At 41.1% G+C, this 230,686-nt stretch carries 184 protein-coding genes and 1 tRNA gene (2 of these 185 only partly in view); 124 read left to right on the top strand and 61 right to left on the bottom strand.

Translation table 11 applies throughout. The features are described 5' to 3' along the window. Positions 1 to 303, top strand: the 3' portion of a protein-coding gene (locus B3297_RS03220) for a RagB/SusD family nutrient uptake outer membrane protein (RefSeq protein ID WP_286778417.1). The gene continues 1,074 nt to the left of window position 1, outside the view; 303 of the gene's 1,377 nt are visible here — the last part of the coding sequence; its start codon lies beyond the left edge, outside the window; it ends in the stop codon at positions 301 to 303. A 146-nt stretch (positions 304 to 449) separates the two neighbouring features. Here the strand turns inward: B3297_RS03220 and B3297_RS03215 are convergent, their stop codons facing one another. The 4 genes from B3297_RS03215 to B3297_RS03200 all read right to left on the bottom strand — a co-directional run bounded on the left by B3297_RS03215 (position 450) and on the right by B3297_RS03200 (position 3,736). Further along, entirely contained in the window at positions 450 to 794 is a 345-nt protein-coding gene (locus tag B3297_RS03215; protein WP_286778416.1) for a hypothetical protein, read from the bottom strand. 26 nt (positions 795 to 820) lie between these two features. After that, a complete protein-coding gene (locus B3297_RS03210; protein ID WP_286778415.1) occupies positions 821 to 1,564 on the bottom strand; it encodes a MauE/DoxX family redox-associated membrane protein in 744 nt (247 codons plus the stop codon). 393 nt (positions 1,565 to 1,957) lie between these two features. Then, positions 1,958 to 2,995 carry a hypothetical protein gene (locus B3297_RS03205; protein ID WP_286778414.1) on the bottom strand — a complete coding sequence of 346 codons (1,038 nt, stop codon included), beginning with the start codon at positions 2,993 to 2,995 and terminating at the stop codon, positions 1,958 to 1,960. A 45-nt stretch (positions 2,996 to 3,040) separates the two neighbouring features. Continuing rightward, positions 3,041 to 3,736 carry a hypothetical protein gene (locus B3297_RS03200; RefSeq protein WP_286778413.1) on the bottom strand — a complete coding sequence of 232 codons (696 nt, stop codon included), beginning with the start codon at positions 3,734 to 3,736 and terminating at the stop codon, positions 3,041 to 3,043. Between the two features lie 365 nt (positions 3,737 to 4,101). On the opposite strand from B3297_RS03200, the gene B3297_RS03195 reads away from it, so the two are divergent. Both B3297_RS03195 and B3297_RS03190 read left to right on the top strand, forming a co-directional pair. Beyond that, positions 4,102 to 5,157, top strand: coding sequence for a hypothetical protein (locus tag B3297_RS03195; RefSeq protein WP_286778412.1), 1,056 nt, complete (start codon positions 4,102 to 4,104; stop codon positions 5,155 to 5,157). A 10-nt stretch (positions 5,158 to 5,167) separates the two neighbouring features. Continuing rightward, a complete protein-coding gene (locus tag B3297_RS03190; RefSeq protein WP_286778411.1) occupies positions 5,168 to 5,476 on the top strand; it encodes a hypothetical protein in 309 nt (102 codons plus the stop codon). Here B3297_RS03190 and B3297_RS03185 read toward each other — a convergent pair. From B3297_RS03185 to B3297_RS03175, 3 genes are all read right to left on the bottom strand, one after another. After that, on the bottom strand, positions 5,458 to 6,081 hold the full coding sequence (locus B3297_RS03185; protein ID WP_286778410.1) for an outer membrane beta-barrel protein: 624 nt from the start codon (positions 6,079 to 6,081) through the stop codon (positions 5,458 to 5,460). The two genes, B3297_RS03190 and B3297_RS03185, sit on opposite strands and share 19 nt — an antisense overlap. Positions 6,082 to 6,141: 60 nt before the next feature. Next, positions 6,142 to 6,405, bottom strand: a complete 264-nt coding sequence (locus B3297_RS03180; RefSeq protein WP_286778409.1) for a hypothetical protein — start codon at positions 6,403 to 6,405, stop codon at positions 6,142 to 6,144. 153 nt (positions 6,406 to 6,558) lie between these two features. Continuing rightward, positions 6,559 to 6,858 carry a hypothetical protein gene (locus B3297_RS03175; protein WP_286778408.1) on the bottom strand — a complete coding sequence of 100 codons (300 nt, stop codon included), beginning with the start codon at positions 6,856 to 6,858 and terminating at the stop codon, positions 6,559 to 6,561. A 369-nt stretch (positions 6,859 to 7,227) separates the two neighbouring features. Here B3297_RS03175 and B3297_RS03170 point away from each other — a divergent pair, with 369 nt between their 5' ends. The 9 genes from B3297_RS03170 to B3297_RS03130 all read left to right on the top strand — a co-directional run bounded on the left by B3297_RS03170 (position 7,228) and on the right by B3297_RS03130 (position 19,621). Then, entirely contained in the window at positions 7,228 to 7,770 is a 543-nt protein-coding gene (locus tag B3297_RS03170) for a hypothetical protein (RefSeq protein WP_286778407.1), read from the top strand. Positions 7,771 to 7,807: 37 nt separating this feature from the next. Beyond that, entirely contained in the window at positions 7,808 to 8,335 is a 528-nt protein-coding gene (locus B3297_RS03165; protein WP_286778406.1) for a hypothetical protein, read from the top strand. A gap of 140 nt (positions 8,336 to 8,475) precedes the next feature. Next, a complete protein-coding gene (locus B3297_RS03160) occupies positions 8,476 to 9,339 on the top strand; it encodes an AraC family transcriptional regulator (RefSeq protein ID WP_286778405.1) in 864 nt (287 codons plus the stop codon). A 386-nt stretch (positions 9,340 to 9,725) separates the two neighbouring features. Continuing rightward, the gene (locus tag B3297_RS03155) at positions 9,726 to 12,893 is read left to right on the top strand and encodes a SusC/RagA family TonB-linked outer membrane protein (RefSeq protein ID WP_286778404.1); all 3,168 of its coding nucleotides are present in this window, start codon (positions 9,726 to 9,728) and stop codon (positions 12,891 to 12,893) included. Between the two features lie 45 nt (positions 12,894 to 12,938). Continuing rightward, entirely contained in the window at positions 12,939 to 14,414 is a 1,476-nt protein-coding gene (locus B3297_RS03150) for a RagB/SusD family nutrient uptake outer membrane protein (protein WP_286778403.1), read from the top strand. A 19-nt stretch (positions 14,415 to 14,433) separates the two neighbouring features. After that, positions 14,434 to 15,576, top strand: coding sequence for a DUF4859 domain-containing protein (locus tag B3297_RS03145; protein WP_286778402.1), 1,143 nt, complete (start codon positions 14,434 to 14,436; stop codon positions 15,574 to 15,576). Between the two features lie 80 nt (positions 15,577 to 15,656). Further along, a complete protein-coding gene (locus B3297_RS03140) occupies positions 15,657 to 16,625 on the top strand; it encodes a hypothetical protein (RefSeq protein WP_145329239.1) in 969 nt (322 codons plus the stop codon). A 22-nt stretch (positions 16,626 to 16,647) separates the two neighbouring features. Next, positions 16,648 to 18,507: a DUF4859 domain-containing protein gene (locus tag B3297_RS03135; protein WP_286778401.1), complete on the top strand. Its 1,860-nt coding sequence runs from the start codon at positions 16,648 to 16,650 to the stop codon at positions 18,505 to 18,507. A gap of 577 nt (positions 18,508 to 19,084) precedes the next feature. Continuing rightward, on the top strand, positions 19,085 to 19,621 hold the full coding sequence (locus B3297_RS03130) for a hypothetical protein (RefSeq protein ID WP_286778400.1): 537 nt from the start codon (positions 19,085 to 19,087) through the stop codon (positions 19,619 to 19,621). Positions 19,622 to 19,679: 58 nt separating this feature from the next. On the opposite strand, the gene B3297_RS03125 is transcribed toward B3297_RS03130, so the two are convergent. Both B3297_RS03125 and B3297_RS03120 read right to left on the bottom strand, forming a co-directional pair. Then, complete coding sequence (locus B3297_RS03125; protein WP_286778399.1) at positions 19,680 to 20,990, bottom strand: hypothetical protein; 1,311 nt, start codon at positions 20,988 to 20,990, stop codon at positions 19,680 to 19,682. A 49-nt stretch (positions 20,991 to 21,039) separates the two neighbouring features. Continuing rightward, complete coding sequence (locus tag B3297_RS03120; RefSeq protein WP_112373459.1) at positions 21,040 to 21,498, bottom strand: hypothetical protein; 459 nt, start codon at positions 21,496 to 21,498, stop codon at positions 21,040 to 21,042. Positions 21,499 to 22,300: 802 nt separating this feature from the next. On the opposite strand from B3297_RS03120, the gene B3297_RS03115 reads away from it, so the two are divergent. The 4 genes from B3297_RS03115 to B3297_RS03100 are packed head-to-tail and all read left to right on the top strand — an operon-like array spanning position 22,301 to position 26,013. After that, a complete protein-coding gene (locus B3297_RS03115) occupies positions 22,301 to 22,858 on the top strand; it encodes a hypothetical protein (protein ID WP_070567536.1) in 558 nt (185 codons plus the stop codon). Positions 22,859 to 22,878: 20 nt separating this feature from the next. Then, on the top strand, positions 22,879 to 24,234 hold the full coding sequence (locus tag B3297_RS03110; protein WP_070567533.1) for a Dyp-type peroxidase: 1,356 nt from the start codon (positions 22,879 to 22,881) through the stop codon (positions 24,232 to 24,234). Between the two features lie 17 nt (positions 24,235 to 24,251). Then, positions 24,252 to 25,388 carry a catalase family protein gene (locus tag B3297_RS03105; RefSeq protein WP_112373457.1) on the top strand — a complete coding sequence of 379 codons (1,137 nt, stop codon included), beginning with the start codon at positions 24,252 to 24,254 and terminating at the stop codon, positions 25,386 to 25,388. Next, on the top strand, positions 25,363 to 26,013 hold the full coding sequence (locus B3297_RS03100) for a 3-hydroxyacyl-CoA dehydrogenase NAD-binding domain-containing protein (protein WP_286778398.1): 651 nt from the start codon (positions 25,363 to 25,365) through the stop codon (positions 26,011 to 26,013). The genes B3297_RS03105 and B3297_RS03100 overlap by 26 nt, the downstream gene beginning before the upstream one ends. A 637-nt stretch (positions 26,014 to 26,650) precedes the next feature. Here the strand turns inward: B3297_RS03100 and B3297_RS03095 are convergent. Next, positions 26,651 to 26,923 (bottom strand): hypothetical protein, encoded by a 273-nt coding sequence (locus tag B3297_RS03095; protein WP_286778397.1) that lies wholly within the window; start codon positions 26,921 to 26,923, stop codon positions 26,651 to 26,653. 36 nt (positions 26,924 to 26,959) lie between these two features. On the opposite strand from B3297_RS03095, the gene B3297_RS03090 reads away from it, so the two are divergent. From B3297_RS03090 to B3297_RS03080, 3 genes are all read left to right on the top strand, one after another. Next, on the top strand, positions 26,960 to 27,349 hold the full coding sequence (locus tag B3297_RS03090; protein ID WP_286770175.1) for a DoxX family protein: 390 nt from the start codon (positions 26,960 to 26,962) through the stop codon (positions 27,347 to 27,349). Positions 27,350 to 27,611: 262 nt separating this feature from the next. Next, on the top strand, positions 27,612 to 27,863 hold the full coding sequence (locus tag B3297_RS03085) for a hypothetical protein (RefSeq protein WP_046674299.1): 252 nt from the start codon (positions 27,612 to 27,614) through the stop codon (positions 27,861 to 27,863). A gap of 56 nt (positions 27,864 to 27,919) precedes the next feature. Further along, entirely contained in the window at positions 27,920 to 28,522 is a 603-nt protein-coding gene (locus tag B3297_RS03080) for a hypothetical protein (protein ID WP_112373453.1), read from the top strand. A gap of 89 nt (positions 28,523 to 28,611) precedes the next feature. On the opposite strand, the gene B3297_RS03075 is transcribed toward B3297_RS03080, so the two are convergent. Beyond that, positions 28,612 to 29,001 (bottom strand): VOC family protein, encoded by a 390-nt coding sequence (locus tag B3297_RS03075; RefSeq protein WP_046674292.1) that lies wholly within the window; start codon positions 28,999 to 29,001, stop codon positions 28,612 to 28,614. Between the two features lie 74 nt (positions 29,002 to 29,075). Here B3297_RS03075 and B3297_RS03070 point away from each other — a divergent pair, with 74 nt between their 5' ends. Together B3297_RS03070 and B3297_RS03065 are read left to right on the top strand one after the other, a co-directional pair. Beyond that, the gene (locus tag B3297_RS03070) at positions 29,076 to 30,260 is read left to right on the top strand and encodes an MFS transporter (RefSeq protein ID WP_286767838.1); all 1,185 of its coding nucleotides are present in this window, start codon (positions 29,076 to 29,078) and stop codon (positions 30,258 to 30,260) included. A 4-nt stretch (positions 30,261 to 30,264) separates the two neighbouring features. Next, a complete protein-coding gene (locus tag B3297_RS03065; protein ID WP_115047512.1) occupies positions 30,265 to 31,014 on the top strand; it encodes a DeoR/GlpR family DNA-binding transcription regulator in 750 nt (249 codons plus the stop codon). A 130-nt stretch (positions 31,015 to 31,144) separates the two neighbouring features. Here B3297_RS03065 and cobA read toward each other — a convergent pair whose 3' ends face one another. Beyond that, entirely contained in the window at positions 31,145 to 31,906 is a 762-nt protein-coding gene (gene cobA, locus B3297_RS03060) for a uroporphyrinogen-III C-methyltransferase (RefSeq protein ID WP_286767837.1), read from the bottom strand. Between the two features lie 199 nt (positions 31,907 to 32,105). Here cobA and nirB point away from each other — a divergent pair, with 199 nt between their 5' ends. The 4 genes from nirB to B3297_RS03040 are packed head-to-tail and all read left to right on the top strand — an operon-like array spanning position 32,106 to position 36,273. Next, on the top strand, positions 32,106 to 34,622 hold the full coding sequence (gene nirB / locus B3297_RS03055) for a nitrite reductase large subunit NirB (protein WP_286778396.1): 2,517 nt from the start codon (positions 32,106 to 32,108) through the stop codon (positions 34,620 to 34,622). A gap of 34 nt (positions 34,623 to 34,656) precedes the next feature. Beyond that, entirely contained in the window at positions 34,657 to 35,004 is a 348-nt protein-coding gene (gene nirD / locus B3297_RS03050) for a nitrite reductase small subunit NirD (RefSeq protein ID WP_112373448.1), read from the top strand. Between the two features lie 48 nt (positions 35,005 to 35,052). Beyond that, positions 35,053 to 35,865, top strand: a complete 813-nt coding sequence (locus B3297_RS03045; RefSeq protein WP_112373447.1) for a formate/nitrite transporter family protein — start codon at positions 35,053 to 35,055, stop codon at positions 35,863 to 35,865. Positions 35,866 to 35,871: 6 nt separating this feature from the next. Continuing rightward, positions 35,872 to 36,273: a hypothetical protein gene (locus B3297_RS03040; RefSeq protein WP_236560135.1), complete on the top strand. Its 402-nt coding sequence runs from the start codon at positions 35,872 to 35,874 to the stop codon at positions 36,271 to 36,273. Positions 36,274 to 36,326: 53 nt separating this feature from the next. Here the strand turns inward: B3297_RS03040 and B3297_RS03035 are convergent, their stop codons facing one another. After that, positions 36,327 to 37,034 (bottom strand): Crp/Fnr family transcriptional regulator, encoded by a 708-nt coding sequence (locus B3297_RS03035; RefSeq protein WP_115047516.1) that lies wholly within the window; start codon positions 37,032 to 37,034, stop codon positions 36,327 to 36,329. 231 nt (positions 37,035 to 37,265) lie between these two features. Between B3297_RS03035 and B3297_RS03030 the strand changes: the two genes are divergently transcribed. Beyond that, positions 37,266 to 37,823, top strand: coding sequence for a hypothetical protein (locus B3297_RS03030; RefSeq protein WP_146752970.1), 558 nt, complete (start codon positions 37,266 to 37,268; stop codon positions 37,821 to 37,823). A gap of 127 nt (positions 37,824 to 37,950) precedes the next feature. Here the strand turns inward: B3297_RS03030 and B3297_RS03025 are convergent, their stop codons facing one another. After that, entirely contained in the window at positions 37,951 to 38,196 is a 246-nt protein-coding gene (locus B3297_RS03025; protein ID WP_146752969.1) for an SMI1/KNR4 family protein, read from the bottom strand. 233 nt (positions 38,197 to 38,429) lie between these two features. Between B3297_RS03025 and B3297_RS03020 the strand changes: the two genes are divergently transcribed. Beyond that, the gene (locus B3297_RS03020) at positions 38,430 to 38,954 is read left to right on the top strand and encodes a hypothetical protein (protein WP_201639556.1); all 525 of its coding nucleotides are present in this window, start codon (positions 38,430 to 38,432) and stop codon (positions 38,952 to 38,954) included. A gap of 11 nt (positions 38,955 to 38,965) precedes the next feature. On the opposite strand, the gene B3297_RS03015 is transcribed toward B3297_RS03020, so the two are convergent. Both B3297_RS03015 and B3297_RS03010 read right to left on the bottom strand, forming a co-directional pair. Continuing rightward, positions 38,966 to 39,880: a helix-turn-helix domain-containing protein gene (locus B3297_RS03015; protein WP_112373442.1), complete on the bottom strand. Its 915-nt coding sequence runs from the start codon at positions 39,878 to 39,880 to the stop codon at positions 38,966 to 38,968. A 74-nt stretch (positions 39,881 to 39,954) separates the two neighbouring features. Next, positions 39,955 to 40,803 (bottom strand): SDR family NAD(P)-dependent oxidoreductase, encoded by an 849-nt coding sequence (locus B3297_RS03010; RefSeq protein ID WP_112373441.1) that lies wholly within the window; start codon positions 40,801 to 40,803, stop codon positions 39,955 to 39,957. A 211-nt stretch (positions 40,804 to 41,014) separates the two neighbouring features. Between B3297_RS03010 and B3297_RS03005 the strand changes: the two genes are divergently transcribed. From B3297_RS03005 to B3297_RS02985, 5 genes are all read left to right on the top strand, one after another. Next, a complete protein-coding gene (locus tag B3297_RS03005) occupies positions 41,015 to 41,476 on the top strand; it encodes a redoxin domain-containing protein (protein ID WP_286752985.1) in 462 nt (153 codons plus the stop codon). Positions 41,477 to 41,478: 2 nt separating this feature from the next. Beyond that, positions 41,479 to 41,988 carry a DsbA family protein gene (locus tag B3297_RS03000; protein ID WP_286767833.1) on the top strand — a complete coding sequence of 170 codons (510 nt, stop codon included), beginning with the start codon at positions 41,479 to 41,481 and terminating at the stop codon, positions 41,986 to 41,988. A 234-nt stretch (positions 41,989 to 42,222) separates the two neighbouring features. Beyond that, positions 42,223 to 43,047, top strand: a complete 825-nt coding sequence (locus B3297_RS02995) for an alpha/beta fold hydrolase (RefSeq protein ID WP_112373435.1) — start codon at positions 42,223 to 42,225, stop codon at positions 43,045 to 43,047. A 582-nt stretch (positions 43,048 to 43,629) separates the two neighbouring features. Further along, positions 43,630 to 46,866 carry a SusC/RagA family TonB-linked outer membrane protein gene (locus B3297_RS02990; RefSeq protein ID WP_286778395.1) on the top strand — a complete coding sequence of 1,079 codons (3,237 nt, stop codon included), beginning with the start codon at positions 43,630 to 43,632 and terminating at the stop codon, positions 46,864 to 46,866. Positions 46,867 to 46,878: 12 nt separating this feature from the next. Beyond that, on the top strand, positions 46,879 to 48,645 hold the full coding sequence (locus B3297_RS02985) for a RagB/SusD family nutrient uptake outer membrane protein (RefSeq protein WP_201639552.1): 1,767 nt from the start codon (positions 46,879 to 46,881) through the stop codon (positions 48,643 to 48,645). Between the two features lie 106 nt (positions 48,646 to 48,751). On the opposite strand, the gene B3297_RS02980 is transcribed toward B3297_RS02985, so the two are convergent. The 3 genes from B3297_RS02980 to B3297_RS02970 are packed head-to-tail and all read right to left on the bottom strand — an operon-like array spanning position 48,752 to position 50,146. After that, a complete protein-coding gene (locus tag B3297_RS02980) occupies positions 48,752 to 49,132 on the bottom strand; it encodes a discoidin domain-containing protein (RefSeq protein WP_236560136.1) in 381 nt (126 codons plus the stop codon). Continuing rightward, positions 49,104 to 49,508, bottom strand: coding sequence for an alpha-L-fucosidase (locus B3297_RS02975; RefSeq protein ID WP_236560137.1), 405 nt, complete (start codon positions 49,506 to 49,508; stop codon positions 49,104 to 49,106). The genes B3297_RS02980 and B3297_RS02975 overlap by 29 nt, the downstream gene beginning before the upstream one ends. Further along, complete coding sequence (locus B3297_RS02970; RefSeq protein WP_236560138.1) at positions 49,508 to 50,146, bottom strand: alpha-L-fucosidase; 639 nt, start codon at positions 50,144 to 50,146, stop codon at positions 49,508 to 49,510. The genes B3297_RS02975 and B3297_RS02970 overlap by 1 nt, the downstream gene beginning before the upstream one ends. 334 nt (positions 50,147 to 50,480) lie before the next feature. Here B3297_RS02970 and B3297_RS02965 point away from each other — a divergent pair, with 334 nt between their 5' ends. Continuing rightward, on the top strand, positions 50,481 to 51,290 hold the full coding sequence (locus B3297_RS02965; RefSeq protein WP_112373432.1) for a helix-turn-helix domain-containing protein: 810 nt from the start codon (positions 50,481 to 50,483) through the stop codon (positions 51,288 to 51,290). Positions 51,291 to 51,292: 2 nt separating this feature from the next. Here the strand turns inward: B3297_RS02965 and B3297_RS02960 are convergent, their stop codons facing one another. The 8 genes from B3297_RS02960 to B3297_RS02925 all read right to left on the bottom strand — a co-directional run bounded on the left by B3297_RS02960 (position 51,293) and on the right by B3297_RS02925 (position 64,660). After that, positions 51,293 to 52,417, bottom strand: coding sequence for an MBL fold metallo-hydrolase (locus B3297_RS02960; RefSeq protein WP_286778394.1), 1,125 nt, complete (start codon positions 52,415 to 52,417; stop codon positions 51,293 to 51,295). Between the two features lie 232 nt (positions 52,418 to 52,649). After that, positions 52,650 to 54,122 carry a TlpA disulfide reductase family protein gene (locus B3297_RS02955; RefSeq protein ID WP_286778393.1) on the bottom strand — a complete coding sequence of 491 codons (1,473 nt, stop codon included), beginning with the start codon at positions 54,120 to 54,122 and terminating at the stop codon, positions 52,650 to 52,652. A gap of 28 nt (positions 54,123 to 54,150) precedes the next feature. Next, the gene (locus tag B3297_RS02950; protein ID WP_115047533.1) at positions 54,151 to 55,536 is read right to left on the bottom strand and encodes a RagB/SusD family nutrient uptake outer membrane protein; all 1,386 of its coding nucleotides are present in this window, start codon (positions 55,534 to 55,536) and stop codon (positions 54,151 to 54,153) included. 11 nt (positions 55,537 to 55,547) lie between these two features. After that, complete coding sequence (locus B3297_RS02945; protein ID WP_083663527.1) at positions 55,548 to 58,898, bottom strand: SusC/RagA family TonB-linked outer membrane protein; 3,351 nt, start codon at positions 58,896 to 58,898, stop codon at positions 55,548 to 55,550. 24 nt (positions 58,899 to 58,922) lie between these two features. After that, positions 58,923 to 59,939, bottom strand: coding sequence for a FecR family protein (locus B3297_RS02940; protein WP_075991592.1), 1,017 nt, complete (start codon positions 59,937 to 59,939; stop codon positions 58,923 to 58,925). Between the two features lie 83 nt (positions 59,940 to 60,022). Next, positions 60,023 to 60,613 (bottom strand): RNA polymerase sigma factor, encoded by a 591-nt coding sequence (locus tag B3297_RS02935; RefSeq protein ID WP_075991593.1) that lies wholly within the window; start codon positions 60,611 to 60,613, stop codon positions 60,023 to 60,025. 582 nt (positions 60,614 to 61,195) lie between these two features. Then, the gene (locus B3297_RS02930) at positions 61,196 to 62,797 is read right to left on the bottom strand and encodes a sulfatase (protein WP_236560140.1); all 1,602 of its coding nucleotides are present in this window, start codon (positions 62,795 to 62,797) and stop codon (positions 61,196 to 61,198) included. Positions 62,798 to 62,830: 33 nt separating this feature from the next. Further along, positions 62,831 to 64,660: a right-handed parallel beta-helix repeat-containing protein gene (locus tag B3297_RS02925; RefSeq protein ID WP_286778392.1), complete on the bottom strand. Its 1,830-nt coding sequence runs from the start codon at positions 64,658 to 64,660 to the stop codon at positions 62,831 to 62,833. A 145-nt stretch (positions 64,661 to 64,805) separates the two neighbouring features. On the opposite strand from B3297_RS02925, the gene B3297_RS02920 reads away from it, so the two are divergent. The 7 genes from B3297_RS02920 to B3297_RS02890 all read left to right on the top strand — a co-directional run bounded on the left by B3297_RS02920 (position 64,806) and on the right by B3297_RS02890 (position 75,638). Continuing rightward, the gene (locus tag B3297_RS02920) at positions 64,806 to 64,976 is read left to right on the top strand and encodes a hypothetical protein (protein ID WP_158638917.1); all 171 of its coding nucleotides are present in this window, start codon (positions 64,806 to 64,808) and stop codon (positions 64,974 to 64,976) included. Positions 64,977 to 65,074: 98 nt separating this feature from the next. Then, positions 65,075 to 67,330 carry a GH92 family glycosyl hydrolase gene (locus B3297_RS02915; RefSeq protein WP_083296013.1) on the top strand — a complete coding sequence of 752 codons (2,256 nt, stop codon included), beginning with the start codon at positions 65,075 to 65,077 and terminating at the stop codon, positions 67,328 to 67,330. Positions 67,331 to 67,732: 402 nt separating this feature from the next. After that, the gene (locus B3297_RS02910) at positions 67,733 to 70,846 is read left to right on the top strand and encodes a SusC/RagA family TonB-linked outer membrane protein (protein WP_201639549.1); all 3,114 of its coding nucleotides are present in this window, start codon (positions 67,733 to 67,735) and stop codon (positions 70,844 to 70,846) included. A gap of 9 nt (positions 70,847 to 70,855) precedes the next feature. Next, the gene (locus tag B3297_RS02905) at positions 70,856 to 72,472 is read left to right on the top strand and encodes a RagB/SusD family nutrient uptake outer membrane protein (RefSeq protein ID WP_286776988.1); all 1,617 of its coding nucleotides are present in this window, start codon (positions 70,856 to 70,858) and stop codon (positions 72,470 to 72,472) included. 220 nt (positions 72,473 to 72,692) lie between these two features. Further along, positions 72,693 to 73,964, top strand: a complete 1,272-nt coding sequence (locus B3297_RS02900; RefSeq protein ID WP_286778391.1) for an erythromycin esterase family protein — start codon at positions 72,693 to 72,695, stop codon at positions 73,962 to 73,964. 5 nt (positions 73,965 to 73,969) lie between these two features. Further along, positions 73,970 to 74,875, top strand: a complete 906-nt coding sequence (locus tag B3297_RS02895; protein ID WP_070567420.1) for an ABC transporter ATP-binding protein — start codon at positions 73,970 to 73,972, stop codon at positions 74,873 to 74,875. Continuing rightward, entirely contained in the window at positions 74,868 to 75,638 is a 771-nt protein-coding gene (locus B3297_RS02890) for an ABC transporter permease (protein ID WP_070567418.1), read from the top strand. The genes B3297_RS02895 and B3297_RS02890 overlap by 8 nt, the downstream gene beginning before the upstream one ends. Positions 75,639 to 75,667: 29 nt before the next feature. On the opposite strand, the gene B3297_RS02885 is transcribed toward B3297_RS02890, so the two are convergent. Continuing rightward, positions 75,668 to 78,421: a hybrid sensor histidine kinase/response regulator transcription factor gene (locus B3297_RS02885; RefSeq protein WP_083296011.1), complete on the bottom strand. Its 2,754-nt coding sequence runs from the start codon at positions 78,419 to 78,421 to the stop codon at positions 75,668 to 75,670. Positions 78,422 to 78,713: 292 nt separating this feature from the next. Between B3297_RS02885 and B3297_RS02880 the strand changes: the two genes are divergently transcribed. The 7 genes from B3297_RS02880 to B3297_RS02850 all read left to right on the top strand — a co-directional run bounded on the left by B3297_RS02880 (position 78,714) and on the right by B3297_RS02850 (position 90,518). Further along, positions 78,714 to 80,036 (top strand): sugar porter family MFS transporter, encoded by a 1,323-nt coding sequence (locus tag B3297_RS02880; RefSeq protein WP_070567416.1) that lies wholly within the window; start codon positions 78,714 to 78,716, stop codon positions 80,034 to 80,036. A gap of 198 nt (positions 80,037 to 80,234) precedes the next feature. Beyond that, on the top strand, positions 80,235 to 81,185 hold the full coding sequence (locus B3297_RS02875) for a carbohydrate kinase family protein (RefSeq protein WP_070567649.1): 951 nt from the start codon (positions 80,235 to 80,237) through the stop codon (positions 81,183 to 81,185). 86 nt (positions 81,186 to 81,271) lie between these two features. Continuing rightward, positions 81,272 to 84,397, top strand: coding sequence for a SusC/RagA family TonB-linked outer membrane protein (locus tag B3297_RS02870; protein WP_286778390.1), 3,126 nt, complete (start codon positions 81,272 to 81,274; stop codon positions 84,395 to 84,397). A gap of 45 nt (positions 84,398 to 84,442) precedes the next feature. Further along, the gene (locus tag B3297_RS02865; protein ID WP_286778389.1) at positions 84,443 to 86,125 is read left to right on the top strand and encodes a RagB/SusD family nutrient uptake outer membrane protein; all 1,683 of its coding nucleotides are present in this window, start codon (positions 84,443 to 84,445) and stop codon (positions 86,123 to 86,125) included. 43 nt (positions 86,126 to 86,168) lie between these two features. After that, positions 86,169 to 87,281 carry a hypothetical protein gene (locus tag B3297_RS02860; protein ID WP_070567410.1) on the top strand — a complete coding sequence of 371 codons (1,113 nt, stop codon included), beginning with the start codon at positions 86,169 to 86,171 and terminating at the stop codon, positions 87,279 to 87,281. Between the two features lie 60 nt (positions 87,282 to 87,341). Further along, on the top strand, positions 87,342 to 88,946 hold the full coding sequence (locus B3297_RS02855) for a glycoside hydrolase family 32 protein (RefSeq protein ID WP_083296009.1): 1,605 nt from the start codon (positions 87,342 to 87,344) through the stop codon (positions 88,944 to 88,946). A 66-nt stretch (positions 88,947 to 89,012) separates the two neighbouring features. Next, positions 89,013 to 90,518, top strand: coding sequence for a glycoside hydrolase family 32 protein (locus B3297_RS02850; protein WP_286778388.1), 1,506 nt, complete (start codon positions 89,013 to 89,015; stop codon positions 90,516 to 90,518). A 62-nt stretch (positions 90,519 to 90,580) separates the two neighbouring features. Here B3297_RS02850 and B3297_RS02845 read toward each other — a convergent pair whose 3' ends face one another. Then, complete coding sequence (locus tag B3297_RS02845; RefSeq protein WP_070567404.1) at positions 90,581 to 91,729, bottom strand: alginate lyase family protein; 1,149 nt, start codon at positions 91,727 to 91,729, stop codon at positions 90,581 to 90,583. A 155-nt stretch (positions 91,730 to 91,884) separates the two neighbouring features. On the opposite strand from B3297_RS02845, the gene B3297_RS02840 reads away from it, so the two are divergent. The 17 genes from B3297_RS02840 (at position 91,885) to B3297_RS02760 (ending at position 122,458) form a co-directional block, all read left to right on the top strand. Further along, a complete protein-coding gene (locus tag B3297_RS02840) occupies positions 91,885 to 92,484 on the top strand; it encodes an RNA polymerase sigma-70 factor (protein ID WP_053003692.1) in 600 nt (199 codons plus the stop codon). A gap of 65 nt (positions 92,485 to 92,549) precedes the next feature. Further along, positions 92,550 to 93,821, top strand: coding sequence for a FecR family protein (locus B3297_RS02835; protein ID WP_175442021.1), 1,272 nt, complete (start codon positions 92,550 to 92,552; stop codon positions 93,819 to 93,821). 253 nt (positions 93,822 to 94,074) lie between these two features. Continuing rightward, the gene (locus tag B3297_RS02830; protein WP_286778387.1) at positions 94,075 to 97,578 is read left to right on the top strand and encodes a SusC/RagA family TonB-linked outer membrane protein; all 3,504 of its coding nucleotides are present in this window, start codon (positions 94,075 to 94,077) and stop codon (positions 97,576 to 97,578) included. Between the two features lie 17 nt (positions 97,579 to 97,595). After that, a complete protein-coding gene (locus tag B3297_RS02825) occupies positions 97,596 to 99,356 on the top strand; it encodes a RagB/SusD family nutrient uptake outer membrane protein (protein WP_232475706.1) in 1,761 nt (586 codons plus the stop codon). A gap of 27 nt (positions 99,357 to 99,383) precedes the next feature. Further along, positions 99,384 to 102,026: an alpha-L-fucosidase gene (locus B3297_RS02820; RefSeq protein ID WP_070567400.1), complete on the top strand. Its 2,643-nt coding sequence runs from the start codon at positions 99,384 to 99,386 to the stop codon at positions 102,024 to 102,026. Positions 102,027 to 102,055: 29 nt separating this feature from the next. Beyond that, complete coding sequence (locus tag B3297_RS02815; RefSeq protein WP_083296006.1) at positions 102,056 to 103,021, top strand: SGNH/GDSL hydrolase family protein; 966 nt, start codon at positions 102,056 to 102,058, stop codon at positions 103,019 to 103,021. A 53-nt stretch (positions 103,022 to 103,074) separates the two neighbouring features. After that, entirely contained in the window at positions 103,075 to 104,916 is a 1,842-nt protein-coding gene (locus B3297_RS02810) for an alpha-L-fucosidase (protein ID WP_286778386.1), read from the top strand. Between the two features lie 109 nt (positions 104,917 to 105,025). Continuing rightward, entirely contained in the window at positions 105,026 to 106,309 is a 1,284-nt protein-coding gene (locus tag B3297_RS02805; RefSeq protein WP_070567396.1) for a Gfo/Idh/MocA family protein, read from the top strand. Positions 106,310 to 106,510: 201 nt separating this feature from the next. Further along, complete coding sequence (locus tag B3297_RS02800) at positions 106,511 to 107,521, top strand: LacI family DNA-binding transcriptional regulator (protein ID WP_070567394.1); 1,011 nt, start codon at positions 106,511 to 106,513, stop codon at positions 107,519 to 107,521. 195 nt (positions 107,522 to 107,716) lie between these two features. Beyond that, the gene (locus tag B3297_RS02795; RefSeq protein WP_070567391.1) at positions 107,717 to 110,302 is read left to right on the top strand and encodes an alpha-amylase family glycosyl hydrolase; all 2,586 of its coding nucleotides are present in this window, start codon (positions 107,717 to 107,719) and stop codon (positions 110,300 to 110,302) included. Between the two features lie 11 nt (positions 110,303 to 110,313). Beyond that, positions 110,314 to 113,283, top strand: coding sequence for a SusC/RagA family TonB-linked outer membrane protein (locus B3297_RS02790; protein WP_070567389.1), 2,970 nt, complete (start codon positions 110,314 to 110,316; stop codon positions 113,281 to 113,283). 11 nt (positions 113,284 to 113,294) lie between these two features. Beyond that, the gene (locus B3297_RS02785) at positions 113,295 to 114,890 is read left to right on the top strand and encodes a RagB/SusD family nutrient uptake outer membrane protein (protein ID WP_070567387.1); all 1,596 of its coding nucleotides are present in this window, start codon (positions 113,295 to 113,297) and stop codon (positions 114,888 to 114,890) included. A 165-nt stretch (positions 114,891 to 115,055) separates the two neighbouring features. Continuing rightward, entirely contained in the window at positions 115,056 to 116,075 is a 1,020-nt protein-coding gene (locus tag B3297_RS02780; protein WP_286778385.1) for a SusE domain-containing protein, read from the top strand. A gap of 6 nt (positions 116,076 to 116,081) precedes the next feature. Further along, the gene (locus B3297_RS02775) at positions 116,082 to 117,941 is read left to right on the top strand and encodes a glycoside hydrolase family 13 protein (protein ID WP_286778384.1); all 1,860 of its coding nucleotides are present in this window, start codon (positions 116,082 to 116,084) and stop codon (positions 117,939 to 117,941) included. A 33-nt stretch (positions 117,942 to 117,974) separates the two neighbouring features. After that, positions 117,975 to 118,622, top strand: coding sequence for a beta-phosphoglucomutase (gene pgmB, locus B3297_RS02770; protein ID WP_070567383.1), 648 nt, complete (start codon positions 117,975 to 117,977; stop codon positions 118,620 to 118,622). Between the two features lie 100 nt (positions 118,623 to 118,722). Next, a complete protein-coding gene (locus B3297_RS02765) occupies positions 118,723 to 121,032 on the top strand; it encodes a family 65 glycosyl hydrolase domain-containing protein (RefSeq protein WP_070567638.1) in 2,310 nt (769 codons plus the stop codon). Positions 121,033 to 121,132: 100 nt separating this feature from the next. Then, complete coding sequence (locus B3297_RS02760; RefSeq protein ID WP_112374269.1) at positions 121,133 to 122,458, top strand: MFS transporter; 1,326 nt, start codon at positions 121,133 to 121,135, stop codon at positions 122,456 to 122,458. Positions 122,459 to 122,678: 220 nt separating this feature from the next. On the opposite strand, the gene B3297_RS02755 is transcribed toward B3297_RS02760, so the two are convergent. Continuing rightward, the gene (locus B3297_RS02755; RefSeq protein WP_254667730.1) at positions 122,679 to 126,635 is read right to left on the bottom strand and encodes a hybrid sensor histidine kinase/response regulator transcription factor; all 3,957 of its coding nucleotides are present in this window, start codon (positions 126,633 to 126,635) and stop codon (positions 122,679 to 122,681) included. A 433-nt stretch (positions 126,636 to 127,068) separates the two neighbouring features. On the opposite strand from B3297_RS02755, the gene B3297_RS02750 reads away from it, so the two are divergent. The 5 genes from B3297_RS02750 (at position 127,069) to B3297_RS02730 (ending at position 133,352) form a co-directional block, all read left to right on the top strand. Next, the gene (locus tag B3297_RS02750; protein ID WP_046674242.1) at positions 127,069 to 130,053 is read left to right on the top strand and encodes a SusC/RagA family TonB-linked outer membrane protein; all 2,985 of its coding nucleotides are present in this window, start codon (positions 127,069 to 127,071) and stop codon (positions 130,051 to 130,053) included. Between the two features lie 180 nt (positions 130,054 to 130,233). Further along, positions 130,234 to 131,805 carry a RagB/SusD family nutrient uptake outer membrane protein gene (locus tag B3297_RS02745; RefSeq protein ID WP_286778383.1) on the top strand — a complete coding sequence of 524 codons (1,572 nt, stop codon included), beginning with the start codon at positions 130,234 to 130,236 and terminating at the stop codon, positions 131,803 to 131,805. A 422-nt stretch (positions 131,806 to 132,227) separates the two neighbouring features. After that, on the top strand, positions 132,228 to 132,449 hold the full coding sequence (locus B3297_RS02740; RefSeq protein WP_070567376.1) for an RNA polymerase sigma factor: 222 nt from the start codon (positions 132,228 to 132,230) through the stop codon (positions 132,447 to 132,449). 33 nt (positions 132,450 to 132,482) lie between these two features. Then, entirely contained in the window at positions 132,483 to 132,755 is a 273-nt protein-coding gene (locus tag B3297_RS02735) for a sigma factor-like helix-turn-helix DNA-binding protein (protein WP_139145030.1), read from the top strand. A gap of 66 nt (positions 132,756 to 132,821) precedes the next feature. Further along, positions 132,822 to 133,352 (top strand): FecR domain-containing protein, encoded by a 531-nt coding sequence (locus B3297_RS02730; RefSeq protein WP_070567372.1) that lies wholly within the window; start codon positions 132,822 to 132,824, stop codon positions 133,350 to 133,352. A gap of 705 nt (positions 133,353 to 134,057) precedes the next feature. Here the strand turns inward: B3297_RS02730 and B3297_RS02725 are convergent. The 3 genes from B3297_RS02725 to B3297_RS02715 form a co-directional block, all read right to left on the bottom strand. Beyond that, on the bottom strand, positions 134,058 to 134,360 hold the full coding sequence (locus tag B3297_RS02725; protein ID WP_112374265.1) for a hypothetical protein: 303 nt from the start codon (positions 134,358 to 134,360) through the stop codon (positions 134,058 to 134,060). An 81-nt stretch (positions 134,361 to 134,441) separates the two neighbouring features. Beyond that, positions 134,442 to 134,882, bottom strand: coding sequence for an Hsp20/alpha crystallin family protein (locus tag B3297_RS02720; RefSeq protein ID WP_070567368.1), 441 nt, complete (start codon positions 134,880 to 134,882; stop codon positions 134,442 to 134,444). 370 nt (positions 134,883 to 135,252) lie between these two features. Further along, positions 135,253 to 135,594: a winged helix-turn-helix transcriptional regulator gene (locus tag B3297_RS02715; RefSeq protein WP_070567366.1), complete on the bottom strand. Its 342-nt coding sequence runs from the start codon at positions 135,592 to 135,594 to the stop codon at positions 135,253 to 135,255. A 126-nt stretch (positions 135,595 to 135,720) separates the two neighbouring features. On the opposite strand from B3297_RS02715, the gene B3297_RS02710 reads away from it, so the two are divergent. After that, on the top strand, positions 135,721 to 136,758 hold the full coding sequence (locus tag B3297_RS02710) for an NADP-dependent oxidoreductase (protein ID WP_201303494.1): 1,038 nt from the start codon (positions 135,721 to 135,723) through the stop codon (positions 136,756 to 136,758). Positions 136,759 to 136,890: 132 nt separating this feature from the next. After that, entirely contained in the window at positions 136,891 to 137,334 is a 444-nt protein-coding gene (locus tag B3297_RS02705; RefSeq protein ID WP_286778382.1) for a nuclear transport factor 2 family protein, read from the top strand. A gap of 213 nt (positions 137,335 to 137,547) precedes the next feature. Here B3297_RS02705 and B3297_RS02700 read toward each other — a convergent pair whose 3' ends face one another. Beyond that, positions 137,548 to 138,243, bottom strand: a complete 696-nt coding sequence (locus B3297_RS02700; protein WP_070567362.1) for a nitroreductase family protein — start codon at positions 138,241 to 138,243, stop codon at positions 137,548 to 137,550. A gap of 49 nt (positions 138,244 to 138,292) precedes the next feature. On the opposite strand from B3297_RS02700, the gene B3297_RS02695 reads away from it, so the two are divergent. Next, the gene (locus B3297_RS02695; RefSeq protein WP_239468724.1) at positions 138,293 to 138,736 is read left to right on the top strand and encodes a winged helix-turn-helix transcriptional regulator; all 444 of its coding nucleotides are present in this window, start codon (positions 138,293 to 138,295) and stop codon (positions 138,734 to 138,736) included. Positions 138,737 to 140,091: 1,355 nt separating this feature from the next. Here B3297_RS02695 and B3297_RS02690 read toward each other — a convergent pair. Further along, positions 140,092 to 140,427: a winged helix-turn-helix transcriptional regulator gene (locus B3297_RS02690; RefSeq protein WP_070567360.1), complete on the bottom strand. Its 336-nt coding sequence runs from the start codon at positions 140,425 to 140,427 to the stop codon at positions 140,092 to 140,094. 113 nt (positions 140,428 to 140,540) lie between these two features. On the opposite strand from B3297_RS02690, the gene B3297_RS02685 reads away from it, so the two are divergent. The 3 genes from B3297_RS02685 (at position 140,541) to B3297_RS02675 (ending at position 142,378) form a co-directional block, all read left to right on the top strand. Next, a complete protein-coding gene (locus B3297_RS02685) occupies positions 140,541 to 141,407 on the top strand; it encodes an SDR family oxidoreductase (protein ID WP_070567358.1) in 867 nt (288 codons plus the stop codon). 399 nt (positions 141,408 to 141,806) lie between these two features. Beyond that, the gene (locus B3297_RS02680; protein ID WP_139145029.1) at positions 141,807 to 141,992 is read left to right on the top strand and encodes a hypothetical protein; all 186 of its coding nucleotides are present in this window, start codon (positions 141,807 to 141,809) and stop codon (positions 141,990 to 141,992) included. Positions 141,993 to 142,171: 179 nt separating this feature from the next. Then, the gene (locus B3297_RS02675; RefSeq protein WP_083296025.1) at positions 142,172 to 142,378 is read left to right on the top strand and encodes a DUF1398 family protein; all 207 of its coding nucleotides are present in this window, start codon (positions 142,172 to 142,174) and stop codon (positions 142,376 to 142,378) included. A 160-nt stretch (positions 142,379 to 142,538) separates the two neighbouring features. Here the strand turns inward: B3297_RS02675 and B3297_RS02670 are convergent. Continuing rightward, positions 142,539 to 142,612, bottom strand: a tRNA-Pro gene (locus tag B3297_RS02670). 155 nt (positions 142,613 to 142,767) lie between these two features. After that, the gene (locus B3297_RS02665) at positions 142,768 to 143,331 is read right to left on the bottom strand and encodes a porin family protein (RefSeq protein ID WP_286778381.1); all 564 of its coding nucleotides are present in this window, start codon (positions 143,329 to 143,331) and stop codon (positions 142,768 to 142,770) included. Positions 143,332 to 143,680: 349 nt separating this feature from the next. Between B3297_RS02665 and B3297_RS02660 the strand changes: the two genes are divergently transcribed. Genes B3297_RS02660 through B3297_RS02645 form a run of 4 tightly spaced genes read left to right on the top strand, consistent with a single transcriptional unit; the run spans position 143,681 to position 147,014 of the window. Further along, positions 143,681 to 144,214: an RNA polymerase sigma-70 factor gene (locus tag B3297_RS02660; protein WP_070567352.1), complete on the top strand. Its 534-nt coding sequence runs from the start codon at positions 143,681 to 143,683 to the stop codon at positions 144,212 to 144,214. Further along, positions 144,211 to 145,179, top strand: a complete 969-nt coding sequence (locus B3297_RS02655) for a FecR family protein (RefSeq protein ID WP_070567350.1) — start codon at positions 144,211 to 144,213, stop codon at positions 145,177 to 145,179. Before B3297_RS02660 ends, B3297_RS02655 begins: the two co-directional genes overlap by 4 nt. Before the next feature lie 48 nt (positions 145,180 to 145,227). Then, positions 145,228 to 145,479, top strand: a complete 252-nt coding sequence (locus tag B3297_RS02650; protein ID WP_070567348.1) for a hypothetical protein — start codon at positions 145,228 to 145,230, stop codon at positions 145,477 to 145,479. Then, the gene (locus B3297_RS02645; RefSeq protein ID WP_286778380.1) at positions 145,464 to 147,014 is read left to right on the top strand and encodes a hypothetical protein; all 1,551 of its coding nucleotides are present in this window, start codon (positions 145,464 to 145,466) and stop codon (positions 147,012 to 147,014) included. Before B3297_RS02650 ends, B3297_RS02645 begins: the two co-directional genes overlap by 16 nt. Before the next feature lie 128 nt (positions 147,015 to 147,142). Here B3297_RS02645 and B3297_RS02640 read toward each other — a convergent pair whose 3' ends face one another. From B3297_RS02640 to B3297_RS02630, 3 genes are all read right to left on the bottom strand, one after another. Next, positions 147,143 to 147,592: a KTSC domain-containing protein gene (locus B3297_RS02640; RefSeq protein ID WP_070567345.1), complete on the bottom strand. Its 450-nt coding sequence runs from the start codon at positions 147,590 to 147,592 to the stop codon at positions 147,143 to 147,145. Positions 147,593 to 147,647: 55 nt separating this feature from the next. Next, entirely contained in the window at positions 147,648 to 147,869 is a 222-nt protein-coding gene (locus B3297_RS02635; protein ID WP_046674232.1) for a VF530 family DNA-binding protein, read from the bottom strand. A gap of 82 nt (positions 147,870 to 147,951) precedes the next feature. Next, positions 147,952 to 148,470: an NADPH-dependent FMN reductase gene (locus tag B3297_RS02630; protein WP_070567343.1), complete on the bottom strand. Its 519-nt coding sequence runs from the start codon at positions 148,468 to 148,470 to the stop codon at positions 147,952 to 147,954. Between the two features lie 215 nt (positions 148,471 to 148,685). Here B3297_RS02630 and B3297_RS02625 point away from each other — a divergent pair, with 215 nt between their 5' ends. The 8 genes from B3297_RS02625 to B3297_RS02590 all read left to right on the top strand — a co-directional run bounded on the left by B3297_RS02625 (position 148,686) and on the right by B3297_RS02590 (position 158,765). Beyond that, positions 148,686 to 149,243: an RNA polymerase sigma factor gene (locus B3297_RS02625; RefSeq protein WP_046674230.1), complete on the top strand. Its 558-nt coding sequence runs from the start codon at positions 148,686 to 148,688 to the stop codon at positions 149,241 to 149,243. A gap of 189 nt (positions 149,244 to 149,432) precedes the next feature. After that, on the top strand, positions 149,433 to 150,533 hold the full coding sequence (locus B3297_RS02620; RefSeq protein WP_115047588.1) for a FecR family protein: 1,101 nt from the start codon (positions 149,433 to 149,435) through the stop codon (positions 150,531 to 150,533). 103 nt (positions 150,534 to 150,636) lie between these two features. After that, entirely contained in the window at positions 150,637 to 153,978 is a 3,342-nt protein-coding gene (locus B3297_RS02615; protein ID WP_236590839.1) for a SusC/RagA family TonB-linked outer membrane protein, read from the top strand. 12 nt (positions 153,979 to 153,990) lie between these two features. Next, on the top strand, positions 153,991 to 155,586 hold the full coding sequence (locus tag B3297_RS02610; protein WP_115047590.1) for a SusD/RagB family nutrient-binding outer membrane lipoprotein: 1,596 nt from the start codon (positions 153,991 to 153,993) through the stop codon (positions 155,584 to 155,586). A gap of 68 nt (positions 155,587 to 155,654) precedes the next feature. Continuing rightward, entirely contained in the window at positions 155,655 to 156,137 is a 483-nt protein-coding gene (locus B3297_RS02605; RefSeq protein WP_201303495.1) for a hypothetical protein, read from the top strand. Positions 156,138 to 156,366: 229 nt separating this feature from the next. Then, positions 156,367 to 156,924, top strand: coding sequence for an RNA polymerase sigma factor (locus B3297_RS02600; protein ID WP_115047592.1), 558 nt, complete (start codon positions 156,367 to 156,369; stop codon positions 156,922 to 156,924). Then, positions 156,914 to 157,735 carry a hypothetical protein gene (locus B3297_RS02595; RefSeq protein WP_115047594.1) on the top strand — a complete coding sequence of 274 codons (822 nt, stop codon included), beginning with the start codon at positions 156,914 to 156,916 and terminating at the stop codon, positions 157,733 to 157,735. The genes B3297_RS02600 and B3297_RS02595 overlap by 11 nt, the downstream gene beginning before the upstream one ends. 97 nt (positions 157,736 to 157,832) lie before the next feature. Then, the gene (locus tag B3297_RS02590; protein ID WP_070567332.1) at positions 157,833 to 158,765 is read left to right on the top strand and encodes a DUF4097 family beta strand repeat-containing protein; all 933 of its coding nucleotides are present in this window, start codon (positions 157,833 to 157,835) and stop codon (positions 158,763 to 158,765) included. 26 nt (positions 158,766 to 158,791) lie between these two features. On the opposite strand, the gene B3297_RS02585 is transcribed toward B3297_RS02590, so the two are convergent. The 3 genes from B3297_RS02585 to B3297_RS02575 all read right to left on the bottom strand — a co-directional run bounded on the left by B3297_RS02585 (position 158,792) and on the right by B3297_RS02575 (position 162,356). Further along, a complete protein-coding gene (locus B3297_RS02585) occupies positions 158,792 to 159,502 on the bottom strand; it encodes a class I SAM-dependent methyltransferase (RefSeq protein WP_286778379.1) in 711 nt (236 codons plus the stop codon). Continuing rightward, positions 159,486 to 160,667, bottom strand: a complete 1,182-nt coding sequence (gene pncB / locus B3297_RS02580; protein WP_286778378.1) for a nicotinate phosphoribosyltransferase — start codon at positions 160,665 to 160,667, stop codon at positions 159,486 to 159,488. Before pncB ends, B3297_RS02585 begins: the two co-directional genes overlap by 17 nt. Positions 160,668 to 160,826: 159 nt before the next feature. Further along, on the bottom strand, positions 160,827 to 162,356 hold the full coding sequence (locus B3297_RS02575) for a DUF6600 domain-containing protein (RefSeq protein ID WP_286778377.1): 1,530 nt from the start codon (positions 162,354 to 162,356) through the stop codon (positions 160,827 to 160,829). A 255-nt stretch (positions 162,357 to 162,611) separates the two neighbouring features. Between B3297_RS02575 and B3297_RS02570 the strand changes: the two genes are divergently transcribed. The 6 genes from B3297_RS02570 to B3297_RS02545 all read left to right on the top strand — a co-directional run bounded on the left by B3297_RS02570 (position 162,612) and on the right by B3297_RS02545 (position 166,754). Then, positions 162,612 to 163,370 carry an MlaE family ABC transporter permease gene (locus tag B3297_RS02570; RefSeq protein WP_075991659.1) on the top strand — a complete coding sequence of 253 codons (759 nt, stop codon included), beginning with the start codon at positions 162,612 to 162,614 and terminating at the stop codon, positions 163,368 to 163,370. Between the two features lie 6 nt (positions 163,371 to 163,376). Then, positions 163,377 to 164,150, top strand: a complete 774-nt coding sequence (locus tag B3297_RS02565; protein ID WP_120336563.1) for an ABC transporter ATP-binding protein — start codon at positions 163,377 to 163,379, stop codon at positions 164,148 to 164,150. Between the two features lie 5 nt (positions 164,151 to 164,155). Next, positions 164,156 to 165,160, top strand: a complete 1,005-nt coding sequence (locus B3297_RS02560) for an MlaD family protein (protein WP_070567326.1) — start codon at positions 164,156 to 164,158, stop codon at positions 165,158 to 165,160. Positions 165,161 to 165,301: 141 nt separating this feature from the next. After that, complete coding sequence (locus tag B3297_RS02555) at positions 165,302 to 166,003, top strand: RluA family pseudouridine synthase (protein ID WP_075991661.1); 702 nt, start codon at positions 165,302 to 165,304, stop codon at positions 166,001 to 166,003. 27 nt (positions 166,004 to 166,030) lie between these two features. Then, the gene (locus tag B3297_RS02550; protein ID WP_070567322.1) at positions 166,031 to 166,294 is read left to right on the top strand and encodes a hypothetical protein; all 264 of its coding nucleotides are present in this window, start codon (positions 166,031 to 166,033) and stop codon (positions 166,292 to 166,294) included. Positions 166,295 to 166,403: 109 nt separating this feature from the next. Continuing rightward, positions 166,404 to 166,754 carry a DUF983 domain-containing protein gene (locus B3297_RS02545; protein WP_075991662.1) on the top strand — a complete coding sequence of 117 codons (351 nt, stop codon included), beginning with the start codon at positions 166,404 to 166,406 and terminating at the stop codon, positions 166,752 to 166,754. Positions 166,755 to 166,774: 20 nt separating this feature from the next. Here B3297_RS02545 and B3297_RS02540 read toward each other — a convergent pair whose 3' ends face one another. Further along, positions 166,775 to 167,065: a DUF4286 family protein gene (locus tag B3297_RS02540; protein ID WP_070567317.1), complete on the bottom strand. Its 291-nt coding sequence runs from the start codon at positions 167,063 to 167,065 to the stop codon at positions 166,775 to 166,777. Between the two features lie 177 nt (positions 167,066 to 167,242). Here B3297_RS02540 and B3297_RS02535 point away from each other — a divergent pair, with 177 nt between their 5' ends. The 9 genes from B3297_RS02535 to B3297_RS02495 all read left to right on the top strand — a co-directional run bounded on the left by B3297_RS02535 (position 167,243) and on the right by B3297_RS02495 (position 176,181). Further along, the gene (locus B3297_RS02535; protein ID WP_112374257.1) at positions 167,243 to 169,123 is read left to right on the top strand and encodes an alpha/beta hydrolase family protein; all 1,881 of its coding nucleotides are present in this window, start codon (positions 167,243 to 167,245) and stop codon (positions 169,121 to 169,123) included. A gap of 12 nt (positions 169,124 to 169,135) precedes the next feature. Next, on the top strand, positions 169,136 to 170,794 hold the full coding sequence (locus tag B3297_RS02530) for a sensor histidine kinase (protein ID WP_088160664.1): 1,659 nt from the start codon (positions 169,136 to 169,138) through the stop codon (positions 170,792 to 170,794). Between the two features lie 15 nt (positions 170,795 to 170,809). Then, complete coding sequence (locus B3297_RS02525) at positions 170,810 to 171,508, top strand: response regulator transcription factor (protein ID WP_046674214.1); 699 nt, start codon at positions 170,810 to 170,812, stop codon at positions 171,506 to 171,508. 143 nt (positions 171,509 to 171,651) lie between these two features. Continuing rightward, entirely contained in the window at positions 171,652 to 172,125 is a 474-nt protein-coding gene (gene greA / locus B3297_RS02520; protein WP_046674213.1) for a transcription elongation factor GreA, read from the top strand. Positions 172,126 to 172,363: 238 nt separating this feature from the next. Continuing rightward, positions 172,364 to 172,780 carry an HIT family protein gene (locus B3297_RS02515; RefSeq protein ID WP_075991665.1) on the top strand — a complete coding sequence of 139 codons (417 nt, stop codon included), beginning with the start codon at positions 172,364 to 172,366 and terminating at the stop codon, positions 172,778 to 172,780. Between the two features lie 143 nt (positions 172,781 to 172,923). Next, positions 172,924 to 173,574 (top strand): DedA family protein, encoded by a 651-nt coding sequence (locus B3297_RS02510; protein ID WP_075991666.1) that lies wholly within the window; start codon positions 172,924 to 172,926, stop codon positions 173,572 to 173,574. 8 nt (positions 173,575 to 173,582) lie between these two features. Continuing rightward, complete coding sequence (locus B3297_RS02505; protein WP_075991667.1) at positions 173,583 to 174,125, top strand: inorganic diphosphatase; 543 nt, start codon at positions 173,583 to 173,585, stop codon at positions 174,123 to 174,125. A gap of 8 nt (positions 174,126 to 174,133) precedes the next feature. Then, on the top strand, positions 174,134 to 175,447 hold the full coding sequence (locus B3297_RS02500) for a hemolysin family protein (RefSeq protein WP_088160665.1): 1,314 nt from the start codon (positions 174,134 to 174,136) through the stop codon (positions 175,445 to 175,447). 17 nt (positions 175,448 to 175,464) lie between these two features. Then, complete coding sequence (locus B3297_RS02495; RefSeq protein ID WP_112374256.1) at positions 175,465 to 176,181, top strand: 16S rRNA (uracil(1498)-N(3))-methyltransferase; 717 nt, start codon at positions 175,465 to 175,467, stop codon at positions 176,179 to 176,181. A gap of 84 nt (positions 176,182 to 176,265) precedes the next feature. Here B3297_RS02495 and B3297_RS02490 read toward each other — a convergent pair whose 3' ends face one another. From B3297_RS02490 to B3297_RS02480, 3 genes are all read right to left on the bottom strand, one after another. Further along, complete coding sequence (locus tag B3297_RS02490; RefSeq protein ID WP_070567302.1) at positions 176,266 to 176,742, bottom strand: hypothetical protein; 477 nt, start codon at positions 176,740 to 176,742, stop codon at positions 176,266 to 176,268. 132 nt (positions 176,743 to 176,874) lie between these two features. Then, the gene (locus B3297_RS02485; protein WP_286778376.1) at positions 176,875 to 178,269 is read right to left on the bottom strand and encodes an ABC transporter permease; all 1,395 of its coding nucleotides are present in this window, start codon (positions 178,267 to 178,269) and stop codon (positions 176,875 to 176,877) included. 46 nt (positions 178,270 to 178,315) lie between these two features. Then, positions 178,316 to 178,957 (bottom strand): ABC transporter ATP-binding protein, encoded by a 642-nt coding sequence (locus B3297_RS02480; protein ID WP_286778375.1) that lies wholly within the window; start codon positions 178,955 to 178,957, stop codon positions 178,316 to 178,318. Positions 178,958 to 179,402: 445 nt separating this feature from the next. Between B3297_RS02480 and B3297_RS02475 the strand changes: the two genes are divergently transcribed. The 3 genes from B3297_RS02475 (at position 179,403) to B3297_RS02465 (ending at position 184,255) form a co-directional block, all read left to right on the top strand. Beyond that, positions 179,403 to 182,171: a TonB-dependent receptor gene (locus B3297_RS02475; protein WP_286778374.1), complete on the top strand. Its 2,769-nt coding sequence runs from the start codon at positions 179,403 to 179,405 to the stop codon at positions 182,169 to 182,171. An 83-nt stretch (positions 182,172 to 182,254) separates the two neighbouring features. Then, a complete protein-coding gene (locus B3297_RS02470) occupies positions 182,255 to 183,712 on the top strand; it encodes a hypothetical protein (RefSeq protein ID WP_070567296.1) in 1,458 nt (485 codons plus the stop codon). Between the two features lie 105 nt (positions 183,713 to 183,817). Continuing rightward, positions 183,818 to 184,255, top strand: coding sequence for a hypothetical protein (locus B3297_RS02465; RefSeq protein ID WP_115047617.1), 438 nt, complete (start codon positions 183,818 to 183,820; stop codon positions 184,253 to 184,255). A gap of 161 nt (positions 184,256 to 184,416) precedes the next feature. Here B3297_RS02465 and B3297_RS02460 read toward each other — a convergent pair whose 3' ends face one another. Then, complete coding sequence (locus B3297_RS02460; protein WP_236560145.1) at positions 184,417 to 185,616, bottom strand: hypothetical protein; 1,200 nt, start codon at positions 185,614 to 185,616, stop codon at positions 184,417 to 184,419. 174 nt (positions 185,617 to 185,790) lie between these two features. Here B3297_RS02460 and B3297_RS02455 point away from each other — a divergent pair, with 174 nt between their 5' ends. Together B3297_RS02455 and B3297_RS02450 are read left to right on the top strand one after the other, a co-directional pair. Continuing rightward, the gene (locus tag B3297_RS02455; protein ID WP_115047619.1) at positions 185,791 to 186,372 is read left to right on the top strand and encodes a PD-(D/E)XK nuclease family transposase; all 582 of its coding nucleotides are present in this window, start codon (positions 185,791 to 185,793) and stop codon (positions 186,370 to 186,372) included. A 48-nt stretch (positions 186,373 to 186,420) separates the two neighbouring features. Further along, positions 186,421 to 186,651, top strand: a complete 231-nt coding sequence (locus B3297_RS02450; protein ID WP_070567291.1) for a hypothetical protein — start codon at positions 186,421 to 186,423, stop codon at positions 186,649 to 186,651. A gap of 446 nt (positions 186,652 to 187,097) precedes the next feature. Here B3297_RS02450 and B3297_RS02445 read toward each other — a convergent pair whose 3' ends face one another. Further along, a complete protein-coding gene (locus tag B3297_RS02445; protein WP_070567287.1) occupies positions 187,098 to 187,370 on the bottom strand; it encodes a helix-turn-helix transcriptional regulator in 273 nt (90 codons plus the stop codon). Between the two features lie 1,151 nt (positions 187,371 to 188,521). Between B3297_RS02445 and B3297_RS02440 the strand changes: the two genes are divergently transcribed. Genes B3297_RS02440 through B3297_RS02430 form a run of 3 tightly spaced genes read left to right on the top strand, consistent with a single transcriptional unit; the run spans position 188,522 to position 194,094 of the window. Then, on the top strand, positions 188,522 to 189,502 hold the full coding sequence (locus B3297_RS02440; RefSeq protein ID WP_112374241.1) for a TlpA family protein disulfide reductase: 981 nt from the start codon (positions 188,522 to 188,524) through the stop codon (positions 189,500 to 189,502). Then, on the top strand, positions 189,499 to 192,708 hold the full coding sequence (locus B3297_RS02435; RefSeq protein WP_167450453.1) for a SusC/RagA family TonB-linked outer membrane protein: 3,210 nt from the start codon (positions 189,499 to 189,501) through the stop codon (positions 192,706 to 192,708). The genes B3297_RS02440 and B3297_RS02435 overlap by 4 nt, the downstream gene beginning before the upstream one ends. 15 nt (positions 192,709 to 192,723) lie before the next feature. Then, the gene (locus tag B3297_RS02430) at positions 192,724 to 194,094 is read left to right on the top strand and encodes a RagB/SusD family nutrient uptake outer membrane protein (protein ID WP_070567280.1); all 1,371 of its coding nucleotides are present in this window, start codon (positions 192,724 to 192,726) and stop codon (positions 194,092 to 194,094) included. 57 nt (positions 194,095 to 194,151) lie between these two features. Here B3297_RS02430 and B3297_RS02425 read toward each other — a convergent pair whose 3' ends face one another. The 3 genes from B3297_RS02425 to B3297_RS02415 all read right to left on the bottom strand — a co-directional run bounded on the left by B3297_RS02425 (position 194,152) and on the right by B3297_RS02415 (position 196,175). Beyond that, on the bottom strand, positions 194,152 to 194,514 hold the full coding sequence (locus B3297_RS02425) for a hypothetical protein (RefSeq protein WP_070567277.1): 363 nt from the start codon (positions 194,512 to 194,514) through the stop codon (positions 194,152 to 194,154). Positions 194,515 to 194,637: 123 nt separating this feature from the next. Continuing rightward, positions 194,638 to 194,871, bottom strand: a complete 234-nt coding sequence (locus B3297_RS02420) for a hypothetical protein (RefSeq protein ID WP_139145028.1) — start codon at positions 194,869 to 194,871, stop codon at positions 194,638 to 194,640. A 287-nt stretch (positions 194,872 to 195,158) separates the two neighbouring features. After that, a complete protein-coding gene (locus B3297_RS02415; protein ID WP_070567275.1) occupies positions 195,159 to 196,175 on the bottom strand; it encodes a helix-turn-helix domain-containing protein in 1,017 nt (338 codons plus the stop codon). A gap of 1,260 nt (positions 196,176 to 197,435) precedes the next feature. On the opposite strand from B3297_RS02415, the gene B3297_RS02410 reads away from it, so the two are divergent. From B3297_RS02410 to B3297_RS02385, 6 genes are all read left to right on the top strand, one after another. Then, on the top strand, positions 197,436 to 198,761 hold the full coding sequence (locus B3297_RS02410; protein WP_070567272.1) for an IPT/TIG domain-containing protein: 1,326 nt from the start codon (positions 197,436 to 197,438) through the stop codon (positions 198,759 to 198,761). A 19-nt stretch (positions 198,762 to 198,780) separates the two neighbouring features. Then, entirely contained in the window at positions 198,781 to 201,912 is a 3,132-nt protein-coding gene (locus B3297_RS02405; protein ID WP_070567270.1) for a SusC/RagA family TonB-linked outer membrane protein, read from the top strand. Between the two features lie 23 nt (positions 201,913 to 201,935). Then, complete coding sequence (locus B3297_RS02400) at positions 201,936 to 203,984, top strand: RagB/SusD family nutrient uptake outer membrane protein (RefSeq protein ID WP_070567268.1); 2,049 nt, start codon at positions 201,936 to 201,938, stop codon at positions 203,982 to 203,984. 78 nt (positions 203,985 to 204,062) lie between these two features. After that, complete coding sequence (locus B3297_RS02395; RefSeq protein WP_070567266.1) at positions 204,063 to 204,956, top strand: DUF1735 domain-containing protein; 894 nt, start codon at positions 204,063 to 204,065, stop codon at positions 204,954 to 204,956. An 85-nt stretch (positions 204,957 to 205,041) separates the two neighbouring features. Next, the gene (locus B3297_RS02390) at positions 205,042 to 206,244 is read left to right on the top strand and encodes a BACON domain-containing protein (RefSeq protein ID WP_254667725.1); all 1,203 of its coding nucleotides are present in this window, start codon (positions 205,042 to 205,044) and stop codon (positions 206,242 to 206,244) included. A gap of 100 nt (positions 206,245 to 206,344) precedes the next feature. Further along, a complete protein-coding gene (locus B3297_RS02385) occupies positions 206,345 to 208,360 on the top strand; it encodes a calcineurin-like phosphoesterase C-terminal domain-containing protein (RefSeq protein ID WP_201639517.1) in 2,016 nt (671 codons plus the stop codon). Positions 208,361 to 208,473: 113 nt separating this feature from the next. Here the strand turns inward: B3297_RS02385 and B3297_RS02380 are convergent, their stop codons facing one another. After that, positions 208,474 to 209,169: a hypothetical protein gene (locus B3297_RS02380; RefSeq protein ID WP_070567260.1), complete on the bottom strand. Its 696-nt coding sequence runs from the start codon at positions 209,167 to 209,169 to the stop codon at positions 208,474 to 208,476. 375 nt (positions 209,170 to 209,544) lie between these two features. On the opposite strand from B3297_RS02380, the gene B3297_RS02375 reads away from it, so the two are divergent. Together B3297_RS02375 and rlmB are read left to right on the top strand one after the other, a co-directional pair. Beyond that, positions 209,545 to 211,389, top strand: coding sequence for a DNA polymerase III subunit gamma/tau (locus B3297_RS02375; protein ID WP_070567258.1), 1,845 nt, complete (start codon positions 209,545 to 209,547; stop codon positions 211,387 to 211,389). A 76-nt stretch (positions 211,390 to 211,465) separates the two neighbouring features. Next, complete coding sequence (rlmB, locus tag B3297_RS02370) at positions 211,466 to 212,254, top strand: 23S rRNA (guanosine(2251)-2'-O)-methyltransferase RlmB (protein ID WP_046672182.1); 789 nt, start codon at positions 211,466 to 211,468, stop codon at positions 212,252 to 212,254. Positions 212,255 to 212,314: 60 nt separating this feature from the next. Here rlmB and B3297_RS02365 read toward each other — a convergent pair whose 3' ends face one another. The 7 genes from B3297_RS02365 to B3297_RS02340 form a co-directional block, all read right to left on the bottom strand. Further along, positions 212,315 to 214,081, bottom strand: a complete 1,767-nt coding sequence (locus B3297_RS02365; RefSeq protein ID WP_112374231.1) for an AMP-dependent synthetase/ligase — start codon at positions 214,079 to 214,081, stop codon at positions 212,315 to 212,317. Between the two features lie 178 nt (positions 214,082 to 214,259). Then, positions 214,260 to 216,125: a DEAD/DEAH box helicase gene (locus B3297_RS02360; protein WP_070567253.1), complete on the bottom strand. Its 1,866-nt coding sequence runs from the start codon at positions 216,123 to 216,125 to the stop codon at positions 214,260 to 214,262. Positions 216,126 to 216,477: 352 nt separating this feature from the next. Then, entirely contained in the window at positions 216,478 to 216,618 is a 141-nt protein-coding gene (locus tag B3297_RS24800; protein WP_368072493.1) for a S41 family peptidase, read from the bottom strand. A 131-nt stretch (positions 216,619 to 216,749) separates the two neighbouring features. Beyond that, on the bottom strand, positions 216,750 to 218,075 hold the full coding sequence (locus B3297_RS02355) for an OmpA family protein (RefSeq protein WP_070567251.1): 1,326 nt from the start codon (positions 218,073 to 218,075) through the stop codon (positions 216,750 to 216,752). 145 nt (positions 218,076 to 218,220) lie between these two features. After that, on the bottom strand, positions 218,221 to 219,570 hold the full coding sequence (locus tag B3297_RS02350; RefSeq protein ID WP_286778373.1) for an OmpA family protein: 1,350 nt from the start codon (positions 219,568 to 219,570) through the stop codon (positions 218,221 to 218,223). 90 nt (positions 219,571 to 219,660) lie between these two features. Then, a complete protein-coding gene (locus B3297_RS02345) occupies positions 219,661 to 220,503 on the bottom strand; it encodes a universal stress protein (protein WP_070567247.1) in 843 nt (280 codons plus the stop codon). Positions 220,504 to 220,513: 10 nt separating this feature from the next. Further along, entirely contained in the window at positions 220,514 to 221,362 is an 849-nt protein-coding gene (locus tag B3297_RS02340; protein WP_070567245.1) for a universal stress protein, read from the bottom strand. Positions 221,363 to 221,784: 422 nt separating this feature from the next. Here B3297_RS02340 and alaS point away from each other — a divergent pair, with 422 nt between their 5' ends. From alaS to B3297_RS02310, 6 genes are all read left to right on the top strand, one after another. Further along, positions 221,785 to 224,400 carry an alanine--tRNA ligase gene (gene alaS, locus B3297_RS02335; RefSeq protein ID WP_112374227.1) on the top strand — a complete coding sequence of 872 codons (2,616 nt, stop codon included), beginning with the start codon at positions 221,785 to 221,787 and terminating at the stop codon, positions 224,398 to 224,400. 168 nt (positions 224,401 to 224,568) lie between these two features. After that, positions 224,569 to 225,666: a TlpA family protein disulfide reductase gene (locus B3297_RS02330; protein WP_070567241.1), complete on the top strand. Its 1,098-nt coding sequence runs from the start codon at positions 224,569 to 224,571 to the stop codon at positions 225,664 to 225,666. Between the two features lie 103 nt (positions 225,667 to 225,769). Beyond that, positions 225,770 to 226,465, top strand: coding sequence for a response regulator transcription factor (locus B3297_RS02325; protein WP_046672195.1), 696 nt, complete (start codon positions 225,770 to 225,772; stop codon positions 226,463 to 226,465). A 238-nt stretch (positions 226,466 to 226,703) separates the two neighbouring features. Continuing rightward, positions 226,704 to 228,041: a dihydroorotase gene (locus B3297_RS02320; RefSeq protein WP_070567239.1), complete on the top strand. Its 1,338-nt coding sequence runs from the start codon at positions 226,704 to 226,706 to the stop codon at positions 228,039 to 228,041. 9 nt (positions 228,042 to 228,050) lie between these two features. Then, entirely contained in the window at positions 228,051 to 229,106 is a 1,056-nt protein-coding gene (locus tag B3297_RS02315; protein WP_070567237.1) for a S66 peptidase family protein, read from the top strand. Between the two features lies 1 nt (position 229,107). After that, positions 229,108 to 230,526: a M14 family zinc carboxypeptidase gene (locus B3297_RS02310; RefSeq protein ID WP_070567235.1), complete on the top strand. Its 1,419-nt coding sequence runs from the start codon at positions 229,108 to 229,110 to the stop codon at positions 230,524 to 230,526. A 50-nt stretch (positions 230,527 to 230,576) separates the two neighbouring features. On the opposite strand, the gene B3297_RS02305 is transcribed toward B3297_RS02310, so the two are convergent. Next, on the bottom strand, positions 230,577 to 230,686 hold the 3' portion of the coding sequence (locus tag B3297_RS02305) for a RagB/SusD family nutrient uptake outer membrane protein (protein ID WP_201639512.1). The gene runs 1,360 nt beyond the window's last position; the window shows 110 of its 1,470 coding nt (coding positions 1,361-1,470); its start codon lies beyond the right edge, outside the window; its stop codon occupies positions 230,577 to 230,579.

Here is a 230,686-nt window from a genome sequence, read left to right as displayed (position 1 = left end):
GGAATGGATGATATGGATTATCTATTATCCCGGCGTTATAAAATAGGAAGTTATATACCGGCTTATTTTGAGGTTCAGGATGAAGCACTTGATTTTGTTCTTCAGGAAAGACGGAAAGAGCTGCTCTTTAGAGGTTTGAGGTGGATGGACCTGAAACGTTTAAACGAAGAGGGACGGGAAATTCAGCTCAAAAGAAACGTGAACGGGAAAGAATATATGCTCAAACCCAGAGATAATAAATATGCACTACCATTGCCTGAAGATGTGATTATGGCGACTGGAATGCTTCAAAATCCTATTTAAGAAAAATCTTTATAATAGTCTTTTTTTGAATTATATACCTTAAACGAGAGACCAGCATTATTTGAAACTGGTCTCTTGTTGAAGGACAGCCAATAGATTAATTGGAAACGAAAATCTTCAAACAAATCTTTGGCGAGTACTAAAAATTAGCTTCTGTTGTGAATGTTAATTTCAGTTTCACTATCTCCACCACTTCGTTCAGGGATAAAACCCGAACCAGTAGAGATTTCCGCTAACTCAATTTGACCGGGATCTAGTTCCCCTGCCGAATTTAGGTCTGAGGTCTCCACTTGCATAGAACATGCTTTATTGTCGCCTGAACAGGATTGACCATTTGGTGTCGTTGTCCAATTCGACTCGTTTGAAACCTCTCCGCTTAATAGCGGATTTCCCTTGAAATAAACAGTTACAGGAGCTAAACTTTTTCCTGTATAAACTTCAGCACCTTTAAATGCTGAGAATCCGATAATCATGGCTCCGCCTAATATCATGTAGCCATAATTGTTTAAAAATTTGGTTAGCATAATGCTACCCTCCTTTCTGTACTGCAAGCCAATAATTGAAGAGTAAAGTTTTTGGCCTGCAAACTTTTGGTAAATAATTGTTGTCGGTACGGTTCTGTGTACCGATCGTATCTGTATGCCAGGCTGCCTACTATAGGCCTACTGACGGTGTCATATACTGGAGCATGGTCTATGCTGTCTGGCATAAACCAGATTTCATGTGTTGGTTTAATTGCTGCGTTTTTATAGCTTAGAATTCCTGTTGCTAGAAAACCCACTAGAAATAGGGCGACAGCGTTCTTGTTACTTAAGTTGCTTTGCTCGTGTAGCAAGACCTTACGGTTGAGTACTAATCCTGCTAGCGATAGACCAAGAATAACGAGATTAAAGATCAGATGCGCTGTCCAGGAGATATGACTGAGAAAGCTGGTACACATACACGGTTTCTTGTCATATACATCAAGGACGCCAAGGGCAATATAAATCGAAAACAAGGTGATCATGATAGTCGATGCTATCCAGCCCCAATGCTGTAAACGGCGTGCAGGCAACCCAAGCAAAGCTCCGATGCTAATTTCCAGCAGCGGAAGCAGCCAAAAAAGTATTGGCGCAAGGATGCTAATGACCGGTTGTTGCTGTAGTGCAATATGAAATGCACTGAGTTGCCAGAGTTTTTCAATACCCACGTAAACCCAGAATAGGATCATCGCCGCCCGGAGGATTTTGTAAATTGTTGTATTGTTTTTGTTCGCTTCCATAGCTTTAATTATTCGCACCGGCGGTATTTATTATTTCCTCCCGTGGTTTTATTATTTATTCTTTCCAAAAACAGGGCGCCGTACCTGCGCGCCCTGCTCGGGTACAGCAGCCTGCTTCAGCGTCAACTTCTACCTTTCGTACGCTTCAAAACAAAGATAGATCGGATAACAGCCGACCGTAGGGGTAGTAAATAGGGGCATTTGAGCCAGAGAATACGGTTCTAAATAGCTATATGAATGGGATGGGGAATTAGAGACGAAATAACTGCTATGGGCATGGCGGAGCAAAATAGCCGACAGAAATGATTTTAAACAAGATTTAAATCTTGGTCAATCCTGCGATTGCAGGGGTAACGTGGGAATACCCCTGCTTTTTAAAATTAGGATGGATTTTTATCCATTTAATTCGGGAAATTTTTCGTGCAATTCGTTCAGCATCGTTTTCAAGACCTTGCGAATATGGACAGCAGCCGGAAACTCGCTGCCTTTGTCCATTTTTGTGAGGCTATGTACTGAAAGAAGTATGCCCTCTTTGGTTTTGACGAGTTTTGAAAATTCTTCCGCAACTTCCTTTTTCTCGGACGATCGCGTTATATCGGCTTTGACACATAAATGCAGCCAGAGTTTGAGCTCTTTACCATTGAGATTGCTGTGGATAAAGCGATTGGGAATATCGTCGGAGGACTTATCGTCCGCTGTTTCTGTTTCAATGTACTGGCACATTAGCGTGAGTAGTGAGCTGCGGTTGGGATCATAGGCAAAGCCCGGGATGGTGGAGAAATGCTGTGGATACTGCAGTAGGTTTTCCGTAGCGGCAGGATCTGATTCGTACAATTCCATCCAACGATTTAAAAATCCGATGTGGTTAAAATTAAAATTGATCATCAAGATCAAAAAGCGGGAAGGCCAGTTTTTATGCTGACGCTCATCATCGGCTAATTGCCTGAGCGCATCAATCAGTTGAATAAGGTAGTGTTGATGATGGTATTGCATATAAGGTATTTTGCCCCGTTGCAAAAGGCTTGCAATAGCGGAATGCACTTCATCCAGATAAAGTTGGGGAATCTGTTTATGCCTTAATCTGTCCAAAGTGCCCTCGAGATGAAGTTCCATATATTGCCTGATGCGTTCTTCATGGTGTTGCGGTAGCGGTGTCAGTGGATTGATATCTCTTTTAAATAAGAATTCGATATTTTCCAATACTTCCTCCAGGCGATGAAGGGCATTGAGTTCCTCGGCAATAGACTGATCGCAGTAGGTGTATAATACTTCATGGAGACGAAGCAACTGGGTATGGTAGAGCTGTACGCCTCGAATCGCCTGGTCGGCATGGGTATACTGGCGATGGATTGCCAGGGCGTCGTTTAAATGGTCGGTACAGGCAGCAGCGATGGCTTCAAGATGTTTGGTTCGGCTGGAAGGGGCTGACATAGACAACGTTCTCTATCAGAAGCATCAGGGGATATAAACTCGTGATCATTTGTACCTCCTTTTCATTTCTTTGTGATACCATGGCCAGCCATACACACCGGGATGCAGCGTCATGTTCAGTCTGCCGCCCTCTTTTGCTTGCTCAAAAGTCTTTGGATGTACCTCGACCGGAAATTGGTATTTCTCATCTTCATATGTAAAGGAAACCAATAGCTCATGAATATCGCAGCAGACTGGGCATTTCTGTACCACTTCGGCTTGGATATAGATAGCTTTGGGGCTATCGACCTTTTGGCAATTATTCATAATAAGGTTCATCCGGATATACCAGGTACAGGCCAGGAGCATCAGTGGAAATTGGAGGGCGTACAGCGTAATCAGGTTGGCACGTTTAAAGAAAATTAAATGGGCTACCGCACAGCTGCCAAGAGCGATAGGGAAGGCATGTTTAAATGCTGGCTTCAGCGGCTGCGAGCTGAGCAGCAGTTCATAGGGTAAGCGGTCATACACCGCTATACTGCAGATCTGAATACAAATAAAAAATAGAGCAAAAAGCTGGAGCACCACATGGTGGCTACGGATTTCCAAAAAAGGGATCAGTAGGACAAGGACACCGATACTATAAACCTTTAGGTAAAATGCCGACGCTAAAAAGGATCCATATACAGTCACCACGATCGCGATAAAAATCAGGATGTGATTGCGGCTGATCCGTCTGAAAAGATGCATGGGAGGTCTCATACGCAGGGCTATTAAATCAATGATTTGATATGTAGTTAAAATTACCTATAACGCATGCTATTTGATATGAATAATATCTTTATTTCAATAAGCGTATGTTTTTCGCATCGAAGTCCTTTTTTCTGTAACGAGGCGTCCAATTTATACAATAAAGACGGTGTTTATAAGCTAAAAAGGTGTGTTGATGGGCATTTGGAAGGACACAAAAGGGTGGTTTACCTGTCTGATGGTACTGTTTAAAATAAATAATGGCTAAATTTAGTATACAGAAATTTTTTTAATAGGAGATTTTTGGGAAGAATTAGCCTCACCTGCATTTATCTATCGATCGGGTCAAGGTTAATTTTCGAAATTAACAATACATTATGGAAAGTAACCAACAGGTCAAGTATGCTAACGATACGGAGATGCACGTACATTATCCAGATTTCATCTGGGTGTGGATCGCTTCGTTTCTTTTTGGCGGCATCTGTTGGTATATTGGAGCGGTAACAGCGCTGTCAGGCTGGTTTGATAGCAAGCCACTGATCATAAGCTATCTATTTAATGTATTTATTGCTGCGGTAGCACTCTTTTATATACGAGCTGTTATCAAACTGTTGGACAAAAAGAAAAGCTGGCGAATGCATAGGAGCGATCGTATCGGAACGCAGTTCTTTTTCTGTGTACTACTACCCACCGTATTTCTCTTTGGAATTATCAAACCTGTCGTTCCTCCAAAAAGTGAATGGATATGGCTGCCTTTATTGGTCATATTTCTCTGTATCCTGCTTTTTAACATGATCTATGCCACTTTTTTTTATTGGAGTTTTAATCAGAAAAGGGAATTGTACTTCATCAAGCTGGAACGGACTTTACAAAAGCAGAATAACGTAGCAGTCAACGCGAATGCACAAATTGACGCACAATCTTTTGATTTGTATGATACTATAGATCCGGCATCGGTCGATGAGAATGGTAAGGAAACGGATGCTGTGGAGGAAATTGATCTGACGCTGCTCAAATCGATAAATCCGGCAGAGGAGGAGTTTGTGATCAACAACAAATACCTCACAAAAAAGATTATGTACACGGAGCTGGGGATATTTCTATTTGAGAAGACCAATAATACGCCTATCGTTAAGCTATACCTAAAAGAAGATATGGAAGATAGCAAAGGCTGCGAGCAGCGTAGCCTGAACGAAATTGTGCGCGATACCCAGGGCTTTGTACAGAAAATAGACCGGCATCACGCGATTCCATTGGACATGATCAAGGCCTGCTATCAAATAAAGGGCGGGCGGCTTCGCATCATTTTGCATGTACCGTTTGGTGCTATCGGCAGTTTTGTGGTTTCGTCGACCATTTCCCGCAGGATAAAAGACTGGGTCATGCTCCAGGTACCTATTGAAAAAGAGAATACAATAAATAATAACCTTTAACAGATCGATTATGGAAAGCATGAAAAGCAACACTTGGAAATGCCGAGCCACAGGAAAGGTGGCATTTCCATCCCCGTTCGACGCCCAATATGCGATGTTCCGGTTCAAATTGCGTTCGCGTGTCAAAAATGTCACCAATGGTAAACGCATCAAACACCGCATGGGAAAACCGGCTTGCCGTAGAGCCTACTATTGCAGGCTCTGTGAAGGGTACCATATTACCAAATGGAAAAAGGACAATTTTGAGCGTTATAAAAAAACGGTCTTGAGCTGGGATGTTTCGTCCAGCATAAGCGATTATTATTTGACAATCCTATAATTCACCCCAACCGCAATTCCCAAAGACTGCACGCGATCATGATTTCTCTCCGATTGGAAAGGAATGAGTGAGTACATTTTGTAGTGTGGCGACAGCAAGACAGCAAACTGTTGGGATAATGGAACCTTTGCGCCTAGTCCAATATGGAAACCTATGCCATGCTGCTTGTCTACATAACTATTTGCGTTCTGCTGGAAGTGTAACATAGGCCCCGCATTTGCGTAGAGATATTTCAAAAATTTTACCCTGGCATCTAAAGGGAATTCCCAAATAGAAAGTTCCATGGAATATTGCATCCGCTCCACCGATGGATCGACTATTGCCGATGTTGTCGTAATGTTCTGATGGGAATAGCCCAGACCAACACCAAACGACCATGTTTCATTATAGTGATAGCCTACGCGGAGCAATCCAGCGATATAATTCTTACTGTCGTCGCTACCGGCTCCCATAAGGCTTTTCCGAGGTCCAATAGTACGCTCAGCAAGTGGAGTAATAGAAAGTTCGATGTCATAACTGCCACTATTGTTTTGCTGCGCATAGAGGCCGGTTCCTGATAAAGTTAAAACGGAAAGAAATATCCTGGAAAGTAATTTTTTAAGCATATGAATGTATGATGATAGATTTTATAATTGTTTTCTCTTTTTAATTGGCGCTAATTCTCACTAGAAATCTAACTGATAACGTGTAAAGCTTCCTTTTTCTGAATTAACAGTGGCGGCCTTGTCGAATTGTAAGGGGTTCGGTCCATTATAGCCTTGCCATTTTAATACAGATTCCATATCGGCAGGAATCGTTATCCTAACGATGGTATCCAAATCACGAGGGACAGGAGCGATAGAAAAACCAGTATTGGATTTCTCTGGACCATAGCTAACCGAAAGCATCTTCAAATCGAGCTTCTTGACATTTTTGAGATGCAACTCCATTTCACCCCTTTTAAAAAGCATTATTTGTTCATCGGTTGGCGTATCATACTTGAGCTCGTCCAAGTCATAAGAAGCTACGCTTTGATAGGAATCTGGATGGTATGCATTAAGATAATAACCATTCTTTTTGACACTAACTATAAAAAAGCCTTCTCAGGATAGGTATTTGCTGGCATCAAATCGAAAACTATATTTGCCTTTGGTATCTGTCTTTGTTTTCCCCAAACTTATAGATGGTTTAAGGAACGAACTGTAATATTGGAAAGAAATTCCTACTTCTACATCAGATAATAATTTGTTCGCAGGAGTATCCACAACAACTCCCGATAGTACAATACAATTCTGCGCACAGGTTGTGCCATCGCGCTCATCTTTTTCGCACCCCAATAGAAAGAATGGTAGGATAAAGAGCAACCATTGCCCTTTATGTACTTTTTGAAATATGTTCAGCATAATTATATAGAATAGGTCAGTAAGACGTATTAAAGGAAAATCAATAAAACTGCGCATTTCGTTAAAACAGGTCTTTTCATAATTTATTTTGATACTATACTATTGCAAACGGAAATAATATGCGTAATGCTACAAATTTAATAAATATAAGTTAATAGTTCGCCCCAGATGCTAAAAGCTGCAATTTGGTTACAAGTGATTGGGCATTTGCGAGGATAATGTCTCTCAATTGACCAATACATGATAGGCTATTGGAAAATTTATTGGGATAGCGCAAAAGTTCTCCGCTTGTGTCAGCTAGAAATCGAAAAATGAAATGATTGTTGGCCAACTAAGGTATTATTCTTTGAATTTTAATAAATTAGTAGGATGAGATATTTAATAGTCCTATTGTTAGGCTGGTTTACTTGTTATTCGGTCGCTGCACAAAACCAAGCGAAGGGAAATAGTGCCGTTAAAGATGAGAAGACTTATGTATTGGTGGCCAATAAGATCAATACCGATTTTAATTATAAGTTACTGGATGATTTTGAGCAGTCTTTTGCAGCATTAATCAAGGAAAACAACAGCCGTGAATTAGTATTCAATCCCATAAATGGCAAATACCATTATTATAAATTTGTCGCCACCTATAAAGCAAGGGGTATTTTGCCCGATAGTGATCCTGCAAAGCCGGAGCAAACCTTTCACAATATCTTGATCATCAAAACCGACGACCAGCAAAAGATTGTAGATGGCTATCATTTTGTGCTCGAATGGGGCGAAAAGCCATTATCTTATCCCTTATTTAGGATTAAGTCTACAGGGGTGCCTCTGCAGGAAGGCTTGTCATTAAAGCAGCTGAACCTCAAAAGAGTGACCGATAATACGGATTTTGATAGCGATGGTAAAATCAAACTGTCGAGCTGGTAACGTTTAAAAAAGTTAAGAATATCTTTAGAACGATCGTATGGAATTGGATAGCCTTTATATTAGTATTCGAGTAGAAAAATCTAGATTGAATGAGTTTTTTGCTTCTAAACCGATTTCCCCGAATCGAGACGATAATTGGTCGCAGTGGTGGGAGAGCCGGCAGATGTACAGCAAAACAACTTTGGAAATTATTCCAAGTTATTCGCAGGCGCGCATTCGTGAAGTCTTCGATAATCTGCTCAAGGATCGATTTTATGGTGCGAAGGAGTCTTATGATCAGGAAAAGCAACACTGGAAATTCGTCGTACTGAACTTCAGTGAAAACTATCTTGAAATATTGCCGATGCTGGCTCTTTTAAAACAACTGGAGGGCTATGTTTTGGAGGGGTATGCCCTGATTTTTGACTGGATGTGGGGTGGTGACACGGTGATGGCGTATGTTGACTTTACCGCGGGAAGTGCCTTGCTCGAAACGGTTACGGAATCTTATGCGGTCGAACTCAAACGATTTGAAGAAGCTAATCAAGGCTTACAATCGCTGGCGGAAGAGCTGGGGGCTGGCTAACAGCTAGAAGTGGCTTCCTTCATGTGCAAATTATAACCTAATATCACCTTATTTTAACCTCTTTTAGTTAAGCATTGTAATACTAAATTGGCTATGGTATATTTAGTGTCATATTGACATTTATTTAAATCTAAATTGTTATGAAGCCAGTTCAGTTCAAAGTTCCTGCTCCTCAGGATAAATCGATCTATATTCAAGAAGATGTGCTGGATAAGTTTTATCCGCATATGCATCGTCATGAGGAATATCAATTAATCTGGATTAAAGAAGGCATTGGCCAGCTCCTCCTTGACGATAATGTGCATGAATTTCAACCCGGTGACATTTTTCTATTGGGGACAAACCAGGCCCATGTGTTTAAAAGTTTCATTGCAGGTGAAAGTGTGCGGTCTGTCTCCTTATTTTTTAGCGCGAAAGGAGCACTGTCTACCATGGCTACCATGCCCGAACTTCGAAACCTGCTTGATTTTGTGCATAAATGCCAGCGGGGATTTAAGGTCCCACCGAAACTTCAGGGGCAGGTGTGCTATTATATTGAAATACTGCAAAAGTCCGACTTTCTGGACCAGCTTGTCAATTTTTTTTATTTGTTAAAATCACTCAGCAAAGTATTTACTGAACTGGAGCCCCTTTCGGGTGTACAATTGCCCAAAAGGGAAATCTCCAAACCTTTCCGTATTGAAAAGCTATGTAAATTTTTGGAAGAGCACTTTAAAGAGGATATCAGTTTGGATGAAATCGCTGAAAAAGCAAATCTGACGCCACATGCCTTCTGCCGCTATTTTAAAAACTGTACGGGAAAGACATTTGTGGCCTATTTGAATGAACTGCGTATCCGCGAAGCCTGTAAATTATTGGGTTTAGGAAGGCACGATTCGATCTCTTTAATAGCCTATGATGCTGGCTTTAATAGCATCACTAATTTTAATCGTGTTTTCCGGAATATTTTAGGGGTATCTCCTAAGATATACGTCCGCAACTACCGGAATTACCTATACGATTAACGGACTTTTTAATCGCTTTAGGCTATTTGATCCCATCCGGCAGAAGGTCGCTCAATTTCCGGCGCGATTTCGGCGCTGATTCAATTCCGTCTAATCATAACAGGAAAAATACTCCTGCTATGGTTAGACGGAATTGCTGTTTTATGCACTGTGCTGCAATCCTACACCTCGCCAATAGGCCTCTTTTCTTTTGTTAAAATGTTAGAACGAGTGGGTAAGATCTGACCGAAAACCGCTGTTTCGAAGTACTAATTTTGTTACAGAAAGAACAACTAATCAATTTTTTAACATACTGTAGCCGCCTTTTTTAGAAAGGAACCGCGTTTATCCCAGGGGTAGATGTGTGGTCGACGGTATGTTAAAATGAACACCTGCTTAACGAAATTATGACTATGTATGAAAACCTTCCAAAAAAATGCTTAACGGGTATTTTTATGTTGCTGCTGTTGGTCTGTCAACAGCTGTATGCGCAACAACAGAGAACGGTCACGGGGATCGTTAAAGACGAAAAAGGCACACCGCTGTCTGATCTGAGTATTTTAGAGAAAGGCATCCGCAATGCCACCAAAACGGATGCAGATGGAAAATTCAGTCTACCGCTTAAATCGGCCAATCCAACCCTGATTTTTAGTTACGTTGGTTATGTACGGCAGGAGAAACAGCTGCGTGCCGGCGAAAATCCACTTCAGATAACGATGAAGGAAGATGGAACGGGGCTGGATGAGGTGGTCGTAATGGGCTATCAGGATGTGCAGCGCCGGAAGACGACAGGAGCTATTGCTACCGTAAAAGGGAAGGATTTTGAAAATACGCCCTATGCAACCTTCGATGCCATGCTGCAGGGACGCGTGGCCGGTCTGACCGTGTTGAGCACATCCGGCGAACCCGGTACCAATAACATTGTCAACATCCGCGGGACGAGCAACCTGGGTCTAGCAGACAACCAACTGCAGGCGCCCTTGTACGTGATCGATAATATTATTTACGACGTGAGTGATATCCGATCGGCTTACGGTAATGCAAGTCCTTTGCAGGCCATTAATCCCAACGACATCGAATCGGTTGATATCCTGAAAGACGCTTCGGCATCGGCCATTTATGGCGCCCGTGCTGCCAATGGGGTTATTATCATCAAAACCAAACGTCCGGCGCAGGGGAAACCCGAAATACGGATCTCGGCTTACAATGGAGTTTCCAGCCGTCCGGCCATGAAGCCCATCACCGTGGGAGCCGCCGAGCGCAGGCTGAAAATGAACTTGCTCTATCAGGGTGGATCGTATGACTGGTTCAACAATGGGTCCATTAGCCCCATGTTGACAGATAGTTTAAATCCGGCCTTTAACAACAATACCGATTGGCAGGGGCTTTTTCTGCAGTCGGCCAACATCAACAATGTCAATGTGAGTATTGGTGCCACCATGGAGAAATTTTTATACCGTTTCTCGGCACAGCGTTATTATGAGCAGGGCGTAATGATGGGCTTTGAAAATGAAAACCTCACACCACGCCTGATGTTACAGGCCAACCCGACGGACAATTTCCAATTTGAGACCAACTTGTTCGCAGGTTTTACTAAAGCGAAACATGGTTCGGGTGACGATACGAAATATCCATTTAGTACCTGGGGATTTCCTTCTTCTTTCTATCAGATTACAGATGTAGATGAGCAGATCTATACCGGGCGCTACGACGGTCTGATGGATCGCGATAACTCCTTCAGCCTGAATGGAAACTTCGCTGGGACACTCAAGAAATTTCTGATCAATGGCCTGACCCTGCGCTCGCAGTTTTCGTTTAATGTTAATAATAATACGCGCGATCTTTTTCGTCCCAAACTGCTGACAGGTAATAGAAACTATGCACAAAATTGGGTGAATCAAAACAAGCGCTGGGAATGGGAAACCTATTTTAACTACATCAAGAGCATCCGCAACATCCACAATTTTACGGCCGTTTTGGGTACTGGTATTGAACGGAACACGTCCAATGAAAACTATATGTATGGCTATAACGACAATGGAACTTATGTGAAAACCGTAACCGGTATCCCTTCCGGGCCGGATCTCTATGCGACGACTTCCATCAGCGAGCGCTCACGCGTATCGGTATTCGGTCGTTTTGGCTATGATTATAAGGACAAATACCTGCTTTCTGCAAGTTACCGGATGGATGCCTCGTCGCGTTACAGCAAGGATAACCGCTGGGGTATTTTCCCGTCCATATCTGCCGGCTGGGTACTTTCGGAAGAGCCTTTTTTCCAGGGAGCCAAAAATGCCATATCCTTTTTCAAAATAAGGGGTAGCTATGGTATTACAGGGCGCGATCCGGGTTCGTACTACGCACGCTATACAGGACTGACTTTTGATGCATCTTATGCAGGATCGGTGCTGGAAAATGGTATTGCTGGTTCGGTACTCTCGTATAACGGTAAACCGACAGTATCTCCTAATTATGCGGCGGCGGCAACATCACCGACGATCCGATGGGAGCGTTCACCGCAGTTTAATGCCGGATTCGATATGAACCTGCTGCACGACCGAGTTACGGTAACTGCCGATTTTTATGTGCGCGACTCCAAAGAATTGGTTTACGATCTGACGATGCCCGCTACTTCGGGATATAGCACCGTCTCCAATAATTTTATCAGCGTGAGAAACAGTGGTGTGGAAATGACGATTATCTCCCGAAATATGGCTCCTTCGTCGGCATTCCAGTGGACGACCAATTTCAATATGGCTTATAATAAAAATTATGTCACCAGCCTGCCGGATGGTGGAAAGGAAATACAAGTGGGACCACCCTGGATGCAACGCGCCCTGAATGTAGGCCAACCTATTTTTCCATTCAAGGTATGGGATGTGGATGGCGTATATGCGACCAATGCTGACGTGCCTGTCGATCCATTGACCGGAAGAAGAATAGCGCACTTTAATCGGTCGGTCCTTTATCAGGCTGGCGATCCGCGCAGAAGGGATGTCAATGGGGATTATGTGATCGATTACAACGACAAAATTGATATGGGAAATCCAAATCCCGACCTCGTAGGCGGATTTATCAATCAGTTTTCCTACAAGAATTTTAGCTTATCCACACTTGTGAGCTTTGTTTTCGGACGCTCTTTGTGGAATGGTTACCTGTCGGACAAATTACAGGATGCCGGTTCATCTGCCCTTTATTCGACTTGGGGAACAAATTCGGCGATTGCAGGCGATTTTAAGCCGAGCGACTTCTGGATGAAAGACGGCGATCAGACCAAATACCCTACTTTGTTTCGCAATACGGTAGACAATTGGCACATCGCCAACAGCACTTTCGTGGAAAATGCCAGTTTTGTACGCCTGAAAAATATTCAGCTGAGCTACACATTCCCGCAGGCCATGATTAAGAAACTTAAGTTGAAAATGCTCCGCATTTATGGGGTCGTGGATAATGTGGCTGTTAAGTCCTGGTCTTCTGTGCCGGACCCTGAAGCAGTGGAAGCCAATGGTTATTCAACGGGTAACGGATATCCGATCCCGAAGAAATGGACAATAGGCTTGGATGTTACCTTTTAATCATGTCAGTTCCATCGGATAACGGTGGCTTAAAATTATTTAGAGATGAAAAGAAAAATATTGTTTTTAATGCTGAGTGCTTTCATGTATCTCGCTTCAGGCTGCTCCAAGTTTCTGGACATTGAGCCTGTCAGTTCGGCAACCGACGAGAACTTCTGGAAAACGCAGGAAGATGCCAATAGCGCAACCAACGCCATGTATGCGCTGCTGCGCAAGGCCCTAAATCAAGCCAACGGTATGGCCTACTATGCCTATGGCGATTTGCTCACGGACGAAATTACTTCTTCGACCAACGCAGACTTTAGTCCGATTGTCAATATGCAGCTCAACACGGCTGTAGCAGCTTCGGAAACTTGGCGGCCCGCGTATCAGCTGCGGCGCTATGATGTCTTCTATCAGGCCATAGATCAGGCCAACCGCGTTATCCAGAGGCTCCCTAAGATGGACGAAAATGCCTTTGACAATGTATCGACCAGGGATTACTATATCGGCGAAGCTTACTTTGTGCGTGCATTTGCCTATTTCTATATGGCGAGGGTATGGGGAACAGTGCCGATTATAACAGAATCTGTGGTGCCCATCGATGCTGTAAATCTGGCTGCAAGTAAAGAGAGTGATGTGCTGGATCAGAGCCAGGCCGATTTAACTAAAGCGTTGGCTTTACTGAAATGGAGCAATATCGACCAAGATGATTTTGCATTGCGTGCAAATACCGGAGCAGCGCTTGCCCTGCAGGCGCACCTGAGTGCTTGGCGGGGCGAATATGCCGACTGCATCGAGGCGGCTAAATCGGTATTGGAAAGCGGCGAATATTCTTTTGTGGGAAGGGACAGTCTGAATTACCGCAGTATTTATCAGGGAAAATCCAATGAAGGTATTTTTGAGATCTCCCAAAATGGGGAAAACGAAGGTACAAACTCGGGAATTGGATACTTTTCGCTAGCCGGACCTTATTTTCGGACTTTAACAGATCCAATTTTAAGAATCAGTCAGGATTACATTAAAACGCTCTTTAAAGACAGTAACGATAAACGATTTAAAAGTGTGTTTGATATGGTTTATAACGGTAACTATGCGCTGTGTACGAAATATGCAAATGTTAAGTTTTCGAGTAATGCGTCAAATGCCAATGCGATTTTTAAAAATAACATCATCATCTTTCGCTATTCCGATATTAAGCTGCTGATGGCAGAGGGATTGGCCGCAACAGGTAAAAATAGCTCCGCAGAAACCATCTTAAATGAAATCCGCACGCAAGCTGGACTGCCTGCCTACACAAACGAGGAACCGCTTATTGAGGCCATCTTTAGTGAAAGAGCGCGCGAACTGTTTCTGGAAGGTCATCGCTATTACGATCTCGTGCGGTTGTATAAACACTTCAATGTCTATAAATTTCCGGAAGGCAAAATGAACCAGTCGCAATTTAATGCGAAGAAATACTTTTGGCCATTTGATCCATCGTTGTTGTCTGCCAATCCTATGCTGAATCAGACACCATACTGGGGAACTGTCAATATATAAACCACTAAACCTGAAAAAAATGAAAACCTTATATCGATTTGCATTGCTGCTGGTTTTTGGACTGGCAGTAGTGGGTTGCAAGAAAGCGGCTTATCTGACGGATGATGGCCTCCATACAGCCGAAGTCAATCTGTCTACTTACGACTACCTGGCGGCTCATCCCAATGGGATGTTTGATACCCTGCTGCTGGTGATTGACCATTTTAAACTCAAAGACGAAATCAACAAGGCGAAAACCTTTTGGGCGCCTTCGGATTATTCGGTCAACCGTTATTATAAGCAGAAGACAGACTCGGTAAAGTATGTGGATGAAAATGCACAGTATTCTTTTGACCAGTTTCTCAACGAAATCCCTGTAGATTCGGTCAGGGCATACATCTACAACGATGCCCCTTACAATTTGGAAACGGCCAGCACAGCGTATACGACGATCAGCAATGCGGCCAATGTGGGTGGATTTTTCTATCATAAGCAAAAGCAGCCCAAAGCAGCCTGGTCCTCACAGCCCGTTTATTACCTGTACTACGTGAAAGTGCGTGGCGAGGCCGATCAGATCAGTCCAGACGGTATTGTGACGGTCAAAGAAGATGATCAGGCGGATATGCGAGTATATTGTCAGACAACCGGGATAAAAACGGCTTCAGGAACAACGCTGAATGTATTGGCCAATACACATACGTTTATCGGCGATTTTGTGCCGCGGATCCTCACGGGGCCTAAAATTGTAGAAACTGGTGCTACACTGACTTTTACCTACGACCTGAGCATTAAATACGATGCCGCCGGTTATACTGGCACCACAGTAGACGTTTTGCTTCCGCGTTTAGCACGCTTTTATGGCGTAGAGAGTGGGGCAATATCCGCGTTGGTAGGCAAGGACATCACCTATTATGCCGTGCAGCCTGATGGTAACTTAAATGCAAACAGTACCGCGAACGCACCAGGACACTGGTTCGATGCCAAAGGGCAGACCTGTTCGTGGGGTGCCGATGCACGCATTGTATCTGAGCTGGCAACCTCAACGATGACCTTTAATATACTGCAATATCCAGGGCAAACAACGGTGGGTAGTACCTATACGGTACGACAATCCCTCGTGTACAAGTCGAAAACAAAGGGTGATTTGAATGCTGTTTTTGTATTCAACATTAAGATCAAATAAATTATGAAACTAGCTGGATGGATTCCGCGGCAGTGCTGAATCAACCGGATGGTTTCGTCACACATGAAAAAATAAAACAGATGAAAAAACGAAGTTTTATAATCGGCTTAGCAGGTTTATCCCTCGGGCTATTGGATTCCTGCAAGAGTGATCAAATAGGCTATTTAAGTGAAAATATACGCTATAATGTGGAGAATCTGCAGGTCAATCAGGGGGCAGTGGTGTACACGGATGCCATTGTTGCCAATGGAAGCACAACCCCGCTGACCGTGAATCTGCTTGCGGTAAGAAATAAGGAAACCGGCGAGCTCTCAACAGAATTTTCAAAAGAGCATGAGATATCCACCTACCTGGCGGAGATCACCTGGCGGGATACCACCCTGGATCTGTTGAATGCCAAGATCGGCAAAGCTAAATATCCACCGATGATGCTCAATGCGACCGGTGGTCGCGTGGGTTTTACACAGGCGACGCAATTTGTGACCCCGGGACAATACACGATCGATGTGGAGGTGAGCAATGTCGCCGGACAGAAAAAATTTAAGAATATACTGGACTTTAATGTCATCGGTGCTAAGAAGGAAGATATTTTATTTAAGTCGTGCACGAGTTCGGACTACGGGGCCGAATCCAATTTTCTACCGTATACAGACTATGAGATCGTCGTAGAGCATCAGGCAGAAGGAGAAAACAAAATTGTATATCAATGGGAAGATAAAAACGGCAAGCCCTTCAATCCTAAAAAAGGCGAGGTCATCAAACGTGGCGACCGGCCGACATTCAAAAATTGGTCGCCTTACTATCCGGAGGAAGTTACCGATACGGGCTTGGTGTATCGCTATCCAGATGTTTCGGGTCTGGTGTATCCCATCATGAACGGTACTTATGTAGGCACAGAATTTTGGTCGGGTGATCCCATTTCTTATTACCGCATTGTAGGTACGGCGACTACGCTGGGACGTAATCTTAACCCCGTATCGACCATCAAATTCTACCGAAGTGGTACCTATACCGTTCGCTTCCGTTTTTTGACCATTACACATAGTTGATCTCTACCTATTAAACGCTCAAATGATGAAAAGTATCGTATTGAATAAAGTCCTGCTGACGCTGGTTTCAGCACTTGTTTTCCTTTCGCAGGGATGCAGCAAAAAAGAAGTAGCGCTTCCTGTCGAGGAAGAGGTCACCACGCCGCCCGTAACTGTGGGAACAGATTCTTTGAAGATTTATAAGCCAAAGGAATTTGAAGGCATGGATTATAACGATAAAGGGAGCAAATGGTCCTATTCGCGCAGCCGTCAGTCGGAGCATTTTATCGTGTTCTGGGGGGCAAGCTACGGGAAGAACGATCCCAATGCGAACACCGTACCTGAAGAATATCGGGTGGATATTGATGATCTTTTGGCCAAGGCCGAACAGTTCTACGCATTGAACGTCGGTACGCTGAAGTTTGCAGAACGCAAAGTGAACCGATCCAATCTGGATAAATACAAAATGATGATTTTTGTGCACTATACGACAGAATGGATGGCGTATGGCGGCGGTTACGACGATACAATCGGGGCACTGTGGATTAATCCGGCGACCTGTAAACCGGTGGGTTCTGTAATTGCGCACGAGATCGGGCACAGTTTTCAATATCAGGTATTTGCCGATCTGAAAGGCGGACATGGATTTCGTTACGGCTACGGCGGAACCAGCGGCAACGGATTTTGGGAGCAGACCGCGCAATGGCAGGCCTACCAAACCTATCCGGATCAAGCGTTCTCGGGGCATGATTTTACCGTTTATACCGAAAATTATCATCGCCATATTCATCACGAGAAATATCGTTATGCCAGCTATTTCATCCATTGGTATTGGACCAGCAAACATGGGATCGATATGATTGGCCGCATCTGGCGCGAAGCTTTAAAACCCGAAGATCCGGTGCAGGCTTATATGCGTATAACGGGTATCGATGTGAAGCAGTTCAACAATGAGATCTATGATGCGGCGGCCCACTTTGTGACCTGGGACCTGAACAGCATCCGGGAGTATGGGAAGAATTATATCGGTAAGCTGACGACCAAATTTACGCGTCAATCCAACGGTAGTCTTCGCGTTGCCTATGATCGTTGTCCGGGTACTACGGGGTACAATGTGATTCCGCTGGAAGTTCCGGCTGCGGGAACTAAGGTTTCGGTAGCTTTTAAGGGACTGCCAAATGCTGCTGGATTCAATCCGGTGGATGCCAGCCGTGCCGGATGGCGCTATGGTTATGTGGCATTATTGAAAGATGGCACGCGGGTATATGGTGACAGGACGGAGGGCACGGAGAATACGGTCGCGTTTACTGTTCCGGCCAATTGTAGCAACCTCTGGTTTGTCGTCACAGGTGCCCCATCTGTTTACCAGCCACATGCCTGGGATGATGACGACAGCAACGATGAGCAATGGCCTTACGAAATCAAAATTCAAGGTACAACGGCTACGGGATACAATGAGGTGAGCAGTCAGCCGAAAGATATCGCATTGAATTATGACTTGAGCTTCCCGGCAGATGCTACAGGGTATTCGGGTACGCAAGTAAGCGTCAATGCAGCGCAGCTAGGGGAGGCCTTGGCCATACCTTCGGCAGACCTGGCGGGTTTGATGAGCAGTGGAAAAATTAAGTTCTATGCCGTGGAGCCGAATGGAAGTTTAAATCCCAACAATACGGCCACGGGTTACGGGCATTGGTTTACGCCTGCCGGGGCCGTCACCAACTGGGGCGCTAGTGCGGGCTTGTTTTCGGAATTTAACGCAAGTACGATAACGTTCTCGATCGGACAATATCCGGGAGCTCTGGCAGCTGGAAAGAAATATACCATTAAGCAGGCACTGGTGTATACGTACGAAGGAGCGAAAACCGTGCAGGCGACGTTTACATTTAATGTGAATGTGAAATAAGAGTTAGTTGGAACCGCTAGATTAGGTGATGGTTCATATGTTTATGTTTATTTAAGTGAAGGCCACGTCGGGAGATGTGGCTTTTTTAACTGTTGACTTTTTCATTTTCCTAAGTCCAAATACGGTCATCATTGCATTTTCCATGCTGTTTATTCCGAAAAGGGTAATAAGTTTGCGGAGGAGATAAGGAAGGAGTTCTAACGACCTTAATGCGACAACTCAGTAGAAAAAGGCTCCTTGAATCTGATGATCGGAAGTGTAGAGAATTTTGTAAATTAACCGCTATGAAGTATAATCATTTGTTTCCAACCGAGGGTGGACAAAATTTAATTATCCAAGTCATTTGATTTATATTATCTTTATTATATCTCGTCATCGAAAAATAGCGGCGAAGCGTTAATTTTTTTTAATTGGATTTTTGCAGATGATAATAAAGTAGTTTATTGCAGTTACACTATTGACACTGTTATCCAGATTGATCCGGAGATTGTTGAAGAACAACAAGAAATTAATCAGATAATAGCAAACTTAGCAATAGGAAAATAGTTGGGATTGATCCGGAATGATCTGAATAAATATGTTAAAATTTATATTGATAGCGTTCATCGTTTTAAGCTCTTGTTCTAGAAATAAGAATACAAAGCGCATTGATTCAAGGGTAATTTATGAAATGGCTTATGATGACAGAACAACGCCCTCAAGATTTGATTTTGACTTTTTTGTTCGATGCAATAATGGCAAAGTCGCTATGATTAATGAACCTGCATTGTGGGGAATTCATCGTGAAAATCCGAAAAACTTGTCTTATGAAAAGTTTTTGGATTTAGCTTTGAACCAAAAAATAGAGGTAGATGATACGCGTATTTTAAGTAGCGCTGATTGTTTTTTATTGGATTCCAAAGTAGCTAATTATTATAAAAGTCATAATTTAGAAGATTTTCTACTCGAATACTTCACCAAGGAAAATAGTGGTTGGAGACTTAAAGATGGATATGCTAAATCACAGCTCATGTCTATAAGTTACTATTGCTTTATCAATAATAAATTTTTGCAGTTTGATGATTATATCGGGATTTATAGCCTAGTTGAGCCAAATGAACTGTTTTCAAGATAAAAGATAATAATATCTAAGTGCTCCACGGCTTTGAACAATAAGGTGCTGGAGAATTTAATCAGAAATTCCGCTCACTAGGATGCAGCGCCCTATCGCGAAGAGCTATCATCCTTGTTTCCGGGTTGCAGTCATAGAGAAGTTCTTTTTCTATAGTATCGGAGAGAACGTTGTTATGCAGCAGAACTTCTATGATATCTTTTCTGTGGAGTGCACAATTCATTTTGCTATACAGAATTTCAAGGGGATTTTTACAGGATTTGGTGTTGTTTTTTTTGAAAATAGCTGTGTATATCCCTGCCAATCGCTCAATTTCGTGTTCATTTTTTGCCTTTTCGGCGATTTCGGTCAGTAGCTTCGAGTCGCCACTTCTGTAATTAGAAATCAGCAATTCTAAATAGTCAATCGGATTTTTGGCTGTTTGTATTTTCTCCAGAGCAAAGTCTCTAATGGCTTTGCTTTTTAGATGTTTTAGTGCATTAAGGGCATTTTCAGCTATGCTGTTTTTGCCTGTTCCCTTTTGTTTAGCAAAGTCTAAAATGAATTGGCTATCATAAGGAAATTTGTGAAAGTCAAAAATATCCAAAAGGCGTTCAATATTTCCCTGGTCCGTTTCTTTCAAAAGATGCTTTGCAATGGTGTTTATCTCTTCTTCTGTTAGCTTTCTCATTCTTGCAAAAGAAATACAGGGTTTACTATTTAACACTTCATCAAGAATGTCTTTGTATTTTTGGGGTTTTGTCCGCTGTGTTTTCTGGTTTATTTCTGTTCGCTGTATGTTGTCAAGGTAAAAGCGAATGAACTTATTGGTTTGGGCTTTCTTTTTAAGTTCTTCAGCAACCTGTATGCTTTGGTTTTTTGCTTGAAAATGCTGAATTATGCCATCGTCTTGCCAATCGTCAGGGTGTTGTTCAATGTGTTTTCCAAATTTCTCGGCTACGTAAAATAAGCCGTTTAGTCCATCAAGTTCTAGTATTTCATGAGCGCCGACCCAATCAGCGCCGACGATCGGATTGTTTAAAAACCGGTCATAAATAGCTTGTTTTGCCTCGGTGTCATTTTGCTGCGCGTAAAGTTTTGCCACGGCAAACAAATGTGTCAGATTCCAGGTGTCATCCTGTTCTTTTGCCAAGCCCTGCAAAACGGCTCTACGGATTTTGTCTTTTTGTGTTGAAATAGAAATAATCTCAAAAATATAAGTTGCCCGGTCGCCTTCACATTGCCCGTCATAGGCGAAAATGTTTAATGCACCTTGTATAATTTGATTTGAAAAGTCAATTTCCGGATGCTCTTTTACGATCAGATATGCTTCACCTGTTCCGCGTTTCAGTGCATGTAGAAATTGTCGTTTTAGGATTCTTAAATCGGGCATAATCGAAAGAGTGGGGTTTCAACAGGCTTAAGGATTATGGATAAGCGGATCACCGATTATTCTCTTCAGCGATGATTTCGTCGATCTCATTACATATTCGCTGTATCGGTTTTGTAAAATAATGCTGTGCGAGCTGCACCTTCTTTTCTTTACCATCTTCATTTCGATAACGGGCGTGAAGCGATACGCTCACGGTGATGAGGCCGTACTGCTTGAGTTTATGGATTGTAAATCCCTGTAGGCTTTCCAGCGGAACAGTCACCTCTTTGCCTAAAAGTCCCTTGCGGACGCGCATTTCCCTTCTGTCCATGTCAATGATAAAATAGGCTCTAAGCAGGGAAATCATCAAGATTACGACAACTCCCAGCATCCACCATTTGAAAGGGGATTCCGGCATTTTGATGAACCCAACTAGGGTCATAATAGAAAATATAGCAACCAAAGGAACATAGGTTCCTAATTGGGGTTTCATTTTGTACTCGTTTCCGTTTCTGTCGAAGTTTTTCATGTGCTTATCGCTAATTTTGCCATATCAATCGTCCAATCTGCTGAAGCGGTTAGGATCGCCAACTGGTATATTATATTATCAACTATGGAGAATATAATTATTTGTTGGTGAATTGAGCTAGATCTTCAGTAATGGTTACAATTTTTATTTCCAAGTAAATAAAGTTATATATTTGCTTCAGTAAAAAAAAGGCCAAAAAAAACACTTCATTCTTTAATTCTGGATCATTTAATGTGAGTATGATTTCTGAGAGAGGAACAAGTATGAAAGTAATTTATAGTAGACTAGCTTAACAAAATATGAAAAGAGGTGTGCGAATTGTATCGTTTGGGTTTTTATTATTAATCATTGAATATATCATTTGTGTCCTTTTATTTTATATTGAGCCTTATTTTAGGCATGATAGTCAACTAAACCTTGAGTATGCAATAAGAGGAGCTAATGAGGTGAATTCTGTTTGTTGAGTATTTTCTCCGATTTTTCATTGTAATTGAAAAGTTTTAAAAAACACGTGACTACATGACTACAAAATAAAAGGACAAAGCGCTTTGTATTAAGTCACATATGTAGTTATATTTTAATCACAAAAAACAATTTCTTAACTACGTTGTTTTAATGCTACTAAGGTCTATAATATATGAAATTAGATATGTACAAAAACAAGATCAACTACATTATATATGTGTTTTCTTATTGTTAATGTATAGAATTTAAAAGCATCCTAAGCTGAAATGAGAAATCTATTCGTGTCATTTCAAATCAATCAGCAAGAATGAATTTATAAATTAAAAACACTCATATTATGTCACTATTTGATAATTTAAAACTTACAGCAGAGCTTATTAAAGCAAATTTATCCGAAGGAATTGAAGATGGTTACGATCATTCTACCACTTCTGCAGGTAGAAAAGGATTGCGTTCGGGTCGTGTTTCAGAGCTTACCGCTATGGCAGATTTGAAACCAGGAGGTGCAGACAACCTGCGTAAAATCATGGAAATTGCCAACGGAAACCTGAAAGGAGCAACCAAAGTAGGTACGCTTCACGATTTGAGAATTGTATTGTTCGATGATGATAAAAAAATTCTTTTCTGTACCGCTTATGACGGCGATTGGGATGCTTATATCAACGACTTCGCTACAAAAATTCCACAGTTGATGGACATTATTTTTGGGAATATCGAAGGCTGGCCGGGTATCAAAGATCCTACGATTAAAGATTTTATTTTAAGCAAACAAATCACGGCTACAGGTTGGTATGTGGGGGTTCCGCACTTAACGGTGAATGATATTCGCAGAAACGACAAAATCATCACTGGTCTAAATAAAGCTATTGACGACGCGAACAAAATTGAAAAATAACCCTACTAAATAGATTCATTATGGCAATAGATTTCTTAAAAAGAATTTTCAATAGGGATAAAGTCAATATAGCATTAGAAGAAATTCAGGCTTTGGTACTCCGAAGCAGACCAATTCCTTATTACGGTACAGTGGCTCTTTTGGAGATTAAAGATGCGACTAACGCAAAACAGACGTTGAAAAACCTAATTCCTTTGGTGAATTCAGCAGAAAATTGGGATCAAAATGACGGCTCTTCGGTTTCTATTACCTTCACCTATAAAGGATTGGAGAAAATTGGCCTTCCCAAAGATTCTTTGGATTCTTTTCCTGAATCTTTCAAGGAAGGAATGGCTAAAAGGGCTGGTTTTTTAAATGATATCGGGGTTAATGATCCTAAAAATTGGGAGAGGGATTTCAAAAATGCCAACATCCATATTGCGGCAGCTATTATTGCCAATAACAAAACCGATTGGAAGGCAAAATTTGAAGAGTTTAAATCCAAATTACACGATAGTTCTGGCGTTCAGGTTTTAATTAGTCACGATTTTGGGGCGACCGAAGAAGTGAAAAATGTCTTTGGATTCCGCGATGGCATCAGCAATCCCGAAATTGAAGGCAGCGGTATTGATGTTCCTCCAGGTTTTGATAGACCCTTGAAAGCTGGCGAATTTGTGTTGGGCTACCCTGGCGAAGGCGACATTACGAAGCCGTATCCGCAACCCGATGTTTTGGGCAAGAACAGCTCGTTTATGATTTTTAGAAAATACCAAAGTCAAGTTGCCGATTTCAATAAATACATTCAAGAAAATACCAATTCTGCCGAAGAGGGCGAACTTTTGGCTGCGAAAATGGTGGGACGTTGGCGAAGTGGTGCTCCGCTGGTTTTGTCGGCGGATAAAGACGATAAAGAGCTTGGTGAGGATATGAACAAGAACAATCATTTCTCTTTCAAAGGGGATGAAGATGGTAAAAAATGTCCTTTCAGTTCGCATATCCGAAGAATGAATCCTAGAGATTCCAAATCATTTGTGTTGGAAGATGAGCGTCTGCACCGCATTATTCGACGTAGTGTGACTTTTGGGGACATTGTTCCACCAGAAGTTACCAAGGATGATGGCAAAGAGCGGGGTCAATATTTCATGGGTATCAGTGCTGATGCGATGGGAACGCTTGAATTTTTGCAAAAACAATGGGCAAATGATGGGAATTCTCAGAATTTGGGAACCGAAAAAGACCCAATGATTGGCGTTCAGGATAAAGAGGGATTGTTTACGATGCCTGCCGATCCATTGGTGAAAAGATACCGTGGTTTGCAAACGTTCAACTTAGTAAAAGGTGGTGAATATTGTTTTATTCCGAGTATTTCCGCTCTAAAATGGATCAGTGAATTGTAACAGCTAAAAATGTAAGCATGAGCGAAAATGTAAAATACAGCTATGATTTAGAAGAAATTCCTGCGAATTTTGACAAATATATAGCTAAGATTAATAAAGATATTCAAGATTATATCAGAAATACGCCTGAGATTAGTAAAATAGCACACCATACGCGTGATGCGCATGCCAATGGCTATGCCGCACTAAAAGCAGAGGTTGAAATTTTAACCAATCTACCCGAAGAACTGGCTCAAGGCATTTATAAGCAAGCTGGAAAATACGAAGCTGTCGTGCGGTTTTCGAACGGATCATCTCGTGTGTTGCCCGATAAATTAAGCGGAAATGCACAGGGTTTTGCGTTGAAAATTTTTGGTATTAAAGGTAAAAAATTAGCTCCGGGTGAGGAAGATTCACCTAATGTTGATTATAATTTGATTAATAATCCAGTGTTTTTCTGCAACACGGCAGCACATTATGTGTTTATTTCGAAGTTATTTTTACAGCTAAACGATTTCTTTGAAAGAGGTGCTTTGGGTAAGTTGGAATTTGCCACTTTATGGGTGACTGAAAACAAAAAAGCTTTCCCAAATTTTGAAGCATTAAAGGAATTGGGCGCTTTAAAAACATTTGAAAAAATCCCTTCTATAAACAGTTTTTTGTATGAATTTTACAGTATGGGTGCTGTTCGTCATGGCGATTATATGGCGAAAATTCGAATTGCACCTACTGTCGAAACTCAAAATCTTATTACCGAAAAAGATATTGATATAGATAGTGCCGATTGGCCTTACCGCAAGGGGATTATCAAAGAAATTGCGAAAAACGATTTGACTTTTGAATTGCAAATTCAGTTGTGCAAAGACCTAAAAAAGATGCCGATTAATGATCTGACCGAAGAATGGTCGCAGGAATTATCGCCTTTTCAAACGGTTGCAAAAATTAGAATTCCGAAACAACAGGTTCCTGTAGATGGCAATTTTGATGTGATGGAAAATTTATCTTTTACACCATTCCGCACGTTGGAAGAAAATGCGCCTATAGGCAATTTGCAAAGAGCAAGGCAATCGGCATACGTCACTTCTTCCACGGCAAGGCACGATCTTAATCATAAAAAAAGAAGAGAGCCAACGAATTTGCAAGAAGCCTTTGACCCTAATTTTTATAAACTTTAATTGTCGTACAAATGAATTCAATAAAAAAATCACCGTAGCGGGTAGTGGTGTTTTGGGTTATCAAATCGCTTTTCAGACTGCTTTTCACGGTTTTGATGTTACCCTTTATGACATCAATGCGGAGATTGTAAATAGAGCAAAATCAAAATTTGATGATTTAGCAAAAAATTATCGTATCGATATTCAAGCTACCGATGCGCAAATAGCAGCGGCAAAGGAGCATTTGAGCTATACGAGTAATCTGGAGGAAGCGCTTAAAGATGCCGATTTGCTTATTGAAGCTATTCCAGAAGAAATCCAAATAAAAAAGGATTTTTACAAACAGGCAGCGCAATTGGCTGCTGACAAAACGATTTTTGCAAGTAATTCTTCTACCTTATTGCCGAGTCAATTTGCAGATAGTACGGGTAGGCCACAACAGTTTTTGAATCTACATTTTGCCAATCAAATATGGTTGCGCAATACAGCTGAAATCATGGCACATCCTAAAACGGATGAAAATATCAAGAAAGAAATTATTCAGTTTTCTAAAGATATCGGTATGGTGCCTATTGTCGTGAATAAGGAAGTTCACCACGGGTGGCGGGCCCTGTTTTTTCTTTTTCTTCTGCGCCGAGACGCTTAACGTAAGTAAGGATAGACTGAATACGATAATATATTTTTTCATGTGTGTACTTTGTCTTTTGTCGTTAAAGCAAAGATGTACATTTTAAGACTAGTCTTTTCTGTGGATTTATATCCGATCGCTTTGGCTTACGATTCGTTGCAGCTGAAGCAATAGTTTTTTACAATACCGTCCGACGGATAGCATCATGGTAAGAATAGTGTGTTGATTGTAAAAGCTCACTGATCAATCAATGATCAAGGAGCTTTTTGTTAAAGGGAGTAAGACGATTTGTGAAATAGGCGTTGGTCTAATTCGATTCGATCTTATACACGTAATTCGGGATTTTTGGGTTCTTGACAGTGGGTAAAGACAGCTGTAGCGTATCTCTTCCTTGTGTCCATTTCACCTTTGAGGAACTCCCGAGAAGCGCTAAACTTTTGATGTTGAGACTACTTTTTGCGAGCTCCGGCTCCTGATCTCAAACTGCCTGTTTGTAAGTTTTTCAACCCGTTTAATCGAGTATTAAGAAATTGACATAACAGGAGCTCTAGGAGCACGGGTATAAATATAGGGAAATATGCTCAGGTTTTGGATTTGAGAAAGGCAGCTGTTCTTATATTTCTTCGAAAACGTTTGAGTGCCGGCAGTTGTTCCGTTAGTGATACCGATCTGCACTACAGGAAAGAGTCAGGATGCAGTGACGTACCATTTGTCTATCTGAAAAAGCGGCCTTGCTCTGAGGAGATCGGCCGCTTTTTGTTATTCCTTCGATCCCCATTCCTTTCCGCACCCAAAAATCATCGGTAGGATAGCACATGAAATCAACACGCTTGGGCATAACGCCAGCCCCGTTGAGTAAACTTGTAATACGTTGCTGTTCTTTCCCATCATAGGCGATGACATTGATGCATTGCAATAGGTCAAACAATTTTACGTCGAATGATGTACTTTGAATAAAAAAGCTATGGATAAATCACATATGCAGAAGATTGCACGGGTTGGATTAGGTGCTTTTTTGGTTGTTGCAGGTATCGGACATCTGACCTTTGCCCGTAAGGAATTTCAGGCTCAGGTGCCAGACTGGGTTCCGATCTCCAAAGATGATACAGTTGTATATTCAGGTTTTGCGGAAATTGCTTTGGGTGCTACACTGATTTTAGCACCTGCCAAGCAGCGATCGAACGTTGGAAAAATCGCAGCAGCATTTTTTGCAGCCGTGTTTCCCGGAAATATTGCCCAATATACAGACCATCGGGATGGCTTTGGATTGGATACGGATGGAAAGCGGCTCGCCCGTTTATTTTTTCAACCCCTATTGGTGGCCTGGGCATTGAAAAGTACAAGCAAGAGCTGATTGGGTGAAAACTGGTCGATCAGAAGCTGATACAAATTGGAAAAAAAACAAACCATCTGCCTGCGGCTGTTGTCCTATAGGTATCCATGTAAGGAGTAACTTAGTTAAAAAGGTCGGGTGTTCCATTTTCATCCGACCTTTTTTATTTTTTTGCGCTATTATTTTTGCTAATTTCCAACCTTTTCTGTTTTTTTATTGCCCATTTAAATAATTATATTCGCATCAACATACAAAATAACTAACCTATAAAAGTACAGACCTGATGGAAGAAAAAAAATTAAATGAACTCAGTAATGAAGAGTTGTTGGTTCTTAAGAAGAAAGCCAAACCCACGAAAATCATCAATGCATCGATCATTGGCTTTTGTTTAGGGATAGCCGCCTACAGTGTATTCGTCGCAGGCATAACCTGGCCGACAATTTTTCCCCTGATTCTGGCGGTCCTAGCCTATAAATATTTTGGTAAAAATGAAAAGGCTGTAGATGCGGAGTTGAAAGCCCGGAATCTCAAATAGAAAAAAGCAAACCATTGCAGTTGCGCTGTTGTTTCTTTTTAAAAGAATAGCAGAACATGAGAAGGGAACAAATAGACGCATGGATAGCCCAAGGCTACAATGTGCTGGAGCAGAAGAAACCTAAAGTCGTGCAGGGCGATATCTGGGAATACCTCAACCGCTGTGACGGACAAGGTACGGAGGTGTATGCCTTATCCGAGCTGCAAAAATGGTCGGATCAGGAACTTGCGCAGATGGAACTGAAAAAATATGCGGACCAGTATGGACAGATGGGCGAGAAGCTGTTTCTACGGAATGAAGCAATTCGAAATAAAGACGTTGAAAAGTATGAGGCATTTTTACTACTATTTTTTCCGGACAGCGTTGAAAAAGAGCTGGAGGAAGCTCGCTTTTTGGCCGATCGTGTAAAACGTGTCAGTAAGGAAGAAATGGAACAATGGGTCGTATCGAATCATGTCAATGTACTGATGTCGGATCTTCATTGCCTGGACTATGGTTCCATTATGAGCGGTATGGTGCTTCCCTCCGAAGAGGTAGTCAGTTATACCGACGATGGGCTCAGCGACACCATTGATTGTCACGTCACCCCCATGGAGTTCTTTTCCCATACCGACCACGACTACTACTGGATCGACCCTGTTATAAAAAATCGTAATTGAATCCCTTAAATAGGCCTTTTGGACTTTCTTTTCATACGGATTAAGGTAAAGCAACTCGAGCACCATCGAGATGCTTTATTTTTTTTCGTTTAAGCTACAATTTCTATTGGATTTCCCTCTGGATCAAGTATGACACTTTCATAATACCCATCGCCCGTCGTACGGGGTTCGCTTTCGATAATATATCCATCCGACCGTAATTGCTCGGTCAACTTATCGACAGCATCTTTTCCACCGACGCTTAGGGCTAGATGGGTATAACCTTTGCTCAGGCTTCTGTCAGCTGCTGCTGCAGTGATATCAATACGGTTCATAATCTCTAAACGTGCGTCTGACTCGCGGAATTTAAGAAAGTAGGATGAAAACCCTTTCTTCGGGTTATGGTATTTTTCTCCGCTAACAGTACCAAAGTATTTGGCGTAAAAAGCACGTATTTTCTCGAGGTCATCGACCCACAGGGCGAGGTGTTCTATTCGCATGGCAAATCTTTTTATTTAATTACATTGCAATATTATGCAAATTTGCGTAATATTGCAATGTAAAATTTATCAGAATGTTGAACAAACCGATCATTAACGAATCGATAATTAAGGCAAAAACAGCGACACAGGTTATGTTTTTGGTATGTGGCCTCGCGCTATCAAGCTGGGCACCGATGGTACCTTTCGCCAAGGACCGTCTTGGTCTTAACGATGGAGAACTGGGGCTTTTACTGCTGTGTTTGGGTGGTGGTGCACTATTAACGATGCCTCTCTCTGGTTTTTTTATCGGGAAACTTGGGAGTAGACAAGTGATTTTGATCTCAGGTATAATTGCTGCCGTTGTGCTCCCTGTTCTGTTGATGGTAACAAATAGCTATTTGATGGCCTGTGTTCTTTTTATATTTGGCTGCAGTATAGGTAGTATAGATGTGGCTATGAACGCACATGGTGTGCAGGTTCAGAATGCCATGGGTAAACCGATCATGTCATCTTTACATGGGCTGTTCAGCGTAGGTGGCCTATTTGGATCGATCGGCTTGGGTTTTCTGATAAAGATGGGGCTAATTCCGATTTATGCGGCAGTTACTATCGCTATCTTTTTAATACTGCTATTGATCTTACAATATCGAAAGCTGCTGGGTTACCATAAGGAAAAGGAAATCATTGTCGAGTTTTCCCACATTGATGAGACTCGGGTTTCCAAAAAAAGATTTCAATGGCTCAGGTGGAGTGTGCTGGTACTTGGACTGATGTGTTTCATCGCCTTTCTGTCGGAGGGAGCGATGTTGGATTGGAGCGCCATATTCTTGCGGGATCACAAAGGCGTATCTCCGGAATTTACGGGAATTGGATATGCGGCCTTCTCCGTAGCGATGGCGGTGATGAGATTGCAGGGAGATCGATTAGTAAGCAAGCTGAATAGTAAAGTGGTGGTGATCGGTGGGAGCCTATTGGCGTCATTAGGTATTTTGATCCTGGTATTTAGTCCCTGGCTTTTTGTTACACTTGTTGGATTTGTCCTGTTGGGACTGGGAGCCGCCAATATTGTCCCTGTATTTTTTAGCGAGGGTGGCCGGATTGAAGGACTTTCACCGACAGTAGCCATTCCGGTTATTTCAACCATGGGCTATGCAGGTCAGCTGGCAGGACCGGCGCTTTTGGGTGCTATTGCACAGCATTTTTCTTTGATCATTGCTTTCGAAACAATAGCTTTACTTTTTCTAGTGGTAGCCCTTATCTATAAAATCAGGAAGTAATAGCATGTTAAAAGAAGAGCGTTTTGAGGTAATACTCCGCGAATTGGCGAGTCGGAGGAAGGTGAAATTTGAAGAACTGGCGGTATTGTTGGCGGTATCGGAAGATACCATCCGTCGCGACATAGATCTTCTCTATCGGAACGGCTTGCTTTCCAAGACCAGGGGTGGGGCTATGCTTCGCGAAAAAGATCCGTTGACTTTCCAGGATAGGCAATCGTTTCTGACCAAAGAAAAAGATATTATTGCATTAAAAGTACAGCCGTTTCTGAAAGATGGCATGACCCTTTTTGTGGATGGTGGCACTACGACATGGGCCGTAGTGAATGCGATGCCATTGGATATCCGGATCCGGATGGTTACAAATAATTTTTCCATAGTGCCGCTGCTCGAGAAGTTCAAAAATGTAGAACTTATTTTTTTGGGTGGTAATTTTGAACCCGATCTGGCTGTAACTTCAGGCATCACAACCTGTATGGAAGTTGCTAAATATAACGCCGATATCTTTATTATGGGAACTTGTGCTGTAGATCCTGAGCTCGGTGTATCGGCAACGTCAGCTGCAGATGGCGAAACAAAAAAGATGATGGTGCAATGTGCAAAGAAAACAATAGCCTTAGCCAGCCAGAATAAGCTTTATCAAGGGGAACTGTTTAGGGTATGTCCAATAGATTCGCTCACGGCATTAATCACCGACCTGGACTCCAATGATTCCGAACTGAATCCCTTTAGAAATATGGATCTGCAGATTGTATAGACGGCCTGACTATTTTGGCCTTGTATTGTGGTCGAATTCAGCGAATAATCATCCCTGCGGCAAGCTCTTCTGTTTACGTGCTGCTGCGAAGTGGTATTGTTGTGTCCGGCAGAATGACGGGCAGATAGCGTTAGATGATGTGCCTTTTTTCGGTAGCCAGTGTCAATGTATGTTGTAGATTCACGACGTCGCCTATGATAATGATGGCTGGATGTCCCATGTTATACTCTTTGCTTATTTTTACGAGATCTTTGACTTTGCAATGCACTTGTCTTTGTTGAGGTAAGCTTGCGTGCTGTATAATCGCGGCTGTTGTTTCTCCTTTACCGTGTAACACATAAGTACGTGCAATTTCGTCGAGCTTACGCATGCCCATATAGATAACTACTGTAGATCTGCTCTGAACCGCTAGTTGCAGATCGGATGAAAGGGTTCCATCTTTCTTCATGCCTGTCAATACCCATACGCCTTCACTTACACCGCGATGTGTTAATGGAATATTATGAAGGCCTGCGCCTTGCATGCTGCTGATACCCGGAATATAGGTGATGTCAATGGATCTGTTTTGCACGGTAAGCCATTCTTCAAAACCCCGGCCAAAAAGATAGGGATCACCACCTTTAAGTCGTAGCACCCTGTCGAATTTGCTGCAGTAATGTAGGATAAGTTCATTTATTTCTTCCTGAGGAACGTATTTTCCATAAGGATGCTTGCCAACATAGTGTTTTAAGCAGTTTTTGTCTGCTATTTGAAGGATTTCTTGATTAATTAGGTTGTCATATAGGATCACTTCAGCATTTTCTATCGCTTTATAAGCTTTTATGGTAAGTAATTCGGGGTCTCCCGGTCCAGAACCTACAATAAATAAGGTTTTTTTCTTTATTTCTTTCATTATATCCTTTTTTTTTGTTTTTATTTTATATAAAAGTATTAAAAAAATATGACTAAAATCATGTTTTGTGTTAATTTTTATGTTTTATTTTTGAAAAAATATTATAAAAATCATATTTATTTTGATTTTTTGATTTTTTATTCCATAAATTAGTGTTATTGAAAGTGTAAATTGATTTTTTTCAATAAAAATTATGATTATGGATAGAAAAAATGTTGTTATTATCGGAAATGGTATGGTTGGTAATAAGATTTGTGAAAAATTAAAGCAAAAATCTAATAACCTAGGTATAACTGTATTCGCAGAGGAGTCAATTCGAGCTTATGATCGTGTTCATTTGACAGATTACTTCAAAGTTTCGTCCATTAATGAACTTTTTTTGCTAAAAAATGAGTGGTATATAGAGAATAATGTAAAAATCCATTTAGATGATCCTGTTATTGCTATAAATCTCTTGAAAAAGGAAGTGAAGTCTCTAAAAGGGATTACATTAAATTATGACTATTTGGTTTTTGCGACAGGTTCTGCCCCTTTTGTTCCTCCTATTTCTGGGATTGAGAAAGAAGGGGTGTTTCTCTACCGTACAATCGAAGACTTGGAGTTGATTAAGGCTTATGCGGCAAAGGTCAAAACTGGTACGGTCATGGGGGGCGGACTTTTGGGTCTTGAAGCGGCTAAAGCTCTCCTAGATCTTGGCCTAAAAGAAACTGCTGTGATTGAATTTGCTCCCCGCCTGATGCCACGCCAGATCGACGATAGTGCCAGTGTGCTTTTGCAGCATAAGCTCGCGGAATTGGGCTTGCGTTGCTTATTGCAAAAATCCACAAGTCAACTGCTAGGTGATGATCGCCTCACAGGAGTCGCCTTTAACGACGGCACCTCCATGGCGACAGATCTGCTGGTGATATCGGCTGGTATACGTCCCCGTGACGAACTCGCCAAGAAGTCGGGCCTAGCGGTCGGTGAACGGGGTGGAATTTTGGTGAATGCACAGATGCAGACCTCAGACCCTTCAGTTTATGCCATCGGTGAATGCGCCTTGGTGAATGATATGATTTATGGTCTGGTGGCGCCTGGGTATGAGATGGCTGAAATTGCGGCAGCTCAAATCATAGGAGAAGAAAAATCTTTTATAGGGTTTGATATGAGCACTAAACTGAAACTGATGGGAGTTGATGTGGCAAGTTTTGGAGATCCTTTTATCAGTGAACCTTATGCTCGAACGATCTTATTGGAGGATCGTAATAAGGGTATTTATAAACGACTAAACGTCAGTACAGATGGAACGCGGCTATTGGGCGGAATACTTGTCGGGGAAGCGACAAGTTACAACATGTTGCTTCAGATGGTTAACAATAACCTCCCATTAGCAGAACATCCAGAACTTCTCCTTTTCGACCAGCAGCGTGAAAGTAGGTCGGCTTCTTCTGGTCTAGAGGCTCTTCCTGATGCGGCGCTAATCTGCAGTTGTGAAGGAGTTTCTAAAGCACAGATTTGTGATGCTGTAGCAACTAAAAATTGTGAAAATGCGGACGCCGTAAAGAAATGTACCAAAGCCGGATCAGGATGCGGCGGCTGTGTGCCGATGATTAAGGACCTTGTTAATTACACCATGAAACAGCAAGGGAAATATATCCGGAGTACCATCTGCGAACATTTCGATTTGAGCCGTCAGGAGCTTTATGATCTGATCAAGATCCACGAGCTCAAAAGTTATGATCATGTATTGGATGTGCTGGGCCATGGCCATGGATGCGAAGTCTGTAAACCTTTGGTGTCTTCCTTGCTTGCCAGTCTTTGGAACGAGATGATTCTTGGCAAGGGTAATGATGTGGCTCAGGATAGCAACGACCGTTATCTGGCTAATATACAAAAGGGTGGGACATATTCGGTGGTCCCGCGTATTCCAGGCGGTGAAATTACCCCGGATAAACTGATCGTTATTGGGGAGGTGGCCAAGAAATACAGGTTATATACAAAAATTACGGGTGGACAGCGCATTGACTTATTTGGTGCACATCTCAATGATCTGCCATTGATTTGGGAAGAACTTATTGCTGCGGGTTTTGAAAGTGGACATGCTTATGGTAAGGCATTACGGACTGTTAAAAGCTGTGTAGGCAGTACCTGGTGTCGGTTTGGGTTGCACGATAGTGTTTCTTTTGCGATACGGATAGAGGAACGCTATCGTGGACTACGTGCTCCGCATAAGATCAAGTCGGCCGTTAGTGGTTGTATTCGCGAGTGTGCTGAAGCGCAGAGTAAGGATTTTGGAATTATTGCAACCGAAAAAGGTTGGAACCTTTATGTTTGCGGCAACGGTGGAAGTAAGCCGCAGCATGCCTTATTATTAGCCTCGGATATCGATAGTGAAACCTGTATCCGTTATATCGATCGTTTTTTGATGTTTTATATCCGCACCGCGGATCCGTTAACGCGGACTGCTACCTGGCTCAATAAAATGGAGGGCGGAATAGATTATCTAAGAAATGTTGTGGTACAGGATAGTCTGGGGATGGGTGATTCCTGGGAACAGGATATGCAGCTGCTTGTTGATAGTTATCGCTGTGAATGGAAAGTCGCTGTGGAGGATCCGGAAATTCGTAAACGCTTTGTTCATTTTGTAAATGCACCAGAGGAGAAGGATGAAACTGTTCGCTTCGAAAGCTTTCGCGGACAGAAGAAAGCTGCAGATTGGAACATCAATACTTATTAAATATAGAATCACTAAACCTTTTAATTGAAATCATATGAATATGCAAATTGACATGCAGTGGCTGAAGGCTTGCCGGATTGAAGATGCCATTGAAAACGGCGGAGTCTGTCTTAAATTGAATAACGAACAGGTGGCCTTGTTTTATTTTGCCCGCCGCAATGAGTGGTATGCCACGCAGAATGAATGTCCGCACAAACGGCAGATGATTTTAAGCCGCGGGATGTTGGGCTCTTTGGGTGAGACGCCGAAAGTCGCTTGTCCTTTCCATAAAAAAACCTTTGCCCTAGACACAGGTGAATGTCTTTCGGGTGATGAATGTGCGATTAAAACTTACCCGGTGAAGGTTGAAAACGGAAGTGTTTTTATTGGAATGACTGCTTAGCTAAGCTAATAAATAACTGAATCTAAAACCTTTTAAAACAAAAATACCATGGATTATATTAGCCCAAAAGAGGTTGCTGGTGCAATGATGAATACCGCAATCTACAAATCTACGCTTCCAATCAAAGATCTATTGATACGGGGAGCATTGTCAGGAGCCTTATTGGCAATTTCTGTCACACTCGCACTATTGGCGACTTCCCAGACGGGACTGAGCTTAGTCGGTGCATTTGTTTTTCCGGTGGGTTTTGTCATTATCGTTATCCTTGGTCTGGAGCTGGTGACGGGAAGCTTTTCGCTGGTGCCTTTAGCCTGGTTTGAAGGTAAGATCAATTTTAAGGCGATGGCCAATAATCTTTTCTGGGTTTTTCTGGGCAACTTGTTGGGCAGTGTGCTCTTTGCGATTTTGTTCTGGGCGGCTAGCACAGAGACCGGGCAGTCGAGCCAGCTCGGAAATATCGAACATAGTCTGATTCTGATCAGTGAAAAGAAAACCCTTGGATACAGCAGTCATGGAGCGGCGGGTTTGTTTTCGGCTTTTGTCAAAGCTATTCTGTGTAATTGGATGGTCTGTATGGGCGTGGTGATGTCCATGACTTCTAAGTCTACCCTTGGTAAAATTCTAGCTGCGGGTATTCCGATCTTTATATTCTTTGCATTAGGTTATGAGCACGCTGTTGTTAACATGTTTGTGATCCCTGCCGGGATGATGTTTGGTGCAAAAGTGACGATCTCCGACTGGTGGCTTTGTAATCAGCTGATCGTAACCGCTGGAAACATTGTTGGCGGTCTGCTATTTACGGGGATGGCTATCTATTATACTTATCATCAAAAAGAAAAGGTATCAACTTCACAAAATTGAATTTTTATGGATCAAATGAAAAAACTATTGACGCTAATCTTGTTGCTGATTGCTGGCGATAGAATTTATAGTCAGGAAAAAATAATAAAAGGCAGTTTGTTTGAAGGCATTGCGGTAGCGGGCTACGTCGATCGGGGTGTTTACTTCAATTGTACCGGGCCAGCTGTGAAATACATATTCGCACCCAAAAGCTGCCTGTTGCTTGGTCTATTACCTAGCTTAAAACTGAAAGAAGATAAGGTTGAATCGGGGAAGCCAAAGAACTCCTGGATCACGCCCTCTCTGGGATTTGGTTTAACGGCTGTATTCCGACATATTGCCATTCAGCTGCCAGCATTCTATACCGCAAAAACGAGTGCTGCTGATGGTAAATGGAGATTGGGAGTCGGTATGGGCTTTAAATTTTAAGGTGATGTATTTTTAAGGGAATATATGATTTGGGGAGTCGTTGGCTTTTCTAGCTAGTTTAACTCTCCATTGTTTTCTTCTGATAGATCCTGTAAAAGCTGGAGGTTTTTAATAAAAATATCTTTTTTGTCCATTATGATGGCTCCTAATTCGATAAGTTCGCTCAGCGTACGATATACGGTCTCGTACGTAGCGCCTACGTAGGAAGCCAAGTCTTTTTTGCTTAGGGATAATCCAATATATCCATCCTTATGTCCCTCGCTGAAAACACGGTGAAGTAACAATAGGCTCCAGGCAAGGCGATTTTTAACAGCGAGCTGTGTCAGGCGGGTCATCTTTTGTTCAGAAAGATGTAGTTCGTCGGCAAAAAACAACATCAACCGGTAACTCAGCTCTGGATTTATGCGTAGCGTGGACAGGAAGAACGGCATTTCGACGAAGCAGAGCTGTGACACTTCCAGGGTTGTTGCAGAAATAGGGTAGACAGTTTGTTCGGTACTGATTCCGCGATGGCCAACGATATCTCCTTTTTTTGCAAATCGTACAATGGTTTCTTTATCCCCCAGATTACGGTGAACTTTGACAAGTCCCGACTGGATGAAATAAATTCCCCGAACGGATTCTCCTTCGGAGATAAACTGTTCACCTTTTTTTAGTTTGATATTCTTCCGATGAAGGTCGATCTGTCCGAGCCAATCTTGTAAGACATAACGGCACATAAGGCAGGAGTGATCGCAAGGATTTGTTTTCTTCGATTTCATCAAAGTCTGATTCGTATAATGGACGGTGTGTTATCTGTCCAAAGTTATTATCTATTCGTTTAAATTCCTATTTTACCTTTTATAAAAACAGTATATCTTTTGATTTTAACTTATTAATGTGTGGAACTGGATGAAATTTTGCATCTCCATAATGTCGGCATCTTGTTGATGCGGTTATTTGAAACCAGCATGTATTGTTTTCTTCGATTTAGTGTAAAGACCAATAGTATTATGAATCAAAGAACTTATTTAATTTTTGTTACTCTTTATTGCATGTTGCCTCTGTTTTTATCCTGTGGTTCCAAAGAGAAACAGCGGGAAAAGGAATTACGGATTTTGTTCAGTCGAGAATTCGTTGATGAACAGTATAGTCAAGAAAGATACTTGAGTGATTCTTATAAACATCATGCGGTTGATTTTTTTGCGGCCAAGAATGATACCTTTCCATTAGCGAAATGGGACATTCTTCTCGATGAATTAGATAAGTTAAAGCGGTACAAACCTGAAAAGAATGATATAGGGCATAAACATAACTATTGCTCGAATCTAGAGATTGAGTTTTTTGATCATGAAAAATCCTTATGTCAATTATGTTTGAATCCAGATAATAAAACTTTAAGACTGAATTATTTGGTGTATGAGGCTTCTCCTGAACTGATTTCTTTTTTTTGTAATTACATTTCGGCAGATTCGGCAGCTCTGGCTTCTAGTGGAAAAGGTTACTATGTGAAAAAAGTAATGTTTAACGACAGGAGTGTAATTCAAAAATTCATCGAGAGAAAAAAATGAGGGCGATGAGTTTCTGTTAGCCCACCTTAAAACGTTTGGGATATTCGCCGGTGTTATCTAGGCTAAAAAAATACTCATTCCACCAGTTTTCGATTTCCAAGTCCATACCAATCATATTGGTCAGTTCCTACGCTGTATCCAGCTCTTCTTCCAGCGGGATAAAAGTCGAATTGTTAACAAAGGCTTCACAACTTGTATTGCATTGCCCATTTTTCCAGCGATAGAGCGCTTTAAGATTCTGAGGTATCTCCATATCATATTGCTGTTCAAGGGCCCTAAACTCTTCTGCCGATAACGAGGACTGTAGATCGATATACAGCTCAGGTCTTAGATTTTGGATATAACTGTCTAATGTGGCTAGTGTCTGTTGCATAATGGTGGATTTTTGATGCATTCATAAAGTTAGTCATAATTGCCTGAGTATGCGAATTATCATGTGCGCTATGGATCGTATGAAAAGTTAAAAATGTTAATAATTATTTAATGGGAATTAGTGTAAATTTATGTCAGCATAACGCTGTAGCTATGTTCATCATTGGATAAAACGATAGCAGATGTTCAAGTGTTATTTATGCAGGTATCCTTTTTATAATTTACTGAATACGCATGAAAAAGATCGAACTAGTCCCACTTGTTGGGATTCAAATTGAAGGTATTGGTCAAGTTAATCTTGGTGCGGGCCGTGCTGAAGTTCAAGGTGTGCTTGGTGCTCCTTCAGATGCGCTGGACGACCAATATTATTATGATGAACTCGAATTGAGACTTGATTTTAATGATCAGGGAACATTGGAATTTATAGAAAGCATCAATGGACCCTATCCAGAAAAAACTGAAATCAATATCTATGGTGTTAATCCATTTCAGGTCGAAGCAGCTGAACTGGTCAATCTCTTAACGGATAAAAATCAGGGTGAGGTTGATGATGCCGAAGCGGGATATTGCTATACATTTTTAAATAGCTCTGTGGGCGTCTGGAGACAGATGACTGAAGAGGATGTTCAGGAGGAGATTGAGGAAATCAAAGCCGATGGCGAATACGAAGACAATGCGGATATGCTGCTGGAGGACCTTAAAAAGTCAAAGTTCTTTTGGACGATTGGCATTGGGGTAGCGGGATATTACGCGGAGTAAAGATAAATAACCTACTGAAATTGTTGCCTAAATTCCACGGGACTTTGTTGGGTATTCTTTTTGAACACTTTACTGAACGACTGTGGATGTTCGAAACCCAGTTCATAGGCGATTTCACTGATGGAAAGGGAACTCGTGCTTAGCCTTAATTTGGCATACTCGATCATTTTATGCTGAATATGCTGTTGGGTGTTTTGTTGGGTGTAGATACGCAGCAAACTGCCCAGGTAGTTTGGTGATAAATTGAGCTGCTGCGCCAGGAAGCTGACGGTTGGTACGCCATGCTCCACAAGTATGTGTTGCTGAAACTGTGCTGACAGTAACTGCTCAAACTTGGTGACCAGCTCTTGGGTCGATCGTTTGCGGGTGATAAATTGACGTTCGTAAAATCGTTCGGCGTAAATCAGCAAGCGCTCGATCTGTTTGATAATGAGTTCGCGGCTAAATTTATCGATATTGGACTGATACTCTTTTTCTATATTCTGCAGAATATCGACAATGATGGCTTCTTCTTTGTCCGAAAGAAAAAGCGCTTCATTGACCTGATATTGGAAAAAATCGTAGGAGTGAATATGTTTTGCCAGTTCGCTGTTCCAGAGAAAATCGGGATGGATCAACAAAATCCAGCCGCTGGGTTGTGCCTGCACTTGCTGATTGATCTCCACTTGTAGAAATTGTAGGGGCGAGATAAAAGTGAGTATGCCCGAGTCGAAGTCATAGTGCTGCTGTCCATAATTGAACCGGGCATTTACATTTCGCTTTAAACCGATCGAATAAAAATGTTGTATCCAATTCAATTTGCTGTCATTTATGGGGTAATGTACTTGACTATAATCAACCAAGCTCATCAATGGATGTTCGGGCTTAGGTAGTCCGCAAAAGCTGTGGAATTCCGAAAGCGAATGAAAGCGAAATGTATTCTCCATGTTGTAAATTTAATGAATTTCTAATTTGATTATTGTGAAATATCCTAGGAAGCTCCTTATACTGAACTAAGCTGTTATACGGATTGCTCGAAAGCTGTTGACACGGTATAACTTTTCCATTTTTCGATCTCCGTCATAAGCATATTGATCTTATTTTTTGCCAGCTCATACGCATCCTCGCCCATTAAAAAATGAACTGGGGGCTGTGCGAGCGTACTTAACTCAATTAATAAGGTTGCTGCTTTGTGGGGATCGTTTGCCTGATTGCCATGGATCTGATGCAGATGGGTAGCTTCGTTTTCTCGGGCAGTGACGTACGCAGCGATTGGATTGGCTGCGGTGTGTAAGGATCCCTCGGATAAAAAATCAGTTCTGAAGTAACCGGGATACACCAAGGTCGTGTGTACACCAAAAGGTTCCATTTCGACAGCGAGGGCTTCGGTAAAGCCTGCGACAGCAAATTTGGTGGAGCAATAAACACCAAAGGCTGGATAATTTCCTGCGAGTCCGCCGATAGATGCTATATTGAAAATATGTCCCGCTTGTTGGCGTCGCATATGGGGGGCAATATGCCTGATGGCATTAAGTGATCCAAAGACATTCACTTCGAAGTTGCGGCGTGCTTCCCGATCACTGAGCTCCTCTAGGGTGCCGGTCTGACCATATCCGGCATTGTTGACCAATACATCAATCTTTCCGAAATAATCAATGGCCGAGAGTACTGCCCGGGCAACGTCTTTGTCATCGGTAATGTCCACTTCAAGCGGCAGAAAATTTTCCTGATCGCCGATTTCATCTTCTAGGGCCTGTTTTGTTCGTGATGTGGCAACCACAAGATAACCTTGGGCGAGCAATTCTTTAACGAGACTGAGACCTAGCCCTTTGGAAGCGCCAGTGACAAACCATACTTTTTGTGATTTCATGTATTTCTTTTTTTAAATAAATTGATGTTACAAAGGTGGCTAATCGATCGAGTTTGGATGTAGGCAGATCAACGGATATTGTAGTCAAATCGTGGATAGCTATTTTTTCCTTAAAACAATTTTAGCTTTTAAGTGCTTTATTTAAAGATGATGCACATCTATTTTAAGGTTGTGCACCTTGAGATGGTCGATAAACTTTAAAGACGTTGATATGTTAAAAGAAAATGATGTTGCTCCTGATTTTACCTTGTACGCGACACCCGATCAAAAAATTAGATTATCAGAATTTAAGGGGCATAATGTGATATTGGCATTTTATCCGGCAGATTGGAGTCCGGTATGTAGCGATCAGATGGCCTTATATAATGAAATGCTCAAATATTTTAAAAAATATGATGCCGAAATTATGGGTATTTCCGTTGACAGCAAATGGTGCCATATGGCCTTTGCGCAATCCCGAAAGCTGCATTTTCCACTTTTAGCCGATTTTGAAGCTAAAGGCGAGGTCGCCAAGAAGTATGGTGTTTACGATGAAGAGGAAGGGGAGTGCAAGCGCGCACTTTTTGTGATTGATAAGGAGGGCGTTATCGCTTGGAGTTATCTGTCTCCGACTGCGGTCAATCCGGGTGCAGACGGTATTATCGAAGCATTGGAGAATCTTAAATCAAAATAATTATGTCATTGAAACCGAAGGTCAGCAATGCTGACCATATATTGGGAAATGGCCAGGCCGATCTGACCATTGTTGAATATGGGGATTACCAATGTCCGCATTGTGGTGCAGCTCATCCAATTATAAAAGAAATGATGGCCGAACTGGGAAGCCAGATCAGGTTTGTATTCCGCAATTTTCCGCTTTCGGAGATGCACCCCTATGCAAAACCCGCAGCATTGGCGGCGGAGGCTGCAGCACTGCAAGGGAAATTTTGGGAGATGCATGATGCCATTTTTGAACACCAAAACTTGCTGAGTGAAAGATTGCTGCTGGATATCGCCGAGCAACTGGATTTGGACATGTCGAAGTTCAAATCTGATTCGCAGGACGAGGCGTTACAGGATCGCGTGGATGGCGATTTTGAAAGTGGTATGCTTAGCGGCGTTAATGGGACACCGACATTTTTTGTTAATGGACAGAAATTTGATGGTGGAGCGGAAGATTTGGTTCAAATATTAGGTGAAAACTGAATATATGAATACTATTTAAACACAGGTGAGCACACGACGAGAAGTCTCTTGCAGGATAATAGATCGTATCGTAAAAACGAATGAACCTGTTGTATAAATAACGAAATATCGTTGTTTTTAAATTGACTTTTAATTTTTTAGTATGCTTAAATACAGTTGTATATGTTTGTTGGACTATGAATTGCAATCCAATTAACATATCATGTAAACAATAAAATTCTTAAACTACTCATCATGGCAACATTCAAAGTTCAAGACGGAACAGAAATTTATTACAAGGACTGGGGAACAGGACAACCGATCGTATTTCATCATGGTTGGCCTTTATCCAGCGACGATTGGGACGCGCAGTTGATGTACTTCCTCGAAAAAGGGTACCGTGTGATCGCACACGATCGCCGGGGTCATGGTCGCTCGACACAGACGGCGACAGGAAATGAGATGGATACCTATGCGTCGGATATTGCACAATTGGTAGAAGCATTGGATTTAAAAGATGCCATCCATATTGGTCACTCAACAGGTGGTGGCGAGGTCGTTCGCTACATAACCAATCACGGTACTTCTCGGGTTTCAAAAGCTGTATTGATCAGTGCGGTTACCCCGACCATGGCTAAGAGTGCTACAAATCCCGATGGTGTACCAATGGAGGTTTTTGACGAAATAAGATTGAATACTGCAACACGCAGACAACAGTATTTTCAAGATTTTACCCTCGCTTTTTATGGCTATAACCGCGATGGAGCGAATGTACAGCAAGGCGTGATGGACAACTGGTGGCGGCAAGGGATGATGGGCGGTATTAAGGCACACTATGATTGTATCAAAGCGTTCTCTGAAACTGATTTTACAGAAGAACTTAAAAAAGTCGAGATTCCTGTCTTAGTATTGCATGGTGAAGATGATCAGATCGTACCGATTGATATCACGGGTAGAAGAGCGGCTAAGTTAGTCCAAAATGGTACTTTAATTACCTATCCCGGTTTTCCACATGGAATGCCTACTACAGAAGCGGAGACCATTAATAAGGATATTTTGGATTTTATTAGCGGAAAATAAGCGCATACAACAAAAAGCGATAACAAAAAGATGCTGCCTTNNAAGGCAGCATCTTTTTGTTATCCTATCTTAGAGCTATTTCTATTGGTCACTTTGGCGGGAAGGAAAGTAACAGATGAGCATTGCTATGCTAGAAAGTATAATCAGCTGCTTAGCAAAACTGACAGGTGGTAGGATTTTTAAATTTATTATCGATACGTACACAGAGACCTCGAAACGAATTAATTTGTAGGTTTGACCCTAAGAAAAATGCGGAAATAGGCTGAGTACCGTTAATGCGATCCCGCTTGATGGATTTAATTGAATATGATCTGTTGCCCTTCGCGGTCAATTAGCGTATTTCTGGATTATGAAAAATGGGACTTTAGGTTTTTGAATTGAATAGATTAACTTTTAAGTGTGTCAATACTTGTTCTTATGATTTATGTTATATAAAAGTTAAATTTCTATTAAATATCTACCTGCAAAACCTGTTTAGTCGTTGATGTTTTTGATGTTAATTAAATATTTGTTAACATTACGGTTAATTATAAACCAAGTCAAAGCGTCAACTTTGATGCAAAATTCTAAACTAGACTAAAGATGCAGAAAACATTACTAATCAGTATGGCATTGGGTCTCTCATACCCAACTTGGGCTAATGTAGAGCGTGATTATGCTAAATTGACCAAAGAGACGCACGGTGTTGCAGCTCAGTCTACCGTAAAAGGGGTGGTAAAAGACAAAAACGGAACAACCTTGTCCGGAATTACCATTACCAATTTAACCAGCCAAAAAACAACCTCGACGAATGTAGCGGGTCAGTTCACGATTCAAGCCAATATAGGGCAAAGACTCAAATTGACAGGGATAGGTTACAGTGAAAAGATCATCAGCGTGACGGGAGGGCAGATCGATATCATCATGGAATCCAAAGATACCGAACTGGAGGAAGTTGTGGTGGTCGGTTATGGTACGCAGAAAAAAGTGAATCTTACCGGTGCAGTAGACCAAGTGGGATCAGAAGCTTTTGAAGGACGCGTACTGGGCAATGCCAGCCAGATGCTCCAAGGTGTCATTCCCAACTTAAATGTAACTCCGGCCGATGGTAAGCCCAATCGGGCGCCAAGTTTCAATATCCGTGGGACAACTTCCATTGGTCAGGGGGGGAGCGCACTTGTGCTTATCGATGGAGTCGAGGGTGATCTTTCGGCGATCAATCCCAATGATATTGAAAGTGTAACGACACTCAAGGATGCTGCTTCATCTGCGATTTACGGCTCCCGCGGTACCTTCGGTGTCGTTTTGGTCACAACCAAACGTGCCAAATCCGGAAAAACTTCCATCAACTATTCGGGAAGTGGCTCTTTTCAGAAACCGATCGCTTTACCCAAATTTGTGACGGATGGCTATGAATATGCTTCGCATTTCTTTACAGCCTATAATGCCTGGAACAATTATTCCTCGATTCCGAGCAAGCTCAACAAGACACAGATCTTTACAACAGATTGGCTGGAGGAATTTAAGAGAAGAAAAGAACAGGGAATTACGGAGCAGGTCACGGTAGATGATAAGGGTAATTATGTATACTACGGTAATGAGGATTATTATGGTATGCTGATCAAGGACAATACGTTTGTCCAGGATCATAACCTGTCCATCAGCGGTAATTCTGAAAAAATGGATTACTATATTTCTGGTCGTGCTTACGATTACAATGGTATGTACCGCTATAATAGCGATAAATATAAGACCTATAATACGCGTGCAAAAGCCGGGCTTCAGGTGACAGACTGGTTGCGGATCAGCAATAACATCGATTTTAATTATGCCAAATACAGAGACCCATCGACTGCTGGTGAAGGTGGAAATATCTGGCGCAATATTGCCGATGAGGGACACCCTTCTTCGCCGATCTTTAACCCTGATGGATCTATGAGCTTCTCTGCAGCCTATACAGTAGGGGATTTTATCTATGGTAAAAATGGTACGAATACGGCTAATCAGGATCTCCGCAATACAACTTCTTTCGAGACTAAGTTTTTCAACAATACGTTCCGCATTAAAGGGGATCTGACTTTTAGAAATCGCGATTTTAATTCGGTAAGAGTCCGTGTGCCTGTTCCGTATAGCACACAGGAGGGAAAAATGTTGCGGTTGGAAACAAGTATGAACGACAATATTTATCAGGTAGACCAACGCTATCGTTACTTGTTTGGAAATCTATACAGTGAATATGAACGCACAATAGGCGATCATTATTTTAAAGGTTTGCTCGGATACAATTATGAACAGCGTACGTATAATTCAACCTATATTACCAAAACAGGTCTACTCAATGATGATGTTGAAAATATCAACCTGGCAGTAGGGCAGAATACCACAGCGACAGCGGGATATAACAAGTACCGTAATGTCGGGGTATTTATGCGTGCCAATTATATTTTCAAGGACCGTTACCTTTTTGAATTCAATGGCCGCTACGATGGTTCGTCCAAATTTCCGACAAACCAACGATGGGGACTATTCCCTTCTGCATCCGTTGGCTGGCGTATTTCTGAAGAGCCATTCTTCCAGGTGGACAAAAGAGCCCTTTCCGATCTGAAGCTAAGAGCGTCCTATGGGTCATTGGGTAATGGTAATGTCGATCCGTATTCCTATTTGGATATTTACGAAATCAAGATTATGGATCGGGTATTGAACGGACAGAAGCCGGCATATACTTCGGTGCCTAAGGTGATCCCGGATAACTTAACTTGGGAAACAGCGCGCACGGCAAACTTAGGTCTTGATCTATCGTCTTTAAATGGAAAACTGACTTTTACAGGCGATATCTATCAACGCAAGACCTTAAATATGTATACCTTAGGTGTAGCTTTGCCTGACATCTTTGGTGCGGAGTCGCCGAAAGGAAACTATGCTGACATGACCACAAAAGGTTTTGAAGTGAGCTTGACTTATAAGGATAGATTCGATCTGAACGGTAGTCCTTTCAATTGGTCCGTAAGGGGTACTTTGGCTGATTATAGATCCAATATAGACCGTTACGAAAATAAAGAGGGTTTAATCAAAGATGGATCCTATTATGAAGGTCAGCGAATCGGTGAAATATGGGGCTATGTAACGCAGGGTTTATTTCAGAATCAGGCGGAAATTGATGGTGCTGCAAAACAAAAATTGATCAAATCGTCAAACAATGGTACAATATATCCAGGTGACGTACGTTTTTCGGATCTAAATGGTGATGGTGTAATCGATTATGGAAATAATACGATTTATAGCCATGGCGACAGAACTGTAATCGGTAATGCCGATCCACGATATATCTATAGTTTTAACCTTAATCTGGATTGGCAAGGTATTTATTTCTCGTCTTTCTTCCAGGGTGTGGGTAAGCAGAATTGGTACCCGAGCAATGAATCTATTTTTTGGGGGCAATACAATCGACCTTACAACAACTTACCGGAATGGCACCTCAATAATTACTGGACAGAAGATAATCCAAATGGCTATTTCCCACGTTATGCCGGTTATAACGAGTCTATTAAGACAATCCCCCAAACCAGATATCTACAAAATGTGGCCTATATTCGGATGAAAAACATACAGATCGGGTACAGCTTTCCTAAGTCTGTGACAAACCGATTAAAAATCAGTAGTCTTCGTGCAGGCCTATCGGGTGAAAACTTATGGACCTGGTCACCGCTTTACAAAAAGACGATGGATCTCGATGTTGGCAACCTGGGCAAATCGGATCCGGAAATCGGAACAGGGTCCGGTGACGGATTTAATTATCCGATCATGAAGAGCATCAGTTTTAACTTATCTATTGGCTTATAGTTTTATATCAACATGAAAAAATTGTTTTATATACCTGTTGTTGCGCTTTTGTTCAGTTCTTGCGAACTGAATGAGCTGCCAAAGGCAGGGGCTACCGAAGAAGATATCTTTGGTAGTGAAAGTGGATTAAAAAATTATAGTAACTCCTTCTATCGGAATATCACTTCGGGAAGTGACGCTTATAAGGGCGATGCAATGGCCGATTATTCGGCCGTAAACAGCCTCAATGATTTTATGGTCGGCGGTGCTTATAGTGCGGAAATCAGTTCGGGCTGGTCCTGGACGACCCTCCGCAATATCAATCAATTGATCGCTAAGTGCAACAGTCCCAAATTGACTGATGCCATAAAAAATAATTATATCGGCCTGGCCCGCTTTTTTAGAGCTTGGTTTTATTATGAAAAAGTGGTGCGATTTGGCGATGTGCCTTGGGTAGATCATCCGCTGGCAGTGGATGAAACAGACATCCTCAAGGCACCTCGCGATTCGCGCGAGGTGGTCATGAAGCATATCATGGAAGATCTGGACTTTGCCTACGCCAATATCACCAATACGGGAGGCGATGGCAGTACGGTTAATAAATGGACTGCACTTGGTCTAAAAACGAGGATTGCACTATTTGAGGGTACATTCCGTAAATATCATAAACTGAATCTTGCTACGCAGCCGGAGGTGTTTTTTCAGATGGCAGTAGATGCTGGCAAGATTTTAATGGAAAAGGGTCCTTATGGGCTTAATATCTCTGCAGACCCTAAAACATCACAGCGACAGTTGTTTATCAGTAATACGCCAGTGACAAAAGAGGTCATGTTGGCCGTAACTTTCAGTAAGGATCTTGCGCTGTTGAATGATGCCAACTGGTGGTGGACATCTGCAACCTATGGTCCACGTTTAAGTTTGGTAAGGCCTTTTATCAATAGTTTTTTGAATGTTGACGGTACTCCTTATACGGATAGACCGAACTTTCAGACTGAGGAATTCTATGAGGAGTGTCAAAATCGCGACTTGCGCTTGGCGCAGTTGATCCGGACGCCAGGATATTCCCGTAATGGACAGCCTGCTCCCCCAAATTTTGCAAGTTTTACTTATACGGGGTATCAACCGATCAAGTATACTTTAGACGATCCCTATTACGACAATGGCGGTTACAATACCAATGCAGTTCCTTTAATGCGTTATGCGGAAATATTATTAAATTATGCTGAAGCGAAACAGGAACTAGGTACTTTCAATGATGCGGATTGGTCGAAAACTATTGGAGCATTACGTTCAAGGGCTGGAATAACAAGTGGAACGAATACACTGCCGACCAAAGTGGATACCTACTTGAAAAATACATTCTTCCCCGAAGTCAATAACCCCGTGCTTTTAGAAATACGTCGTGAAAGACAGGTGGAATTAGCTCTGGAGGGTTTCCGTTTCAATGATTTGAAGCGATGGAAACTTGGACCGCTAATGGCCAATTTACCCTGGACGGGAATTTATATCCCTGCTTTAGATAAGTTGATTGATATCGACCACAATGGAACTCCAGATGTCGTGTTCTATGATGGAAGTAAATCAGCTCCTTCGATAACTGTTCCTGCAGGAGTAGCCAAGGTGGCTATAGGGGGTAAAAGTACCAATTTCCAGACAATGACTTCGGACAATCACCTGGAATGGTTTAAAGCTGTGAAGCGTACTTGGGATGACAACAACAAGCAATACCTTTACCCAATTCCGTCTGCAGCGATTGTGCTGAACGGAAATCTGACACAAAATCCAGGTTGGAGTAAATAGGAATTTAACTTATTCGTTCCAATAAAAGAGGCTCCCTGCATTTGCAAGGAGCCTCTTTTTACTACTAAGGGTGTATTGTTTAGTGTGATGAAAGTTTTTTGGCTTGTTAACGTCTTTCTTGGTAAACGCCAATCTCGTTTACGACCGCATGGCCTTTTTCAGGTTTGATGCTAAAGCGTAATTTTTGTCCCAATACTTCATCAAAGCGGAAGATCTTGATGCGGCCCTGTTGTACCGCTGTAACCTCGATAGGGTGCCATTTTCCATCTTTCAGATAGGATAAGTTATACTGTGAAGGATTGTCTTTTCCTTCGGTAATAACAACACTATTGAAAGGTTTACTACGTTCAAAATCCACTTCATACCATACTTCACCTTTGACTGCCGGATTGGAGACCCAGGCACTACCAAAGTTATCGTCGTTGGCAAAATCCATAATGTTCATATCTTCGCTCCAGCTACTGTATGAAGGTACTTGTTTGGCCATATTGTGGTCGACTATTGGTGCCTGATAACTTGGTAATGTAGTTGGGTTTATTTTTGTATAATGTACCGATTGTCTTCAGTGCATCAAGTGCATTTTGATCCATCAGACCATCACTATTTGGTGCTACATTCAGCATAAAGTTGCAATACGCGTTGTTGTACGGAATGACAAATTTCTCGACCAATTCATTGACGTTTTTAACTGGGGTGTTCGGAAATGATGTTTTCCAGAACCAATTTTGTTGTAAAGGAAGACAGGCCATTGCCGGAAGTTTGTTGTGCTCCTTAGAAATAAATTGACCCGCACCTTGTTCATAGGATTTAATATCGGTGTAAAACAACGCATCACCTGGGTATTTTGCTGAATTGAGATCCATCAACAAACATTTCGGTTGACAAGATAATAGATGTCGTCGAAAGGAACATCATCGTACGAAATACGCGACCAAGGGGCATCCCATCCGTCAATGACCAAGGCGTCGATTTCCCCGTATTGGGTCAACAATTCCGTCAGCTGATATTTGATCAATTGGATGTGTGCTTTGGTAATGGTATGTGGACGTATACCTTGATGCATATCCAGAATGGAATAATACAGCATAACACGCAAACCATTTTTACGGAAAGCATCCGTAAATTCTTTAACAACATCACGATGTAAAGGCGTATTTATTACATTATAATCTGTTGTTTTGGTATTCCAGATCGGAAAGCCACTGTGATGTTTGGTGGTTAGGCAACCATAGGTCATGTCGGCCGATTTGGCCGCCTTCGCCCATTGAACTGCATTGAGCTTTGGCGATTTGAACAGTTCAAGTGCGGCATTGGGATCCGACCAATCTTGTTCCATAAACGTCGGCATGCCATAATGGATGAACATACCGAATCCAAGATTGACAAAGTCGAGCTGACTCTGTTCGAGGACCTTCTTTGAAAAAACGGATTGTGCAAATAGCGTGTTGCCCAGTAAAAGAAAAGATAGGCAGTAAAGTAGAGCATGTGAAATTTTGGACATAATTTATGAAGTTGTTATGCTGTAAAGGTAGGCCATGTTTGTGTTATTTAAGCCTAATGGAAGAAATAGTAATCAGTCCGAATGGTTTCGTAATGAAATACAAATTTTTATGGACGAGAAGTGTCTTGATTGAACCGCAGGCTTTATTAAAATTGGTGGATTTCTGTGTGGCATTTTTTGCGATTTGATTTGAGCTGTGCGGCAAATATATTTTGAGCTTTTGGACAACTAGACTTTGCAAAAGGTATGAGATATTTGCTACCTTTAGACTGGGACTGATTTTAGCGATTGGTACCCATAGTCGCACAGCCGTTTAAAATAAATCGTATTGAGCATGGAAGAGAGAGATTTTGGGAATGCCTTTTTGTATTCCTGTTATGTCGAGAAAGCATTTGGGCATGAACAGTTTATTTCCGAACATGTGGTCTTTTTCCAGATGTCTGGCGAAACGCACCTGGATCATCAAAAAGGAAAATTGGTAGCAACAGAAGGGCAGATTGTGGTTGCCCGTAGAAACCAATTGGCCAAAGCTTTTAAATATCCTGCAGAAAATAATGTCTATAAATCTGTTTCCGTCTTGTTGCAAGCGGATCGACTGAAGCAATACGCAATGGATCATCACCTCAGTTCAGACAAAAAGTATCAGGGTGAGTCCAATGTTGTACTGGAAAGTAACCTGTTTATAAAAAGTTATTTTGAGTCATTGACCCCTTATGCAGAAGCCATCGACCGAGTAAGTCCGCAGATGGAAAACATAAAGATCTACGAGTTGATCACCTTGTTGTTGGAAAGTTATCCACAGTTAAAAGACCTGCTTTTTGACTTTTCAGAGCCGCATAAAATTGATCTCGAGCAGTTTATGGTTAAAAACTATCGGTACAATGTACCTTTAGAAAACTTTGCGAAACTAACAGGGCGGAGTTTAGCAAGCTTTAAACGTGATTTTGAGAAAATATTCCAGACATCGCCCCGAAAATGGCTGCAAGAAAGACGTCTTTCTGAGGCTTATTATCTAATTGAAAATAAGCGGCAAAAACCTGCAGATTTTTATCTTGATCTGGGTTTTGAAAACCTTTCTCATTTTTATGCCTCTTTCAAGGAGAAGTTTGGCATAACACCAGCGACTATCAATTCCGTTGCTTAAAACTATTTCCGCCACCAATAACTAGGTGTTAAAGGGGGCTGATCGAGGTCGATGACCTGGCCGATCATGGGGGTAAGCAAGGGCTGTTGTTGTCGTATTGCTTCCTTGGAAATACGTTCTAAAGGTTCATTCCAGGCATGATTGGCCAATACAAACTTGGACGAATGAACCGGAAATAGCAAGGTGGCTTTGAGATCATGTGCCGCTTGGACAACCTCCTCTGGCATCATGTGTATATGTCTCCAGCTAAGGTCATATTGACCATTTTCCAATATAGCCAGGTCAAAAGGACCCAATTGATTACCTATCTCTTTGAAGTGGTTATCGTAACCGCTGTCCCCGCCTAAATAGAGCCGCATGGAAGGTGTCTGGAGCGCATAGGATGCCCATAATGTATTGGCAGAAAATATGCTGCGGCCTGAAAAATGTCTGGCGGGTGCAACTGTTACACTGAAACTATCACCCAAGTTGATTTCGTCCCACCAATCTTTTTCGATGATCTGTTCAGGACGATATCCCCAATATTCAAGATGGGAGCCAACACCAAGACCAACAATGACTTTTCCAACCCGGGGTTGTAGTGCCTTTAACGTCTTGTAATCCATGTGATCATAATGGTCATGTGATATGAATAGATAGTCAATCGGCGGTAGGGCAGATACGGTAGAGACATCGGCTCCCTTAAACGCTTTTACACTTCCTGGGATAGGCGAAGCACTGCCGCTAAGGACTGGATCGACGAGTATGTTCTTACCATCGAGACGAAGGAAATAGGAAGAATGACCAAACCAAACAAGGCCATGCGACTGACGTAACAACTTTTCCCAGTCGATATCCACTGTTGGTATAGTGTGTCTGGGACTTGTTTCGTTCGAGCGTTTAAAAAAGTAATCGTATAGGGCGACCGTCCAGGCCTGCGTAAGCTGTGGTGTAGGGCTGCTATTCTGAAATTTACCGTCCCGATATTGCTTGGATAACTGTATGCGTTGAAGTCTTTCACCCGAGGGTCTTTTGCCGAATTGTGGATGCATCATATATAGTCCGATAAGAGCGATGAGAACTGCCAGTCCTAGGATTGTTATTTTCAAAAATATAAGCCATTTCTTCCTGCTGTTTCTTGTTGTCATCTGCTTGTTGTATGGCAACAAAGGTATGGCTGCTGAGGCAGATTTGTTTTTGTTGACAGCTCAAATTTATGTGCTGTATGGCTCATTTCGGCAGATTCATCGGATCCACAATATTAAGAAAGTCTTAAAGCCCATAAAAATTCTTCTTTTAGGCTCGGGAGTTGGTTGGATTATAGTTGGCTGGATATTAAAAAAAAAGGGGCTGTCCGATCTTTTTGGACGCCCCCTTTTTTTACCCTTTGTAAGGTTTTTTAGCGGCTTCGATGAGCTCTTTCATTTCTAATTTAATGTAATCTACATTTGGGGTAGATCCCGTAAGAAAATAACGTATATTTCCTTCCTTATCAATAATAAATTTTGCTGGAATTCCTTTGACTCCGAATTTCGCGGCCATAACTTCTCCGGTTTGTGGATCTTTTTGATCGTCATAGAGCACTTCAAAAGGATAATTATTCTTGGTGATAAAGGATATCACATTTTCCTTATAGTTCTTATCACGCTCCCAGGTATTCATGAATAAGAATTGTACATCCTTATCATCTGCATAAGAGTCCTGTGCTGCCTTCATTCCTGGAAATGAACGGATACATGGCTGACACCAAGTTGCCCAAAAATCCAATACCACAACTTTTCCCTTTAAACTGGCTAGGGATACTTTTTCACCTTTAAGATTGAGTAATTCAAAATTAGGTGCAGGTTTAAAAGTTGCCATTTCTTTGATATGGTTGCGAATGTTTTGCGTTAACTCTATTTTTAAGGATGCATTAAAATTCTCGTAGCCTTGAACAGATCCGTTCAATTCAGTATATAATTTTTTAAGATCATTTTCGACCGCAAATTGTCCTTTAGCATATAACTTGGTGAGAATATTATATGCCTCAAGCTTTCTTCCTGTGCCCATTAAAGATTTGTAGTATACCATCGCTAGACCATCCGCTTGCTCTGGCGCAGCTTTGAGCGCATTCTCAATATAATTTAGCGCTTCAGCGTATTTTTTTTGAGCAACAAGAATATTTACATAGGCTGACATGGAGCTTGCGTATCCCATCGCTGCAAAGCGAGCTTTATTGTCTTTTTGGTTCTCGGGAAGTGTTAAATAGTAATAGCTATCATCCATAGCGGTCTTTAGTAGTGGAGCCGCTGTAGTCGTGTCGCCTGCGCTCAGCAAAATTTGACCAACAGGTATATAGCCATTTCCGCGCCAGAATAGTTCTTTCAATTCTCCTAGATAATATACTGCTTTTTGTGCATTCCCATCGTTCGCAAAACTTTGTGCTAAATTAGCCAATACATAATCATAAGTCAGTGGTTCTTCCTTGAAGTTTTTAACTGGCCATTTTTTGATAAGGTCGTTATAAGCTTTTTCTTTTTGTACTGGCGTACTTGCATTGTAAAAAACATCTGTGATAAAGGCATCACGGGTTAGTGATCCTTTTGGATATTTTTTCTTAGCCAGTACTTCTGCAGATGCCTGCAGATCTTCTTTCCCTAAAGAACGCAAAATGTTGATTGTAGTACGGTAGTCTTCTTCTGATTTATAAGTCTTTAATTCGCTCATTAATACATTAGCAAGCGAATCCTTTTGTACCAACGTACCTTTTTCTATAATGGGGAGATACTGTTGGTATTTGTTTTTTGCTGGTTGTTGTGCAAAAGATGCTGTTAGCGAAAACACCAACGCAGCCGTTAAGATTTTTGTTTTCATTTTTTGTCTGTATGATTTTTTAAATTCATTAATCTTGGTATCCTGGATTCTGTGTCAGTTTATTGTTGATCAAAATCTGGGCTTGTGGAATAGGATACAAGACATCCGTGGCCTGCCAGTTTGATTTGATTGGAGACAATACAGCGGTAGCACGATCGGTCCGCTTGAGGTCGAGCCAACGATGGCCGAACTCACCGAAAAATTCGTGCAGGCGTTCTGTTTCTATTGCAGATAGTAATTGTGTTTGGTTTAAGCTTGAATTAAGTCCTGCAAGTCCAGCGCGAGAACGGACAGCATCCACATCTGTCCGGGCTTCGGCAAGTTTTCCCAATTTAGCCCTCGCTTCCGCGCGAATAAGATACTGCTCGGCTAAGCGAAGCATAATATGGTATTCGGAACCTGTTCCCGAGGATACTTTATATTTGGTTATGGCATAATAGATTTTGTTGGAGACCGTCTTTGGACTTGTCCAATTTGTTTTTCTTAAGTCAACCGTCGGAGATGTCTCAAAGCTATTGTACACAGCGTCCGGTAGGGTGTAGCCGGGTGTAGCTGTAGCCGCGGTAATATAATTGGAGCCAAATGTCGTTACTCCCGTTTGATTGCCAAGTTGAAGGATAACCTCATTACTTGAGTTTACAAAATTTTTATCTGGTGTCGGCATGCCATAATCAGATGACTGTAATACTTTGGTGGCATAAGATTCGGCATTTTGATAATCCTTTTGGTAGAGATAAACTCTTGCCAATAGTGCGCTTGCAGCAGTTTTGTTAGCTCTTCCTCTCGGGCTTGCCGTTGCATCATAGGCCGTCGCCATCTTACTTTCCGCATCTTTTAGATCAGCAATAATCTGATCATATACTTGCTGTGCAGAAGTTCGCGGAAGAATTGCATCTTCAAAAGCGTGGAGGTCATCACGTAATTGCAATGGCACATCACCATAGAGGTTGACGAGATAGAAATAGGTATAAGCCCTAAAAAATTTCGCTTCGCCCAGGAGCTGATCTTTTACACTAGGGGTAAGGCTGGTGGATGCGTCGAGACCCGATATCGCATTGTTTGCATTCTTGATAAGTTGGTAGCAATTTGACCAGAAATTAGCGACATTCCCATTTGTGTTCAGCAGGTTATTGCTGGCGAATTCCGAGGTATTTGCATCAGCCGCATTGTATTGAAGGTCGTCTGCAGCGATTCCTGTATAAAAGGTTGAAGTCCCAGCGAGATTGATGCTTAATGTTGTGGTATACAATCCGCGTATGACACTATTTGCAGAAGCATCTGTAGAGAATGCTTCGCCAGCTACAACTTGTGTCGGTGGAGCGCCCAATTCCACAAATTTTTCGCAGGAGCTGGTCAAAAGAGTTCCACTGGTAATTGCTAATAATAGTATATTTTTATTGATGTTTAATTTCATGATCTCTAGTTTTAAAATTGACAGTTAAATCCAAATACAATCGTCCGCAATGGAGGCAATACCTGGGCAATCGTTCCAGTTCCTAAACCAGATGGACCGCCTTGCACGGTCGTTTCGGTATCCAAGACATATTTGTTCTTGGCCCAAGTAAAGAGATTTTGCCCTTGCATAAATACATTACAATTAGACATTTTTAATCTCGAAGTCCAGCTTTTGGGCAGGTTGTAAGATAAATTGACAGACCTCAATTTAATATAGGAAGCATCCCCATAGACAGCATCAGAGCTGGTATATTGATTATAAGAGTTGCTTAATGCAACTCCATCAGCTGAAGATGCCGGTACTGTCGGGATAATTGCTCCCGGGATATTGGTATTGCTGTTATTTGGTGTCCATCTGTCCAACCAGTAATCATTTTGGTTGAGCATAGCACCAGGTCTCGTATTGAGGATTTTAGTTACTCCAAAGCGGTGGTTAAATTGAAAGAATACCCCCAGCTCGAAGCCTTTGTAAGAAAAAGTATTGTTAAATCCGCCATAGAAAGGTGTGCCTAAGTTAGCAACGTATCGGTCATCGCCCGTTATAGCCCCATCGCCATTGCGGTCTTCGTATAACGCTCTTCCTGTTGTGGGGTCTACACCTTGATAGTGATACAAACGGACCATATTGAGCGGCTCACCAACTAGAAAGCTACTTGAATAAAATGTGTTTTCAATTCCAGGAAATTCGACAAGTTTGTTTTTATAAAACGTGAAATTAGCAGATGTTTTCCATGTAAAATTTTCATTTGTAATATTAGTGGTGTTCAACTCCAATTCCAAGCCTGTATTTTGGATCAATGCCGGTAGGTTTTCTTTGTAACTGTTGTAGCCCGTTTGAGTACTTAAAACTAAATCAGTTATCTGGTCAGAAGAACGATTTCTGAAAAAGTTTCCAGTAAACAAAATTCGATCTTTCAAGAAACCTAGATCTAAAGCAAACTCCAGTTTTTTGGTTGTTTCCCACTTGATATATTCATTTGGAAGTGTTCCAATATTCATGGAAGGATTATTCAGATATGCGGTTGTTGAAGAGTAGAGTGGAAGATAAAGGTAATTTGAAATTTGATCATTACCTGTAGTTCCATAGCTCGCTCTCAATTTACCAAAACTTAAAAACGTCAGATTATCTTGTATAAAATCCTCTTTTCCAAAGACCCATCCTAGCCCTATTGCTCCAAAATTTCCGAATCGGTTTTTAGGTCCAAAACGAGATGAGCCATCTCTTCTAAAAGTTCCATTAAACAAATATTTCTCTTTCCAGTCGTAATTTACTTTTCCGAATAGTGCATTGTATTTGTAATATACGAGGTTATTGCTGGCAGTGAATAATCCTGCGGCACTGAGCGAACCTAAAAGTGCATCGTTTGAATAATTAGAACCATTGGTTGTCTGTGAACGGGATGAATTTTGCTGAAAACTTGTTCCAATTAATGCCGTAAATTTACCTTCGCCGATACTTTTTACATAATCCAATGTCGGTTCAATAATCCAATTTTCGGCCTTTGTATTAGAGAAACTGGAAGATCCAAGCGGGTTGGAGACGGTGTTATTTAAGGAAGTAATTGGGCGTTGATTATTTTGGTTCAACTGTGTGATGGTATAGCCAAAATTTGCTTTTGCAGTCAGTCCAGGTAGAATTTTGTAACTCAGATTGGCATTTGAGATCAGATTATTGGTATTACCAAAGTATTTCCGTTCGAGCAAGGCGATTGGGTTGTCAATAAAAGCTGATGACGGTAACCAATAGTATTTTCCATTGTCACCATAGATTGGATAATTGGGGGGCAAATTGTAGAGAGATGTGACATCAGAGGAAGGCATATCGGAATTGTCGTTGGCATAGCTAACTGATAAAGCGGCATTGAATTTTTTGTCAGAGGAGGTGTGATCCAAGTTTAACCGTGAGGTAAAGCGACTGTTTTTGCTATCTCCATAAAAAACAGTACTCTCGCGTCTATATCCCGAATTAAAGAAAAAACGGGTAGATTCGTTTCCACCAGACATATTCGCTTGAACGTCGGTAATATGTCCTTTGTTTCCAATCAGCATTTTCTGCCAATCTGTCGATTTGTTCTGATCCCATAACATAAGATCTGGAGCGTTATCGGCTGTAGGTGTAACTCCAGCATTAGCAAAAGCCTCTTTTCTTAGCGTGAGATATTGTTCTAGATTCAACATAGGGATAAAGTGGTTGACCTCGGTAAATCCGGTGTTAAAGTTGACACCAATGCGAGTACGACCTGCAGATCCTTTTTTTGTGGTGATCAATACGACACCATTTGCGCCCCGGCTACCATAGATCGCTGTAGCGTCGGCATCTTTCAAGACATCGATACGTTCAATATCCGCTGGATTAATCATGCTGAAGGGACTTAAGCCGCCTGAAGAAGCTGAGATACCAAATGAATTGAGGTTATCCGTTGCAGGTTGTCCGCCGTTAAAATTGGTAAAGGGAACTCCATCAACCACGTATAGCGGTATTGAACCTGAGGTCGTTCCACTTAATGACGCTTGATTCCTAATCTGAATCTGAACAGCACTTCCGGGCACACCATTGTTTTGGGCGATCAATACACCGGACATTCTTCCCGATAGTGCGGCAAGGGGATTACTTACAGGTTGAGAGGTAATGTCCTTCGCTGTGATCGAAGCAACTGATCCCGTATTCAGTCTACGTGTTGTCGTACCGTAGCCAATAACAACCACTTCTTCTAAGCTTCCTTCTTCCGGTTTCAGTTTAATAGGAGTAGAATTGGCAATAAGCTGCTTTGCAGTGATATCAACCTTCTGATAACCAATAAAAGAAAAAGTAATAATGACATCGTCATTTGGAATACGCAGTCCCCATTGTCCATTGACATCCGTTGCGGTACTCGTTTGCATATTGCGGTATTCTGCTTTTTGCCAGTCCTTTATGATAACAGATACTCCTGCCAAAGGCGTTCCATTTTCATTGACTACTTGGCCCGCAATGTGTTGCTGATTCTCTTTTTTTTCTTTTATAGCGATAATGTCATTGTCCAATACTTCCCATGTTAGGTTGCTCCCGGCCAGAGACTGGGAAAGAAGATCTTTTACACTGATTTTCTTTCCAACAATATTGATTGTCGAGTTTGGGAGAGTCGATTTGCTAAAGAACATTTTGTATTTGCTCTTGTCATTGATTGTTTGAAATACATCTTCGAGTTTTCCTCCCTGGACGGAGACATCAATTTTTTCAGTTTGAGAATAGGCGAAGCTCTGTATATGCATGGCGCTAAGACAAATGAGCAGTAAAGCCAATCTCGACTCTTTTCTAAATTTGGGTTTTGTTTTGTTCATGTGAGTTATATAGGCTGATTGTTTTTAGAGTAGTTGTATTTGATTTTTCCCCGTTTTTTTAATTTGAAAGTAATTGACAGTTTGTAATGCTTTTAGGATATTTTCTAGTTGTTCGTTTTCGAATGTTGCTGAATAGCGTTGGTTAGCAACTGCTTTGTTTGTAATTTTAATTTCCACGCCATACATGCGTTCTAGTTTTAAGGCGATATCCAGTAATCTATCATCTTGAATGGTAATCCGATTTAATAACCATTCGGTTTCTAACGCGGATCCGTCTTTTTCAGAGATGGAAAATGGCTGAATAGCTATTGCCATAGGAGCCGATGCGGTTTTAGTAGTTGTAGATGGGAATTCCTTTTCAACTCCATATACCTTTCTGATCACAAACTTTTCTTTGGGCTTTAATATAAATTTCTGATTGTCAGTTCCTTTTTTCCAGATGGATACTTTGCCACGTACCAAAGCTGTTTGGGCATTATTTTCTTCGGCATAATCGCGCACATTGAAAGCGGTTCCCAGTACGCTAATTTCCATTCTTGGTGTATGAATAAGGAAGGGCTTGGATGGATTTTTGGCGACATCGAAAAATGCTTCCCCAATCAAAGTAACTTCACGTGTGCTGGAATCTTTGAATGAGGCGGGATAGATTATTTTGCTCGAAGCATTAAGTGTAACTTTTGTACCATCTTCTAGAACAATTCGCTGCTGTTGTCCGTTTGTTAGCGTAATTTCTCGATTGTTTGGTTGCGCAATTTTGTAAAGATAAAGAGCTGTAAAAGCGATACAGAGGATAGCTGCAGCTGCTGCAATTCTAGGGAAATTGAATGTTTTCTGATTCCTCCGAGTCAGTTTCTTTATAATTCTGCCATGAATGCGTGCTTTGAGTGCTTTCTGTACATGATCGGGTAGTGTTTTGATTAAATTCGGTCGGGATGAAAATGAATCGAAAAAACGTTCCACGACGTCCATTTCTTCCGAATTGGCTTCGCCTTTTAAGTATTTGTCAATTAGCTTTTCGAGCTCTTGGTTAGGATATTGCATATGATTAGTACAATGTTCACTTAAATAGTGCCCCTAAAAGGAAAAAATGTACTAGTCTAAATTGGTGTTTATTTGTAATTTACTTATTTACAGTTGTATAAAATTATGAGTAGCGTCAAAAAATGTTGGATAACAAGTTTTTTTAATTTTTGAATTGATACTCCGAGGTGATTTTGAACTGTATTTTGGGAAGTTTCTGTCAAATCACTAATTTCTTTTGTGGTAAGTCCATCTAAGTATCTCATTTTAAAGATTTCTTTTCTTTTTTGTGGGAGATGGGCTACCCATTGTTCAATTAAAGATTTTAAATCCTTTTCGGCATACTGATCTCCTTCCAGAATTTCATAACTTCGATAAAGGTGATGATTTTCTTCGATAAGGATATTTCTGCGTTTGTTTTTCTTATAGGTTTCAAAGACTTTGTATTTCATGCATGCAATGAGGTAGGATTTCAGGTTGTGAATCTCTCTACTGGGACAGTGTTCCCAAAGTTCAATAAATACATCCTGAACAATCTCTTCACAGGAAGCTAAATCTTCGAGTCTTTTGTAAGATTCATCTAAAAGTAAAGACCAATATTTATCATACAAAATATTGAAAGCCTCTAAATCGCCTTCTCGGAGCCTAGCTAACAAGCTTGCATCATTATGAGCTGGATCTTTATCGTTTTTCATGATATGATAGTGTGAAGTTGAATTCCTTAGATTGGTAGGGTTGAGGAATGTAACTTTTTTTCAATATTACAGATTTTATTAAATAAGGTCAAGATCTATAGGTATTTTTTATTTTTTGTGTTTAATCTTTTGAAATTCATTAAACATTTGACATCATCATTTGGGCTTATATTCATAAGAAATTGGTTTTTGAGCCGTAATTAACTCAAAATTAGGTTGAATAAAATTAAAATAGAATTCACTTTTAATTTTTCGAATAAATAGTCAAAAGTACATTTGTTTTTGGATGAGTACTGAAATTTATCTTGTTTTATGCTTGCAGAGCTATAAAAAATTCGGTTTTTATTGTCAAGGTTTAATAATATTTTAAATTAATAAAAGACCCCTAATGTTCATTAAATTAGAAATGCGTGAACTGATTGAATCTGCAAAAAAAGAAAAAAAAGGATAGTTGTCAGGATAGCAACAGATTTTGCTAAATCGTATCTTCGAAGGAGAGGATAAACCAGCGAAGCCCCGATATGTACTTTCGGGGCTTCGTTGTATCGGGGCTTCGCTGTATAAGTCATCAAAGCAGGCCCCTTAATCCATCGGCTTAATTTGATCAGGATAGGGGATCTGCTGTCCTGTAGCTTTGTAGGTCGGTAACTGAGCCTTCCACGTGCGGAGCATATCCGAAAGTAACTTGCTGAGCTCGCTGGTTTTTCCTTTCATTTTTGGGGCAAGATTGTTGAGCTCACCGATATCTTGCTGGAGGTTATAAAGTTCAAGCTTCCCATTTTTCATATCGTAAAGCAACTTATAATCACCTTGTCTTATTGCCGAGAAAAAGTTGATTCCAGGGCCGTCTGGCACTGTCCACTTGTTGGGAATATTCCATACCAATGGACGGCTGTTCCAATTGTCGGACCTATTGCCTTCCATTAATGGCAAAAGATTTTTTCCATCTGGTTTTTCCTGTACGAGCTGATAGTGATCTATTTTGGCTAAACTGAGAATCGTTGGAAAGAGATCTTCGACCATAACAGGGGTAGCATCTGTGCTTGCAGGGTGCTGTTTGGCCTGTTTGATCAACAGAGGAACCCGGATTCCACCTTCGTAAACCGACCCTTTCCCAGCTTTTAATGGCAGGTTCTGTGTATGGCTTGGTCCGGTGCGCATAGGGCTTAGGCTTAGTCCGCCATTGTCGCTAAGGAAAATAATGACGGTGTTATCGTATAGGTTTTTGTCTTTAAGAAATTGAACGATATCACCCATACTTTTGTCATAACCTTCGACCAGTGACGCATAAGCTGCTTCAGTGGAATCTAAGCCACGGTCGAGGTATTTTTGCACAAAACGTGGATCGGGTTGGATCGGGACATGCACCGCATAGTTTGAAAAATTAAGGAAAAAAGGCTCCTTACGGCGTATAGGCTCCTCCAGTGCCTTCAGCGCCTCCCGGGTTAAGGCTTCCGTTAGAAATGTGGATGTGCCATGATATTCCATAAGGTCGGGAACTGCCTGATAACCTGCTTTACCAGGAAGGTTTCCGTAATTCTGCTCGCCATAGTAGTTTTGTGGATGCCCAGCGGAGTGTCCTGCAATATTGACCATAAAACCCAAATTTAAAGGGCTGGCACCAGGTGTTCCGGCAGATCCCCAATGTGCTTTACCCACATGAATGGTATAGTAACCATTGGCCTTAAGGATGCTTGGAAATGGAGTAGCATATATCGTATGTGGTATTTTGGGTACAGGGCTTAGTCCGTTGATATTCCAATCCGGTGGATTCAACAATTCATCTTTGCTATCGGTCGGGGTGTCAGCTTTAGGATGGGTCCAATTGGTGACACGATGATGAGCAGCATTTAAACCGGTCAGAAAGCTCACCCGGGAAGGTGTGCACACCGGTGTCGCATACGCATTGGTAAATTTAATGGCTTCTTTGGCCAATGTTTCCAGATAGGGGGTATGAAACTTTTCGTTGATCGGTGTTTTGACCTTGTAAAATGGTTCGGACATGTCCTGCCAACCGAGGTCATCCACAAAAAACACGACAATATTGGGGCGTTCTGTTGTGGATACCGATTGGTGCTTCTGCTTAACTTTTGTTCGGTTGACAGTTTGCGCATGGCCTCCTACACACATACCCATGAATAACACCGCAAGGGTGAACGATGAATTGTTTTTGCGAAATAACATAGGGACAGTTTATAGTTTAAATATCGGGACTTGTTATTGATCCAATGTTTCTAAATCACTTTGTTTGCCATTTACCGTATTGTTTGAAATAATGCTATTTGCGACACGTTCAAAAAATAAGGGCTTTTTATTCCAATGAAATGCAGGATATTCCTTATTGGTCTTGATTTGATTGTTGCGAAAGACCAATCCATTGACTGATTTGGCGTAAAGAATAGGCTTATCGAAGGTTTCAAAGCGGTTGTCTTCGATGACGATATGGCTATGGAAGTATTTCTGCTGATTTTTTAAATCCGGAATTTCTGGATAGATCGATATAATCGCATTGGTAAATTGGAACATATTGGTCAAGGCATTGATAAAAGTATTGTTCCGGATTTGAATATCGTGGCAGCTACCCGTTTCGTACCAACCATTGGCATCGCCACACAGGAGAATAGCTGTACCTGAAGTATGATCAAACAGGTTGTTTTCTACCAGGGTCTTTTTTGGCGTACTGAATAAAGCTCCCCGGGCTCTATTGTGACGAATGGTATTGCCGCTAAATAGTACACCTGGAGTCCATGTGAGGTTTTCGATGCCAATATCCATTTTTGTTGGGTCAATAGCTGGATCCAAAGCAGTACTTAAGGTGATTTTGAATTCGCGGATTGGCTCTGAGGCTTTCTCGCGTAAAACGCTAATGGATTGGATCTTATTTTTCTGGTCCCAGAGTTCCATTGTACTGGATCGGATAAATTGGACCGTATCCCCCTGGTAGCCCCAGTCAAATCCGTAGGATTGATCGTGCATATAACGACCGATCAATGTTTTGTCGTCTAGTCGTTTGGTGATCTTCAGGTAGGTGCCATGGATATTGATGGCATCATCCATCATATTTTCATACAGTCCATTCTTCGATACAATAACACCCTTGCAACCCGAAAAATGTGTTGCGTCGGCCTGAGCTGTAAAATAACGCGGATCCTGATCGCTGCGAAGTGCAATTCGGAAACCTTCCAATGTGATGTTGTCCGTTAATTGAGCTAGCAAACCCATGCCTTCGGCGTAATGGACGGCGATATTTTCAAGTCGTATATTTTTTCCTTTATGGACAAATACGCCCGGACTGGGACGAAATCCCGCGCGCATGGCAACGACGGTACCCGGTATAAGCTTGCTATTCTTCCATTGCTGCGCTTGAATAATACCCTGAGAGAGCTCTTTCACTTTGGTTGTGCCCACGCGGATATCGCTTGTATTATAGACTATCCGTTTGGTCTTTTCTTCAAAGGCAATCCCCGATGTCGGTCTCAGTTGCCAGCCTTCACCGGTATTGTAAAATATGCTGTCTTTGATCGTATAGGTTACCCAAGGTGCAGTTTGATAAGTAATTGTACCGTTGATTGTATCGTTTTGTAAAATCTTGACCTGGCAGATCTGAGGGCGCTCAAAATCGATGTGGATATTTTTCAACGTGAGGTTTTTATTCTCGATCAATGCGATAGGTAACATGCGTCCATGATAGATAAAGTCTGATCCTTGTCCATCAATTGTGATGTTGTCGCAATTTTCAAATGCCATACCTACGGTTTTGGGGTTGTCCTGATCGTGATTGGAGATGTAGTATTCGCGGGTTAGCGCCCCTTCTGGATGAAAGTCATAACGTCCCTTTTTGAATTTTAAAATAATAGGTTGTTTCTTGCCAATCTTGCTGAAGATGGATTGAATAGCTTTATTGACCAATGCCGTACTATTTGTGCCCGTGTTGGGAACAACACCATAGGTGGAAAGATCGATACTCTTCGTTGCGGACTGTGCAAGGCTGTCAAAATAAATAAATGGTAGGAGAAGGATAAGTAAATAAGGTTTTAGGATGTTCATGATGTCCTGCTATTGATAAATTGGTTTATATCGCACAAGTTCCCTATGGGATTGGCTTGTCGAATATAGGGATAATCGTTCAACATCCAAATTAAGTCGTAAAGCGTAGCGTTTTTTTTACGCACTACATCAATCAACATTTATCTTGCAGTTCAAAGGTAAATGGTATGCTTTTTACCATCACAGTGAATTGTCACAAAAAAATGGCGAATTCAACGATGGGCTTCATTCCATCTGCGTAGACCGCTTGGAGTACAACAAGGACGGCAGTATCAAGAAGGTAAAGCAGACTGATTTATTGACAGGTCCCAAATAATCGATGGGCGCGAAGACAATATGTTGCCAAAAAAAATTAACTTTAGGGGGCGGAACAACTGTTTCGCCCTTAAACCATCAAATACTTAATTGTTTAAAATGCTAACGAAGAATATCAAACGTAAAACCAATACATTGTTACGCACAATATGTTGTTGTTCTCTTCTTTCGGTCAATATGCTAAAAGGTTTTTCCCAGGCTAAAATGACGAAAGATTATGTTGACTATGTCAATCCTTATATGGGCAACATCAGCCATTTATTGGTGCCAACCTATCCAACAGTCCACTTGCCAAACAGCCTTTTGCGCGTTTATCCTGAGCGTGGAGACTATACGTCAGACCGTCTGTTCGGTCTGCCGCTTATCGTTACCAGCCATCGTGGAAAATCGGCATTCAATCTTAGTCCCATGGTGAAATTGCCAGGCAGTTTGAAACCGGTACAACTGTATAGTTACGATCAGGAGGAAATACATCCGTATGCCTATTCGGTGCTGTTGGATCAGGAGAATATTCAGGTAGACTATGCGCTGTCGCATCAGTCGGGGATGTATACCTTTACGTTTCCAACAACTTCTACAAAATATCTTCAGTTCAACTCGCAGGAAGGAAAACTTCAATGGGACGGACAGGGACTTTCGGGTACACAGGATATTGGTAATGGAACGCATGTGTATATTTATGCTATTCCCGAATCCAAGCCTGTTGCGGTAAAGCGACTGCAAGGCCAACAACTTGAAAATGCAACAGAAGCTGTTGGTAAGAATTCGTGTATGGTATTGGAGTTCAATCAGGCAGGGACTAGCTTGCGCATGAAATATGGTGTTTCATTTATCGATGTCGCACAGGCAAAAGCCAATTTAAAGCGTGAAATCAGCGACTTTGATCAAAAGAAGCTGGCTGAAAAAGGCCGTAAAATATGGAACGACGCTTTAGGTAAAATTGCCGTGGAAGGCGACAATGAGTCCAATAAACATGTGTTTTATACCTCCTTATACCGCACCTACGAAAGGCCAGTCAATATTTCTGAGGATGGCCGTTATTATAGTGCGTTCGACGGTAAGGTCCATCAGGACGAGGGCAAACCTTTTTTTACCGATGACTGGATCTGGGACTCCTACCGGGCACATCATCCATTGCGGGTACTGTTAGAGCCTGGCACAGAATCCTTGATCCTCAATTCTTTTGTCCGGATGTCTGAACAGATGGAGCAGCCTTGGTTACCTACTTTCCCTGAGATTACAGGTGATAGTAGACGGATGAATTCCAATCATGGTGTAGCAACTTTGTTGGATGCTTACCGCAAAGGAGTACGTAATTTTGACATCAAGAAAGCCTATCTGGCAGCAAAAGGTGCGATTACAGAAAAGACGCTAGCTCCTTGGTCGGGAAAAGCCGCGGGGAAATTAGACGAATTTTTTAAGGAGAAAGGCTATATTCCAGCATTATATCCAGGTGAGAAAGAAACGATACCAGAAGTAAACGGTTTTGAACGGAGACAGCCTGTCGCTGTAACCTTGGGTACCTCTTACGACTTATGGTGCTTGGCACAGCTTGCTCAAGAATTGGGTAACCAGGCTGACTATGATCTCTTTATGAAGCAATCTTTCAATTATAGAAATCTTTTCAACGAACAGACCAAATTTTTCCATCCCAAAGATGACAAAGGAAATTTTATCATGCCTTTTGATTATGTGTTTTCTGGCGGACAGGGAGCACGGGAGTATTATGGTGAAAACAATGCGTGGATATATCGTTGGGATGTACAGCACAACATTCCGGATCTGATCAAATTGATGGGGGGAAATGAATTGTTTGTCAAATACCTTGATGAGATGTTTCAGCAACCTTTGGGTCGGTCGAAATTTGATTTTTATGCGCAGCTTCCCGATCATACAGGTAATGTTGGACAATTTTCCATGGCGAACGAGCCGGCTTTGCATATTCCTTATCTCTACAATTACGCCGGACAACCTTGGATGACACAGAAACGGATACATAAACTGATCGGTGAGTGGTTTAGAAACGATCTTATGGGGGTACCGGGCGATGAAGACGGTGGAGGGATGTCAGCTTTTGTGGTCTTTTCCCAAATGGGCTTCTATCCTGTAACACCAGGTCTGACTTCCTACAGCATCGGCTCTCCATTTTTCCAGAAAGTGAGCATGCAGCTTCCTAATGGCAAGTCTTTTGTAATTATCGGCAAGAATGCATCTGCAAAAAACAAATACATTCAATCGGCGAAATTAAATGGGCAGCCGCTGAACGTTCCACAGCTGACCCATGCCGACGTGCTGAAAGGTGGCACATTGGAATTTGTGATGGGGGATAGAGCAAATCGAAATTGGGGAAACTAACATAGCTTGCTTACCAGCATAATCACGCCAGAAAGTAAAAAAGTAAAAAGCGCTGTTGATCATCGATCCACAGCGCTTTTGTTATAGATAGTTGTTTTCCATTAGCTATTTACAATTAACCCAATTAATAGTCCATTAATAAAGTATTAATGGAACATATAAGTATTTGTTTTTAATATAACAACAGCGTTTCAGCTTGGATGCAGCCGGTTGCATTGTTTTTTATACTAAAAAAGTGACAAAGTGAATTTCAATAAATAAAAGACAATCGATTGCGTTATTTGCGCAATCGATTTCGTGACACCATTGTTTTGTTCCCATAAAATATCCCTCTAATTTAACGTACTGAACCAGTCACTCTAATACTAAACTGACAGACTCAATTTTACTAACTATTTAATTATGATTTCAAAATTTACAAGTAACCAAAAGGTAAGCCTGCTTGCTATTGCTCTTCTTGTTGCGTCTTCGCAAAATTTGTGGGCCGAAGAAATGCCGATTGCATTTAAACATACAGCAAAAGAGGCCGCTCAGAACCAAGTTACCGGGAAAGTAACCGCAGAAGATGGTCCTCTTGCGGCTGCGACTGTTTCGGTCAAAGGGACATCGGTATCGACATCGACAGATGCAAAGGGAACATTTGCAATTCGAGCTAAAGCGGGAGATATTTTGCTTGTTAGCAGCGTTGGCTACAAAACCAAAGAAGTGACAGTTACAGGAACGACCCTATCAATTCAGCTGGAAAGTAATAATGAGGCTTTGGAGGAAGTGGTCGTTGTGGGATTCGCTAAACAAAAGAAAGTAAATCTAACTGGTGCTGTACAGGCGATCACGTCAAAGGATCTACAGGACCGTCCCGTTACAAATGTATCCTCAGCGATCCAGGGTAAATTTTCGGGTGTAACAATTACTCAAAATTCAGGACAGCCCGGTAAAGACAACGGTACGATCCGAATCCGTGGCCTAGGTACTATCAATAATGCAAATCCGCTTGTTATTGTCGATGGAATAGAAAGCTCGATGAATAACATCAACCCCAACGATATTGAAAGTGTTTCGGTACTGAAGGATGGACCTAGTGCAGCAATTTATGGATCTAAGGCTGCAAACGGCGTTATCTTGATTACGACGAAAAAGGGCGGTAGTGGCAAGCCGCAATTGAATTATACAGGCTATGCCGGTATTCAGGATCCAACACGTCTACCGGAATATATGAACTCTTATGACCATGCTGTCATCTTAAACGAGGCTCTTAAAAATGAAGGGAAGACGCAGCGTTTCTCCCAGCAGGATCTAGAACTTTTCAAAAATGGATCTGATCCGGACGGTCATCCCAATACAGATTGGTTAGGGTTGTTGTATAAAGGGTCAGGTTTCCAGCAATCGCATAATTTGCAGGTTACAGGAGGAACAGAAGATGTGCAGTATATGGCTTCCGGAGGCTATCTAGGGCAGAAAGGTGTTATTAAAGTAGCGAGTTCGGACCGGTATAATTTACGCACAAATGTGGGGGCAAAAGTGTCTTCCAGGCTTCGATTTGATTTAGGGCTGGCGTATAACTATCAACGTATTACCGAACCCGTAAACCCTTATACAGGTGACATGGCACAGATCTTTAGACAGGTAAATCGTATTCCTAGTTTTATTCCATACAAATATAGCAATGGTGTGTATGGTCGTGGTAGCGACGGTAACCCAATCGCTTGGATGGATCTGGAGGCAAAGGACAATATGATCAATAAACATACGCAGGTCAATTTCTCCGGTGAATTTAAGATTATGGATGGATTGAAGATCAAACAAGTTGTTGGCTTTCAACCGATCGACAATATGTCTTCCAAATTCGTCAAAGACATCCAATACTATGCACCGAACGGTGATTTGGGACCTAAGCAAGGGGTGAATAATCTGACTGTTTACAACTTTCAATCTGAACGATTGACTTTTCAAACCTTGTTGACCTATGACAAAAAGATTGGTGACCATCAGATCAATGTTTTAGGTGGTTTTATGGATGAAACATTCCGTGCGGATTACTCCAGTGCTTATGCACAAGGTTTCTTAAATAATGATTTTTCAGAACTGAATTTGGGCAGCAAAGACGGAATGAAAGTCGATGGGGGAGCCAAAAAGCTAATATTACGCTCTTTCTTCGGTCGTATCAATTATGCATTTGCGGATAAGTACCTATTGGAAGCCAATGTGAGACGTGATGGAACATCGCGATTCTTGGGAAGCAATCGTTGGAGTACATTCCCGTCTTTCTCAGCAGGATGGCGTATTTCTCAGGAAGATTTCTTTAAAGAATCCTCGTTGTCTGATGTAATCTCAGAATTGAAATTAAGGGGCGGTTGGGGTAAACTAGGAAACCAACAATTAGCGGCAACATCAGACAATTCATATCCTTCTTCAGACGCTTATTATCCAGGCTTATTTACCATTTCTCCTGGTTATAACTATTCTTTTGGTGGTGAGATCAGTTCCGGTGGAGCCATCGTAGAATCGGCAAACCCAATATTAAAATGGGAGTCAACGACAAGCACCAACATTGGTTTGGACCTGAACTTCAAAAATAATCTAGGCTTTGTATTTGAATACTTTGACCGTAAAACTGATGGGGTATTGTTAAAACTGCCTGTATCGAACTTATATGGTCTTCCAGCACCTTACCAAAATGCAGGGAAAGTACAAAATAATGGGGTAGAGCTACAAGTAAATTATCAAAATAGTATCGGAGATTTCAAATATAGCATTGCCGCAAACGGTTCTTATATCAACAACCAGATTAAAAAATGGGCGAGCGACGAACCACAGGTCAATGGAACTTTCTATATCTATGAGCAGGGCCGACCAATCCGTTCGTTTTATGGCTACGAAACAGCAGGAATCTATCGTTCGGATGAAGAATATAAAAACAGTGGCATTCAAGGCGTAAATGGAACTGTAGGTGCTGGTGATATTATCTATAAAGATCAGAATGGCGATAAAAAAATCGATGGAAATGACCGTGTATATCTAGGTTCGCCTGATCCGAAATTCATCTTTGGTCTGACGTCCAATATGAGTTATAAAAACTTTGATCTGAGCCTATTCTTCCAAGGGGCCGCTAAAGTACAGGGCTATCTTTGGGGTGAAGCCATTGGCGGGATCTCGGGATCTGATAAACCGACAACCATTTTTGCAGATCGTTTCAATGCAGAGACCAATCCAAATGGATCGATGCCGAGGGCATTGACCAGTTGGTCACAAAATAGTCCTTCAGGCACTCCTTCCGATTTTTGGATACAGAATGCAAGTTATGTCCGCTTGAAGAACATTACCTTCGGTTATACCTTACCAAAAACGTTTACGGATAGAATCGGTATTAAAGGGGCCAAGGTATACTATAGTGGGCAAAACCTCTTGACTTTTACTGGTTTTGCTAAAGGATTTGATCCGGAGGCTCCAGCGGATTCAAGAGGTAATTACTACCCACAAGTGAAAACAAATGTGTTTGGTCTTAACGTAAACTTTTAATTGAAAATCATGAAACTTAGAAATATAACGATTGCATTGAGCGTAGCCACCTTATTGTTCTCTTGTCAAAAACTCGATCAGGAACCGTTGGATGCATATAATGCCGATAATTTTTGGAAAACGGAAGCAGAAACCGATTTTGCTGTAACAGGTTTGTACAGCGGTACAAGGGGAAGCGACGGTAAGCTGGCCGAAGGATCTGCTTGGGAAGACGGTACACAGATCTTTTACATGGACTGTACTTCGGATAACTCCAATAGTGATTTCCCTTGGGAAGGATTCCAAGCTTTGGGAAATGGGACGGCAACACCGACAAACTCTGGAAACGCAGAGGCACGCTATACGTACGAGCATATCCGTCGTGCTAATTATATCCTTGAAAATATTGAAAAATCGCCGGTTAATGCTGAAAAAAAGAAACGGCTGACCGCTGAGGTACGCGTCATACGCGCATATAAGTATTTTGATATGGCGACCTTATTTGGGGGAGTACCTATCATTACGAAAACTTTGACCACAGAAAATTCGTTCGTGCCTGCAAATACGCAAAAAGAAGTATTGGAATTTGTGGAAAAAGAATTGAAAGAAGCTGCAGCAGATTTGTCGTTTGCTAAGGGAGGCGGGCGGATGTCAAAAGGTGCCGCCCTTGGTTTGTTGGCTCGCTGTTATGCTTTTGAAAAGAAATATCAGGATGTCATCAATACAACACAGGAGATCATCTCTTCGGCTAATTATAAATTATTCGATGATTATGCAACCCTATTTGAAGAGGCAAATGAAAACAACAGTGAGGTTATGATGAATATCGAATATTTGGTAAATGTTCAAGGATACACTTCACTCGGTATTATGCTGCCTAATTCGATGGGAGGATGGGGGTCTATTGTACCAACACAGAGCTTGGTAGATGCTTACGAAACTGCCGATGGACAGACTATTGATGAGTCGAAATCTTATGACCCTGCCAATCCCTATGAAAAAAGAGATCCACGCCTGAGTGCAACAATTGTTTATCCAGGAGCACTGTACAATGGTAAATATTTCGATCCATTAAATCCGAAATCGGAAGATTATCCATCTGGTCCAGATAATGCATCTAGCACAGCTTACAACTATAAGAAATATATCCAAAATCCGAGCAGTTATGCGAACATTTGGAACGTGGGTACCAACATTATTGTGATGCGTTATGCCGAAATGCTTTTGTTAAATGCGGAAGCAAAGATTGAATTGGGGATCATTGATAATAGCGTATATGACAATATCGATCTGGTTCGTCTACGCGCAAAGATGCCAAAAGTAGATAAAGCAGTTTACAGTGGTCAGAGCAAACTGCGTGAGTTGGTACGTCGCGAGCTGCGTGTAGAATTCGCAGGAGAAGGACGCCGTCGCTTTGATATTATTCGTTGGGGAATAGCCAAAGACGTAATGAATGGTCCTGTAAATGGTGCGCTGTCCAAAGGTACGGTCGATCCTAAAACAGGCAAAGTTACGTATACTTCGTTAACTGATCGTTTTTTCTCTGAAAATAGATCGTTCAAAGCTGGAAAAAATGAATTGTGGCCAATTCCGCAAGCTGTAATCGATAACAGTAAAGGAACGTTGAAACAAAATGTAGGGTATTAATTTTCTGCCGCTATATTTTTTACGAAGCAAGCAAGCAAGCAAGCAAGGCGGTTAAGTGATATACTCACTTAACCGCCTTTTTATTGTCATGTTATATTTCTAATTTTTTTGTGTAATTTTTTGTGGAAAAAGAAAAAATGATCATCTTATATTAAGTATGTCCTACTTTAGCGCGATACGCAGTAGACAGATCAATTATGAATTATATAAACTGAGATAGATGAAAAGTGTTTTATGCGCACTTGCGGTAACGATTATCCTAATCTTATCGTTTAATAAACTTGTTTATGATGATATGCCCGTAGCCAACACTACGATAATATTGACCGAAGTAAATCGTCATAAACAAGACGTCAGAAGTATCGCAATGACCGATAGTAATTTTTCGGATTTAAGGTTTTTTGATGCTATGCTAAAAAACAATAGAATCTTGATGTTGGGCGAAATGATGCACAATGACGGTGAAACTTTTAAAGCAAAAGCCAGGATTATCCGTTATCTCCACGAACACCTGGATTATGATGTTGTTTTATATGAGGCAGGGCAGTATGATATGTGGATGATGAATGCACAGATGGACACCCTAGTGGATAAGTCGCAGGAAAAAACGATCGGCAGCACTGGGCTATTTGACTTCTGGTGGAAAAATCAGGAAAATCAGCCCCTCTTAACATATTATAAAAAAACAAAATCAACGGAGCGTCCAATAATCCTCGGCGGATTTGATATCCAATTTTCAGGCAGGGGCTTATCAAATATACGCGTAAAATTATTGGAAGATTTCCTGCTTAAAAATAGCATAGATTCGACCAAATATCCTTTATTGAAAAAAAATAGCAACAGGCTGGAGTATCTAACTTATGAACCTTTTGCCAGTAAACGGCTCAATGCGAACGAAAAAAAACAGTTTCTGGCAGAACTGGATGAGTTGAACCGTAGGATCCGCAGCGGCGTAAAAGACTCAGAACATTTGATCTATAGTCGGTATCTGTCTGATATGAAAAACAACTTTGACAAATCTTGGCGCTTTATAACTGGGTCGATGCAGAGCATGCATTTTAGAGATTCACTGATGGCGGAAAATCTAACCTATCAGATCGATTCGCTTTACGCCGGCAAAAAGATTATCGTCTGGTGTGCCAATATCCATAGCTTTTCTGCTCCATACAATAAAGATTATCGGCCGATTGGGACTTATATAAAGCGTAAATATGGCGCTCAAGCATATAGCCTGGACTTTACTTCCTATGGACGATACGATAAAACTGGCCGTGTTGTCGATAGAGTGGGTAAGTTGGCGGTGGAAAATGTATTTCATGCCACTAAATTGCCTTATTTCTTTTTAGATCTTCGGGAGTTGTCCAACAATAGTATTTTAAAACAGAATTTTAGTTCAGTCATCAATCAAGGGATTGATGAAGATAGAAGGTGGCACGACTTTATCGACGGCATTTTCTATATCGATATCAATAAAGATCCAATTTACCGGTAACACCAATGGAAAGTATCCTCACAAAACAACTTAGCTTTAAAATAGGCGCGAAAACAATCCTGGATAACATCAGTCTGCAGGTACCAGAAAAGGGTATTTATGGCTATCTCGGGCGAAATGGAGCCGGAAAATCGACAACAATCAAGCTACTTTTAGGTCTTTTGGAGGACCGGACAGATGCGATTTTTATTCAGGGAAATAGTCTTAGGACAAATCGAACACGTATCTATACGAATGTTGGAAACCTGATCGAATCGCCTTGTTATTATACTAAGTTAACCGTTTTTGAAAATTTAAAGTATTTGGATATCATTCATAAAAAAGGGAATAAACGCATTGATGAAGTGTTGGAAATGGTTGATCTTCATCGGGAGAAAAAGAAAAAAACGAATGCTTTGTCTATGGGTATGAAACAGCGGTTAGGGATTGCAATGGCGATATTTCATGATCCCCAATTACTCATTCTGGATGAACCATTAAATGGTCTCGACCCACAGGGTATTGTGGAAATGCGCAACTTGTTTTGTCACCTCAATGAACAGGGTAAGACGATCTTTCTTTCAAGCCATATTTTGAGTGAGCTTGAAAAAATAGCAACACACATTGGTATCATAGAAGGTGGGAAAATGATTTTCCAAGGAACTAAGCATGAGCTGCTGGGACAGGTTGACCGAGAAGTGTTCTTACGGACATCCAATCCTGCTGCAACAGTTTCTATTTTGCAAAATGCAGGTTTTTCTACCGTTAAGATCGATGGTCAAAATGTTGTCGTCAGTATAGGGGATGATCAACAATTTGATTTTGTGATCAAATCATTGGTTGAACAGCAGATTGCTATTTATGGGCTGGAATCCCGTGGTGCTGACCTTGAACAAATTTTTATAAACCTAATCGCTCGTGCAAATGGCTAATACATTTTATACTGCTTTTTTGTCTGAAAAGTACAAACTTCTTCGTAACAGGGAAATTTTTGGGGTCTTGATCGCACCTATGCTGCTCATTTTTGCGATTAGCGCTTATATTATCTATGATATTGTCGATTCGGGTGGTGCCAGCGCCATTCCCAATCCCTGGAAAGTCTTATTGGGTCGATATGTATTTCAATTTTTTTATTTACTCTACCCCATTCTTGTCGCTTTGTTTGTATATGCTTGCTGTGATGTGGAGTATAAGAATAACAATTATAAAATACTCTTTACTGTGCCCATCAGTAAATCGAATATTTTCTTTTCCAAAGCGACCTTTATTCTACTAACATTACTTTTTTCAATTCTTTTTGCTTACGCTGCATTTCTGATCAGTGGTTATCTGCTCAGCCTGCTTTACCCCGTACTGGGGTTTCAGAATTATGATTTTAGGGTCGTAATCTTTTATACGTTTTTGAAACTTTTTATTACTCTCTCGGCTATCGCTATGATTCAGCTTGCACTGAGCCTATTGTTCAGAAGTTTTATCTACCCAATTGGAGTAGGCATGTTTATGTTGGTCTTTTCCGTGCTTGTCGCACAGAAGAGTTTTTCAGATTTTATCCCTTATACAGGTGCCTATAATGCGGTAATGAATATCTTATCCGAGAATGATTCCTTTGCACGACTAGACTATAGCAACATGGTGATGGTTATTGTATTTCTATTGATCAGCTTTTATCTATTTAAACGAAAGGGGCAGTTTTAACGTTTCGTTCGTGCATGCCCCCTGATCGGCTATTTTTTGTCAAATTCTTTTTTATAGGCGCTTGGTGACTGTCCATATTTCCTTTTAAAGGCCGACGCGAAGTAAGATGCTGATGAAAAGCCGACACTACTAAATATTTCGTTGATGGTTAGACCCTCAGCCATCAGGCTTTTGGCTTTCTTTAATCTTCGTTCCACAATATACTCATTGACACTGCAGTCGAGCAGCTGTTTCACCTTACGATAGAGCTGAACGCGTGAGAGATGGAGGTCGTTGGCAATCCCGTCGACGCTTAACCGCTGATCCGATAACTTGGATTCGACAATGGCGGAGAGATTGTTTAGGAATCTTCTGTCGCTATCGTTGACCTGTTCGGCTTGAGTACGCTCAAACTGTTCGACGTTGCTGCTATATTTTTCTTTAAGCTGATGACGCGATTGAAGGATATTTGAAATACGTATCCGCAGCAGTTCGGCATTGAATGGCTTAGTAATATAGTCATCGGCCATTAATTTGCTCCCCTCAAGCATGGTTTCTTCATTGGCAAGTGCACTCAGTAAGATGACGGGAATATGTGCGGTCTGATAAAAGGCTTTGATGTCTTTCAAAATATCCAGTCCGCTTCCATCAGGAAGCATAATATCGGTGATCACCAGGTCTGGAAAATGTGTCTTCATCATACTAGTGGCTTGCTGGGCATCCTTCGCCAGAAACAGGTTGTAATCCTGTTCCAATAACGAGCGGAGATAGTCTCTGATTTCATCATTATCTTCGACGATCATAATGCTCTTCGATTTGTTGGATCGAAAAGAAAGATTGTTGTCTACCACCTTTGCTGTCGTGTCCAGTAGATCTTGTTGCTGAAACAATGGTTTTTCTCCACTGTCGAAACCGGCCAGTTCAGCAGGTTCATAATGACCGTTCCCAATTGGCATACGTAGGGTGAAGATCGACCCATGGCCGGGTTTGCTACTCACAGTGATTTGGCCATGATGCAGTTCGATGATCTGTTTGGTGTAGGCGAGGCCGATTCCGGAGCCATTACGGCTACTGGCGCCCTGATAAAAAGGATCAAAAATGTGCTCAATATCACTTGGGGCAATCCCCAGGCCATTATCCAATACCCGTAGATAGAAATAGTCTTTGAAATTGTTTTCTTCCAATATAATTTCAATTCTGCCACTTGCCGCCGTATGTTTGATCGCGTTGGACAATAAATTGGATAAGACCTGTTCCATGAGGTATTCGTCCATCCAAACCTCTTTCAAGCTTGTTTTGTTGACATAACTGACGGAGATCCTGTTTTTCTTAAATAAGGGCTTGAAACTACCTATTACCTGCTGAATAAATGGGTCAATGTAAACGATGGCCGCATGTAGCTTAATCTTCGATTTACTGATGCGATGGATATCAATGAGGTCGCTGACCAAACGTTGTAGTTTTTTTGCATTCCGTTTGATGCGTGACAGCTGTTCTCTGACCTCTTCGGTAAGATCTTTTCGTAATTCAAGGTCCTCGATAGGCGCGATGATAAGGGTTAGCGGGGTTTTAAATTCATGCGAGATATTGGTGAAGAAATTATTTTTGATTTCTGCCGCTTGCTGAATTTGACTGTTCATTTCGACGATCTGTTTTTGTTGCGCAAGAATCTCGCTATTCTGGATTTCCAGATGTTTGTTCTTTTCCCAGTTGCTTCTGATCACGATAATAGAAATTCCCCCAAAGACAACAGCTAGCACCAAGCTAACGACCAATACATTAAGAACGGACTTTTGGCTTTGGTAAATCTTATTCTGTTCCGTAATGAACTCCTGTCTTTTGTCAATATCGAGCTGCTGTTGTTTTATTTTATCCGACTGCAGGGCAAGCAACTCCGCGTTGGTCTTATCGATAACAGAGGTTGCGAGTATATTCTCGCGGCGGTAGTTTTGGTGGTTGATGATAGCCAAGGCCGTTCGAATGGCTTCGGCCCCGCCAGTAGGATAGAGTATGGAAGCAAACATTTTGCCCTGTATGATCTGTTCAAGGCCATTTCCGGGACCAGGAAGAGCATCAACACCAATTATCTTAATATACTTTTTGATCTGGGCTTCGTCCAACGCTTTTTTTACCCCCATGGCCATCTGATCATTGAATGTAAAGATGATATCACTCTGGCTCATGACGTTTATATGCTTACGCATTTCCAGATAGGCTTTATTTTTCTCCCAGCCGCCGTGAATGACGCCGCTCACCCGCACCGCTGTGGCATCTCCAATTTGCTGCATAAAGCCTTTTTCACGCTCTATTGAAGCCGAAGTGCCCGATAATCCAGTAACCAGGCCGATCGAACCATTGTTTTGTAAAATGGTGCGGCTATACTGGCCCGCCAGTTTTCCGATAGCAAGATTGTCTGCCCCCACATAGGCATTATATTGGCCTGAGGATGTCTTACGGTCAGTTACGATGACGGGTATATTGCGTTGAAATACCGAATCTACTATAGGGGTAAGGGGCTCGGCCTCATTTGGCGATACAATCAGAAGATCGATATCCTGTTTGACTAATTCCCGAATTTGATTAATCTGGACATTATTGTCGCCATGGGCATCTCGATAAAGAAAGTCAATATCCGGATTGAAGGAAAGTTCCCTTTTCATTTCTTCGAGCATGGTTTGTCGCCAGGCATCATTTCCGATACACTGTGAAAAAGCAATAATCCGCTTTTTCTTCTGGACCATTGGTTGACATCCACAAAAAAGAAGCAGGATCAATATGCCACCATAAATGAAATATTTTCCCATGATTTTTTTCCCTTCAATATCCGAATATACATTATTTAGTTTTTTTAGGCTAACCTCGTCTTTGTTAGTGTATTCTTTACACTGATATGGAAACTTTCAAAAATGTATCATTTTCTAAATTTTCTGTTTAAAAAGTGAAAGTTTTAAAAAGTAATACTAGTGTAAGTTTCAGATTTTTAGTGTTTTAATGTTTTTTAAAAAATGTTACATAAATAAATGTTTTTGCGAAGCTCAAATTTAAGTTAAGATGAAACCAGGTTTAAATTTGGATTAATCAATTATAGATCATCACATGAACAAAAACACGGTACTAGCTTGGTCCTTTGTAGTGGCTTTAGGCGGATTTTTATTTGGATTTGATACAGCGGTTATTTCAGGAGCAGAAAAGGCCGTGCAGGAACACTGGCATTTAAGTGAGTTTCAGCATGGATTGACCATGGCCATTGCATTGATCGGAACAGTTGTTGGAGCAGCGCTGGGTGCACTGCCTTCAGATAAGTTGGGGCGTAAGAATACTTTATTTGCGGTTGCAGCTCTTTACTTTATCTCAGCAATAGGCAGCGCATTGGCGAATGACTGGACGACATTTATTTTATTCCGCTTTTTGGGTGGTATAGGCGTTGGCGTCTCTTCGGTAACTGCACCAATCTATATATCGGAAATATCTCCGGCGGCATCGCGTGGAAAATTGGTCGGACTTTTCCAGTTCAACGTCGTATTGGGGATTCTGATTGCCTATCTGTCCAATTACTTTATCGGTCAGGTAGGGGAGGAGTCCTGGCGTTGGATGTTAGGCGTACAGTGTTTTCCGTCGTTATTATTCTTCGGTCTGATCTTCCTTATTCCGGAAAGTCCAAGATGGTTACTGCTGCACAGGGGTAATTTAGCTGAAGCAAAACGAATTATGAAAAAAATCAACTCGGATGGTTACGAGCTGGAGATTTCAAAAATTCAGGAGTCCAAAAACAATACAGCAGGGGAGGGCAAACTCTTCGTTCGCGAAAATGTCAAACCTATTTTATTGGCCTTTTGTTTTGCGCTATTCAATCAGGTTTCAGGTATTAACGCAATTATCTACTATGCCCCCCGTGTATTTGAAATGGCCGGCTTGGGCTCACAGAGTTCATTGCTTTCAACAGTTGGGATCGGGGTTGTCAATTTTATTTTTACGTTGCTAGCGATCAATTTCATCGATAAGGTCGGTCGAAAAAAATTAATGTTGGTGGGCTCCATTGGACTGATTGTTTCTTTGGCACTCGTTTCCCATGCTTTTTATACCAATCAAACGACGGGTTTTGCGATCACCATCTATCTGATGAGTTTTATTGCCTTTTTCGCATTCTCGCAAGGCGCTGTGATTTGGGTGTTTATTTCGGAAATTTTTCCGAATGATGTCCGTGCTAAAGGACAGACATTCGGCAGCTTGACACATTGGGTGATGGCGGCAATTATTACCTTTTGTTTTCCTGCATTGACGGAAATGCTCGGCGGGGGCGGTACCTTCTTGATCTTTGCCCTATTTATGGTTTTACAGCTTATCTATGTGCTTAAGTTTATGCCGGAGACAAAAGGGAAGTCACTGGAAGACCTTGGGCATACCATCAATCTACATTAGTCTTTAGCTGGACTAAACGAATAGGCGTCGGAGTAGCCATGGCGCGACTGGCGCCTATCGAAAGCTATTTAATCAATGACATTATGATAGCAAGTCGTGTGTATCTATTGTCAACATTGAACTTAAAGGGAAATATAATAATCAATTCGTTACATGGCTTTTGGCGCTCGGCCGAAGCTTTGTGAAAAAAGAAGAAATATGAAAAACGGAGAAAAATCAATACAGGGTATTTGTTTTGGAGAGGTACTTTGGGACAATCTTCCTACAGGTAAAAAATTGGGCGGTGCACCTTTGAATGTGGCTTATCACCTCAATAAACTGGGCGTTACGACGCGTATGCTAACACGCATAGGGCGTGATGAAAATGGTTATGAACTACGTAAGGTATGTGAGGATCTGGGCATTCCGACCGATTTTTTCCAGTACGATGAGTTATTGCCTACCTCAACCGTAGAGGTTTCGATCGATGCTAAACGCGATGTGCATTACGATATCGTTTATCCGGTAGCTTGGGACAGAATAGCAGTAGATAGTGCTGTTCTGGAAGCAGTTGCAACGGTGGATTTTTTGGTATATGGAAGTCTAGCCTGTCGGGATGAAGTAAGCTTCCAAAGTTTGCTGTTATTGCTTGAAAAAGCCCGCTTTCGGGTGATGGATGTCAACCTGCGTACACCTTATTTTGGTCCTGAAAAAATACATAAGTTGTTGGCATACGCTGATTTTGTGAAAATGAATGCCGAGGAACTGCATGTTATTTCCGACTGGAATGGCGCTACGGAAGCCTATACCGATCAGCAGCGTGTAGACTTGATCATGGCCCGTTTTGCAATTCAGGAGGCAATTGTAACCTATGGTGCAGATGGAGCTGTGTATCATTATAAAAAAGATAATATCAGTTATCATTTCCCGGCCTTGAAAGTTCAGGTAGAAGATACAATCGGAAGTGGTGATTCGTTTTTGGCGGCTTTCCTCACCAAAAGGTTTCAGATGCAGGAGGGTGTTCAGCTGGAGGAAGTACTGGAATTTGCGGCGACCTTAAGTGGGTTTGTGACACAGAGCCGGGGGGCTTGTCCTGAATATAACAATGAGGTCATCAATCGATTCCAATGGTTGCATCCGATCTTCAATGGAGGCCAGAAGCAACAGTAAGTATACTGCTTCTTAAAGAAGCAGTATACACGCTATCATCATAAAATAATCAATCTAAATAATTAACCATTTACGCATAACCAATTATGTTTACAAGACAGAAAGCAATGCTGCTCCCGTCTTTGGCACTTTTTTCTGTTGTCGCATTTGCGCAGCAGACTGAAATCCGGGGAAGAATTACGGATAGTGGAACAGCAGCACCTATAGTGGGGGCATCTTTAGTGGTGAAGGGAACCACAATAGCTACCAAGACAAATGAAAAGGGAGAATTTGTCCTCCAGACATCGGGCAATCAGGGCACATTAGAAATAAGTTATGTCGGCTATGCCACGCAGACAATTGCTGTTGCCGGAAGAAAGTTCCTCGATATTCAGCTTACGAGCACCGAAAAAGGACTGGATGAAGTGGTCGTTACGGGATATCAAACCGAACGGAAGAAGGACTTGACTGGTGCAGTGAGTGTTGTGAATGTTGCTGAGATGATGAAGGCTCCAGAAAATAACGCAATGAAATCCCTGCAAGGAAGGGTAGCCGGTATGACTGTAACTTCGGATGGTAGTCCAAGTGGAGCGGCAACAGTGCGTATGCGCGGAATCAGTTCGATCAATAGTAGTCAGGATCCCTTGTATGTCATTGATGGAACCCCCACACAGGGCGGAATGCACGAACTCAATTCGAATGATATCGAAAGCATTCAGGTTTTAAAGGACGCTTCTTCGGCGAGTATCTATGGCTCGCGTGCAGCCAATGGTGTTATTGTCATCACTACGAAAAAAGGAAAGCTAGGTGCCCCTAAACTTACAGTAGACGCCTACGCCACCAGTACGCATTTTAATAATCGCATGAAAGTGCTCGACGCACAACAATATGGTCGTGCCCTATGGCAGGCAACGATCAACAGCGGTGGCAATCCAAATGGAAACAATATTGGTTATCAGTTTGAATGGAATAACGATGCGAATGGCGAGCCTCAGCTCAATACTGTTTTTGTTTCCAAGTATATTGATCGTGAGCACACCATGTATGCTTCAGATACCGATTGGTTTAAGGAAGTTTCGAAACCAGGATTGCAGCAGTCATACAATGCGACATTGAGCTCCGGAACAGAAAAATCCAGCTCCTTTTTCTCCTTAGGTTATTTGCACAACAATGGCACACTCCGTTACACGGATTTCCAGCGAATATCCGCCCGGATGAATGCTGACTATAAACTGTTTGATGGGAAACTGGTTGTTGGAGAGAATTTTACGGTAAACAACACGGGTGAAGTGCAGGTCCCCGGCGATGTACTTGACCTTTCGTTGAAAGCTTTACCGATTATCCCCGTGCATACGGTAGATGGAATGGGCTGGGGGGGACCAGCATTAGGAATGAACGACCGTCATAATCCCATGCGTGTACTTTACGACAATAGAAATAATAAATACAATTATTGGCGTTTGTTTGGGAATGCCTATGCCGATCTACAGCTGATAAAAGATCTGCATGTTCGAACCAGTTATGGCCTGGATTACAGTAATTTTTACAAACGTAACCTGGAAGTATCCTATCGTTCGGGATTTATGAACAGCAGCCGCAGTGGCGTTAATATGGAGCAGTCTCATGGGATGAAGTGGACTTGGTCCAATACAGCGACTTATCGGAAGGCAATCGACAAACATACAATAGATGTGCTTGCTGGTATCGAAATGAACCGTCAGAATGATATTAATTTTAATGCCTATACCGCTGGTGATGGTGCATTTGCCATAGAAACACCAGAGTATATGTGGCCAGGTGTGAGTACGGGTACAGCGGCAGTAGGAGGTGGCTCTACAGGCTTCTCGCTGCTATCCTATTTTGGAAAGGCCAATTATTCCTATGATGACCGTTATCTGGCTTCTTTCACCGTACGCCACGATGGCTCTTCCCGCTTCGGTAAAAATAACCGCTTTGCCACTTTTCCAGCGGTAACGGCAGGCTGGCGGATCTCTTCTGAACGCTTTATGGCAAGTACAAAAAATTATATTTCTGACCTCAAGTTACGTGTGGGATGGGGGCAGACAGGCAACCAGGGTATTGGTAATCTGGCTACCTATGCCCTGTTCGTCCCCGAATATGGTGTTGCTGATCCAACATGGAATATCGTGGACGGTACAGCATACGATCTATCGGGTGCAGGAACGGGAAAGTTACCATCGGGATACCGCAAAATCCAAACGGAAAATAATGATCTGAAATGGGAAACTACCACGCAGACGAATATAGGCTTGGACTTTTCATTGTTTAATCAAAGTCTCTATGGTTCGATTGACTGGTATGTTAAAGCAACCAAAGATATGTTGATCAATCCAGCCTATATCGGTGTGGTCGGAGAGGGCGGTTACCGTTGGGCGAATGGTGCCTCCATGGAAAATAAAGGTTTGGACATATCGGCCGGATATCGTAATAAAACAACCTTTGGATTGGATTATGATGTAATGGCTGTGTTCTCGACCTATAAAAACAAGGTGACACATTTACCCGAAGCAGTAGAAAACTCCTATGGTGGTCGTCAAGGAGACAATATTATCGGCCGGCCGCTGGGGTCATTTTATGGCTATGTCACCGACGGCATTTTTCAGAATCAAGACGAGGTGGATGCGCACGTCAATCAGACCGGTAAAGGGATAGGGCGTTTACGTTATGTCAACGTCTATGATGCGGACAAGCAGATCACCGATATGGACCGTACATGGATTGGTAGTCCTCATCCTGATTTTTCTTATAGTTTGAACATTGTGCTAAAATATAAAAGCTTTGACCTATCTGCGTACTTTCAGGGTGTACAGGGAATAGATGTTGAAAACTGGCTGAAAAAGCAAACGGACTTCTGGAGTGTGGACGACGTCAATTCCAATAAAGGTGTACGTCTGCTCAATGCCTGGACACCACAAAATCCAACGTCAACGATCCCGGCCTTACAAACAACAAATAACAACGACGAGGGCCGTCTGTCAAATTACTTTATCGAGAATGGATCTTATATGAAGCTCCGGAATTTGTCCCTGGGCTACACTTTGCCAACAGCAACCGCCGCACACCTACGTATGAGCCGATTAAGGATTTATGTAACTGGTCAGAATCTATTTACCGTTAAATCAAAAAATTTCACCGGTGTGGATCCTGAAAATGTAGGTTGGGGTTATCCAATTCCAACCACGTGGACAGCTGGGGTAAATATTGGATTTTAAAATGGGAGCGAAATAAGGCGATACACTTCTAAATAATTTATACGGATGAAAAAAATAACCACTAAAATAGCGATATTCATGGTTCTTGCTGGACTACTTCCAGGATGCACCAAATTTTTAGATCAAACACCCAATGGTGTACTAAGCTCCGATCAGGTTAAGGAGCCTGAACGATTATTGACAGCTACCTATGCGGCATTGGGTAACGATCATTATGATGTCCCTTTTAGCTTATGGCCCTATGGTACGGTTCGGTCGGACGATGCTTATAAAGGCGGATCGGGACCACAGGATATCCAGACCTTTCATTTCCTGGAGGTCTCCAATAACATTACAACCAATTTTGCAGAGTTGGATAAATTGTGGTTTCAGTTGTACGTGGCGATTTCGCGTGCCAATACCACGATCAAGACCATACAGGAGATGGATAATTTCGATGGGAAGGAAAAAAAGCTGGGTGAAGCACGCTTTCTACGCGGTCATTTTTACTTTATGCTCAAGATCCTTTTCAAATATGTGCCTTATATTGATGAAAATGTCGCGGTAGACAGCTATGAAACCGTATCGAATAGGGCCTTGAGCAACGATGCGCTATGGCAAAAGATTGTGGATGATTTTCAGTATGCTGTAGATCATCTCCCGGCTGTACAAACGGAGGTCGGGCGTGCCAACCGTGTTGCTGCTGCGGCATATCTTGCCAAAACCTATCTCTATAAGGGATACCGTCAGGACAATGCCGAACGTAATGTGGTGACGGGCATCGATGCCGGAGATTTGGAAAAGGTTGTACAAAATACGGATGTTGTACTTTCATCCAATCATACGCTGGAAACCGATTTTGCATTTAATTTCTTGCCGGGCAAATATGAAAATGGGACCGAAGCCCTGTTTTCAGTTCAGTTTTCAAAAGATGACGGCACAAAATTTGGGCGTGTTAATTTTTCTGATGTGCTATCAGTACCTATGGGCGTAGGCTGTTGTGATTTCAATAAACCGAGTCAAAGCCTTGTCAACGCGTTTCGCACAACGGGTAAAGGTCTACCACTGGATAACTACAATGCGTTGAATAGCTTTAATACCTCAGAAAAGTACGATCCACGGTTATTTCATACGGTTGCAATTCCGGGCTTACCGTACAAGTATAGTAGCAAAAGAACGTATGAAGAAAGCTGGAACCGTAACCCGGCAGAATATTCGGTTTACGCCTCATTGAAAGACAATGTAGATCCCGATTGCGATTGCTTTGTCCCGATGGTACCTTTCTATGCCAATACAAAAAATCGAATTGTATTGCGCTTTGCCGATGTGCTGTTGATGCGGGCAGAGGCGCTTATCGAGCTGCATCGTTCGGCTGAAGCACTGCCATTGATAAACCAAGTACGTACGCGGGCAAAAAATAGCACTGCACTTACGGGCTATGCAAATGATAAAACCCTGATCGAAACGTACAAAAATGGAGATAATATTGTATGGAACGAAGAAAATGCCCGGAAGGCGTTACGTTGGGAAAGACGATTGGAGCTTGCGATGGAAAACGGAAGGTTCTTTGATCTTGTACGCTGGGGAATTGCAGACCAGGCCATGAATGCCTATTATGATGCGGAAAAGTCACGTCGATCTTATTATTCTTCGGCACATTTTACTGCAGATAGGAACGAATACTTGCCGATTCCTGAAGCACAGATCAGATTAAGTAAATATCTGTACAAACAAAATCCAGGCTATTAAATAAGCATTTATTGTTGAACGATTAGCATAACCAATTATTCCAATGCACACATTAAAAAATACGATAAAAGTAGGGATTACTATCCTGCTTATCTGGCTTATTGCTGCCTGCAAGCGTGATGCCGATAGCACACTCAATTTGAACGCAGATGTAGAGGTACTTTCCTTCAAGGTCGGTAATACCGCTGGAAAAATAGATCCGGCAAAAGGTACCATTCTTGTCATGGTTCCTGAAGGCACAGATCTTTCAGCGGTGGCTCCGACGATTGAATTGCCCAATAATGCCAAGGTTTCTCCAGCTTCAGGTATCGCCCAGAACTTTTCATTTTCTGGAACAACACCAATTACTTACCGCGTGTTTAATGGAAATCTATTCAACACCTATCAAGTAACCGTCAAAGAAATCAAAGCGGAAATAACGGCATTCCATATCGGAGAAAAAGCTGGAATCATCGATCAGAAAAATAAAAGCATTAAAATTTACCTACCCCTGGGGACAGACCTGAAGAACTTATCACCTGCGATAGAATTTACAGCTGGCGCGAGCATAACGCCCAATCAGAGTGGCCCCGTGGATTTAAGTTCTCCGATAAAATACAGCCTTGCGTATATGGGGCAGACGTTCCAGTATACGGTAACAGCGATTTTGGGCACGGAACCCAAACAGATCCTGATGATTTATAATGGCGAAACAAGCGTTCCACATTTCGACGGGTTAGGGGTGAGCGCCGTAGATTCACCTTATCCCAACCCGAAAACTACGGGAATTAATGCAACACCGTTCTGTGCGTCTTTTGTCCGGGATAATAAAACGGGCGAAGGCTGGCATGGTGGTGCGCTGTGGAATGCAAATAAAGTGACTATCAATCCGGCAGAATATGGCCGTTTTTCCATTATGATATTGAAGGATGTAGCGGGAGATGTACAATTGGAGATTCAATCGGATGGTGAACAGCAAAAAGATTGGTTGCGTGCTAATTATGCAAAGGAGCACGTTGGGGAGTGGCAAGAGTTGGTTTTTCAGATTCCTGCTGGAAGAAAGGCTATCATCAACAATATACTTGTGATGCCGCATGAGCATCCTAATGGACAGCCCGTGGCATTTCCTACCCAACGGATGTACTGGGACGAATTGAAAGCATTACCTAAAGAATGATCGAATACAAATAAAACAAGCGATGATAGATTATAAGGGATTAATAGAAAGATTTAAATCATGAGACCAAAAATGTATTTGCTTCCGACAGTATTCTTGCTCAGCTTGTTGACAAGTTGCAAGAATAGCGACGAGCGTTCGACAGTGGTAGATAAGCCCATAACAATACAACCTGTGGACAGTTCTACGGCTTGTATTTCGGGGCAGGAGGCTGGCCCATATCAACGATTCTATAGGCCTCAGCAGGGGTTTGTGGGCGATCCCATGCCTTATTACAATGCCAGCGATAAAAAGTTCTACTTGTTTTATCTCTATGAGAACGCCAACAGGCACCCGATTTATAGCACGCGAACAAGTGACTTTGGAACATTTGAGGGCTATACCGAAGTATTGTCGTCGGGCGCTGTGGGGAGTGAGGATGAATGGATCGGAACAGGAAGTTTTATCAAAAAAGGAACAGTGTATTACTGTTTCTATACAGGTCATAACAGTGTTTTTACTCCAGCAGAAAAGATCATGTTGGCTACCTCCACTGATTTAATGAATTGGACCAAGCAACCAGCTATGGCACTGCAGGCTGCGGTGGGCTATGATCGAAATAATTTTCGGGATCCGCACGTTTATTGGGATGAAAGCCGTAATGCCTACGTGATGCTAGTCACGACGCGAAAAGACGGAAAAGGAATCCTTGCACGTTATCAGTCAACCGATTTAAGCAGTTGGTCGATGATTGAACCGCTCGTTGCGACGACAGGGACAGTGGAAAAATATGGCATCGAAACAGATGCTGAACTATTGGAATGCCCGGATCTATTTAAAATGGGCAATAAGTGGTATCTGTTGTTTTCGCGGATCAACCGGGATGAACATCGCAAGACATTTTATCGTATTGCGGATTCTCCGGATGGTCCCTGGATGATCTGTCGGGATGCCGAAGGACATCATGAAACCTTTGATGGACTTTATCTCTATGCTGGCAAGACGGCTAGCGATGGTACAACACGTTATCTTTCGGGTTGGTGTTCAACGGGACAAACCGTCAATAATAACAACGAACTGCCCTGGGCTGGAAATCTAATTTCCCATCAGTTGGTTCAGGGAACGTCAGGACAGTTGTATCCTAAAATTCCGGAGGCCCTAAACAGCAAATTCAATAAAGAAGTCGCCTTTGAAAAACTGAGCAGCGTTGGTCAAGTTTCTGAGTCGAATAAAACCTATCGTTTGTCAGCTCAATCAGGGGGAAGAAGCTATGCGCTGTTTAACCGAAATACGTCGACCGTAAAAATGACAATGACTATTGATGCTTCGCAATCCAATCAATTTGGTTTTTCATTTGGAGCATGTGATGATCCGACCGAAGTGTATAGCATTGCTTTTGACCTGACTTCATCCAATCGTTGGAATATGCCGGCCCTGTTTATGAATAAGGAGGCTCGAAATGGTGGCGGAAGTAAAACAGCACTCAATTTTACACCACTCACCGTACCGACCAATCGGATTTTTAATCTGAAAATTAGTATTGAAAAGTCTATCTGTGTCGTGTATGTGAATGATCGTGTTGCTTTTACCAACCGGATCTATAAAATGGATCAAAATCCATGGACTATTTTTGTGGATCAGGGAACTGTTACAGTGAATGGGTTGAAAGTTGAAAAATCTTCCTGATAATTTATAAGATATTTGCTTATTGAAGCGAACAATAATCGGATTATAAACGTAAACAAAAGAAAAATGATAAGATTAAAAAAATACGGACTTACGATGTTCTTGCTAAGTATTGTCGGTACAAGTCTGGCCCAGATGGGACAGCAAAAACAACGGGATGCTGAAGAAAAATATCGCCCACTTTACCATTTTACTCCACAGCAGGGCTGGATGAACGACCCCAATGGGCTGGTCTATTTGAACGGTAATTATCAACTTTTTTTTCAGCATAATCCCGAAAAGCCCGTTTGGGGACCAATGCATTGGGGCCATGCGATCAGTAAAGATTTGATCCATTGGGACGAGCAGAAGATCGCATTGTACCCCGACAGTTTGGGAACTATTTTCTCAGGTAGCGCTGTGATCGATAAAGACAACACCGCAGGTTTTGGGAAAGATGCTATGGTCGCCATTTTTACCCATCACAATCATCAGGAAGAGGATCGGAAAACGGGATTGCATCAAAATCAAAGTTTGGCTTATAGTTTAGATAAGGGTCTTACCTGGACAAAATATAAAGGCAATCCAGTATTACCAAACCCTGGCATATGGGATTTCAGGGATCCAAAGGTGATGTGGCATGCGCATAGCCAACGTTGGATTATGACCTTAGCTACAAAAGATTGTATTACTTTCTATTCTTCCAAAGATTTGAAAACATGGCAGAAGGAAAGTGAGTTTGGTAAAGAGGTGGGAGCCCATGGAGGCGTCTGGGAATGCCCCGATCTTATTCCCATGGACTACAAAGGAGTTACAAAGTGGGTCTTGTTGGTCAGTATCAATCCAGGTGGGCCCAACGGTGGTTCCGTAACACAATATTTTGTGGGTGACTTTGATGGACATCAGTTCCACACAGAAGATACCAAAATAAAGTGGCTGGATTGGGGACCCGATAATTATGCCGGTGTAACTTGGAGCAACCTGGGGGATAGGCACCTGATGATTGGCTGGATGAGCAACTGGCAATATGCCAATGTGGTTCCTACCACAAAATGGCGCTCCTCCTCAACCATACCACGTGTTTTATCGTTGGATAAAATTGGACAGTCGTTCTACGTTGCAAGTACTGCGCCCAAAGAAATTGAAACTGCATTTCGACCGCTTAAAAAGTACCATGGCGGCGAAACGAAGGAAGTTTCGTTCGAGCAACATCTCCCGCAAGCGTACCGTTTGGACCTCAAAGATTTGAAGCAACAGTCTTTCAAAGTGATCTTATCAAATGAATCTGGTGACGAATTGGTTATTGGTTATCGTGAAGATCAAAATGCCTATTATATTGATCGTTCTAAGTCCGGGGAAGTGTCGTTTAACGAGGAATTCTCAAAGATAGCTTCAGCACAACGCCTGCTGAATAACGGAACACTCTCTTTCAGCTTGTATGTTGATGTGAGCTCTGTGGAGCTTTTTGCAGATGGGGGACTAACGGTAATGACCAGTTTATTTTTTCCGAACAGACCGATAACCAAGGTGCGTATCGTGGGGAATAAAAAGCTGGAGTTTCAAGAGCTCGGTATTGCTGGATTTAAGAGATAGAACCCCAATTTACACGATTAAAGCGATCCTCGTTTTCACGAAGGATCGCTTTATGGTTTATACTATTCTATATTATTGGCCTGATTCAAGTATACCGGCATTAATGTCGGGAAAGTCCAGGCAAAATGATTCTTTTTGTAGATAATTGGACGGTAAATCGAGAGATACGAATCATATTCAGCCGTCTGATAAATATCCTTCATGGCTTCAAGTAGGTTGGAAGGCCAGACGCCTACCGTCATGTCGTGAATGTCTACGTCAGGATTTTTAAACCAGGGCCATGCTGTAGGATGTTGATTGTAATAATATAAGTAATCTAGGGCCTTTTTGATCGATTTCCCATCCTTCGTGGCTGCAAACAGGTTCTCGCCCGTCACCTGACGTATACACCACATGGAGGCTGTTAATGGGGCCAACGAGAAATAGGTGTACCATAAACCTTTTTCTCCTCGTTTTACTTCCTCAATGAGGTGACCATCCGCTGCGATTTTTTCAAAAAGATCGCCTTTAATCAATGATATGGTGAAGGCGAGCTCTTTTGGGTCATCAAGAAAATTGGCCGAAAGCAAATTTGCAAACCTTGCCCAATCAGCAATATTATTTGGCCTTTCACGTAAGAAATGTGTCGCTTTTTGATAGACGCTGATCGTCCAGCTTTTAAAGTGATTAAGATCGTTTTCTGCCCAGAGCGGATCGTTTTTGAGCAGCTCTGCTGCAATCATTAATCCGGCACCAGCATAAGAAAGTACAACTGGTCCGTCAAACTGGGAATATTTTTTATTGATGGTGGCCCAAGCATTCATGAAGTAAAGGGCTTTTTGGGCATATTTCTGCTCCCCATTCAACGTATAGGCGAGGGCTGTACAATAAGCGGCAAAAGCGTCTGCATGGAGTTTTTTTGCCATGGCACGTTGGCCTTCTTTATCGCTATAAAAGCCAGGGACACTAAAATCTTCGACAGCATGATGATTGGTCAATAAAAGAGAATCGGCCAGCCTAATCAATTGCTTGTACGCCGTATATACCGGTTCGGACTTTTTGCTGATCTGTGATTTTACAAACATAATCTGTGCATTCGGGTGCATAAGAGATTGGGCATGGCAGGGAGAAGAAGCCGTAAAAAAATAGATCAGAATCAAGGTTGACCCTATTTTAATACATTGAGCTGTCGAACGGCTGAGCTTCCGAAAATAATATCTAAAATTTTGCATGTTTTAAATGGATACGTTTATCAATTGATTGCGCAGCTATGGGGGGATTAGCTCCTGCAAATTAAAAAAAAAATACAATAAGTTTACTGGGCTTCAGAAATTTGATTTGAATTATTGCAGCGAAGTAATTAACTTCATGCCTAGAATAATCAATTATGGACATCGATCAAAATCTGCCTGAGAAGGAACTCTTGTGCCAACTTCACTATGGAGATATCCAGGCCTTTGATATTTTGTACCATCGCTATAGCCAGATTATTTACGCCAATATTCTTAGGTTTTTGAAAGATGAAACTATCGCTGAAGATTTACTTCAGGATGTTTTTCTACGTATTTGGGAAAATAGAACAAAAATAAATCCTGAACAATCTTTCGCCGCATTTCTGTTTACCTGTTCACGTAATATTACGTTTAATTTCAAACGAAGGTTGAAATTGGAAATGGAATCCGAGATCCAGCTCGCCTATGGGGTAGTGGAATCCGAGAATACCATTGATAAAGTGCTGGATTCAAAGGAAGCCTTGGTCCTGGTCGAGGAATTACTGAGCAAATTGCCCAAACAACGCCAAAAAATATTTAGGCTGTCCAAGCTGGAGGGTAAAAGTTATCAAGAGATCGCCGAAGAAATGGGGATTTCCATTGCGACAGTTCGCGACCATATTGTCAAAGCAAATAAGTTTATCCGAAGTGGCGCATTGCAGGATAGTGGATTTTCATCATTGTTATTGGCATTGCTTCTCTATTCGGCTAAATAAAAAAATTTTTTTCTAGAGCAGACCTTTATTTCATGCTGTGTGTATTTACTTTAAAATACAGCTCAGTGGAGACCAATAAATCTAAAATAGACCAATTACTTCAAAAATATCAAGAAGGGAACTGTTCGCTTGAGGAGATCGAATGGCTACAGCATGCGCTTTCTACTACTGACACCAGTGAGCAGGATGCGATCGATCAGGCTTTAGTCACTAGTTTACTACGGCCTTTGTCTGTTGGTAAAATGGAGGAATCGAGATTGAAAATAATACTCGAAACCATCAAAAAACAAATCCAGCAAGGAAAAGAAGATAACGATAACTTATTGGAAAAAGGAGGGGAAGATCGTATGCCGATCCAGAAGAAAACCATTATCTCCATACGATGGCCCTATTGGGCTGCAGCGGCCTGTCTATTGCTCTTTGTTTTTTCAGTAATATTTTGGCAACAGCAGACGAGTCATACCCTGGTGGACAGGAATCTCGCTGGACTGGAAGATACAAAGGATGATGCTGTACAGCCTGGCGGAAACAGTGCCACTCTTCGCTTGGCAGATGGTACACTTTTGGAACTCGATAAACAGGCTTCGGGGATTGTCATGGGGGAAAATATCACCTACGAAAATGGAAAGTCTATCGCTGCTGCGGCATTAGATAAACAGGGGATGGCGGCAGATCCAAGTAAGGTTGTATTGGAGTTAGCCACTCCGCTAGGGGGGATATACCAGGTTACTTTACCCGATGGCACAAAAGTATGGCTCAATGCGGGCTCTTCGTTAAAATATCCGATGAGCTTTGCCAAAAATGAACGAAGAGTTCGTTTGGAAGGCGAGGCCTTTTTTGAAGTGACGAAAGATAGCGCACGACCTTTCAAAGTGCTGAGTAAAGGACAGGAAATTGAGGTGCTCGGGACTGCCTTTAACGTCAATTCTTATCCCGATAATACCGTGATTAAAACGACTTTAGTCAATGGGAAGGTTAAATTATCGAACCATAAACGATATTCAGAAGCGATATACCTGCTGCCAGGCCAGCAATCGACCAATACCAATAACGGAAAAATACAGCTCGCAAATGTGGATACAGCACCCTTTACCGCTTGGAAAGAAGGTTTGTTTTATTTTGACGAAACACCGCTTTCGGATGCACTGCAGCAGATTGGTCGCTGGTATAATGTCGAAGTGAAGTATAAGGGCGAGGTACCGCAAACACATTTCTATGGTCGTATAAAACGAAGCAAGCCGCTCCGCGACGTACTTGACGTATTGGAAGAAGGTGGATTGCGTTTTGAGCTGAGCAAAAGCGATGAAAAGAATATCCTATATGTTAGACCGTTGTAATTAAAACCCTAAATAAAGATGAAAAAAGAAATGATCATGGATTCCACTTAATCCGGAAAAGGGTATAAGCAAAACAAAAAGGGCAGTGCTGGGGGGCACTGCCTTGAATTGGATGCATATACTTACAAGTGTTGCCCAAAGGCAAATTTTTGATAACCATTTATAAATAACATACAAACCGTACAAACATATGATTTTTTATCCATTTGTTAGGCTACACCCGTGGAGTTTAACTTTACGAAGTATACTGATTATGAAATTGATCGTACTCATTTCTTTACTGACCGCGATGCAGCTGTTTGCAGAGGGAAATGCGCAGACCATAAACTTAACCGCAAAGCACGTTACCTTAAATCAGGTGATGCGTGATATCCAAAAACAGAGTGGTGTTAATTTTTTCTTAACTGGCAAGTCATTGGCTCAGGCACGTTTGTCAGTCAATATACAGCATGCCAAATTGGAAGATGCATTAAATGCTATCGTAGCACCTTTGGATCTGGAGTGGATCAAAAAAGATGAGGTGATCGTGATAAAACCCAAAAGAAATCCGCCAAATACCGAACGCAAAGAAGTCCAGCAGCGGAGCATTGCTGGTAAAGTCGTTAATGGTAAAGGACAAGCCCTGGTAGGAACCACCATTACAGTGAAGGGAGCTAATATTTCCACGGTCACGGACCAGGATGGAAGGTTTACAATTCAGTTACCAACGCCAAATGGCACTTTGGTATTTTCAAACGTAGGCTATCAACGTTTGGAAAAAAGTGTCACTGGAAATGATGAATTAACCATTGTACTTCAGGAGGAGGTAAGTGGTCTGGATGAGGTGGTCGTCGTAGGGTATGGAAGCCAGAAACGCGCAAATGTAATTGGTGCCGTATCAACCGTGAACGGCAGTTCGGTCGAGAATAGGTCAACCTCCACACTTAGCTCTTCATTGGCTGGACTCGCGGCGGGCGTTAACGTACAGGCCACAACCGGAAAACCAGGTGCAGACGGTGCTAGTATACTGATTCGTGGAAAGGGAACTTTAAACAATACGTCCCCCTTGGTTGTGATCGATGGTATTGTCGGATCTATGGATGCTGTCAATCCCAACGATGTGGAATCAATTTCGATTTTAAAAGATGCGGCAACAGCAGCGATCTATGGATCCTTGGGGTCTAATGGCGTTATTTTAATTACGACAAAAAAGGGAGCCAAGGGAAAAAATAATGTGTCTTATACGGGCATGGTTTCGATGTTGCGCCCCAATAATGTACCCGAATTTATTACCGATTACGCACAACATATGCGCCTTGTTAATGAAGGCTTCAAAAATTTAGGGCAAGCGGCTGTTTATACCGATGCAACAATCAACCTCTGGGAAGAAGCGAAGAAAAATCCAACAGGGTTAACAGAATTTGGTATTCCAAATGAAGTCGCATATCCAAATACCAATTGGGGTGATGTGCTTTTTGGACAACGCAAACTTTTACAAAATCATAATCTTTCGCTAAATGGCGGCAGCGAACAGACGCAATACCTCTTTTCAGTGGGCTATTTCAACAATCCGGGGACAATGCCCGAAACAGGAGCAGACAAGATACGTCTGCGTATTAACTTACAGTCTAAAGTTGCCAAGTTTTTAACTGTGGGTACTCAGACCTTTGGCGATATGCAGAATTTGAGTGTCGCCGATGTGGTCACAGCATATTCTTACCTGACCCAAACCGTGCCAGGAGTTTATCCTTTTTACAACGGGGTCTATGGTTTCCCGGCTGCTGCCGAAGAATCGGCTACTGCAAACAATGCCCTGGCTTTTCTAAATGGGATGGGGGGAAAGAACCAGGTCAATCGATTCAATTCCACAATATTTGCGAAGTTAAATCTCATGAAAGGCTTGGAGTTTGAATCCAGGGTAAATTATAACCATGCCTATACCGAAACGAATTCGCATCAGGTGCCTTATGAGAAATGGAATTTTGCAACCAACAAATTAAGTACTGCGGCGCTGTCTGCGGGACAAATAACCACCCAGTATGGGTTAACCAAGAGCTACAATGTGATCGTTGATAATGTATTGCGTTATTCAGGATCTTTTGGTAAACACGATGTGGGCGGCATTTTGGGGTATAATGAACAGTATTTTAACCAATATAATATCGGAGCGGCCAAACTTGGGCTTGTGCATCCAGACCTGACAACATTTAATTCGGCGACGACAATGAGTTCCATTACCGGTGATGAGCTTGACTACGGTTTGCGGTCCTTTTTTGGTCGTGCAAATTATGCTTACGCTAATAAATACCTTGCGGAAGCGGTGGTACGGTACGATGGATCATCTCGATTTGGAACCGCCAAACGCTGGGGGCTCTTTCCGGCATTCTCTGCGGGATGGCGTATTTCGGAAGAATCTTTTATGAGTCCACTCAAAGCTTTTGTGAATGACTTGCGAATAAGGGCCTCGTGGGGGAAAACCGGAAATAATGCCTCTCCGGGTAATTACGATCATCTTCCCTCGTATGGTACGGTAAACTATTCATTCAATAATCAGGCTGTTCGTGGTTTGGCACAGACTAAACTAGGAAACGATCTTTTACACTGGGAAACGACCACAACAACAAATGTAGGTTTTACAGCCACGGCATTGAAAAATAAATTAACGGTCGAATTTGATGCCTACCGTGCTTATACCGATGGAATCTTATATGTTCCGACCATTCCGGCGACAACTGGAACTGCTACTGCAGCAACCATGAATATTGCCGAAGTTAGCAAGCGGGGGATTGAATTGACGCTGGGATACCAAAATAAAATCAACGGTTTTAACTATGGAATTTCGGCCAACTTTGCCTACAATACCAATCGGGTGGAAAAATATAAAGGAGCATTGTCGGAGGGCTATGTAACGGATGCGGCGGGTAATCGTGTTTACCAGTCCAATATCGGTATGGTTTCCAACGGTGTCAACCAGCGTATTTTAGAAGGGCACGAAATCAATGAATTTTACTTGTACAATGTATACCGAGGTTCGGGAAGCCATTTTTTAGCGGATGGTTCTGTCGATAAAAATGGAGGGCCACGCGACGGTATGATCCGGACGGAACAGGATATGGAATGGTTGAAGGCTATGGTCGCTGCTGGCTATTCATTTCAGCCTGCCGATGGCATAGACCCTACCAAGATATGGTATGGTGACTTGATCTATTCGGATATGAACGATGATGGTATCTACGGGAACGTCTATGATCAAAAGTTTATGGGCAAAAGAGAAACTCCAGCATTCAATTACGGCCTCAGTATCAATATGGCCTATAAAGGATTTGATGCATCCATGATTTGGTCCGCTTCTTCAGATATGTCGTATTACTGGAATGAACTCTATCTCAATTCATCCATCGTTGCGCAGGGAAAATCGGTACCGGCATTGGTCGCAAATGACCATTACTATTATAATGCCGCAAATCCTTCCGATCCCAACAACCGGATAGCTGGTTATTATCCACGCTTAAAAGGAGTGACAGATGCACAGAATGGACGTACCAGTGATTATTATTTGTATAACGCTTCTTTTGTGAAACTACGTAACCTACAATTGGGTTATTCGCTTCCAGAAAGCTTGGCAAACCGTCTATCAATTGCAAAATTACGGATCTATTTAGCGGGTGAAAACTTGCTGACATTTACGAAATATCCTGGTTTAGATCCTGAGATAGGTTCAACAACAAATTACCCTTCAATGCGGCAATATTCACTGGGTTTGAATCTTACCTTTTAATTCGAATGACAATGAAAATGATGAAAAAAATAATAGCAATTGTATTGCTAACAAGTATATTGGGTTGCAAAAAAGATCTTTTGGATACCTCCCCATATTCATCGGTCTCCACCGCAACGATGTGGACAACCGACAATTTAACTGATTTAGGGATTGCGGGGATCTATAGTTCCTTTCGACTCTTAATGGGGCATAGCGGACTGATCTCACCTTATGAACTTTATCAGTTTGACCGTTTCTCCTATACTGGGCAGGCACGTTTTGATGAACCCTTATTGACAGGTACCATCACCGCCGGCGATCCATTATTTGTGAATGTTTGGAAGATTCAATATGAAGGTATTCAACGAGCAAACGATGCCTTAAAGAATATTCCCCTAAAGTCACCTTCTACAGCAGAAAAGAAAGCGAAATATATTGCGGAAGCTAAATTTCTACGTGCTTACTTTTATTTTCGGCTCAATCAGCTTTACAAAGGGGTACCCATCTACCTTGAGCCGTTTACTGCAGCCGAAGCCGTCAAAGGACGTAGTTCGGAAGATGATGTCTGGAATCAAATCCTAGCTGATTTGAACGATTGTATCGCAGAAACTAATTTTCCTGATCGTTATCCTGCGGGGAATGCGAATTATGGACATGCAACAAAGGCGGCAGCTTATGCCTTACGGGGTAAAGTTTATCTTTATCGAAAAGATTGGACAAAAGCTTCGGCAGATTTTCAAAAAGTAAAAGATGCTGGCCACTCACTCTTCGGAGATTATAAAGCTTTGTTTAAAGAAGCTAATGAACAGTGTCCTGAGATGATTTTTTCTATTCAGCATCGGAGTGAATCAGGCTATGGAAATAATATGCAATTGTTTTGTGGCTGGCCCTCGGTCTATTCGCGTGGCTGGAATTATTACATGCCTTCACCACATTTGGTCGATCTCTATGAAAATAACGATGGTTCTAAGTTTGAATGGGATAAAATTATTCCAGGATACAGTAGTTTAACCGAAAATGAAAGGGAGGTGTTTTTTCTGCGCAACAATCTCACGGAGGCCGAGAAAGCTGCTGCAACGTTGAGAGGTGCAAAGATGAGTCTTTACCTACCGCAAGGCAATGAGGAGCGTATAAAAAAAGCCTATGAAAATCGTGATCCCCGTTTGCAGGCCAATGTCGTGACGCCTTATTCGACTTTTAGGGGTGCCTATAATTTTACGAATGTTGAAAGTCTTCAATTTATGCGCTGGCCATTTCGCGGGCAGGCACAGGTAGACGGCGATATTCAGAGCGATACACAGATCAATTTCTTCTATTTCTATCGAAAATTTGTCGCTGAAGGAGTCAATGAGATTGTGGATCGCAATTATGGTCCTATCGATTTTCCGATTTTCCGCTATGCTGATATTTTATTGATGTGGGCCGAGGCCTTGAATGAAGAGGGCAAACTAAATGAAGCTATAGCAAAAGTTAACGAAGTTCGTCAGCGTGCAGGTGTAGCACTTTTAAATGCTAATGCTTCAACTGCCGTCGGTGGCAAGGAAGACTTACGCCTGCGTATTCGTAATGAACGTCGGGTTGAGTTCCCGAATGAGGGAATCAATTACTTTGACGAATTGCGCTGGGGAACCTGGAAAGAGAAGGTGTTTCAAGCAGGCAATGGACGTAAGCAGGTTTGGGGGACAAATGTTGGGAATTATAGCTATAAGGGTGACTTTTTGAACGTATGGCCTATCCCGACCTCAGAAATACAGATGAACGTGAACCTGGTGCAGAACCCAGGTTGGATCGATTAGTTTTATGGATATAAAATGAACCTAAACATGATTTTTTTTAGATATAGCCTATACTTTATTTATTTTTTGAGCCTTTTTCATCCTTTTTTTCTACGTGCGGATACAAGCGATATGGTAAAAAAAGGATTTGATTTGGCTCAGCGACAGTACGCTTTGTTGTATAAAGATCATAGCGATCTGCGTAAGTATCCACGATCGGCAGATCCCAAGGGGAAAACAACTTTTACTGATATCCGGGACTGGACGGGTGGTTTTTGGCCAGGCTGCCTTTGGTATGTCTTTGAGTATACCGGCAAGGATCAATGGCGGGACGCTGCACTAAAATGGACGAATTCATTACGCCAAAATCAATATAATACGCAGCACCATGATATTGGTTTCGTGATGAACTGTAGTTATGGAAATGCCTATCGGTTAACTGGTGATACTACATTCAAATCAATTTTAATCCAGAGCGCCAAATCGCTATTGACACGTTTCAATCCGAAGGTTGGTGCAATTAAGTCTTGGGATACCTTTTCCTCTTGGGATGGTAAACATAGGTATGAATTCCCTGTCATTATCGACAATATGATGAATTTGGAACTTCTTTTTTTAGCTTCCAAATTATCCGGGGATTCTGTTTATCGTAATGCCGCTATTCGACACGCCGAAACGACGCTGAAAAATCAATATCGCGCAGATTACAGTTCTTATCATGTGGTTACCTATGACCCCAATACCGGTGCTGTATTGAGCCGGGAAACGGCACAGGGTTTTTCGGACAATTCAGCTTGGGCTAGAGGGCAAGCCTGGGGATTGTATGGGTTTGTCGTGATGTACCGTGAAACGAAGGACCCTAAGTTTTTACAGGCTGCGCTAAAAATGGCTGAGTTTTATATAAAGCATCCGCGCCTGCCTCAAGATAAGGTGCCACAATGGGACTTCGATGTAAATCAAGCTGGATTTGTCCCAAACTGGAATTATCGCAAAGCAGATTTTGAGACTATTCCACGGGATGCGTCGGCAGCAGCGGTTACTGCTTCGGCATTGCTGGAACTGGTTGACTACATGGGAACTGGACAACGACAGGAATATTTGGATGTCGCCGAAGCGATCTTGCGCTCATTGGGTTCACCGCAGTACTCCAGTGCGGTTGGAGCAAACGGTTTGTTTGTGCTGAAACATAGTGTAGGCAGTATTCCGCATAAAGGGGAGATTGACGTCCCGCTAGTGTACGCAGATTATTATTATCTAGAAGCATTAATGCGCTGGAACAAGCGAAACCATCAGCTTACACAATTGATGAACGAATGGGGGGAGATGAATAGACAGAAGGCAAAGGCATTAAAAGATTTTCAGCAGCAGAAATTTGGTCTATTTATCCATTGGGGGCTGTATGCTATTCCGGCAGGTATATGGAATGGGCAAAAAATGGAAGATTTGGGTAGCCCGAGTGTTGCTGAATGGATTCAACTGGTTGCAAAAATTCCTCGGTCTACTTATGCAAAATTGGCTGATCAATTCTCCCCGCAATCTTTTGATGCCGATAAAATTGTTAAAATGGCCAAAGCTGCAGGGATGAAGTATCTTGTTGTGACGAGTAAACATCACGACGGATTTGCCCTATATGGTTCAACGGTTAGTTCATTCAATAGCAAACAGGCTACGCCCTTTAAACGCGACATCATTCAGGAACTTTATGATGCTTGTCTTCGGCATAAACTCGATTTTGGTATCTATTATTCACAGAATATCGACTGGCGGGATGGTAGCGACGGGCAATATGCGGTAACAAAGGCACAGCATGATCTTGTTCATGCCAAAACCGATGCTTTCGGTGTCAATCTTTGGGATCCCAGCGAAAATTCTTTCGCTTCGTATCTCAACGAAAAAGCAATTCCTCAGGTAAAGGAAATTTTGACGCGGTTTAAACAGTTGAAATATATCTGGTTTGATATGCCGGGATTGATGACTGCAGAACAGAGCTTTCGGTTCTATAAAACTGTGTATGATTGTAATCCACGTGTTATTGTCTCCGAGCGAATTGGCAATGGTATGGGCGATTATGCCATTCCTGGGGATAATCGGATTCCTGACTCTTCTGAGCGTTTTACCAGACCTTGGGAAGCCATTGGAACATTCAACCATTCCTGGGGCTATAAATCTTATGACCACGATTGGAAAAATGTGGATGAATTAAGGTATTGGCTCCTTGAAATTGTCAGTAAAGGAGGAAATTATATGCTTAATATTGGTCCAGATGCACAAGGAAATGTAGCCACACCGGTAAAGAAAAATCTTGCTATCTTAGGGAAATGGTTGCGGCGCAATGCCGAAGCGGTTTATGGGACATCGCCTTGGACCATTTCGCATGAGGGACCAACAACAGTTCGGATAACAGATACCGAGCAACGGGAAAGGGAAGGATTTAAAGTATCTTTTACAGCCTTGGATTTTTGGTTTACACAGAAGAATGATTTTGTATATGCGATGGCTCTTGTAGTACCCAAAGATGGAATCGTCAACGTACAGTCCCTGAACCAAAATATGGCTAAAGTGAAATCAGTGGAAATTCTAGGGTTTGGTCGGATCGATTTCCAGCAGGATAACCATGGATTGCAATTGAAATTACCCAAGAAGATACAAAACAGCAGCTTGGGCTATGCGCTAAAAATAAAACTAAGCTAATCCCGCTATTAGCTTTATCAATTATAACGATGTTGAATCTATTATTAAAAACAAAAAAAATACGCTTTTTGCCATTATTGCTCTGCTTTAGTATATGGTATGTGCAAGCGGTTGGACAAAAAAAAACGGATAATTTTCGCTGGGACGATGGACAAAAAGTACTTTTTTTAGGCAATAGCATTACTTACGCGGGGCAATATGTCGCTATGACAGAAAGTCTATTCCTGAGCAGTCACCCGAAAAGGAAACCTCAGTTTATTAATTCGGGCTTACCAAGTGAGACCGTTTCTGGACTCAGTGAACCGAATCATGCCGATGGAAAATTTCCACGCCCCTGTCTATTTGATCGACTGGACAATGTGCTTGATAAAATAAAACCTGAGGTTGTTTTTGTTTGTTACGGTATGAATGACGGCATTTATCTCCCTTTTGATGCTATCCGTTTTGAAGCCTATAAAAATGGAATTATCCGTTTGCACAAACGTTTGGTCGATCAGGGCGTCAAACGCATCCTATGGATGACACCTCCAGTGCATGATGATCCGCAGCTTCGGCTCAATGGCTACAATAAAGTATTGGATCGTTATGCCGAATGGCTTATCGGCTATGCCAAGATGCAGTCCTGGGAAATCATAGACCTGCATTTTCCCATGCGTCGTTACTTGGAAGCTAAGATCGAGAAAGACGCTCAGTTTAAACTGGCCGCAGATGGGGTGCACCCCGGAGAGTTGGGGCATTGGCTAATGGCTAAGGAAATAGTACAGCACCTGATGCCTGATTTCCCGATTGAAAGCGCATGGGATGACAATTTGCGCAGTCAACCAAAACTTCGCCAGTTATATACGCTTGTTTTGAAAAGGCAGACGATGATGAAAGACGCATGGCTCACCTATACAGGTCATAAACGACCTGGACTATCCAAGGGAATTCCAGTAGAAGATGCAAGCAAAGCATATGCTGTTATTCAGGATGAAATTAAAGCGTTGGGTTTCTGATCGGCGATAGCTTGCAATCTGAATAAATGAACTTTTATGTATAAATCTATATCATGATGAAAATCAATTTTTTTAAATGGAAGTGTGCAGCAGCTGTGGGAATGTTGCTGTGTATGACCGATGTTGCTATTTCACATACCAAATCGCCACCGTATGAAGGTGTTGCAGGTTGGCAGGAGACGCAAGATAAACGTATGGAATGGTTTAAAGAGGCCCGTTTTGGGTTATTTATCCATTGGGGATTGTACAGTGCTGCAGGTGGTTCTTTTGAAGGGAAACAATATCCACAACATTATGCCGAATGGATACAAACCTGGGGGAAAATTCCCAGTAAGCAGTATGCCGAAGTACTGAAACCAAAATTTACTTTAGGTTCTTTTGACCCAAAGTCCTGGGCACGCCTTGCGAAAAAAACGGGAATGAAGTATATGGTACTGACCTCCCGACACCACGAAGGCTTTAGCCTGTTCAATAGCCAGCAACCTTATGCTTTGAAAAATGATGTTACGGGTACGGCAAATTTATCGCCGAAAGGAAGAGATCTTTACCGCGAAATTATGGATGCTTTCCGTCAGGAGGGAATGAAAGTAGGAGCTTATTATTCGCTCTTGGATTGGCAGCATCCCGATTCTTATGAAGCTTTTCAGCTGAACCCGAATGTGAATAAGCATCAGCCAGATCATGAACGTTACAAAGCCTATCTCTATGGGCAAATCAAGGAACTTGCACAAAACTATGGGCGGCTGGACGTGCTGTGGCCCGATTTCAGCAGTAAACAGCATGAGGGGGAAGCCTGGGGGACAAAGCATATTTTGACAGACCTGATCAAATGGCAGCCTAATATTATTATCAATAATCGATTTTGGAACGGACTCGAAAATAAGAACGGTGATATCGGAACTCCCGAAAAATATATTCCACCAACAGGTTTGCCGGGTATGTACTGGGAGGTAAGCCATACCATGAATGAAAGTTATGGGTATAGCGCCCATGACCAAAATTGGAAAAGCTTTCCCAAGATCATGCAATTATTTGTGGAAACGGTGAGTAAAGGGGGAAATTTCCTGTTAAATGTCGGACCCGATGGTGACGGAGCCATTCCTGAACCTGCGGTGCGGATTATGGAGCAAATCGGGGAATGGATGAAGGTCAATGGCGAATCTATTTACGGTACCACCGCGAGTCCTTTCCAAGCCTTGGATTGGGGGTATTGTACCCAAAAAAATGGGAAGCTGTATCTGCATGTTTTTGATCGTCCGGCCGATGGAAAAATAAATCTGCCCATCAAAAATAAAGTGACGGCTGTCTACGCCCTAGCTTCACCTAAAATGAACTTAAAATCCACTTTAGAAAACGGAAGACCAGCAATTCCTGTCGATATCTTCGACAATAAGAAAGGACCGAAGGTTATTGTGGTCGAAATCCAGGGAAAGCCAATTGTTGAGGAAAGCCTGACCCAAACACAGGCAGATGGACGTATCGTGATGAACGCAAATAATGCAAAATTACAGGAAGGAAAGGGATTAAAAATTATTGGTGCACATACCCATGATCCAAACCGCCCGAACGCCATTGGTCAATGGAAAGATCTTGCCGATCAAGTAATTTGGGATATTAAAATTCAGAAACCGGGTAAATACCGAGTACTCCTCAATTATCTACCTAATCCTAAACATCAGGGCAAAATTTTGCTAACCGCTCTTGGACAAAAGATTCCTTTCGCCTTTATAAATGAAAATGGAACTGCATTTAAGGAAGCGGTCATGGGAACAATAGAAGTATCACAGCAAGTGATCGGAGAGCCAAGTACAAAAGTGCTGCTGCAGGCTACGGCAATTGATGGCGATGCATTACCTGAGATTGCGTCAATTACACTGGTTCCGGTTCAAGAATAAACTATTTTTGAGAAAGCCTAGACAAATCATCCATACATAAACAATTTTGCCGCCGAGGACCGAATAAGTGTCTATAAAGACGAGCAGAAAAATAAACTAACAGTAAAAAATGAAAAGAAGAGATTTTATAGCCAAGGGGATTGTATCCTCTTTGGCTTTCACAATTGTCCCGCGCGTTGTGTTAGGCGGAAATGGATTTCTTGCACCAAGTGATCGTATCAATCTTGGATTTATCGGTGTCGGAAAACAATCCTATACTTTGATGAACGGTCTCAATCGCTGCAAGGAAATCGCAAGTCTGGCGGCCTGCGATGTGGACCGTAAGAAGTTGGCCGCATTTATTGCTGCGACAGGGAAAAAGCAAACGGAATTGTCAAAAGCACAGACTGAGATCAAGGCCTATCACCATTATCGCGAACTATTGGATCGGAAAGATATTGATGCTGTTGTTATTGCAACACCAGATCACTGGCATGCACAGGTTGCTGTTGATGCAGCTAAGGCCGGCAAAGATATTTATTGTGAGAAACCCCTGGCGCTTACCATTGCCGAGGGGAGAGCAATGGTCGATGCAACCCGCAAATATAAACGTGTCTTTCAGACAGGTAGCATGCAGCGTTCTTCCTATAATTTTAGACAAGCCGCAGAACTGGTGCTCAATGGCTATATCGGCAAAATAAAAGAAATTAATGTGTCTGTGGGCGAACCGGTCAAACAATGCGACCTACCAGCTATGCCAGCACCGGATTATTTGGATTGGGATATGTGGGTAGGACCTTCACCTTACCGCGGTTATAACCCGATTTTAAGCCCACCGCTTGAGGATGATAAATGGGCTTGGTGGCGTGGTTACCGTGATTTCGGCGGTGGTTATATTACCGATTGGGGAGCACATATGTTTGATATTGTGCAATGGGCGTTGGGCATGGACGAATCTGGCCCGGTGCAATTCAATCCACCTAAAGCAGCAAATAGCAATAGCGGGCTTTCCTTTAACTATGCCAATGGAGTTCGGGTAAACCATGTGCAATGGGGCGTACATAACGCGATTCAATTTATTGGTGAAAAAGGTAAGATTGAAGTAAGCCGCGAATTTATCCGTTCGAATCCCGAGAATTTGGCCAATCTTAAATTGAGCTCCACAGATCGTCGCCTGTATTACAGTGATAATCACTATCAGGACTGGGTAGACGCGATCAAAAAAAGAAGTAAGCCGATCTGTGATGTTGAAATAGGCCATCGAACGAGCTCTGTTTGCAATGCCATCAACATTGCCTATGAACTTCAAAAGGATTTAAAATGGAATCCACAAAAGGAACAGTTCGACAATGATTATGCTAACCTCATGCGTAGCCGCCCTTATCGCGGAGAATGGGATTTTAGAAAGTTCTAATCAAGAAAATGGTCGACTAATGATAAAAACAGGCTTAGCATATTTGCTAAGCCTGTTTTGTTTATAGATCAATATTTCTACAACAATGTAGACTTGTATTTAAAATAAAGAGGACAAAAAGAAAATTTGCTATTCTGGACAGATAATTGCTTTATTTGTATCCAACAATTATTACATTCGAACAGCAAAGGGAATCTTGATATGTCGCAATTAACAATAATAGATCTGGCCAAAAAGCTCGGCTTGTCAAAATCGACCGTTTCCCGTGCGTTTCGGGATAATGTGGACATTAATCCAACGACAAAAGCTCGGATTCTGGCTATGGCCGAAGAAATCGGTTTTTCACCAAATGTTTATGCGAGTAGTCTAAAGGCAAATAAAAGTCTGACCATTGCGATTATTATTCCCGAATTTGGCAATAAGTTTTTCTCGCAAGCCATCAAAGGAATTGAGGCTGTGGCGCGTTCCAAGGGCTATCATACCTTAATTTATGTGACGGATCATCAGGTGCAAAATGAAGCCTCAATCGTACGTTCACTGGCCAATGGGCGGGTGGATGGCGTTATCATTTCGGCTTCGGGTGAGGGGAAAGACCATTCGCATTTGCAACTTTTGGCGGAACGGGGAATACCGGTCATGTTTTTTGACCGTGCTTATGACGATTGGAAGGGGGGGTATATTACAGGTAATGACTTTGATTCAGCCTACCTGGCAACCAAACACCTGATCGATAATGCCTGTAAGCGGATCGCTTATCTTGCAATCAATCCGAATGTCTCCATCGGTAAGGTACGTAAAGATGGTTACGAAAAGGCGCTGCAGGAAGTGGGGATTCCGATCAGACCAGCGCTTATTTTGGATACGGTCAATGATGCTGATCAGAATATGAAAGATATCGCCTACCTGATCGAACAGGAGAAACCCGATGCCATATTTGCCTCGGTAGAACGTCTTGCTATTTCAAGTATACGGGTCGCCAAGCAGCTCGCAATTCGTATTCCGGAAGATCTTAAAATCATTTGTTTTTCTTGTTTGGATATCGCCGATCTGATTGACCCGGCACTGAGCGTAGTGAAACAACCAGCCTATGAAATGGGCCAATTAGTAACAAAATACCTATTGGATAAGATGGAAGACCCTGAAAATAGTAAGTTTGCTAATTCGGTTTACCTTGATTCCCAGCTTATTTTTCAAAAATCTAGCCTGAAATAAGAAAAAAAATATTTGTTTTTTGTAATCACATTATTTAGCTTTGAATACTTTCGGGAACATTCCCGAAAGTATTTAAATAATCAATTTGTATAAAATATTGGATAGGGAAATCCAGCAAATCGCCACAAGCGATTTCTTTTTACCTTGATTTCGGGAACGTTCCCAATTTCAGATTCCAAGTAAAGCTAATTATCGATGGGGAAGCATATCTCTCGTTTAATAGGGTATCTCTGGGTGATTGTCCTATTATCATCATGTGCAAATAAGAAAGATATCGTGGATGTCGAGCAACCTCCTGTTATTGAACAGCAGGGATCTGGTTTGCTCAATCTTTCCGCCCCATTTATCTATTGGGATCAGGAAATTACGTTTCAATTTGATCTTTCGAAAGGAAATGCGGCTCTAAAAGGTAGTACTACCGACCTTTACTTACACGCCGGATTGATTCCTGTCAATGGGGGCAGCTGGCAACATGTAGCAACAGATTGGTCAAAGAATGACAATGCTTATAAACTTAAATTTATTTCTGCTGGTTTATATTCATTCACATTTACCCCCTCCAAATTTTTTAACCTGACTAATGGCGGAGAATTTGGTCAGATGGCACTTTTAGTCCGCAATGGTGATGGGTCGCTGGTCCAACGAAACAAAAATAATTCAGATCTATTTCTTCCTCTTGTAACGAGCAATACACAGGCCATTCGTTTTGTTTCGCCTACGCTGCAACCCACAGATCCAATTACCCTGGAGCAGATGTACACCGTTGGGGATAATCTGAAGTTAAAAGTACAGGCAACGCAGTCCGGAAAAATCAGTATCTGGGATAATGGTTTATTGCTTGCTGAATCTTCTGCTGGGCTGTCATTAGAAAAATCGCTCAGCCTACAGAGCAATGGCCTGCACGAGCTTGAAGCACGTCTTGAGGCCGGGGGCAAAATATATTTCAGTAAAGCACAGTTATTTGTGCAATCAAAACCTACCATCGCTGCACTCCCGATAGGCGTCAATGCAAACGGAACAACCATAAACAGGGAAAAAGGAGAGGTCAGTTTTGCGCTCACAGCACCATTAAAAACGAGTGTGTATGTCTTGGGCGATTTTAATAACTATAAAGCATTACCAGCCTATGCGATGAGCCAGACACCGGATGGAAAAACCTGGTGGGTTACCGTATCGAATCTGGATTTCTCTAAAAAACAGACTTATCAGTTTTTGGTGGACGGTCAACTGAATATCGCCGACCCCTATGCTGAGCTGATTCTTGATCCGCAAAACGATGCCGTACTCGGACTGACCGCGGCGGCTGTACCTGCTTATCCCGCTGCTGCGCAGGGAGTAGTTGGGGTATTGGATCTCCCAGCCAAGTCTTATTCATGGAAAACCACGCTATTTAATAAGCCAGCTCAAGGTGATTTAGTTATTTACGAACTCTTGGTCCGTGATTTTGTCAAACAACATCAATATACCACATTGAAAGATTCTTTGCCTTATTTAAAAAGGCTGGGTATAAATGCGGTCGAGCTAATGCCTGTACAGGAATCAGAGGGGAATTCGACCTGGGGTTATAACCCTTCTTTCCACCGCGCTTTGGATAAATATTATGGCTTAAAAAACGACTTGAAAGCATACGTAGATGCTTGTCATGAAAATGGTATTGCCGTGATTTTGGATGTTGTTTTTAATCATGCTTTTGGTCAGTCCCCGCTAGTACAGCTTTATTTTGAGCAGGGCAACGTCGCTGGCAATAGCCCTTGGTTCAATACGGTTGCCAAGCATCCGTTCAATGTTGGCTTTGACTTTAACCACGAAAGTAGTTACACGCAGACTTTTGTCAAGGATGTTTTGACCTATTGGATGCAGGAGTACAAGATTGATGGGTTTCGATTTGACTTATCTAAAGGGTTTACACAGAAAAATTCGGGTACCTCAGAAAGTGATTTAAGTGCATGGAATGCTTACGATGCGTCACGTGTGGCTATCTTGAAGCAATACCAGCAGCATATTCGCAGCATCGATCCCTCGTGTTATATTATTCTCGAACATCTTGGCGGAGATCAGGAAGAGGCCGAACTTGCGCAATCGGGGATGTTGCTATGGAACAACATGAATGGGGTCTTCAATGAGGCGGCGATGGGCTGGAATGCCAACAACGGCTCGGATTTAGGCAGATTATTCCCTTCGAGCCACGGCATGACACAACCCTCGTTTGTGTCTTATATGGAAAGCCATGACGAACAGCGGCTGCTGTTCAAATGCCTGAATTACGGCAATTCGTCAGGTAGCTATAACATTAAGAACCTCAGCACGGCATTAAAACGTATGGAACAGGCCGCCGTGTTTTTATTGGCTTCGCCCGGACCTAAGATGATCTGGCAGTTTGGCGAATACGGCTATGATGTGTCTATCGATGAAAATGGGCGCACGGGCGAAAAACCATTGTTGTGGAGTTATCTACAACAAGATGATCGCAAAAAACTCTTTGAGACTTACGCCAAACTCACGCGTTTCAAAACCAAAAATAGCATTTTCCAAAACGGGACAATTATAACCTCGGCTATGAAAGATGCCGTTAAATATTTTGTTCTCGAAAAGGAAGGACAACAAGTAGGGGTACTTGGCAATTTTGGGGTAGAAAGTGTGGACTTTGACTTGCCGGCAGCGTTGCAGGGGCAGTGGGTCGATAATTTTACGGGAAAAGAGCTCAATTGGTCTGGCCAGTCAAAATTGAGTCTCCTACCTGGGCAGTATCAATTGATAAGCAAAACAAAACTAAATAAATAAACAGTTATTTTATGAACAAACAGCTATCACGTCCATTTTGGGCTCTGAGCATGCTACTCGGTGTAAGTGCTTCGGCATTCGCGCAACAGGCAACGCTAAAAGGGCGAGTAATGGACCAGAAGGGGAGTTCCTTGGTCGGTGCTACACTGCGCTTCGAGGAGATTCAAAAATCACTGTCTACCAATGCGAATGGGGATTTTAGCTTGGATAGACTACAAACAGGGAAATTACGTCTGAAAGTAAGTATGGTCGGATACGCGACCCTGGATACCTTGATCCAGGTCGGCGATGGACAGCATCCGTTAAACCTTTACCTTAAATCCAATACCAGTGCACTGGAAGAGGTTGTGGTGATTGGTTATGGTACACAAAAGAAAAGTGACCTGACGGGTTCAATCAGTACAGTATCTGCAAAAGATTTTCAAAAAGGACAGATCTCCTCGCCGGAGCAACTCATTATGGGCAAAGTTCCAGGCGTACAGATTACAACAAGTGGGGGGCAGCCGGGCGCAGGAAGCACCATCCGTATCCGCACCGGAGCTTCATTGAACGCCAGTAACGATCCGTTAATTGTCGTAGATGGAATTCCATTGGCAGGTGGTTCTGTATCTGGGGTAGCTAACCCATTAAGTTTGATTAACCCAAATGATATCGAGACATTTACAATTTTGAAAGATGCCAATGCAACAGCCATCTATGGTTCGCGAGCGTCGAATGGGGTTATTTTGATTACGACAAAAAAAGGCAGTCGCTCAGGAACACAAATCAACTTCTCTACACAGAATTCATTGGCTACCGTAGCCAATAAAGTAAAGTTGCTCAACGCCGATCAAATCCGCGATTACGTCAATACAAATGGTAGTGATGCCATGAAAAAGTTGTTGGGAACAGCAAATACCGACTGGCAGGATGTGATTTATGGCAATGCATTTACAACGGATAATAACGTTAATATTGCTTCCAAAGCGGGCAATATGCCTTACCGTATATCTGCGGGCTATATGAACCAGGATGGGGTATTGAAAAATGATAACTTAAAACGAACTACTGCTGCATTGGCATTAACACCAAAATTTCTGGACAATCATCTTTCATTGGATGTAAATGTCCGTGGTACCTGGTCAAAATCGAAATTTGCGACACAGGATGCAATTGGTTCTGCTATTCAGTTTGATCCGACTCAACCGGTTTATGTGGATGATAAAAATAGTTTTGGCGGGTATTATGAGTGGATTCAAGGGGGGAAACCTAATCCCAATGCACCACGAAATCCTTTAGCCTTGTTGGATTTACGCAAAGATAATGGCGATGTGTTTAGAAGTATTGGAAATGCAAAGGTGGATTATAGTTTTCATTTCCTGCCGGAGCTGCATGCCAACTTAAACGTTGGATACGATCTGGCGCGTTCGAAAGGGAACACATTTACACCAGCGATAGCTGCACGTAATTTTAATGAAGGGGGTGAAAGAACCCAATATAAAACCGATATCAACAATAAAACGCTGGAGTTTTATTTAAAGTATGATAAGGAATTACCTACAATCAAAAGTACGATAGACGCGACATTGGGCTATGGCTACTATAAAAATAGTAGTAAGGTTTACAATTTTAACCGTACAAATGCGGAAGGTGATAAGATCCTAAATGAACCTACTCGGCCTTTTGATAAACCCGAAAATCTGTTGATCTCTTATTATGGGCGTCTGATTTATACCTATGACAACCGGTATGTTCTGTCGGGAACCTTGCGGTCGGATGGTTCTTCCCGTTTTAGTCCTGATAACCGTTGGGGATATTTTCCTTCTGTAGGATTCACCTGGCGCGCCAAAAATGAAGGCTTTTTAAAAGATATAGCTGCAGTGTCCGAACTGAAGCTCCGTTTAAGTTATGGAAAAACCGGGCAGCAAGATGGCATCGCCAACTATTCTTATTTGCCTAATTATACCATCAGCGGCAACGAGTCGATGTATCGCTTTGGTGATGAATACTACTATTTAAATTCACCTGTGGCCTACGATAAAGACATTCGTTGGGAAAATACAACAACCTATAATGCTGGAGTCGATTTTGGCTTTAGCAACAATCGGGTCTATGGTAGCGTGGATTATTACTCGAAAAAGACCAAAGACCTGCTCAGCACGATTCCCGTTCCTGTAGGCTCTAACTTTAGCAATTTCCTGTTGACCAACGTGGGTAACATGGAAAACCAGGGGCTGGAGTTTAATGTACACTTCGTCCCGCTAAAAACGGATAATTCGACCTTGGACATCGGTTTTAACCTAACTTATAATAAGAGTAAAGTAACCAATCTGACACAGAGTGATGATCCAAACTTTATTGTAGAGACCGGTGGTATCCGTGGTGGTACAGGCGGAAATATCCAGGCGCATAAGGTTAATTTCATGCCAAACAGTTTCAATGTTTTCCAACAGGTATATGATGAACAGGGGCATCCTGTCGAAGGTGTCTATGTTGACCGTAATGGAGATGGCGTTATCAGCGATAACGATCGCTATCTGTATAAATCACCGTTACCGAAATATCTTTTGGGTTTTACGGCGGCATACAGCTATAAAAAATGGTCGGCAACAACGGTATTGCGCGCAAATTTGGATAATTATGTCTACGACAATGTTTCCTCTAATTTGGGAAGCGGGGCAAATATCAACGATCAGGCCGTTTTGGTGATCAATAATGCACCTGTGGATTTCTTTAATACCAATTTTCTGCTCAAACAGCTCCGAAGTGATTACTACATTAAGAACGCTTCGTTTTTGAAAATGGATAATGTCAACCTGAGTTATAACCTTGGAAAATTTATCCGGAATAGTAACGCTTCAATGTCGATTTCTGCAACTGTACAAAATGTATTTACGATCACCAATTATAAAGGTGTTGACCCAGAGATATCGAACGGTATAGACGATCGCTTTTATCCGAGGCCAAGGACTTATGTATTGGGTGTAAATGTGAGTTTTTAAACGATATAACAATGAAAAAATTAAATAAATATATAGGTGTATGCTTGCTGGCTATAGCACTGAGCAGCTGCCATAAGGATTTGGATCTAAAACCGACCAACGACGTAACTGCAGATGTAGCCTACAGTGATTTTAAAGGCTATACCTCGTCTTTCGCAAGATTATATGGATCATTGACCTTAACCAGTACATCGGGGCCGAATAACTCTGATCTGGGAGGATTGGATGCCGGTACATCGGATTTTTTACGCCTCTTTTGGAACGCACAGGAACTTACAACCGATGAGGCCGCCTGTGCCTGGCTCAATGATTCGGGGATTAGCGGACTGGATTACCTCGATTTTGACGATAGCAATCCCATGCTCCGTGGTCTTTATACCCGCTGTGTCTATAGTGCCACACTTGTCAATGAATTTTTAAGAGAAAGTACAGATGCTAAATTGGCCGAACGCGGTATTTCAGATGCCGATAAAAAAGAAATCGCTTATTATCGTGCCGAAGCAAGATTCTTACGTGCTTATAATTATTGGGTGCTGCTTGATTTGTTTGGAAATCCACCATTTGTAACCGAAGAAACTCCTGTCGGAAAAGTATCGCCGCCTCAGATCAAACGACCTGAACTTTTTGCGTATGTAGAGAAAGAGCTGTTGGAAGTTGCAGGCCAGCTAAAAGGTGCCAAACAGAATGTATATGGTCGTGTCGATCAAGTTGCGGCATGGGGGCTGTTAGCTCGTTTATACCTCAACGCTGAAGTTTACCTGGGTGCCGGTAATAAGAAATATACCGAAGCGATTACATACGCAGAAAAAGTACTGAACTCGACCTATAGTTTGGGGACAAATTATCGGGAGCTCTTTTACGCGGATAATGATGTGAACAACCCCGAATTTATTTTCTATCTGCCTTATGATGGAACCAAAACACAGAGCAAGGGTGGTACAACTTATCTGATCAATGCAGCTATTGACGCAACGATGGATCCCACTTCTTTCGGTGTACCCGGCGGCGGTTGGGCCGGAAATCGGACACGCGACAATATCGCAACGATTTTCGGAGACTACAGCGGAGCAACGGACAAGAGGGCAATGTTTCACTTAAATACAAGCGTTAAAATTGAAGATATCGCCGTCTATAAGCAAGGACTGGCGGTTACCAAATTCCGCAATGTGAACAAGGACGGAAAAACTGCTCCTCCGGCAGCTGAAGGTTTCGTTGCTTCGGTGGATTTCCCGTTGATCCGTCTGGCAGAGATGAACTTGATCTATGCTGAGGCGACATTGCGTGGCGGCTCTGGCGGCAGCTTGGCCAAGGCGCTGGACTATGTCAATAAACTGCGTGTACGTGCCTATGGAAACAACAGTGGGAACTTAATGAATCTTTCTTTGGATGATATTCTCAATGAGCGTGTGAAAGAATTATACTGGGAAGGATTTAGACGTTCGGATTTAATCCGCTATGGCAAATTTACGGGTGATAATTACCTCTGGCCTTTTAAAGGTGGTGTGCTTGCAGGTCAGGCAGTTGCCGGGTATAGGACGCTGTTCCCACTTCCTGCTTCGGATATTATTGCGAACTCCAATCTTGTACAGAATCCAGGCTATAATTAATCAGCATCGGACAGGAAGACGGCGAGTCTCTTCCGGTCAATGTAGCCTTACCTGTAATAAGACAATTGTTGACAGATGAAACCGGGCAATATCTATTGTTCGACGCATTGGCGAATGGTCAGTTACCTGGGCTTTCATCAGCTATTGAAAACAAAAATTAAACAGATGAAAATTAGACACTATATCGGAATCATGCTGCTATTTATCGTGGCGTTCCAAAGTTGTAAAAAAGACGAGACGCGCGCTATATTGGCTAGCGGGGAGGACATAAAGCCGGCGACTTTAAGCCTCGATAAAACGAATGTAACCTTGTCAAAAGATAACGCAGAGGATACGGTACTGCACCTTAATATGATTCAGCCTGACTTTGGTTTTCAGGCTGCAGTGACCAATGTCCTTCAGTTTGGGCTTAAAGGTGACAATTTTAAAACTGTAAAGGAAGTGGTTATTCCTAGTGGTCGGAGCACCGTAGGTTTTACGGGTTATGAGCTGAATAGCTATTTACTTGCTTTGGGTGTGTCAACAGGGACCACTTCTGAATTTGACGTGCGCATAAAGTCAAGTATCAACGCTAAAATTACGGTGGTGTATTCTGCTTTAGCTGGTCTGAAGGCGATCCCCTTCGCTTCAACAAGTTATTTATATGCCATAGGGGCTTATGAGGACTGGGTTGAAGCCAATGCTGAATCGTTGATTTCGCCGACGAGTAATGGGATCTATACCGGTATCATCAATTTTCCAGAAGAAAAATTGACCTTTAAACTGACTCCTGAGCGAAATTGGAGCAATTCATATGGAGAAACAGAGCCAGGTAAGATCGTTTACAATGGTGGTCAAGACATCAAGGCTCCACGTGCCGGTAATCTCGAATTGGAAGTAAACACAACAGCTAACACGATTTCTTATAAAGACCATAGCTGGGGCATTATTGGTAGCGCCACGCCTAAGGGCTGGGATGCCGATACGGATATGAAATTCGACAATGCCAATCAGGTATGGAAGCTCACAGTGAGCTTGACTGCAGGCGAGATCAAATTCCGTAAAAACCACGATTGGGGAACCAATTTTGGCGGGACTAATGGCACCTTGGCTGCTAGCGGTGCAAATATCGCCGTTGCCAATGCCGGTACCTATGATATTGTCGTGGATTTCAATGCAAATACTTATACGTTGACGAAGAAATAGCAGATTATGTTAAAAAGAAATATGAAGATCACCACCCTATTGGTAGCGCTAACTGTGCTTGGATGGAGCCCCTTGATGGGGCAATCCATTCAACGTGTCGAACCCTTAAACTGGTGGGTCGGAATGGAAAATCCGACGCTACAACTTGTGGTTTATGGACCTGAGATAGGAAAAAGTGAAGTTCAGATCGAAGATAAGAACATCGAACTAGTCAAAATCAATCGTGTAGAAAATCCCAATTACCTGTTTTTGGATGTCAAGGTGGCTGCTTCGGCCCAAACGGGATGGTCAACTTTTACCTTTCGTCAAGGAAAGAAAAAACTGACTTATCGTTATGAGTTGAAGCAAAGAGATCAAAAAGTAAAAGCGCAAGGAGTAAACAGTGCCGATTTGATCTATCTGATTATGCCTGATCGTTTTGCCAATGGAAATAAGGCAAATGATCAAGTGAAAGGTATGTTGGATATGAGCTTGAACCGGGATTCAATGTACTTGCGTCATGGTGGCGATTTGGAAGGTATTATCGGGAAACTGGATTACCTGCAAGATCTTGGTGTTACATCCTTGTGGCTGACTCCCGTGTTGACCAATGACATGCCACAGGCCTCGTACCATGGTTATGCCAATACCGAAACATATCATATAGACCCTCGCTTTGGCAGCAATGACACTTATGTGCAATTAGGCGAACAGCTCCACCGGCGTCAGATGAAATTGATTTTTGATGTGGTGCCCAATCATATTGGAAGTTATCATTGGACGGTGAAAGACAAACCGATGGCAGACTGGCTCAATGAATGGCCTTCCTATACGCAGACATCCTACAAAGATCAGGCTGTTTTTGATCCTTATGCCTCGGCAGATGACAAAAAGAAAATGGTCAAAGGTTGGTTTGTTCCCACCATGCCCGATATGAACGAACAGAATCCATACGTTCAAAATTACCTGACCCAAAGCCATATCTGGTGGATAGAGACCGCAGCAATAGACGGATTCCGAATAGATACCTATCCGTACAATGATCTGGATTTTATGGCTAAATGGACCGATCGCATTCTGCAGGAGTATCCAAAGTTTACCTTTTTTGGGGAGACATGGGTACACGGGGTTGCCAATCAGGCTTATTTTCTGGGCGGAAAACGAGTTGGTCAGGACGTGGATTCCAAGTTGATGGGCGTAACCGATTTTCAGCTTAATTATGCCATAGGTGATGCGCTCAACCAAAAGACAGAATGGACTGCCGGAGCCAATAAATTATATTCGACCCTGGCCTCAGATTTTCTATATCCACATCCAGAGCAAAATGTGCTTTTTTTGGATAACCACGATAAGGATCGTTTTTTCTCCGTTGTAGGCGAAAACGTGCAGAAATATAAATCAGCAATGGCTTGGCTTATGACAACAAGGGGTATCCCACAGTTGTACTATGGAGCTGAAATTCTGATGAAGAATTTCTCTAATCCCGACGGCTTGCTAAGGGAAGACTTTCAGGGTGGTTTTATAGGTGACAAATCGAATAAATTTACAGCTGACGGAAGAACGAAAGCCGAGCAGGATATGTGGAGTTATGTGCAGACCTTAGCCAATTACCGAAAACAACATACCGTTCTGCAAACCGGTAAAACGATGCAATATGTGCCCGAAGATGGCGTATATGTTTATTTCCGTTACAACGAAAAGCAAACTGTTATGGTCGTGATGAATTGCAATGATGTCGCGAAGGAACTTAAACTCGATCGCTTTAGGGAACGAAATAACCAGGTGAAGTCCTATTTCGATATTATTCAAAAGCAAGAGACCAATCCAGTTGACCATAGCTTGAAGTTGGACGCTTACGAGACTAAAGTGTTTGAGCTTAAGTTTTAACACAATTTAAAATTCTATAGAATTCATTTTTCGATGATTAATTATAATACTGTAAAAGCCGTAATATTTGATTTGGACGGTGTGTTGGTGGATACGGCGGTCTACCATTTTCAAGCCTGGCACAGATTGGCAGAAGGCTTGGGTTATTCGTTTTCTCTTGTTGACAATGAACAGTTGAAAGGGGTCAGTCGCATTGAATCCCTCGAGCTTATTTTAAAATGGGCGGGGGCGAAAATATCCGATGCTGAAAAAGCGGATTTGCTGTCACTTAAAAACAAATGGTACTTGGAGCTGATTGAACAACTCAGCCCTGACCACTTGCTTTCAGGTAGTTTGGATCTATTAGAAAAACTCCGGAAAAAGAGAATTAAGATTGCATTGGGGTCAGCCAGCAAGAACGCGATGGGCATCCTTGAAAAAACGGGGATTATCAGCTATTTCGACGTATTGATTGATGGAAATGTGGTGCAACTGTCTAAACCTAATCCAGCAGTTTTCCTGAAGGGAGCTGAGGCTTTGGGAATTGAGCCGGCATGCTGTCTCGTGCTGGAAGATGCCCAGGCGGGGATCGATGCGGCAAGGGCAGCCGGCATGCAGGTCATAGGGATTGGGCAGGCTGAACATCTTAACGGAGCAGATTTAGTGGTAGCCGATTTAGGAGCCTTAGTCGATAAATTTTAAGAGCAATTCAAGTGATGGAAGCAAGGCGTAGATCATATTGGCAAAGAAGACCAGAATGATTGAGGCAGAGTATCCGTCGCGCATTGAAAAAAATATAAAGATGAAAACATATATCAAACATAACCCTTGGCAAATTATCGAAGACACCTTTCGTCCCGAACATAATGAATTTTCGGAAAGTATCTTCGCTATTGGTAATGGTCGGATGGGGCAGAGGGCTAATTTTGAAGAAGAATTCAGCGGGAAGTCGTTACAGGGATCGTACCTAGCGGGTATTTATTATCCTGACAAAACACGCGTGGGCTGGTGGAAAAATGGGTATCCCGAATATTTTGCCAAGGTCATCAATTCCATCGATTGGATAGGCCTACATATTCTAGTGAATGGGCAGGTTCTCGACCTAAACAAAGTTGCGGTCAAATCTTTTGAACGTCGCCTGGATATGCAAAATGGGGTTTTATACCGCAGTTTTATTGTGGAAATGCCCGATGGGGCACAGTTGAAGGTTGAAGCAAGCCGGATGTATCATCTGTTTGCTTCGGAAACAGCTTCATTACAGTACAACATACAGGCACTTTCCGGTCCGATTGCTTTGGAGGTCCGCTCGCATTTAAATGCTGAAGTTGTCAATCGAGACAGTAACTACGACGAGCAATTTTGGGAAAGCACAGCGCAGGGAAGAGATGGTGAAAATACCTTTGTGGCGGCGCGTACCAAGAAAACTGGCTTTGAGGTGTACGCCCTGCTTACAACTACCGTGACAGGACCTACAGCCGTTGTCGAAGTGCAAGATACGGTGACAAGTCGAGGCTGTATAGCAGAAATTTATAAGACCGAGCTAAGCGAATCTCAAATTTGTCGCGTTGAAAAGCGAGTTTCCATTGTTACATCACAGAACCATGTGTCGGCAGAGCTAGAAGTGGCTGCTTCGGTCAATTTACATAAGCTAGATGCACTGAGCTATGAGCAACTAAAGGAGAAACAAGCAGCAGCTTGGCAAGCGATCTGGGCAGAAAGTGACATTGAAATCAGTGGTGATGTTGCTGCGCAGCAGGCTATACGCTATAATATATTTCAGCTCAACCAGACCTATACCGGCGAAGATGAGCGACTCAATATTGGTCCGAAAGGTTTTACCGGAGAAAAATATGGCGGTGTCACCTATTGGGATACTGAAGCTTATTGTATTCCTTTTTACCTCGCAACACAATCTCCAAATATTGCGCGTAACTTGTTGATTTATCGTCATCAGCAATTGGGTAAAGCCATCGAAAACGCCGCTAAACTTGGCTTTACCAATGGAGCTGCACTTTATCCCATGGTGACGATTAATGGTGAGGAATGCCATAATGAATGGGAAATTACGTTTGAGGAAATTCATCGCAATGGAGCTATTGCATTCGCGATTTATAACTATGTCCGTTACACCGGTGATCAGGACTACATCTGGTCACACGGCTTGGAAGTCTTGATTGCGATAAGCCGATTCTGGGCACAGCGCGTTAATTGGAGCGCTGAGCGCCAGCAATATGTCATGTTGGGGGTGACGGGACCAAACGAGTATGAAAACAACGTGAACAACAACTGGTATACCAATCGGATTGCTTCCTGGTGCCTAGAATATACACTGGACTGTTTAAACAAGCTGGCGCAGCTGAACTCCGACATTGCTGACGCATTAAAAACGAAGTTAGCCATAGGAGCGGAGGAACAGGAAAAATGGCAGCATATTATCGATAACATGTATTATCCTTTTGATGCGCAGCGCGGGGTGTTTCTGCAACAGGATGGTTTCCTCGACAAAGAGTTAATTCCTGTGGCCGAACTTGATCCGGCTCAACGACCGATCAACCAGCGTTGGAGCTGGGATAGGATTCTACGTTCCTGTTACATCAAACAGGCCGATGTGCTGCAGGGCTTTTACTTTCTCGAAGACCAGTTTGATCTTGAAGCCTTAAGGCGACATTATGAATTCTATGAGCCGTTTACGGTACATGAAAGCTCGCTTTCTCCTTGCGTCCATGCGATATTGGCTGCTAAGTTGAATAAACCAGAAAAAGCCTATGAATTCTATCTGCGGACCTCTCGTTTGGATCTGGATGATTATAATAACGATACCGAAGACGGTTTACATATCACTTCCATGGCGGGTACCTGGATGACAATCGTAGAGGGCTTTGCAGGAATGCGGATTAAGGACGGAAAACTGTATTTAAATCCAATGTTGCCTAAAGAGTGGGAAGGGTATAAATTCCGTGTCTTATTTCGCGGTGCGACCTTGTTGATTACGGTACGGTCGGATGGATTTACGATCGAAAATGACAGTGACACTGCGGCCCATATCCAGACGGAGGCAGAAGCTTTCATTCTGGCTGCACAAAGCAAAAAGCAGGTGTTTCAGGTTCGGTAAGCCCCTGCTTTCAGCAGCGTAAGAACCAATCTTATCCTGCTGAAAATAGGGATTAAGTGATAATTAAATTGTATTTTGTCTTAAATTTTGATAGCCTATTATGGGAAATAAACCTGAATTAAGCATTAGCCAGGTCATCAATATGAGTTTTGGGTTTTTGGGCATACAAATGGGGTTTGCCTTACAAAACGGCAATGCTTCCCGTATTCTACAGACATTTGGTGCTGATGTAGAACACCTGTCGCTGTTTTGGCTTGCAGCTCCGATTACGGGGATGATTGTGCAGCCAATTATCGGGCATTATAGCGATCGAACCTGGAATAAATTGGGGCGTCGTCGGCCTTATATTTTGGTGGGTGCACTGCTGACCACCATAACCCTGTTTTTGATGCCGAATGCAGCAGTATTTACCACATTGCTAGCACCACTTTGGATAGGAGCAGGACTATTAATGTTTATGGATGCTTCCATCAATGTGACAATGGAGCCCTTTAGAGCCTTAATTGGCGATAATCTACCGAGTAACCAACGTAGTCTTGGATTCTCCGTACAAACCTTTCTGATCGGTATTGGAGCCGTATTGGGATCGTTACTTCCCTTTATACTGACAAAATATTTTCATGTGCAGGGAACTTCCGAAGCTGGTCAGGTGCCAAACAATGTGATATATTCTTTTTACTTTGGTGGTTTTGTACTGCTTCTAACGGTGTTGTGGTCGGTGTTTAAAACGAAGGAATATACGCCACAGGAATTACGGTCATTTTCCGATACCCTGGTGGTTGAACAGGAGACAGCGCCAAAATTTGGTTTGCGCGCTATTGCCAGCGATATTGGTAAGATGCCATTGATCATGCGCAAACTCGGTTGGGTTCAATTCTTTTCCTGGTTTGCCCTTTTTATGATGTGGGTATATACAACTCCTGCGATTGCAGATTCGGTTTTTTACCTGCGGGAAGGAAATCGGCAGGATCTTTATATGGAGGCGGCCAATTGGGTGGGCGTGCTTTTTGGTATTTACAATGGGGTATCGGCTCTATATGCTTTGTTTATTCCGCGGATAGCCAAACAGCTCGGGCGTGGAAAAACGCATGCGCTTGGGCTTTCCATTGGAGGACTTTCGTTGATTTCATTGTTTCTGATTAAAGATGCTAATCTGCTGATTCTTCCCATGATCGGTATTGGTATCGCTTGGGGAAGTATTTTAGCGATGCCTTATGCCATTTTGAGCGATCACCTGCCTGCAGGGAAAATGGGGGTTTATATGGGGCTTTTCAATTTCTTCATTACCTTACCACAGATTGTATGTGGATTTTTTGGAGGAATGATCATCAAATATTTTTTTCATAGCCAATCCATTTATGGCTTGTTGTTGGCCGGTGTATTTATGCTGCTGGCTGCATTCTTTGTTCCCAAGAGTAAACGCTAAGATCATTATCGTAGACGTAGTAAATAGAGCTTACGTCTACGATTTTCTGCTCACTTGGCCCAGCTCCTGCAATTGGATTTTCATCATCTCCTTAAGTATACTAATTTGCTTTAGTTAGCACGGCTCGCTTTTACACAGCGGGATAATTTCGTTCGATTTACTAAAACTTGTGCGTATCAATTGCTGAAAAATGCACCATCATTTGCTGAACACGTATACATTATTTACTGTTTTCAAGAATATAGTTGCTCGGCGACATACCATAATGTTTATGGAAGTCCCTGGAAAAATTGGATTGCACGGTGTAACCTACCATCGTTGATACTTGGGTAATGTTGTATTCTTTCTGGGTAAGCAGTTCTGCCGCTTTTTTTAATCGTGAAATATTGATCAATTCATTGGGTGTTAGGTCGGAGAGTCCTTTGATTTTACGGTAAAGGGTCGGACGACTCATATGCATCAGTTTGGCCAGTTCATCCACATTAAGGTCTATCGCTGAAATATTCTCATAAATAACCGTATTGAGCTGACTGATGAAATCTTTGTCAGGACCCGAAACGTTGATATCTATTAAGTTGGAGCTGAGGGTGTTAGTGAAGTAATTCTTGATAATTTTTCGGTTCTTGAGAATATTGCGTATTTGTACCATGAGGAATTCAAGCGAAAAAGGTTTTTCGATATAAGCATCGGCACCATTTTTTAATCCCTGAATTTTGGAATCCAATGCATTTTTTGCGGTCAGAAAGATCACGGGAATATGACTATAGAGAATATCTGTTTTGATACGTCTGCATAAAGCTAGGCCATCCATAATAGGCATCATGATGTCTGTCAGTACCAGTTGTACATTCTCCTGGTCTAATATTTCGAGCGCTTCGGCACCATTGCCAGCTCGTAGGATTATATAGCTGGTTTTTAATTCTTTATTGAGGTAGGCGAGAATTTCTTTATTGTCTTCGACGAGTAGAATCACCGGTTTTTCTTCCTCCTGCTCGTCTGGTTTATCATTTAATACATGATCGTCATTATCTTCCTGAAAAGATTTGATGTCCAGTGATTGTTCTTGAAAAATCGGTACAGACAGCAGGAATATATTGCGGTTTTCTTCCAGATAGACAAGTGACAAGGTTCCTTGGTGCAATTCGACCAAGGAGCGGGATAGGGGAAGGCCAATACCTGTCCCCGTATCTTTATCGGATTCGTTCAATCGATAAAATGGTTCAAATATTTTTTCTCTTTTTTCATAAGGAATAAGCTCACCATCATTCTTAAATTCGATATTGAACATAATATCATCGCTATTAAAAGGGAGGAGCCTAACATAGACTTCTTCATCTGCATATTTGATGGCGTTGTGAATAAGATTAGTAAAGATTTTTCGGAGAGCTTCCTCATCCACATAAGCAGCGAGACTGATACGTGGCAGGCTAAGCTCATAATGCAACTGTTTATCTTTTGCAAGATAATTTAGGTCGTGGAATACTTCGGATAGGAGTGTGTTGATGTCCGTTTTAGTAAAAATAAGGCTCATATTGTTGGTTTCTGCTTTTCTAAAATCCAGTAGTTGGTTGGTCAGGCGAATTAAACGCGCTGTATTCTTTTCAATTAATGCGAGATCCTTGGCTGTGTCGCTATCGGTAAATTTTTGTTGGTTTATTATTTTCTCAAGGGGCATTTTGATCAGGGTGAGTGGCGTACGAATTTCGTGGGCCAGATTGGTAAAGAACTCCAGTTTGAGATTATAAATTTCCTGTTCTTTTTTTCGTTCATAGCTATCCATCTTTTGAGCATTATTGGCCTTTATAAGTAGAAAATAATACCGTAATACGAGCAGTATAATCGTACCAAAGCTCACAAAATAAAGTAAGTACGCCCAGCTTGATTGCCACCAGGGGGGCGAAACAATGATGAGCAGTTTTTTTTCTGTCGGATTCCAGACGCTGTTGTTATTTGCACCCCTGAACTTAAACGTATACGTACCTGGTGGAAGTTTATTGTAATATATTTTTTGATTTCCCGTAATATCGGTCCAGCCTTTATCATAACCTTCCATAATATAACGATAGGGATTGCTCTTTGGGGAAACAAAGCTCAAGGCTGCTATATGGAAGCTGATATTGGAATTGTCGTAGGTTAAGTGTATCTCTTTTGATAGGGAGATGGATTCTTTGAGTATGCCATTTTCACTAACCGGCACACTGACATTGTTGATCTGAATGCCGCTGATGAATATGGGTGGAATAAAACTGTTCTTAATGGATTTTGTGGGGTTGAAGCTTACCATTCCTTTGATAGTCCCGAAATATAAAGTTCCGTCGCTATCTTTAAAAGCCGAATTATAATTAAACTGATCTGCGGGAAGCCCATCTCTGGAGGTATAGATGACCCTTCGAGGGACACCCTCGTCCAGCCGGACCAGTCCACCGCCGGTCGATATCCAGATGCTGTTGTTGTCGTCTTCCAAGACCTTGAATACTTGATTAGAAGGTAAACCGGATTCGGTCAGGTAGTTGGTGAAACGTCCATCACGGCGGTATTTCGAAAGGCCGCTTTCGGTGCAAAACCATAAATTCTTTTTGCTGTCTTCAAATAGGCCGTTGACGTAATTATTGACGAGTGTATTTTGTTTACCTTGTTCGGACAGCAAATGCTGTATTTCTCCCGAGCTGCGGTTATACTGGAAGATCCCACTGCCATAGGTATTGATCCAGAGTATACCATATTCATCTTCATAAATGCCTTGTATCCATGCTTGAATAGGAAGGAGATCAAAACTGTCCTTATTTTTGTTGTAGGCGTATAAAGCGCGGTCTGTGCCAACAAACATCGTATTGTCTTTGGACTTATAAATGCATACGGCGAAGCTACTTTGTAAGGGACCTTGGCCGATGCGGTCATAGTGCTTTTTTAATTTTCCAGTCTTTACGTCGAGAATGTCAAGTCCATGTGTGGTGGATCCTACCCAAAGATCGTCGCCGATTGTTGCCAAGCCATGGACATTGTTATGCGCAATACTGCCTTTTTTTCCGTTGGCAATGAAATGCTGGATTTGTTGTGTTTGGGCATCTATTTTGTTCAATCCGCCATCTTCTGTTCCGATCCAGAAATTTCCATAGCGATCTTTTTTGATATCGTGTACAATATTACCTGATAGGGCTGATTTTCCAAATCCGGACAAATACTTCTTGAAATTGTCGAATTGGTTGCTGTATTGGTTAAAGCCACCGAAAAATGTTCCAAACCAGATATTGTCTTCACGGTCCCGATAGAAATTCAGGACAGCATTGTCAGAAATGGCAAATGGATTGAGCAGGTCTTTTTTGATGTGTTGGCTCTGGCCTGTGTGAATATCATAGGTGTATATTCCGGTTTCAGTTCCAATCCAGTATGTCGACTCTGTTTGTTGAATAATACAGTTTGCCTGAATGACTTTGTTGGGGTAATGACTTGCAAATAGATTTTTTAATGTGCCATTTTTGAAATCAAACAAATAAGCCGAATTGATTGTTCCGACCATTAGCAATGAATCGTTGATCGCATATACGGTTTTGGTATTCGCTAGTGTTTGTCGATCGATCTTTTTAAGATCAACAGGGAAAAATTTACCCGTATTAACCTGATACCGTAGTATTGTACTGTTATTGTCTGTTACCCACAACCCACCTTTCTTACTGCTGGTGATCGCTACTAGGGTATTTTTGTTGAGATCAAATGGGGATATTTCTCCTGTATAAGAATTGTAACGGTACAGTTTTCCATTGGAAAGCAACCATATAAAGCCTGCGTATTCGTGTATGGCATTTACTTCACCGATGGATATGAGCTTGAATGGTTTGAAATCTTCTTTTATGGGATCGTAACGATAGGCACCCCGTGTGGTACCCACCCATAGGACACCTTTGCTATCTGTGAGGAGGCTTAAAATAGAAGAACTTCCGATACTTGTCGAATCTGAAGCATTGTGTCGAAATATTTTAAATTGATTACCGTCAAAACGATTAAGGCCATTCCTCGTTCCTAGCCACAGAAAACCCTGAATATCTTGTGTAATACATTTGACCGTACTATTGGAAAGGCCATCGTGGGTCTGATAGTTTTTAAAATAGATCGATTGTGCCTGCAGGTTGATAACTGCCAGCAAGATATACAAAAGGAGTATGGTGGTTATTCTTTTCAAAACTGATTACGTTGAACTAAAAATAGGCAATTAAAAGATAAAAAAGAGTTTTACTGATACGCTTTGATATAAAATTGAGACGCTCTGATTGGACGAGATACAAGGATTTGCGCATTTTTATAAAACAATAATAACCAAATATAAACGTATGTTTCGCCCTAGAATTATGACAGGTATATCCTGTATCCTTGTTTTTCAGTTTGTTAGGTTTTTGTTTTTACAGGTGCGGCAATATCTTCACGATGATTTGGTATTCCATTTGGGCGTTAACGATTTTGATACTGATCGTTACGTATTTGCAATAATCGGGAAAGACCATACTCATTTCAAATGAGTTTTAGGACTAAAAATAAACCATTAAAAATCACTTATTATCAGCTGTGTATCTATTGCACACGATAAAAAATCAATTAAACCACCAATCAAAAAGCGTATGAAAAATAAACTACTTGCACAATGCGTAATGACGCTCACATTTCTGCTTGTATCTTTTATTGTAGTTGCCCAGACGAAAGTCTTGAAGGGGAAGGTTGTAGATGAGACTCAAAGTCCATTGGCAGGAGCTACGATCAAAGTAAAAGGGGGTACCGCGGCTACCACAACAGACACGGAAGGTTCCTTTACATTGACTATTCCCAGTGAAGCTAAAACGCTGGAAGTATCCTTTATCGGATATACTTTAAAAGAAGTACCTATTGTGGGGAGCGATATCACGGTAGCGCTTGAACCTAGTGCCGGTCAGGGCTTAGATGAAGTCGTTGTGATCGGTTATGGTACGGCCCGTAAAAAAGATCTAACGGGGTCTATGGTCACTATTGGAGCAAAAAACTTCAATAAGGGGATCATGACCAGTCCCGACCAACTCATACAAGGAAAGACACCAGGGGTGATGGTGATTAACAATACGGGGCAACCTGGGGGATCAACCACAGTACGTATTCGTGGGAATTCATCGATCCGCGCCAGTAACAACCCGTTATTTGTGCTCGATGGTGTGCCGATGTCGGGCAACTCCCCTCTGCCCGAAGGAAGAGGAGGTTTTTCTTCCGACAGAGGAAATCCTTTAACTTACTTAAATCCGGGTGACATTGCTAGTATGGACATCCTTAAAGATGCTTCGGCTACGGCAATTTATGGATCACGTGGGGCAAATGGTGTAGTCATTATTTCCACGAAAAGAGGTAAAGTAGGACAGCCCGAGGTTTCTGTGGGAGCCTCTGCAGGTGTTTCTACCATGCGGGAATATCCTGATGTATTGGATGCAGCGCGATTCAGAGAGGCGTTGAAATATTATACACCATCTGAAGTGGCAAATGCTGATTTTGGTGGTAATGAGGATGCTTTTAAAGCAATCACAAGAAAAGCCATCACGCAAAATTACTATGCTGACGTGGCGGGCGGAACCGAACATGGTAAATACCGTCTTTCGGGTGGGTATTTAAACCAAAATGGTATTATTCGTGGCTCACAACTGAAGAAATATACAGCCAATTTTAACGGGAATTTCCGTTTTTTGGAAAACAAACGATTGGGATTGGATTTTGCAGTCTTTTTGACGCAAATGGATAATAAATACGCACCGATCAATGCGATGGTAGGTTCTGAAGGAAATGTGATTTCCCAAGCACTGCAATGGAATCCAACGCGACCATTACGCGATGAGCAAGGTAATTTGACCTTTGTGAGTTCAACCACACGAAATCCATTGACAAGCATTGAAGCCTTTAAGGACTTGGCGACAACCAATACAATGGTGGTCAATTTGGCGCCATATTATAAAATTACAGATGATTTAGAGTATCGCTTTATTTATAGTGCGATGCGACAAACAGGAAACCGCGAGGGTATGTACCGCGCCGGGCTTATTGATCCTTCTGCTGTGAACAATGAGCAGGCTTTTATCTCCAATAACGGGGAAACCAACTTGCAAATGACGCATATGCTCTCCTACAATAAACAAATCAATTCAGATTGGAGTGTCAATGCAGTAGCAGGCTACGAGTATTTGGATTATAATTATAATAATAACATTTCCTTTGGCGGTGGATTTCGCTACCTGGGGTTAGATTATTTTGACTATCTACAATATACGCCTGTTTCCACGCGTGAAATATCGTCGTATAGAAGTCCAACAAACCAATTGCAATCGCTTTTTTTACGGGGCGGCTTCAATTACTTAGACCGTTATTTATTCACTGCAACAGTGCGAAGGGATGGTTCAACGAAATTTGGTTCAAACAACAAATACGCCATGTTCCCTTCGTTGGCCGTAGCCTGGAATGTTAATCAGGAAGAGTTTTTAAAGTCTTCCGGTATCTTTGACCAATTGAAAGTGCGATTGGGTTGGGGAAAAACAGGTAACCAAGAATTCCCTTCTGGTGCCTCATTGAATAGATTGGTCTTCGGTAATCAGAGTGTAAGCCAGGCTAACTATGGAAATCCTGACTTGAAATGGGAAACTTCGACGACGATCAATGCGGGTATAGATTTCGGAATCTGGGGCAACCGTCTATATGGATCCATTGATTATTTTAATAAAAAGACCACAGATGCGCTATTTGAGCAAACGCTTGCACAGCCAGCTCCTGCGGGACGTATTTGGGTAAATTTGGACGGTGAGATTGTCAATAAAGGGGTAGAGGTCGCGTTGACAGGTACAATTATTAAAAATGACAATTGGACTTGGGATTTGACAGGTAATGCAACATTTCTTAAGAATAGTGTAAGTGGCCTTGTTGGTTATTATGAGACAGGAGCACTCCGCGGACAAGGTTTTTCTGGTGTATTGGGACAACGAATGGTCAATGGCCAGCCATTGAATGTATGGTATTTGGCCGATTACCAAGGTATCGACCCGCAAACCGGAATGAGCATGTACCGTGGACAGGATGGTAGTATCAGTACGGCCAACGATCCTGCAATTAATAAGTTTTATATGAACAGTCCAAATCCAACCACATTATTGGGTATCTCCACCAATGTAAATTATAAACAGTTTTCTTTGGCTGCCAATATGAATGGCGCTTTTGGACATTATCTATTCAATAATACGGCAGCGACAACTTTGGGATTGAGCAATTTGTCATCACGGAATATCGGTTCAGCATTCTTTAATACAGCTGTAAAAGAGTCTACTTCCAATTCGGCTGCGCCTTCGACGCGATTCCTTGAAAAAGGTGATTATCTAAAAATGGCTAATCTTACTTTAAGCTATCGTGTTGGAAATGTAGGCAGAACACTGAAGAATTTAAATGTATCCCTTACTGGACAGAATCTTTTCATCATCACGAAGTATACAGGGTTTGATCCTGAGGTGAATACAGATGGTGCAACAAATGGTATTCCTTCGTTGGGTATCGAATATTTACCATATCCACCGGCAAGAAATATCCTATTGGGGGTTAACTTCTCACTTTAAGCGTATACTGTAGATCATTAGATAATAAAAAGAGGAGAGTATTAAGATTGATTTAAACATATTCATATTAGTGAATGAATAAATCTGATCGCCTCATTACGAATGAAACACTAAAGGCAGTATGAATGCCTTACAGTCAAAATGGATGAATAAATAATCAAATTTAGACGGATGAAAAAGATGAAATTAAGAACTTTATTATATATCGGAATAATTGGCTCCATTGTAACAAGTACATTTTCTTGTACTAAACTAAAGGAGGAATTTAAAGGAGAATTGGAAGAGGGGACATCCAATGTGGATCCTGGAAGCTTGTTGATCACAGCTTATAATTCATTGAATACCCCTTATCAGCAGGAACAGCGCTGGGTGATGCAGGAAATATCCACAGATGCTGCTATGGCTCCTACACGGGGAGGTGACTGGGATGATAATGGGATGCATCGTGCGATCCATTTACATACCTGGAATGCTGATAATGGTTATATGAACAATACATTTGTAAGTCTTGGTACAGCCATCTATAATGCGGGTAATGTGTTGCGGTATAATCCGAGTGCACAGCAAGGTGCTGAAGCGAAGTTTATTCGTGCGTTGGTCATGTTCGATATGTTGGATCTCTATGGCGTAGTACCCGTCCGGGAAGGAGCCTCTTTTGAAGATTTTAGAATCCCACCAGAGGTGTTACAGCCACAGGCGGCTATTGATTATATCGTGAAGGATCTCAACGAAATTATAGCGAGTTTGCCTGCAAACGGTCCGAAAGCAGCCTATGTAGCCAATAAAAATGCGGCAAAAGCATTGCTGATGAAGATTTATTTGAATAAGGGAACATTTTTAAACAGACAAGCTCCTTCTTTTGCTGCCGAAGATATGAATAAAGTGGTGGCCTTAGCCAAGGAAATTACGGCTTCGGGATCCTATACTGTTTCTGCAAAGGGCAAGTACTTTGATAATTTCGCGCCCGATAATGACGAAAAGTCTACCGAAAATATTTTCACTTTATATAATAAAAATGGCGATAGAGGTGGAAATGTGGATCGTACCTGGAATACTATTGCGCATTATAATATGAGACCTGGGGGCTGGAACGGTTGGTGTACATTATCAGATTATTACGATAAATTTTCGGATGCCGATGAAAGAAGAGGAATTTACTATAATTATCCGGCTGATACGACTTCTAACAGAACAAAAGAATTCAAACGTCAAAATGTAGGTTTTTTTGCAGGACAGCAATACAATTGGAGTACAAACAAACCATTGATGGCGCGAAATCCAGCGAATGCACCTTTGGTCTTCACGCGTGAAGTGACCATCCGGACCTCTGGAGCTACATTGGAAACAGCGGGTATCCGTCCAATGAAGTATGCCTTTGATTATGCTGTCACTGGTCAACGAAATAACGACTGGGTAGTCTTCCGTTATGCCGATGTATTGTTGATGCAAGCAGAGGCTATATTAAGAGGCGGAACCGGAACTGCAACAGAGGCACTTGGATTAGTTAACACTATTCGGACGAACCGTGGTGTTACTAACTTAACGGCATTGACGCTCGATAATTTATTGGATGAGCGTGCTCGCGAGTTATATTGGGAAGGCTGGAGAAGACAGGATTTGATTCGTTTTGGTAAATTTTTATTGGCCTGGCAAGAAAAGGCTGCGGATGCCGATCCCAAAACATTGGTTTATCCAATCCCGAGTCAACAGATTGCCGTCAATCCAAATTTGAAGCAAAATACAGGTTATTAATTTGCTATATATGCATCAGTAAAACAAGCAACTTCAAGAAGTTCGTTTTATTTTGAAAGGTATTTAGCTGATAGGAACTTACTCTTATCAGCTAAATACCTTCTTTTTTTGAAACAGGTCGTTTCTTACAATTCGTTTCTTTTGACCAGAAAGAACCCGTAGTTTACTTTCACGACGGTTGGTTCTTGTGAGACCAAAAAGCTTTTAGGAAAGAAGGTGCTTAAAATAGAGATAGAAGCAATTGCTCTATTGAAAATATTATCTTGTTTTTTTGATAAAAAATAATCACTTTAGAGGTGGATAACTAGCCAAAAAGCATGGGTCATTTTGATGGATCAAATTGAAATTCTGTCAGATACCAATTTCGATATTCTTTGGAAAGAGGATAACAGCATTGAAACAAGACTATCTAAATGTAGATTATGATGGATAAAATCCTACAGCGGGCACCGACTAACGAAAAGGAGTTTTTTTTAGCTTATCGTTATTGGTACAGGAAATTGTACTATTTTCTGTATCAGAAGACCCAATGTTCGAATCTGGCCGAAGATGTCGTCCAGCAGACTTTTCTAATTGTTTGGGAACGCAAGAATCATGCGAATCAGCAAATCCAATTCAGTACCCAGCTCTTTCAGATTGCATGAACAAAATTAATTGATGAGTTGCGGCGGCGTGCTTTGAATAGAAAATATGTAGAGTTTGAGAAACCTTTTGTACTGACCCAATATGAAGATCTTGAACGACAAATTGCCTATAAAGGAGAGTTAGAATACGTAAAAGAGCTGATTACACAAATGCCTTTTATGCGGCAACAGGTCTTTTATCTCCATAAAATTGAGGAATTGAGTTATAAAGAAATTGCCGTCAAATTGTCTATCTCCCCGAAGACGGTAGAAAACCACGTTAGCATTGGTCTGAAATTTATTAAAAAATTTTTTAAGTTGTCTTAGGGGACAAGCCCATCACTATTCGTATAACAGTTATATACCTATCCCGCTAAAAGGATAGAAACTGTTATGAATCGCAAATCCTTATTAAATAAATTCCTGGCGAATGAATGTTCTGCTGAGGAAGCGAAACTTGTCTTCAAATGGCTGAATGATGATCCGACCTTATTGGATGATTTCATTTCAGAAGATGACTGGGTTTCCTATATCAATCAGGAAAATAAGTCAAAACGTGGTGGTGATAGCCTGTTGAGAATCATTACTGTATTCATACTGTTTGGTTTCCTGTTCATCTTAACCAATCTTTTGAGCACATCAACTGATGAACCTTTACAAACAGCGAGTTTCATTCATGAAATTTACTACAACCCTTCTGCTCAGCCTAAAGAAATTGTTGCAGCGGACCATTCGATTTTAACCTTGGAACCCGGGGCACTGATTCAGCTGGGCATAAAACCGGATCTTGATTTTAGACGGGTTAAATTATTCAGTGGAAGGGTCAGTTTTAAAGTAGCGAAAGATCCTTCAAAACCTTTCATCGTCGAAAGCGGTACGTTGATGACCAACTGCGCTGGGAACAGAATTCATCGTGGATTATAATGCGGCAGTTGAACATGCGAATGGCAGGGACAAACGCATATTGGAGCAGTACTGGCAGCGGCATGTTCAGGAGAAAGAAAACTGAGCTTTAGGAGGCAAGGCCAGCAGCTGAGGCAGGTTGCTGCATTGCACCACACACTTTGCGCCGGGTTTCATTGCGCAGCCCGCCTCGCCGCCGCACGCAGGCAAATATTTGTACCTCATATACGCCTGCCTTCCCTACGTATTATAGAAAGAAGGGCACTGCACCGCCATTACAAACGTAGCTACGCAGGAAAACCGTCAAGGGTGTATAAACAACGGCTATCACCGTTGCCCTTGACAATTCCCTGCTTCCAACTCTGGTTGTTTAAGCGTTGCAATGGTCAGGAGTGTTTATATTCTATCGGAAGGAAATTCGTTAGCACTTTAAGATGAACTAATTACTTAGGTATCATTTCTGATATACTTTAAATCTGGCTACTAATTTCTATAAATTGCGGTATGCGAAGACTCCTGTTAATGATGGTAAGCGGGATCTCCGGGATCAAATGTTCGTATGCCCTGGTAAGCCCGTACACGAGGATCGTGGTTATAGTAATGTAGATCAGTTCAGACCTGACCTTGTTGAACAGATACTTAAAAGGGGGACGTTTGTTCAATAACATTGTTGTACCTCCTGAAAAATATTTATCGTCACTTTTTTACATCGATTTCAATACAATATTAGTTGTCCGGATCATCTGCTTCCAGGTTATATTTCTTAAAGAGCTCGCGGGCGATGAGTTTCACGTTCCAGGCGAGTTCATCCGAGTTGCAGCGCTTCATGGTTAATGGCAGTTTTACGCCGTCTTCACATGCTGTTAATATCAAGGTAAATGATCCCTGCCCGGTGACCTGGTCATCTCCATGCAGCTCCTCAAATACCTGAGCAGCGAAATCCTTTTCTGTGCCAAGTTCCAGAGAACCTATCGTTTCCATTCCGAAAAGCGTGTTCAGTTCGAGACTGATATGATAGCTGCCTGCCATGCCGATCAAACTCCTTTGATAAAGCGGGATATAAAACGAGCTGCCCTTTCGGACAGCCCGTAAACTCCGGAGAATTCAACCTTATTTGATCTCGATCTGACGGGTCACCGATTTGGCCTCTTCTTTCTTAGGCACATTGATCTTCAGAACGCCGTCGGTATAGCTTGCTTCGATGCGGCTGTCGTCCGCACTGTCAGGCAAGGTGAAAGAACGCACGAAAGAACTATAGCTGTATTCGCGCTTATTGTATTTCTTACTGTTCTCGGTGTTCTCGCTGCGTTGTTCTACAGAAATGTTCAGCACCTGATGATCGATATTGATTTTGAAATCATCCTTCTTCAGGCCAGGAGCGGCAAGTTCGATATGGTATTCATCAGGGGTTTCGCTGATGTTAGCCGCAGGTACACGGGTCACCATACGGTCCGATAAGAAAGAATCATTAAAAAAAGATTCAAAGATGTCGTTAAAGCCTGGCATTAACGCATTTTGTTTTCGATCTGAATTAAATTTAACCAATGACATAACTTATTTCCTTTCTTAAACAATTAATGAATCAATTAAACTTAAGAACCGAAGTTCTGTGAACGATTAGTCAAGCAGCATGCCAATCCGAAATGGTTGTACAAAAAATGTTTAAAAAACAGCAATTATGCTATATTTTAACTGTTTCGCATGGCTTTTTCAATAGCAAAATAACAGCTTTAGGCCATTTGAAACTGAATTTTTTTCATCCTGTCTGACAACTTTACATAGTTAAATAACGCAACTAACGATCATCAACAAAAACAAAATACGAGACAGGCTTTTACGGTTATGGCTCAAGCAGCGCCTCGGGTTTTTAGAAACTACGGCAGCATGCTGTTAGGAAAATTGTACCCTGCGGCCTCTTATCCTATCCTTCTTTTTCAAGTTGTTTCTTTCCCCAGTTATGAAGATGCTCTATAAAGGGCATCAACTCCAGGCCGGTTTCGCTCAATGAATATTCCACTTTAGGCGGCACTTCGTGATACATTTTCCGGATGATGAGCTTGTCCTCTTCCAGCTCTCTCAAAGTTTGCGTAAGCATCTTGGTAGTGATATCAGGGAGGGTTCTGCTCAACTCTCCATACCGCAATACCGGTCGCATGCCCAGATGCCAGAGAATGCGACCTTTATATTTCCCGCCGATGCGTTTAAAAGCATATTCAACTCCACATTTTTGTATACACTCAGGAATTTCTGCATTTTTTTTCATGTTAATTTATTTACAACATTTTGATAATCAATAATACATACTTTTTGGTAGGTAAGATACAGATAAGTACATACTTGACAAAAGTATTGGAAAAATTTAATATTGTCCACATCAAACAGCAGAAAAATGGAATTAAAATCACAAAACAAATCAGGCTTAATGAAGGCGATCCGTCAGCACGAGTTTGGTGGTCCTGAAGTTCTCCTTTATGAGGACGCTCCGATACCTATGCTTAAGCAGGGCGAAGTGCTCATTCGGGTTCACGCGGTTGGTCTCAATCCGCCCGACTGGTACCTGCGTGACGGGTTTAAATCGCTTCCTCCTGAGTGGAGGCCAAAGGGGAACTTCCCGCTTATTCTGGGAACAGATGTATCGGGTGTGGTAGAGGCGGTGGCTGATGATGTTAGGGACTTCGCCGTCGGGGACGAAGTTTACTCGATGGTTCGTTTTCCGGAGGGTCTCTCTGTAGAAAGTGGTGCCTATGCCGAATACATCACCGCGCCCGCATCGCAGGTAGCGCTTAAGCCGGCCGCTATCGATCATATCCATGCGGCCGCTGCTCCTATGTCTCTGCTCACCGCCTGGCAATTCATGATTGAACAGGGGCATAATGTACCCAATCCGCTTCAGCCGAAGCAACATGAACCGGTGCCGCTTGAGGGCAAAAAAGTACTCATCAATGGTGCGGCCGGCGGTGTCGGCCACTTTGCCCTGCAACTCGCCAAATGGAAAGGGGCCTACGTGATCGTGGTGGCATCTGGTAAGCATGAAGTACTTTTGCGTGATCTTGGCGCTGACGAATTCATTGATTATATCAAGACCGTACCCGAGGATGAGGTGCGTGGCGTTGATCTGGTCATCGACTCGGTTGGCGGCCCAACGACTAGTCGTTTTTTACGTACGCTCAGGCGGGGCGGCGCACTCTTTCCCATTTTCGGGCTCGGCGCGTCCGGTGGAGCAGAGGCTGAGCAGCTTGGTGTGACGATGTCCACCACCCAGGTCCGTTCGAATGGTGCGCAATTGGCAGAAGTAGCCAAATTACTTGACAACGGTACGATACGCGTCGTCATTGATAGTGTTTTCCCGCTTGCCGATGCCCGAAAAGCCCACGAAAGAGCTGCTCAGGGAAGTATCCAGGGTAAGATTGTGCTCACCGTGGCCTAGAAAGATAAAGGCTCGCTAGGTTGGGGTCAAAGCACTACAGCGAGTCCCATTAAAAGGCTATCCATTACAGATAGCCTTTTCTAATTCTAATCGGTATAAGACCCTAAAAAACTTATTTATTTTATAACGACCATGAAGGATCTTGAACAATTAAAAGACAGGCTATTGATAAAGGAGCTCGTAGACAGGGTTTCAATTTTGGGCGACAGAAAGGATTTTAACGCGCAGGTCCAGCTATTTTCGGAAGATGCGTTGTCAGAAACTTTTGCCGGCGGAACTTCTATCTTAAAACTGCGGTGCCGGAAGGAAATGGCAGCAGCGTTTGGTAATTTCCTTAAGGATTACGAAACTGTTTACCATTTTAACGGACAGCACATTATAAGCATAGATGGCGATAAGGCCTCAGGAACATGTTACTGTACCATTACTTTGATTGGCACAGAGAACAGCAAAAGAATTAAAACCAACATTGGGGCGGTTTACCAGGATGATTATGTACGTGATGGTAACCGCTGGCTTATTGCTGAGCGAACAGGAACTTTTAACTGGCAGGATAAATCTGAGGTTTATCAATGATCAAGCAAAACATCTAATTAGCGTTAAGAAGCAAAGCCGGCTTAATCCACCATAATTTATGGAAGTTTACAGTAAGAGAATGAAAACTGAAAATAGCTTTATAGATAGACTGAGATAGGGTACTGATGATTTTGACTCACTACGATGATGTCCTGTGAGGTGTTAAGAGGCTGCTTGTTCGGCAGCCTCTCTAATATCAAAAACAGTTGGCAATTACTTCTGCACGAATGCCTCAAGATTTTCTGCCATTGGCTCAACTGTGTCCACTGCGTCTGTAATGGTCATCTCCGTAATGAATTCCTCTTTAGGGGTGCGTACCTTTTTCATATTGACTAACCAGTCGTTTTCTCCATCCCGGTAACCCAATGGTAGGATCACCGTACTTTTGTAACCGGTACCCTTTAACTTTAAAAGCTCGTCCAGTCTTTCTGGTATAAAGCCTTCCATAGGCGTGGCATCAACCTTTTGTTCTGCTGCTGCCGCAATCGCGATTGCAAATGAGATGTAACTCTGTTTTGCCGCATGATGCGCCTGCCATTCCGTTCCTGATTTTTCATAAAGGTCCATAATTGTCTCTTTATAGGCATTCATCGTACTGTGCGGCAGCCCGCGTTCGTCCATGATATAGTTGAATACTTTCGAAATACGTTCATCGTCATAATGATCCCATGCGGCAAACACCAGTAAGTGGGAGCAATCGGTGATTTGGCTTTGGTTATAAGCGACACCTTTGATCTTCTCCAGTAATGCTTTGTCAGAAATGACGATTATTTTGTATTGCTGAAGACCTGAAGAGGATGGCGCCATCCGGGCGGCTTCAAGGATATAATTAATTTTTTCCTCCGGAACCCTGGTTCCGTTCATCTTTTTGGTGGCATAGCGCCATTGTAAATCATTAAGTAAACTCATATTTTATTTTTGAGTAAAGGTAGCGCGATCGCTGTTATATTGTAACTTTGTGACAAAAAGTAACTGTGACATTGAGGTAACCTATGTGACAAAAAAGTATCCATATAAATTTATGGAAAAGGAAATTGAAACTAAATCACGGTTTATAGACAGTGAGTGTGCTAAAAAGATACGGGCAATAGATGACACGATGGATATCTTAAGCGGCAAATGGAAAATATCGATACTCTCACGCCTTGGCTATAAGCCGATGCGGTATTCGGAACTTCTAAGAGATATCAATGGCATTGCAGGGAAGGTACTTAGCCGGGAATTAAAAGATCTTGAAACAAACGGTCTGGTTAAAAGGGAGGTATCTCAAACACAACCGCTGTCTGTAACCTACGATGTAACGCCTTATGGAATGACGCTGAAGAGCCTGACTGACAGTATTGCGGAATGGGGATTGCAACACAGGAAACGCATCATTGACTCGCACAAGCAAGACCGGTAATTGAATTTACAGATGAAAAGGAAACTCATTTATTAATAACCCAGTCGTATAGAAAGCTTTCTCGTACACATTTTAAAAATGAGAATGGAGTGGACATAGATATCGGGCTTTGCCGGAGCGGCTGGTGTGATCAAAGGCCGACTTGATGCGACCTCTGATCACACCGGCTATTCCGGCGAACTACTTCTATTCGGCTCAAATTTAAGGAGGCTAAGTTGTAACGCCCTGAAGCAACAATCAGTTTGATAATGAATGACGTTTAAAAAAATCGTTGGCATCCTTCAACCTGAAGGCCAGAAGACCATTAAAAATACCGGTGAATATAAAGGCCGTTGCCGTCCAGGTCAATGGTCACGGCACCCAATACAGGGTTGAAGAATACCTGCGCCGTAAACAATATCGTTAGGACGCCGGCAGTGATCAAACCAGGCGGAATGCCGGGTAGAGTTGGAAAAGAAAGCCGCAGGCAAACCATGTACCACTTCTTTCCCCTCGAAAAATTGACAGTTCAAATGAAAATTCGGCAGCAATAAGCCGTTAACGCATCTCATGTTTTTCGTTTTTTCTGATTCCTGACGCAGGGCACCGGCTTTGTCTTGCGCCAAAAACAAGCGGTTACAACACCGGAATTGAAGAAAGGAGCGTATGGTGGTTGACCACCCTGTTCAGGGCCAAATTGACTACTGAGTTAGATTGAAACCTTCGGCTTTATGGTAAAAAAAGGGTAAAAATAACCCTATATAAGGCTCTGTCAGTGCCCATTTCCCTGTATCACAAATCATAACTTCACTTTCAATGCCTCGAAGGTAAAAACTGAAAACAGGTAACGGAATAGGTATAGAAATGCTGGTTCCTCCGCAAAATGGTCCTAGCCCAAGTTCACATGCCGACTTTTTTGAATCTCTTTATATCGTGGAAGGTGAGATTGAAGTACACTCTTAGGCCTACGTATATACCGCCGCGAAAGGCGCTTTCGTACTCATTCCCAAGGGCGGCGCTGTGCATTACTCCAAAAATGTGAGCGATGCTGTAGCTAAGTTGCTCCGTACTGTAGTGCCAGCAGGTTTAGAAGATTTTTTTAGAGATTGGGCAGCCAGTAGCCGCACGAGAATTTCCGCCTCCAACGAATGCGGAAGCGATTAAACGCATTCAGGATATTGCCCGCTCACATGGGCAAACATTGTATTCACCCGATTTTTTAGACGGCAAATAGGATAGTTTCGTCTTCGCTTAATAGCTTTTAGGGATGGTGCAATGGTTTAGTGATTACCTAGGCGTTTTATCCTTATCTATCCAAAACAGTACTTCATAATCACGTTGATTAGGCGTTTTGGTTACGACTTCACGGGAAAGCTTTATTTCACCTTGGTAAGCGTGTCCATGCTTTTTCTTTGCCAGGCTGCTATATCAATCAACAAAGGGCAAAGGGTTTTTCCAAAATCAGTGAGCGTATATTCTACCCGGGGAGGCAGCTCCCTGTACTGTTTCCTGCTGATCAGGCCATCGGCTTCGAGCTCTCTCAATTGATTAGTTAACACCTTTTTTGAAATAGAGGGTACCCTAACCTGGATTTCGCCAAAACGTCTGGTATTTTTTGAAAGTATATATAAAATCGGCAGCTTCCATCGCCCTCCGAATAAGGCTATCGTCGCTGTAACAGGACAGTCATCATGTTCTAATTCCTTTTCCATTAGTCACTTTTAGGTTACCGCTTTTTGTCTTGTTACCCGCAGCAAGGGTAATTTTTCAAAATCAAATTTGTTTCTTTACCTGACAAAAATAATTAATCTAAAAACAAAAAAATATGATCTTAGTAACCGGTGCAACAGGAAATTTAGGTAAAGCCACCATCGATTCATTATTAAACAGGGGTATAGCCCCAAACAACATTACTGCGTTAGTCAGAGATGAAAGCAAGGCGGCAGAATTAAAATCAAAAGGACTTCAAATCAAACTTGGCGACTATCAGGATTTGGAGTCTTTAAAAAGTGCGTTTCGGGGCGTCGACAAGCTGCTGCTGGTGTCTTCTTCATCAGATATAGGCAAAAGGTTTGAGCAGCACAAAAATGCGATCAATGCGGCGAATGAATCTGGTGTTGGCCATATTATTTATACGAGCTTTGACATGAAGAATTTACAGCAAAGTATCATGGGTGGAGAGGTTCGATATCATGCATATACAGCTGATTATTTAAGACAAACAGGTATCCCCTACACTTTAATGAACAACACAATGTATGCTGACATGATTCCCTTCCTTGTAGGAAAGGATATATTGAATAATGGAATCTCTATCCCTGCAGGAGATGGCAAAACTCCCTTTTTACCAATAAGCGAAATGGCTGAAGCAAATGCTGTTGTATTGACTACTCCGGGTCATGAAAACAAAGAATATATCATCGCCTCAGAAACCGCCTTTTCCTTCGCAGAGATTGCTGACCTGCTATCAGACATTTCCGGAAAAACATTAGCTTATCACCAGCCGGACGTAAGTGCATATGTTGCACAGCTTATACAGGCCGGTCTTTCTGAAGATGATGCAGCGTACATTGCAAGGTTCTGTGGAGCGATTGCTAGAGGTGAATTTGATACGAATAAAAGCGATGTGAAGCGACTACTAGGGAGGAGCCCGGTCAGCCTAAAAGAATTTCTGCAAAATATATACAGTTAATTGGTAGAAGCAAATCCTTTGTGGAAGTGCCGGTTATAGAACCGCTCCCGCATAATAATATGCTTATATATGGAGGCAGAGGCACTGTCCAAATCCAATTGATTTCGCATAACTCTAGGCAGGGAGTTAACGTCATCTTTGTTGATTCAGGCCGTGGAATTCCGGATGTGGAACTTGCGATGGAGCAGGGGTACTCAACCGGCAAAACGCTTTGCATCGGGTTTCCCGGCGCAAAGAGATTTTCAGATCGGTCCGAGATAAACAGCGAATTAGGGAAAGGGACCACCGTCAAGATCACAAAGTGGCGGTAGAAAACTAAACTCAGAAAGTTTTAGCCAGCAGGCTGATCTTCGATAAGTTTACTAAATTGCCTCTTCTTAGCCGCAACTTGGCGGATATGTGATAAAGTTTAGGAAAAGTCCCTTGCAGCGTCATTTGGCTATCTCACGCGCTGAAGTTGCCCAGGTTTATCATGTGTTACCCAATACCGCTTGGTGGTTGGATTTCAGTTCAATGGCCCAAACCGAAGCTCCGGCAGGGACAATCGTCTGCCTATATTCCAAGACGTGGGGTGCACGGTTATAAGAACAATTGTTAACCGGGGTGATACTAAGCGTTACGGTATCCCCCCTTTAAAGTTCAAAAAACAGTGGAAAAAAACTCAGCAGCAAAAGGATTCACACTCGAACAAATAAAGGCAGCTCATGCCAAAGTAAAAAGCGGCGCCGACTTCCACGCTACATTCACGAAATCAAAGCGCTTGGATTGAAAATTATAACTATAGCGTCACTGACGGTACAGTTACGTACTATGGTGAAAGCGGATACCAGATAGCTGCGCCAGCCGTTTATGAGCCTAAGCCCATCAACCCGGATGCTTCTCCGGAGAAATTACGTTATATTATTGCGATTCACCAGAAAGGCCAAACTGATTTTTCGACGTTTTGCGAGCAAGCGGCAAAGCACGTGTAAAACAGATTGAAATATATGCAGAATAAAAACTAATAAATTACACAAAACGAAAAACTCAAATCTAGTTCAACTCACGGAAAGACAAAGAAAGTGTTAGACCCATGTTAGACCTAACAAAAAAGGACTTAAGATTTTAGATCATAAGTCCTTGATAATCAAGTCGGGATGGCAGGATTTGAACCTACGACCTCCAGCACCCCATGCTGGCGCGATACCGGGCTACGCTACATCCCGTTTATTCTGATCGAACGGCCGCTATGAATAGGACCATGATTAAGAATAATTTTTGGTAGCGCTAAAATAATAATTATTGACAAAAAATAAAATATAATTACGAAAAAGCGCCATTCGATTTTTAGAATGGCGCTTTGTGTACTACGAGATGCTGCTTAGAACTTATAACCGACCATAATGCCGATTGTTTTATTTTTTGCATCTAAGGTTTTGTCTACACTCGTAAAACCGTGGCTATAATAAGCATCTAAGGTGAGGTGACTGATGTCTACACCAATACCCACACGACCATCAAATGAAAATTTCTTATAATCGGTATTTGCACTCGACTTGACTGTTTTAACATCATAGTTTAACTGAGGGCCCAATAGTCCCCGGAGGTTGAAGTCGCCATTTTCCAAAAATTTATACCCTACTTGAAGGGGAAGATTGATCTGATAAAATTTAGGCGTTTTCTGTCCGTTTTCGAAGTTATATGCTTTGCGTAAAAGACTGGCACCGATTCCAGGCTGAAAGAATACACGATGTCCAATACGTGCAAATCCTGCAACTGATACGCCAACTTTGCCGTTATTATCTTTGACAGACTTATTGCCAAAGGAACTCATATGATAATTGCTTCCGACTTGCAGCCCATACGTGATGTCCTGTGCCTGTGTAGTACCTGTTAATCCCAATAATGTCAATCTCAGCAGGGCTACTTTGAATGTTGTTTTCATTGTCAAATTATTTTTGTTATCAATTGTATATTGTTCTTTCCTTTATGACAACGGAAAAACTGTATACCCTTAGAAAAAAAATATTTTATAAAATAGATGACTTACCTTTAGTGATAACAATAGCTTTTCTATACTTCTTCTCGGGTGAATCCCATTTTTCAGATGGGAAATGGACTGTGCTTGTTGTCGTATTGATATGAAAAGATTTCAGAATAGGTTCGACTTAGGGATTTGCGATCACCTGATTCAGGTCATTGAAGCTGATAAAAAAATGAAAAATTTGTAAGGGTAACAGTCTATTAGGATGTCTTACTAATAGAGCGGATTATTTAAACAATAGAATTGATCAATGTCGGAAAATAAAGAAAAGAATTTTGAGCAGCTTTTTCGCACACATTACAAGGAGTTACATCGTTATGCCTATCGATATCTAGGTGATAGTGATGTGGCGGAAGAGGTTGTGCAACAGGTGTTTTTGCGGCTTTGGGAACGCGATTGGGAGGAGCAGATACATACTTCATTAAAAGCTTATTTATATCGGGCTATTTATAATGAAAGTATGAATGTGCTAAAAAAGGAGCAACGAAAGCTAAAATATCAATCACATGAGCAGCATAAACAGGATTTTGCGCCTGCAGTTGATGAAAGTACACGGGATTTGGACGAAAGGCTCCAGATTGCCTTGGCGGAATTACCCGAAAAAAGTCGGACGGTTTTTGAGTTAAGCCGTTTTCAGGAAATGAAGTATAAGGATATCGCAGTAACCTTGGATCTGTCGATAAAGACTGTTGAGGGACATATGAGTAAGGCGCTGCGACATTTGCGTATTGAACTTGTGGATTATTTAACATTGATTATTTGCTTTCTTATCTATAGGCTATGAATAAGGAACTGTTAGAAAAATATATCGTTGGTGAGACCAACGAGGTAGAGAATACCATGATAAAAAATTGGTTGGAAGAAGATGCCAACAATAAGGAGGAATACATAAAAATGAAAAAAATCTGGGATAGTTTGCCGAAACCCCTAGATGTTCCTGATGTGGATGTGGATAAGGCTTGGGCTGACTTCAAAGTGGTACGAGATAAAAGAGCGTCAGAAGCTGCGTCGTTACCCCAAAAAATGACTCCTGTGAAGCAATGGAGCTGGTGGCTCGCCGCGAGTATCTTGATACTCTGTGCAGTAGGATTCTATGTATTTGATCAGTCGCATCGTGAAGAAATGTTTCTTTCGAGCAGGGATCAAGTGCGCCAAGATTCCCTTCCTGATGGCTCGGTTGTTACACTAAATAAAAATACATCGCTGGCTTATTCAAGTCGTTGGACCAATAAAAATAGAAACGTGACCCTGGAAAGAGGGGAAGTGTTTTTCCAGGTTCACAAGGATAAAAAGCACCCCTTTGTCATTGAAACGGGTAAAACCAAAATCACGGTATTGGGCACAAGTTTTAATGTGCGACGGATACCCGATGCGACGGAAGTTATTGTTGCTACAGGATTGGTCAAAGTGGGGTATGCAAATAAGGAAGTCTTTTTGCGGCCACAACAAATGATTACGATCCGGGACAGGGATACGATAAAAGTAGGAAAGGAACCTGTCAAAGATCAGTTTTATAAATACTATGTTGATCGTGTGTTTGATTTTCAGAATACCCCATTGAAACGTGTTGTCGAGGTGCTCAATCAAGCTTATGACTATACGATTATTATAGATCATTCTCCTGATCAGAAATTGTTATTGACAGCAAAATTCGAACAAAATAGTTTAACTGAAATTTTGAAAGTCATTTCTAGCACATTTGGATTAAAAGTCCATGTGAAAGATAGGGAGATTCATCTGACGAGATGAGCCAACAAATAGATATATTTTCGGAACAAAATTGTATATAAAAACAACATGATACTATTTTTTATAAAAAGGATAGAGCTTTACCTCTTCATTTTAATGCTGTGTTCGTTCCATTCGGGACGAGCACAGCAAAAGCTTGCTGTAGAGATTCAGATGCCTGTTTTTGCGGAGACCACAGTAGGTGAAATCTTTCAGCTTTTGAAAGAGAAGGAAGATGTATTGTTCTCCTTCAATGGAAATATCCTACAGACAGTGTTATTCATACCAAGCCTTTTAAAGGAAATTTGTACGATTATCTAGATGGGATTTTGGGAAAGGAATATTCTTTTAAAGAACTGGGCAGACATATTATCATTCAATATACACCACAACGGATGTCGGTAGATTTTGAAGTACAAACACCCACTAAGAATAAAGTGGTTATAACAGGTTATATCAAGAATATTCGAACCAACCGCCCGATTTCCAATGCGAGTATCTTTGATCGAAATGCTTTACTGTCTACATTGACGGATCAAAACGGCTACTTTGAACTAGATGTAAAGAAAAGGAGTAATCTCATTGCTGTGAATGTGAGTAAGGAGGCTTTTCGGGATACCAGTGTTATGGTGATTTTTCCGATAGAAGCGCGAATTGGAGAAAAGAAGACGCGTGATTATGGCTATTTTGAGGGTTATGAAGAAGATCATGGTCTTTATCGATCGTTTTGGGGACGGGTGTTTCTCTCGCCTGCCCAGAAGATCCAAAGTATGAATTTAGGTGGAATGTTTTTGTATAGTCCTTACCAAATTTCGATGACACCGGGATTAAGTACGCATGGTTTTATACGCTCGCAAATTGTGAATAAATTTTCCATCAATATCATTGGTGGATCTACGGCGGGCGTAAAAGGTATGGAGCTCGGTGGCGTATTTAATATGAATCAATATGATATGCAGGGTATGCAGATGGCTGGGGTGTTCAATGCGGTGGGCGGAAATGTGCGTGGGGTGCAGCTCGCCGGTGTAGGAAACCGTGTTTTCGGAGAAATGAAAGGTTTGCAAATGGCAGGTGTTTTTAATGGCGTAGGTGGAAATGTAAGTGGGGTACAGATCGCTGGTGTGGGAAACCATGTTGTCGGGCAAGTAAAAGGTCTACAAATAGCGGGTGTTTTCAACAAAGCAGATACGGTGAGAGGAGTTCAGATTGCCGGAGTTGTAAATTTGACGAAAGATGCTTCTGGAACGGTACAGCTTGCCAGTATACTTAATCATAGCGAATCGACTGTTGGAAATCAAATTGCAGGCCTCGCCAATAAAGCAAAAAAAGTAAAAGGAATTCAATTGGCCGGTATCGTCAATATCGCGGATAGCAGCGATTATCCCATTGGTCTGCTCAATTTTATTAAAAATGGCGAGAAAAGTCTTTCAATAGCAATTAATGAAGATAGCTACCTCGGACTGCAATTTCGTTCAGGTGGTCGTGTACTTTATAGCCTATTATCGATCAATGTGGCACTTGAAGGTAATCGACCTGATAAATATGCCTTTGAAGCTGGGTTAGGAGCTGTAGTGCTCAATGGGTCTAAATTCAGTCTCCGCACTGAAATAACAGCGCGTAATCTTTTGACCGAGAAATTTAAAATGCTGGATAACCATCAGTCCTCGCTGCGGATAATTCCAGCCTTTAAATTAAGTGACCGTATATCTATATTTGTTGCTCCCAGTTTGAACTATGCGGAGCGAGATGAAAATACAATTTCTGGCGGTAGTACGGTATGGAAAGCTTGGCGAAGAGACCGAACACGAAATACATTTTATGGCGGTGGAATGGCAGGGCTGATGTTAAAATTATAAAACTGAAAACTATTTGTTAATAGTGTTGTTCTATAGATAGCTTTTAAACATTTAACATTTTACGTAAACGCCCAATATCAATTTGATAGCGGGCGTTTATCTTTGTATAGCTGATTGGAGAACAGTGTTTAAGCGACTGTCGCAGTCTTTAATACATTACGGTAAGGATAAGAATGGAAGATGTGTCTGCGGGCAAATCGACCTAAAGAATCTGCGTTGACAAATTTAATATAGTCATTCCGCTGAACACCAAAATATTCATATTGACTACCATCGTGAAAAGTGACTGTCAATATTTGTCCTTTCCAGTCAATATCCTGAATACCAGAATTGGTAATTGTCTCCGTGTAGATTGGTAACTGTTGCTCTAATGTTTCCGGACAAATGCTTACCAGAAAATGGTATGCTTCGATCATTTCAACACTTTTTTGCTCTGCAGCCAAACGACCTTCTTCATCATTGACAAATTTATCGGGATGACATTCTTTCATGATTGTCCGGTAAGTAGATTTTAGGGTTTTCAGATCCACAGATTTATCTACATTAAGTAACTTCCGGTAGTCGGCAATTTTTTTCATGGCGGCAAAGATATGCTTAATAATCAGATTATTCGCTATGAAATAAGAAATTTTCTTATTTCTTCAACAAGGTTTTTACATAGAGTTGCTCGACCTTCTCTCTTGCCCAAGGTGTTTTCCTTAAGAAAGTTAGGGATGATTTGACACTCGGATTTTCATTGAAGCAACGGATGGATATGCGTTGTCCCAACTCTTCCCAGCCATAATACTCCACTAAATATTCAATAATGGTGTCGAGTCTTTTTCCGTGTAATGGATTATTAATTTGTTCTTGCATGTCGTAAAGATAATAATCTTCAAATTATGGATTATGCTAATTTCTATGGTTTGAATGAAAATGGAACAGAACTTAGTGTGTATTAATATTCATTAAGTTGTGTGGCCAGCTTTTCTAGATCTAAATTGAGCTGTTCGTCCCAAATTGCTCCCGTAGCATCCAGTTTTCCTTTGACTCCTTGTATGAGTAGATTTCTTTTTTCGTCAATTTGAGCTCCTAATCCCTGCAGGATACGCTGTAGTTCGACATGCGCTGTTTCGCCTTGCGCAGCAGCAGTAATGATACTAACGGGCTTATCGGTGAAAACCGTCGTTGCGGCGCACCATTCAAGTAGATTTTTTAATCCACTGGGTACACTGAAAATATATTCAGGGCTGCTGATCAATACTAAATCGGCGTCATTGATTACCTGGCGAAGTGCAATAATTTCAATAGGTGGATGAGATTGGCTCTCCTCTGGATCAAAATGAGGCAGTTCTTTAAGACGATCAAATAGGGTGAAATGGATATCGGCATTGATCTCCTGTTGGAGGTGATTTACAATATGATGATTGGATGAATGTGCACTGGCGCTACCAACAATGGCAAAAATAGTTTTCATGTGAGTTTAAATCTAATCAACGGCTGTATACTGCTGCTGAGTTTTTACTTTTTATATTCTTAATTTAGGAACTAAATTACACTATTCAATTCAAACGATTGACTTTGTTCTTCGCTTCAATGTAATTTTTCGTTTCTTTCTCCTTTTACCGATTAAGTTTATACTTTTGGAACTGAGGACTTATATTAGCCTTTTTTCGGATTATATGCTTTATTATGAGAAATAAAATGGGGTACCGCTTATTGTGGGAACGTATTCGTACTGGAGACGAAACGGCTTTCTTTGACCTATATGCGGCACTCTATCAAGAGCTTGTCAATTTTGGAATACGTACATGTGGCGATAGTGACCTGGCAAGTGAAGCAACCGATCAGGTATTTGTGAAAATTTGGGAAAAACGAGAACAGCTTGACCGGGTCGAAAATGTACAGTCCTATCTCATTACTTTTTTAAAAAGACGTATTCTGCGTTTGCTGGAGAAACAACATAAAATAAATACAGCCCTTCAACATGTAAAAGCTGAAGATGATTGGGTGGAGATGCCCTATGAGGAGTTTGTCATCAAAGTACAGACGAATGAAATCATACAGATCCGTTTGAAAGAAGCACTGGAGAAGTTATCATTTCGTCAAAAACAGCTGGTGAATCTCAAGTTCTTTGAGGGATATTCGTATGAAAAAATCTCAGAAATTACACAAATGTCTGTAAAGACAGCCTATAATACGCTTTACGATGCTTTGAAAATCCTACGGGAAGAGTTAAAAGATATTTAAGTTTAACCTGTTGTGGTTCCTTTGCAGATCCAATAATCGTTTAGCATGCGCTGAAAACTATTACAGAATGCTATTCTTGTATTCTTTATTTAAAATAAAAATCTGAATTTCAGTGTTTTATGAAATATTTTAAATTTTCTTTAGGCAAAAGAACGTCTTTTGGGCACTATAGAGTAAATACCCAAAAGAATGAGCCAAAAAGATTATAAACAGTTAGAAGATTTTTTGATTGACGATACTTTTCAAAAGTATTGTTCGGGAGAAGATAAAAACTGTATTCTGTACTGGCAACAATATAGCCTGAACCATCCAGAACAAGCGGAGACGATTCTGAAAGCCAAACGCCTCTATCAACTCTTGGTTGGCAATCGTCGACCTGTGAATGAGCAATTGGAAAAATTGAAGACAGATCTGCAGAATGTTCCAGTGGAGCATCAGGCATCCTTTCGGTTTAACTGGCCCAAATGGGCAGCCATTGCCGCTGTACTTGTTGCATTGGTATCGGGCGGAGTTTGGTATTATGCTCAACCCGGTAAAGTTGATTCCTCATTGCCAATAAGCGCAATCGGCCAAGTATATCAAACAAAAAATGGGGAGAAAAAGACCTTCGAATTAAGTGATGGAAGTACAGTAACGCTAAATTCTGCGAGTAAATTAGAGTTGTCCGCAGATTTCAATCAGGAATTGCGTGTGGTGCGGCTTGCTGGTGAAGGCTATTTTCAGGTAGCAAAGAATAAGGAGAAACCTTTTGTGGTACAGGCAGCTGATTTTGATATCAAGGTACTGGGGACAACATTCAATGTAAAGAGTTATTCTGATGAACCTACAGCAGAAGCATTGCTAGTGGAAGGCTCTATTGAGATGACGAGCAAAGGGCAGCGTGAAAATTCTGTTGTCATCAAACCGAATCAAAAAATCACGATCTTTAAGAATCAAACTGAAGTAGCAATCGCTCGTAAAACCAATAAACCAAACGCGAGCAAATTACCGATTAAGGAAATTGCCATAGAGAATATCCCTACAATAGAATCCAATACAGCTGAAATACCAGACATTGCGTGGCGTGAAAATAGATTAGAAATCGTGGACCAAGATTTTGAATCACTTCGTAGAACACTGGAACGTTGGTATGATGTGGATATACAAATCCAAAATGATCAATTAAAACAATATCGCTTTACGGCAACCTTCAGCAAGGAAGGTATTGTTCAGGTATTAAGTGCTTTACAGGAAGTTGAACCTTTTAAATTTAATGTATATGGGAAAAAAATAACTATATCAGAAAAGTAAAAAGGATGGTGGACCAACACCATCCTTCATTGAAAAAATGATTAACCAAAAGCAGCAACATTGGGGCGTGCTGCTTAATATTAATTTTAACCAACACTAAAATATGATTAAAAATTGCTTATTGCAAATGCGCAATGGATATATTGTGCATTTTAGATTCATTATCCGGATGAAACTAGCCTTAATTATGACTACGTGTGCTGTTATGAATGTTTCGGCAAATGTATTTTCCCAACAAAAAGTCTCCTTGGATGTCCAAAAAACAAAACTGAGCAAGGTACTTAAAATGATCGAAGAGCAAAGTGATTATTACTTTGTCTATAATTCGACGAACGAAAATTTAAATAAAGAAGTGTCAGTCAATGCGAATAATACCAAGGTATTGGATGTATTGGCTAAGCTTTTCAATAAAAGTGGATTGGTTTACTCCGTTTCTAAGGAAGGTCTTGTGGTTGTCAGTCAACAACAGCAGGTAGCTGTCGCAGGTGTCGTCACGGACGATAAGGGCAATCCCTTAGCTGGTGCCACGGTACGTGTTAAGGGAACCGCGGTGGGGCGGGCAACAGATATCAATGGACGTTTTACGATCGATGCGGCAACTGGAAACACCTTGATTATTTCTTTCGCAGGTTATACTTCGCAAGAAGTCGCCGTCACCAAAGAGGGGGATCTGAAAATTGTTTTATTGGAAGACAATCGGATGCTCAATGAGGTTGTTGTGACGGCATTGGGTATGAAGAAAGAGAAACGCTCGTTGGGGTATTCTGTTACGCAGGTTGCCGGTGAATCACTAACCACAGCGCGTGAAAATAATGTGATGAATTCACTTGTCGGAAAGGTGGCCGGATTGGATATCAGTTCTACATCTGGTGGGGCTGGAGCTGCGTCCAATGTGACCATTCGTGGGGTATCAAGTTTGAACCAGACAAATCAGCCATTATACGTAATCAATGGTATCCCCATGGAAAGTAAACCAGTAGGAATTGGAAATGCTAATTCCAAGGGAAACTCAGGAAGCCAATGGGATAATGCACCCGATCTTGGTGATGCGATCGGCAATATCAACCCAGACGATATTGAAAGTATTTCGGTTCTAAAAGGTGCGGCAGCATCAGCATTATATGGCTCAAGAGCGAAAGCTGGTGTTATCCTCATTACGACAAAATCAGGTAAAGGTAATTCGATCGATTTCAATAGTAACCTTGTTGCCGAGCAGATCATTGACAACACCAATTGGCAAACAGTGTATGGTCAGGGGGCGAACGGTGAGAAGCCAACAACCCAAGCAGGAGCGGCCCAAGTGGGCGGATCGAGCTGGGGAGCTAAATTGGACGGTTCTCCCGTAGTCCAATTTGACGGTGTATCAAGACCATATTCATTACAAAAAGGGAATTTAGATAGGTTTTATCGTACGGGTTCAACATGGACAAATACGCTGGCATTAAATAAATCATTTGATGGCGGATCTATCCGTCTGTCGGGAACAGATGTCAATAACAGGTCTGTTGTTCCAAATTCGGGACTGAAAAGACAGTCGTTTAATTTGGTCGGACTTTTTGAACCACTCAAAGGTTTGACGATTGATGCGCGTTACAACATGATTTTGGAGCAGGTCAAAAATCGTCCAATGGTTTCTGACGGTGCAGGAAACGCCAATTACAACGTTATGTTTTTGCCAACGAGCATTAATGTCAATGATTTGAAGCCATGGAAGGATGGCAATGGAAAAGAGATACTCTATAATTCAGGCAATGTGTATGCGACCAACCCTTGGTTTGCTGCAAATGAGTTTATCAATAACACCAATCGTGACCGCTCCATAGCCTCTGTTACGGCTAAATATACGATGGGAAACGGTTTGTTTGTTCAAGGAAGAGCGGGACGGGATGGCTATACTGATCATTATAAAAATGTATTGCCTTCTGGTACGGGTTATTATGAAAATGGTAAAATCGCTGAACAAGAAACCAAATTTGCGGATATTAATACGGATGTTTTGGTTGGTAAGTCATTCACTTTCGGTGATTACACCCTGACGCCTAATCTCGGAGCGAGTTACAGAAATACTAAAATCAGACAAACGACAAATTTGGGTACCGACTTCGCGATATTCGGTGTTTACAATATTTTGAATGCAAAAAATAAATCGGTAGCGTATCTCGAAAGCGAATCGGAGACACAGTCTACTTACGGTACCTTAGAATTTGCTTATAAAGATGTCGCCTATCTGACAGGTAGTTTGCGCTCTGACTGGTTTTCTACGCTAGCAACTCCGGGAGTGGATAATAAATTGAACTCGGTTTATCCAGCAGTTTCGGGATCATTTATCTTTTCAGAATATCTAAAGCCATCGTGGTTGAGTTTTGGAAAGTTGAGGGCAGGTTTTGCTCAGGTAGGGCAGGCAACAGATCCTTATCAAACCTTGCTAACCTATAATTTTAGAAGCGAGGTACTCAACGGTCAACCGTTAGGGGTTATTAACAATGTGAATATCCCGAACTCTTCCTTGAAAGCTTCTACAGCAACAGAGTTGGAAATTGGAACGGAGTTGCGTCTTTTTAATGATCGTGTAAACTTGGATCTAACCTGGTATAACAAGAAGTCGAAAGATGAGATTTCTTTTATCACAACCCCTTCAGCAAGCGGGTACGCCGGTGCCGTACTCAATGCCGGAAAGATGCAAAATAAGGGATTTGAAGCGTTGATTTCTGCTACTGTTGTTAAAACCGAAGATTTTAAATGGGTGTCTTCATTGAATGGTTCTTACAACGACAATAAAGTGATTTCATTGGCTGAAGGAATGGACGAACAGACGGTAGCAACGTCCCGTTCGGGTGTAGGTTACTTAATGAATAAAGTTGGTATGCCTGCTTTTCAGATCATGGCTTTCGATTATAAGTATGATAGCAATGGCGAGATCGTAAAATTGGCTGACGGTTCTCCTGACCGGGGTGAGTTAAAGTCTTATGGTTCAGCTATGAATAAATGGTTTGCAGGTTGGAACAATGAATTTAACTACAAAAGGTTTAATTTCTCTTTCTTGATTGATGGAAAGTGGGGTGGAAAGCTTTTCTCAGGAACAGACTACTACGGTTACATTTTTGGATTGCATCAGGAAACTGTGGCAGATCGTGAAAGCTTGGGTAGAACGGCCTCTACTTATTATACCAATACAGCGAATAATGTATCCAAGATATTTGTAAACAGCGCTGATTTTGTAAAGTTGAGACAGGTCGTTATGGGGTATACTTTCCCTTCCAACTTATTCAATAACAAAGTTAAGTCAATTACGGTAAGTGCTGTAGCGCGCAATCTCTGGACGATCATGAAGAAAACAAATAACATTGATCCAGAATCGAGCTATAATGCAACTTTCCCGGGTTTAGAACTTGGCGGTGTTCCAGCAGTGCGTACTTACGGTGTTAATTTAAGTGTTAAATTCTAATTGCAAACAATCATGAAAAGATATATTAAACCGGTATTTGTTAGTTTAATGGCGGCTACATTATTTATGGAAAGTAGCTGTACCAAAGATTTTGATAAGATAAATACAGATCCAGTTGCTTACGGAAAAGAAAATTGGGATCCAAATTATACATTGAGCTCAGCACAATTATTTTACACCGGAAGTTTTGATTTTGCATACGATACATGGCGTGGAAATCTGATTTATTCTTCCACAATGATGCAAGGTTTATCGACCGTAGTGAGTTATTGGGCTGGGGACAAATATATGCTGAATGAAAGTTATACCGCGGCTTATTGGGGGACGGGTACAGTAGGGGCCTATATTGAGCAGGTTCGTAATATTGTGGATGTGGTTGAGTTTACAAAAGACAAACCAAAATATGCAAATCTCCACAATGTCGCCCGTATTTGGAAAGCTTTAATTTTCGCACGCTTAACTGATTTGTATGGCGATGTTCCCTATTCGGAGGCGGGACTGGGTTTTTATACCAAAGTTTATAAACCGAAGTATGACAAGCAGCAGGATATCTACGCTGATTTGCTGAAGGAACTGGAAGCGGCTACTGCAGCGTTAAAGGATGATGGTGATAAAGTCACTGGGGATGTTATTTATAAAGGTGATATTGCCAAATGGCGTAAATTTGGTAATTCTCTACTGCTTCGCACAGCGATGCGTTTGGTTAAAGTAGACGAAGCTAAAGCGAAAGAGTATGTGCAGAAGGCTGCGGGCAAGACAATGGACAGTAATGCTGACAATGCATTTATTTTACATGATGAGTCTGGATCTCGGGTAACGCAAAATAGAAATAGCCAAGTTTTATTGGGTGATGGTGGTCAAGAGAATTATTATGTCAAATGGTCTAAAACATTTATTGACTATCTAAAAAGCAATAATGATCCGAGGTTACAAAAGGTAGCTGTCACAAAACTGTATTTATCGGAAAAGGATAAAGGACAGAATGGGAGTTTTATCACAGACCCAACCAAGCAAAAGGGGATGCCTAACGGAAAGGATTTGGGCTCAAATGCGCAGTATAACATCAGTAGCGATCCAAGTTACACGACCTTTGCGGAATATTCTTCGCCCAATCCTAATATGATCAAGCGGACTGGCGCGACATTTATTTTGACCTATGGGGAATCCGAATTGCTTTTAGCAGAGGCTGCCCAACGTTGGGGCATCGGTGGTAGTGCGAGCGACCATTATAAAAAAGGGGTGAAGGCAAGCATTACGTATCTGAATCAATATGATGGTTCCTTGGCAATAAGTGATGCAGATGCCGAGACTTACTTGGCAGCAAATCCATTTAATGCTGCTGATGCCTTAAAGCAGATTAATACTCAATACTGGGCACATACCATAACGATGATGGACTTTTATGAAACTTGGAGCAACTGGCGTAGAAGTGGCTATCCAGCGTTAACTCCTGTGAATTATCCAGGCAATGCAACGTCGGGGACTATTCCAAGAAGATTCCCTTATCCTTCTACTGAAGCGGCTATCAATGGCGAAAACTACAGAGCAGCTTCGGCCGCAGTACCTGGCGGAGACAAGTTGTCTGGTCGAGTTTGGTGGGATAAATAATTACAATGGTTTGTTTTTGATTGAGGCTGAACTTTCGTAGTTTGGCCTCTTTAAACCTTTTATAAAATATGATAAACCTAAAAAATCAATTGCTGTTTGCGATCGCGACTTCCTGTCTTGTTTTTTCATGTAAAAATAATACTGAAAAAAAAGAAGTTGATGCGGTAAAATCAACTTCTTTGTCCGGTACCTATAAGCTTATTGAAAGCAAGACAATTAAAGGGAAGGATACGGTGACCGCTTTTACGGATGCCAGTAAAACAGAGATGTTTAAAATGTTCAATGATGACCATTTTTCTTTCTTTAACCACGATAAGGAAAAAGGTAAAGGGAAAGAACCGCTATTTGTAGCCGGTGGCGGTACCTATTCTTTTGATGGTGTCAACTATCAAGAAAGACTACAATATTGTTCAATGCGGGATTGGGAAAGCAATAAGTTTGATTTTAAACTTACTTTAAAAGGAGATACCTTGATTCAAACCGGTGAGGAAAATTTACCTGAATTGGGGGTTAAACATACCATTGTGGAAACCTATTTAAAAGTCAAATAATCAATATTCTTATACCTAGAATTTTAACATCCCTCTTAAGTTTATTTTATTAATGCAGGCACTCAAGATTTCTTGAGTGTTTTTTTTGTTTGCTGGGAGGCCCTTTAAAAAGGCTTTTATGCGATAATAGCATTATTTTAGAAAAAAAATAAAATTATATTGCAACATTTTCAACAGGGGCCCGACTACATAGTAGAAACATAAGAATTAACAGTATTAATTTTAGAACGTGCAAAATCAGCTTAGCGATAAGGAATTATTAGCGATGTGCCAAACGGGCAACGAGTCTGGCTTTGCGCAGCTCTATCATCGGTATGCAAAAAAGATTTTTAATTCTATTTATCGGGTTTTGTCGAATCAGGAAGAAAGTGAAGATATTTTACAGGAAACCTTTGTTGATTTTTTTGCAAGATCAGATAAATGGCATTTAGTGCTCAGTGTGGAGGCCTGGTTGAGAAGAATGGGGGTGAATAAGGCAATCTCACTGTTACGGAAGAATAAGCAATATTTTACGCCGGTGGATGATCTGGAAATTCAGGATGATGGCGAAGACGAATTGCTGGAAAAAGAATGGCGTGAATGTCGTTTGACAGATTTAGAGCATGTGATCGATCAATTGACAGGCGTGCCTAAGATGGTTGTTAATCTCTACCTGTTTGAAAACATGAGCCATGATGAGGTTGCGGAAACATTGGGGATGACAGCGGTTGCTGTACGTAGTCAATATCACCGTGCTAAAAAGAAAATTTACGAAGAATTGAAGGAAAGGTATAATTATGCGGGATAATTTAAAAGATTTTGTGAACGCTAATCGGGAAGCATTTGATCAGAGAGAACCTTCGGCTGACTTATGGAATAAAATAAGACCACAAGTAGTCCCCACTGTTCAGGAAAGAAAGATTAAGCCTTTATGGAAGTGGGCTAGTATTGCGGCAGCAGCTCTGTTAGTTGGGACAGCAACTTTTATTGCTTTTAATCAACAACGAGAAATAGAAGTAGAAAAGCCTGTGGCTGCGGTACATCCTATTACTGTTCCGGAAAAAGAAGACAATGCAAAAGCAGTTGATGCTGAGGTGATGGGAATTCATACTGGTAGCCAAGAGGCTTCAGCTCCCGTTAAGGCAATAGCGGGTATCGAAAGCAAAAGAAAACAATTGGCAAAAGTAAGCGTATCCGAAGCTGCTCATCGCGAAAAGGAAGAGAAGATGGATTATGTTCAGATGCTTCAAGATTCCAGTTCTGCGAGTACACGGTTAAGTGCTGTCTTGGCGATGAAAGATGGGGGAAGCTTAGATGGGAATAGTAGGGGAGCTTTAGAAAAGACTGCTGTATCAGATCAAAGCAGTAATGTACGCATGGCTGCAATTGAAACGATATTAAATGGACTTAGTCCGGAAGAACGTCAACAAAAGGTTCAGGACTTTTTTGTGGAGCAAAATGATCCCACTTTACAAATGGAACTGATGCAAATGATGGCCCAACAGGCGGATCCGACGATGAAGGCGACGACAAAGGAAAAGTTAAATGAAATTGTCGAAGATCCCTTTACCCTGAAATTTGTGAAGGAGCAGGCCTATGCAGTATTATTAAATCAATAACGGAATATATTAAGTTGGAAGTCGGATTGTGTATGTTAATCAATGAAAAAGCTTAAAATGCATTATTTGACACATAATAAAGTAAAACTAAAACGAAATGAAAAAGATAAGGATAATGATGATTGGGGTCGCACTGATCTTTGCAAGCGCATTGCAGGCCCAGGTAAATGAAAATGTTGAAGGAGTTGCTGCGCCAAAACCTCCTAATCCTCCTAAAAAGGCTAGAGCGGTGTCAGGAGTTGTTGTCAGTAATAATCATAATTTTACCTACAGTTCTGCTGGATTCGGCCGTTCCAATGGGCCGAAAAGCTGGAAAGAAATTAAAGTGCCCAACTTGGGGAATAAGCTCCTATTAAAATTGGATAATGTTTATATCGAAGGGTATAAGGGAAAAGACGTGCTGATTACGGCCAAAGTGGAGGAAAGTGAAGAAAATGACCGCGCCAAAGGCCTACGTGTGATCAATGGCTCGGGCTTATCGGATAATTCAGGGCTTGGTATGAATATCAAAACAGAAGGTGGGGTGACTGAAATAAGTATGGTAGGGATGCCCTTAGAAGATTCTATTCGTATCAGGATACCGATGGATCTGCCTGTGACGATCAAAGGCGGTCGTGGAGCGATGTTTAATGCTGGGGAAATCGAATTAAAAGATATCCGGGCTGAGGTCGAAGTTGCTAGTACAATGGGGAATGTGAATTTATTGAACGTGACGGGGCCGATCAATGTCAAGGTTGCACAGGGAGATGTAACGGCCAAATTTGTTCAACCTGTTAAAGGACCGATTTCTTTGGTCGCAGCAATGGGGGCCGTAGATGTGGCCTTTCCAAAGAATTTTGGTGCTAATGTGGATGTGAAATCAGCCATGGGGAACATCTATGCAGCAGACGAGTTTCAGTTTGAGAAACAGTCTGAAGAGCCGAAGTCAACGCCAATGGGAAATGCGGTGAAAGGCAAAATGAATGGTGGTGGACAGGATGTTATCTTAAAAACATCCATGGGAGATATTTACATAAGAACACAGAAATAAAAAAAATAGCCTGTTAGAATAACAGGCTATTTTTTTAGTTCCATGCGGACGAGGTATTGATCATTCTCATCTTCATACAAAATTTGGACAACCCAGCCCATTTCGTGCGAAATTTTAATCAACAAATCCTGATCTAAGTAGAGCCATTTGAACAGGTTTCCTTTTTTGCCTTTGTATTCGTATTGATATTGAATTTCCCCAAAATAATGCGCTGGTTTTTTGATGTTATAATCTTTGTACAGATAACTGATATCTGAAGAGTCAAAAATCAGTTGGCCATTTTCAGTCAATAATTCTTTGCTATGCTGTAATAGTTTTCGAAAGCCATCTACGTCGCCAGCAAGGCCTATTCCGTTCATTAAAAGCAATAGCGTATCATATTTTTGGCCTTCGAATTTATAGAAATCTTCGCAGATAATATGTTGTACCCCGCGTTGTTGCATAATATGGCAAGCGGTTTGCGAGAGTTCCAGTGCATCTACTTCAAACCCTTTTTCTTGTAGATACAGGCTATGGCTGCCAACTCCAGCTCCAACATCCAGTACACGTCCATCACATAAGGATAGTCCAATAAATTCCAGTTCAGGAAAATCATCGGGTTCCCGAAAGAAAATCTCAACGGGCATTTCATCTTGGTCGCCATAACTTGTATGGAGTATTAAAGGGAACTTTTCTTCTTGATGTACAAAGTAATCATCTAAGGCCTCACCGTATACATCTCTATGCATTGTCATCATCAATCATTAATACTTTTTTTGCAATATATATGGAGTCTTCATCTCCTGTATGTTTCATCGGTTCGTCAGATAGTTTGATAACTGGAGTCCATTGATCATCTTCTGGCAAAGCATCGGTCATCTTAATGACGATATTCATGGGTTTGAGTCCCACATCATTGGTGAAATTGGTGCCAACGCCAAAGGAATGCAAGATTTTTCCCTCACAGTATCTCGCGATTCTTTCGACCTTCTCATAGTCTAGGCCATCCGAGAATATGATTGTCTTTGAGAGGGGATTGATTCCATTTTTATTATAGTGTGCAACAACCTTATCTGTAAATTCAAGCGGGTCGCCGCTATCGTGACGGACTCCATCAAATAATTTGGTTAACTTTTTATCAAATTGCTGAAAGAAAACTTCCGTAGTATAGGTGTCCGATAGTGCTATTCCGAGGTCACCCCGGTAGACATCAGACCAATGTTCAAGGCCAAGGAGATTCGCCATTTTATATCCGTATTTGGCAGCGTGGAACATAAACCATTCATGGGCATGTGTGCCGATTGGTTTCGTCTCATATTTCATTGCTAAATGTACATTGCTGGTGCCTATAAATGTTTTTTCGCCGTATTGCTTCAGTGTGCGAACGACCAAATCGTGGACTTCATAAGAATGACGTCTGCGCGTGCCAAAATCAGCAATTGTGATATTGAGTTTTTTATATTTTTCGATTTTATCTTTGGCGGTGGCGATCACAGCTGCATCCGAGGCACGTTGTAGACCTTGGGATTCATAAAAAAGTTCACAGATAAGCGACATTAATGGGACTTCCCAAAGAATAGTACGGTACCAATACCCTTCGATAATGACTTCAAGGTCGGGGCCATCCTGAAATATTTTGATTTCCTCGGGATCGTAGCGATAACCTTGAAGAAAATCGAAATAGGTTGGGTCTATATAAGGACATGTCTTGGCAAAGAAAGCCTTTTCTGCTTTTGTTAACTTCAAATTAGCCATCTCATGGACGGCCTCCCTCAGGAGTACATCAAAACCATCGGGAAATTTATGATGTCCCCGATTAATAAAATGATAACGTGCCTTGGCCTTTGGAAACAACTTGACCACGGCATGCTGCATGGTGAATTTGTAAAAGTCATTATCTAATATAGAGGTAAATGAAGCCATCTTTATCGATCTGTTTTTTGTTTGAAGCGGTAAATTTACTAATTAACGTGAAAATGTATGGATTGTTCATGATAAATATAAAAAGACATGCATATAAAAGGCGGGTAAAATTTTTCATTTTACCCGCCAAATGTGAATTATTATTTTATTCGGCTGTCATTATCTTGTTCTAGATCTTTCTGATCCTTGCGAAGAACGTCCAGAGTTACGTTCGCCTGAGCTTTCTGAAGACCTTGATCGAGATACTGAGGATGAATTGTCTTTATTTGATCTACTTCTTGTGTTTTCGTAGCTCCGATTTTGAGTTGGTTGTGCTACAGGTTGCGACACAGGTTGGCTCGAACGTGTTCTGCTGCCATCATAATTTCCATTTCGTTGCGGCGTTGTCGTAGGTTGCGCAACTCTTGGCGGCACAGCCTGATCGGAACCGTTCGCACTAGACCGCGAGCGTGAATTATAATCTGTGTTTCTATTGTAGTCTGTACTTCTGCCGTTGGCTACACCATTATTGTCAACGGAGCGATTTTGCCTGTCCCTAGTGGTAGATGTAGGGTTGTTATTGTTTGAAGCATCCGACTGGCGACTTGATCGCGTTCTAAAATCATAGTTATTCGAATTAGGTTGTGTACCATTCGTATTTCTATTTATAGTACCATTGTCTCCGGTTCGAGTATTATTAATTGAACTACGGCTTGAACCACCGCTGTTGGCATCATTACGAGACCTTACAGAAGCATTTCCACTGTTGTCAATATATAACTCACGATTTCCTGATCTCGAGTCGATGTTATCTCTGTTGGTTATGACACGATTGGTTCGATCTGAAATCTCACTATTGTTATTTCGTGTTCGGGTAGAAGCATCTACGACATTCGTGGGGCGTGCAGAGGATCTTGTATTACGGTCTACATTCGGACGGTACATACTGATTTCATTACTGCGGTTGCTGCTACTGCGTACAGACCCAGGTCTATCGACACTTGCGATTCTATTCACTGTTACGCTTCTTCCTGTCGAACGTTCAATATCGGATCTTCGCGGACCGCCAACATAATAGTTGTTGTTAATTATCGTGGTATTATTGATAATGGTGGTTCTGTTGTAGATATTATTGTAATTTCTTCTATTAACATAATATCTATCCATGTCTCGCCGCATAAAGTGATTGACGCCTACAAATGTCCAAAAATTCATTGGGATATTAACGGATACATTAATATTCATGCCTGGGCCCAGAGGAGCCCAACCGTAGTAGTCATTACTTTGACGCCAATTTACCCATGCTGGTCCCCATTCATAGTCAGGAACCCATCCCCAGCCATAACGGTCATTGTAGTTCCAGCGACCATAGTGGAAAGGGGCCCAACCCCAGTCATAATTGGATACCCAGGTATTTCCATAGTCAGTCATTGTCCAATAACCATTGGTTGCATAAGGCTGGAAGTTCGGACCAACGTCCGGGATCCAAACATAACCATAATTGGGATCATTAACCCATTGTCCATAAGGTGAAAGCTGATCATAGAATAGCTGGAACGAAACTCCATCATTGTTATAATTGTTATAACCATTATTGTTATAACCATTATTATATCCACCCCGTTGGGCCATTGAAGTAGCGCAACTTGAAAAAGAAGCGATACCGATAAAACCAAGTACCCAATATTTTATGTTGCCTAAATTTTTCATTTCTGTAATATTTAAAAGTGTGACAAACTCTATGCTATTGTCTTTGTTATTATGACGGCATAACGTATAAAATGGTTTAATCGGTACATTAGAAATCTGATTTTTTTTATATAAAAGTCAAATTGATGATCTTTTTACATAAACGACAATTTTAGATACATATTTTTTATTTACCTTTACCGCTCGAATTGCTACGTGTTTGTTCAGCATAAGACGTGTTTTACGACACATTAATTTGAAATAGACATCATTTAAATGGCTAAAAAACTTCAGACTTTTTTTCTAGAATTCGCAAACATTCACCGTTTTTTGCTACGGTTTTGGCGCGAATTGGTAACTCCACCATATGAATTTAAAGAAATTGTCCGCCAGTGCTACGAAATAGGCTACAAATCTTTGCCCTTGATCAGTTTAACGGGGTTTATTGTTGGATTTGTTTTTACAAAACAATCGCGTCCTTCTTTGGAAGAATTCGGGGCGACTTCGATGTTGCCTTCGCTTATTTCGATTGCTATTGTTCGTGCTCTTGCACCGCTGGTGACAGCTTTAATTGCTTCGGGTAAAGTGGGCTCGCAAATTGGTGCGGAACTAAGTTCGATGAATGTCACGGAGCAAATCGATGCCATGGAAGTTTCGGGAACTAACCCATATAAGTATCTTATTGTAAGTAGAATATTAGCTACAACTATTGGAATTCCTGTACTATGTTTTTATGTAGCGGGTATAGGTCTTTTAGGCGGTTACCTAAGTATGATGAGTAAAGACGACTTAAGCTTTTTGAGTTTTTTTACGCAGGTATTTGAGACGATAGCATTTAAGGATTTAGGTGCTATGGTTTTGCGTGCGGTTATATTTGGTTTTACCATTGGAGCTGTAAGTTGTTATTGCGGTTATTTTTCTTCAAAGGGGACTGAAGGTGTGGGTAAGGCAGCCAATGCAGCCGTTGTCGCTTCGATGTTCCTTGTATTTATTGAGGAAATAATTATTGTTCAAGTTTTATCGTTCTTTGGATAGCGAGCTATGGAAAAGATTAAATCAACCATCGACCATTCGAAGCCGGTCATTGAAATTAGGGATGTTAGCAAGTCTTTCGGTGATAATCACGTCCTACGTGGTGTCAACCTGGATTTATATAAAGAAGAAAATCTCGTTGTGCTTGGACGTTCTGGAACGGGGAAATCAGTGTTGATCAAATTGATTTCTGGTTTATTAAGACCGGATGAGGGGACGATCAATGTTTTGGGAGAGTCAGTTCTTGAATTAAATGATCGCGAACTGCGTGAATTACGCTTAAAAATAGGGTTTTCTTTTCAGAATAGTGCACTTTATGACAGTATGACTGTGCGCGAAAATTTGGAATTTCCATTGGTTCGAAATAAACGCAACTTAACACGTTCGGAGATCAACCACGCTGTAGAAGAGGTTTTGGATGGAGTAGGGCTTTCGCAAGCTATCAATCAGATGCCATCGGAGTTGTCGGGTGGACAACGTAAGCGAATTGGTATAGCGCGCACACTGATTCTTAGACCTGAAATCATGATGTACGATGAACCAACAGCAGGACTAGATCCGATCACTTGTTTGGAGATTAATGGATTGATTAATGAGGTTCAGGAGAGGTATAAAACAGCATCAATTATTATTACGCATGATTTAGCTTGTGCGAAAGAGGTGGGAGACCGTATCGTGATGTTGTTGGATGGCAAGTTTGAAAGACAGGGGTCTTTTGAAGAGATTTTTGATACAGATGACGCACGTGTAAGAGCGTTTTATAATTATAATTTTATTCTATAATATACATGAGTAAGGCAGAAAATAAAAGAGCAATCATTGTCGGTATTTTTGTTTTTTTAGGCGTATTGATTCTTTTAGCGGGTATTTTTATTTTGGGTAGCCAGCAAAAGAAATTTACTAGAAATATCGAAATTACGACTTCATTTCCCGATGTCGCTGGATTGAAAGTGGGAAGTAATGTGTGGTTTTCTGGGGTTAAGGTAGGGATCATTAAGAATATACATTTTAAAAGTGTGCAGGATGTTGAGGTGGTTTTGACAATCGAGGAGAAATCTGCCGAATATATTCGTAAAGATGCCGTAACAAAATTGGGCTCGGATGGTTTGATTGGGAACAAGATCGTAGTGATTTCTGGAGGGTCGCAAAATGCGCCAACAGTGGAGACAGGTGATTTCTTGCGTTCGGCGAAGACTGCGGACATGGAAGCAATGATGGAAACATTGCAGGTAAATAATGAAAACTTAGCAAAGATTACTACTGACTTTGTAGAAATATCCCGTGGATTGGCGGACGGAAAAGGAATGGTTGGAGCGATGTTGACCGATACTTCTATGGTTAATACATTGCGTGCTACGTTATTGTCAATCAGTGCTGCAATGAATAATGCGAATAAAGCATCTGCTAATTTGGTTACCTTGACAAACTCTTTAAATAGCAATAAGGGCTTGATTCATGATTTAACGACTGATACCGCTATATTCTCTAACCTGCGTCAGTCTGCAGCGCAGTTGCAAGGAGTTTCTCAGACAGCAAATGCATTGATAAACAATTTGAATAATGCTTCAAGTCGATTGAATGATAAAGATAATGCGGTGGGTGTGTTATTGAATGACCCGGCATCGGCAAATCAAATTAAATCGGCAATCAATAATTTAAATTCGAGCACATCCAAACTGGACGAGAATATGGAGGCATTGCAGCATAATTTCTTGTTGCGTGGTTTCTTTAAAAAGAAGATGAAGGAGGATGCGAAAAAAGCTGAGTTGCTTAAAGCGGACACTGCAAAGTAAGTTGTGTTAAAAAAGAACATAAGGAAAGGCTGTACGCTTGCGTAGGGCCTTTTTTAATAAATAATAGCACCATTATGGGATCCAACTGAACAGGTCTTAATACTGTATAGCATTTGGATAACCCTTTTATATTTGAAAGAAATGAATCACAGCGAAATAACCGATAAAGACGTCATTTACGAAGACAATCATCTCATCGCTATAAATAAGAAAGCCGGGGATATTGTGCAGGTGGATGAAACAGGAGACCTATCTTTAGAAGATATGGTGAAAGTATATTTGAAAAAGAAATATGATAAGCCAAATGAAGCATTTGTTGGTGTTATTCATCGATTAGATAGACCTGTTAGTGGTATGATTTTGTTCGCCAAAACAAGCAAGGCGCTAGAGCGAATGAATAAATTTTTTCAGGATAGACATGTGAAAAAGACCTATTTGGCAATCGTTAGACAGCGTCCGCGAAAAACTGAGGGGAAACTTATCAATTGGTTGGTTCGGAATAGACAAACAAGGGTAACAAAGGCCTTTCCACGCGAGGTGAAAGGCGGAAGTTATGCCGAGTTGGATTATACATTGGTGGGTGAGTTGAATGGATTCTATTTGCTGCGCGTAGAGCCTTTAACAGGTCGTACACATCAGATTCGTGCGCAACTTGCAGCGATGGGATGTCCTATTGTTGGTGATAATAAGTATGGATATCCAAGAGGCAGTTCTTTGGGCAGTATTTGTTTACATTCTCGTTCATTGGCCTTTACGCATCCAATAAAAAAGGATAGGATGGAATTGATCGCTTCTTTGCCGAAAGATGGCTTCTGGGATAAATTTGAATCTTTGGCACGCTAATCGTTAAAATTTCAGTACCTTTGTGCTATGAAATGGTTTAAATATTTACTCCTAATATTTACCTTAAGCTGCTCGGCTGTGTCTGTTTCGTACGGACAGTGTGCGATGTGTACATTGAACGCTGAGAATTCTACGAAGGAAGGAAATATGCAGGGAAGAGGTCTGAATGACGGTATTTTGTTTCTATTGGTAATACCTTATCTAGCCGCGGCGGGCCTTGGTTATTTATGGTATAAAAAATACCGCAAGAAGAACCCTGTAACAAAGAAATTTTTAAACGAAATAAAATAGATTCTTAATGCCCACATCCAAATTCCATGCAATGATACATTCCAAATGTCCGAAGTGTCATATTGGTAATGTATTTGTAGGAAAGGTATACAGTTTACACAAGCAGCATATGAATGATACTTGCCCTTATTGTGGTGTCAAGTACGAGGTTGAGCCGGGGTATTTCTATGCTGCCATGTATGTGAGTTATGCTTTGTCTGTCGCTGAGATTGTTACTGTATCTGTTGCTATCGCAATTTTGACAGGAAGCGAGTCTCCTTGGTCTTATCTGATTGGTCTAGCTGTAACCATTTTGGTCTTCGCACCTTTTAATTTTAGATATGCCCGTTTGATTTTACTTCATTTTTTAACGCCAAAAATCAGTTATGATCCGCGCTATGAATTGGCGGCAGAGATAGGTGAAAAGAATAATAAGAACCTTGAAGAAGATGGTAACGATATTAATGAAATAAAAAAATAAAAGAGCTCCACAGAGCTCTTTTATTTTTTTAGATACTTCATGGTACTGTCGAAAAGGAACACCTTGTCTTTATATACTTCCGAAATGAGTTGTTGTAATGGAATTAGATGCACTTGCTGAAAATCTGCTATATGGTCTTCTGTAGGGAGTATAACTTGAATGCAGTAGGTCATACCTTCGTGTGGAGACTGTAGCATTTCCAGAAAATGCACTTGAAATTTTTGGGATTGCACGATATTATCCTGAATCCATGAAACGACCTCTTGATGGATTGTTTCTTCTGCTATAACGGAGACATTGTATAAAAACATATGCAAAAATAGGCTATTTTTCTGCGATAAAAAAGATTCTAAAGGACAGAACCGAGATAAGTTTGAATATTACATTTAATTACTATATCTTGTAAAAATAAGGTTGCATTTCATGCAATTCCGTATTTAATTGCAATATTTGGAATAAATGATAAGGATGTATTTGGGATTATGAGGATGAAATTTTGGATAGGTTTGTTTTTTTCTGCCATGATCATGTTGGGGTGTCAACGACATAGTGTTGATCTTATTCCAATAAATCAATTTTTTTCTACACCTGAAAAATCAAATTTTAAGATTTCTCCAAATGGTCGATTTATCGCTTACATTGGCTTAGATAATCATTGCAAAAATATCTATTTAATAGATTTGATCAATAAGGATAGTTCCAAACAGCTTACGTATCAAAATGATATTAATGTAAAATCCTTCGCTTGGAACAATGATTCAAAAATTTCCTTTTTGACGGAACAATCTTCGCAGGACAGTTTACGTTTATATGCTGTGGACATCAACACAGAAAAGATTTGGCCATTGATTAAACCGGTACGAGGTCGGTTTCGATGGATTCATGCTATGGCGACCGGAGGTGATAGTTTTATAGCGGGAATCAACGATAGAGACTCTTCTTTTTTTGACCTTTATCGTATCTATTTAGACGGGAGGCCTCGGGAATTGGTTTTACAGAATCCGGGAAATATGAGCTCCTGGGTTGTATCTAATGATGGGCAGGTACGATTGGCTGTGGCCAACGATTCTGTACAGCAATCTGTGCTCTATAGAAGTTCAGAAAAAGAACCATTTAAAGAGATTATACGATGTGATGTTGAAAGTAGTTTTACTCCACTGGGTTATAAGGATAGTTCAAATGCCATCATTTATGCTTTATCCAATATAGACAGGGATAAACTGGCCTTGGTAAGTTATGATTTAGTAAACCAAAAAGAGCTGGGCGAGCTATATAGTCATAAAGATGTTGACGTGAGCCCTGGGGGGTATTTCACTGAACAGAATAAGCTGTTATTTGTCAATTATAGCACATCAAGACAGAACAGACATTTTTTTGATGAGGCTACCAAAAAGAAATATGATCAATTGTCGAAGCAGATTGATGGCTTTGAGTTTCAGGTATTGAATACTGATATTTCGGGGAACAAGGTCATTATCAAAACCTATACGGACGTAAACCCGGGCGGGATTTATTTCTATGATTTTTCGACTCAAAAATTAACGAAGCTAACAGATAATAATTCCGATCTAAAAGACAAAGAACTTTCTCCAAATGAGTATATCACTTATACGGCGAGAGATGGCATTCAGATTTCGGGTTATTTAACTTATCCCATTCATTCCAATCGCAAAAATCTGCCTATGGTTGTATTGCCCCATGATGGACCTAACGGACGGGAGGTTTGGGGATTCGATAACGAAGCGCAGTTTTTGGCGAACAGGGGTTATTTGGTTTTTCAGATGAACTATAGGGGATCGACCGGTTTTGGTAAGAAGTTTTGGACTGCGGGATTTAAGGAATGGGGCGGGAAGATTCAGGATGATATTACTGATGGAGTAAAATGGTTGATTAAAGAAGGAATTGCTGATCGGGAACGTGTCGCTATTGTAGGGAAAGGTTTCGGAGGCTATTCGGCGCTACACGCTGCTTGTTTTAATTCTGATCTTTATAAATGTGCCGTGTCTTATTCCGGCTATACCAATCTGTTCACTTACTTTAGAGATATACCGCCATATTTTAAATCGTATGTGCAGAAAATGTATCAAGTAGTTGGGAATCCGATTCGGGAGGCTGAGCTATTTAAAAATATTTCACCTGTATTTCATTCGGATAAAGTAAAGATACCGGTGCTATTGGTACAGGGAGGAAAGGATCGGTTTAGTTCGGTAACAGATGCAAATCAATTTGTACAGAAATTAAAGAATAATAATATTCCCGTACAATACATCCTAAAAGAGGACGAGGATAGAACTTTTAAACGGGACGAGAATGTCTTTGGTTACTATAATGAGTTGGAGCGATTTTTGGCGAAATATCTTGTAGACTAAGGGCGGGAGATTATGAAAGCAGAGAAATATAGCTATCGAAAAAATTACGGATTATTGTTGATGTTTTTCATCGTGATTAGTGGTCTGTATATATTTGCCCTTTTTCTTTCGCGTAATTATACAGAATCGCATATTAAGAACGAATTTACCAATCGGAAATCGGAGATATTTGATCAAACCTTAGTCCCTTTCAATGATTTTTTTCAGAATAGAATTCCTGAAGTATCTTTTTATCAAGGTTTTTTGGATTCAGTCCAGGCGGGAAAATATGCATATAGTATATTAAGTTCCTACCCATTCGTTAGAGAAATTGGTTTTTTTGATTTACAATTTAATAATGATCATAACTTGAACTATGGTTTTATTGTTAATAACCTTAGAATTCAACCGAAAACCATTACTTTTTTTACCGTTTCCAGGTCTGGCCTGAATAAAAATACGATTCGGGATCGAGGGCAGATGGGCTTGCATTCCGAAGAGATTAATAATATTGGTGTGAAGCTGGCAACTTATATCGATAAATTGCAACCGAATGCCAAGCTTTCTGATAAGGATATTCTGAAGGTTTTTTATACCATAAGACCTGGACAGATTACCTATCTGAATATTCCAAGGGTCAACGACTTAATAGTCTATAAGTCTATTATGGAAGGTAATTTGGATCATACTGTCGGATATGAACAGGATATGTTCAATTTTCAGATTGATCCAATGTATCTGGAAGTAAAAAATAGTTATTCAAATCTTTATGAGAAAGTAGAAATAGTGCCACTGGTTGGTGCTCCGATCACGCCGGAAAATGACGAGATTTCAACGGAGATGCCGTTACCTGGAGCCTTAGCAGACTACAAACTTCTTTTTAGGTCGAGTAAAAGTTTTCTGTCAAAAGAGATAAATCGCAGTTTTTGGCCGGTATTGGGAGGGGTATCCCTGATTTATATTATTTTGATTGCAATATTATATTTAATTTATAGAAATTTAGAAATTAACGGAAGACTTTTTAAATTGCAGTACGATTTCATCAATAATCTTACCCACGAGTTTAAGACGCCTGTGAGTGTTATTAAAATTGCTGGAAATAATATTAAGAGTGCGCAGGTACTCTCTGATGAAGAGCGGAAAATGTATGGAAATATATTAGATCAGGAGGCAGACCGATTAAATAACTTGATGAATAAGCTGTTGTCTTTTAGTCAGATCGAAAATAAAACCATAAAATTAAATAAAGAAGAAGTTGATTTGGAGGAATTTACCGAAAATCTAGTAGCTTCGTCAAGAATAAAATATGCGGATTTCAAGATTAGCACAAAAATTGATGTAAGGACATCAATGCTTGCAGATCCGGTACTGTTAAGTAGTGTGTTTCAAAATATGATCGATAATGCCTATAAATATTCGAAAGCGGGGCATAAAATCTTAGATATTGCGATACAACAAAACAAGAAGAATTTTGTTATCACTTTTAAGGATGAAGGAATAGGTATTGAGAAGGCAGAGTTTAACAACATCTTCAAAAAGTTTTATAGAATAAAAAGTCAATATAATCAGCAAGGAAGTATCGGTTTGGGCTTGGCTTTCTGTAAAGAGATTACCGAATTTATAGGCGGTGATATTACAGTAAAAAGTCAATTGGGACAGGGGACCACCTTTACCTTGGTATTTCCGGTTTAAAAAATAAATTTAAATATGAATAAAGACATCACTGTTGCTGTTATTGAAGATGATGAGAACTTACGGTTCTTGGTAAAACATCGATTGGAATCCGAAGGCTATCAGGTCATTCAGAGTGGAAATGGGAATGAAGCGGAAAGTTTGATCTTGGAAAAGAGACCCGATGTGGTTTTGTTGGATTGGATGCTTCCAGGAAAAGAAGGCAACGAAATCTGTGAAGATGTCCGTAAAGCCGGGTTTGAGAATATCATTATCATGATGACAGCGAAGTCTCAAGATGTGGACAAAATTGAAGCCTATAGCTTTGGTGTGACTGATTACATTAGTAAGCCATTCAATATGGATGTGCTTATTGCTATGATCGATAATAAGGTGAAATTTTTCTTACCTAAGAACAGTCCCGAAGTATATAAATTTGGGCAAACGGAACATCATCCGAATATTCATTCCTTAATACGTGACGGAAGGAAAGTTGAGTTGACCATTTTGGAAAACCGAATTTTGCTTCATTTTTTACAAAACTTAGGCCGGGAGATTACACGCGAGGAGTTAATGGAGGTTGTCTGGGGTTATAGCTCCAATGTCAACACACGTACTTTGGATATGCATGTGGTTCGTTTAAGGAAAAAGATCGAAACAAATCCAGATAAGCCACATTATCTACAAACAGTTCGGGGGCTGGGGTATAAATTTGTTGATGAGGAAGAGATTTAATTTTATTTAACGGGTAAGAATTTGTTTTGTTGAAAACAATTATTATCTTCGTATAGATTCAAAGCAAGACCATGTTTCCTGACGAGGGAAATATGGTCTTGTTTCTTTTTTAAAAAGTAGAAAATAAGAAAAAAGATAAAATTATGGCAGAAGTAACTTATTTTACGGAAGAAGGATTGCGTAAGCTTAAAGAAGAATTGGCTTATCTGAAGACGGAAGGAAGGTCTAAAATTGCCAATGCTATTGCAGAGGCTAGAGACAAAGGAGATTTGTCAGAAAATGCAGAGTATGATGCAGCTAAAGAAGCTCAGGGGCTTCACGAAGCTAAAATTGCCAATTTGGAGAATACATTGGCGACTGCACGTTTAATTGATGAGTCCAAATTGGATACATCTAAAGTTTTGGCCTTATCGATTGTTAAGATCAAGAACAAAAAGAATGGTGCTGAAATGACTTATCAATTGGTGGCGGAGTCAGAAGCAGATTTGAAGTCGGGCAAGATTTCAGTTAAATCTCCTATTGCCCAGGGTTTGTTGGGAAAATCGAAAGGTGATACAGCTGTTATTGAAGTGCCTGCCGGTAAAATTGAATTCGAGATCGTAGAGATTTCAAGATAATATATGTCGGTTATGTGCGGTATGCCATAACCGCACATCCACAAATTAACTTTATATTAAGAAGGTCGTGATATAGTAATCGCGACCTTTTTTGTTTATATTTGTTGGCAGTAGAAAAACAGGGTGTGATAAAATCTGCAGTTAAATTTTTAATTGCTAACATACCGAAGGCTTTGCATTTTAAAGTCTGTTTTTTGCTAATTATTGTTTAAAAGATTTATTCCAAGATTAGAATAATATGTCGACAATTTTTTCAAAAATCGTTGCTGGGGAGATCCCAGCTTACAAAGTTGCAGAAAGTAATGATTTTCTAGCTTTTTTGGATATCAGTCCATTGGCTAAGGGGCACGTTCTTGTGATCCCTAAGAAAGAGACCGATTACATTTTTGATATAGAAGATGATGAATATATGGCGCTTTGGGTCTTTGCTAAGATTGTTGCTCAAGGTATTAAAAAGGTAATTCCCTGTGTAAAAGTTGGTGTTGCAGTTGTTGGTTTAGAAGTGGCTCACGCACATATACATTTGGTGCCTATTAATAAAATTAGTGATTTAAACTTTGCTGGACCTAAATTGAGCTTGGCAGAGGACGAACTTCATGAAATTGCGACTACTATTCGCGAGTCTATCGTCAGTATAACTGCTCAAAATCAATAATTAGAAAGGATTATATTACACTTGATTTACGTTCGTTTTTTAGAAGAATGCTATATTTGTACCTTGTCGTTTCAAATTTGTACAGAGATAAGCGTGGAAGTTGTTCTAAAAAAGGAACGCAACATTGATTTTTACTAAAGGTTATGCATGAACTCTTGTTGTCATTTCAACAATTATTAAACCCGGAGGAGCTATTGAGTTCAGGAGGGTTTTATCTGGTTATCTTAATTGTATTTGCTGAGACGGGCCTATTTTTTGGATTTTTTCTACCTGGGGATTATTTATTATTTCTTGCAGGATTATTTTGCGCGCTAAATAAAATTGACGTTAATATATACACGCTTTGTTTGGGCTTGTTTATAGCGGGAGTGTTAGGGAATTTTACAGGGTATTGGTTTGGTTATCGAGCGGGGCCGATGCTGTTTAAGCGAAAAGATAGTTTCATCTTTAAGCGAAAATATGTGGTCATGGCCGAAGAATTTTACCATAAATATGGTGGAACTGCTTTAATTATAGGAAGATTTGTTCCAATAGTTCGTACTTTTGCACCTATCTTTGCAGGTGTTGTAAAATTAGATTTTAAGAAGTTCGTTCTGTATAATGTTGCAGGAGCTGCCATTTGGGTACTTGTATTGACCCTGTCTGGATATTTCCTTGGTATTGAGTTCCCTTGGATTATACATTATGTAGAATATGTTGTCGTTGGTATGATTGTGATCGCATTTTTACCAATTGCAATAACGTTGTTAAAAAAGCGTATAAAAGATAAAAGAAACAAACAAAATATACAGTAAAATAAAAAATGAGTAAACAAAACCCTTGGCACATGGTTTCTCCAGGTGAGAATGTTCCAAATGCCGTAAATGCTATCATTGAGATTACAAACGGATCCAAAGGAAAGTATGAATTAGACAAAGAAACTGGTTTGTTGCTTTTGGACAGAGTAATGAGTTCATCTGTCGTTTATCCTGCCAATTATGGTTTTATCCCACAGACTTATTGCGATGACAAAGATCCTTTGGATATTTTGGTCATTTGTTCAGTGGATATTTTACCATTAACATTGGTTGAAGCACAGGTCATTGGTGTGATGAATATGGTTGATGGTGGAGAACAAGATGATAAAATTATTGCGGTCGCTAAAAATGATCCCGTTTTTAATTACATTAAAGATATTGATCAGTTACCTCCGCATACCATGAAGGAGATTGTACAGTTCTTTGAGAGTTATAAAGCACTTGAAAAGAAGCATGTCATTGTTGAGGGTGTAAAAGGACGTGAAGAAGCACAAAGAATCTTGATCGAGGCTATCGATTTGTACAAAAAAGAATTTGTTAACAAATAACCCCAAGCATGGCGCTCGATATATTTTGGACATTGTTTTTAGTATTGGCCAACGGCTTTTTTGTCGCGGCAGAATTTGCTATTGTCAAGGTCCGAGTCTCCCAAATTGAAGTTCAGGCAAAAACAGGTAGCAAAGTTGCTACAATAGCCAAAAGTATAACGGAGCATTTGGATGGTTATTTGGCCGCTACACAATTGGGTATTACACTTTCTTCACTGGCCTTAGGTTGGGTAGGAGAGGCTGTAATGACCCAAATTGTGCAGGGGGTACTAGGTTTTTTCGGTGTTGAATTGACAGGTACAATCGCGACGAATGCAGGTCATATATTGGCTTTTACGATTATTACCGTGTTACACATTGTATTTGGAGAGCTCGCTCCTAAATCAATTGCGATTCAAAAACCTGTTGCAACAACAATGAAAATTGCGGTTCCACTGCAATTTTTCTACTTTATCTTTAGACCATTTATTTGGATTTTAAATGGTTTCGCTAATTTTCTGTTGAAGATTTTAGGATTTGAAGTTACTAAAGGGGAATCTGCGCACTCTTCTGAAGAGTTGCAATATCTTTTGGATAAAGGTAAAGAGTCTGGTGCTTTGGATATTTCTGAGCACGAGTTGATCAAAAATGTATTTGATTTTAACGAACGTATCGTTAAGAATATTATGGTACCTCGTACCAAAATTGTGGCTGTGGAGGTCACGGCTGATGCCTCTGAGCTGATAGAAACCATGACTGAAGAAGGGTACTCTCGTCTGCCAATTTATGAGGATAATATTGATCAAATCGTTGGTATTGTCCATACGAAAGATATTTTACCCCTCTTAGCTAAAGGAAAAGAGGTTGTCATGAGAAATATCATGCGCAAACCTTATTTCATTCCTGAGACGAAGAAGATCAATGATCTAATGGCTGAGTTCCAGCAAAAGCGTCTACAGTTAGCGATTGTATTGGATGAATTTGGTGGAACTGCGGGTATGGTTACCCTGGAAGATATTGTTGAGGAACTTGTTGGTGAGATTCAGGATGAATACGATGAGGAAACTCCAGTTGTCGAACGTATCTCGGAAACGGAATATATGGTCGATGCAGGCGCTAGTATTCATGATGTGAATGAATTTCTCCCGATAGAATTACCCGAGAGTCAGGATTACGATACGATGTCCGGTCTGGTGAGCGAAATCTTTGATAAGATTCCTGAAGTCGGTGAGCGTAAAGAAGAATATGGTTACGTATTCACTATTATCCGTAAGGCCCAGCAGAACATAGAGTTTGTCAAATTGGAATTGGTCGAATCGGCCGATGATGATACAGAAGAATAAAACAATAACGAAAGCACATGCAGTTATTTTTTACACCGGATTTAAACCCTTCATTAGAAAATTTTATCCTTAGTGAAGAAGAAAGTAAACATGCTATTCGTGTGCTTCGTATGGATACTGGTGATCGTTTACATCTCATCGATGGTCGTGGTGGTTTGTACGAAGCTCAAATTATTGACCCTCACCCCAAACGTACTGTTATCACGATCTTAAATGTTGAGGAGGAGTTTCAGCGGCCAAAATATCATTTGCATATTGCTGTTGGTCCAACGAAGAATATTGATCGCATCGAATGGTTTTTGGAAAAGGCGACTGAGGTTGGAATTCAAGAAATAACTCCAGTTATCTGTGAGCATTCTGAGCGAAAAGAGGTGAAATTAGATCGTCTAAATAAGGTGGTTGTTGCAGCGATGAAACAATCGTTGAAAGCCTATCTTCCGAAGCTAAATCCAGCAGTATCGTTTAAACAGTTTTTGAGGGAAATCCCAAAAGAAGGTGTTCAAAAGGCAATTGCACACTGTGTTGACGCTGAAAAGAAGTATTTAAACCAGGTTTTGGAGCCAGACCAGCATTATATTATCCTCATTGGTCCGGAAGGAGATTTCTCTGAAGAGGAAATTGATTTGGCACTACAGATGGGGTTTCATCCGATTTCGTTGGGAGAAGCGCGTTTAAGAACCGAAACGGCTGCTTTAGCAGCTTGTATGGAAGTTTCCCTGCTGAATAGAGGATAGGGGATAAAAGACGGACCCTGGCCCACTAAATGGGCTGTGAGAGATCTGCAAAGCCCATTTAATGGTTTAATAATAGACGCTAGTTTATTTTATTGGTTCTGCATCTACAATCTGGATTTCAGCATTTCCTTTAAGCGGATCTTTGGTAAAGATCATTTTCCCTTTTAATTTAATCGGATCTTCAGAGAATTTTATTGCATTGCCCTTTAATGTTACTTCAACCATTGGTGGTATTCCGTTGGATCCACAGAATTGGCATTGCATCACGGGTAATACAGACATCATAAAGTTTTTATGATTACGACCACTATGAAGAGGAACCATATAACCTGGTAATTCAACAATTTTATTTTCAAGCGCTTTAAGTTCTTTTGGGTAGAAAGGAGTATATACTTTCTTTGCCCCATTATAAGTTACTTTATAAGCCATTTTATCAATTGCTTCCCAAGTTTTGTTCATCATAGGTGTATGATCGGGAACATCCGGATTATTGCCTATTTGGGCTTGGGACTGTATGGTACAGAATAATATAAATAAGAATACTGTCAGTGTTTTTTTCATGTGTTATGCTATTGTTATGTATCGAGTGTTATGTATCGAGAAGCTGTTCGAATGTATTTTCCGTTTTCCTGCCTAGAGGATAAGCTGCTCTTCTTATTGCGATCTTTTGTCGTTGTGTAATCTTAGTTAAACTTATTTATTTGATAGTGTTCCAGAAATACTTGTCCTGTAGGCCTTGATCGCCGGAATAAGTGCTGCGAAGATACCTATTAGACAAGCAACAAACAAGAAAATCAGTTCTTTAGGATGAAGTGTAAAAGCCTCTATAAAATCGGCGCTTTGACTTGTCTGATTACTGATATAGTAAAGCGCTAGATGTGCCATTATAAGCCCAATTAACCCACCAAGAATCGTAATGATTAGTCCTTCAAGAAGCACAATGGCAAAGAGTTTTCCTTTGGAGGCTCCAAGCGTACGCATGATGGCAAGATCGTATTTACGTTGCTTTAATGCGTTATATAAATTAATAAAGACGCTTAAACCTGCAATAAACATAATTACATAAGCGAGTATCGATAAAGAATCTATCCCTACGCCTAATAACGAGAATAGACGAGTGCTTTCCATGGCGGGAGATGCGGCCTGCATGTCTGTTTGCTGATCAATCAATTTTGGCAAAATTCCGATCGCTGCAGGAGATTGATATTTTAGTAGAATGGCGGTTATTTCCAGTCCATTCTGTTTTACCATGTCGGCACCTATTGACTTCACAAACATGCCTTCCTCTGCGTGCTCATGATGGTCTTCCTGCTCCTGATGTTCTTTTTCGTTCGTTTGGGCTGGAGCAGATGAATTTTCTGCTATATCTTCACCATGATGGTGCAGATGTGCTTTGAGGGTTTCCTCCCGGTCTTCTTGGCGTTCCCGTAATTCTTTCTCTACTGCTGTTTCTTGATGCTCATGTTTATGTGCAATGCCATGTACATCCCAAACACTTTCTAAGTTGGTTAGTATTAAGTTATCGGTAACGTTATTGTTATGTTTTAGAATACCAACAATGGTAAACGGATGTTCGTCATGATGATGTCCATCTTTGCTCAAGCCATGTGAACTATGGATCTGATCGCCAATTTTGAGCTGTTGTTTTTTGGCAACTTGATCACCAATGACTACTTCAAAATTATTTTGCCAAATATGGCCTTCAGCTATTGAGGTTTCATAAATAGCAAAGAACGATGAATCAGTTCCAACAATGCGGTGACCTTTAAAATTGTCGCCTAAAGATAAGGGGACAGCAAGCCGAACAAGTGGATTTTGGCGTAGTGGCTCCAGTTCGCCTAGTGGGATATTACCGGTTGGATTGTCGATATGATAAACACTGGACAAGATTAACTGAAGTGGGCTTCCCTTGGCTCCGACGACCAAATCAATATTTTTACTGTTATTGTCAAGCTGCTTTTCAAAAGTTTCTCCGGTAATTGAAAGCACGGCAAGGATGGAAATTCCAAACGCCGTTAACAGCATGCTGAGAAAGACCGAGCCAAACTGCCTACTTAAATTTTTCCAAACCAATTGTATCGTGTTCATAACAAATTTTAAAAACTAAAGGTGACGCGTAAATAAAGTAAAACAATTATTTTAAAAGGTACATTTTGGAGAACTGATCTTTTATTCTCTTGTCGTGTGTTGTTATCAGTAAAGTTGATCCTGCAGTGTCAGCTATCGATAGGAGAAGTTCTAATACCCTGTAGGTATTATTATCGTCCAAAGCGGCAGTAGGTTCGTCAGCAATTAATAAGGCTGGTTTATTGATGACGCTACGTGCAATAGCGGCGCGTTGTAACTGGCCGCGACTCAATTCGTTCGGATAGGCAGCACTTTTTTGATCTAATTGCAGTTGCGTCAATATGAAATGTATTGCATTAAGGTCTATTCTTTTCCCTGCTAAAGACTGTGCCAACTTGATGTTTTCCAAAAGTGTTAAATTTCTTAGGAGGTGAGCTTCTTGGAATATAAATCCGATATATTGCGCACGAAACTGATCCAATTTGCTGTTTGATAATAAGGATAGGTCTTGGTTATTTATTTTGACTAGACCTGTCTCTGGTCGTGACAAACCTCCTAATATATTAAGTAACGTTGTTTTTCCAGAACCCGAATCCCCTAATAACAGCGTATGCTGACCTTTCTCGATGTGAATATCTGGAAATTCAATTGGCGTTGAATTAGGATACTGAAATGATAACTGTGTAGTCGATACGATTGGAGTGCTCATGCGGATCAGAAATTGAAAATATATTCAAACTTAGATAAATTGCTTTTTATATGCAATATAATTGCAATTATATTGCATATAAAAAGCAATTTACTGCGGTGAGTTAACAGCTGCAATGGAAGATGATTGTTCGCTTTCAACTAGCAGTACCAGGTCGCTATGTAAACCCGTTACATGGCATTCATTAAGGTATAAATTAGAAAAATAACCTATTGTGTTAATAAATTAAGTGCTTAATAATTTTATTACACTTCTTTAATATAATCTCTTTGGAGACTGCCCAAATACTACGCAAATCGGCCATAAACAGCCTTTTTTACTGAAAATCGAGGAAAACTGGCTATAGGTAACATTAAATTAACAGCTGATTGATGTAATGGTAATTTGTTGTTAATGTTAATCTAATATTCTGCTAATAGCTTTGCAGAAACAAAAAACAAATAAATTGGAACCACAATTACAACTTAGAAGAATCGCTGCAGTCGTAACGCTAGCAGTAGCTGCGTCAACAACAGTTTATGCACAAAGTAGTGGGAAGTTAATGGGGACTATTACGAATAGTAAAACTGGTGAAACAATCACTGGTGTAACTGTGCGTATTTTAGGAACATCAAGGGGCGGAAGCTCTGATGTATCCGGAAAGTACAGTATTCCAGCTTTACCGGCAGGTAAATATACTGTAGAATATATTTACATTGGTTACTCGACAAAGCAAGTTACCGAGGTTGAGATTAAAGCGAATGATTTGACCAATTTAGATATCGTTCTTGATAATTCAGGAGGACAGGTGTTAGATCAAGTTGTGGTTACAGGATCTTTTAAGAAAGAGTCTATCGGTGCATTATATTCGCAACAAAAAAATAGCGCATTGATTTCTGATGGTATTTCAAGTGAGCAGATCAGAAGATCGCCAGATAAAAATACATCCGAAGCATTACGTCGTGTCAGTGGTACGACAATTCAAGATAATAAGTTTGTCATTGTTCGCGGTTTGAGTGACCGCTATAATGTTGCTATGATGGATGGCTCGGTATTACCAAGTACAGAAGCCAATCGTCGCGCATTTTCATTTGATATTATTCCTTCGAATCTTATTGATAAAATTACGATCTCAAAAACAGCTACTCCAGATTTACCAGCGGATTTTGCAGGGGGAGCTGTACAGATTACAACAAAAGATATTCCTGATCAAAATTTTGTCTCTTTCGGCTTGGGATATGGTTATAATACTGCGTCGACATTTAAAGATTTTTTACAAACTAAAAAGAACGTTCAAAATTATTTAGGTTTTGATGATGGATCAAGTCAGTTGGCTAAGAACTATCCTTCGCGAGAAGCATTCGCTGCTGGTCTGTCGCAAAAGTGGCAACGTTTAACGATGAAATCATTGTCGAATGATTTTTCAGTTGAAAATAAGAAGGCCCTTCCTTCACAAGCTTATCAATTTTCTTTGGGTCGAGTAAAGCAATATGAGAATAACAATAAATTTGGTGCGCTATTTTCTGTTAATTATCGGAATTCCCAAAATATTTTGTCAAATATTGAACGTAACTGGTATCAATACGATTACAAAGACAATCAATATAAGTTTACAACGAATTTGGGAGCAATGGCTAATTTCGGTTATTCTTTTGGAAAGAATAAAATCTCCTGGAAAAATTTATATAATCGAAATTATGATAACGTGTATACTGAGCGGACAGGAACACATCTTGGAACGACATCAGTAAATAAATTCTATGCTTTTGATATTTTGCAAAAATCATTGTTCAAGTCAACCTTGGAAGGCGATCATGTACTTTCGGATCTAAATGATAGAATTAAATGGACAGCATCATATAGCAACATTAAAAACAATCAACCGAATCAGATGAAAATCAATTATGCAAAAGCGATTGATAAAGAAAATGATTCTACAGTTCCTTATTTGGCTAATATTACCAGTCCTAGTAAAGAGAATACGCGTTTGTTTTCTGATCTTAATGAAAATGTTTTCTCTGGTGAGTTAAACTATGCTAGACCAATAAATTTTTTATCTGCACCAAGTACATTGAAAGTTGGTGCTGGAGCGAATTATCGTCATCGTGATTTTGATGCGCGTTTTGTTGGCCTTGTCTTAGATGTAATTAAGATGGATTCAAAATTAGCTGATCAAATACGTGAACTTTCTCCAGATAAAATATTTGCTGCAGATTTGATCGATAAAAACTACTTTAAATATGATGAAATCCAAATGCCTGGTGACTTCTATACTGCAAAATCAATGACAGGATTTGGGTACGCGATGATGGACCAAAAGTTTATGGATAAGTTTCGCATAGTCTATGGTTTGCGTGTTGAAAATTATAATGTTCAAATTGACACAGACAAAAAGGATGTTGATGATACAAAACTAGACTTTTTGCCGTCAATTAATATGACTTATAGTTTAAATAGTAAGACAAATCTTAGGGCTTCCTATTATCGAACAATTGCTCGTCCTGAATTACGAGAATTAGCACCATTTAGTTATTATGATTACGAGCAATTCGGAACTATTTCCGGGAATACAAAACTAAAACGAAGCGCAATCAATAATGCGGATTTGAGATTTGAAATATATCCCAAAGCTGGCGAAATCTTTTCGGTCTCTGCATTCTATAAACAGTTTACAGATGCTATTGAAGCATCTCGCTATGATGTAAATTCGACAGTTGATGTTTCCTATTTCAATACACCGAAAGCAACCTTATATGGAGCTGAGTTAGAGGCAAGAAAGAAATTGGATTTTGTCAGTGAAAATCAACTGTTTTCTAACACAACCGCATATTTAAATCTTTCTTATGTGCATTCGAAGGTGACTAATCCGACTGATCAGGACTATAAAGAGAAAACTCGACCTATGGTTGGACAATCACCTTATACTATCAATGCAGGATTGCAACATAGCGCATTGGGTAATAAATTGAATGTTAATGTTCTTTTTAACCGCATTGGTAAGCGAATAGCGCAAGCAGGAGGAATCACATTTGCGAGCGCTTACGAAGCACCTCGTAATGTATTAGATGCACAAGTCGGCTACAAATTGATGAAGAATAAAGCAGAGGTAAAAGTCAATTTGGGTGATATTTTGAATAATCCTGTAAACGTATATTTTGATAATAAAGCTAAGGAAATTCTATATCGTTATAAGACTGGTGGAAATTATTCAGTATCATTTAATTATACATTTTAATAGTAATATAAACTTAATATTACTTTAAATATAAGGACATATCTAAAGTATTTTTTTGTATCAAGATTTTTAAAACTTAAAAAATGAAAAAAAGATTCTTATTCTTATCCCTGTCAGCATTATTATTGGCTGGAGCTTGTAAAGAAACAACAATTACGGATAATGGAGGTGGAACAGAAACTCCAACAAATCCTGGAAATGAGAATGTCGTAGAAATCTCAGGCGAGATAACTAGTAATACAACTTGGACATCAAATAAAATCTATGTTTTAAAAGGATTCGTATATGTCAGTAACGGTGCCACTTTAACGATTGAACCAGGAACTATTATTAAAGGAGATAAAGCTTCAAAAGCAACATTGACAATTACACGAGGTTCAAAAATTAATGCAACAGGTACAGCTGATAAGCCTATTGTATTTACATCTAATTTAGCTGCGGGAGCTCGTTCTCAGGGAGATTGGGGGGGAGTAATCCTTTTAGGTAAAGCGCCAGTTAACCAAGGTACCGATGTTAAGATCGAAGGTGGTCTTGCTGCACCGACAGGTAAGGATGAAAAAAATTATATTTATTATGGCGGTTCTGATGCTGCAGATAACTCTGGTGTAATGAAATATGTCCGTATCGAATATGGCGGTATCGCGTATTCTGTAGATAATGAAATTAATGGATTGACAATGGGTGGTGTTGGAAATGGTACAACATTGGAATATATTCAGATCTATCGCTCAGGCGATGACGCCTTTGAATGGTTTGGCGGAACAGTAAATGCGAAGCATCTTTTAGCTGTAGGTACTTGGGATGATGATTTTGATACAGATTTTGGGTATTCTGGTAATGTTCAATTTGCATTAGCACAACGTGTACCTACTGTTGCAGATCAATCAGGCTCTAATGGTTTTGAATCTGATAACAACGCTACAGGGACCGACCAAACTCCAAAAACTTCTGCTGTATTTTCTAACGTGACAATTCTAGGCCCAATTCAAAAGGCTGGAGGATCTTTTAATGCGAACTTCCAACATGGTGCTCAAGTGCGTCGGAACTCTTCTATCAGCATTTTAAACTCCGTTATTTCAGGCTTTCCTTTGGCTGGATTATATGTTGATGATACAAAGGTAATCACAGCAAATTCGACTTCGAATAATTTCTTAAGTGGAAATGCAGTTTTTGAAAATAATTTGGTATATGGTTCTAAAGACGCTGATTTAAAAGTTAGCTCAGCTACAAATGCTGCGGCTGTCTCTACACTTATACGTGCTAAAAATGTTTTCGAAAATGGTAAATATGCATCTGAACTGTTCGTAGCCCCTTATAACTTTGGTTCAGATTTTTCAAATACAAGCAACACTCCAAATTTCCAAGTGTTATCTGGATCCGCTGCTGCTAGTGGAGCAAGTTTTACCAATGCTAAGGTGTCGGGAAGTTTCTTTGAGAAGGTGGCTTATAAAGGTGCTTTTGGTACGACGGATTGGACAAGTGGTTGGGCTCATTATGATCCACAGAACTTGGCATATACCACTCCTGGAAAAGTAAAATAATTATAGTTTAGTAAATAGATGAAAAATCCCGCCTTGGCGGGATTTTTTATGTAGCATATATTTTAAATAATTCGTTAAATAGTCAAATAAAATAAATTCTAAATTATGAAACGAACAATCTATTTGGTTTTAATGGGTGCTTTCCTCCTTTTTGGGTGTAAAAAATCGAATGATATCAATGATCCTTCAACTTCTGGACTTAAAGTAGAAATAAAAGGAATTTCTGGTTGGGGCGAATTTGTAAATATTACTGTCGATCAAAATAAGACAGAGGTAAAGTATCCCGCTGGAACCACTGGCAATCCTCAAACTGTAAAAGATAAAAGCTACAAAACCAGTGAAGACACTTTTAGAAAGTTATCGTCATATGTCGAAACGTATGATTTAATGAACACCAAAATTGACGAGTGTGCACGTTGTGTAGATGGAGCAGACTATGTGATTACAGTAAAATCCGAAGGTAAAAAAAATACGGTAACAATTGCAGGGCAGCGTACAGATGGGAAATATACAGATGTACTTGATTTTATAAGCAAACTTTAGAACATATAAAGCTTACTTGATGATATATTTTCTACCGTAAGCTTTGATTCTACTGAAATTTTAGGATAGCGATGTAAAATTCCGATTATCAATTAGAATACCAACAGAGTAAACTTGTTGATATTTTAATTAATTCCGTGGGACCTTTGAAAAGGGCTGTCTCATCTCGGATCGTAGTGATATACAATCTGATAAGACTGATTTTTAAGCTCTTCAGACAATTGACCTATATCCAGTGTTTGCGCTTGAGGAGTAGGCTCACAGACAGAATAATATTTTCCATTGTACAAAATAGCATCACCGATAGGATGTTCAAATTGGACGGCCATCGTTACATGGGTGGGATAGAGCAGGGTGATCATCGGTAGATTGTAGATTTCCTTTACCAGGTAAAAAAACAAGGCAACACGATCGTCACAGTCACTGTATTTATTCAATAGCGTTTGTTCTGCAGAAAGACGTTTCTCGGTCCCGAAATTCTCTTCGTCATTTTCATACAAGAATGCATAGCGGGTGAACCGCATTAAATAATCGACACCTTCCTGCTGATTTTTTCCTTTTAAATTTTCCTTGAGCGCAGGAATCAGTGATTGATAAGTCTCTTTGCTAAGTGGAATATTGAAATAAGTTTCAAAATCTACGCCAGGATAGTTTTTAAAAAGATCACTGATATCTTCATTCAACTTGACATTAAAATGGTAGGCTTTATGTCCATAATTGAACTCAATTTGCTTCTCCTTATAATTTGCGGGTACAAAATCAGGTAATTTTGTGATTTTGTAACTGAAATCTTCGATAGCTTCTGGTACTTTAATTTTAACAGGAATATAGGTGTCTGCGCGTTGAAAGAGCTTTCCATAGTCATGGAAGTTTAAACAGGTGTATTTCTTGCCATCAATTTCAAAAAAGGGAATATCAGAGATATCTTCTTTGTTCTGAATGAAAAATATGATCTGATTACTACCCACAGCCAAACGAGCATCATAACCAGATTTACACATTAAAAACCATTTATATAATGTGTAGCGGGTGTAATTTTCCGTTTTGGGAGCAATCTGTTGTGCGGTGCGGCGAATCAGCTGATAATATACCCAATCATTTAGATGATGTTCATCTTTGTATTCGAGAAGGCTATTTATAAGCTGTATGTAATTAGTTTGATCAGCTATTTGATAGAATTTTTGTATGTGAGCTATTGTTAGGCTGTCATTGAATGGAATATTAAAGGACGATGGAATATCAATAGATACTTTGCCATCATAAAAATCGAAATCATGATGCTGCGCCCTAACGAGTTTTGGACTGTAGGTTAACCAAAATAAAATGGTTAAAAACGCAATATAGTATCCTTTGATATTCAATTATTAACAAATTGATAACATTAATGTAATGTAAATTTAACAAATTGTAGTTGCTTTTTATACCGATTATTGAATAATGTTTTTGGGATTGCAATAAGTCTGTTATTTCTACTAAATATTGTGGATATGATTCATTTGTGAGTGTTTTTTACTAAAACATCAAAATACATTAGTATGCTTTCTGATTTTGGCTGGAAGCTATATTTTGGACGGGAGGAAAATAAAGAGAATTTAATCAATTTGTTAAATAGTCTGCTTGAGGGAGAGCATGTGGTCGAGGATCTCAGTTACAGCAATGTTGAAGAAGACGGCGATTTGCCGTATGATCGGAAAGTGATTTTTGACCGTGGGGTAAGCTATACCTCCCGAACGATTAGTCGCTTGACCAAGAAAGCAACTGCGGGAAATAATTATGAGCTGCCACCGGTATATTTTATTGCCGTACTGGGGTTTCGGCTTGATCCATTGAACAGGGCGAAATATTATTACAGTGCCAAGATCTTTGATGAACTTGACCAAGAAGTTCTTTATCCCAAGCTGAGCTATAAGATGTTTGTCTTGCCCAATTTCATTAAGCCACTGTCCAGGTTGGATACAATCATAGATCAATGGATGTACCTGATGAAGCATCTGGATGAGCTGGACGGATCATCTAAGTATTTGGATAAAAGAATGTTATCGCGTATTTTCATCCGACTTAATAATATGTATAAAGCGGATGAGAGATCGCTAAATTTCTTTCGTATTGAAATTTAGCTTAGTTTTGCTATAGGAGAACTGGCAAATTTAACGCTGGAAGAGAAGATGTCATACATATCAAGCTTAGAACAGAAACGTGTCTATAATGCTACAATTGCGTATGCTGAAAAGGAGGGTATGGAGAAAGGCCGATTGGAAGAGCGTGCCAAAGCCGAAGCTGAGAAATTAGCTGAAAAGCTTAAATCAGCGTTAGAATTTAAGAAAATTGTTGTAGCTGTAGAAGATATTGCTAAAGCTTTAAGACTGACTGTCGAACAGGTGGAGGAGCTGAAATAGGATTTTTTGCTTATAAAATATTATAGAGCCATTCTTTAGAGGATGGCTTTTTCGTTTGATACAGATGGTCTGAATAATCTTGGATTGTATCATGTTGATTTCATTTAGTTTTTCAAAAACGCATTGCATCTTCAATAACATTAAAAAGAGCATTATTAAACATTTCGGTCATCGATGATAAAAGATGGTGTTTTCAGCCGGCCTACGTGGACATTATAGCCAATATAGCTTTCCCGAATAAAAAAGGGCCGCGCTGGTAACATGATTTTCCTAATCGATCAGCTTGAGCGTCTTTAAATTTTCCAACTGCCGCATTTACTTTATTCGTAAATTTCTGGACTTTATCAAGATCAACGTCTTGCAGATCAACGCCGTGTGCTGGATAAGAATCCAGCGACACTTACTACGATTGAAGATTCATGATTTTATAAATTTTCACCTTGCTTTTAAGAATCTAATTTTATTGAGTCATAATCTTCATTAAAAAACTCTGGAAAGGAATAACCAATGGCATTTAGATGTTTAATGAAAACCTTTAGTGTCATGTTGGACGATCCCGCTTCGATTTTTCCGTATTGAGCTCTGTCAAGATTGTAATCATAAGCAAAGTTCTCATGACTAGAATAGCCCATGGTTTTTCTTATTTGCTTGAAACGCAGGCCAATTAGTTTTTGTTCAACATCAAGAACTAGTATATTATTATTGTTTTTATGTTCCATTCTATAAAAGAACGGAAGCTGTAGGTAAAACACCACTCCATAAAACGATACGTTTTATTTGGAGTTATTTAAATGATTTTATATATTTGTGGTGGTTAAATATAATTATCTGAATTTAATGGTAAAAAATAAAAAGTAGGAATTAAACTAAACTTAATAGCGAACTCTCGTAGCAGGATCTGGCGATTATTGTGATATGGAGGGTGAGTAATGCGTCAATTTATCCTATCTTTGGAAAATATTCCTAGGGTAGGATGGCGCTTGCTTGATCTTTGGCATCACCCATTATTTTTTAATAATGGTACTGAAAGTTATTTCCTAGGGTAATGAGTAAAGGTTCCGCCAGAGCCTCTGCTGCTACGACAAGCAAGTAGTCATCCATTTTTGACTATTTCTTTGAGTTCGTTTTAATTTGACGAATTATGAGAAATAAAATCAAAAAAATAAAGCACCAATTAACATTACAAAAATGTGATTTTATCGGTGCTTTTGTTTTTCGGAAGCAATTACAAAAAAACATCATCACAGCTCCCGAATAGCTCGGCTGGCTCTGCCAAATACTATTTGGTCTCTTTTAGTCATTGATCGCGTAACGCCAATATATTTACCTGTGTGACCCCTCATTCAAACGCGATCTGGCTTACTGAATTAATTAAATTATTGTCAAACTGACCTGAGTATGATCAGGCCTCAAAAAAGCTGATTTCGATCGGAAAGGGGATCTTATGTACTTTGGGTTACGGATTTACAAACTGAAAAATGAAAAGGATTTTGGTGCTACAATTTGCTTTTGATTGGATGATTTACGATGTCCACAAGGTCGATTATGGCTCTATAAAGGAGATCGAAATATTCTGAGATCGGTATGCCTTAAATGCGATATCTGCTAATATCCTAGTGCTGTTGAGTGCTTATGTTGATGATGGAGTAGAAAGGCGTCAGCTTTTGAAAGATGAAGAAATGCAGGAGTTTGCAATTGCAGTGTATCGTCTGTTGATCGTATACTGTATCGTCAATCATCGTAAACTAGATATTACTAAAGCTGAGCTGTAATCGGAAGCAGACGAGCTTATAGAAAAAGAACTGGAATTGAGCAAAAAAATCGCTGATTTTTTCAGTCGGTTATCGAAATAACCAATAACAAACAAATTATGAATACGTTAAAATTATTGACGCTAGTCAAGATAAATATAAATACCTACATCTGCCAAGCACTGGCCAGATACTCGAGCAGATCCTATTGTAAGGGTACTGGCCGAGTGCTGAAAAAAGTACGCCTACTGGCTTTGGACTTTTTCCCAGTTAATACCGGCCTTTCTTCTGCCTTTTATGCTATTCGCTTCGAATTGGCATCGGGTTTTCATCGGTGTGACCCACTGAAATTCCGCAGCCGACTCGATGAAAACCCGCGGAAAGGGCGAAGTTGGTCAGGAGTTGGTAGGGGATTGCTTCTGCTTACAGCTATAGTTTTTCAATATTTATATTTTTCTTTTAAGGCATTGAAGAACATAAGAGCGTTTATCTTATTAGCTCTTATGTTTTATATGTTTGGTTTATCTGCTCAGACGCTCCGCCAAGACAGCGGGGCGGATGGGCTAAATAGCATCAAGCCATTACAGATCGGAGATACCATTCCAGACGCATTGTGGGGGCTCCACCTACTGACTGTAAACCACCCAGACGGAAAACAAAGGATTACATTGAATGATTTTGGAAAGCAGGAACTCATTGTACTGGACTTTTGGGCAACCTGGTGCGGAAGCTGCCTGAATTCACTGCGAAAGCTAAAAGAAATAGAACTGCCAGCATCCGTTTCCGTGATACCTGTTACTGCGCAAACTACCGACGAAATCGAACATTCAAAGACCATTTTATATTGGTTCAAGGACTACAAGCCCTTCTCTGTAGCCGAAGATTTCGTTCTGACCTATTATTTCGGAGTACAGTCTGTACCGCATATTGTATGGATCAAGGGCAATAAGATCAGGGCAATCACATCTGCCAAATATCTTGACGTTGAAAACATAATAAAGGCACAAGCCGATGACTGGTCAACAATAAGCTCCAAAGCAGCCGGAAATATCCAAAGCCGAAAACAGGTCAATACTCAAAAGAAAGGGGGGCTGCTTTGAAAATATGGACAACACTCCTGCTGCTGATATTGTGGAGCTCATTATCTGCGCAGACCAATATCACAATTTCAGGAAAGATAGTGGATAAATCCAACGGAAGACCTATCCGGGGCGCAACCATTATGCTTAAAGGGAACAATGTGTCGACATCATCAGACCTTACAGGTAATTTTACCCTTGTGCCGACTGCCCGTGGCCAAGACACGATCCTGATCAGGGATGTGCAATATGTACCGGTATCCCGACCGATTTTATTGGGAAACGCGCAATATATTTCTGTTGAATTGCTCCCAAGGTCAAACACGCTGGAGGAAGTGAAGATCAACACCGGATATCAGCGTATTGACAGAAGGGCTTCTACCGGCTCCGTAGCAACGATCAGCGAGCGGGAAATACAGTATAATACATCGGGAAACCTACTTGACAGGATAGATGGTCTTATTTCAGGTGCCTATACGGATAGGACCGGCTATAATTTTAATGGAGCGGCGCAACAGCCCAACCTCACCATTAGGGGACAGTCCAGCCTTATAGGCCAGACCTTTCCCCTGATCGTTGTGGATAACTTCCCTTTTGAGGGCACGCTTGAAAATATCAATCCCCAGGATATAGAAACAGTTACCGTGCTAAAGGACGCTGCCGCCGCCTCAATCTGGGGTGTACGGGCCGGAAATGGTGTACTGGTCATCACAACAAAAAAAGGCAAACTGAACCAGCCTCTTTTCGTAGATGTTTCCTCCAGCTTGATGGTTTCGAGAAAACCGGACCTGTTCTCGCGCCAGACCGCCTCGTCCAGTGATTTTATTGACATGGAGAGGTTTCTTTTTGAAAAAGGTTTTTATGGTACACAGATCAATGACAGCAAAAAGCCGGTGATCACGCCAGTCGTAAAGCTTCTCATTCAGCAACAGAAACAGGAAATCAGCGAAAAGGAGCTCGAGGAACGATTAGGAGTACTGCGGGGAATTGACGTAAGAAATGATTTTCTGAACTTTGTTTACAGAAATGCTATTGAAAGCAGCTCTTCCATAGGCCTGCGTGGAGGCGGGGATAAGGTAAGCTATTCTTTTTCGCTCGGTTACAATAAAAATACCTATAGTATGCCAACAAACGGCCAGGATAGGATCACGGCCAGATTTAGCCAGACCTACAGGCCGGTATCAAAACTGACCCTTTCGACAGACCTTTCTTTTAGCAGGATCACGGGCACCATGTATAACACTTCCAATATGGTAGGCTACGGCCACATCAAGGTCAACAACAAAGAACTCTATCCATATGCACAATTGAAAAACAGCGACGGGGTTAATGACATACTCTACACGGACTATGACAGAACGTTTATCGACCAAAATCAGGGGCTGGTATCCAGGAATTGGAATTTTGTCCCCCTGGATGAGCTCGAAAGAACCGGTAGCAGGTCAGAAAATCAGCAGATTGTCGCGGGGCTTGATCTGGGTTACGACTTAGCTAAAGGCCTACGGTTCACCCTTCAGTCGCAGCTGAACCGTGCCCTAACAGAATCCTCGTCATTACTGGAAGAAAACAGTTATTATACCCGGAACCTGTACAACCGCTTTACAGCCATAAACGGAGGCAAGACGACCTATGGGATACCTGATGGTGGCATACAGGACAGAAGCAATGCCAAACTATGGGGCTATTCCCTCCGGACCCAGCTGGACATCGACAGGCAGCTGGGCAGGGGGCACCGCCTTCAGGGGATAGCCGGGGCCGAGGTAAGGGAAATCAATAACAGCAATTCATCCTACCGAACTTATGGGGTCCAGGCAGACAGGAATACTTTTTCGCCAGTCGATTTTGCCAACACATATCCCCTGTTCCCCGCCATCGGCGGTAAAGGTTATATACCAAATGGGCTGGGGACAGGAAGAACGGCAAATAGATATGTATCCATCTACTCAACTGTAAATTACAGCTTTGCCGACCGGTATTTTCTGTCTGCCAGTGCCAGAAGCGATGCCTCCAATATATTCGGCGTGGACACAAGAAATAAATGGTCCCCGCTTTGGTCCCTGGGCGGTGGATGGGAAATATCGGGGGAACCATTCTATCATTCCGATGCGGTGAATTATCTTAAAATACGTTCTTCCTTCGGCTATAGCGGAAATGTGGATGCAAGTATCCCTGCTGAACTTGTACTCCAACAGGCCAATTATCTGGATTTTTATTCGAACCAGCCGTTTACCAATATCCTGTCCTTGCAGAATCCGGGGCTGCGCTGGGAGAGAGTTCAAACTTTCAATGCAGGCATAGAATGGAAAATGTGGAATAAAAGACTGGATTTTACATTTGATTATTACAGAAAGAAATCGCTCGACCTGATCGGTTTCGCTCTTGTCGATCCAACACTGGGTACCTCCTCCGTGACAATGAATTCCGCGGAACTCAAAGGCCAGGGATTAGACCTCACCGTCTCGACGGCTATAAGCAGCCGCAACTGGTCATGGAACGGGGTATTACGGACCGGGTACAACAGGACCACCCTGGAAAAATATCATGGTAGGATATTGGCTGTGACCAATCAGGCGATGTATGCCGGGTATTTTGTGGGAAAGGACCGAAATATGCTGACCAGCTTCCGCTGGGACGGATTAACAGCTGATCAGGGAGCTCCAAGGGGATTCGAAAATGGAGAACCTTCGATCAATTATCAAAATATAATCAGAAACACGGATCTGGATGATCTGGTATATCATGGCTCAAGTGTACCCCGGCTAACGGCATCCTACCGGAACAGGATAGGCTACAGGAACCTGGAGTTTGCATTCACCGTCTTAGGGCAATTTGTTTACTTTTTCAGAAAGAACAGCATCAACTATTCTTCCTTTTTCAGCAACTGGTCAGGGCATTCAGATATTTCCATACGATGGAAAAAGACAGGTGATGAACTGCACACCGATGTACCAGCAATGTACTATCCCCTGAATACAGACCGGGAAACTTTCTATAGCCTCAGCGAAGTTCTTGTCAGGCGGGGAGACCATATCCGGCTACAGGATATCAGGCTTTCCTACCGTTTCTCCAACATCGCAAGACAGCGGATAAGGTCATTGGAACTATTTCTCATGGGTACAAATATGGGGCTGATCTGGACAGCGAACAAAGAAGGGATAGACCCCGTATCCAACGGTGCGATAGCACCTCCGCTGACACTAACGGGAGGGTTTAAGATTGGATTTTAAAACACGTAGAAAACAATGAAAAAACTTAAATTTTTAAAAAGTGGCGCAATTATTAGCCTTGTAGCATGCGTCCTCTCAGGCTGCTCCCGATATCTTGACTTAAAACCTGATGACAGTTTCTCCATTCCCAGCAGCCTGCAGGACCTGCGGGGCCTGCTTGGCAACAGCGAGGTGGTAATGAACTTTGCCACAACAGGCCTTGGGGAAACAGCCTGTGACAGTTACTACCTAAATGAAACTTCGTGGGCAGGAATGACCAACGAAAGAGATAGGCTGCTTTATCTCTGGCAACCGTATAGTCCCGTGGCCAGCCAATGGACCGGCCCCTATCAGGCGATCTTGTATGCCAATACGGTACTAAAATACCTGCCTTCTATAAAAACGGCCACCAGTGATGAAGCGGAGGTGAATACGCTTCGGGGGGCAGCCCTTTTTTATAGGGCGCACCAGCTCTTCAACCTGCTGCAGGTATTTTCCCTTCCTTATGATCCTTCGGGGAGCAATGCCCAGCTTGGAGTGGTCTTACGGACTGAGCCATCCCTGGATGAACAGATCTCAAGAAGTACTGTCCGTCAATGCTATGATTTTATCATCACTGACCTGAAAACATCCATTGGGTTATTGCCAGACAGAACCGATATCCCGACAAGACCTTCAAAAGCGGCATCCTATGCAGAACTGGCCAGAATATACCTGGTCATGTCCGAATTTGAAACTGCTGGACGGTACGCGGATTCCGCCCTGATGATCCGGTCAGAAGTTATGGACTATGGAACGGAAATAACCGCTACCGCGAGTCTTCCTTTTTCCAAATGGAATAAGGAAGTGATTTTCGACGTAGCCATGAACGGCGGCGTAGCCCTTGCGCCTTCAAGGAGACGGGTAAACATGCTTGAATATGACAATTATGAAAAGGGGGATCTGAGGAAAGTGGCATTTTTCTCCCTGAACAACCTCGGGGAAATCCTCTTTAAGGGAAATTATAATGGTTTAAATTCCTCCCAGTTATTTTGCGGGACAACGACGGCCGAAATGTACCTTATCCGTGCGGAGGCGAATATCCGCCAAAACAGGCTGAACGATGCGGCAAAAGACATCGATTTGGTTCGGGCAGGGCGTTTTTCCACAGATGACTTTAAACCCGTAGTGTTTACAGACCAAAGGAGGGCACTGGAATACATAAAAAAGGAACGTCAAAGGGAACTGATATTTAGGGGACAGCGGTGGTCAGATATCAGAAGGTATATCCTACTCGGTGAACAGGTGGAAACAATGACCAGGACCGCCGAAGGGAAAACATATACAATGAAGCCGTCCGATGTGGTCAGGTATCTGTATAAACTACCTGATGAAGTGATTGATAATGGGTCGCTCACTCAGAATTGACAGTAAAAAGAGAGGAAAAACAATCAGTCTTTCCTCTCTTTTTCAGGAGTAGTCAGATTATTCCCTCACCCGTACGTTTGCCGAATGTTGCTCGTTTGAAGTCGCAGTCTGTATTTCATTCTGCAATGTGCTGTCTATATCGGGCTGCCCGTTTAAATCTACAGGTGCCCGTAGTGCACATACCTGATCCCCTGGGTTACAGGTCGGCATCGGTTCATCTTCTTCTATGAGCCGATACTTAGTTGGATCGGTCGGGGAATCCGATGAAGACCCGATAAATTCAAACCATTGCGTTGCAAGCATCTTTGGTGCTACAGTAGGCTCCGTTTTGTTCTGGTTCGCTCTCACAATATAGAAAGCTCCGAATAATAGTATTAATGCTGTAAATCCAGCTATGATTTTTGATTTTAACGTTATCATGGTGTAATGTTTTAATTTGAAATTCTGTTGGTAATCATTTTGCACATCGGTTTTGCCTCACAGTTATGCAATCGAGGGTTCCTATTGTATGGTCGGCCAGCTTCCTGGAAGCCGAGAAGCCAGCTAACTCGGGAACAGTGCAAACTTACGCGGATACAACATCTTGCTTGCGACTCTCTTTAGGGCCAAGGATAGACAGATAGGAGCATAGCGCAGTGTGCTGAACCAAAGAATGGCTCTATACCTGAATCGAAGGACAAACTGCCCAAACAGTAGGATCCCTAAGGACTGGAGCCCCGACCTGATCTGCAGGCCTAGCTGGCTGATTTTCGTTTTTACTGTTTGTAGACTTTTCATCTTCGTTCATTTTACCTATCCATAACCTGTAGCGCAGCGGCACATCCTGGGTGCGGCCTGCCCTCTGTGTTGTTTTGCACTTTATCGCTGTACCCGCGTCCCTATTTTATTTTGCTCCAGCTATCTCCTCCCAACCTTTCGCAGACGTACCGAAGATAGCTGGACTCCCAGTCGGGAAAGACGGGGATCGCATGGCACTTGTACGCCTGCCATCTCTTTTGCTTTTCGTTCTTTAAGCGTATTTCAAAGGTAAGGCAGCCTCGGTGAATTCATTTATCCATTTTTGATCATATGATGTATTCATTTTTGTCATTGTCGGGATTACGATGGAGTTCAATATAATCGGAGGGATACAGGCCTACCCGTTTTTCAAAATATTTGGAGAAACCACTTGGGTATTTAAATCCGCAAAAATTGGCTACTTCGCCAATACTATAAGTCGAAAGCAATCTTTCTTTTGCCAGCGGAAGGAGTATTTCGTCCCTATACTGTAAAAGAGTCTGTCTGTAATGGCGTTTATGGCAGCGCGTCAGGTGGGCATCAGAAACGCTTAGGATAGTGGCAATCAGGCTTATATTCACTTCCTGAAAACCTTGGTTGACGATATCATGGATCATTGTTCTAGCTTTTCTGGCCAGTATTTCACTTTCGCTCAGTTTCTCATAGAATGCAAATTGTTTTGATTCGGCGATATCAAATAACTGGTAAATCTGCTCGACAACCTTTGCTTCGTTTTGTTTGCTATAGTTGAAAAAGATTGTTTCAATGCGGTTGAGCTGGTAATCAGTCAGCTCTTTGATCGGCCATAAGGCGGTCTGGTAAAGACTGGATTTATCCCTTTTTCTGGCATTTTTTAATTCGGATAGAAAGTGGCCGTGATGGTAGATGATGTCCCGCACCAGGCCGATATCAATCAATAGCCCGTAGACCAGGTAATTCCCGGGCTTTAGCAGTATATCGAATTTACTGCGCGGAATGTAGGTAAAAGTACTATGTCTATGGGGAAGTACTATTTCGTTTTTGGTACCATGTTTTTGAACGATAATATCGTCCGTCGCGTTCTTGGTATAAATCAGGTGAAAGTCTGGCCTGTTTGTTTTAAGTTGCACGATACAATCAGTGGGCACATGGGCCTGTAGCCGATATAATATGGTCTGCCGGTAATCTATGTATTCCTCTACAAGCTGGATAGAAGGATCCTCATATAGATTACGCTTGGCACCAGGTAATTGGGTGAGAAATGGGTGTTTTTCGTCCTCGAAATAAGCTACTTTTGGTAATATAAATTTGAAGGTCTTCTTCATAATTGATCGTGGTTTATTTTTCAACTTTTACGGTATGGAAAAGTATTTATAATTTATTTACTAAATACTACCGTCCAGCACATGTTTATTTAATATATTTTTGCTATTTTATAGCTCGGTTTGACTGTTATTTATTGACTACGCCTAAATCCCAGCTAATGGATGAGTGAATTCAAACATAGAATTTGTGATTGTTTTATATTGTAGAATTAATTCCTAAATCAACTGCATTACTTCTCAATTGATCGACACTACTTCCTGTCACTGCTGAATTGATCCCAAATATATCGAGTATATAAGGTTAAAAGTTGTCCAAATCTGGAGAAAGAGTTGTACATTTTCCGTACTAGCCCACTAGTTTTCAAAATACATAATACTGGATTTTAGTGGGAATGCTCGCACCTCTTGCGAAATAAGGACACTTTTGGAGAAATTAGGACAAGACTAGGACATGCTCGCACTGAACAATGGCTGTATGGCGCTAGATTTTTTTTCATTTTCCTGAATTTTTAACTGTTACCAGTTCAAGGATATGGAAGGTTTTTTGGCCGAAAAGCGGCCATATGGTGGCCGAAAATTGGCTAATCATTATGCTCTTTTTCTCTCCCCTTTATTCACCATTTTTTCGTGTCTGGTTCGTGCCATCTTCGGAATGCGCCTACATATTTCCTACAGATTATCTACATATTGCCTACATAATCAGTAGGGAAGGAGTAGGGAAACAGTGGAGAAGAAGCGGGCGGCCTCCGAATAAGGGGCGAGGCAGGTACGAAGGATTTATGAAAAAGGATGAACTAGTTGCGATATCATCATTTAACTGCCAATTTTTTTGTTTTTTTTAATGTCCCGCAAAAATCCCCAAAATATGGGAAGTGAAAGAAAACACCACGGTTTGTCTTAGTATCTGCGTAAACTGTGAATTGAGATGTTACAATAATGTTGTTTCGTTTTGTTTTGGTGATGTTTCTTTTTGTTTTTTTTTCTTAAATATGAGACTAACTACTTATTTTTAAATTAAAACAATGTTAACAATATGGTAATCATTGTTATGGTAGTTTTTGTGGTCTTGTTTGTTAGTTTTGCAGCGTTTTAATCTAAATCTTATACCTGTTTTAACTTGTGTTGTTTATTTCTTATTCTTTCAATTTTTAAGAAATACATTTGTTTTGTTTGTTTTGAAATATTTGTTTTGTTTGTTTTTCTGAATTGTATTCGATCTCAAGTCAGAACCAGTTATAGATTTGTTTAACCAAAATTATTATGAAAAAATATAATCAATTAACATTCTCTTTGTTATCGTTGCTGTTTTTTTCTTATTGTAAAGAAGATGTTGCAACAAGGCAAGGTGAGCATGATCCCAATAAACCGGTCGTGCTCTCTTCTTTCTATCCTGCAGAAGGCGGAGCTAAGGATAAAATCTTATTAGATGGTCAAAACTTTGGATCCGATCCAAATAAGATCAAAGTGTATTTTAATAATGCACGGGCTGCAGTAGTCTCCTCAAGTGGAGAACGTATTTATGCTATTGTGCCACGTCTTCCTGGTGATGATCCCAAAATTTCGGTTGTCATCGGTAAAGATTCATTGATTTATGATAAATCATTTACTTATCATATCCAGGCGCAGGTCAGTACAGTTACCGGTACAGGGGATAAGGACTTTTTAGCAGGTACACTCGATCAGGCACATGTCTATGGCAAATACCTAGATATGGACGCGCAAGGCAACCTATTTATGACCTGGCGTGATGGTGGATCATTTGGGATAGCGCGTATCAACGAAAAGGAAAATATCGTTACCCCTTTATATTCAGCTGCATCCTCACCAAACCCTTATGCCAACGGGGTGACAGTGGATCGGGAAACAGGTATTATGACAGTTTCGCACGAGTCGGTTGCGGAAGTGTTTTTTTCCTTTGATCCAAGAGAAGCTTGGACACTTCGCCAGCGGAATGCACAGTTCTCAGCAGCTGATTACGGCAAAATTGTTCAGGCGGATAGATATGCCAACTTTGTGACTTTTTGCCCCTACGATGGCCATTTATATACACGCTTCCGTGATGGTCATATCGCTAAAATAGATCCGGTGACATATGCTGCGACGATCGTGCACAAAGGGCCTTATGGTTCACAATATGGACAGGCTATTAATCCAGCAAAACCTTGGGAGTTGTATATTACGTTACACTCAAACGCTAGCCCGAACACGTTTGCACAAGGAATTTCTGTATTAGACCTACGTCCTGAACATATCAACGAAGGCTTCAAACGTATCAATGCACCGGGTGGGTCGGGATTTCGCGACGGCCCCGTTAAAGATGCAATTTTCAATTATCCAAAGGATATCAAATTTGACAAGACCGGAAATATGTTTATTGCCGATTATGGTAATCACTGTATCCGTATGCTATCGGCTGATGGAATTGTTTCTACTGTTGCCGGACAACCGACTAAAGCTGGTTATAAAGACGGTGGGCCTGTAGAGTCGCAGTTCAACCAACCCTGGGGAGTTGCGGTGAATGATCAGGGCGATATCTATATCGCCGATTGGAGCAATGCGCGCATCCGTAAATTAGTTATCGAATAATTAACCTACTTATTATATTATGAAGATTTTTTATTTTTTGTGCATGCTGCCGCTGTGCCTCTGGCTATCACCTGCGCTTGCACAACAAACAGAAGAACAGTTAACGATTGCCGGAACTGTCGTTGATAGCAAGGGGCAACCTATATCTAAAGTATCAATCTATGTCAAGGATAAACCGAAAGGAGCAACTTCTACAGATGATAAGGGAAAGTTTACTATTAAAGCTGTGTATGGAGACTGGTTGGTATTTACCAGTGTGGGCTATGACGTTGCCGAGCATTTGGTGGTAGAATCCACCAGTAATCTTGAATTAAAGATGCTGGACAAGAGCACCAATATCGACGAGGTTGTGGTTGTCGGTCTGGGAGCCAAACAGCGAAAAATTAGTTCTGTAGGTGCCATTACAACAGTAGATGTAAAACAGTTACAAAGTCCCGCACCTTCTATCGCGAATATGTTAGGGGGCCGCGCCGCTGGTATTATTTCGATGCAGACCTCGGGTGAGCCTGGAGCAAATATTGCAGATTTTTGGGTGCGTGGTATTGGTACATTTGGTGCCAATGCGAAAGCCTTAGTGCTTATTGATGGACTTGAAGGTGATTTAAATACGATCGATCCCGCTGATGTAGAGAGTTTCTCCATTCTGAAAGATGCTTCGGCAACAGCGGTATATGGTGTGCGGGGTGCAAATGGCGTTGTATTGGTAACCACTAAACGCGGTACCGTAGACCGTATCCAGATTACAGGGCGAGCAAACTCTACGTTATCACGACTTAATCGCCTACCGAAATACCTACGTGCTTATGATTATGCCCTATTGGCTAATGAAGCTTCCGTAGTGCGGGGGAGCGAGCCCTTGTTTAATGATACAGAATTAGGTATTATACAACAACATCTAGATCCAGATATGTATCCAGATGTCAGTTGGCAGGATGAGATTCTAAACCGAAGCTTTTGGCGTCAGAGCTATTATGCCTCTGGGCGCGGCGGTTCTGAGGTAGCACGATACTTCCTGAGTTTGGGCGGTAATAGCGAAACAGCAGCGTACAAAGTCGATAAGAATAGTATTTACAGTTCTAATGTTGGCTACAATACTTACAATTACCGTGTTAATCTTGATATTAACTTAACCAAAACAACGAAGGTATTTTTGGGTTCAGATGGCTTTCTATCTGTTAAAAAAGAACCTGGTTATGGTAATACGGATGATATCTGGAAAACACAATCGACACTTACGCCCATTTCCATCCCGCTTCAGTACTCTAATGGCTTATTACCCGGGGTTGGATCAGGGCAGCGTTCATCACCTTATGTGATGATCAACCGTACAGGTAACTATAATAATCAAAACTATAAAGGTAAGGTAACACTGGCATTGGATCAGGACTTGAGCAGTGTGCTTGAAGGGCTGAAAATCCGTGGTCAAGGTGCTTATGATATCCAGAGCTATTTTTCTGAACGTAGGTGGATGCAGCCTGCATTGTATGAAGCAACAGGCCGTAATTTGGATGGGTCATTGATCATGGTTCAAAAGGTACAGGAAAGGCCCGCGTCCTATTCAAAATTCGTAAGCCAATATCGAAAGTATCATTTTGAGTCTACACTTAATTATGATAAAAAATTTGGAGAAGATCATCGTACTTCAGCTTTAGTTTATTATTACCTGAGCGATGCCAAAAATACGGATGATGCAACCAATAATTTGACGGCGATACCTGTTCGTTATCAAGGTGTTTCCAGTAGATTTACCTATGGTTATAAGGATACTTACCTATTGGATGCCAATTTCGGTTATACCGGTTCCGAGAATTTTCAACCTGGTCGCCAGTATGGTTTTTTTCCTTCGGTAGCGATAGGATGGGTACCTACAAGTTACCAATTTATGAAGAATGTAGCTCCTTGGTTAGATTACTTCAAAATCAGGGCGTCTTATGGTACTGTAGGTAACGATAGAATTGTAGATGACGTACGTTTCCCCTACCTCACTAAGGCGGATATAGATCGGAATAAGGTCTGGGGAATTGATGGGATAGAAACGATTACCGAAACCCGTATCGGTGCAGACAATCTAGCGTGGGAAAGAGCTATTAAATCCAATTTGGGTATTGAAGGAAAGCTCTTTAATAATAAAATTGATTTTGTGATTGATTTTTTCCAAGATCAACGGAACGGTATTTTTCAACCGCGGGTGCAAGTGCCGGATTATGTGGGCGTAATTTCTAATCCGTATGCCAATGTGGGGCGTATGAAGAGCTCGGGTGCTGATGGTAATATTAGCTACACCACCAAGTTGAATAGTGATATGACCCTTACTTTGCGGGGTAACTTCACTTATTCAAAAAATGTTGTGCAAAACTGGGAACAGGCTTACCTAGAGTATTCTTACCTAGAGTATAATGGTTATCCTCATAATTCCATTCGTGGTTATCAAGCATTAGGCTTATTTAAAGACGAAGATGACATTAAATACAGTCCGACACAAAGCTTTGGAACGGTATTACCCGGTGATATTAAATACAAGGATGTGAATGGTGATGGTATCATTAATACCCTTGATAAAGTACCATTGACCCATAGTAACTATCCATTAATCATGTATGGATTCGGGGGAGAGTTCCGTTACAAAAATCTATCATTAGGTGTCCTTTTCAAAGGAACAGGTAAGACTTCCTTCTTCTATGTTGGGCAGCCGATGAAATATAAAGATGTTACTGAAAATACGGGTATGGGCTATATGCCCTTCTTCGGCGGTACAGATGGTAACGTCATTACCATGGCTAATGATCCTGCCAATCGTTGGATCCCGAGAGATTATGCGCTACAGCATGGTATTGATTTATCCTTAGCCGAAAATCCAAATGCCAAATTCCCGCGTTTGCAATATGGTAATAACAGGAACAACAGTCAGTTATCCTCCTTTTGGATGGATGATGCCCGCTATTTGCGATTGCAAGAACTTACGTTGAGCTATAATGTAAGCCCGAATTTCTTAAAGCGATTAGGTGTCAAATCCATGGATCTTCAGTTTGTTGGAAACAACCTATATATCTGGGATAACGTTAAGATTTTTGACCCTGAACAGGCGGCTTGGGGTGGACGTAAATACCCAATTCCGACGACTTATTCGTTACAGGCTTATATTAATTTTTAATACCATAGAAATAATCGAAAGACATGAAAACGTCAATAATCATGAATAGAATTGCCAAATCCAGCTTAGCGATACTAGTGTTGTTTATGGTGACATCTTGTAAGGACTATCTAAATATTGATCAGTACTTTGACGATGAATTTAATATTGATTCGGCATATGCAAATACACGTTACTTAGAAGCGTATATGTGGGGGGCGGCAGCAATGTTCCCTGACGAATCCAATACGATCAGATCCAACTATACACCAGGGCCAATGGCGACAGATGAAGCTATAAATGGCCTTACAGGTACTGGGACAACCAATATTTACTACGGGATGGATTTTGTCACCGGAAATATTACGCCTGATTTTTATGGTGGACTTAACCAATGGGGAAAATATTATAAAATTATCCGCAAGGCGAACAATGTATTGAAAAACATTGATGTGCCAAAGGACATGAGCTACGCAGATCGTAACCGTATCGAAGGATATACACGTTTTATTAGAGCTTACGCATACTATAACCTCATTATAGATTTTGGCCCACCAATCTTGTTGGGAGATGAAGTTGTGAATACCAATGAGGATATTGCGTATTATGACCGGCCCCGGGCGACGTATGATGAGGCTATGGAATACATCTGTGGTGAATTTGAAAAGGCTGCTGTACAACTTCCTGTTGATGTTAGTCTATTGGATTTCGGCAAACCGACAAAAGGTGCCGCATTTGCATTGATCGCCCGTTTGCGCTTGATCCATGCCAGTCCATTGTTTAATGGCGGACCTGTTGCCGCATCCTATTTTGGTAGCTGGATTCGCAAGACCGATGGCACACATTATGTATCACAACAATACGATGAAAAACGTTGGGCAGTAGCCGCTGCCGCTGCTAAGCGTGTTATGGATATGGGCCGGTATAAATTATATACAGTGCCTGCGGACGAAAGAACGCCTACACTTCCAGCTGGCGTAACGTCCGATCCCAACTTCTATGGAAGCTTTCCGAATGGGGCGGCTGATATTGATGCATTTAGATCATATTCTGACGTCTTTACCGGTGAGGCTGTCGCTTCAATCAATCCCGAATACATTTGGGGGCGTAATACAGAATATTTTAGAACGGATTTGAATCAGGGGGCATTTCCGCCAACTTTAGGAGGATGGGGACGTTTCTCGGTGACACAAAAAGTTGTAGATGCTTATCTGATGGATGACGGACGTACCAAAGAAGAAGCACGTGGCGATACGTATTTTGAGGCGGTGGCTGATCTTCCTGCCGGTGGAACCTTTGGCGATTTATTTACGGCTCAACCGCGTAAATTTTCAGGTTACCCACTGAATGCGGGGATATTTAAGATGTATGCAAACCGTGAAATGCGTTTTTATGCATCGATAGGTTTCAACGGTGCTGTGTGGCAGGCTTTGTCGAGTACAACGTTGAATACACATACGGCTAAATATTTTTATCAGGAACCTGATGGTCGAGGTGGTGTCTCGGCATCGTCGCCTAACTATCCATTAACTGGTTATGTTATTAAGAAATGGGTAAATCCATTTGATGCAATCAGTGGCACGGGGGCCAGAATGATGCCCAAAGCATATCCTATTATACGTTATGCAGAAATATTGTTATCCTACGCTGAAGCACTAAATAACCTTACTGGAAGCCATACGGTACAGCTTGGTGATAAAACCTATACCGTGAGCCGGGATGAAAGTGAAATAAAAGGTTCTTTTAATGCTGTTCGATACCGTGCGGGTTTACCAGGATTGTCTGCTGCGCAGCTTGCCAACAAGGCAGAGGTACAGAAGCAAATAGAACGTGAGCGTATGGTGGAGTTTCTATGGGAAAACAGACGCTTTTACGACGTACGCCGCTGGGGTAAATACGAAGAGACTGAACGCGAACCAATTCGTGGTATGAACCCCGATGGTGCGGACCGGGAATCTTTCTACAAGCGAATTTCACCAGGTACATCGTCATTCTTGACACGTCAGGTAGACAAAAAATTAATTTGGGTGCCTATACCTCGTGCCGAAATGCGCAGATTACCATCATTGGATCAGAATCCGGGCTATAATTAGGATTAAGCATTAAAAAAGGAAAATATAACCGTCTTCCATAACCGTTTTGGTTTGTGGAAGACATTAAAATATTAAATTATGAAACGAAGTTTTATCGCTATACTGACAGCTTCGATGGCTTTAGTTGCCTGTAAGGACAATGAAGTATTCGAAAAGGAAATGTATAAAAATGAGGTAGCATTAATAAGTTCTGATTATCACAATACGTTTAAAGAAGTGGTTCGCTTGACGGGAGAAGAGGTAATTGGCTATGTAGCGGCATCTTCAGGAGGTACCCATGCGCCTGATAAAGATCTTGTTATTGCACTGGAAGAGGATTCAGAACCTTTAGTAAAATACAATTTTGCTGTTTACGATAATTCGGAAGATCTGTATGCCAAATTACTTCCTAAAGAGAAGTATGACATCATGGACAAAAGGATTGTGATCAAAGCAGGCGAGCTAACAGGCCGTACCATGGTTAAATTGCGACCAGATGGATTATCTCCGGACTCTACCTATTTTATTGGGCTGAAAGCAACAGGTTCATCCGGTGTTGAAATCAATCCTAAGAAAAGCACCATATTGTATCAGGTCATCATAGAGAATGAATATGCATCACAGGCCAAAAATACCATGTATTCAATGGTGGGGTTTGCCAATGGTTTGTCTACAGCGGCGAATAAACAGCTATTTCCATTAACCAGCAATAGCGTGCGGATGGTCGCCGGAAATGAAACCTTTATATCTAAAGTACCTAATATTACGAAAAACTGTCTTACGTTGGAGATAGATGATTTTAATAACGTAAAGATAAAGCCCTACAAAGATATTCAGGTCGTACAATTGGACAATGACCCAATGTATCCGAATAAATTCAAAGTGGAAGAAGCATTTGGTATGCGCACAAACGTGTTTTTATTGTCATATCAATATACGATAGGCAATGTGACGACAATTATGAAGGAACGTGTTGAAATGCAGGTTAAATAAAATTATGGAATTCATGAATACGATTAATTATTATAAATTGGATACGTTTCCAAAATCAATAGTTGTCTTTTGTCTTAGTTTGATAATGATACTAACATCCTGTAAAGACGATCTTGCGGTAGATGGTGCTTTTGCACTAAAAGATAACCCATCAAAATTGACCGCTGCGGCTGATGGTTTATCTGAAACCTACACTGTTCAGGCGACAGGCAAATGGAAGGTTGAGCCCCTCCGAAAAGAAAACTGGCTTAAAATCGATCCAATGGAGGGGAATGGAAATGGAACATTTACCGTTACCGTCCACAAAAATACCGATCCCGAAGCGCGTGAACTGACTTTGTTTTTTACTTTAGATGGAAAGTTACAAAATAACGTGCTGAAGGTAGAACAGGCAGGAACCACAGATCAAGGACAGGTGAAAGATCCCTATTTAAAAATAGATGGCATATCCAACCGTTTGGAAGTTCTGGAAGAGGGAAGTAATGGACAATATATTCTCCGTTCTACAGGTAAGTGGAAAGTTGCGGTGGAGGACGAGTCTGACTGGGTTAAGGTTTCCCCTATGGAAGGTGAGGGCGATACCCCGATAACAATCACTGTAAATAAAAATACCGACATTGAGCGTACAGCAAATCTATTGTTATTTTTAGACGATGTGCAACAGGCATCTCCGCTAACGGTATATCAGAAAGGCCAAAAATTGCAAGTAGAGGGCGATGTCGTTCTTCAGGAGGACTTTAACTGGCTGACCTATGGAAGCGAGATCTTTAATGCGACTTCAGGCGAAACCAGGATTGCTTTATGGAGCACGGAAGAGTTGGCCAAAGGCTGGACCAGTACGATCAATACGACAGAAGGTGGCGGTAATTATGCATCGATTTATGCGCGACCAGGCTTTATTAAATTAGGGCGTACGAACTACGGCGGCGATCTAATTTCGCCGAAGCTGGCCAATGTACAGCGTACAAAAAATCTATTGGTTACCTTCAAAGCTGTACGATATGCCACTGGTGATCATTATCTACTCAACGTTGGTGTCAAAGGACCGGGAACGGTCAGCGTGAGCCAATTTAATGTGATGAACGTTGCAACTCCTAATTCGAATCTAGAATCGTGCAGGGCTGCATGGCAAGCTCCAGAGGCGACCTATTCTTTTGTTGTTACGGGAGCTACTGCGGAGACTCAAATTTGGTTATTGGGTGGCGCTTTTGATCAGCGTGCTGGTAATTGGCCAGCTACTGTTAACCGTATCTTTGTCGACGATATCGTTGTTACCGTCGCTAAATAATAAACCTGGCCCATGCATACTTTCTCTTCAGAAAAATTGCATGGGCTATTTTGTGCCCCCTGCTAAGTAATTGTTAATAGCCTTTAATCACCTATTTTTTATGAAAAAAAAAGAACAATATAACCGACGGGTCTTTATTCGAACTACATTGGTAACCGGACTTGGCCTAACATTAAACTTATACAGCTGCACCAAAGCTTCAGCTATTCCCGAAAATAAGCCCGGTGAACCCGAACCGGAGAATGAAGATAATACATTACGGATAACCGGTGTGCTATTGTCCGCCCGGATAGAATCTTCCAAGGGGGGCGAATATACAATACAAGGAATGGGATTCAAGACGGGAGATCAGCTATATTTTGAATCACTGAATAAACCCGGTGTAATGGGGAAATTTACCGTCGCAAGCAAATCTGCTTCTGCAGATCATATTGTTTTTGTTTTCCCAACGGACTTGCCATCGGATAGTTATCGGATATCCGTAAAACGCGGAGCCCAGTCATTTTTGTTGGGATCAACCATTGTCAATTTATTTTTTAATGCGAATATCCCCGACAAAACAGGAATGACTGTAAAGGGTGTTGTTTACGCTAATGGTGTAGGTGTTGCCAATGTTGTGGTATCAGACGGCTTTGAAGTGACAATGACGGATGCAGCTGGTATATATTATTTACCTTCTTCCAAAAAAGGAAAATATGTGTTTATCTCCATACCGGGAAACTACGAAGTTGATTCAAACGTCAATGCGCCTCAATTCTTTCAACGCCTTTCGCAGCCGGCTAATATTGTTGAGATTAAAGATTTTGAGCTTAAGGCTGTAAATAATGAAAAACATGTGGTCATGGTGTTGGGGGATATGCACTTGGCTAAACGTACGGATGACCTGAATCAGTTTCAGAAAGGATTCCTGCCCGATGTTAATCAATCAATACAAAACTATAAAAATGCGGGCAATAAAGTGTATGCGCTGACATTGGGAGATATGACTTGGGATGGGTACTGGTATACCAATAATTATGCACTGCCGCAGTATATTGTTGAAATGAATAAGATCAACGCGATGGTATTTAATACCATGGGCAATCATGATAACGATCCAAAGTTTTATGAAGATTGGGGGGCTGAAGATAAGTTCCGTGATGTATTGGGGCCGACTTATTATTCATTCAATATCGGTAAGGTACATTACATTGTTTTAGATAATATTGAATATATTAATGCCGGTGATGCAAGGAACTATAATACAAAAATTGTCGCCGATCAGATTGAATGGCTCAAAAAAGATCTAGCAACCATTACGGATAAGGATACGCCGATTGTGATCGCTATGCATGCACATTTACATACCAATCCAATTCTCAATACGAGCGGTGCCGAAACCACAGGATATCGGATAAGCAATGCGCAGGATTTTGTGAATACCTTGAATGGATTTAACACCGTGCATGTGCTCACGGGACATACGCATATCAATTATAACGTAGAAACAGCTGCTACGCCGCATATCATGGAGCATAATACAGCTGCCATCTGTGCGACCTGGTGGTGGACCGGTAACGCGGGATATGCAGGCAATCATATTTGTAAGGATGGGGCCCCAGGAGGCTATGGAATATGGGCGATAGACGGAAGAGATTTAAAGTGGGGGTATAAGAGTATTGGTGAGCATGCTGATTATCAATTTAGGGCTTATGATCTTAATCAGGTGCATCTTACCAAAGATAAATATGCCCCAAATTTTAAGCCTACAAGTGATCTGAAATGGCAGAGTTATGCGGCGGAATATGCGAATCCCAATAACAACAATGAGGTACTGATCAATGTTTGGAACTACGATAAAAATTGGAAAGTCGAAGTGAGTGAAAATGGTCAACCGTTGACAGTCTCCCGTGTCCGTATGCGAGATCCATTGCATATTGTTTCCTATTCAGCACAGCGGCTTAATCGAAATGCTACCCCCACCGAGGACTTTGTCAGCACCCTGACAGCGCATATGTTTAAAGTGAAGGCCTCTTCTCCCACCAGCACCTTGTTAATTAAAGTAACTGATCGTTTTGGTAAGGTTTATCAAGAAACTATGGTTAGACCCAAAGCTTTTGGATACCTGATGAAGTAGTAGAGAGCTAGATAAAGCTCCGTCACCTGAAGACTGAGCTTTATCTAAATCAAGTTATTCCTATAAAGAATGATCTGTATTATCGAATATAAGATTTGATGGTACAGGGTCTATTAATAGGTAATCTTAGGCTTGCCATTTTCAAAAACCACCCCTTTGGCTGGTTTGTCATTTTTGTCTGGACAGTTCAAGCTTTTGTCCAGCACTCTTTTTGCATGATCCAAATGATTATACTGTTCTGCCATATTGCCAAACTCAGCAAAGTTTTCTTTGTCAGTATACAATATAGAGATAAATTCACAGTCTTTACGAAAGGGGGCGATATGCCATTTACTTGGGTCGGTACAGGGAATGTCATTGAAAAATGTGGTCATTTTAGGTAACAGTTCATCCAGCCGCTGGTTAATTTCAGGCAGCTCCAGATCCCTAGCGCTGGCGACTTTGACTTTGCCTGCAATGCAGCGTATTCCAAAATGAGGCGGAAGATAATTTTCAGCTGGACTGGTATTGTAAACAATAGGCCCTTTATATACTTTCTGTGCCGTTTCTTTAAGGTCTGCAGCTTCGGCAATTAATTTATTATAAGCTTGCTCAAAGCTCGGATGTACGGGGACATAGGTGTAATAAAGCGTGTCAATACGACATTCCTTTAGGTCATTGCAGGAAAGATTTTCAGTTAGTTTAACAGCTTGTTGGATTTTATCGTCTGCTAGGCTAGTGAGTTCTCCATAGTCGTCTTCTTTTTTACAGCCTACAAATAAAAATGTACTAAATAACAAAAAGTAAAATAGGTGTGTTAAGTGCTTCATAAATTTGGTTTTTGTAAGATTAACGAAAGCTATTAACTATCTGCTACAGTCAAAGGTATTCTAATGCAGGGATATATTGCTTTTTATTATCAATAATTAATAAAGTTGTTTTCGAATAGTCTTTAGTTCGGCGAAATTAACATTTAAAAATGACTTAGTCTAAAACACTTTAGTGTAGTATTATTGCTAACCATCTCTATACGACTTGTTTTGATACAATGTGCAGGTAGGCAAGGGTTGTCCATAATTACTTTGTACAGGGATGTCTTTTTTTATGCCAGAAAATGAGATAATACCGCGAAATTGTCGCACTCCACTACCGCTACAAATTAATGTTACGTAGAAAAATAATATTAAAATTCGTATCTTCGTGCAATGGATAATTTTATTGTTTCTGCACGTAAATACCGCCCGATTACCTTTGATTCGGTTGTAGGTCAGCAACACATTACTGGTACCTTAAAGAATGCGATACACAACAATCAGTTGGCGCAGGCATTTTTATTTTGTGGTCCCCGCGGTGTGGGGAAAACTACCTGTGCGCGTATTTTAGCTAAAACAATAAATTGTGAAAATATCTTAGCAGGCACTGAACCTTGTGGTGCATGTGCTAGCTGTAAGTCTTTCCAAAATGGAAATTCTTTCAGTATTCATGAACTGGATGCCGCATCCAATAATTCCGTAGATGATATCCGCAACCTGATTGATCAAGTACGCATACCACCACAGGCTGGAAAATATAAAATCTATATCATAGATGAGGTGCATATGCTTTCTCAAGCGGCTTTCAATGCTTTTTTGAAGACATTGGAGGAACCTCCTTCCTATGCTATCTTTATCCTGGCGACTACTGAAAAACATAAGATTTTACCAACGATTCTTTCGCGCTGTCAGATTTTTGATTTTAACCGGATCAAAGTGGAAGATATGGCCAGTCATTTGGCCCGTATCGCTGACAGGGAAGGTATTGCTTATGATCAGGACGGATTACATATCATTGCCCAAAAGGCCGATGGTGGCCTTCGGGATGCCTTGTCGATGTTCGATCAGATCGTCAGTTTTTCCAATAAAAATGTCACCTATCAAGCGGTAATCGATAATTTGAATATCTTGGATTACGATTATTATTTTAAGCTAACGGATGCTATTTTAACTGAGGATGCAGCACAAACTTTATTGATTTTCAATGAGATTTTAAATCACGGGTTTGATGGCAGTCATTTCATAGCCGGTCTGTCTGCACATTTTAGAAATTTGCTGGTTGCTAAAGAGCCGGCTACGCTAAAATTATTGGAAGTCAGTGATAGTATTCGTCAAAAGTATCTGCAGCAGTCCCAAAAAGCTTCTCCAGGATTTTTGTTATCTGCATTGAATATTTCCAATCAATGTGAGATCAACTATAAGACAAGTAAAAATCAACGCCTGCAAGTTGAACTTTCACTCCTCAAGACATGTCATATCGCAAGTGCGATTAAATTGAGCCAGCTTGGATCCGTACAGATTCCTTCGGCAACCGAGGGCGTAAAAAAAAAACTTCCTGAGCCAGTAGTTGGACAAGCGCAACAAACCTCGGTAGTCCCTACTCCGCAAGCGACTTCTCCAGCGAATGCTCCTGTCGTTGAAAACCCTGTGACACCGCGTTCGCAAGCTAACCCCGTAAATTATCAGGCTTCCGAGACTAAGGAAGAGGTGAAAAAAGATCCTATTTCCAACGTGCCTCCTAAAGTAAAAAAAGGCGGGTGGGGAGCATCTACTGCAGCAATTATTCCGTCTTTGCCGGATTTGAATACCATATACGATAACAATGCGGTTGCCAAAGAAGGTGATGAGCCAGAATTAATACGTGGAAGCGAACAACGTGATGTTTCATTCGGTCAATTTATTGCTGTTTGGAATAGTTATGCTGAACAGCTGAAAGCGGAAAACAAGATTAACTTGTATACCATGATGACGGCTATGCAACCGCGGTTAAATGGGGTATTGATTGAAATTGATGTCGAAAATGGTGTTCAGATGGATGTATTGCAAAGTGCAAAGGTTGATGTGTTGAACTACCTACGTGTGAAACTCCAGAATTTTTCGTTGGATCTGCAGGGGGTGATGATGGAACATACGATTTCACGCAAGCCCTATACTTCCCAGGAGAAGTATCAAGCGATGGTCAACAAAAACCCGCTTTTAGATACTTTGCGGAAGGAGTTTAACTTGGGACTAAGCTAATTCAAGCACGCTAGTTGTTTTTTATTTTTGTACATTTGCAAACTCTTCCATGAAGAGGGAAATATTTAGTTTTATTATGCAAGGAAATTTTCAGAGACGTGATCGCGACCACGGGGAAAGACGTGAAGTGAATCAGATGGTATTTGGTATTCGTGCTGTCATCGAAGCAATCGATAGTGGTAAAGAGATCGAGTCATTATTTATACAACGCGGTTTGAGCGGCAGTTTGATTCTAGAATTGAAAGCCTTGTTAAAGGAACATAATATCGCTTCTCAACAGGTGCCAATTGAAAAATTAAACCGCATAACACGTAAAAATCATCAAGGTGTAATTGCGGTTATTTCTCCAATTACCTATCATGATATAGAAGAACTTCTCCCTCAGATTTATGAAAAAGGTGAAACTCCTTTACTTCTGATGTTGGATGGAGTGACAGATGTGCGCAATTTGGGTGCTATTGCACGTACAGCGGAATGTTCTGGAGTACATGCCATCATTGTCCCTAAAAAGGGCTCAGCTGAGGTTAACCCCGATGCCATTAAAACATCTGCTGGAGCACTCTATAAAATCCCTGTCTGTCGCCATGATAGCTTGTCCAAAGTTGGTAAATTTTTGATTGATTCAGGTGTGCAATTAGTTGCCAGTACAGAAAAAACAACCTCGAGCATTTATGATGTGGATTATACAGCTCCAACCTGTGTGATTATGGGTGCAGAGGACGTTGGTGTTTCCAATGACCTAATCCGTATTGCCGACCACCTGGCCAAGATACCAATGTACGGTGAAATAGGTTCGTTAAATGTATCTGTGTCGGCCGCAGTAGTGATCTATGAAGCGATTCGTCAACGGATTGTTAAAAAATAAAGAATATAATTTAGTTGATTACAAAAAAGCCTTTGTTTTTGACAAAGGCTTTTTTGTAGACTAGTTTTGATAAATATCTTCAATCTCTTGTTCGTATTTTTGCAAGATAACTTTTCTTTTCATTTTTAAAGTCGGTGTCAATTCACCGGTTTCAACGGTCATTTCGTCTGGGACTATGATGAACTTCTTGATCTGTTCCCAGCTGCCAAAATTTTGATTAATACGGTTGAGTTCCGATCTCATTTTCTGTTTCAGTTCAGGACTATTTAGAAAATCTAGCCTAGAAAGATTGGCAAGGGCGGGAAAAGCACTTCTTGACCATTCTAGAAGATTATTATAGTTGGGAACAATCAACGCCGCAGGAAATTTGCGGCCTTCTCCAAGTACCATAGCCTGTTCGATAAATGAAGATTCGACCAGTTTAGATTCGATCTGCTGCGGAACGATATATTTTCCTCCAGAAGTCTTGAACATCTCTTTCTTTCGGTCTATAATTTTAAGAAATTTACCGTCTACCCATTGACCAATGTCCCCAGTATAAAGCCAGCCATCCTTGATCGCTTCTGCTGTTGCCTCTGGATTTTTATAATAGCCAATCATATTATTCTCGCCTTTAGTCAATATTTCTCCATCGTCAGCAAGCTTTATTTCGATATGAATTAACGGTAAGCCTACAGTCCCAATTTTCATGCCTCGTTTATAGCAGTTTACAGCGATACATGGTCCCGCCTCAGTGAGGCCATAACCTTCATATATTGGAATTCCTGCTGCCATATACAGACGGATTAATCTTTCCTGTAAAGCAGCACTCCCGGAGGCAATCCCTTTGATGTCACCACCTAATGCTTCGCGCCATTTTGAAAAAACTAATTTACGGGCAATGTTCAGTTGAAGGTCATACCACCATGTACGTCCCTCCAGTTTGTATTGTTCGCCGATGCTCAAGGACCAGAAGAATAGCTTACGCTTGACTCCTGTTAGCTGCTCTCCTGTAGCCATAATCTTTTCATAAACTTTCTCCAATACACGAGGTACAGCGGAAAAAATATGCGGTTTAACGGATTTAAAATCTTCACCTATCGTATCCATCGATTGAGCAAAGAAGATTGTCAAACCTTTGTACATATATACATATTGGAATACGCGTTCATAGGCATGACAAACTGGAAGAAAGGAGAGGGCACGATCACCTCGTTCGACAGGAAAGGAATATTCACTACTCAACGTATCTGCCAATAAATTTTTATGAGACAACATAACACCTTTGGGATTTCCTGTTGTGCCAGAGGTGTAAATGATGGACGCTAATGTATCGGTTTTTATACCATCACGTAGTTGGTTTAGCGTTTCATCTGTAATGATCTCGCCCTTGGAAACGAAGTCATGCCAATGGTTTAGACCATCCTCTTTGTCTAGACTGTAAATAGCATTTAGTTGCGGACAATCATCTTGTATCGTTAATATCTTTGTGTATAGTGTCTTTGAACTGACAATACACTTCCTGATTTCGGCATGATTGAAGATATATGTGTAATCTAAGGTCGAAATATTAGGGTAAATGGCGACTACTACAGCTCCAATTTGTTGAATAGCAAAATCAAGGATATTCCACTCGATGCGGTTCTCACTAATTAATGCTACTTTCTCTCCCGGCTGAACGCCTAATGCGATCAAACCTTTAGATGTCTCGTTGACCTGTTCAATAAAATAAGTATTGCTTACTTTTACCCATTCGTTACCTTTTTTGAAAGAAAACATCGGGAAATCCGGAGCAATATTATATTGCAGGTATGCTAAATCAAATAATCTTGTTGCTACTATTGGCATGTTAGAAGTCCAGTTCGTATAATACAGCTAATTTAAGCTTTTTTATAGAGACTATTATATTGGCAGGAGATATTAGTGCCTGTACTTTTAGAAGGGGATATAAAAGAAAAGACTCTGGTAAATCAAGCTACGTGCTTTTATACCAGAGTCTTTAAACTCTTATTTTAAATACTAATGACTAGTATTTGCTTTTTGATTCTTTACGTTTTCCAGAGAAATCACGGAAGCCACCGCCATTGCTGCTACGCTCACCACGATCACGACGCTCACCACTGAATCCGCCTTCACGTCTTCCGCTGCGTTCGCCGCCACCATATCCACCTTCACGTCTTCCACCGCGATCTCCACCACGGTATCCACCTTCACGTCTTCCGCCACGGCTTCTTCCACCACGGTCGCTACGACCTTCTCCTCTAGCTTCACCAGATACTTCGATACGTACTTGACGACCATTGTAATCTACACCTTGGAATCCTTGGAATACTTTTTCTACTTCTGCATCTTGAACTTCGAAGAATGTGAACACACCTTTCAAATCAATTTTACCGATTGATTTTCCTGAAATATTCGCATTGTTACAGATAAAGCCTAACATGTCTCCACGAGAGAATTCATCTACTGAACCTAAGTTCATAAATAAACGCGTGTAGCCTTTTGAACCTTCACGTGAACGACCATCACGTCTATCACCGCGGTCTTCACGACCACCATCACGCGCTTCGATATTTAAATCAGGTGCATTTTTGTAATAATCCAAGAAACGGTTGAACTCAAGAGAAGCGAATCTTTTGATGATATCTTCTTTTGAAAGTGATTCCAAATTTTCCATAATTGCAGGCAAGAATGGACTGATTTGTTCATCGTTTACTTCAACATTTTCAATCTTTTTAACGATAGAGAACAATTGTTTTTCGCAAACTTCAGCACCTTGAGGTACTTGTTTTTTCTCAAAAGGCTTACCGATGATTTTTTCAAGATGACGGATTTTGCTTAGCTCTTTTACGTTTACCAAAGAAAGCGAAATACCAGTTTTACCTGCACGGGCTGTACGGCCAGAACGGTGCGTATAGTTTTCTGTTTCATCAGGTAAAGAGAAATTGATAACGTGAGTTACATCACTTACATCAATACCACGAGCGGCGACGTCTGTTGCGATCAATAATTGTAAACTACGGTCACGGTAACGTTTCATAACTTTATCACGTTGTTGTTGGGACAAGTCGCCATGCAGTGAATCAGCGTTGTAACCATCTTTAATCAACGCTTCAGCGATATCCTGTGTTTCGATTTTTGTACGACAAAATACGATACCAAAGATATCAGGGTTTGAATCCACAATACGTTTGAATGCAGCATATTTATCTTTTGCTTTGATCAAATAATAGTGGTGTTCAATGTTGGCATTACCGGTGTTTTTTGTACCTACAGTAAGCTCAACTGGATCGGTCATATAATTCTTTGCGATACGACGTACCTCAGCAGGCATTGTCGCCGAAAATAACCAAGTTTTTTTCTCGTCAGGAGTTTCTGACAAAATGTTGTTGATGTCTTCTTTGAAGCCCATATTGAGCATCTCATCCGCTTCATCCAATACAACATATTTTACATTTGAAAAATCAATCGCATTTCTGCCGATGATATCCAACATACGACCTGGGGTCGCTACTACAATTTGCACTCCACGTCTAATTTGACGTAGCTGGTCTGAGATATTTGCACCTCCATATACAGCAACAACATGTACGTTGTCAACGTATTTAGCAAATTTTTCTAAATCTTTTGAGATTTGTAAACATAATTCCCGAGTAGGGCAAAGAATTAATGCCTGTGGGTGTTTTTGAGAAAAGTCTAATTGCTCTAATAATGGAAGACCAAATGCCGCGGTCTTTCCTGTGCCAGTTTGGGCTAATCCGACAAAATCGTCGTTACCAGTCAATAAAACAGGAATGGCTTTTTCCTGAATTTCAGAAGGTTTTTCGAAACCTAATTCTGAGATGGCATTAACAACTTCCTCACGGATTCCCAGTTCTAAAAATGGGTTCATGAAATATTTTATACAATAGGCACTATTGCCTAAGGCGATGCAAAGATAAGAATAATATTGGAATAAACAAATAATTTAAACAATTGATTTTTAAGGTGATCTGATTCTTTTGTACTAAGTGATAATAAATTGGGTCGTGTTACTTAGATTTAGCGCGCTTTAACAAGTTTTATTTTGAATGTGAAACCATTTACAGCCTAGCTTATTTGAAAGGGATGCTCAACATAAAATTATAGATTTCTTTAATTCCGATAAAGCCAAAGATAGATTGTTGGAGCACTGGCATAAACATATATTTGACTATTTCTCCGATATTGTGCAAAAATATATTCCTATTTAAATCTGCTGTTAACTAGGTATAAAATGCTGCAAAAGCAACCTGATCACCTGGATTATAACGTAAATCGACGATCAATTCCTCTATTTGTTTTGATTTAAGATTTTGTATTGCTTCTAATAGCGAATAGGCTCCATCGAAATCAAATTGGCATATAATTACTTTAAATAGGGGGATCTTTTTACGTTTACCTTATCAAAGAATAAGATTTCGATAAGAAAAGGAGTAATAAAAAAGGCATCACCGTGAAGTGATGCCTTTGGCTTGTATAAATCAAAGAATATCGATTAATAAAGCGTAAACTCTACGCGACGGTTTTGTTGACGACCATCGGCGGTTTTGTTTGATGCGATCGGTTGGTCAGGACCATAACCTGTCGCTTCAATACGCGATGCATTAGCACCTCGAGATACTAAATAGGCTTTTACCGATTCTGCGCGTTCTTTTGATAAACGCATGTTCAATTCACGGGAACCTGTATTATCGGTGTGACCAGCTAGTTTTAAGCTGAAGTTTTTCTCGATTAACAGTTCGGCTACTTTATTTAATGTCGCGTATGATGTAGGACGTATGGTTGCTTTTCCTAAATCGAACTCCAAGTTTTTGATTGCGTCAGCAACAACTTTTCGGTCAGCCTCTGTTACAACAACCTTTTCAACCACTCTTGTTTCGTTTTTAACAACAATTGGACATCCTGCACCGTCTACCTGAACACCTGAAGGTGTGCCTGGGCATTTGTCATATTTGTTAGCTACACCATCACCATCATCATCTTTCAGGTCACTGTTTAGTCCGTCCAGTTGATTTTGTAGTGCTTGGTTTTTAGCATTTAAAGCATCATTTTGTGCTTTAAGATCATCGTATTTCAATGTGTAGTCGTTTACTAAGGTCGCGACAGGATTTGAATTGTTCAAAGCAGGTTTGCTACCATTACCCAGTGCAAATTCTAAGCCACCATGGATGTAAGTAAACAAGTCATTCTTATATTGACCACCTCGAATACCGTCAAAGTTTTGGTTAACCCAATTTAACTGATAACCCAACTCAAAGTTGATTCCTTTGGCAACAGCAAATTTGAAACCCATGTCCAATGGTACATATATTTTAGAAATACCATCGGCTTCTTGAGAAGTAGAACCTGTTGTCAATGTTGTTTTGCTGTTCATAACACCAACACCAATTGACGCATAAGGTTTGATGAAACTGTTGAAGAATCTCCAGTTCGTATTAGCCGCTTGGAATTCTCCTGACAATGCAGCAGACCATGGTGTTTTAGCCTCAAAAGATTGTGATCCATCTTTAAATGCGCCACCTGTTTTACCGCCAAAGTAACTCGCTTTAATGCCGAAAGAAGGAGAGATTTGCTTTTTAATATAAGCACTATATCCCAAATTCCATGCTAAATCCTCATAGTTTGCACGGTTAAAGCCAGCAATGTTAGTTTGATTTGTCACCCCGGCACCAATACCGATAGACCATGTTCTATATTGTGTAGCTGGTCCAAATGGTGTTGTTCCTTCAATGGATGATGCTTTTGCATTTTGAGCATTTGCTGTATTCGCAAATAAGCCCGCAGATGCAAGCGCGAGTACGAATTGTAATTTTAGTTTCATATAATTTGTGTTTGTATAAACCGATGCAAAAGTAATAAGTTAAAAATTAAATTCACTATAGGTTTGTAGTTGAAATATGACATTTGGTAAATAAAAAGGTGTTTCTGTTTAAAAACACCTTTTTATTAGTGTAATTTGTTAGTTATTAATAAAGTGTAAATTCAACACGGCGATTCTGTTGACGGCCCGCTGCATTTTTATTGGATGCAATTGGTTGGTCTGGACCATATCCGGTTGCTTCGATACGCGACGCGTTAGCACCCTGAGATACTAAATATGCTTTTACCGCTTCTGCACGTTCTTTAGACAAACGCATATTTAATTCGCGTGAACCTGTATTGTCGGTGTGACCTGCGAGTTTTAAACTAAAATTTTTCTCGATCAATAATGCGGCAACTCTATTCAATGTCGCATAAGAGCTGGAGCGAATAGTTGCTTTACCTAAATCAAACTCCAAGTTTTTGATCGCATCAGCAACAACTTTCTTATCTGCTTCTGTAACCACAACTTTCTCTACGACTTTGGTTTCGTTTTTAACGACAATTGGACAACCCGATCCATCCACTTGGACACCAGAAGGTGTACCTGGGCATTTATCGTATTTGTTAGCCACACCATCGCCGTCGTCATCTTTTAGATCATTGTTGAGACCATCTAACGGTCCTTGTAACGCTTGATTTTTAGCATTCAACGCATCATTTTGAGCCTTTAAGTCATCGTACTTAACCGTGTAGTCATTGACAAGCGTTGCGACAGGGTTAGAATTGTTTAAAGCAGGTTTGCTACCATTACCCAATGCAAATTCTAGGCCTGCGTGAGCATAAGTGAATAAGTCATTTTTGTATTGTTGACCCACTGGGTTATCGGTACCCATTCTGTTGTCAAAACGTTGGTTCGCCCAATTCAATTGGTAACCAAGTTCAAAGTTGATACCTTTTGCTACGGCGAATTTAAAACCAAAATCTGCCGGTACATAAATCTTAGAATACGAGTCACCATATTCTCCTCTGTTCCCGTTAGCGATTCCAGCGGTCTCGGCGTTCATTACACCAACACCAATGGATGCGTACGGTTTAATAAAGCTGTTGAAAAATCTCCAGTTGGTATTTGCTGCTAAAAACTCGCCCGACAACGCTACAGACCAAGGTGTTTTAGTTTCAAATCCTGTCTGTTTATCGCTATTAACATAGCCTGATGTTTTTCCACCAAAATAAGTAGCTTTCAATCCAAAGGATGGGGAGATCTGCTTCTTGATGTAAGCACTATAACCCAAATTCCAATCCAGTTTATCGTAACCACCATTGTTAAACTTGGCGATATTTTGCAAGCTCGTTACACCTGCTCCCACACCGATCGACCACGTTCTATATTGTGTTGCCGAGCCTAATGGTGTTGTGCCTTCAATAGATGCTTCTTTTGTGCTTTGCGCAAAGGATGCGGTGGATAAAATTCCTGCCGCAACAAGTAATCCTGATTTTTTAAGGCTAATTTTCATAATGCGTGTTTGTAAAATTATCTACTATAATACTGTTGTTAAATTAACTCACTGAACACTCTTGCAATAAATTTGCCAAAAATTATTTGGTTACTCTACTCGCCCAAAAAAGTTTGGCACCTCAATTTCAAAAGCCAGATGCTTAACAATATTTTCAGTAAAAATGTTTTGAAAAAAAGTTTTCCTGCTTTTTGTGATCAAAATAACATCGACATCTTCATCCCGGATAATGGTATGAATACCGTTTGCAATATTCTCTCGGGAACCTGCAAAATAACTTGGCGACTTGATAATATAGGAAATATCCTCGATACCGGTTTCAGCAATGATCTGTTCAATCCAATTTTCAAGTTTTTTACCTAATATGTTGATTTCTAGTTCGTTTTTATTGATATGGATAAGCTGTAAGTGGAAGTTTTTTCCGTACAATGGTATGGCTTGTTTGAGGACCTCAAGTTCACCGGGTTTGAAATTTGTCAATAACGCAATGTTATCATTTTTCAATTTTATCGCGTTTTTCGGGATGGCTAAAACAGGGATCTTCGACTCTTTAATGACATCATATGTATTGCTTCCAATCAATACAGATTCAAGTCCAGTCACGCCTTTTGTACCCATAATCACCGTTTGATAGACCTCTTTTATCTCTTGTTTATCCAGTGTTTCCGCTAAAATACCGTTAGCAAATAAGGTAGAAATTTTAAGCGAAGGATATTCCTGTAGAAGTTCAGCTACAAGTTTTTCCATCTGATGGCGGGCTTCTCCCTCGGTAGGGTCTACTAAATGCTTCGCATTTGCAAATTTGTTGATATGTGAAGTGAACGAATGAAAGAGTGTAATCTCATCGTTTGTTGTCACTGCGATTTGAGCGGCATAAAATGCGGCAACTCGTGCGTTTTCGGAATAATCTACAGGTATTAATAGTTTAGACATGGCTATAAGGTTATGCTTTAGTGAAAAATATTGGAACTAACGGATGACTAAATAGTGCTTTTGCAACTGAACGCGTGAAGACACGTTCAAAGAACGATTTTCTCGATCGTGTCACCAATAATATTTTGATCTTTTCCTCATGGATCATCTCATTAATGACTTCCGGAACGGTATCGAGGTCCTCAATATCACCCTGTATTGAATCGACTTCGATAGCAATATTGGTCACACCGATATATTTTTTGATCTTATATTTCCATACTTCAAGCTTGTCTTCGATTCTGTTTTCTGAGGAATGATCGTAGTGAACATGCATCAATTTTAATTCAAAATCCTTGCCGATAATGTTGACAAAATCCTGTACGGTTTGTACCTCTTCTTCTTTAAAATTAGACAGTAAGCCAACTTTGTCAATAGGAGTAAAGGATGCTTCAGTTGGAATGGCCAAGACAGGTATTTTGGCTTTTTTGCTAATAACATAGGTTGTGCTGCCAATTAGCTGGCTGTCGTCATTGGTGATGCCTTTAGTTCCCATGATGACAAAATCAAATCGATTAGGAGTGGCGAGCTCGGGTAGTGTTTCTGTAATCATACCGCGCTCACATTGTGTTGTTATTTCAAGCGTAGGATGTTTTAATTTTATTGATTCTGCCAGATTTTTAATAAGGATATCAGCTTTGAATGTTGGAGAATCAGCCTCATTACGGCTGTTTTCCTCCTCAAATACTGCAGAAGCTGAAGTATAATTGTGGTAAAGATGGAGTGAATACCCCTTTTCGAGGGCAAGGTCCACTGCGTAATCTACAGCATTATTAGAATGAGCCGAAAAATCTACCGGTAGTAGAATGTTTTTTTTCATTAGAAGGAATTTAATCTACAAAATCTAATCTTATTTATTTTGCCTTTAGGGAATGTGCGCGAAAGTGTACTAGATTCCCTATTTTACTATCAAATGTAATAAAACAAATGTAATTGTGGATGACCTTAAGTCAAATAGTTTTTGTTGTTTTACATGTTGAATTTGACGAGCTTTAGACAAATATGAATAACGAATAACGCTTTTAAAATGTTGTATTTAATGTCAGTTTGTGATTTTTGCCACCTATAAAATACCCGTGCTCTAACTGTCTGTATGTTATCTCCTGATTTTTTTGTTTGAAAAGTCAATATTGGAGTTTTTCTCGTTTAGAGAAAACGGTCGTTTCAAGGTCAATATATGGAATTCTACATTGCATAACCTACCAATTTTGAGTAAGTTTGCACATATTTTTAGATAATTAAATGACAAGTAGAGAAATTCGTCAAGCCTTTTTGGACTTTTTTAAAAGTAAAGGGCATCAGATAGTACCTTCAGCACCAGTAGTTGTAAAAAATGACCCTACATTAATGTTTACCAATGCGGGGATGAATCAATTCAAAGATTTGTTTCTTGGTGAAGCACCCATCAAATTTCCGCGTGTTGCCGATACACAACGCTGTTTGCGCGTTTCCGGCAAACACAATGATTTGGAAGAAGTAGGGATTGATACCTACCACCATACATTGTTTGAGATGTTAGGAAATTGGAGCTTTGGTGATTACTTTAAGAAAGAAGCTATTGCTTGGGCCTGGGAGCTGTTGACAGAAGTATATAAGTTAGACAAAGATCGTTTATATGTAACCATTTTCGAAGGGGATGCAAAAGAAGGTTTAGAACGTGATATGGAAGCTTTCGATTTCTGGAAGGAATGGATTGACGAAGATAGAATTCTCCTTGGTAACAAAAAAGATAATTTCTGGGAAATGGGAGAGACTGGGCCTTGTGGGCCTTGTTCCGAAATTCATTTCGATATGCGCAGTGCAGAAGAGCGTACACAAACTTCAGGACAGAGTTTGGTCAATGCCGACCACCCTCAGGTAATTGAGATCTGGAATCTTGTTTTTATGCAGTTTAATCGCTTGAAAGATGGTTCACTTCAGTCGCTCCCAGCTAAACATGTTGATACGGGAATGGGCTTTGAGCGTCTGGTGCGATGCATCCAGGGAAAGACATCTAATTATGATACGGATGTATTTACACCTACCATTGATTTTATTTCTGGGAAATCAGGCATAAAATACGGTATAGATGAAAAGTCTGATATTGCTATGCGTGTAGTGTCTGATCACATTCGTGCGGTTAGTTTTGCAATTGCCGATGGTCAATTGCCATCTAACAATAAAGCTGGTTATGTGATCCGTCGTATTTTACGTCGCGCGGTGCGTTATGCTTATACATTTTTAGGTTTTAAGACTCCTTTTATTAATGAACTCGTCCCTGTCTTGGCATCACAGTTTGCCGGTGTATTCGACGAACTGATTCAACAGCAGGATTTTGTACAGAAGGTAATCTTAGAGGAAGAAGTTTCTTTCCTAAGAACATTGTCTACGGGGGTCCAACGATTTGAAAATTATGTAGAGGACCACAGCGTAATTAATGGAGATTTTGCTTTCGAGCTTTATGATACTTACGGATTTCCGATCGACTTAACTGAATTATTGGCCCGGGAGAAAGGGTTAACGGTTGATATGGAAGGTTTCAACCAAGCACTTCAAATTCAAAAGGATCGTTCTCGTGCTGCCACTGCTATAGATACAGGTGATTGGGTTGTGGTAAATGATGATGAGGGATTTGAATTCGTAGGCTACGACACATTAACTGCCGTTACAGAGGTTATTAAATACCGTAAGGTTGTAGCAAAAAATAAAGAACAATTCCAATTGGTGCTTTCTGTCAGTCCTTTTTATGCTGAGGGTGGTGGCCAGGTTGGTGACTCTGGAGAATTGGTTTCCGAGGAAACGGGCGAGAAGATTTATATCACGGATACAAAAAAGGAAAATGGTCTATTTGTACATTTTACAAACAAATTGCCATTAGAATTGAAAGGAACATTTGTTGCTCAGGTCGATAAATCCAAAAGAATCGATACTGAAAACAATCACTCGGCGACCCATTTATTACATGCTGCGCTAAAACAGGTGCTAGGAAGCCATGTGAATCAAAAGGGATCATTGGTCAACGCCGATATTTTACGCTTTGACATCTCTCATTTTGCGAAAATGACTGACGAAGAGATTAAACAAGTTGAAGATATTGTCAATGCTAAAATTCGTGAAAATATTCCGTTGAAAGAGGAACGTAATGTCCCTTATCAACAGGCATTAGATTCTGGTGTAACAGCACTATTTGGTGAAAAGTATGGCGATTTTGTTCGTGTGATCACTTTTGAAGATCAATATTCTAAAGAATTGTGTGGTGGTACGCATGTCAAAGCAACTGGTCAAATCGGGTTTTTCAAAATTGTTTCTGAATCTGCTGTTGCAGCCGGTGTACGTCGTATTGAAGCAATTACCGGCACTCGTTCAGCTTCAGTTATCCGTGAGCATTTCGAATTGGTGCATCACCTGAAAGAGCTTATGAATAATCCAAAGGATTTCGTTTCTGCATTAGGTAAAATCATCGACGAAAATGGCGCTTTGAAGAAAGAAGTCGAGAAGAGCATTACAGAAAAATCCTTGGCATTGAAGTCAGATCTGGAAGCGAAGATTCAACAAGTTGGATCTATAAATTTCTTGTCCACAATTGTTGATCTGCCCAATGCCGAAGCTGTAAAAACTTTGGCGTATGCGGTAAAGGGAGCTGTTAACAACTTGTTTTTGGTCATTGGTGCTGAGTTTGAAGGTAAACCGAGTTTGACCGTCGTCATATCAGATGAATTGGCCAAAGAAAAAGGGTTGAACGCAAGTCATATTGTTCGTGATTTGGCTAAGGATATCCAAGGCGGCGGAGGTGGTCAACCATTTTTCGCAACAGCTGGAGGTAAGAACCCTGCTGGATTAAAGGTTGCAATTGAGCGAGCAATAGATTTCTTGAAATAAATTTTATACAATACCAAGCCATCGGATTTATTCGGCGCCTTCCTTGGGAGATCCGAATAAATCGGATAGTTTTCACGATTCTTAAAGCTGTGACATGTAGCGTGAATCAAACAGAGCAAAGCCATTTGCGTAATTGGGAATAGGTACTTAACAAATAAAAATAAACGGATGAAAAAGGCAGTTTTTTTAGCAGTAGGGATCGTTGGTTTGATGATGGGTTGCCAAAATAAAGAGCAATTTACCATCGCTGGAAATGTCGAAAATCCTGGCAATATCAAAGTTATTTCATTGTATGAAGGTGATACCAAGCTAGATTCAATGTTTTTTGGCGATAATAACAAATTTCAGTTCGTACGACCTGCTAGCCAATCCAGACTGTTGTCCTTGCGTGTAGGTAAAAATCGGTACGATTTGATTGCTTCTCCGGGGGAGACGATCACATTTAAGACAGATCTTCATAAAGATGTAAATGATTATCAAGTGGATGGGTCTGAATTGTCAAAGACGATACAGCCTTTTGCCAAAGAGCGAAATTATCGCGATTATTTACAGGACTCCTTACAGACGGTGTTTTCTAAGCTGACAGCCAATTCAACAGCAGCTGAGATCGAAAAGATTCGTGCTGAATATAAATCAAAGTTTGCGGAAGAATTGCGTACATATACAAAAAAAGCCGTCGATTTCGCTAATAAACACAATGATCTTGCTGGTTTTTATGCGATCTCTACCTTAGATCCCGAAGTCGCCGAAAATGAAATCATTACCTATGCAGAGAAAATAAAGAATGAATTTACGGAGAACAGATATGTGACACAGTTTAAGGAGGAGACCCAAAAGCTAAAAAAAATGGCTATTGGACAACCTGCTCCCGAACTGACTTCATTTACGCCTTCCAACAAAGAGGTAAAATTGTCGAGTTTTAAAGGAAAATATACCTTGGTTGATTTCTGGGCTTCATGGTGTATGCCTTGTCGCCAGGAGAACCCCAATCTCGTTAGGTTGTACAATACTTACCACGCTAAAGGCTTTGATATACTCTCCGTTTCATTTGATGATAATCCTGGCTCATGGATGCGTGCTATCGAAGATGACAAGTTAACCTGGACACATGTATCAGATTTGAAAGCTTGGAGCTCACCAGTTGTGATTGATTACCGTGTGAAAGCCTTGCCTACCTCTTATATTCTCGATCCGAACGGCATTATTATAGCAAAGAACCTGCGCGGCGAGGAGCTGGAGGCATTTTTGAAGAAAACAATTAAATAATCAATCTGTTATTGTTAAATATTATATTACTTAATAATTTGGTAACATTAGATTAACTGATTGTTATCATTTTGTTTATAATTTAGCAAAAAAAATAAGACAAATGAGTTCTTCGAAACAAAAGATTTTAATTGTTGATGACGAAAAAGATATCTTGGATTTAATTGCATTCAACTTAAATCGTGAAGGTTATCAGGTCTCTACAGCGCAAAATGGGGAAGAGGCAATCAACGTTGCTAAACAAGTAAATCCGGACCTCATCATTTTGGATGTGATGATGCCAAAGATGGACGGAATTGAAGCTTGTCGCATCATGCGCGCAATGCCTGAATTCAAAAGTACATTTATGGTGTTTTTGACTGCTAGAAGCGAAGAGTATTCGGAGATCGCAGGATTTCATGTCGGTGCAGACGACTATATTGCAAAGCCGATCAAACCGCGTGCGCTAATGAGTCGCATCAATGCTATCTTAAGAAGAAATGCTTCCGAAGAGTCAGATGCTGCCGTTCAGGATAAAATTGAAATTGCCGATTTGGTTATTGATCGAGATTCTTTCTTAGTCTACAAAGGGGAACAAAAGATCGTTCTTGCAAAGAAAGAGTTTGAGCTATTATATTTGTTGGCTTCAAAACCGAATAAGGTGTTTACGCGTGAACAGATCTTAAAGAGCATCTGGGAAGATTCTGTTGTTGTGACTAACCGTACAATTGACGTTCACATCCGCAAGCTGCGTGAAAAGATAGGAGACGATTATGTAACCACTGTAAAAGGAGTGGGATACAAATTTGATAAAGAATAAAAAAAAGAGGCCAAAGCCTCTTTTTTTATTGATTAACTTTCCGCAGTATAGATTCTATACGATTCGCCTTGCGCCAAATCTGGACAAATCTGGGGCAGATGTTTCCAATTTAACATAAGAGAAAGGAGCGGATTTAGTGAAGGAATTGCCATCGTTATAGGGAACTCTTTCTCGAGATGACTTGATATCACCGCAACAAATCTTTACTTTTGACCTAAAGCAAAGTAAAAATTTCAACATGTCATCTATTCTTATAAAATCTGCACAACTAGTCAATGAAGGTAAAGTTGAGGTTGCTGACGTATATATCAGCAATGGTCGAATCGAAATGATTGCTCAGGAAATTAATCATCCTGCTGATCAGGAGATAAATGCTGAGGGGCTACACTTGCTACCGGGACTTATCGATGACCAGGTTCATTTTAGAGAACCCGGGTTAACTTATAAAGCGGATATATGGCATGAGAGCCGCGCCGCAGTTGCTGGTGGGACAACCTCCTTCATGGAAATGCCTAATACTGTCCCGAATACGTTGACTCAGCAGTTGCTTCAAGATAAATATGATATTGCAGCAAAAAATGCATTGGCCAATTACTCATTCTTTATGGGGGCGGCTAATGATAATCTTGAGGAGGTGCTTAAAACTAATCCAAGAGATGTCTGTGGTATCAAAGTTTTTATGGGGTCATCTACAGGGAATATGTTGGTGGATAATGAAAAAGCGTTGGAAGGGATCTTTGCGAATGCTCCGACCTTGGTGGCTACGCATTGTGAAGACGAGGCGACGATAAAGGCAAATCTGGCCCTATTTAAGGAAAAATATGGTGAGGATGGATTGAAAATTGAGATGCATCCATTGATTCGTTCTGAGGAAGCCTGCTATTTATCCTCGTCGAAAGCTGTCGAATTGGCAAAAAAGCATAATACACGCTTGCATATCCTTCATATATCAACAGCCAAAGAAATTGCATTATTTAGTCATGATATTCCATTAAAGGATAAAAAAATAACGGCTGAAGCTTGTATCCATCACCTTTGGTTTTCTGATCAGGATTATGCTTCAAAAGGTAATTTTATCAAATGGAATCCAGCTGTAAAAACAGCCAATGATCGCGACCAAATTCTAAAAGCTTTATTAGATGGGCATATCGATGTGATAGCGACAGATCATGCTCCGCATACAATGGAGGAAAAATCGCAGCCCTATGCTTCAGCGCCAAGCGGAGGACCTCTTGTACAGCATGCATTGCAAGCCTTGTTGGATATGGTCAAAGCGGGAAAAATGACCCTGGAACAATTGGTGCAAAAATCTGCACACAATACGGCTACATTGTTCCAAATCGAAGATAGAGGTTACATTCGTGAGGGATATTGGGCCGACCTTGTGTTGGTCGATCTGAATAAACCTTATACGGTTTCGAAAGCAAATATCCTGTCAAAATGTGGCTGGTCACCATTTGAGGGACACACATTTAGTTCAACGATTGAACATACTTTCGTATCAGGTAAACTTGCTTTCTCCAATGGGCGACTTATTGAGAAAGGTGCTGGTGAACGTCTGTTGTTCAACCGATAGTATTTAACAATGGAAAAAAGAGCCTTTCTAAAATCGGTTGCTTTAAGCATGTTGTCTATTCCTGTACTGGGAATGGGATTGCCAACCGGAGACAAAAATGAATTGTACGGCCAAGCGGCTTTGCTTGCAACGAGGTTAAAATTGGGGGATACCATAGGTTTAATTACACCTGCAGGTGTATTGGATGAGGAAGAGTCCATTAGCATTGCGCGTGAAATATTCGAGACACTGGGTTTTAGAGTAAAAGAAGGTAAACATATTCGCAGTCGCTACGGTAATTTGGCCGGTACAGATCAGGAGCGTATTGCCGACATACACGATATGTTTGCAGATAAGACTGTCAAAGCGATTGTCTGTATCAGGGGTGGATCGGGTACTTCGCGCCTTTTAGATCGGCTAGATTATAAACTGATTTTCAATAATCCCAAAATTCTATTGGGTTATTCAGATATAACAGCGCTTCTTTTGGCCCTGTATACAAAAACAGGACTTGTTACATTTCATGGCGCAGTAGGTATCAGTACATGGACCCAAAAACTTGCAGAGGCTTTTAAAGCCCAGTTTGTTGCCAATCAGCCAGCGATATTTGAGAATCCCAAGTTGAAGGGGGATACCATTGTACAGACCAAAGACCGAATAGCAACGATTCATCCTGGCATAGCAGAAGGAATATTGTTGGGTGGGAATATGACCGTATTGACCGGATTATGTGGTTCACCTTATCTGCCGGACTTTAAAGATAAAATTCTTTTTATTGAAGAGGTAGACGAAGATATGGAACGGGTAGATCGGATGTTCTGTCAATTGAAAAATGCGGGTATATTAGGCGTAATTAAGGGCTTTATTTTTGGCAAGTGCACCAATTGCAAACCATCTGCTGGCTATGGATCCGTAACACTTGACCAACTGTTCAATGATTATATCAAACCTTTGAAAATTCCGGCGTATACAGGGGCTGTCGTTGGGCATATTGCCGAACAGTTTATTTTGCCCGTAGGAGCAAAAGTCCGTGTAGATGCTTCTCAAGGTACAATTGCTTTAATGGAGCCTGCATTAAAAGATTAATATGAAATTAGTAAAAGTTGATTTCATCAAAGCCTTTTCTTTATATGAAGAAAAGGCTTTGATGCATAGAAGATTTAAACATGCTGATATTTTACCGTTATTAGAAAATATCAGGAGCTATGGACGTTTCACTGTAGCGGAAATTGGGAAGTCCACTGAAGATCGTTTGATCTTTCGACTACAATACGGACAAGGGCCAATCAAGATACTTTTATGGTCACAAATGCATGGTGATGAACCTACGGCGACAATGGCCCTGTTTGATCTATTTAATTTCTTTGGCGGGAAAAATGATGGTTTTGATGCCTTTAGAGATGACATCGCATCAAAAATGACTTTATATTTTATTCCGATGCTAAATCCTGATGGAACCGAAAGGTTTCAGCGTAGGACAGCCATGGATGTGGATATGAACAGAGATGCAAGGGCAGCAGCAACAGTGGAAGGAGCCTTATTGAAGTCGCAAGCCATGTTGCTAAAACCTGATTTTGCTTTTAACCTGCATAACCAAAACAATTACTACAACATTCCCGGAACAAATACGCCAGTGACAATTTCCTTATTGGCGCCTGCTTATGACTATGCGCGGAGTATCAATAAAACTCGGGGAGATGCGATGCGGGTGATTGTCGGAATAAACAAGATCCTTCAGGAATTTGTTCCAAATGCAGTGGCAAAATATGACGATGAGCATACACCGCGCGGTTTCGGTGATAATTTTCAAAAATGGGGCGCCAGGACGATTTTAATTGAATCAGGAGCTTATGTTGGTGATATCGAAAAAATGCTGGTCCGAAAATGTAATTTCGTGGCTTTGTTTAAAGCATTTGAGGAAATTGCTGACCAATCCTTTAAACAGCATTCGATTACCGATTACGATGCAATTCCCTTCAATGATGAAAAGCTCCATGATGTGTTGCTGAGAAATTTGACCATTGAGCGGAGTGGAAAAACATTGCTTGTCGATGTTGCCATCCGGCAGAATGAAAAGACAATTGGATCAGACTATTACGTAGAGGGTATTGTTGAAGATATTGGCGATCTGCAAGATTTTTATGGTTATGTAGATATTGATGTTACAGGAATGGAGTTTGGCCCAGCCAAGATGTATATGGAGCCATTTGCTTCGTTGGCAGATTTAGATGATGCCATCGTGATGGGATTACTTGAAAAAGGCTATGCCGCTGTTATGATTGAAAATGTGATCCCGGGAGAAGTTTTGCATAACCTTCCAATTCGTGTATTAACTAAAAAAGCTATAGAATTTTCACAACAATTAGCTCTCGGAGCTCAGGCGGATTTTTTCCTTCGGAAAGAAGGTAAGATCATTTACGCCGTAGTTAATGGTTGGGTGGTCGATTTGAAAAAACCAAGGCAACAGCAGTATAAAAATCAGATAAGTCAGGAATGCTTAATATAGCTCAAAAAAGAAAAAAGGTCACNNGTGACCTTTTTTCTTTTTTGAGACTACTAGTAGCCGGTATTCTGTTGATTTGCTATAGCTGGGTTTGCATTCATCTCATCCAGTGAAATAGGAAGAATGGTTTTAAAGAAGGTTCTATCGATCGTTTTTTGTCTAT

The sequence above is a fragment of the Sphingobacterium sp. UBA3519 genome (genome assembly GCF_002377215.1).
Lineage (GTDB): Bacteria > Bacteroidota > Bacteroidia > Sphingobacteriales > Sphingobacteriaceae > Sphingobacterium > Sphingobacterium multivorum.
The sequence above is the reverse complement of the archived record's forward strand: the minus strand, read 5'-3'. Positions and strand labels throughout refer to the sequence as shown.

What these genes read in the sequence shown, in the direction of transcription:
- B3297_RS03215 (WP_286778416.1), bottom strand. Translation starts at nt 794, where the DNA reads ATGATATTAGGCGGAGCCATGATTATCGGATTCTCAGCATTTAAAGGT.
- B3297_RS03210 (WP_286778415.1), bottom strand. Translation starts at nt 1,564, where the DNA reads ATGGAAGCGAACAAAAACAATACAACAATTTACAAAATCCTCCGGGCG.
- B3297_RS03205 (WP_286778414.1), bottom strand. Translation starts at nt 2,995, where the DNA reads ATGTCAGCCCCTTCCAGCCGAACCAAACATCTTGAAGCCATCGCTGCT.
- B3297_RS03200 (WP_286778413.1), bottom strand. Translation starts at nt 3,736, where the DNA reads ATGAGACCTCCCATGCATCTTTTCAGACGGATCAGCCGCAATCACATC.
- B3297_RS03195 (WP_286778412.1), top strand. Translation starts at nt 4,102, where the DNA reads ATGGAAAGTAACCAACAGGTCAAGTATGCTAACGATACGGAGATGCAC.
- B3297_RS03190 (WP_286778411.1), top strand. Translation starts at nt 5,168, where the DNA reads ATGGAAAGCATGAAAAGCAACACTTGGAAATGCCGAGCCACAGGAAAG.
- B3297_RS03185 (WP_286778410.1), bottom strand. Translation starts at nt 6,081, where the DNA reads ATGCTTAAAAAATTACTTTCCAGGATATTTCTTTCCGTTTTAACTTTA.
- B3297_RS03180 (WP_286778409.1), bottom strand. Translation starts at nt 6,405, where the DNA reads ATGGAGTTGCATCTCAAAAATGTCAAGAAGCTCGATTTGAAGATGCTT.
- B3297_RS03175 (WP_286778408.1), bottom strand. Translation starts at nt 6,858, where the DNA reads ATGCTGAACATATTTCAAAAAGTACATAAAGGGCAATGGTTGCTCTTT.
- B3297_RS03170 (WP_286778407.1), top strand. Translation starts at nt 7,228, where the DNA reads ATGAGATATTTAATAGTCCTATTGTTAGGCTGGTTTACTTGTTATTCG.
- B3297_RS03165 (WP_286778406.1), top strand. Translation starts at nt 7,808, where the DNA reads ATGGAATTGGATAGCCTTTATATTAGTATTCGAGTAGAAAAATCTAGA.
- B3297_RS03160 (WP_286778405.1), top strand. Translation starts at nt 8,476, where the DNA reads ATGAAGCCAGTTCAGTTCAAAGTTCCTGCTCCTCAGGATAAATCGATC.
- B3297_RS03155 (WP_286778404.1), top strand. Translation starts at nt 9,726, where the DNA reads ATGACTATGTATGAAAACCTTCCAAAAAAATGCTTAACGGGTATTTTT.
- B3297_RS03150 (WP_286778403.1), top strand. Translation starts at nt 12,939, where the DNA reads ATGAAAAGAAAAATATTGTTTTTAATGCTGAGTGCTTTCATGTATCTC.
- B3297_RS03145 (WP_286778402.1), top strand. Translation starts at nt 14,434, where the DNA reads ATGAAAACCTTATATCGATTTGCATTGCTGCTGGTTTTTGGACTGGCA.
- B3297_RS03140 (WP_145329239.1), top strand. Translation starts at nt 15,657, where the DNA reads ATGAAAAAACGAAGTTTTATAATCGGCTTAGCAGGTTTATCCCTCGGG.
- B3297_RS03135 (WP_286778401.1), top strand. Translation starts at nt 16,648, where the DNA reads ATGATGAAAAGTATCGTATTGAATAAAGTCCTGCTGACGCTGGTTTCA.
- B3297_RS03130 (WP_286778400.1), top strand. Translation starts at nt 19,085, where the DNA reads ATGTTAAAATTTATATTGATAGCGTTCATCGTTTTAAGCTCTTGTTCT.
- B3297_RS03125 (WP_286778399.1), bottom strand. Translation starts at nt 20,990, where the DNA reads ATGCCCGATTTAAGAATCCTAAAACGACAATTTCTACATGCACTGAAA.
- B3297_RS03120 (WP_112373459.1), bottom strand. Translation starts at nt 21,498, where the DNA reads ATGAAAAACTTCGACAGAAACGGAAACGAGTACAAAATGAAACCCCAA.
- B3297_RS03115 (WP_070567536.1), top strand. Translation starts at nt 22,301, where the DNA reads ATGTCACTATTTGATAATTTAAAACTTACAGCAGAGCTTATTAAAGCA.
- B3297_RS03110 (WP_070567533.1), top strand. Translation starts at nt 22,879, where the DNA reads ATGGCAATAGATTTCTTAAAAAGAATTTTCAATAGGGATAAAGTCAAT.
- B3297_RS03105 (WP_112373457.1), top strand. Translation starts at nt 24,252, where the DNA reads ATGAGCGAAAATGTAAAATACAGCTATGATTTAGAAGAAATTCCTGCG.
- B3297_RS03090 (WP_286770175.1), top strand. Translation starts at nt 26,960, where the DNA reads ATGGATAAATCACATATGCAGAAGATTGCACGGGTTGGATTAGGTGCT.
- B3297_RS03085 (WP_046674299.1), top strand. Translation starts at nt 27,612, where the DNA reads ATGGAAGAAAAAAAATTAAATGAACTCAGTAATGAAGAGTTGTTGGTT.
- B3297_RS03080 (WP_112373453.1), top strand. Translation starts at nt 27,920, where the DNA reads ATGAGAAGGGAACAAATAGACGCATGGATAGCCCAAGGCTACAATGTG.
- B3297_RS03075 (WP_046674292.1), bottom strand. Translation starts at nt 29,001, where the DNA reads ATGCGAATAGAACACCTCGCCCTGTGGGTCGATGACCTCGAGAAAATA.
- B3297_RS03070 (WP_286767838.1), top strand. Translation starts at nt 29,076, where the DNA reads ATGTTGAACAAACCGATCATTAACGAATCGATAATTAAGGCAAAAACA.
- B3297_RS03065 (WP_115047512.1), top strand. Translation starts at nt 30,265, where the DNA reads ATGTTAAAAGAAGAGCGTTTTGAGGTAATACTCCGCGAATTGGCGAGT.
- cobA (WP_286767837.1), bottom strand. Translation starts at nt 31,906, where the DNA reads ATGAAAGAAATAAAGAAAAAAACCTTATTTATTGTAGGTTCTGGACCG.
- nirB (WP_286778396.1), top strand. Translation starts at nt 32,106, where the DNA reads ATGGATAGAAAAAATGTTGTTATTATCGGAAATGGTATGGTTGGTAAT.
- nirD (WP_112373448.1), top strand. Translation starts at nt 34,657, where the DNA reads ATGAATATGCAAATTGACATGCAGTGGCTGAAGGCTTGCCGGATTGAA.
- B3297_RS03045 (WP_112373447.1), top strand. Translation starts at nt 35,053, where the DNA reads ATGGATTATATTAGCCCAAAAGAGGTTGCTGGTGCAATGATGAATACC.
- B3297_RS03040 (WP_236560135.1), top strand. Translation starts at nt 35,872, where the DNA reads ATGGATCAAATGAAAAAACTATTGACGCTAATCTTGTTGCTGATTGCT.
- B3297_RS03035 (WP_115047516.1), bottom strand. Translation starts at nt 37,034, where the DNA reads ATGAAATCGAAGAAAACAAATCCTTGCGATCACTCCTGCCTTATGTGC.
- B3297_RS03030 (WP_146752970.1), top strand. Translation starts at nt 37,266, where the DNA reads ATGAATCAAAGAACTTATTTAATTTTTGTTACTCTTTATTGCATGTTG.
- B3297_RS03025 (WP_146752969.1), bottom strand. Translation starts at nt 38,196, where the DNA reads ATGCAACAGACACTAGCCACATTAGACAGTTATATCCAAAATCTAAGA.
- B3297_RS03020 (WP_201639556.1), top strand. Translation starts at nt 38,430, where the DNA reads ATGAAAAAGATCGAACTAGTCCCACTTGTTGGGATTCAAATTGAAGGT.
- B3297_RS03015 (WP_112373442.1), bottom strand. Translation starts at nt 39,880, where the DNA reads ATGGAGAATACATTTCGCTTTCATTCGCTTTCGGAATTCCACAGCTTT.
- B3297_RS03010 (WP_112373441.1), bottom strand. Translation starts at nt 40,803, where the DNA reads ATGAAATCACAAAAAGTATGGTTTGTCACTGGCGCTTCCAAAGGGCTA.
- B3297_RS03005 (WP_286752985.1), top strand. Translation starts at nt 41,015, where the DNA reads ATGTTAAAAGAAAATGATGTTGCTCCTGATTTTACCTTGTACGCGACA.
- B3297_RS03000 (WP_286767833.1), top strand. Translation starts at nt 41,479, where the DNA reads ATGTCATTGAAACCGAAGGTCAGCAATGCTGACCATATATTGGGAAAT.
- B3297_RS02995 (WP_112373435.1), top strand. Translation starts at nt 42,223, where the DNA reads ATGGCAACATTCAAAGTTCAAGACGGAACAGAAATTTATTACAAGGAC.
- B3297_RS02990 (WP_286778395.1), top strand. Translation starts at nt 43,630, where the DNA reads ATGCAGAAAACATTACTAATCAGTATGGCATTGGGTCTCTCATACCCA.
- B3297_RS02985 (WP_201639552.1), top strand. Translation starts at nt 46,879, where the DNA reads ATGAAAAAATTGTTTTATATACCTGTTGTTGCGCTTTTGTTCAGTTCT.
- B3297_RS02980 (WP_236560136.1), bottom strand. Translation starts at nt 49,132, where the DNA reads ATGGCCAAACAAGTACCTTCATACAGTAGCTGGAGCGAAGATATGAAC.
- B3297_RS02975 (WP_236560137.1), bottom strand. Translation starts at nt 49,508, where the DNA reads ATGGATCTCAATTCAGCAAAATACCCAGGTGATGCGTTGTTTTACACC.
- B3297_RS02970 (WP_236560138.1), bottom strand. Translation starts at nt 50,146, where the DNA reads ATGTCCAAAATTTCACATGCTCTACTTTACTGCCTATCTTTTCTTTTA.
- B3297_RS02965 (WP_112373432.1), top strand. Translation starts at nt 50,481, where the DNA reads ATGGAAGAGAGAGATTTTGGGAATGCCTTTTTGTATTCCTGTTATGTC.
- B3297_RS02960 (WP_286778394.1), bottom strand. Translation starts at nt 52,417, where the DNA reads ATGACAACAAGAAACAGCAGGAAGAAATGGCTTATATTTTTGAAAATA.
- B3297_RS02955 (WP_286778393.1), bottom strand. Translation starts at nt 54,122, where the DNA reads ATGAAAACAAAAATCTTAACGGCTGCGTTGGTGTTTTCGCTAACAGCA.
- B3297_RS02950 (WP_115047533.1), bottom strand. Translation starts at nt 55,536, where the DNA reads ATGAAATTAAACATCAATAAAAATATACTATTATTAGCAATTACCAGT.
- B3297_RS02945 (WP_083663527.1), bottom strand. Translation starts at nt 58,898, where the DNA reads ATGAACAAAACAAAACCCAAATTTAGAAAAGAGTCGAGATTGGCTTTA.
- B3297_RS02940 (WP_075991592.1), bottom strand. Translation starts at nt 59,939, where the DNA reads ATGCAATATCCTAACCAAGAGCTCGAAAAGCTAATTGACAAATACTTA.
- B3297_RS02935 (WP_075991593.1), bottom strand. Translation starts at nt 60,613, where the DNA reads ATGAAAAACGATAAAGATCCAGCTCATAATGATGCAAGCTTGTTAGCT.
- B3297_RS02930 (WP_236560140.1), bottom strand. Translation starts at nt 62,797, where the DNA reads ATGTTATTTCGCAAAAACAATTCATCGTTCACCCTTGCGGTGTTATTC.
- B3297_RS02925 (WP_286778392.1), bottom strand. Translation starts at nt 64,660, where the DNA reads ATGAACATCCTAAAACCTTATTTACTTATCCTTCTCCTACCATTTATT.
- B3297_RS02915 (WP_083296013.1), top strand. Translation starts at nt 65,075, where the DNA reads ATGCTAACGAAGAATATCAAACGTAAAACCAATACATTGTTACGCACA.
- B3297_RS02910 (WP_201639549.1), top strand. Translation starts at nt 67,733, where the DNA reads ATGATTTCAAAATTTACAAGTAACCAAAAGGTAAGCCTGCTTGCTATT.
- B3297_RS02905 (WP_286776988.1), top strand. Translation starts at nt 70,856, where the DNA reads ATGAAACTTAGAAATATAACGATTGCATTGAGCGTAGCCACCTTATTG.
- B3297_RS02900 (WP_286778391.1), top strand. Translation starts at nt 72,693, where the DNA reads ATGAAAAGTGTTTTATGCGCACTTGCGGTAACGATTATCCTAATCTTA.
- B3297_RS02895 (WP_070567420.1), top strand. Translation starts at nt 73,970, where the DNA reads ATGGAAAGTATCCTCACAAAACAACTTAGCTTTAAAATAGGCGCGAAA.
- B3297_RS02890 (WP_070567418.1), top strand. Translation starts at nt 74,868, where the DNA reads ATGGCTAATACATTTTATACTGCTTTTTTGTCTGAAAAGTACAAACTT.
- B3297_RS02885 (WP_083296011.1), bottom strand. Translation starts at nt 78,421, where the DNA reads ATGGGAAAATATTTCATTTATGGTGGCATATTGATCCTGCTTCTTTTT.
- B3297_RS02880 (WP_070567416.1), top strand. Translation starts at nt 78,714, where the DNA reads ATGAACAAAAACACGGTACTAGCTTGGTCCTTTGTAGTGGCTTTAGGC.
- B3297_RS02875 (WP_070567649.1), top strand. Translation starts at nt 80,235, where the DNA reads ATGAAAAACGGAGAAAAATCAATACAGGGTATTTGTTTTGGAGAGGTA.
- B3297_RS02870 (WP_286778390.1), top strand. Translation starts at nt 81,272, where the DNA reads ATGTTTACAAGACAGAAAGCAATGCTGCTCCCGTCTTTGGCACTTTTT.
- B3297_RS02865 (WP_286778389.1), top strand. Translation starts at nt 84,443, where the DNA reads ATGAAAAAAATAACCACTAAAATAGCGATATTCATGGTTCTTGCTGGA.
- B3297_RS02860 (WP_070567410.1), top strand. Translation starts at nt 86,169, where the DNA reads ATGCACACATTAAAAAATACGATAAAAGTAGGGATTACTATCCTGCTT.
- B3297_RS02855 (WP_083296009.1), top strand. Translation starts at nt 87,342, where the DNA reads ATGAGACCAAAAATGTATTTGCTTCCGACAGTATTCTTGCTCAGCTTG.
- B3297_RS02850 (WP_286778388.1), top strand. Translation starts at nt 89,013, where the DNA reads ATGATAAGATTAAAAAAATACGGACTTACGATGTTCTTGCTAAGTATT.
- B3297_RS02845 (WP_070567404.1), bottom strand. Translation starts at nt 91,729, where the DNA reads ATGCAAAATTTTAGATATTATTTTCGGAAGCTCAGCCGTTCGACAGCT.
- B3297_RS02840 (WP_053003692.1), top strand. Translation starts at nt 91,885, where the DNA reads ATGGACATCGATCAAAATCTGCCTGAGAAGGAACTCTTGTGCCAACTT.
- B3297_RS02830 (WP_286778387.1), top strand. Translation starts at nt 94,075, where the DNA reads ATGAAATTGATCGTACTCATTTCTTTACTGACCGCGATGCAGCTGTTT.
- B3297_RS02825 (WP_232475706.1), top strand. Translation starts at nt 97,596, where the DNA reads ATGATGAAAAAAATAATAGCAATTGTATTGCTAACAAGTATATTGGGT.
- B3297_RS02820 (WP_070567400.1), top strand. Translation starts at nt 99,384, where the DNA reads ATGATTTTTTTTAGATATAGCCTATACTTTATTTATTTTTTGAGCCTT.
- B3297_RS02815 (WP_083296006.1), top strand. Translation starts at nt 102,056, where the DNA reads ATGTTGAATCTATTATTAAAAACAAAAAAAATACGCTTTTTGCCATTA.
- B3297_RS02810 (WP_286778386.1), top strand. Translation starts at nt 103,075, where the DNA reads ATGATGAAAATCAATTTTTTTAAATGGAAGTGTGCAGCAGCTGTGGGA.
- B3297_RS02805 (WP_070567396.1), top strand. Translation starts at nt 105,026, where the DNA reads ATGAAAAGAAGAGATTTTATAGCCAAGGGGATTGTATCCTCTTTGGCT.
- B3297_RS02800 (WP_070567394.1), top strand. Translation starts at nt 106,511, where the DNA reads ATGTCGCAATTAACAATAATAGATCTGGCCAAAAAGCTCGGCTTGTCA.
- B3297_RS02795 (WP_070567391.1), top strand. Translation starts at nt 107,717, where the DNA reads ATGGGGAAGCATATCTCTCGTTTAATAGGGTATCTCTGGGTGATTGTC.
- B3297_RS02790 (WP_070567389.1), top strand. Translation starts at nt 110,314, where the DNA reads ATGAACAAACAGCTATCACGTCCATTTTGGGCTCTGAGCATGCTACTC.
- B3297_RS02785 (WP_070567387.1), top strand. Translation starts at nt 113,295, where the DNA reads ATGAAAAAATTAAATAAATATATAGGTGTATGCTTGCTGGCTATAGCA.
- B3297_RS02780 (WP_286778385.1), top strand. Translation starts at nt 115,056, where the DNA reads ATGAAAATTAGACACTATATCGGAATCATGCTGCTATTTATCGTGGCG.
- B3297_RS02775 (WP_286778384.1), top strand. Translation starts at nt 116,082, where the DNA reads ATGTTAAAAAGAAATATGAAGATCACCACCCTATTGGTAGCGCTAACT.
- pgmB (WP_070567383.1), top strand. Translation starts at nt 117,975, where the DNA reads ATGATTAATTATAATACTGTAAAAGCCGTAATATTTGATTTGGACGGT.
- B3297_RS02765 (WP_070567638.1), top strand. Translation starts at nt 118,723, where the DNA reads ATGAAAACATATATCAAACATAACCCTTGGCAAATTATCGAAGACACC.
- B3297_RS02760 (WP_112374269.1), top strand. Translation starts at nt 121,133, where the DNA reads ATGGGAAATAAACCTGAATTAAGCATTAGCCAGGTCATCAATATGAGT.
- B3297_RS02750 (WP_046674242.1), top strand. Translation starts at nt 127,069, where the DNA reads ATGAAAAATAAACTACTTGCACAATGCGTAATGACGCTCACATTTCTG.
- B3297_RS02745 (WP_286778383.1), top strand. Translation starts at nt 130,234, where the DNA reads ATGAAATTAAGAACTTTATTATATATCGGAATAATTGGCTCCATTGTA.
- B3297_RS02740 (WP_070567376.1), top strand. Translation starts at nt 132,228, where the DNA reads ATGATGGATAAAATCCTACAGCGGGCACCGACTAACGAAAAGGAGTTT.
- B3297_RS02730 (WP_070567372.1), top strand. Translation starts at nt 132,822, where the DNA reads ATGAATCGCAAATCCTTATTAAATAAATTCCTGGCGAATGAATGTTCT.
- B3297_RS02725 (WP_112374265.1), bottom strand. Translation starts at nt 134,360, where the DNA reads ATGGCAGGCAGCTATCATATCAGTCTCGAACTGAACACGCTTTTCGGA.
- B3297_RS02720 (WP_070567368.1), bottom strand. Translation starts at nt 134,882, where the DNA reads ATGTCATTGGTTAAATTTAATTCAGATCGAAAACAAAATGCGTTAATG.
- B3297_RS02715 (WP_070567366.1), bottom strand. Translation starts at nt 135,594, where the DNA reads ATGAAAAAAAATGCAGAAATTCCTGAGTGTATACAAAAATGTGGAGTT.
- B3297_RS02710 (WP_201303494.1), top strand. Translation starts at nt 135,721, where the DNA reads ATGGAATTAAAATCACAAAACAAATCAGGCTTAATGAAGGCGATCCGT.
- B3297_RS02705 (WP_286778382.1), top strand. Translation starts at nt 136,891, where the DNA reads ATGAAGGATCTTGAACAATTAAAAGACAGGCTATTGATAAAGGAGCTC.
- B3297_RS02700 (WP_070567362.1), bottom strand. Translation starts at nt 138,243, where the DNA reads ATGAGTTTACTTAATGATTTACAATGGCGCTATGCCACCAAAAAGATG.
- B3297_RS02690 (WP_070567360.1), bottom strand. Translation starts at nt 140,427, where the DNA reads ATGGAAAAGGAATTAGAACATGATGACTGTCCTGTTACAGCGACGATA.
- B3297_RS02685 (WP_070567358.1), top strand. Translation starts at nt 140,541, where the DNA reads ATGATCTTAGTAACCGGTGCAACAGGAAATTTAGGTAAAGCCACCATC.
- B3297_RS02665 (WP_286778381.1), bottom strand. Translation starts at nt 143,331, where the DNA reads ATGAAAACAACATTCAAAGTAGCCCTGCTGAGATTGACATTATTGGGA.
- B3297_RS02660 (WP_070567352.1), top strand. Translation starts at nt 143,681, where the DNA reads ATGTCGGAAAATAAAGAAAAGAATTTTGAGCAGCTTTTTCGCACACAT.
- B3297_RS02655 (WP_070567350.1), top strand. Translation starts at nt 144,211, where the DNA reads ATGAATAAGGAACTGTTAGAAAAATATATCGTTGGTGAGACCAACGAG.
- B3297_RS02650 (WP_070567348.1), top strand. Translation starts at nt 145,228, where the DNA reads ATGATACTATTTTTTATAAAAAGGATAGAGCTTTACCTCTTCATTTTA.
- B3297_RS02640 (WP_070567345.1), bottom strand. Translation starts at nt 147,592, where the DNA reads ATGAAAAAAATTGCCGACTACCGGAAGTTACTTAATGTAGATAAATCT.
- B3297_RS02635 (WP_046674232.1), bottom strand. Translation starts at nt 147,869, where the DNA reads ATGCAAGAACAAATTAATAATCCATTACACGGAAAAAGACTCGACACC.
- B3297_RS02630 (WP_070567343.1), bottom strand. Translation starts at nt 148,470, where the DNA reads ATGAAAACTATTTTTGCCATTGTTGGTAGCGCCAGTGCACATTCATCC.
- B3297_RS02625 (WP_046674230.1), top strand. Translation starts at nt 148,686, where the DNA reads ATGAGAAATAAAATGGGGTACCGCTTATTGTGGGAACGTATTCGTACT.
- B3297_RS02620 (WP_115047588.1), top strand. Translation starts at nt 149,433, where the DNA reads ATGAGCCAAAAAGATTATAAACAGTTAGAAGATTTTTTGATTGACGAT.
- B3297_RS02615 (WP_236590839.1), top strand. Translation starts at nt 150,637, where the DNA reads ATGATTAAAAATTGCTTATTGCAAATGCGCAATGGATATATTGTGCAT.
- B3297_RS02610 (WP_115047590.1), top strand. Translation starts at nt 153,991, where the DNA reads ATGAAAAGATATATTAAACCGGTATTTGTTAGTTTAATGGCGGCTACA.
- B3297_RS02605 (WP_201303495.1), top strand. Translation starts at nt 155,655, where the DNA reads ATGATAAACCTAAAAAATCAATTGCTGTTTGCGATCGCGACTTCCTGT.
- B3297_RS02595 (WP_115047594.1), top strand. Translation starts at nt 156,914, where the DNA reads ATGCGGGATAATTTAAAAGATTTTGTGAACGCTAATCGGGAAGCATTT.
- B3297_RS02590 (WP_070567332.1), top strand. Translation starts at nt 157,833, where the DNA reads ATGAAAAAGATAAGGATAATGATGATTGGGGTCGCACTGATCTTTGCA.
- B3297_RS02585 (WP_286778379.1), bottom strand. Translation starts at nt 159,502, where the DNA reads ATGATGACAATGCATAGAGATGTATACGGTGAGGCCTTAGATGATTAC.
- pncB (WP_286778378.1), bottom strand. Translation starts at nt 160,667, where the DNA reads ATGGCTTCATTTACCTCTATATTAGATAATGACTTTTACAAATTCACC.
- B3297_RS02575 (WP_286778377.1), bottom strand. Translation starts at nt 162,356, where the DNA reads ATGAAAAATTTAGGCAACATAAAATATTGGGTACTTGGTTTTATCGGT.
- B3297_RS02570 (WP_075991659.1), top strand. Translation starts at nt 162,612, where the DNA reads ATGGCTAAAAAACTTCAGACTTTTTTTCTAGAATTCGCAAACATTCAC.
- B3297_RS02565 (WP_120336563.1), top strand. Translation starts at nt 163,377, where the DNA reads ATGGAAAAGATTAAATCAACCATCGACCATTCGAAGCCGGTCATTGAA.
- B3297_RS02560 (WP_070567326.1), top strand. Translation starts at nt 164,156, where the DNA reads ATGAGTAAGGCAGAAAATAAAAGAGCAATCATTGTCGGTATTTTTGTT.
- B3297_RS02555 (WP_075991661.1), top strand. Translation starts at nt 165,302, where the DNA reads ATGAATCACAGCGAAATAACCGATAAAGACGTCATTTACGAAGACAAT.
- B3297_RS02550 (WP_070567322.1), top strand. Translation starts at nt 166,031, where the DNA reads ATGAAATGGTTTAAATATTTACTCCTAATATTTACCTTAAGCTGCTCG.
- B3297_RS02545 (WP_075991662.1), top strand. Translation starts at nt 166,404, where the DNA reads ATGAATGATACTTGCCCTTATTGTGGTGTCAAGTACGAGGTTGAGCCG.
- B3297_RS02540 (WP_070567317.1), bottom strand. Translation starts at nt 167,065, where the DNA reads ATGTTTTTATACAATGTCTCCGTTATAGCAGAAGAAACAATCCATCAA.
- B3297_RS02535 (WP_112374257.1), top strand. Translation starts at nt 167,243, where the DNA reads ATGAAATTTTGGATAGGTTTGTTTTTTTCTGCCATGATCATGTTGGGG.
- B3297_RS02530 (WP_088160664.1), top strand. Translation starts at nt 169,136, where the DNA reads ATGAAAGCAGAGAAATATAGCTATCGAAAAAATTACGGATTATTGTTG.
- B3297_RS02525 (WP_046674214.1), top strand. Translation starts at nt 170,810, where the DNA reads ATGAATAAAGACATCACTGTTGCTGTTATTGAAGATGATGAGAACTTA.
- greA (WP_046674213.1), top strand. Translation starts at nt 171,652, where the DNA reads ATGGCAGAAGTAACTTATTTTACGGAAGAAGGATTGCGTAAGCTTAAA.
- B3297_RS02515 (WP_075991665.1), top strand. Translation starts at nt 172,364, where the DNA reads ATGTCGACAATTTTTTCAAAAATCGTTGCTGGGGAGATCCCAGCTTAC.
- B3297_RS02510 (WP_075991666.1), top strand. Translation starts at nt 172,924, where the DNA reads ATGCATGAACTCTTGTTGTCATTTCAACAATTATTAAACCCGGAGGAG.
- B3297_RS02505 (WP_075991667.1), top strand. Translation starts at nt 173,583, where the DNA reads ATGAGTAAACAAAACCCTTGGCACATGGTTTCTCCAGGTGAGAATGTT.
- B3297_RS02500 (WP_088160665.1), top strand. Translation starts at nt 174,134, where the DNA reads ATGGCGCTCGATATATTTTGGACATTGTTTTTAGTATTGGCCAACGGC.
- B3297_RS02495 (WP_112374256.1), top strand. Translation starts at nt 175,465, where the DNA reads ATGCAGTTATTTTTTACACCGGATTTAAACCCTTCATTAGAAAATTTT.
- B3297_RS02490 (WP_070567302.1), bottom strand. Translation starts at nt 176,742, where the DNA reads ATGAAAAAAACACTGACAGTATTCTTATTTATATTATTCTGTACCATA.
- B3297_RS02485 (WP_286778376.1), bottom strand. Translation starts at nt 178,269, where the DNA reads ATGAACACGATACAATTGGTTTGGAAAAATTTAAGTAGGCAGTTTGGC.
- B3297_RS02480 (WP_286778375.1), bottom strand. Translation starts at nt 178,957, where the DNA reads ATGAGCACTCCAATCGTATCGACTACACAGTTATCATTTCAGTATCCT.
- B3297_RS02470 (WP_070567296.1), top strand. Translation starts at nt 182,255, where the DNA reads ATGAAAAAAAGATTCTTATTCTTATCCCTGTCAGCATTATTATTGGCT.
- B3297_RS02465 (WP_115047617.1), top strand. Translation starts at nt 183,818, where the DNA reads ATGAAACGAACAATCTATTTGGTTTTAATGGGTGCTTTCCTCCTTTTT.
- B3297_RS02455 (WP_115047619.1), top strand. Translation starts at nt 185,791, where the DNA reads ATGCTTTCTGATTTTGGCTGGAAGCTATATTTTGGACGGGAGGAAAAT.
- B3297_RS02450 (WP_070567291.1), top strand. Translation starts at nt 186,421, where the DNA reads ATGTCATACATATCAAGCTTAGAACAGAAACGTGTCTATAATGCTACA.
- B3297_RS02445 (WP_070567287.1), bottom strand. Translation starts at nt 187,370, where the DNA reads ATGGAACATAAAAACAATAATAATATACTAGTTCTTGATGTTGAACAA.
- B3297_RS02440 (WP_112374241.1), top strand. Translation starts at nt 188,522, where the DNA reads ATGAATACGTTAAAATTATTGACGCTAGTCAAGATAAATATAAATACC.
- B3297_RS02430 (WP_070567280.1), top strand. Translation starts at nt 192,724, where the DNA reads ATGAAAAAACTTAAATTTTTAAAAAGTGGCGCAATTATTAGCCTTGTA.
- B3297_RS02425 (WP_070567277.1), bottom strand. Translation starts at nt 194,514, where the DNA reads ATGATAACGTTAAAATCAAAAATCATAGCTGGATTTACAGCATTAATA.
- B3297_RS02420 (WP_139145028.1), bottom strand. Translation starts at nt 194,871, where the DNA reads ATGAAAAGTCTACAAACAGTAAAAACGAAAATCAGCCAGCTAGGCCTG.
- B3297_RS02415 (WP_070567275.1), bottom strand. Translation starts at nt 196,175, where the DNA reads ATGAAGAAGACCTTCAAATTTATATTACCAAAAGTAGCTTATTTCGAG.
- B3297_RS02410 (WP_070567272.1), top strand. Translation starts at nt 197,436, where the DNA reads ATGAAAAAATATAATCAATTAACATTCTCTTTGTTATCGTTGCTGTTT.
- B3297_RS02405 (WP_070567270.1), top strand. Translation starts at nt 198,781, where the DNA reads ATGAAGATTTTTTATTTTTTGTGCATGCTGCCGCTGTGCCTCTGGCTA.
- B3297_RS02400 (WP_070567268.1), top strand. Translation starts at nt 201,936, where the DNA reads ATGAAAACGTCAATAATCATGAATAGAATTGCCAAATCCAGCTTAGCG.
- B3297_RS02395 (WP_070567266.1), top strand. Translation starts at nt 204,063, where the DNA reads ATGAAACGAAGTTTTATCGCTATACTGACAGCTTCGATGGCTTTAGTT.
- B3297_RS02390 (WP_254667725.1), top strand. Translation starts at nt 205,042, where the DNA reads ATGATACTAACATCCTGTAAAGACGATCTTGCGGTAGATGGTGCTTTT.
- B3297_RS02385 (WP_201639517.1), top strand. Translation starts at nt 206,345, where the DNA reads ATGAAAAAAAAAGAACAATATAACCGACGGGTCTTTATTCGAACTACA.
- B3297_RS02380 (WP_070567260.1), bottom strand. Translation starts at nt 209,169, where the DNA reads ATGAAGCACTTAACACACCTATTTTACTTTTTGTTATTTAGTACATTT.
- B3297_RS02375 (WP_070567258.1), top strand. Translation starts at nt 209,545, where the DNA reads ATGGATAATTTTATTGTTTCTGCACGTAAATACCGCCCGATTACCTTT.
- rlmB (WP_046672182.1), top strand. Translation starts at nt 211,466, where the DNA reads ATGCAAGGAAATTTTCAGAGACGTGATCGCGACCACGGGGAAAGACGT.
- B3297_RS02365 (WP_112374231.1), bottom strand. Translation starts at nt 214,081, where the DNA reads ATGCCAATAGTAGCAACAAGATTATTTGATTTAGCATACCTGCAATAT.
- B3297_RS02360 (WP_070567253.1), bottom strand. Translation starts at nt 216,125, where the DNA reads ATGAACCCATTTTTAGAACTGGGAATCCGTGAGGAAGTTGTTAATGCC.
- B3297_RS02355 (WP_070567251.1), bottom strand. Translation starts at nt 218,075, where the DNA reads ATGAAACTAAAATTACAATTCGTACTCGCGCTTGCATCTGCGGGCTTA.
- B3297_RS02350 (WP_286778373.1), bottom strand. Translation starts at nt 219,570, where the DNA reads ATGAAAATTAGCCTTAAAAAATCAGGATTACTTGTTGCGGCAGGAATT.
- B3297_RS02345 (WP_070567247.1), bottom strand. Translation starts at nt 220,503, where the DNA reads ATGTCTAAACTATTAATACCTGTAGATTATTCCGAAAACGCACGAGTT.
- B3297_RS02340 (WP_070567245.1), bottom strand. Translation starts at nt 221,362, where the DNA reads ATGAAAAAAAACATTCTACTACCGGTAGATTTTTCGGCTCATTCTAAT.
- alaS (WP_112374227.1), top strand. Translation starts at nt 221,785, where the DNA reads ATGACAAGTAGAGAAATTCGTCAAGCCTTTTTGGACTTTTTTAAAAGT.
- B3297_RS02330 (WP_070567241.1), top strand. Translation starts at nt 224,569, where the DNA reads ATGAAAAAGGCAGTTTTTTTAGCAGTAGGGATCGTTGGTTTGATGATG.
- B3297_RS02325 (WP_046672195.1), top strand. Translation starts at nt 225,770, where the DNA reads ATGAGTTCTTCGAAACAAAAGATTTTAATTGTTGATGACGAAAAAGAT.
- B3297_RS02320 (WP_070567239.1), top strand. Translation starts at nt 226,704, where the DNA reads ATGTCATCTATTCTTATAAAATCTGCACAACTAGTCAATGAAGGTAAA.
- B3297_RS02315 (WP_070567237.1), top strand. Translation starts at nt 228,051, where the DNA reads ATGGAAAAAAGAGCCTTTCTAAAATCGGTTGCTTTAAGCATGTTGTCT.
- B3297_RS02310 (WP_070567235.1), top strand. Translation starts at nt 229,108, where the DNA reads ATGAAATTAGTAAAAGTTGATTTCATCAAAGCCTTTTCTTTATATGAA.